Here is a 181,346-nt window from a genome sequence, read left to right as displayed (position 1 = left end):
ATACTCAAGCGGCCAACGAGGACGGACTGTAAATCCGTTGGGTAACCTTCGCAGGTTCGAATCCTGCTCTCCCCACAAACTTAATTTTTAAAATTTTTTGTGGTTTAGGATTTAATCTTTAAATTTGCAAAGCTTTTTAGAAGTGAATGCGGGAATAGCTCAATTGGTAGAGCGTCAGCCTTCCAAGCTGAATGTTGCGGGTTCGAGTCCCGTTTCCCGCTCAAATTCTGGTTCGTCCAGTATAGTTAATCTTTTAAGTAGTTGTTGAGACTCATTTAAACCAAGGTTAACGCGAGTCAAAAATTAATATCTTTATATAAATCAAAAAGTGTATTTTTACACTTGAAAATAATTTAAAGTTATTTTTTTAATTTAAGTATAACAATAGAAATTAATAAAAAGTAAAATGGCAAAGGAAACTTTCAACCGTAATAAGCCGCACTTAAATATTGGTACTATTGGTCACGTTGACCACGGTAAAACAACTTTGACTGCAGCGATTACTAAAGTATTAGCTGATGCTGGTTATTCAGAAGCAAAAGCTTTCGATCAAATCGATAATGCTCCAGAAGAAAAAGAGCGTGGTATTACAATTAATACATCTCACGTAGAGTATGAAACTGCTAACCGTCACTACGCACACGTTGACTGTCCAGGTCACGCGGATTACGTAAAAAACATGGTTACAGGAGCTGCTCAAATGGATGGTGGTATCTTAGTAGTAGCTGCTACTGATGGTCCAATGCCTCAAACTCGTGAGCACATCTTATTATGTCGCCAAGTAAACGTTCCTCGTATCGTTGTTTTCTTAAACAAAGTTGATATGGTTGACGATGCTGAGTTATTAGAGTTAGTAGAAATGGAAGTAAGAGATTTATTATCTTCTTACGAATATGACGGAGATAACACTCCAGTTATCCAAGGATCTGCTTTAGGTGCATTAAACGGTGAGCCTCAATGGGTTGAAACTGTATTGAACTTAATGAACAATGTTGATGAGTGGATCGAGCAACCAGTTCGTGATCAAGATAAACCATTCTTAATGCCAGTAGAGGATGTATTCTCTATTACAGGTCGTGGTACTGTTGCAACAGGACGTATCGAGGCTGGTGTAATTAACTCTGGGGATCCAGTTGACATCGTTGGTATGGGAGAAGAAAAATTAACTTCTACTGTAACAGGTGTTGAAATGTTCCGTAAAATCTTAGATAGAGGTGAAGCTGGTGATAACGTAGGTTTATTATTACGTGGTGTTGATAAAACTGACATCCGTCGTGGTATGGTTATCGCAAAACAAGGGTCTGTTAAGCCACACAAAAAATTCAAAGCTGAGGTTTATATCTTAACTAAAGAAGAAGGTGGTCGTCACACTCCATTCCACAACCGTTACCGTCCACAGTTCTACGTACGTACAACTGACGTAACAGGGGAAATCAACTTACCAGAAGGAGTTGAGATGGTTTTACCAGGAGATAACTTAACTATTACAGTTGAATTATTACAACCAATCGCATTAAACGAAGGTTTACGTTTCGCAATCCGCGAAGGTGGACGTACAGTTGGTGCTGGTCAGGTAACTGAAATTTTAGACTAATTAGTCAAAATATAATATAGAAGATGTGGTAATCTTCAATGATTACCACTCTTTTTATTCTACGGGCATAGTTCAATGGTAGAATAGCGGTCTCCAAAACCGTTGATCAGGGTTCGAATCCTTGTGCCCGTGCTAAATGAAAACGATATGAAAGTCGTACAATATTTTAAAGATTCCTTTGTAGAATTTAAAGATCATGTTACATGGCCATCATTCTCAGATCTACAAAGAGACACAATTATTGTTGCAATAGCTACAGTTTTGTTAGCTATATTTTTATATGCGGTAGATACATTATTCACACAAGTGCTTAACTTTATCTACGGCGCTTTTTAGTTTGTAAAATATCCCGTTTAGTAATTAGAATCATGAGTGAAAAGAAATGGTATGTAATCAAGACTGTGGCTGGACAAGAGCTAAAAGTTAAGGATTATATTGAAAGAGAAATTCAGTACCAAAATTTGAATGATTATGTAGGACAAATTGTTGTTCCTATGGAAAAAGTGATTCAAATCCGTAACGGTAAAAAATATCAAAAGGAAAAAGTACACTTTCCTGGTTACATCATGATAGAAGCTGAACTTGTAGGGGAGATTCCTCACATGGTAAAGAATACATCAGGTGTAATTAGCTTTTTGAGTGCAACGAAAGGAGGTGATCCTGTACCAATGAGACAATCGGAAGTTAACCGAATGTTAGGTAAAGTTGACGAATTAGCAGAAAACATCGATACAAATTTAGGAATATCTTACATCGTAGGAGAAACTGTAAAAGTAATCGATGGACCATTCAATGGCTTCAACGGAACAGTTGAGAAAATCATTGAAGACAAACGTAAACTTGAAGTGATGGTTTTAATCTTCGGACGTAAAACACCACTAGAGTTAAGTTTTAACCAAGTTGAAAAGATTGCATAATCAATCCATCAACAAATTAAAAGTAGAAATTTAGGCTGCTTCCACATAACGCTTAATTTTAAGAATTAAAAAAATGGCAAAAAAAATTGAAAAAGTTGTAAAACTTCAAGTTAAAGGAGGACAAGCAAATCCTTCGCCACCAGTAGGGCCAGCTTTAGGTGCTGCAGGTGTTAACATCATGGAGTTTTGTAAACAATTTAATGGACGTACACAAGAAAAACAAGGTGCAGTGTTACCAGTTGTTATTACTGTGTATCAAGACAAATCATTCGATTTCGTAATTAAAACTCCACCAGCTGCTATTCAGTTAATGGAAGCTGCGAAATTGAAAAAAGCATCAGGAGTACCTAACCGTCAAAAAGTTGGTACTGTTACTTGGGATCAAGTTAGAGCTATTGCTGAAGACAAATTAGCGGACATGAACTGTTTTACTGTTGAATCTGCTATGAAAATGGTTGCTGGAACTGCACGTTCTATGGGTATAACTGTAAAAGGTGGGCAAGCTCCAGAATAATTAAAACATTTTAGGAAATGGCAAAGTTAACAAAAAGACAAAAAGAGGTATTAGCTAAAGTAGAAAAAAACAAACTTTACTCTATTGATGAAGCATCATCATTGGTAAAGGAAGTTAACTACGCTAAGTTTGATGCTTCTGTAGATATAGCAGTTCGTTTAGGTGTAGACCCTAAGAAAGCTAACCAAATGGTTCGTGGTGTAGTTTCATTACCACACGGAACAGGTAAAGATGTAAAAGTATTAGCATTAGTTACTCCAGACAAAGAAGCAGAAGCTAAAGCAGCAGGTGCAGACTATGTAGGATTAGACGAATACTTACAAAAAATTAAAGAAGGTTGGACAGATGTTGACGTTATCGTTACTATGCCAGCAGTTATGGGTAAATTAGGACCATTAGGACGTGTTTTAGGACCTCGTGGATTAATGCCTAACCCAAAATCAGGTACTGTAACTTTAGAAGTTGGTAAAGCCGTTTCTGAAGTAAAAGCAGGTAAAATCGACTTCAAAGTAGACCGTTACGGAATCATCCACGCTGCAGTTGGTAAAGTATCTTTCGATGCTGATAAAATTAAAGAAAATGCGAATGAATTAATTCAAACTTTAATTAAATTAAAACCAACAGCTGCTAAAGGAACATATGTAAAAAGCATCACGCTTTCTACAACTCAATCTGTAGGTGTATCAGTAGATCCAAAAAGTGTAAACGCTTAAAATTAGTAGATTATGGCAATGACAAAACAAGATAAAGCAAATATGATAGATGAATTGCAAGCTGTATTAGCAGAAGCAAAAATCATCTACTTAGCAGATATCGACGGATTAAACGCTGTTAATACTACTGAATTAAGAAGAGCTTGCTACAAAAGCAATGTATCTTTACGCGTAGTAAAAAACACTTTATTAAAGAAAGCTATGGAGCAAATCGAAGACAAAAACTTCGAAGAGCTTTACGGATCTTTAAAAGGAAATACAGCATTAATGACTGCTGAAGTTGGTAACGCACCAGCTAAAGTAATCGATACTTTCAGAAAAAAATCTGAAAAACCTATTTTAAAAGGAGCTTGGATTGAAGATAATACATTCGTAGGTGATGACAAATTACCACAATTAGTAGCATTGAAATCTCGCGAAGAATTAATCGCAGACATCATCATGTTACTTCAATCTCCAATCAAAACTGTTGTTTCTCAATTAGAGAACAAAGACGCTGCAAAAGCAGAAGAAGGAGCTTCAGAAGAATAAGACACACTCATATCAAATAAAAGTTTAAAAAACAAAAAGCATTAAAATGGCAGATTTAAAAAAATTAGCTGAAGAGTTAGTAAACTTAACAGTTTTAGAAGTTAATGAATTATCTACAATCTTAAAAGATGAGTACGGAATCGAACCAGCTGCTGCTGCTGTAGTTGTTGCTGCAGGTGGAGCAGGTGAAGCTGCTGAAGAGCAATCAGAATTCGACGTAATCTTAAAAGAAGCAGGTGCATCTAAATTAGCAGTTGTTAAATTAGTTAAAGAATTAACTGGTAAAGGATTAAAAGAAGCTAAAGATTTAGTAGATTCAACTCCAGCAACAGTTAAAGAAGCAGTTTCTAAAGACGAAGCTGAAGCTTTAAAGAAACAGCTAGAAGAAGCTGGTGCAGTAGTAGAATTGAAGTAATTTTTATTACTCAAAAATATAGGTTTGGACCTAACACAGGACGTGTTAGGTCTAAACCTTTTTACGCATAAAGTCATTATATAAACCAAAATTCATTCGAAATTGGCCACTAAAGCAACATTAAGCAACTCGACTGAGAAAAAAGAAAGATTGAACTTCTCTTCTGCAAAAGCAGTCGCTCAGTTCCCAGATTTCCTTGACATTCAGATCAAATCGTTTGAAGATTTTTTCCAGTTGGAAACAAGACCTGACCAACGAAAAAATGAAGGTCTTTACCGAACATTTGCTGAGAATTTTCCAATTACGGATACTCGCAATCAGTTTGTTTTAGAATTCTTAGATTATTTCGTAGATCCACCACGTTACACAATTGATGAGTGTATCGAAAGAGGATTAACGTACAGCGTACCATTGAAAGCTCGTCTTAAATTGTACTGTACGGACGAAGAACACGAAGATTTCGAAACTGTAGTGCAAGACGTATACTTAGGAACAATTCCTTACATGTCTCCTTCAGGATCATTCATTATTAATGGTGCAGAGCGTGTTATTGTATCTCAATTACACCGTTCTCCTGGGGTATTCTTCGGACAATCTTTCCACGCGAATGGTACAAAATTGTACTCATCTCGTATCATTCCTTTCAAAGGATCTTGGATTGAGTTCGCAACAGACATCAACAGCGTAATGTACGCTTACATCGATCGTAAGAAAAAGTTACCATTAACTACTTTATTACGTGCTATCGGATACGAAAGAGATAAAGATATCTTAGAAATTTTCGACTTAGCTGAAGAAGTAAAAGTTAATAAAGCTAATTTAAAGAAAGTTGTAGGTCGTAAACTTGCTGCACGTGTATTAAATACATGGCACGAGGATTTCGTAGATGAAGATACAGGAGAAGTTGTATCTATCGAGCGTAATGAAATTATTTTAGACCGTGAAACAATCTTAGAGAAAGATCACATCGATCAAATCGTAGATTCTGGTGTAAAGACAATCTTATTACACAAAGAAGATATCAATTCTGCTGATTATGGAATTATCCATAATACTTTACAAAAAGACCCTACTAACACTGAAAAAGAAGCAGTAGAGTACATCTATAGACAATTACGTAACGCTGAGCCACCAGATGAGGAAACAGCAAGAGGAATTATTGACAAATTATTCTTCTCTGATCAACGTTATTCATTAGGTGAAGTAGGTCGTTACAGATTAAATAAAAAATTAGGCTTAAGCATTAGCGAGGACGTACAAGTATTGACTCGTGAAGATATCATTTCGATTATTAAATATTTAATCGAATTAATCAACTCTAAAGCAGAGGTGGATGATATTGACCACTTATCTAACCGTCGTGTAAGAACGGTAGGTGAGCAAATGGCAAGCCAATTTGGAGTAGGTTTAGCTCGTATGGCTAGAACTATCCGCGAAAGAATGAATGTTCGTGACAACGAGGTGTTTACACCAATCGATTTGATTAATGCAAAAACATTATCATCTGTTATCAACTCATTCTTCGGAACGAACCAGTTATCTCAGTTCATGGACCAAACAAATCCATTATCAGAGATTACACACAAACGTCGTTTATCAGCATTAGGGCCTGGAGGTTTATCAAGAGAAAGAGCGGGATTCGAGGTACGTGACGTACACCACACTCATTACGGACGTTTATGTCCAATTGAAACTCCTGAGGGACCAAACATTGGTTTGATTTCGTCATTATGTGTATTCGCTAAAGTTAATAACTTAGGGTTCATCGAAACACCGTACAGAAAAGTAGAAGATGGAAAAGTGGACGTCGAATCAGCACCAATCTATTTAACTGCGGAAGAGGAAGAATCAAAAGTAATTGCTCAAGCCAATATCGACATGACAGACGATGGTACTATTGCTACTGAACGTGTAACTGCTCGTGAGGATGGGGATTTCCCTGTTGTAACGCCAGCAGAAGTTGATTTAATCGACGTTGCACCTAACCAGATTGCTTCTATCTCAGCATCATTAATTCCTTTCTTGGAGCATGATGACGCCAACCGTGCGTTAATGGGATCGAACATGATGCGTCAGGCAGTTCCATTATTAAAACCTCAAGCACCAATTGTAGGTACTGGATTAGAAAAACAAGTTGCAAAAGATTCAAGAATCTTAGTAAATGCAGAACGTGAAGGTACAGTAACTTATGTTGATGCTGACATTATAACAATTAAATATGATCGCTCAGAAGACGAAGAATTAGTAAGCTTCGATACTGCTGAGAAAACATATAATTTAACAAAATTCAGAAAAACCAATCAAGGAACTACAATTACGTTGAAACCAATTGTAAAAGTTGGCGATCGTGTAGAGAAAGGACAAGTTTTATCTGAAGGTTATGCAACAGAAGGAGGGGAATTAGCAATTGGTCGTAACATGGTTGTTGCCTTCATGCCTTGGCAAGGGTACAACTTCGAGGATGCCATTGTAATCTCTGAGAAAGCTGTTCGCGAAGACTGGTTTACATCTATCCACATCGATGAATATTCATTAGATGTACGTGATACAAAATTAGGTATGGAAGAATTAACTTCAGACATTCCTAACGTTTCGGAAGAGGCTACAAAAGACTTAGACGAAAACGGTATGATCCGTATCGGAGCAGAAGTAAAACCTGGTGATATCTTGATTGGTAAGATTACTCCAAAAGGAGAATCTGATCCAACTCCAGAAGAAAAATTATTACGTGCGATTTTTGGTGACAAAGCAGGTGATGTAAAAGATGCTTCTCTTAAAGCTTCTCCATCATTACGTGGTGTTGTTATCGACAAAAAATTATTCTCACGTAGTATTAAGGATAAACGCAAACGTTCTCAAGACAAAGCTATCATTGATAGTGTAGAAGCTGAGTACGACGTTAAATTCAACGAATTAAGAGAGATTTTATTAGAGAAATTATACGTTTTATTAAACGGAAAAACTTCTCAAGGTATTTACAACGACTTGAACGAAGAAGTAATCAAGAAAGGTGTAAAATACACGCAAAAAATCTTATCTAATGTTGAAGATTTCTTAAACTTAACTGGAGCAGAATCTCTTTGGACAACAGACGAGGATAAGAACGAATTAGTAAAAGAATTGTTACATAATTACAAAATTAAGTACAATGATTTACAAGGAGCACTTAACCGCGAAAGATTTACAATTTCTGTTGGAGACGAGTTACCTGCAGGTATCGTTAAATTAGCGAAAATCTACATTGCGAAAAAACGTAAACTAAGAGTAGGGGATAAAATGGCAGGACGTCACGGTAACAAAGGTATTGTTGCACGTATCGTTCGCGACGAAGATATGCCTTTCTTAGAAGACGGAACGCCAGTAAATATCGTGCTTAACCCACTTGGGGTACCATCTCGTATGAATATCGGTCAGATTTATGAAACGGTATTAGGATGGGCTGGACTTAAAATGGGTCAAAAATTTGCTACACCTATCTTCGACGGTGCTGAAATCGCTGATATCGATCGCATCACAGAAGAAGCAGGTATTCCAAAACACGGTACAACATATTTATATGATGGTAACACTGGAGAACGTTTTGATCAAAAAGCTACTGTAGGTGTGATTTACATGTTGAAATTAGGACACATGGTTGATGATAAAATGCACGCGCGTTCTATCGGACCATACTCATTAATTACTCAACAACCATTAGGAGGTAAAGCACAATTCGGTGGACAACGTTTCGGAGAGATGGAGGTTTGGGCATTAGAAGCATTTGGTGCATCTAATATCTTACGCGAAATCTTAACAGTTAAGTCGGATGACGTAATTGGACGTGCGAAAACTTACGAAGCAATCGTAAAAGGAGAGCCAATGCCAGAACCTGGTATTCCAGAATCATTTAACGTATTGTTACATGAATTACAAGGTCTTGGATTAGACATAAACTTGGAAGAATAATAGGGCAACCTATTATTCTACCTTTTTCGTTATAATAATATAATTGTTAGATACATTTCTATATGTCAACAAAAAATAAAACAAGTCAATTCTCAAAAATCCGTATCGGGTTAGCTTCTCCAGAATCGATTCTTCAAGAATCTAAAGGTGAAGTTTTAAAACCTGAAACGATTAACTATAGAACGCACAAACCAGAGCGTGACGGGTTATTCTGTGAGCGTATCTTTGGACCTGTAAAAGATTACGAATGTGCCTGCGGAAAATATAAAAGAATCCGTTATAAAGGTATCGTTTGTGACCGTTGTGGGGTTGAAGTTACTGAAAAGAAAGTTCGTCGTGAGCGTATTGGACACATCAATCTTGTTGTGCCAATTGCACATATTTGGTATTTCCGTTCATTACCAAACAAAATTGGTTACATCTTAGGATTACCATCTAAGAAATTAGATATGGTAATTTACTACGAAAGATATGTAGTGATTCAAGCAGGTATCGCAAAAGGACCAGAAGGTGAAGAATTAAATAGATTAGATTTCTTATCAGAAGAAGAGTATTTAGATATTTTAGAAACTCTTCCAATCGAGAATCAATATCTAGAAGATACAGATCCTAATAAATTCGTTGCGAAAATGGGTGCTGAAGCATTAGAAGACCTATTATCTCGTATCAATTTGGATGAGTTATCTTACGAATTAAGACACAAAGCACATAACGAAACTTCTAAACAACGTCGTACAGAAGCGTTAAAACGTTTACAAGTTGTTGAGTCGTTACGTGAGTCAAATATGCACCACGTAAACCGTCCAGAATGGATGGTAATGCGCGTTATTCCGGTTATTCCACCAGAATTACGTCCATTAGTTCCATTAGATGGTGGTCGTTTTGCAACATCAGATTTAAATGATTTATATCGTCGTGTAATTATCCGTAACAATCGTTTGAAACGATTAATGGAAATCAAAGCGCCAGAAGTAATCTTACGTAATGAAAAACGTATGTTACAAGAAGCGGTTGATTCATTATTCGATAACACACGTAAAGCATCTGCTGTAAAAGCTGATGGTAACCGTCCGTTAAAATCATTATCTGATTCATTAAAAGGTAAACAAGGTCGTTTCCGTCAAAACTTATTAGGTAAACGTGTGGATTATTCTGCTCGTTCTGTAATTGTTGTTGGACCAACACTTAAGTTACACGAATGTGGTTTACCAAAAGATATGGCAGCTGAATTATACAAACCATTCGTAGTTCGTAAATTAATCGAGCGTGGAATTGTAAAAACAGTTAAATCGGCTAAGAAAATTATCGATAGAAAAGAGCCAGTTGTTTGGGATATTTTAGAAAATGTAATCAAAGGTCACCCAGTTTTATTAAACCGTGCCCCTACGTTACACCGTTTAGGTATCCAAGCATTCCAACCGAAATTAATCGAAGGTAAAGCAATTCGTTTACACCCATTAGTGTGTACTGCCTTCAATGCCGATTTCGATGGTGACCAGATGGCCGTTCACTTACCATTAGGACCAGAAGCTGTTTTAGAAGCACAATTATTAATGTTGGCTTCTCAAAATATTTTGAATCCTGCTAATGGTTCTCCAATTACTGTACCTTCTCAGGATATGGTTTTAGGTCTTTACTACATGACGAAAATTCGTCGTACTGACCACCAATTTACAGTAAAAGGTGAAGGATTAACTTTCTATTCAGACGAAGAAGTTCAAATTGCATACAACGAAGGAGCTGTTGACTTAAACGCCCCAATTCGTGTAAAAGGAACAATTCGTGTAGGAGAGGAGTTAGTAGAAAATCAATTAATCGAAACTTCAGTAGGACGTGTGTTATTCAACCAAATTGTTCCGAAACAAGTAGGTTATATTAATGAAGTATTAACGAAAAAATCGTTACGTACAATTATTAATAAAATCATCAAGATTACAGATTTCCCTACAACGGCTGCTTTCTTAGATGATATGAAACAATTAGGATACCGTAATGCCTTCGAGGGTGGTTTATCATTCTCATTAGGAGATATCTTAATCCCAGAACAAAAGAAAGACCTTATCTCTGGTGCGATCAACCAAGTTGAGAACATTAAGATGAACTATAACATGGGTCTTATTACAAATAACGAACGTTACAACCAAGTTATTGATGTTTGGACAACAACAAACGCAACATTAACAGAAATTGTAATGAAACGTATGACAGAAGATCAACAAGGATTTAACTCAGTATTCATGATGCTTGATTCTGGAGCGCGTGGATCTAAAGAGCAAATTCGTCAGTTATCAGGTATGCGTGGATTGATGGCTAAACCTCAAAAAGCTGGTTCTACTGGTGGGGATATCATCGAAAACCCAATTATCTCTAACTTCCGTGAAGGTCTGTCTATCTTAGAGTACTTTATTTCTTCGCACGGTGCGCGTAAAGGTCTTGCCGATACAGCCTTAAAAACTGCCGATGCTGGATACTTGACTCGTCGTTTAGTTGACGTTGCACAAGACGTTATCGTAATGCACGAAGATTGTGGTACATTAAGAGGTTTAGAAGTTACAGCACTTAAGAAAAAAGAAGAAATTATCGAAAGTTTATCTTCTCGTGTATTAGGTCGTACCTCATTAAATGATATTTACAACCCAGATAATGGTGAATTAATCATTTCTGCTGGTAATATTATTACAGAAGATGTTGGTGATGCTTTAGAAGCAGCTGGTATCGAAAATGTAGAAGTTCGTTCTCCATTAACTTGTGAAGCGAAAACTGGAATTTGTGCTAAATGTTACGGACGTAACTTAGCTACAGGTAAAGGTGTTCAGAAAGGAGAATCAGTTGGTGTAGTTGCTGCACAATCTATTGGTGAGCCTGGTACACAGTTAACATTACGTACTTTCCACGTTGGGGGTACTGCGGGTAACGTTTCTGAGCAAAATACAATTAATGCTAAAGTTGATGGTACAGTTGAGTTTGACGACTTACGTACTGTTGAATCGACAGATGATGCAGGTAACAAAGTAGATACAGTTGTTTCTCGTTCTACAGAGATGAAAGTAATTGATGATTTAGGAAACGTTCGTCAACAAACTAACATTGCTTACGGTACTATCTTATCTGTTAAAAACGGAGCTAAAGTTCAAAAAGGTCAAGAGATTGCAAGTTGGGACCCTTATAACGGGGTTATCATCGCGGAATCTACTGGTAAAATCGAGTACGAACAATTAGAGCAAGGGGTAACTTTCCAAATTGAAATCGATGAGCAAACAGGATTCCAAGAAAAAGTTATTTCTGAATCACGTAATAAAAAATTAGTTCCAGCGTTAAGAGTTATCACGATTGATGGTGAAGAAAAAACATACAACTTACCAGTAGGTGCACACTTAATGGTAAATGATGGAGAAAAAATTAATGCAGGTAAAATCTTAGTTAAGATTCCTCGTAAGTCAGCTAAATCTGGCGATATTACAGGAGGTTTACCTCGTATTACAGAGTTGTTAGAGGCTCGTAATCCATCTAACCCATCAGTTGTTTGTGAAATGGATGGAGTTGTATCTTTCGGTAAAATAAAACGTGGTAACCGCGAAATCATTGTTGAATCTAAAAATGGTGAGATCCGTCGTTACTTAGTTAAATTATCAGCACAAATCTTAGTTCAAGAAAATGACTTCGTACGTGCAGGTGAGCCTTTATCAGATGGAGCAATTACACCAGAAGATATTTTAAGAATCTTAGGACCAACAGCGGTTCAAGAATACTTAGTAAACGAGATTCAAGATGTATACCGTTTACAAGGGGTAAAAATCGATGACAAACACTTCGAAATTATCGTACGTCAAATGTTACGTAAAGTTCGTATTGTAGACTCAGGAGATTCAAGATTCTTAGAAGATAGTTTAGAGCACAAAGATGATTTCATGCAAGAAAACGATCGTTTATTCGGAATGAAAGTCGTAGAAGATGCTGGTGATTCTGACACATTAAGTGCAGGACAAATCATCACAGTTCGCGAATTACGTGACGAAAACTCTAAATTAAAACGTGAAGACAAAAACTTAGTAACAGCTCGTGAGGCTTTACCTGCAACAGCAGAAGCAGTTTTACAAGGGATTACAAGAGCGTCTTTACAAACTAAATCTTTCATGTCTGCGGCATCGTTCCAGGAAACTACAAAAGTTCTTAACGAAGCAGCTGTAGCTGGTAAAGTAGACGGTTTAGTAGGATTAAAAGAAAACGTTATTGTTGGACACTTAATTCCTGCCGGAACTGGATTAAAAGAGTATCAAAATATCATCGTAGGATCTAACCGTGAATACGAGGAATTAATAAACGCAAAACAAGAATTATAATGTCAGAAAATCAACAAAACGAAGGATTAAACATTGAGTTAAACGAATTAGTAGCTCAAGGTGTTTATGCTACAGGAGCAATCATCAACCACTCACCATCTGAGTTCGTTGTAGATTTCGTTCAATTTTTACCAGGTGCTAGACCATCAGTAAAATCAAGAATTATTTTGTCTCCATTACAAGCAAAACAATTATCTCAATCGTTAGCAGAAAACGTAACTAACTTCGAGAAAAGCTTTGGTGAAATCAAAGAACCTCAAGTAAACAACGGTACTGCAACTTACGAAGCTTAAGAATCATTCTTAATATTTCAAAAAGTCCCTCAATCTTAGATTGGGGGATTTTTTTATGCAATCAAAACTATCAAATCATTAAAAATAATCTTATAAAAGTTATCTCAATTATTAAATTGATAATTATTTGTGATATTAATGCGAATAATTTAAAAATAAAATACATTAATCTTTTTAACAGTATTTTTTTGAATCGAAAAAATGTTTAGATTTGTATTTAGCAAATAACACAAGAATGTCTGACTATAAATTAATTCTACCTTCTATGGGAGAAGGTGTAATGGAAGCTACTGTAACAAATTGGATCAAGAATATTGGTGATTCGATTAGTGAAGATGAATCGGTTGTAGAAATCGCAACTGATAAAGTAGATTCTGATGTTCCTTCGCCAGTGGCGGGAGTTTTAAAAGAAATCTTAGTTCCGGTAGATGGAATTGCAAAAGTAGGTGAGCCTATCGCAATTTTGTCTGTTGATGGAGTTGTAGAACAAGCTGATTCGGCAGAAGAAGTAGATACAAATAGCGATCAGGAAATTGCTGATGCTGCAAAATCTATAGAGGCTGAAGTTGCAACAATCAAAACTGAAACGGTTATTACTTCGTCTGATGATAAATTTTATTCTCCTTTAGTAAAATCTATTGCGAAAGAAGAAGGTGTTTCTCAGGCTGAGTTAGATCAAATTTCAGGTTCTGGAAAAGACGGACGTGTAACGAAAGATGATATTTTAAATTTCGTTAAAAATAGAGGTAATCAACCAGCGAAACCAGTTGCTACGACTTCTGTTGCTGCACCAGTTGCTCAACCTCAAGCACCACAAGTGCAATCTGCGCCAATTTCTGTTGGTGAAGGTGATGAAATCATCGAAATGGATAGAATGCGTAAGATTATTGCGCAAAATATGCTACAAGCAAAACAAATTGCTCCACACGTAACGTCTTTCGTAGAAGTTGATATGACGAATATTGTATTGTGGAGAGATAAAAATAAAAATGAGTTTCAGAAGAAACATGGTGAGAAAATTACCTTCATGCCAATTTTTATTGAAGCAGTAGCAAAAGCAATTCAAGATTTCCCAATGATTAATGTTTCGGTTGATGGAGATAAAATCATCAAAAAGAAAAATATCAATATTGGAATGGCAGCAGCCTTACCAAGTGGAAATTTAATTGTACCTGTTATAAAAAATGCAGATCAATTTAATTTAGCGGGGTTAGCTTCTCAAGTAAATGATTTAGCAAATCGTTCTCGTAACAATAAGTTGAAACCAGCAGAAATTCAAGGAGGAACGTATACAATTACAAATATTGGTTCTTTCGGAAATACATTAGGAACGCCAATTATTCCTCAACCACAAGTCGCTATTTTGGCTGTTGGTGCAATTGTGAAAAAACCTGCGGTTATCGAAACTCCACAAGGAGATATGATTGCAATTCGTCACAAAATGTACTTATCTCATGCTTACGATCACCGTGTTGTGGATGGCGCTTTAGGAGGTATGTTTGTAAAACGTGTTGCCGAATATCTTGAGGCTTTCGATATGAATACGCCTGTGTAATATTAGAATCATAAAAAAACGTATATAACATCTTAAAAACTCTGATTAAGTCAGAGTTTTTTTTATTTTTACAATTAGGTTTAGTTGTAATGAAGATGAGATTTATCTATCTACTTGTTTTATTTTTTTCTGTATACTGTTTTTCTCAAGATGTTGAGGAGAATAATGCGTTCTATAAAGAAGCTGTGGAGAAATTAAAAATAGATAATTCTAAAAGTATTAAGATATATGAATACTTGATTAACAATTCTGCAAACACCATTCAAAAATTAAATTATCAACTCGATTTAGTAAAAATAAAAGTATACGTTTCTAAAGATACAGAGGCTTTAGATATTTTTTTCGCGATTGAACCAGAAGTTTTAGCATCAAATAATCAAGAATTGAAAGATCGATACTATCTTATAGGATCAGATTTATTTTATTATTTAGGGTTTAAGGAAGAATCGAAGAAACTGTTAAATAAAGTCAAAACAAAAGATAGTTCTTGGATAAATGATACTAGAAACAAGTTTATTAATCTTAAATATGATTTATCTTTTAGTCCAATTATATCAAAAAAAATAAATAATTTGAACGAAGCAAATGCTACGATTGACAGTTTGCAGATTGCAAATGAAGTTGAACGATTTATTTTGTTAAAAAGAATTCAAAATTATTTTTTATCTACTAATTCTCTTAAAGAATATGCGATTTATACGAGTCAATTAAATGAATTAGCAGAGCGTTTGAATGTTGAAAAGAAAACAACTCAAAATTATTTAGTCAATAAACTTATTGATCAACAAAAATCTCAAAAAGAGATTAAAGAAAAACATTTAAAAAGAGCTTCTGTTGTTTTATCTATTGTATTTATATTAATCATTATAACGTTGATTTTTTATAAGAAAAAGAAGCGAATAGAAGAAAATATAGTTAAAACAAATCTAATTTCTGATAAAGTTGAAAGCGAAATTTTAATGAAATTAGAAAATTTTGAGAAAAATAAAGGTTTTCTAAATCCTACGATCACGATTTCAATTTTAGCCAAAGATTTAGATACAAATATTAAGTATTTATCATCTATTTTAAATAATGTAAAACAGAAAAGTTTTAATAATTACATTAATGAATTGCGCATAGATTACATCGTAAAAATATTAAAAGAAGATAAAAAATTTCGGTTATATAAAATTAGTCATTTAGCTAAAGAAAGCGGCTTTATATCTCAGAGTAGTTTTACCACTTTTTTTAAATTAGTAACAGGTGTTACACCTTCTGTTTTTGTAAAAAATTTAAATGAAGATGAATAATATAATTTTAACCTTACTTTTTTTATTCGGAACTTCTTTCAGTTTTGCTCAGAAATCAGATAGTGTGAGAATTGCTTACGATTATGTTTATTTTAATCCGCAAAAAGCGATTGAAATGGCAAATCGTATTATAAAAACTTCAGAAAATAAAGACGATCAAATTACTGCTCGATTAATCAAAACAAATGCATATAGTTCTTTAGATGATACTTATAATGCGTTGAAATACGCATTTGAAACATATGATTATGTTAAAAAAGAGAAAGATACTTTTAATGAAGCTAGAATTTTAGGAAGAATAGGTGAGCTTTTTCAATTGTATGGATTTAATACTCAATCTCGCTATTATCTCGAGAAATCTGAAAATTTAATTCTTTCGAAAGAATTTTCGGAAGAAAAAAGACCAATGTATTTAGGGAATATTTACGGAATAAAAGGAAATGGATATAAAGATGATTTAGATTGTGATTTTGCTTTAAAATATTACGATAAATCGATCAAATCTTATAAGAGTAGAGAATTAAATCAAAGTACATTAAACAATTTAGCATTAGTTTATATTGAGAAATCAAATTGTTTAATTGATAAATCGATCTTAGATTCTGCTACATTGTACTTAGATGAAGCTTTTTTTGTTATTAAAAAGAATAATCTAAAAGAATATGATCAGTCTGCCAAAACTAGCTTGGCAAGGATTTATCAAGCAAAAAAAGATTATATATATTCCAATCAACTTTTGAAAGAAGTTTTAAAAGAAATAAAAGCTTCGGAACCTATTAGTGTAAATTTGTATGTATATAGAATTTTGGCACAAAATGCTTTTTATCAACAAGATTATATTGCTTACAAAAAATATATAGATTATATCAAAAAAATAAATTTGCAATTGGAAAAAAGTAATCAAGAAGCAAAAGAGAAAAGCCTAAATTTTTTGTTATATAAAGATCAAGGATTCTGGTATAACTTATCTTTTTTTAAACTGCCATTAGTCTTATTACTTGTCATTATTTTTCTACTATTTCTAAAAAATAGTAGAAATCAGAATTTTTTAAATTTAAAATCTATTTTCAGAAATAATAAAGGTTAATTTATTTATTATTAATTAATTATATTGTTTTTAGTGTTGATGAATTTAAGTAAAATTCATTTAAATTAGAGCTAATTCAATTTCATATTCAATAATTATTTTTTTCATTTGAAAAAATTAAATAACACATTGAATTATGAAGAAGACTTTTATTCTATTGGCAACAATTTTTGGGTTATGCTCAACTACTTATGCGCAAACAATTTTCGAAAAATCGAATACTATAGTTTTTGAAAGAATAAAGAAGGATAAGAAAGAGACGTTAAAAAGAAATTTTGACTGGACAACTTATAATAGAGGAAAAGATATTAATTCTTTTGGAGAATTTTCTCAAGTTAATAGTTCTGTGAAAAGTAGAGCGACTGAGCAGAATGATATAAAACCTTTTGGAAATATAAATGCACAACGTTGGGCATATGGAAAAAATGTAGATAATAATGAAACGATTTTGTTTTCTATTGATTCTAAATATGGACCAAATGCAACATTTACATTAAAAACATATACGGATGATTTAAAAGTAGATAAACAATTTACAATTAGTATTCCAGAAACAACAACAAGAGCAGAAGCAATCGCAGATTTTTCAGCAAAAATATTAGACAATAATGATAAATTAATTGTTGGGGTTTATGTGCATTTTACAGATGGAGGACAAGGTCCAGAATCTGTAAAAGATCAAATTTGGTTTGTAAATGAAGCAGGAGAAGTTTTATATAAAGAGGATACTACTTCTGCAGAGTTTTTAACAGATTCGAAAGGAAAACAACAAGCGTATACTTATAAAACGAATGATGATTTTGTAACAATTAAGAAAATTAATTTAACTGATACATCGAAAAATTTAGAATATAAAATTCCATTTAGTCTTGCTAATTTTTATGTAGGAATGCCAATAGTACATAAAAATTTGAATGGAAAAGATTATGTAGTTTTAGCGCGTTATACTGAACAATTAGTTGATAATTCAACATTAGAATTTAATACAAATGCAAAATTTGCTTTAGATTTCATTGATGCAGAAACGTTTGTTTTAGATAAAACATATACTTTACCAGTAATCGGATTTGATGAAGAAAATCCGTACACAATTCCGATGGCTACTTTTGGATTGTTCTATAATACTGATAAATACGATATTTCATCTAATATTTATAATACGGATAGTAAATTAGAGTTTACTTATGGTTCATATATTTATGATTTGATGGCTGATAAAGAGTCGTATAATTATTTTGTTGTGAATGAAGATGGTACTATTTTAAAATCACTTACCGAAGATGTCGTAGCTGGTGGTATAGAAACTGGGATCGAATTAATAGAGATACCAAATCAAAAAGATCAAGTAGCAATGTTAGTTGACCAAAATGGTGAAGGAGGATCTAATGTTAAAATATATAATTTACCAGATTTCGAGTTAGCACAAGATTTTCCAGTATTATATAATGATGATATTTTGTCTCTTAATATGAATAGAATTCCAAGCGATAATTCTTTTAATTATGTAGTTGGTTTAAACGCAGGTGAAATGGATGGAGATAAAGCATTTGGTCTTGTAAAACATTATGATGCGAAAGGTGTAGAAGTGAAAAAAGTCAGATTACCAATTACTCTTGAAACAGAATTATTTGCTCCGTTTTTAAATGCATTAACGTTAAATCCAACTATTGTTAATGATGATGATAAGATAGAATATGTGTATGCTTATCAAGATAGAGAAAACGGTGTTGCAGCGAATACATATGGTATTGCGCAAGATGAGAATAATGTTTTAGCAATGTTCTCAGGAAGAACAGAAAGAGGAAACATAACGACAATAGGTTATGGTATGAATAAAAAAGGAGAATTTGATCGTTTATATGCTTATTATGGAAGCGATTATTCTGCTACATCATTTATAACAGATTTCTATAAATTTCCTTTTGAAAGTTTAGCAGTTAATGATATTCAAAAAAATACACAATCAATAAAATATTTGAGTAACGTAAAAGAAATCCGAGTTGATTATGATTATGAGACATATCAAGTATTTAATATGAGTGGAAACTTAATTTCTTCAGGAAATTCTTCTAAAACAATTTTTACAAACGGATGGAATAAAGGAGTTTATGTCATCAAAACAATAGACAAACAAGGTAAAGCTAATACAGCAAAAATCTTAGTTTTCTAATTCTAATTAACACTAATTATGAAAAAAATCCAACTAATTTTAGTTGGATTTTTTTCGTTTAAATTTATAAGTTAGCATTACGCCGCCTTTGTAGAGAATCCATTCACCACTTTTGTTGAATGATTGCGCAGAATCATACCGTCCGAAATTAGGAGAATCTTCTTTATAATAACCTTTGTAATTTCCTTGAGAGTGTCCTCCTCCAACAAAAACATCTAATCCCCAATGTTCGTTGATTTTGACTTGATATCCAATTGTAGCTCCTGTTAAAATTGCAAAGCCACGTTGGTATTTATCGGTGTTCCAATAATTCCATTTTTGAAGATCAAAGAAACCAACACCAATATTTGGACCTACATAAAACTTACTAAATGATTTATCAAAGTAATACCTACCTTCACCAAAAGCCATATACATTTGTAAATGATTTCCTGCAAATGATTTCCAAGGAGAGATAAATCCGTCAGCTTGCAAAGTTATTCTATCTGTAATTGCATGTTCAACACCAAGATTTACCATTGCGAGTGGCATTGTTAAAGCATTAGCTTTTATTTGTGTTTCACCTTTTTGAGCAAAAATTGTGGCGGGAAATAACAACGAAATTAATTTATTCATATGTATTTTATATTTGTTTGCTAGGCTAAGGTAAAAAAAGCAGTTTATTTAGATGTTAATTCAAGCTTTTTTATAACTTTACTTAACATTTAAGTACATTATGGCGCCAATATTATCAATCCTAATTATATTTTTGATTTTCGGAATTTTTGTTTCGATATTCTTTGTTATTGCCGTATCTGATGCGAAAGTCAGAGAGAAAAATGAACAACATACACTGAAAAGCTTACCAGATCAGGTAGACTTAAAAGCTGTTGTACGTTACAATATTGGGCGTCCGCAAGGGAGATTTCTTAAAATGAAATCTTTTCAGGGAAGTGGTGTATTATATGTACAAGGAGATCAATTAATTTTCAAAGATATTTTGGGTAATGAAGATCATATTTTTGATTTGAAAACATGCAAATTATCTTGGGTTGAGAACAAAATAAATGGGATTACAAATGCTTTTAAAGTTGCCGATCACGAAGCAATTATCTTCTTTTATACTGATAAAGGTGTTTTTATTTTTAATACGATTGAAGAAAATGCGTCGACTTCAGATTTATATATTCGTTTGAAAGAATTGCGTAAAAGTATTAGAAATGCTAAAAAAGCTGAGTCGGCAAGTGAATAGTTAATACAGCTCGGAAACCGCTCATATCTTTAAAATTTTTATTTTCTCTAAACTCGAAAGAATAACCAGCATTTAACTCTACAATGCTCAAAACTGCAATACCAGCTTTTGGTGTAATTGTCCATGGAGAAACTTCGGCGCGAATAACATAAAAAGCAGAGCTAAAATTTGAACTATAAGGATCACCTGGATTGTTGTGAAAATTGAACATATATCCAGCTCCAACTTCTGGAATTACACGAAATTTATCTTTCATATAACCCAAATTTGCATTGGCGCTAAATGTCAAAATATTGTTGTTATCTTGTACTAAGAACAAATCTGTTCCAACTTTTCCATAATTTCCATTCCAATATTCATAACCAAGATTAATTGTAAAATAATCGGTTAAATTTTGTTGTGCTTTCGCTTGAAAACTAATGATAAAAACAAAGATTGCGATGAACTTTTTCATGTGATAAAATTAATGAATTATTTAGTTTTCTTCCAAAAAAATAAATTTTCGTCGTTTTTACTTTCTCTAATTCCAATTGAAAGGAATATTAATTCCAGCAGAAAATTGAAAGCCTTTTATCGGTTTGAAATTATCTTTCTCATTAATTTTAAAACCATATCCTATTCCAAATTCAACTATGGTCAAAAAAGTTAATCCAACTTTTGGAGTGATTGTATACGGTGTAAACTCGCTTTCTACAAAAGGAAAAATATATGAGCCGCCTGAGGTAAAATAGCCTGTAATACCAATTTCTGGAATGACATGAAAATTATCTCGCATATAAGCCATGTTTGCGTTGGCATCTATTCGTGGAGTGATAAATGTATCACCTAATCCAAAAGTGTAAAACAGACCTAGTTTGGCAAAGTTCCCAGATTGATTAGAATAACTTCCTGAAACGCCAAATAAGTTTTGACTGAATGCAAAAGAGGAGAATAAAAGAATGAAGATTGTACTGATTTTCCTTAAAGTCATACGTTTGGTTTTGAAATTAAACTTAGTGTAAAGATAAATAGCTACAACTTATCTTGTTGTAGCTATTTATAATGATTTATTAAAATTTAAAATCGACTCAAAATTTTAATCCATCGTGAATCCTTTTGTATAGATTCGTCCGTAATAATCTGCAAATTTAATTGATACGCGACCTTTATAATTTTTTAATATTTTTTCGATATCGTCTTGTGAACTTACATTTTTATCATTGATCGATAAGATAATAAATTCTTCTTGAACACCTGCTGCAGCTAATTTTCCTGAATTATCAAGATGTTTTACCATCACACCATAATTAATTCCGAAACTATCTTTTTGACGTTCTGTTAATGGCTCAAATTCTGCTCCAAGAACTTCAGTTGGCGTTAAGTCAGATTTGCTTCTCACTTTAGTGCTTCCTTTAGCATCTTTCAATGTAATGTTGTATGTTTTCTCAGAGTTTCCACGTCTTACAGTAAGCGCAACATTGTCACCAGGACGTTTGCTTCCTACGATGAACGATAACGAAGAGAAAGATGTAATTGGTTTTCCATCTACAGCTGTAATAATATCGCCTTCTTCGATTCCAGAATCAATTGCAGACCCTTTCGCTACCAATTCAGTTACCATTACTCCATTATCGGTTTTAATATTTTTCTTGAATTGCTTGTTGTATTGTTTTACAGCATCTTCATTCGATAAATCAAAACCTTTGATACCTAAATATCCACGTTGTACAATTCCGTACGATTTGATATCCTCCACAACTTTTTTCACCAAGTTTGCAGGGACAGCAAATCCGTAACCAGAATAAGCTCCTGTTGGTGAAGAAATAGCTGTATTAATACCAATTAAATCTCCGTTTGCATTTACCAAAGCACCACCAGAGTTTCCTGGATTAATCGCTGCATCGGTTTGAATAAACGATTCGATTGGTGATTCAGAATTTTTACCTAAAATATTAATGCTACGACCTTTTGCCGAAACAATACCTGCTGTAACAGTAGAAGTCAAACCAAATGGATTCCCAACTGCTAACACCCAATCTCCAACATTAATCGCATCAGAATCGACAAATTTTGTGAATGGTAAACCTTTTTCACTAATTTTCAATAAGGCAATATCTGTACTTGGATCAGTTCCAACTAATTCAGCAATATAACTTTTTTGATTATTCAAAGTCACTTCAATTTTAGAAGCGCCTTGTATCACGTGATTATTTGTAACAATATATCCATCTTGAGAAATAATTACACCAGAACCCATTCCAGATGGTTGATCTTGATCTGGTTGCTGTTGTTGTCTTCCTCTTTGTTGTTGTTCTGGTTGACCAAAAAAGAAATCAAAAGGATCAAACATTTGTTGCTGTTGTTGCTGTCTTTGATTCGAATAATTTTTGATACTCACAACCGTATGTACTGCTTTGTTAGATGCCTGCACAAAATTTGGCGCATCATATCCATAATTTCCTTTATAATCTACAAATTCAAAGTCTCCGTTTTTCTGATTACTCGCATTTGTAATAAATGGATTACTTCCATTTTCGTTCATCAAATAAAAACCTCCCATAGTTGTCATAGAGCTCACTAATCCAACTAATAAGTATCCTGTATATTTTTTCATCTTTATTATATAAGTTTTTAATGTTTTAGATTAAATCAAATTTAAGACCAAAATTTTAACATTTCAAACCGTTTAACGCATGTTAACACTATATTATAAATCTTTTATAACATTAGTTAAGAGTGATAAAAATGTCTTTACTTTGTTTAAAATTAAAGAAGTTGAAATTAAAATTTTATAAATATCAAGGAGCTGGGAATGACTTTGTCATGATTGATGATCGAGAAAAAACGTTTCCAATCTCTACAGAATTGATTAATAGGCTATGTGATCGTAATTTTGGGATTGGAGCTGATGGTTTGATTTTGTTACAAAATGATGAAAATTCAGACTTCAGAATGGTGTATTTCAATTCAGATGGAAATGAAAGTACAATGTGCGGAAACGGAGGACGTTGTATTATTCGATTTGCAAATGATTTGGATGTTGCCAATGACAAAATGACATTTAATGCGATTGATGGTCTACATCATGGTATTGTAGATCAAGAAGTTATTCGTTTACAGATGATTGATGTAAATGAAGTGGAAGATCACGACAAATATTTGTTTATGAACACAGGTTCGCCACATCACGTAGAATTTGTGGAGAATGTAAAAGATATTAATGTCTACAAAAAAGGAAAAGCGATTCGTAACGGTGCACCTTATTTTGAGAAAGGTTCTAACGTAAATTTTGTTGAAGTTATGCCAGATAATAGTCTTACAATTCGTACGTATGAACGTGGAGTAGAGGACGAAACCTTGGCTTGCGGAACAGGGATTACGGCTGCTGCGATTTCTGCTTATGTCAAAAATTTGGTGGATAAAAAAGATATCAAAGTAAAAGCAATGGGTGGAGATTTATCTGTAAATTTTGAAGAAAATAATCATAACTTTGTCAATGTTTGGTTAAATGGACCAGCAGTAAAAGTTTTTGAAGGTGAAATTGAAATTTAATTCAATCCAATGAAAAAATTAAATTTAGTATTAATATTAATCTGTTCATTCGCATTTGTAGGATGTACATTTATAGATGGTTTCAAAGGAAATGCAACCAAAGATGGTTATATCTATATTTCTCGTGGAGCTAAATTTGAGCAAGTTTTAGATTCTTTAAAACCATTTTTGAAGGATGAAAAATTGTTCAAACAATATGCAGAAGATGCAGATTATCCAGCAACGATAAAATCTGGAAAATATAAAATCTCAAGCTCAGATTCTAACCGCGATATTATTGATCGTTTACAAGGGGGAGAGCAAGAAGAGGTGAAGCTTCGTATCAAAAATGAACCGACAATTTATCATTTAGCAGGATCAGTTTCCAAGCAAATTGATATGGATTCTATCGAAGTTTTGACAGCTATTCGCGATTTTGTGAAAGAAAAAAACGATACAACGTTAAACGACGAAACAGTTAAACAATATTTTATTCCAGAAACGTATTTCGTGTATTGGGGATTAACACCAGAAAAGTTTGTGGACAAAATGGTGGCGCAACACGACAAAGTGTGGAATGCAGATCGTTTGGCAAAAGCAAAAGCGCTCAACATGACACCTTTACAAGTGACAACTTTGGCGTCTATTGTTCAGTTGGAATCGTCTGATAATATGGATGAACAACAAAAAGTTGCACGTGCATATATGAATCGTTTGGCGAAAGATATGCGTTTAGAGGCCGATCCAACTTCTATTTATGCGTACAAAATGGAAAATGGTTGGGATCAAAAAGTGCAACGTGTGTACAAAAAATGGACGTGGTCTTCGAATGCGTACAACACATATCGTAACAAAGGTTTACCACCAGCGCCAATTTGTTTACCAAATTTAGGAGCAATTGATGCGGTTTTATCACCAGCAAATCACGATTTTATTTTCTTTGTTGCAGATCCTAAAAAACCAGGTTACCACATTTATACCAATGATTATCAGGAACATTTGAAAAATGCTGAGAATTATAGAAACTGGTTAAAAGAGAATAATATCAAATAGTTGTATCTTTAGCTAAACCAATTTTAGCTATGTTACAATCAAATTATACAAAAAGAGAATTCCTAAAACTGCTTGGTACAGGTAGTTTAGGAATTTTTTTTATGTCTTTTTATTCGTTTGATGATTTTTTGGATGATGATTTAATAATCTTGACAAAAGATGATGAAAAGTATGATCAATACAGAAAATCATTCAACAAAAGAATTGAGAAGTTTCCGAAAATTATAGCAGTTTGTAAATCCGAAACTGGAATAAAAAAAGCAATTGTATTAGCAAACGAAAAGAAACTAAAAATTGCCATTCGAAGTGGAGGACATAGTTTTGAAGGTTTTTCGAATGTTGATAACGGATTGTTGATTCATCTTGGATTGATGAATAAAATTACGTGGTTGCACGAGAATAAAGTGAAATTACAACCAGCTTGTTTGTTGCAGGAAATTTATGCGAATTTTTTACCTAAGAAAAGAATTATTCCAGCTGGTTCGTGTGGAACTGTCGCTATTGGAGGTTTGACTTTGGGCGGTGGTTACGGTTTTTTTAGTCGGAAATATGGTTTGACCTGTGATAATTTGCTTCGTGTAAAAATGATCGATTACAAAGGAAATATAATCGATTCTGATAAAGATCCAGATTTACTTTGGGCGTGTAAAGGAGGCGGAAATGGAAATTTTGGAGTTGTGACGGAATTACATTTCAAAACTTATCCTGCACCACAATCTTTCAGTGGATATCGTATGAAGTTTAATAATTTGACTTCTGATAAATTTGTCAAATTGATTCGGATTTGGTTTCAAGCAACGGAAAAGTTACCGAACGAAGCTTTTTCTGCTTTTGTGTTGAATGGAAAATTTTTAACGATTTTATTTACCAATTTTGCAGCAAATCAAACTGATTTTGAGAAAATATTTTCGAGTTTAATTCCACTAGCGAATGATTACAAACCGATGAAAAATAGAAATCTGGCTGCTGCACTCAAAAATTATTATGGTGTAACAGAACCAATTTATTTCAAAAATTCTTCGGCTGGTTTGTACACAGGAATTGAAGACATCGAAAAAGGTTTGGAAGATATTTTTGCAAAAGTTGTTGCTTCTAAAGGAATGATTTATCAGATCAATACTTTGGGAGGAAAAATCAATGAAGTCAAAGCTTCAGATTCTGCTTATCCACATCGTGATATTAATTATTTAAGCGAATTACAAGCATATTGGGATTTGCCTTCACAAGAAGAAAAGTTGACAAAATCATTTGAAGAAGTACAACAATTATTAAGAAATCTTGGAAATGTAAAACAATACCGAAATTATCCAGATATCAATTTTCCTGATGCAAATAATGCTTATTTCGGAAATAATTTGGTTCGTTTGCAAAAGTTGAAAAAGAAATATGATCCAAATAATTTGTTTGATTATCCACAAGTGATTAAATAAAAAAACTCCTGAAAATTATTTTTCAGGAGTTTTTGATTGATTATTTGAAAGCTTTTTTCATCTTAAATTTTAGCATATTCATTAATCCAGATTCGATAATATCAATACCTAAACCGTAATTACTATCTGCAATTGTGTAATGATTATTTCGGAATTCCTCGAAATTTTCCATCGTAATTTCATGATTCGTCGAAGGATTGTATTCAATGTAAGCACTTCCTCCACTTGCTGTAATTTTCTTTCTACTTGAGTAGGTGAAATATTTATCATTAATCGTCGATTCTTGAATCGTATACTTTTCCTTTGTATCAATTTTTTGATCGGTTGATAAGTTGATTTCATACTTTTCACTATCGAAATTATGCCAAAAACTTGCGTCTTCGTGAATAAAATCTCTCACATTATTTTTCGGGATATTTCGATCAAAGAACATCAAGAAGCGTTCGTTTGTCACTTTATCTTTAAAATATGGATTCTCGATTCGTGCTTTATATTTTATCGTTAATTCGTTCAGCTTTTTATCATCCGAAACAATTTCAATCGAAGTGTCTTTAAAAATTTTTCTCAAATCCATTTCAGGTCGATCTGCACTATAATTTAACGCATAATAAAAGAAACTATTCCAACTATCAATAATTTCGCGCTTGTTAGTATTTTTGAAATATCGGCGCATATTATTTGCACGATTGTAACGATAAATCGATTGAGATTCTAAATAACCTTCGTTTCCTTTTGCCGCTACACTGACTTTTTCATCTATACAAAACTTAGGAAATTTGTAAGGTTCACGAATTTGTAAGGTTTGATTTGGTTTAATTTCTAAATAATGCGCAAAATAAATAAAGCTTCTATTTTCTAAGTAACCATACTCATTACGCATTGTTGCATCAACGTAATATGTTTCATTATTATGTTTGACTTTTACAATCACATGATTGAATGCCAACAACGATGGGAGATAATATTTGAAATAGAAATCAGTATTATAATTCAATAAAATGATTGAAGATTCTAATCCTAGATAATCAAAAATAACTTTCAATAAAATAGATTTTGCCTTGCAGTCTCCTTGTTTATTTGCATAAGTTACTTCTGCTTCTTGAGGTTTGTGACCGCTCATTTCATCGGCATTGTAGATATAATAAATATGGTTTTGAACATATTCTATCGCATATTCAATTTTATCTTCGATGTCAGAAAATTCATTTAATTTTTCAATCAGATTTGGTGCGAAACTTTCAAGATTAGCTTTGTTAAGCACTTCTTCGTAATAAGGCGAAATAAAGTTTGAAAGCTTTTCCCAGGTGCTTTTTGTTGCAAAATCGATGTAAGGAAAAATCTCGCGATTTGGATCTGTTGGATTAAGATAATTTACTAACTCAAAAACGAAAGAATCGCCAGAAGAAATTGTTCCTGTTTCAGCTTCTATTACATTTCCATTTTGGTCACGGAAGAAGTTTTTCTTGTAAACAAATTCATCATCACGCTCATTGATTAATTCGAACGTATAATTTCCATATGCCCAATACGAATCAGGGCTAACCCATAAATATCGGCTGTATTCTTTGCGGACAAAATCTTTATCAGTAAATATTTTTTCTCTTGCATCTTCCAATACAAGAATATCATATAAACGCAAATCTTTGATCGAAATATTAATTTTTTTGCTTTTGTTGATTACGCCAGAACCGCTATCATTTTCGTTATCCAAAACTTTTACAGTGATATCTGCTAATTTATCAATTAACTCTCCATCACGAATCACAGAAATTCTATGAATCAAATAAATTTCGTTTTCTTCGACAATTGTATCGAAAGTAGAAGCTTTTTCTAAATTTGCAGGATCGGTTAAGGTGTAAGACATGTTAACATACTCGATATGTTTTTCACGTGTTACATAAAATTTTTTGTCCAAAAAGTAACAATAATCTCGTCCTTCATCTAAAATATTTTTCGAGAAATCAGTTTCTTTAGAAAGTTCAATAATTTGTTCGTCTGTTAAACTCTTTGTCCAATTTTCTGGTTGAATAATTTTATAAATTTCGGTAGTAGGGTTTTCCATCTATTTATTTTTAGTTGATTAGATTAAAAGTACAAAAATTATTTATAAAAAAAACGCGTCTACAAAGTAGACGCGTTCAGATAAATTTTATGATAAAAATGTAATTTATTGATTTAGAACTTATATCGTAAACTCACGATAAAATATCTTCCCAAAACATTTTTAGTTGTAGTCGATATGTAGTTATCATTAAATCCATTCGAAACAATTACGTTGTTTCCTAATAAGTTTCCACCTGTAAGTGTTAAATAAGTTTTCTTCGCAATATTGTATCGTGCAGAAGCATTCCACTCTTTTGCTGTGTTTATTTCTACTCCATCACGGTATTGTAAACGATAAGAGAAATCGGTCTGAACTAATAATTTACTTGTAGCGGACCAAGCAGCTTCCCCGTATGGACGCCAGTTCGTAAATTTCTGTTCAGATAATGATTGATATTTACTTAGGTTTAAATTAACCCCAGCCTTCAATTCAAATTTCTTTTTGAATGTAAACGAGTTCTCTAAATTATAAGTTTGGTTAAAACTTTTATTGTTTACATTGTTTAATTGATCATTTGTTACAACACCATTTTTGTATTCAATATTTCGTGTAATGGTATAATAATTAGAAGTAGAAATATTACCTGTTAATCGTGCATTGTACCACTTAGCAAAACGCTTCCCAATCATGAAATATCCTGAATAAGTTTCTTGGTTATTACCAGAATTAATTAAGGTATTGAATTGATAGTTATTTACAATTGTATCGTTTCCAGAGATAATAAAATCACGGTTCAAAACAGATTGTGTTTGTATACTTTTTTCTTGTAATGTATAACTCAAATTCGCAAAAATATTAAAGAATGTGAACGAGTTAAAATGACTAAAATTAAGACTTGCTGTATGTGTCAAAGCTTGTTTTAAGTTTCTATTTCCATAGAAAATCGACTGATAACTTTGAATTGTGTACGAGTCATTAAAATCTTTTGTGTACGGATAGCTATAGTTTTGCGTATAACTAGCGCGAACACTTGTTGCATTGTTAAACTTGTATTGCAAATTCAGGTGAGGTAAAAATTTTGTTTCCGAACGATTTAATTTTTCACCATCTTGGTATTTCGATTTTTCATTAAAGAACGAAACTCCCGCTCCCGCATCTACTTGAAAGTTTCCTAATTTTTTTGTCAACGTTACATCAGCAAAGGTCTCGTTGTAATCTAAATCTGTATTACTGATTAATGAATTATCATTCATTAATTTCTGGAAATCATAGATTTTATTCTCAAAATCTTGTGTACTAAAATTTGTTCCAACTTTCACCTTAAGGTTAGATGTATTTGTCAACAAGTGATTGTAGATTCCATATAATTGAACAGTATTCAAAACAAAGTTTTGATCTTGATTGATATTATATTGATTATTTACTTGAGATAAATTCTTGAATAAATTAAAAGATGAGAACGGATTTGCTGTTGATAAAACATTGTAATCTGGCGTATCTTTTTGATATTGATGACGAAAATATAAACCAACATTATCATCGCGTCCAACTTTACGGATGTAAGATAAAGTTTGTGATAAAGAGTAATTCTTTTGTTCAGAATTTACATTTCTAAAGCTATTTTTTTGATCGTTATAATAGCTATCAACCAATTGTTCATTTTCGCTATCTAAATAATTAAAGTTTAAACGATATTTAATTTGTCCTTTATCATTCGGATTATAATCTAAACGCAAACGCGACATTCCCATCAAAATATTGCTCTTATTTTGTTCCTGATCGACAGTTGTATAAGGTGTTTCGATGTTATTGTAATAACGTTCAGATTTAGAATTGTAACGAATATTATTTGTATTAAGTAAACCAAAACCAGAGATTTTTAATTTCTTATTTGGTTCAACACCAAAATGCACTGCACCATTATAGGTATTCATACTTGGCGCATCATTTTTTGTCATTAAGTTTAGATTGTTTGAATTTCCTCTTAATGAATAAATACTTCCTTCAGAATTAAATTCAGAATATCCACCAAAGAAGCTCATATAATCATCTTGATCAAAAACTTGTTTCCCGAATGTATTAAAATCATTGATTAAAGTTCCGTCCGTTTTTTCTGAGAAATAGAAAATTTTTGCTTGCGCATCTGTATGTTTATCCGCATCTCCACCTAACGTCACATTACCAAATGCAAGACGTTTCATATCATCTTTTAGTTCGATGTTTAACGAAAATTGTTCATCATCTTCTTGTAATGAAGAAGCAAAAGGATTTGATTTGAATTTTGTATTCAATTGAATTTTAGAAACTGCATCCGAAGGTAAATTTTTGTTCAATAATTTTTCGTTACCACCCAAAACTTCACGTCCACCAACTGTTACTTGCGACATAGGTTTACCTTTGTACATTACCTTTCCATTTTGAACTTCAATTCCAGGTAATTTTTTAAGGATATCTTCTAATGTTTCCTCATTTCCAACTTTGAAAGAATCTGCATCAAACTCAATTGTATCACCTTTTACTTTGATCGCTTGTTGAGCTTTTACAATTGTTTCTTTTAAGGAAATTTCTTTTCCTTGTTTAAGCTTTATTTTTTTGTTGACATTTTCAGTTAAATCAACATTTTCTACATATGTTTCGTAACCAGCTTGCTCAATTTCGATATCATATTTTTGTCCACAAGGCAATTTGAATTCAAATTCACCCATGTTACTTGTAAAAACAAAACCTTTTCCTTCGTTTTTACTATCAAAAATAGAGACAGAAGCATCTGTAACAGGAATTCCAGCATCATTTGCAACAGCACCTTTTAATTTACATTCTTGTGCAAATGAGATTAGAGCAGCTGAAGTAAATAAAATTAGATAGAGTAATTTCTTCATATGTATTTTTTAGTTGATAACTCAAATAGAGTTTTTTGTAAAACACATCTGTTTATGTGTTAAAAACAGATGTGTTTTATATTTTGTTTAATGAATTATTGGGTATCTACACCGCTATTCATCATTTCTTTCATCTTTTTTTGCATATCTTCTACAATTTTCATGAATTGATTATGCGTTACAGTTTCACCTTTTGTAGGAATGTTAACTTTTAATTCTTTATCCGAAAGTTTTAATTCTTTTAAAGTGAAAATCATTGTCGTTCCTTGGTAATCAAATTGAGCTTTTACAATTAAACCAGGTAAACCAGCTAAAGAAGTTGGTCCATCTTTTATTGGAATTTCTGGAGCAAACCAAGCCGTTACAGGAATAGAATCCATCATAACACCTTCTGCTTTTGTTGCTTTGTATCCTGCAATATCCGTTTTCTCACGAGAGATTTTCCATTTGTAATCAGGAATTTGGTCTTTAATCAAATATTGTTTTGTCCCCATATCAACTTCTTTGTAATACAAATTTGGAGTTACTGTAAAGTCTTTATAAGTTGGTTTATTATCGAATGATGCCATTTGTTGAGCAATCATTCCTCCTTGAGATTGAGCATTTCCTACTTTTTGTTCTAATACAAAAGTTGATTGTTTTGAATTACTTTTTAAGAAATAGTTCATGAAAACACCAGCATCAATTTCAGCTTTCAACATTGGACCAACTTGTGAGCGATATTGTTGAGGAACTTGTGCCATTGTTTTGTCATAATCCAATTTCATTTCGCAAACATAAGTTGCATCGATATTTTGTGTTTTATTGTCTTGTGCGATAGAAACTGTAGTTGTGATAATTCCTAAGGCAAATGTTAAGATTGCTTTTTTCATAATTGTTGTAATTTGTTTAATTAGTCTGCTTTTGTTGACTAATGTTACAGATATTTTTTGAATTTATTCTAAAAAATAAAATGTCATTCAAAAAGTTAAGGATTTTCAAATGACATTTTTATCTAGCGATTTATTATTTTTTTATAATAAATACGTCGAGACATTTCCTCCTTTTTTGATAAAATCTTCTTTCAATTCATCAAAAAGTTCTTGGTTAATAGCCTTTGTTGTTCCTTCTAAAATATATGTTGTATATCCCAATGCTAAAGCATCTTTTGCTGTATAATACACACAATAATCTGCTGCTAAACCGCAAATGTATACACTCGTTACATTATGATCTTTCAAGAATCCATTTAACCCTGTTGGATTCTTTTTATTCACATCAAAAAAAGCACTATACGAATCAACTTCTGGATTCATACCTTTTCGGATGATTGCACTAATTTTATTTTGCTTGATATCTTTGTGTATTTCAGCTCCTTTAGTGCCTTGTACACAATGATCTGGCCATAAAACTTGACGATTTCCACCTAATTCGATTACATCAAAAGGTTGTTTATCTGTGTGTTGCGAAGCAAAACTTTTGTGATTTGCTGGATGCCAATCTTGCGTTGCCACAACAACATCATACTTTTCTTGCAATTTATTTATGCGTTCGATAATTTTATCTCCATCATTCACAGCCAACGAACCTCCTGGTAAAAAATCGTACTGCATATCTACGATGATTAAAGCTTTCATAGTATTTTATTTCTTAAGATTAATTTAGAATTAAATATAAGTTTTATAATATGAAATTGAACCAATTTTTATGAAAATTAATCGAATTTTAAGAAACCTTAATCTCGTTTATTTACGCCAGAATTTCTCATTTCTTCGAAACGTGAGCGTTGTTCTTGCATCAATTTATCAAATTCTGTTTGAGAGATAGCACCTTTATCTTTTGGTTTTTCGATTGGTTTTGTATTTGTTGATGTTTTGATATCTGTCAAATAAATAATTTTAGAACCTTTAAACATTCCTCTGTTAATCTCTGTTTGTACTTCTGCGATTAAACCTGGTAATCCCCAATAATTTTCTGGACCAGTTTTATATTTCAAAGTTGGAATGTACCAAACTGTTGTCTGAACGCTATCAATAATAGCAGTTGCTTTTTTGGCTTCGTTTCCTAAAATTGTTTTTGTTTCGCGCGTTAATTTCCAATCAAAATTTTGCAAAGAATCTTTTATAACATAGCTTTTCCCCATCATGTTTTGCTCTTTTAATAGCAAATGATTTGTACTATTTTTATAAATATTATCTCCATTCATCGACATCATTCGCATTCCGCCTCTCATTCCTCTAGAACCTTGACTTTGATCGTTTGATATTTTTTCAACCATTTTATACAACGATTCATCACCCAAAATAGTCAACTTAGCTTCTTGAGGCTCTTGAATATTTTTCTTGAATTGCTCTTGCATTTCTTTTGGCATCGTACGTCCATTGCCACCTCCCGGAGGTTGAAACGTAAAATCGTCTGGCAAAATAATACGCGTTGTGTACGAAATTTCTACTTTTTCTTGTTGCGCAAATGCAGAAAAACTAAATAGTAAAATAAAAACTGAAATTATTTTTTTCATTTTAAATATGCTTATAGCTTTTAGACAAGAAATTGTATGAAATGTTTAATGAAGGATGAAAATATTTTCTTTAATCCTTACTTACTCCTTCAGAGCTCATCTGTTTTAGCCTTTCCATTGCTTTTTCATTCAACGCTTTATATTCTTCGTTGGTGATTGTATTTTTATCTTTTGGCTTTTCAATTGGTTTTAGATTTGGCACTTCTTTGACTTCTGTTGCACGAATAGTACTACTTTCGATTCCTTTATTTTTTGAGTTTTTAATTTCTACTTCTAATATCAAGCCTGGCAAACCATTGTAAATTCCAGGTCCATCTTTTATCGCAATACTTGGAGCATACCACGCAGTTACAGTTGTTGTGCTATCCACAATAGCAGTTGCTTTTTTGACATTAAAACCAATTAATTTTTTTGTTTCGCGTGTTAATTGCCATTTGTATTCGGTTAATTTATCTTTTATTGTATAAGTTTTGTCAAATGATTTTACACTTTTCAAATAATCTTTTGTAGTTAAATTTTTGAATAAACCATTTCCTGAATCTCCAAAACTCATCGAAACTCTCATTCCATTTCCTCCTTGTTGATTATCTATTTTTTCGACTTTATTATAAGATGATTCGTTTTCATTGATTGTTAAGATAAAATCTTTTGGCTCTTGCATATTCTTAATCATGTCATTGTAAACATCAGTAGGAATTGTGCTTGCTTTACCATTTGTAGAAAATTTTATCGAACCTTTAAATTCTTCTGCATTTACTTTTACAATCTCTTGATAATTCACTTCAAGTTTTTGCCCAAAAGAAATCGCGGTAAGTAGAACGAAATAAGTAAATAATGTAACTATTTTTTTCATTGTAGTTTGATTTGTTCTACAATGATAGTAATATTTTTATGTTCTACAACAATAGAATTAAAAATTTATAGAAATTTTAAGAAATGATTTAATATTTGAAGATAGATTATTTTAAATCCTTAAAGTACTGACGTTTTTGCACGAAATATTGAAAAGGCAATAATTCTTTATCTGAATAATTTTTTATTTGATTTTGTTGACGCTTTTTATACATTTTTATAAAACCAAAATAAAAATGCATATGTGATAAGAAAACAGCCCAAACATGTGGAAGTCCTTGTTTTGGTAAAAAGGCAACAGCAGCAATTCCATCCATTGAAAGACGTGTGAAAAGCATCGGAAAAAGTTTGTTTGCAGGTAGATTTTTAAGCATCATCCACAAACTATTTCGGTAATTTAAATACCATTTTTTTGGATTGGATTTATCCAAAGTTGCACCGCCCAAATGATAAACAGTTGATTCTCCACAATAATAAATTTTTCGCCCAGCATTGTTTAATCGCCAACACAAATCGATTTCTTCCATGTGTGCAAAAAATTCTTCGTCAAAACCATTTTGTTCAAAGAAATCTTTTTTTCGGATGAATAAACTTGCACCCGTAGCCCAAAAAATTTGTGTGGTGTCGTTGTATTGTCCATTGTCTTTTTCTAAAGTTGAAAAAACACGTCCTCGACAAAATGGATAACCAAATTTATCAATGAAACCTCCTCCAGCACCAGCATATTCAAAATATTCTTTGTTTTTGTAGTCTAATATTTTGGGTTGAATTGCGGCGATATCAGGATTGTTGTCAAACAATTTTTCAATTGGTTCTATCCAATTTTCAGTTACTTCGACATCCGAATTTAATAAACAAAAATATTCTGCATCAATTTCTTTTAAACCTTCGTTATAGCCTTGTGCAAAACCATAATTTCCTTTATTCTGAATGATTTTGACAGAAGGAAATTGAGTTGTTAACAATTCGATAGAGTTGTCAGTCGACGCATTATCAATTACATAAATTGTTGCGTTTTTAGAATTGTTAATAACCGAAGGTAAAAATTGAGGCAATAATTTTTCGCCATTCCAATTTAGGATTGCAATTGCTGTTTTCATGAATATTTAAAATTACAAATCGGCATATTTCCAACGTTTGTGGCTCCAAAGCCAATTATCTGGATGTTGTTGAATGGTTTGTTCTAAATGATGAAAAAATTGATGAACAATTTCATTTTCTTCAAATTTTTCTTGTTGAGGTTGTAGTCGAATAAAAGTTGTGTGATAATGACCGCGTTTTATTTTCTCGGTTTGACAAAAGACAACAGCCATGTCTTTGCGGCGTGCAATTTTATCAAAACCATTAAAAACAGGTGTTCTTTGATTGAGGAAATCAATAAAATAGTGAACAGCCGATTGTTTTGGACTTTGATCAGCGACAAATAAATAGGCTAATTCTCCATCATTTGGGGCTTTCATCATAAAACGCAACACATCTTTCATATCTAATGCTTTTGTACCAAAACGACCACGCATAACGTTGATTTTATCGTTCCAAAAAGGGTTTCTAATTTTATGATAAACGGCTGCACTTTCTTTTGTTGGTAAATGTTTTACCGTTCCAATAAACCATTCCCAATTGAAAATATGCCCACACATCATCATGACATCTCGTTTTTCATTTTTTATTTCATTAAAAATGTCGAGATTAGAATATGTAAATCGTTTGTCCAATTCTTCTTGAGAAATAGAAAAACTTTTTAAAGTTTCAACTAAATAATCACAAAAATTTGCATAGAATTTTTTGTGAATGGTTTTGATTTCTTCTTGAGATTTTTCGGGAAAAGAGTTTTCTAAATTTGTTCTAATGACACGTCTTCTATAACCAATAACCGTGTACAACAGAAAGAACAGAAAATCTGAAAATCTGTATAAAACCGAAAGAGGTAAACGTGAAATTTGATAAATTATGAAATAAAAAATGCTGTTCATTTGACAAACAAATAAGCGACAAATTTACGAATTAAATTTGTTCGTTGCTTGCCAAATTGCATCTTTCGGAACTGGAGCTACAATTGTCATTTCTTCTTTTTTGACAGGATGTTCAAATGTAATGCGATGCGCATGTAAACAAATGCTTCCGTCAGGATTAGAACGTTTAGCGCCGTATTTCAAATCGCCTTTGATAGGAGAACCAACAGAAGAAAGTTGCGCGCGAATTTGATGCGAACGACCTGTAAATAACTTCACTTCTACACAATGAAAAGAATCTAAAGCGCCTAAATAAGTGTATTCTAAAATTGCTTTTTTTGCATCAGCAGTAGGTTTAGAATAAACTGTTGTTTTATTATTTTTAGGATTTTTCTTTAGATAATGTTCTAATCTTTCGAAGTCTTTTGGTGGTTTGCTTTGTACAATAGCACGGTAAACTTTGTCAATATTTCGTTTCTGAAACATTTCGTTCATTCGTGTTAAAGCTTTCGAAGTTTTAGCAAAAATCAACACACCAGAAGTTGGACGATCCAAACGATGCACCAATCCTAAGAAAACATTTCCAGGTTTGTTATCGCGTTTTTTTATATAGTCCTTTAGACTATCGATAAGTGGAATGTCGCCTGTTTCGTCTCCTTGTGCTAATTCGCCTGCTTTTTTGTTAATGATTAACAGATGATTATCTTCGAATAAAATTTCTGGATTCATGTTATTGAGAATAAGGTTTAGACATAGGGAAAGTCAACCTAATTAATTAGAATTTATTTAATTTTTTAATGCTTTTTTGAGTTTATTAATCTCAAAAATTGTAGTATTTAATTCTTAAAGAAGAAGATTTATTGTGTTTTCGTTAAAATATCCAACTTTCTGTCCATAATACAAATGAGATTTTGTTTCGAAAGCCGAACCTTTTGCGATTTCATAATATTTAACTTTATCATTAATACTCGATTTGCCAAAACCTTCAGCAATATTTGCTGAAATACTTTCTGCAGAACGTCTTATTTGTGATGTTAATCCATAATCTTCTGTTCGAGGTAAATTTGAACTTAACTCAAAAACTTGAACAGCGATATTCATTGCTTTTATCCAAATTGGCATTTCTGTGAAATCGTGATAAGGCATGTTGTAAGTTTAAGGTTTAGACTAAGATTAAGTTTAAAAGAGGTTAAGATTGAGTTTTGTCTTTTCCTTAATCTCAACCTTAACCTCAATTTCTAATATTGTTCATTCGCATTTGGAAAGTCGCCCGATTTTACATCCGCAACATATTGTCCAATTGCTTGGTGAATTTGATCTTCTAAGTTTAAATATTTACGAACAAATTTTGGTTTGAATTCGTTGTTTAATCCCAACATATCATGTACAACTAAAACTTGTCCGTCGCAACCTGCACCTGCACCAATTCCGATTGTTGGAATACTAACTGACGCTGTAACTTTAGCAGCTAAATCAGCAGGGATTTTTTCCATTACTAATGAAAAACATCCTAATTCTTCTAATAATTTAGCATCACTAATTAATTTTTCTGCTTCCGCATCTTCTTTTGCACGTACTTTATACGAACCAAATTGGTAAATAGATTGTGGCGTAAGACCTAAGTGTCCCATAACAGGAATACCAGCATTTACGATACGACGAATAGATTCTTCGATTTCTTTTCCACCTTCTAATTTGATTGCATGCGCACCAGATTCTTTCATGATTCGAACAGAAGATTCTAAAGCTTTTTGCGGGTCAGATTGATAAGTTCCGAAAGGTAAATCAACCACAACCAAAGCGCGTTTAGCTCCACGAACCACACATTGTGCATGGTAAATCATTTGATCCAAAGTAATTGGCAAAGTAGTTTCGTGACCAGCCATTACATTAGCAGCAGAATCACCAACTAAAATAACTTCCGTTCCAGCCGCGTCTACAAGCGAAGCGATTGTAAAATCGTAAGCCGTTAACATCGAAATTTTTTCTCCGGTAAATTTCATGTTACGCACAGTTTCGGTAGTGATACGTTTGATTTCTTTATTTACAGACATTACGTTTATATTTTTAACTTTTGTAAAGTTAATTTGAATATTAAAACAGAACTAATTTTGACTGAAATTTTTTCCAGTTTGCTAAATGAAGAACAAGATAATCGGTTCGTTGAAAATGAAATAACAATTTTCACAATTTTATAAACGTAAATAAGCTTGTCTATTTGCTCATTTTTAGTAAATTGGTGTTCGAATTGAGAGAATTTTACTAAATTTGTTCTCTTAAACTAATTTTAAATAACCATAAATGAAAATAGCAATAGTGGGAACAGGCTACGTTGGTCTGTCTAACGCAATTTTATTAGCTCAGCATAATGAGGTAGTGGCGTTAGATGTTGTTCCAGAAAAGATTGCAATGCTCAATGCAAAAAAATCTCCAATTGAAGATAAAGAAATTATAGATTTTTTGCAGAATAAGGAGCTTAATTTTCTTGCGACTTTAGACAAAGAAACTGCGTATACAAATGCAGAATATGTGATTGTTGCAACGCCTACGGACTACGATCCAAAAACAAATTATTTTAATACATCAAGTGTAGAATCGGTTATAAAGGATGTCAAACAATATAATCCGAATGCTGTAGTTATTATAAAATCGACAGTTCCAGTTGGTTTTGTTGAAGATTTAAAATCACGATTAGAATATCAAAATATTATTTTTTCTCCTGAATTTTTGCGAGAAGGAAAAGCTTTATACGATAATTTGTATCCATCAAGAATTATTATTGGTGAGCAAAGTGAAAGAGCAGAAGTTTTTGCTAATTTGTTAAAAGAAGGAACAATTAAGAAAGATATTCCTACATTATTTTCTCATTCGACAGAAGCTGAGGCAATCAAATTATTTTCGAATACCTATTTAGCATTGCGTGTCGCTTATTTTAATGAGTTAGATAGCTATGCACAAACATTCAACTTGGATAGTAAACAAATTATTGAAGGTGTTGGTTTAGATCCTCGTATTGGTTCGCATTACAACAATCCATCGTTTGGATATGGTGGATATTGTTTACCAAAAGATACCAAGCAATTGTTGGCAAATTATGATGCAGTTCCGAATAATATTATTCAAGCAATTGTTGATGCAAACAGAACGCGAAAAGATTTTATTGCAGATTCTATCATCGCTAAAAATCCTAAGAAAGTTGGTGTTTATCGTTTGATTATGAAATCGGGTTCAGATAATTTTAGAGCTTCGGCAATTCAAGGAGTGATGAAACGTATCAAAGCAAAAGGAATTGAAGTGGTGGTTTACGAACCAGTGCTGAAAGAAGATTCTTTCTTTGGGTCAAAAGTGGTGAAAGATTTTGAAGCTTTTAAACAAGAATGTGATGTAATTATCTCGAATCGAAATGCACCAGAATTGGCTGATGTGAAAGAGAAAATTTATACACGCGATTTATTTGGAAATGACTAAAACTAACAACTATAAAAATACTATGAAAACAATCTTAATCACTGGAGGAGCTGGGTTTATCGGTTCTCATGTTGTAAGAGAATTTGTTTTGAATTATCCTGAAACAAAAATCATCAACCTTGATGCGTTGACGTATGCGGGTAATTTAGAGAATTTGAAAGATATCGAAAGTAAATCAAATTACGAATTTGTAAAAGCTGATATTACGGACGCAAAACATATTTTAGAAGTTTTTGAAAAACATCAACCAGATGGAGTTATTCATTTAGCTGCAGAATCTCACGTGGATCGTTCGATTACAAATCCGTTAGAATTTGTGATGACAAACGTGATTGGAACAGTTAATTTATTGAATGCTGCAAAAACAATTTGGAATAATAATTTCGAAGGAAAACGTTTTCATCATGTTTCGACTGATGAGGTTTTTGGTGCTTTGGGAGATGAAGGGTTTTTTACTGAAGAAACTTCTTACGATCCACATTCGCCGTATTCGGCTTCAAAAGCGTCTTCAGATCATTTTGTAAGAGCGTATCACGATACGTACGGTTTACCAATTGTGATGACAAACTGTTCGAACAATTACGGACCAAATCATTTTCCAGAAAAATTGATTCCGTTATGTATTCATAATATTCTTAATAATAATCCATTACCGATTTACGGAGATGGTAAATATACGCGCGATTGGTTGTTTGTGATTGATCATGCGAAAGCGATTGATTTGGTTTTCCACGAAGGTAAAAATGGAGGATCTTACAATGTAGGAGGTTTCAATGAATGGCAAAATATCGACTTGGTGAAAGAATTGTGTAAGCAAATGGATGAAAAATTAGGGAAAGAAGCAGGAACTTCAGAACAATTAATCACGTTTGTGAAAGATCGTCCAGGACACGATTTACGTTACGCAATTGATGCAACAAAAATCAATAAAGAATTAGGCTGGAAACCAAGTGTGACTTTTGAACAAGGTTTGAGTCTAACAATTGATTGGTTTTTAGAAAACAAAGAATGGTTGGACAATGTAACGTCTGGCGATTACCAAAATTATTACGAAAAACAATATAATTAAAAACTTTTATGTGAGGTTTAACCTCACATAAAAGTTTTATTCAACCTAAATTTATTTATTTTATGAGTTCAAACTCAGAAACAAATCAAAGTTGGTCAAATGTAATTACTTCAAAAAATAGTTTATTTTCTTTAAACTTAAGTGAGGTTTGGCGTTACCGCGATTTGGTCTATATGTTGGTGAAGCGTGATTTTATCACATCTTTTAAGCAAACAATCTTAGGACCAATTTGGTTCTTTATCAATCCAATTTTTACAACAGTAATGTATGTCATTATTTTTGGAAATGTAGCAGGTCTATCTACTGATGGAACTCCAAAAATGGCTTTTTATTTAGCTGGTGTTACTTTATGGAATTATTTTTCGTCTTGTCTTACAGGGACAGCTTCGGTATTTAGAGGAAATGCTTCTATTTTCGGCAAAGTTTATTTTCCACGTTTGGTAATGCCTCTTGCTGTAGTTACCTCTAATTTAATGCGATTTGGTGTTCAGTTCGCCTTGTTTATATTAGTCGTTTTATACTATTATTTCACAGGAGCATCAATTGAACCTAATATTTGGTTATTAGCAACGCCATTTTTAATTATATTAATGGCTGCATTTGCATTAGGAACTGGAATGATCCTATCTTCATTGACAACTAAATACCAAGATGTAAACATGTTGTTAGGTTTTGGTGTTTCGTTAGCAATGTACGCTACACCAGTCATTATGCCTTTGTCATCTTTTCCTGATAAATATAGATGGTTAGTAGAATTAAATCCTTTAACGGGAATATTTGAATGTTTCAAATATGGATTTTTGGGTAAAGGAGATTTTACAATTGGTTTATTAGGTTATTCAACTTTGGTAATTTTTGTTCTTTTAGTAATAGGTACATTAATTTTCAATAAAGTTGAAAAATCATTTATGGATACTGTTTAATTTTTAAGAATTTAATTATGTCAAAAAATATAGTTTTAGATGTTGAAAATGTTTCGAAACAGTATCGTTTAGGAGAAGTTGGAACAGGGACATTGCAACATGATATTAAACGTTGGTGGGCGAATGTAACAGGAAAAGAAGATCCTTATCTTAAGATTGGAGAAACTAATGATCGTACGCAAAAAGGAGATTCAGACTACGTTTGGGCGTTAAAAGATATCAATTTTCAGGTTGAACAAGGACAAGCTGTCGGGATTATTGGACGAAATGGAGCAGGTAAATCAACTTTATTGAAATTACTTTCTCGTGTTACCAAACCAACTACAGGTTCTATCAAATATAAAGGACGTATAGCATCTTTATTAGAAGTAGGAACAGGTTTTCATCCAGAAATGACAGGACGAGAAAATATCTATTTGAATGGAGCAATTCTTGGAATGACACGTAAAGAAATTACACGCAAGTTTGATGAAATTGTTGATTTTGCAGGAGTAGAACGTTATATTGATACACCAGTTAAGCGTTATTCTTCAGGTATGTATGTACGTTTGGCTTTTGCTGTTGCAGCACATTTGGAGTCTGAAATTTTGATTGTAGATGAAGTTCTTGCCGTTGGCGATGCCGAATTCCAAAAGAAATGTCTTGGGAAAATGGGTGATGTAACAAAAGGAGAAGGTCGTACTATTTTGTTTGTAAGTCATAATATGACAGCAGTGAAATCTCTATGTAATCATGGAATTGTAATGTCTAATGGAACGATAGTTTATGATGGCTCTATTGAGAAAGCAATGAGTGAATATAATGGTGAAAAGCAAAGTTTTGGAAATTCAGTTATATTAGGAGTTAATCAGGATTTTAAAAATAATTTATTTGAATTGAATAAAGTATCCTTAGTTGATGATAAATTTCAAGAACACCAAGATGATTTTGTTGAAAATGAAAAGTTTAGTTTGTTGACAGATATAAAAATAAAGGACAAATTAAATAAGTACCACCTTTCTTATGTTGTTAAGAACTTTAATAATGAGATATTATTTACATTGAGTAATGCTTTTGATACTAAATTAGAATTTGGGGAGAATAGATTGATTTGTGATATTCCATCAAATTTTTTCAATGTTGGTGAATATATTTTATCTCTTTACGTTATTAAAAACATACAAGAATCTGTATTATACGAAGAAGATATTTTAACTTTTAGAATTAAAGAAAGGGATAAAGAATTAGGACAATGGATGGGAATTGAACCAGGATTCATTAAAACTAATTTTAAATGGGAACAATTATAAAAAAGTTTGTTAACTACATTAAGGACGATAATAATATATCTATTTCATGGGTGAGAATATTATATAATTTAATATATAGTAAGCAATCAGTCATTAGAAGTTTAGTCGATGTAGGTTCTTGTAAAAATGATATAATAGAGAAATTTTATTCCGATACTGTCTACACAAGTCATTTGCCTAAAGTAACATTAGAAGATGATAGAAAAATAAAAATGAATGTACCATCAGTATCATTATTTTATTTTAAAGATGCTGTTGTTAATATAGACTCTACTTCAATATTGTACAAGGATAAAATAGTAGTGACAAGAACTGATGAAGAGAGGTTTAATGAAGGTTTTTTGAGTTGTCATAATCAATATTATGGAAAGGTTTTTTATGAAAAAATAACGGATCTCGAAGAAGGCTTTTTTTTAGGAGGAAATGGGTCATGGAATTGGTTCCACTTTATCATAGAAATCTTGCCAAAATTAATGTTGCTTCAACCTAATACAACAAAAACGCTTCTGGTTAGTGAAATCGTATTAAAAATACCGAGCATGACGAAAGCGCTTGATTACATTAAAAATGAAAATTATAATATACTATATTTAAAGAGAAATCAATCTTATCATGTAAAAAAGCTTTACTATGTTAATGACTTTAACCATATTCAGTTTAATCGATTTGATCATCTAATTAAGGGAGAGGGAACATATTACAAAAAAGAGCTTACGTGTAGATATAGCGATGTATTAATTAACCAAATACCAAGCATAAATCATTCACCGTCCTACCTATTTTTATACAGGAAGAATACGCATCGTATTGCAAATAACCAAGAAGAAATACTTGAGTTTTTGAAGCCATATGGATTTACGCCTATATGTATGGAAGAGCTTTCTTTTGAAGAGCAAGTAAACTATTTTAAAAATGCCAAATTTATTATAGGTATATCAGGAGCTGCATGGACCAATCTGCTATTTTGTAGAAATTCGCCGAAGGCTATTTGTTTTTTAACTTCAAATGCTGCCGAGGCTTCTGCATTCTCTAATTTAGCTAGTTTGTTCAATGTTAATTTATTACATCTATTATATGAAAATGACGAAAATCATTACTCTAGTAATTTTGAAATAAATTTGTCTCAGTTTAAGTCACTATTTAAATCACTATTAAATGAAAAATAATCAACCCAAAATAATAACTTTTGATAAAATTGGTTCTTCCGAATTAGGTTATATTACCATTGCCGAAGAACAAAAAAATATACCATTTGATATCAAGCGTGTTTATTGGACCTATTATACGCCACAAGATGTGGTTCGTGGAGGTCATGCACATAAAGCTTTAGAACAAGTAATTTTTGCTGTGTCAGGAACGATTACATTTAATACAGAAGATCAAGATGGAAATAAAGAAACTTTTGTTTTAGATCATCCAAGTAAAGGTTTATATCTGCCGAAACTTATTTGGAGAGATATTCATTTTACACATAATGCAGTACTTTTATGTTTAGCTTCTGAACATTATACCGAAGATGATTATTTTAGAAATTTTGAAGAATTTAAAAATTATATTAATGAAATTTAATAACAGAAATGTATTCGTAAGCCCAAAGGCAAAAATAGGAAATAATGTAAAAATCGGTGATAATTCTATTATTTATGATAATGTAATAATTGGAGATAATTCTATTATATCTAATGACTGCATTATAGGAGAGCCATTAAATGATTATTATTTTAAAGATGATTATCAGAATCCAGAAACTATTATAGGAGAAGGAGCTTTGATAAGAAGTCATACAATAATTTATTCTGGATCTAATTTTGGATCTAATTTTTCAACAGGACATAGAGTTACAATTAGAGAAAAATCTAAATTTGGAAATAATTGTAGATTAGGAACCGTCACAGATATTCAAGGGTATGTCGAATTTGGAGATAATTGTTGGTTACACAGTAATGTACATATTGGCCAAAAGTCTAAAATAGGAAATTTCGTTTTTATCTATCCATATGTTGTTTTAACTAATGATCCTACTCCTCCGTCTGATATTTGTATTGGTCCAACAATTGAAGATTTTTCTCAAATTGCTGTAGGTTCAGTTTTATTACCTGGAACAGAAATAGGTAAGCACAGTTTGGTAGGAGCACAATCTTTAGTAGGTGGGAGATATGAAGATTACTCATTGATACTTGGAAATCCAGCAAAAAGAATAAAAGATGTAAGGGAATTAAAATCTAAAGATACAGGAGAATCACATTATCCATGGCCTAATAATTTCAATAGAGGAATGCCATGGGAAAAAGTAGGTTTTGATGTATGGAAATTGAAAAATGGTTATGAAAATGATTAAATTCTTAGACTTACAAAAAATAAACCTATTGTATCAACAAGAGATCGAAGAAAAGTTAATTAAAGTTTTTCGCTCGGGTTGGTATCTTATGGGAGAAGAAGTAAAAAACTTCGAGAACAACTTAGCTAATTATATAGGAGCTAAGCACGCAATTGGTGTAGCGAATGGATTAGATGCCTTACGTCTTATTTTTAGAGCCTATATCGAACTTGGTGTGATGAAAGCTGGAGACGAGGTTATCGTACCAGCCAACACCTATATTGCATCAATATTGGCATTGTCAGATAATGGATTAGTTCCCGTTTTGGTAGAGCCAGATGATACGACTTTCAATCTAGATATTACAAAGATAGAAGATGTAATTACGCCAAAAACGAAAGCAATTTTGATTGTTCATCTACAAGGAAGAATTGTTTTTAGTGAAGAATTAAAATCTATCGCAGCTAAACATAATCTGAAGATTGTCGAAGACAACGCACAAGCAATTGGAGCAACTTGGCAAGGAATAAAATCTGGAAATCTTGGAAATGCAGCAGGGTTTAGTTTTTATCCTGGAAAAAATCTCGGTGCGTTAGGAGATGCGGGTGCAGTTACGACAAATGATGACGAACTTGCAAAAACTATTCGTGCGATTGCTAATTATGGATCTAACCAAAAATATGTAAACATCTACAAAGGATTAAATTCTCGTTTAGATGAATTGCAGGCTGCAGTATTGGATGTGAAACTAAAATACATTGACAACGAAAATGAAGCTCGCAGAGTAATTGCAAAACGCTTTCTTTCGGAAATCAACAATCCAAAAATTATTCTTCCAGAAAATCCGAAAGACGAAAATGAGCACGTTTGGCACGTCTTTGTGTTGCGATGCAAGGATAGAGATGCATTACAAAACTATTTAATAGAAAAAGGTATCCAGACTATTATTCATTACCCAATACCGCCTCACAAACAACAGGCGTATAAGGAAATGAATGATTTATCTTTTCCTATTTCAGAAGAAATGCACAATGAAGTTTTGAGCTTGCCAATCTCATCTGTATTGACAGATGATGAAGTAAACGAGATTATTAATGTAGTGAATCTGTTTTAACAAATGGAATCTCCTTTAGTCACCATTGTTGTTGTTTCTTATTACCAATCGAAATACATTGAAGAGAACTTGAATAGTATCAAAGCTCAAACTTACCCTAATATAGAATTGATTGTCGCGGACGATGCCTCACCAGACAATTCTGTTGAGGTTTTTGAAACTTGGTTAAAAGAAAACAATTATCCCGCAAAAAAGAATTATCATACCAAAAACACAGGGCTGGCTACGGTTTTGAATAAATGCATTGAGTTAGCCACAGGAAAATACATTAAGTTAATTGCTGCTGATGATTTTCTACATCCACAAGCCATCGAAAAATCTGTTACAAAGTTAGAAGAATTAGGAGATGAGTATGGAATGGTGTTTACGGATACATTTTCTATAGATGAGGAATCAGATATCATTGTTGATATTGCTGACTATAATCAATTAGGATTAGTTGATCCACTTTTTTTTAGACAAGAATTGATAAAAGGTAACAGGATTGCAGCATTAACAGTTTTGATGAGATTGGATGTTGTAAAACATACAGGAAAATACGATTCTGAATTTATTATTGAGGATTATTACCGATGGTTGAAAATTAATGAAAAATATTTCATTGGATATATTCCCGAAAAGTTAGCTTATTATAGGCAACACGAAAATAATATTTCTAAAACAAAAGCGGAAAGAATTGAATTAGAAGATTTGAAGTTGAAACTAATGTTTGATAGAATAGGAGTTGCAAAACATATCATAAATAATAAAATGTATATTAAATATGTTAATAATTATCAATTTGAATCACAATTAAAAGTATTATATAATAACTATCCATTTAAAATTAAAAGATTAGATATGGCAATAAAATACAATTTACCCATTTATTTTTATAAATTAATATCAAGATTTTTTTAAGATTAGTACTTTTTATTACCACCTTATAATTTGAAAATTTTCAAGCCAATTTTATAGCTATCCATCGTCATCATGTTCTAATGGAATTTGGTAAAGATGCAGTAAGTCTAAATATAAAAATAGGCGAATGTAATAATATCGACCACCTATCTTAATGTATTGTAAAAGTCCTTTTTTACGGTAATCGAAGAGGCTTCTTTTCGAAATTTTCAGTATTTTCATGACTTCTTCATCACATAATATATCATCATCAGTAAAGATGAGTTGATCTATGTTTTTTCGGATTAATTTTTTTGTGGTCTTTTGTAGCGCATACAAATAATGTTGTGAATAAGTAGAATTTTTCATTGTTTTAAGTTTTTTAGATTATTGAATAATTACTCAGACATTTGTTAATGTGTTTAAATTAAAACAGTTAAGTTAATGATAAACTTTGAGTAATCAAAATATATTGTTGTTTTATACAAATCAGCATTGAGCTTTTAATGGCGTCAATGCTGATTTGAAGAAAGCTTTAGGTTGTTAAAGAACCTGCATAAAACGTAGTGGAAACATCGCTGTTATCTTCTGATCTAAAAGAGAACCAAAGGTGTACAGTATTTCCACTTGCCATAGGGGGGATGAATGCAGTGTAAGTTTCGTTATTGCGTGTTGCTACATTTTCTAAGAAGATGGTATTTTGTTGATCTTCTATTCCAATTAGCACTTGTAGCCAATCGTTTTCACGTTCTGTGATAGCTCCTGCGTTGTTTTGCCAATTGATTTCTATCGAATCTGGAGAAGTCAGACTAAACGTAACACCAATAATCCCTAAAAGATTTCCTCTTGCAAAAGAAATAGCAGAATAGTTGATGTTGAAACTTTGATTTGCATGATTAATCACAAAATTTTCGAGTAGATTGGTCATTGCTAAATTGTAACAAGAGGACATTCCTACTCGTTTCCCATAATGATTGCATGCAAATGAACGGTAAGAAGCCATAAAATCTGCGCACTTTTTCATTCGTTGTTGAACCATGTACTGTTTTAGAGAAGGTTTTTTGGTTCTTTTTCGAGGTCTAATTTTAGAAATTTCATTTCCAAAAACATTGGCAACGACGATACGCCCTGTACGTCCAGATGTGCCTGATAATAACGAATCGTTAATTTTTCCCATAATATGTATTTTTATAATTGGTAGGTTAAAATTGGCATTACTTTTTAGTGAAAGCTAATATGCTTCCGAAATTTGCCTGTTTTTGCATTATTTTGCCTATTAAGGTGAATTTGTTAATCTTTGAAAGTCTTTTCTATATAGTTTCTACGTCTATTCTATATCCATTCTATATCCATTCTATATCCACTGAAAGTCTTTTTTATAGTTTTTGAGCATGAATAATTATCTGATAATGAATATTGATTATATTTGTAATTAATAAATTACCTAAATGAACCAACCACTTATATCCGTTATTGTTCCATGCTACAATCAAGCACAATATATGGACGAATGTCTGCAATCTGTTTTAGATCAAACCTATCACAATTGGGAATGTATTATAGTCAATGATGGTTCTCCAGACCACACAGAAGAAGTTGCACTACAATGGACTGAAAAAGATACTCGATTCATTTATCTAAAAAAAGAAAACGGAGGATTATCATCTGCTCGTAACGCAGGTATAGAAGTAGCAAAAGGCGAGTGGATATTACCATTAGACTGCGATGATAAAATAGGAAACCAATATTTAGAATTGGCATCAAACTTTTTTAATCAGGATTATAAAATAATATATTGTGAAGGCGAAAAATTTGGAGATGAAGTAGGAAAGATGGACTTACCTTCTTTTAGCCAAAAAGGTTTAGCATACAACAATCAAATATTTTGTACCGCATTTTTCAAAAAAACTGACTGGGAAACTGTTAATGGCTATGATGTAAATCTAATATATGGATTGGAAGATTGGGACTTTTGGATTTCCATTTTAAAAAACAATGGAACTGTTAAAAAGCTTGATTACATAGGTTTTTATTACAGAATAAAAGCTAACTCAATGTTGATTACCTTGCAAAATGAAAGATTAATTTCTATGCAAAATTTTATCTTCTACAAGCATTATCATTTTTTTATTGATCACCAAGGGGGTTACCATGAAAATTTAAAAAAAATTAAAAACTTAACTGTCGAATCTAAACAATTACGAAAATTATATGAAAGTAGAGTATTTAGATTATTAAATAAATTCATCGGCTAATATCTATACTTTATAATTAAAATTAAGTGAAAAACGCTTCAAAAAAAATACTTATCGTGGAACTCGGACTACTAAGTCACGAGTCTTTGCGTATTCTAAAGGCTACAAATTTGGATGCTGAAATTTTGAATTTTGATAATGTCAACGAGAAACTTCCCTTCGAATATAAAAAGCCGATTGACAAAGCGCTAAATATTTTTAATAGAAATATTCTTAGAAGAAAAAACTACCTTTCTACTTTAAAAGCAATGCACGATAAAAGATTTTATGATCACATTTTCACTAATTTTTTTAAAAAAAACACTACTCTATATGATTATGTTCTCTTCATTAGTTTAGGCCCATACAGTGAAGATTTAGTGAAAAAGTTTAGTAAAATCTCTAATGATATGGTAGTTTACTTTTGGGACGCCTTAAAGGTTGAACAGATAATTAATCTAAAAAAAACATCAAAATATTTTAAAAGTATATACTCTTTTAATCCTGCAGATGTCCAAAAATATAGAGAACTTAATATACAGCAAGCAACCAATTTCTTCTTTCCAATAAATAGCAATACAATTCCACAAAAAAATAAAATTAGTTATGTTGGTAATTATTCTGTAGCTAGGGCTCAATTAATTTCATCTTTTATATCATATCTTAGTGAGAATTATCAACTTGATATCAATCTTATTAATAGAAGTAGATTAACAATCCATAATCAACCTAGTAAGCATATTAAGGTTCTATATAAAGCACTTTCTTATGATGAGAATTTACTAAAGCTTAGTGACTCTTTTTTAACTTTAGATATAAAGCCAGAATGGCATAATGGCTTAAGTTTTAGATTTTTTGAATCTCTATATTTCAAAAACAAGATCATAACTAATAATGTTGATGTAAAGAATTACGATTTTTATCATCCTGACAACATTTTTATAACAGACTATTCTAATTTTAAAGGCTTGGATGAGTTTCTTAATAAGCCTTATCACGAAATTGATGAAAATATAGTGTTAAAATACAGGTTTGACAATTGGTTAAAAAAAATTCTAAATATAAACTAATGCTACTAAAAGGATTAAATACATTGCGAGCTATTGCTGCCTTAATCGTAGTTTGGAGTCACATAGAATTTATAAAAGGATTATATAATTTACCTCAAATAAATTTTAGGATTTTTCCAAACGCACATTTTTCTGTAACCTTATTTTTTGTATTAAGTGGATTTTTGATTACATATCTTCTACTAAAAGAAAAAGAAAAATATGGAACAATCTCATTCAAAAAATTTTATATAAGAAGGATTTTGCGGATCTGGCCGCTGTATTATCTCATTATTTTTTTATCCCTTATATTATTTAATACGGAGATACCTCGACGTACTTTATTATTATGTCTTTCTATATTTCCGAATATTCCTCCTGCTCTCAAATCTAGTTGGCCAAACAGTCCGCAAATATGGTCAATTGGTGTTGAGGAACAGTTTTATTTATTCTGGCCAATTATCGTATACTTTGTACCTAAAAAATACTTTGTAAAACTAGTATTAGCATTTATAATTATTTATACAGCTCTTCCATTTATTATTAATTACATTAATCTAAATACTATTAACAACGCAAATCTCTTCTCCTTTACCCAGAAGTTTTTCTATCATACAAAATTTAATTGTATGGCTTACGGAGGCTTGCTAGGTTATTTACTTTCTGAAAACAAAAAAAAAATTAAAAATATTTAATAACACGATGTTTTCATTTACCGCAGCATTTTTAGCTTTTTTCATTTGGTTTGCAAAGATAGAATTCTACATTTTTACAGAGGAGGCATACGCTTTCTTTTTTGGAGTTATGATACTAGCCGTTGTTATAAATAGAAAGATTAATATAGATAATTCCGTTACTAATTTTTTAGGAAAGATTTCTTATGGTATATATATGTATCATTGGATGATTATTCTTCTTTTGATAAAATTCTTGGACCAATTAAAAAATACTACGTATTACAATTTTTTACTATATTTTTTATCATTTGGAATTACAATACTTATCTCGTGGATCTCCTTTAATACATTTGAAAAATATTTTCTCAACTTAAAAAAAAAATTTGAAGTTTAGCTAATGCCATCCGCCCTTTTCATATACAAAAACACCAATCTAGCGAAACAGTTTGTAAAACACTTCAGACTGAATGGCTATTCTTTGTATGAATTTTATGATGAGTCTATTCCTTATTATGAGTTTTCGGGACTGCAACGTTTGGAGAACATCTATTATAGAGTTGTTAAAAAAGACATACAACATATCCACAATATTAATCATCGTAATTTTATTAATCTTACGAATAGAAAACTAAAGCAATTACAAAAACAGAACTTAAAATTTGACTATTGTTTTGTTATTCGTGGTGATTTAATTCCAGAAAATGTGTTAGAATACGCACGTTCGGTTTCTATTAAAATGATCGATTATCAACTGGATGGATTAGCAGTTTCAGAAAAAATATTGGACTACAATAGTTTATTCAACCAAATATATGTTTTTGATGAACAGGATGTAGTAGATTATCCTAATTATAATTTAAAAGCAATAACCAATTGTTTTTTTGAAGAAGAAAATTCTACAGAAAAATCAATTGATTTTTCATACATAGGTGTTAATACAGAAAATCGTTTTGATATTTTATCGGATTTTCATGATGTTTTAAAGAGAATTAATCAAGATTCTAAAATCAATTTTTATTTAAAACAAGACGAATTTCATGCCAAATTTTCAGATAAATTAATCATGTTAAACAAGCCTTTTACTTACCAAGAATGTTTGGAAATCAGTAACGAATCTAAGATTTTAATTGATTTAAAGCGAGAAGAGCATGATGGTTTGTCTCTTCGTTTTTTTGAAGCTATGAATTATAATAATAAGATTATAACTAATAATAAATCAGTTGCGAAATATGACTTTTACAATCCTAATAATATCTTTATTACAGATTTCAAAAATTTAGAAGGGTTAGAAAGTTTTATTCAGAAACCTTTTATTAAAATTAGTGATGAGATAATTAATCAATACAACTTTAAGTATTGGATAAATCGTATATTTAGTACATGATTCCTAAAAAAATACATTATTGTTGGTTTGGTAACAATCCAAAACCAACAATTGTAGAATATTGCATTTCTAGCTGGAAAAAATACCTTCCTGAATACGAAATTATTGAGTGGAATGAAGATAACTTTGATGTCACACAAAATGATTTTGTAAAAACAGCCTATCAAAACAAAAAATGGGCTTTTGTATCCGATTTTGTAAGAGCAAAAGCACTATATGAACATGGCGGTTTTTATCTAGATACCGACATGGAAGTTAAAAATAAGCTGAATGATTTTTTACATCATCGTGCTGTTTGTGGTTTCGAAATCAAAGGTATTCCATATTCTGCTTTTTGGGGAATAGAAAAAGGGCATGTTTTGGCAACAAAAATTATGGATTATTATCTAAATAATGATTATAAAGAAGAACCTAATACTGCAATTTTTTCCAAATTATTGGTAGAAGAATTTGGTGCTGATGCGAATTATGATAATTATCAAGAACTAAAAGAAGGAATTGCATTATATCCTTCTACTTATTTTTCGTTGGATTTACCGATTAATTATGTAACTCATCATTTTTCAGGTTCTTGGCATGATAGCTGGACAGAAGAGAGAAATACATATAAGGAAATGGTAAATATGTATGGTAGTCTTAATACAATTATTAATGAAAAACATGCGAAAGAACGCATCAAAAATGTTGTCTATAATCATAAAATTTTAGAAATAGATACTGTGCTTGATAAATTCCCTACTCGTTATATTTTTAATTATTTACTTCGTAAAATTTTCAAAAAGAGATGATAAAGAATATCAAAGACGCCATCGCTGTATTGTTAGGCAAAGCAAATGCTTCGGTTATAAAATCTAAACCAGAAATTAAATTCAGAAATGAAGAATTTTCTGTAGAGGAAATGGAATGGCTTAACACTATATCTATCGAGTTTTTGTTCGCAGAATTTGGAGAGAATAGAACGAATGGCGGAGGTTCTAGTTTTGATGATGAGAATAGATTAAATCCTTCTCTTATAACTTTAAAAGAATATTTTCCAAATGCTAAATATACAGTCTACAGTGATTTTGATCTTCAAATTGATGGTGTAGAATTAATCAAAGTAACTTCTCCAGTTATTGATCCAGATCATCCTAGATATGGTTATCGTACGGCGGATTATTATAAATTTATGGCTTTGGTCAATTCCAAAGCTGACTTCAAATGTATACTGGATAGTGATATGCAAATCGTGTCTTCGGATATAATAGCTTTAATTTATTTGACGCAAAAATTCGGTTTTTGTGTACCATATAACGACAGACAATTATTACGTGTTGATATGCAGATTTCTAAAGATGTACAAGAAATTACTGACATTTCTCGAGGATTAGGTCATTCGTACAACCAAAGTCCTATGACATTATGGAAAAGTAATGAAAGAGGGCATTTATTTTATAAAACTTGTGCTGAGATTATGAAAATAGATCCTTCTCGTGCTTCGTTAGTCATGTGGAAAGCAGCATGGCAAACAGGAGTTTATCCATATATTTTACCAAAACAATGGTGTGTATGTGATTCTGACGAAGGCATCGGTGATGAAGTGATATTACATGTAGGGCATAAAAGTGTAAAAGAGTATTACAATGATAATAGGTAGAGGTTTAATCGCAAATTTATTTACAGAAGTAGATTTGGATGAGGTTGTTTTCTTTGCTTCAGGCGTTTCTAATTCTTCTGAAACTAGAAAGGGTGAATTTTTACGTGAACAAAATTTAGTTGAGGATACATTAGCAAATAATCCTGAAAAGTTGTTTGTTTATTTTAGTACATGCTCTATATACGACTCTTCAAAATACAATTCTTTGTACGTTTTACATAAATTGCATATCGAAGAAGTAATCAAACAAAATACAGCCAATTATCTCATTCTTAGAATTAGTAATGTGGTTGGAATAGGAGGAAACCCTAATTTGTTGATGAATTATCTTTATCGCCAAATTATGACCAATCAACAATTGAATGTACACAAGTATGCGACACGTAATCTAATTGATGTAGAGGATGTTAAGGATATTACGCTTCAATACATTCAGTCTAACCGTTGGAATAGAATTGTGAATGTAGCTTATGGCGAAAATTACTTTATACCAGAAATTGTAGAAGCTTTCGAGGAAATACTACAAAAACCTGCAATGAAGTTAATGGAAAATAAAGGGGAACATTATTCGATTGATATTCATGAATTGCAGTATCAATTTTCTATTCAAGATAAAGAAGCGTATCTGAATAATTTAATCAAAAAATATTATGCCAGAAATTAAATTAGCAATAGTTATCCCGTATTATAAATTAACTTATTTTGAAGAGACATTGATTTCTTTGCAAAATCAATCAAATCAAAATTTTAATCTGTATATAGGAGACGATTCAAGTCCTGAAAATCCTGCTGAATTGATTGATAAATACTCAAGTATCATTACAAAATATAAAAGATATGATACAAACATTGGAGGAAAATACCTGACTAAGCAGTGGGAAAGGTGTATTGATGACCTTACTGAAAATGAGGAATGGATTATGTTGCTTTGTGATGATGATTATTTAGATTTAATTGTAGTTGAAGAATTCTATAAGCTTATTAATGAAGGAAAAGTGACGGAGAATGTTATAAAATATGCAACTAGAATTGTAAATGAAGAAGGGACAGAGATAGTTAGTGAACATGTTAATAATAATTATGAGAATTCTATCAATTTTCTCATTCAAAAAATATTAAATTATAAAAGAAGTACTTTAAGCGAGCATATTTTCAAAAATGATATATATAAATTGAATAGATTTAAAGAGTTTGAATTAGCTTTTGGATCTGATGATGTAGCATGGGTTGATTTTACAAACGGAAATAACTTTATATGTATAAATAATTCTTTTATAAATTATAGAAAATCAGTTTTATCAATTAGTAATAATCAAGATAACATTCTTAAGAAAAGGAAAATGGAAGGAATTATAAGTGCATACACTTACATTCTAAAAACATATCACATTAAAATGAACTTATATCAAAAGAAGGTCTTGTCTAAAAAAGTTTATCAAAATAATAGAGCACTTTACAGAAAATTAAGTCCAAGTCAATTAAAATTATTTTTATTGCTTATTAGAATAATTGGGATTAAAGAAACTATAAATGTAATTAGAACAAATAAGTATTATTATGAAAAACCAGACTAAAACTATAGCTATACTAACATACGGTACACACAAACCTCTTGGAACCTTTTCTAAAGGATACATTGAAGATTTACCATACAATAAATTAACTTTATTTGGAGGCTTAATACCTTTTTTAAAATTAGGTACTCCATTGTGGAAGCAAAAAATAATACGTTATATCATTACATTATTAGCTTTAAATAACCCTGAAAAAATAGAATCATTAAAAGCTAAGCGATTAGAAAAATTATTATTAAAGTATAATGTTGATTGTTGTTTAGCAGAATTTTTAAATACAGGTGCTTCTGTAAAAGCTATTGCCGAAAAATGTAATATTCCATTAATATCTAATGTGTTAGGGTACGAAATTAATGATTCTAGATATTATGAAAAGTTTAAACAAAAATACATAGAGTTATCAGATTATCAGAGTTTTACAATTCCTGTGGCTAGAGATATGGTACCTAAGTTGATAGAGTTAGGTTTTAAAAAAGATACTATTATTTATTCTCCAATTGGACCATCTGAAGATTTTCTTAAATTGAATCCTAATTATAACAGTTCACAATTTATTTTTATAGGTAGAATGACAGAAACAAAGTCTCCTATTAATCTAATTAAAGCATTTGAAATGGTTGTTAAAGTTTTTCCACAAGCTAAATTAGTTATGGCCGGAGATGGTGAGTTAATGACCAAAGTTAAAGATTTAATAATAGAATTAAATTTACAAAAAAATGTAATTCTACCAGGATGGATTACTAAGGAACAACAAAAAAAATATTATGAGGAATCTTTCTGTTATGTACAACATTCAGTTATGAGTTCTACAGGGGATAAGGAAGGAACGCCTGTGTCTATATTGGAGGCGTCTGCTGCAGGTTTGCCAATTATATCTACATTACATGCAGGTATACCAGATGTAATTTTAAATAGAGAATCTGGCTTATTAGTAGAAGAGCATGACATTGCAACAATGAGTAAATTTATGTTAGAGCTATATGGAAATAGAGAGCTTTCTAAGAAATTAGGAATAAAGGGAAAAGAAATTGTTTCTCAAAATTTTTCTTTAAAAAAACATTTAGAAATTGTAGAATCTTTAATAAATAAAACTACCAATAATCACCCTTCATAACGTTTTTTGAAAATTCTAAAACCAATTGGAGAAGGAAGATTTAATAAAAAATTTTCCTTTTTTTGTTTTTTGGTAAATTCACTAGAAAGATAATCAACTAAACTGAAAGATGGTGCTTTCTGCATTCGTTGATAATTGGTTATAAAATACTCTTTATCTTTCAGTACTTTCCATTGCATTTGTAAAATGGTCTTTTTATAATCGACAATCCAACCTCGTATTAATTTTTTTCGTTTCTCACTTTCTGTTTGATGATAGGATTTTGAAATCCACTCTAAAATAGTTTGATGATTTTCAGAGTTCTTTTTTGTACGATTAAATACGACAGAATTCGCATGTAAATAATAATTATATGTAATATCTTTTATGATAGAAAGCGAATTAATTTTTTCCATAACATGAAACATCCACAATTCGTCTTGCGCATATAATCCTGGAACAAAATAAATTTCATTTTCTTTGATAAAGCTTAATTTAACTAACTTATTCCATGACGAAACAGGAAAAGAACCTCGACAATAAGCTTTGAAAATAGAAAGATTATCTGAATAAACAAGAGTTGAAAAATCTGTAGAAAATCCAAAATCTTTTGTAGAATGGTCAAAAGTATTAATCCAACGATTTTGAGCGATGACCATCTCTGTTTTATTTTCTACAACATTCTTTACTAATTTTTCAATACAATCATTCGTAATATCATCATCACTATCCAAAAAATAAATATATTCTCCATTAGAATGTTCTATGCCAGTATTTCGAACAACAGACAATCCTTGATTGGTTGGTAGATGATGTAATTGAATGTTTAATTCCTTATTCGAAACCATATATTCTTCAATGATTGCAATACTGTTATCAGGCGTACAATCATTAACTAAAATAATTTCTATATTTTGATACGATTGATTTTTTACAGAATCTAAACATCTGATAATATAATCTTCACATTTGAAAATAGGAATATTTATGCTAATTAGAGGGAAATTTGAAATCAAAGTATTAGATTTTGATAAATTTATTTTGGAAAAACAAATTTAATAATATATATTAATTATTAAGTGTTAAAATACAACTTATTATATTTGTAAAAATAAACCTGAAACTATGTTGAATAAAATATTTTTGACCTTAGATAAATTAATAAATAAAGCTAAAAAAAATGAAGCTTTAAAGCTTTTCAAACAAAATTCTAAATCTAGAATTTCAAATGATTTTAAATTGGGAATTAATAATTTTTATGACATTTCTTCATCAGCTCATATCAACATAGAAGAAAATGTAACTATTAATGAATCAAATTATTTGACAATTAAGAAAGATGCCAAGTTTTCAATAGGTAAGAATACATATATCACAAGAGCTACGATTTCGTGTTTAGGAGAAATAGCAATTGGAGAAAATTGTATTTTAGGAGAAGGAATGAAATTGTTTGATCATAATCATCAATATACAAAAGAGCCATTTTCTGTTTCTAAAACAGATTTTAATATTGGTTTTATTAAAATGGGTAATAATGTTTGGACTGGAGCTAATGTTGTAATCTTAAAAGATGTTACGATTGGCGACAATGTAATCATCGGAGCAGGTTGCGTCATTCATAAAGATGTTCCATCAAATTCTATTATTGTGAATAAACAAGAACATCTTGTAAAATCATTATAAAATGAAATTTTCTATTCTAATTGCGCATTATAATAATTGGAATTATTTCCAAGAGTGTTATCAATCGATCAAAAATCAAACATATCAAGATTATGAAATTGTAATTGTTGACGATTGTTCAACAGATGATTCGTTTCAAAAACTGAAAGTTTTAGCAGAGAAAGATAATAAAATAAGACTCTTTCAAAATTCAGAAAATAAAAAGGTAGGTTTTACAAAACATCGTTGTGTTGAAGAAGCTAATGGAGAAGTTTGTGGATTTTTAGATCCTGATGATATGATTACGGTATCTGCTATAAAAGAAGTAATGAATTGTTATCATAGTAATCCGCATATTATCTCGACCTATTCTAAAATTAAGTTGATCAATGAAAAATCTGAAGAAATAGGAGAATTTAAGAATACCTTAAAAATAAAAAATGGAGATAAATTATTTTTTAATATAAACTTTGAAGTTGCCCATTTTTTTACATTTAAGAAAGAATTTTATGATAAAACTGAAGGTATTAATTCGTTTTTAATAATTTCTGAAGATCAAGATCTGTATTTAAAATTATACGAAGTAGGTGAGTTTTATTTTATTGATAAAATTCAATATTTATATAGAATTCATTATAAAGGCATATCTCAAAACAAAGGAAAAACAGCTCAACAAAAATTAGATTGGCATACAGTTTTACTAACTACATGTAGAAGAAGAAATATTTCGGTTTTATATGGCAAAAAAGTTGAATCAATAGAAAATTTACCTCGCTTTATTTTTGATCAAGAAAATACGTTCTTTAAAAAGTTAAAACGAAAATTTTTATGATCACCATAATAATAAAATCCTTCAATCGTCCATATTATTTAGATCGATGTTTACAATCAATTTATACTTGTGTAAAAGGTAATTTTGAAATTAAAATTTTGGATGACGGAACGCCTAAAAAATATTTAGATTTAATTCAATTGAAATATCCAAATGTTAATATTATTACTTCTAATCAATATTTGGACAAGATTCAAGCTATAGAGAATAATATCAATAATGGGAATAAAATTGATGGCTTTACAATACCAACAGATTTGTGGTATAATGAAGTTAAATCTTCGTCAGATTATGTTTTGGTTACGGAAGATGATGTTTGGTTTACTAAATTTATCAATATTGATGAGGTTGTAAGAGAAATGAAATCTTTTTCAATTCCGTTATTAAAGTTGGGGTGGTTAGGAAATTATTCGGATGACAAAAATTTGATAATAGATAAATTATCAGATGACCTAAATCAAGCTCAACCTCAAAAATTATTTACTTCAAACAAATTCATCATGGATATGTTTATGTACAACAAATACAAATTCTTTACAGTTTTATATAAATTAGGATTGGTTGATAATAAAACTAAACGGAAATATTGGTCTTTAAACTCAATTTTAATGGGCTTATATCAAAAAGACTATTGGTTAGCAATTTGGGCAGATGCCAAAGGAAAAGTTGATGAAAAGCAACAATTAAGAAATGCTGCTGCTTGGTATTACAAAAATAAAAAGGCAATTTTTGCAAGAACTAATCAAGAGGTTCTAAAAACCACCTTCAAATCATCTGCAACAGGTTCATATCACGAATATGGAAATCATTTTGATGTGAATCGAATGAATTATATTTTGAACGAAGCTTGGTTAAATAACGAGTTTGATGCCATGCAAAATTATCCAAAAGACTTTTCTGATGATTATATCAAATCTTTTTTAGATAAAGAAAATCATCCAGATGCACAATATGATGAATGGTATAAATGGGCAGAAAAGTTTCGTCAACAATACAGAAATTTGGGAGCGGAAGTAGAATAGATTATGAAAGACAATAAATTATTTTTTCCTGCTTTAACGGGGTATCGAGCTATAGCAGCTTGGATTATCTTTATTTACCATTTTTTTCCTTTTAATAATCCAAATTTCCCTATTTTTTTAAAAAATATTATTGGAGAGTTTCATTTTGGTGTTGATTTGTTTTTTGTGCTTAGTGGTTTTCTAATCACTTACAGATATTTTGATCAAGCAAAAATTGATTTTAAACAATACATGGTAAATAGATTTGCTCGGATTTATCCTATGTATTTTTTGATGACAATTTTAGTGTTTTTAGTTGGTTACATTAAATCTCCTGAGTGGTATATGGATAAAACAATTGAATTTGTTTTATCTATTACAATGCTAAAAGCTCTATTTACAAAGTATTTTTTAAGTGGAGTTCCCCAAGGATGGACTTTAACACTTGAAGAACTATTTTACTTCACAGCACCTTTTTACTTTATATTGATAAAGAAGTCTAAGAAATGGTTAATTATAATTCCAATTGTAATTTTACTTTTTGGAATGGGGATAAAAAGTTTGTTCAATACAGAAAATAATATATGGGGCTTTTTACAGTCTAATATTTATGTATTTATTTTTGAGTTTTTCTCCGGGATTCTTTTAGCAATTCTAATAAAATCAAAACCGATTAAATTTAAAATAAATTGGGTAACTTATTTTGGGTTATTAATGTTAATTCTGTATGTATCTTGCTTACAATTTCTAAAACCATATTTTAATTTTAAAGCTGATATAATAAGAAGCATTGAATTAATGATTTTATCAATTGTGGGAATTGTACCACTTTTATGGGGATTGATTAATGAGCAAACTATAATCCAGAAATTTTTATCATCAAGATATATGGTTCTTTTAGGGAAAAGTTCTTATATATTTTATCTTATACATAAAGGATTTATTCCAATTTTTATTAATGATTATCTTACTTCAAATAAATTATTACTCTTTATTTTATTAAATATCATCTCTATATTGATGTACATTTATTTAGAAGAACCTATTAATAATTTTATTCGAAAGAAGTACAATACCACAAAAAAACCTCAACGTAGTTGAGGTTTTTTTTCTATAAAGATTAATCTTATTCCTGAATTAAAAGTCGGAATCCTTCACCGTGAATATTCACGATTTCTACTGCTGGATCTTTCTTCAAATACTTACGTAATTTCGCAATATATACGTCCATAGAACGTGATGTAAAGTAATTATCATCATGCCAAATACGTGTTAAGGCAATCTCACGAGGCATTAAATCATTTTTGTAAACTGCCAATAAACGTAATAATTCGTTTTCTTTTGGCGAAAGTTTTTGTGATTTACCATCGTAAATTAATTGTCTCAATTTTGCATTGAACGTAAACTTACCAATTTTGAAATCTTCTTGTTCAAATTTTTCTTCTTCGCCAGAATTACGTTGTAAAACAGCTTTTATTTTGTACAATAAAACTTCCGAATCAAATGGTTTTAAGACATAATCGTCTGCTCCAATTTTGTAACCATTCAAAACATCCTCGCGCATGTTTTTCGCTGTTAAAAATATAATTGGTTGTTCACTTTTTAGTTCTTTGATCTCTTTTCCTAATGTAAAACCATCTTTTTTAGGCATCATTACATCAAGGATGCATAGATCATAATCACTTTCTTTAAATTTGGCAAGACCGTCCTCACCATCGATTGCGTGCGTTACGTCAAAATCGTTTATAACCAAATAATCCTTTAATACACTTCCGAAGCTTGGATCATCTTCTACTAAAAGTAATCGTTGTTTATCACTCATTGATCTATGATTTTAGAGGAATTTTAATGATAAAAGTACTTCCTTTTCCTGCTGAACTTTCTGCCCAAACTTGTCCGCCGTGAAGCTGAACAATTTTTTTGACATAAGCCAACCCAAGTCCATGACCTTTTACATTGTGTATATTTCCCGTTTCTTCTCTATAAAATTGTTCAAATATTTTTTTCAGAACGTTTTGCGACATACCCATTCCTTTATCAGAAATTTCAATTAAAAAATTGTTGTCTTTGTTGTATGTTTTTACTCTAATCTCCGGTGTGTTTGGAGAGTATTTTCGAGCATTATCCAATACATTAATAACGATATTCTCTAAATGGAACGGATCTCCTTTTACAAATGATTGTTCTGCATTGTATTCTTCAAATATTGTACCATTTCTTTCTTCTACAATAAATCTTATCGGCTCAACACTTTTTTGTACAATGCCATTCAAATTTACTTCCTGAAAATTCATATCCATTTGATTGCGATCAAGCTTCGACATTCGTAAGACCATCTCAACGTGAGCATTCATACGTTTGTTTTCTTGTTTGATCAAATCGGCATAATATTTCACCTTTTCGGGATCAGTAAATATCTTTTCATTACGCAATGCATCAGACGCAATATTAATGGTTGCAATAGGCGTTTTGAATTCGTGCGTCATATTATTGATGAAATCTGTCTTGATTTCCGAACTTTTGCGTTGCAATTGCATGTAATAAATTGACAAGGAGAAAACCGTAATGATAATCATGGTTAAGATAAATGTCAATGAAATAACTGGAACAGTTGGTGCAACAATGGCTAAATTTCTGTTAACAAAATTCGCTGCCAGATAATATTCGATATGATCCTTTCTATCCAAAAATAGTGGAACCATAAACTCGATTTTATTGCGATCGAAATCTTTTGATTTGACATTTGTTTCTGTCGAATCTTTTTTCAAAACTGCCAAAATTGGCATTGCTTGATGAATTCCTCTGTTACGTAATTCGTTTTTCAATATCGAATCTAACATCGCATAATTCACACGTTTGTCGATTGGCGTAGAACCAGCATCCCAACGCGCAGCACTTTCCAGCGTAAATGTTCCGTCTTGTAAAGCGTGCTCAAAATTCAAATTCAGATTTGGAATTCCTCTTGCAGAAGAATCTTTGTCTATTTTGAAAACGCGTTCTTGCGAATAAATATTCGCTTTCGTTAAGCTGTCATTGTATTTTCCAGATGACGGCAACATCGATTTTTCGACCACATAGCGCGTTACATAAGCGTACGTTACACCAAGCGAATCTTTGATGACTTGATTGGTTACAACTTGCGGTTTATCTTTATTTGATTTTAAATCAGATTGTATATTATTGAATTTCTTATAATAACGCTCTAATTCGTTTTTATTTATTTTCTCAGTTGTATAATTCATCGCTTGGTACACATTGTTGTTAAAACTGTCTGTACCATTCTGAATTGTCAAGTTTAGCCAATAGAATTGAATAATTATCAATCCTATAAGCGCAACACTCATGATAACGATTAAGATTTTATAAAATCCTTTTTTCATTTATTTTTTATTGAATGATTAAAAATAGTTTAATCTTTTCTAATTTCTATCTTTTTGTTAAAATTTGGACGATTAAATCATTTTTTTGATTTTGATAAACGTTTGTTCCACTTCATTTTTCAAGTGAGCTAAATCGCCATTATTATCAATAATAAAATCTGATTTAGCAATTCGTTCTTCGTCCGAAATCTGATTGTTTATTCTTGCAAGAATTTCTTCTCGTGATAAACCATCTCTTTCTATAGTTCGTGCAATTCGCGTTTCTATATCGGCCACTACACTTATCACAACATCGCAATCTTTGTAACTACCACTTTCTATTAAAATGGCAGCTTCTTTCATTACAATATCCGATTTTTGAGCTTTTTTCCAATCCTCAAAATCTTGGAAAACTGCTGGATGAACAATTGAATTTAATAGCTTCAATTTTTCATTATTCTGAAAAACTTGTTTTGATAGATATGGTTTATTCAAACCATTTTCATTGTACGCTTCTTCACCAAAAGCTGCAATAATTTTAACTTTTACTTCAGAGTTTTCATTCTGAATCGTTTTCGCTCTTGTGTCAGAATTATATACCGGAATACCTAATTCTTCGAAGAATTTTGCCGCTGTACTTTTGCCAGAGCCTATTCCGCCAGTAATTCCTGCTACAAAAGGTTGGTTGTTTTTCATGGTTTGAAGTTAAAAAAATGCCGAAGAATAATTCCTTCGGCAATCAGTTAAATATATGTTAACCTTAAACTTAGTTTTTTTCTTCAACTGCTTTTTCTGATTTCTCAGCTTTGTCAGTCGTTTTTGAATAACGTGCAGCAGTTAATTCACGAGAAATTGCAGCCTTTTCAAATTTAATTTTTCCAGCTCCAGTTTCGATGATAACAGCGTCGTCATAAATTTCGTTGATTTTCCCGTGAATTCCAGAAGTTGTTACAACTTGATCACCACGTTTGATATCCGTTTGAAATTGTTTTTCTTGTTTCGCTTTCTTTTGTTGAGGACGAATCATGAAAAAGTACATAATTACGAACATCCCTCCGAACATCAAAAGCATAGACATTCCTCCGCCTTGTGCACCAGCTTGTAAAAAGATTGTTTGAATCATTTTTATATTTTATCGATTTAATACTTATTGTCCAAATGCTTGTTGCGCATTTTGGTCATTTGCAGTAGCTCCAACAACGTTTGCAGAAATGTCAAATTTCTCGTGACCATTTGTTGTATTAGTTACTAAAGTTACTGTTTTTTGTTGCTTTCCGTTCATGTTTCCAGCTGTGTACACAACTTTGATAGAATCTGTAGCTCCTACTGCAATTGGAGTAGAAGGGAATTCAGGAACAGTACAACCACAAGTTGCAGACGCGTCGCGAATAACTAATGGAGATTTACCATCGTTTTTGAACTTGATATATGTTTCTACTTTATTGTTAGCTTTTACATCTCCAAAATCGTGATTTGCTTCTGCTAATGTTAAAACTGGAGCTGTAGCTGGATCTACAACATTTTCAGCTTGTTGAGCTGTTTCTTCAGCTGTAAAATTATCGCTAGCTTTTTTCTCTCCACAAGAGCTGATTGCGAATGATAATGCAAATGCACCTAATATAAATAATTTACTTTTCATTTTTATAATTATTTGTCTTAGTCAAAATTAAGAAAAAATAGTGATTATAATAAACCTCTACCGTATTTTGGTAAATTATTATTGTCTTTTAACTCTTTTAATGTTTTATCTAAGATTCCGTTAACAAAAACACGCGATTTTTCTGTCGAATAACTCTTCGCTAATTCCACATATTCGTTGATTGTAACTTTTGCAGGAATATTTGAGAAATATAAAAATTCTGTCAAAGCCATTTCTAAAATAATCAAATCGATTGTCGCAATACGATCTAATTCCCAGTTTTGAGCTTTTTCATCAATAATTTTTCTTGTTTCTGCTTGGTAACGAATAGTTTTACGGAATAATTCTTCAGTAAATTTTTTGTCATCTAAATCTTTGTAAACTTTGAACAAAGAAATCAACGGAGAACTATTTTGACGGAACGATTTTATCGTTGTATGTAACATCGCATTTGCAATATGTACATCGTCTGCCCATGTAATTTGAATTCCCTCTAAGTAATCGTGCAAATCTTCATATTCAGCAATAAATTCTACGAAAAAGTTCAAGATAAATTCTTTGTCTTCCTCAAAAGAATGTTTGTCGCTGCTCATATACGTTTTATACAATTCGCTTTCTGTCAAATTTTTAAAGATATTGTTTGGATAAGAATCATAAATATCCCAAAGTAAAAATTTGTTGTCAGTAGAATAACGAGTTAATTCAAGATTTTGTTCAATAATTTTGAATACTTTATTCTGAACAAATTTTAAATTTGGATTTAAATCTTCTTGGGTTGGAAAGTTTTTTGATTTTGCAAGTTCAATTTTATGCTCTGCAATGTCCTTTTGAACTTTAATCAAATTTAGGAGATAAATGTACAAATCGTAGATTTGATCGATACTTTTCATCATATTTTTCTCGACCGCTCTTTCTTCGCCTTCAGTTCCTAAACTATTGTAAGCATAGATATTCTGCATTACTTTTTCGCGTAGTTGTCTTCTTCCCAACATAATTTCAATGATATAACGTCTAATAAATTGATGCAAAGGTAAAAAAAAGAATGTAATTTTGTTTTGTGAAATCATTACAAAAGTTAAATAAATTTTTATGGAAGTATAAATGGAGAATATTTTTGGGCTTCATTTTTACGATTTGTGCCAATTGGGTACAGGTTTATTCCGTTACATATATTAGAGAAGCAATCAATACAGTTGAAGAATTGCTACGAAATTTTAAGAAGGAAGGAACAGATAATCTCGATCTTTTGAAAGATGGTTTGATGTATGCCAGTTTGGCTTTTTTCTTTTTTAAAGTTTTGGGAGGAGTTTTGACGGTTGGTACACGACAAATGATTATTGTGGCATCGCGTTATATTGAGTTCGATTTGAAAAATGTGATTTACGATAAATATCAAAAATTATCGTTGTCCTTTTATAAAAAACACAAAACGGGCGATTTGATGAATCGGATTACAGAAGATGTCGGATTGGTGCGTATGTACCTTGGACCTGGAATTATGTATCCGATTGATTTGGTGTCACGAGTAGTTATTATTGCATATTTTATGTTGCAAATTGATAAGCAATTAACGCTTTATACATTAGCTCCTTTGCCTATTTTATCATTGTTAATTTATAATGTTGCACGAAATATTAACAAGAAAAGTAAGCGCGTACAAGAACAACAATCTACGATTTCGTCGTCTGTACAAGATACTTTTGCTGGAATTCGCGTGATAAAATCATTCAATTCAGAAGAATTTATAAAATCTAAATACGAAGTAGAAGCAGACGAATATCAGAAACGTGCACTTAATTTAGCTCAAATTCAGGCAGCCTTTGGCCCTTTGATGGTTGTTGTAGTTGGTGTGAGTAATTTGGTGATTTTGTATTTGGGAGGAGTAAAATATATAGAAGGAACAATGGATATTGGTTCTATTGCTCAATTTTTCCTTTACCTAAATATGTTAATTTGGCCATTTACTTCCTTAGGTTGGATTACGATGGTTGTACAGCGTGCAGAAGCGTCGATGTTTCGTATCAACGAATTTTTGAATGCTGAAACAGATGTAAAAGAGAAACAATTAGTCAATCATGAAGTAGAAGGTACAATCGAATTTAAAAATGTGACGTATATCTACGAAAACACTGGAATTAAAGCGTTGGATAATGTTTCGTTCAAAATTAATAAAGGTGAAACTTTAGCGATTCTTGGAAAAACTGGTTCAGGGAAATCGACAATTGCTTTGTTAGTTGCGCGTTCGTTGGAACCAACTTCTGGTGAAATTTTGATTGATGGTAAAAATATTCATGATATTAATGTAGAATCTATTCGAGAAGAAATTGGTTATGTTCCGCAAGAAGCTTTCCTTTTCTCGGATTCGCTAACCAATAATATTTTGTTTGGTTCTGACGATACAGATGAGCAAACGGCTGAAATTTTTGCGAAGAAAGCTGTTGTTCATGATAATATTGATCGATTTAAAGAACGTTACGAAACAGTTGTTGGTGAACGCGGCGTTACGCTTTCTGGAGGTCAAAAACAACGTGTTTCTATAGCTCGTGCATTGGTGAATGATCCACAAATATTAATCTTTGATGATAGTTTGTCTGCTGTAGATACCGAAACCGAAGAACAAATCTTAAATAATTTATCTTCTGAGATTAATGGTAAAACAACCATCATTATTACGCATCGTGTGTCTTCTGCAAAGCGCGCTGATCAGATTTTGGTTTTAGAAGATGGTCATGTTTTAGAAAATGGTTCCAACAGCGAATTATTAAATAAGCATGGTTATTATTATGAATTGTACAATAAACAACTGCTAGATTAAGTTTATTCATAGAGATTTAATAAAAAAAGAGAAAATATTTGGTTAAAATGTTGTTGTTTTCTTAATTTTTTTTAGATTTGTTAGGAAACATTTAACAATTAAACTCTATTTAGACTTATGAATGATTTTGAAAACCAAGAAAAGGTGGATGCAGAAGGAGTCTTTTCAAAGGTATTAAGGGCTGGAAGAAGAACTTATTTTTTCGATGTTCGCGAAACAAGAGCAGGTGATTATTACTTGACGATTACAGAAAGTAAAAAAAATACGCAGGACGATGGAAATGTGTATTACAAAAAACATAAAATCTACTTGTACAAAGAAGATTTTGAAAGTTTCAAAGATATGTTAGACGAAACGACCGATTTTGTTTTTGCACAAAAAGGCCAAGAGGTGATTTCGGAAAGACATCAAAAAGATTTTGATCCAAAAAATAAAGTTGTGGGTAAAGACGAAACACAAGTTGAATCTTTTACCAATATCGATTTTGACGATATATAGACTTTACTAAATATGCGTAAAAAGAAACCTCCGCTCAAATTATTGAGCGGAGGTTTTTATTTATTTAATTTTTTATAAATCTCAAAAGAAAAATTTCTATAAAAATCTTCTGTTAAAAATTGATTAAGCCCATATTGTTCATAGATATTTTTATTCAAATCTAATGGCAAGCCTAATTGATGCCCATAATACAAATGAAAATCTTTTATTTTATTATTTTCAATCATATAATCAATATACTTATCAGTTTCATCGTATTTATTTGATTCTTCTTTTATTCGTATTAAATTCAAAACAGAATTTTCTTCATAAAATGTAATTTTAACTTCTGCTTTACTTTTTTTGAAATAATTTGTAGCTTCAATTTTTGAATTATATTTTTTGATTTTAGTCTGAATAGAATCATTAATAAATAATTCAAAAGAATCAACTAATTTGTCTTCATTTTTATCAATTAAACGTGAATTAATTTTAAGATTAGAAAATTCAGAATTTGCATTTGGTAAAACTGAACTCGATTTACAATTGAATGATATAGTAATTATTAATAATTGTAGAGTGGCGTATATGTATTTCATTTTTGAATGTGTTAATAGCTTCAAAAATAATCATTTTTAGTAAAATTATTTAATTACAAAATGTCGAGCTGAATTTATTCTTGTGGGATTCTGAAATAAGTTTAGAATGACAATAAATCACAAAAAAACCTCTCAAAAGAATCCTTTGAGAGGTTTGATATATTATAAATAAGTTAATCTTAACCTACTAATTCTTCTACTTTATCAGCAGCATCTTTTAATGTGATAGCAGAGTGAACAGCGAAACCTGATTCATCAATCATTTTCTTAGCGATTTCTGCATTTGTTCCTTGTAAACGAACAATAATTGGCACATTAATTTCGTCACCCATATTGTTGTAAGCATCTAAGATACCTTGAGCAACACGGTCACAACGTACAATACCACCAAAAATGTTGATTAAGATAGCTTTTACGTTTTTATCTTTTAAGATAATACGGAAACCTTTTTCTACACGCTCAGCATCAGCAGTACCACCAACGTCTAAGAAGTTTGCAGGATTACCACCAGATAATTTGATGATATCCATAGTTGCCATTGCTAATCCAGCTCCGTTCACCATACACCCAACGTTTCCATCTAATTTTACGAAGTTTAATCCCGCTTCACCAGCTTCAACTTCTGTTGCATCTTCTTCTCTTGTATCACGTAATGCAGCAATATCTGGATGACGGAATAATGAGTTGTCGTCGATAGTAACTTTCGCATCTACTGCGATAATTTGATCGTCAGATGTTTTAAGAACTGGGTTAATTTCGAACATAGAAGCATCAATTGCTACATATGCGTTATATAAAGCGGTGATAAATTTCACTCCTTCTTTGAATGCGTTTCCTGATAAACCTAAGTTAAAAGCAACTTTACGCGCTTGGAAACCTTGGATTCCTACAGTAGGATCAATTTCTTCTGTAAAAATTTTATCTGGAGTAGACTCTGCAACTTCCTCGATATCCATTCCACCTTCTGTAGAATACATAATCATATTTTTACCTGTTGCACGGTCTAATAATACAGATACATAATACTCTTCTGTTTGAGATTCACCAGGATAATACACATCCTCTGCGATTAACACTTGATGTACTTTTTTCCCTTCGGCAGAAGTTTGAGGTGTAATTAATTGCATTCCGATAATATCGTTTGCTCTTTCTTTCACCTCGTCCAAGTTTTTAGCAAGTTTTACTCCGCCTCCTTTTCCACGACCACCTGCGTGTACTTGTGCTTTTACGACATGCCAACCTGTACCAGTTTGTTCTGTTAATTGTTTAGCAGCTTCTACAGCTTCTTCTGGTGTAGTAGCAACGATACCACGTTGTACTTTTACACCATATTTACTAAGAATTTCTTTTCCTTGATATTCGTGAAGATTCATTTTTTTTGATTTTTCAATTACAAAAATAAAAATATTGTTGATGTATTCTAAATTTTGCCATATTAATTTTATCAGCTTATGCTAAAAAAGTGGTTAATATTGTTTATTTAGAGGTTACAAGATACGAATATTAATGATTTAAAAAGTCAAAACAATTGTTATATAATTTTTAAATCGTACAAAGTACACTAAAAATTGTTTGTTTTGGGTTTAAAGCATTTTCGACGGAGGATTGATTTTATAATTTTATCAATAAAAAACCGTCAATTCTAGTGAAATTCTATTCTCGATACAATTTTTTATCATTTCATTTCTAAAAATCACTCGAACTGACGAATTTTAATTCAAAAAAAACTTATCACTTATGATTTAAGACTTAGTACTTAATTCATATCTTTACCTCATGATAAAAGCAGAAAATATTGTTAAGAAATTTGGTGAATTAGAAGTGCTAAAAAATGTTTCTTTATCGATTGCAGAAGAAGAAATCGTTTCTATCGTTGGTGCTTCTGGAGCAGGAAAAACAACTTTGCTTCAAATTTTAGGAACATTAGAAAAAAGTTCTGAGCCAAAGAAATATAATACTTCTATTCAGATTGCGGGACAAGATATCACGAAGTTAAACGATCGCGATTTATCTAAATTTCGTAACGAAAACATTGGATTCATTTTTCAGTTTCATCAATTGTTGCCAGAATTTAATGCAATAGAAAATATTTGTATTCCAGCTTTTATCAAGAAAACAAAAAAAGCAGAAGCCGAAAAACGTGCAAAAGAGTTGATGTCTTATTTAGGACTTTCGCAACGTTTGACGCATAAACCGAATCAACTTTCTGGAGGAGAACAACAACGTGTAGCAGTTGCTCGTGCACTAATCAATCAACCAAAAGTTGTTTTTGCTGATGAACCTTCTGGTAATTTAGATTCTAAAAATGCTGAAGAATTACACGAATTATTTTTCAATCTTCGAAACGAATTTGGGCAAACTTTTGTCATTGTGACGCATAATGAAGAATTAGCAAATATGACCGATCGAAAATTGGTGATGGCTGATGGTTTGTTTGTTGATAATATGTAAAATCTTTTCGATTAAAATGATTTAATAAAATAGGATACATTTGTAACTTCTAAGAATTATTGTTTTTAATGTTTAAGAATTTACTGTTTTTTGTTCTATTACTTACTACTCCTTTTTTATCTGCCCAAAATATCGATCCGCAAAAATTGAATGATGAAATTTCAGTTTTAAATGATCAATTCAAATATGAAGCTTCTTTATTAAAGTTAGAAGAAGTTATTACGGATAAAAAATCTACACATTATGACATCTTTAATGCTTATATACAAAGATCTTTAACCTATAAAAGGTTATATAATTATCCTGAAGTTGCGCGCAATTTAGAATTAGCAAAAGAACATTTGGATGAAGTGAACGATAATAAGCTGAAAGAAATAGGTGAAGTACGCTTGTTGGTAGAGCAATTATTTGTTGCTTTTGATAATCAGAAATGGGAAGATGTAGATAAAGTATTAAAGGAAATTTCTACAAAAGACTTGTCTTTATTAAATTCTGAAACTCAATTATTCTATTATAATGTAATTGCAACATTACAAATGCGAGAGAAAGATTTTGTTAATGCAGAAAAAACATTAAACCATGCGATAGAACTTGGCAAAATAGATAATCCGAAACATGTTGCAGCCGTTTATATAAAACTAATTGATTTAGCTGAATTTAAAAAAGATACTCAAATGGCTGAAAAAGTATTTGATAACGCTATTTTTTATTCAAAAAAATATAAAATGTTGATTTATGAAAAGTTTGTTTATTACATTATGAGTCACTTTTATGCAGAGATAAAAGATTTTGAAAAAGCATATTATTATCAGAAAATAGCTGTAGAACTTACTTATAAATATAGTACCAATACTTTTAATGGTAAATTAACTATTCTTGATAAAAATTTACTTGACAAGCGAAAAAATATTGAAATTGATTACGAGAAAAAAATTCGTTATTTACTTATAACTTGCTTGATTGCTGTTGTTGCATTTCTTGTTGTAGTGATAAAATTATATAATTCGAACAAAGAGAAAAATCGATTTATACAAAGAGAGAATAATAGAATGCGAATTGAGTTAGAGAATTTCATGAAAGAATCTCACGAAAAAGGAGAGCATTTACTTCGTATAGAAGATTATAATTTAACAGAAAGACAATTAGAGATTATTGAACTTGTAAAACAAGGAAAAACAAATAAAGAGATTGGCGAAGAACTTTTTATTTCTGAAAATACCGTAAAATATCATTTAAAAATTATTTATAAAGCTTTAGGAATAGATAATCGCTTAGGATTGAAATTCTAATTCTCTATATATTATACTTCTTAGTATATTTGCTAAATGACAGAAATAAAGGATTTTTTAGACGAAAAAGTTCTTCAATATAATACATTAGACTTTATCGATTCTGATCCAGTACAGATTCCGCACAGATTTTCTGCGAAAGAAGATATCGAAATTGCAGGGTTTTTAGCGGCAACAATTGCGTGGGGAAATCGTAAAATGATTATCAATAATGCGAATAAAATGATGCAATTGATGGGAAATTCGCCTTACGATTTTGTGATGAATTTCTCTGAGAATCATTTAAAGAATTTGGATGGTTTTGTTCACAGAACATTTAATAGTGAAGATTTGAAATTTTTCATGCAATCGCTTCGTAATATTTATCAAAATCATGGCGGATTGGAACAAGTTTTTGCAAAACATCAAACTTCAGATTCGATGCAAGCATCAATCTCGAATTTCAAACAAATTTTTTTCGAGATAGAGCATCCAACTCGTACAACTAAACATATTTCAGATCCGTTGAATAATTCGGCTGCAAAGCGTATCAATATGTACTTGCGTTGGATGATTCGTGATGACAAACAAGGCGTGGATTTAGGGATTTGGAAATCCATTCCAACTTCTATTCTTTCGTGTCCTTTGGATGTGCATTCGGGAAATGTTGCACGAAAATTAAATATTCTGACTCGAAAACAAAATGATGCAAAAGCATTGAAAGAACTTGATACAAAATTGCGAGAAATGGATGCAAATGATCCTGTTAAATATGATTTCGCTTTATTTGGTTTGGGTGTTTTCGAAGGGTTTTAACTGAACTGAAAATAATTTTATTTAGAAAAATTAGAATTAAATTCGCTAAAAATAAGTTTGTATGAAAGAATTGAATGAAATAAAATATATCGAACGTTTACCTGTTGTTTCGACTGAAAAAACGCCTCTTTTTGTGCTGATACATGGTTATGGAAGCAACGAAGAAGATTTGTTTTCGTTTGCACAAGATTTGCCACAGAATGCGCATATTGTAAGTGTGCGTGCGTTGCATGATATTGTGTATGGCGGATATGCGTGGTATGATATCAATTTTGTGAACAATGAAAAATGGATGGATGAAATGCAAGCAATAGAATCTCGTAATAAATTGGTTGAATTTATTGATGCAATTGTTCAGCAAGAGAATTTAGATGTAGCAAATGTAACATTGATGGGCTTTAGTCAAGGTGCAATTTTGAGTTATGCGATTTCGCTAAATAATCCAGAAAAGATTAAAAATGTTGCAATTTTAAGTGGTTATCCAGAAGCTAAAATTATTGGAGATTTTGATCAATCTAAAGATTTTTCGAATTTAAATTTCTTTGTTTCGCACGGAACAGAAGATGTTGTATTGCCAATTGAATTAGGACGAATGGGTGACGAGTTTTTAAAATCCTTGAATATTAATTTTGAATACCACGAATACAGAAGTGGACACGGAATTGTTCCTCAAAATTACTATGATTTGATGGATTGGATCAAAAGATTTTAACATAAAGCTGAATTTAATTCAGCTTCTCATTATTATAAGATATTTAAATAAATTTAACTTCTATGGCGTCGCCGTGATATTCCTTGAACGAGGCGTCATAGAATTCGATATTCGTATAACGAAATAATAATTCGGTAATTTCTTTTTTCAGAATTCCTTTTCCGTAACCGTGAATTAAAATCAATCGAATTTGACTTTCGAACATAGCACGTTCCACCTCATTTCGAGCAACATCTAATTGCGTTTGTATAATTTGCGCATTATCCAAATCACGCCAATTATCAACCAGATTTTCGATATGCAAATCAATTTCTCGCGTTAAATACGGATGACGATGAGATTTGCGAAAAGTCTTAAACTTTGGTTTCGAAAATTCTTTGATTTCCTCATCTCGATATTCTTCATAGTCAATCTCAATATCTTTGATGATTTCATCTTGATGATACTCATATTCAAAACCAAACTCATCATTAAAGTAAACAAAATCACCTTTCAATTTGGTAATTGTTCCCGAAATATTATCATCTATCACTTTAACTTTTGTTCCAATTTTGAACATTTTCTACTTTTTCTGCAAAATTAAGAATTATTTTATGAGTTTTTAGATTGTTGTATTATTCAATTCAAACTCAATGTTGTATTTTTGTTTATTAAACTAACCAAATGTCAAATCAACCTAGAAAAATAAAAGTACTTTTTAGGCTTCGTTCATTAGAAATGGGTGGGGTTCCAAGAGTAGTTTTAGATTTGTTGCGAAACTTACCAAAAGATAAATTCGATTTTACTTTGATGCTTAACTTGTATCAAGGCGAATTGATTAAAGAAATTCCGACTGATATAAAATTAATTGTTGTAGAAAAAGGAAAAGAACAGATGAGTTCTAATGGTTTTATACAGAAATTACAATTAGTTTGGCGACGATTGAAGTTAGAAGTTTATGATAAATTTCCTTCAATTTTATACAAAATAAAAGTTCCAGAAAAATATGATATCGAAGTTTCGCCTGGTTATGCGGAATTTGATATGGTGTTAAATTCTCCTGATAAAAAATCAAGAAAAATAGGCTGGTTTCATACTGATGTTGGCTATGATAAAGATCAACAGCGAGTTTTGAGTAGAATTGAAAAGATGAAACGTTTTGATTTTATGATTTTTGGTTCGAAACAAACACGTCAAGTAATCGAGGATTTGTATCAAGTTACCTATCCAAAATCGACTGTTATTTATAATGTGATAAAAGTGGATGAGGTTTTGAAAAAAGCCGAGCTTTTTGAACATTCTTATGAAACAGATTTACCTGTTTTTTCGTCTATGGGACGACTGCATCATCGCAAAGGATATCATACATTGATGAAGGTGCATAAACGATTATTAGACGATGGTTATAATCATAAAATAGCGGTAATTGGTGGAGGAAACGAAATGGAAAATTTGATCAATCAACGTAAAGAACTAAATGTTGAAGATTCTTTTTTATTGTTAGATTCTCAAACCAACCCTTATCCTTATATCAAGGCATCTGATTATTTTATTTTGCCAACACAATCCGAGTCATATCCATTGGTTATAGGTGAAGTAATGTGCATGCGAAAACCAATTATTTCGACAAATGTAGGTGGAATCGCAGAAATGATTGATGATGGAGTAGATGGAATTTTAATTCAATATAATGAAGATGAAATGTACGAATCGATGAAATCTTTTATGACGAATCATGATTTGGTTCAAAAAATTATTGAAGGAACTGAAAATGCGTACAATAAATTTGATGAAAAAGAGATTTATCGTCAAGTTTCTGAAGTTTTCGAACAGCAATATCAAATCAAATTAGAGAATGAGTGAGGTTAAAATTACCATTGTCACGCCTTCATATAATCGCGCGCATACGTTGGCACGTGTGTATGATTCGTTAAAAAATCAGTCGTTCAAAGATTTTAAATGGATTATTATGGATGATGGTTCTATCGATCATACCAAAGAAATGATTGAAAATTTTCAATCAGAAGGTTTAATTGATATTGAATATTTCTGGAACGAAAATCAACATAAATTCATTACTGTTTTTGAAGGAATTAAAAAAGTGAAGTCTAAATATTTTATGATTGTAGATTCGGATGATTCTTATCCTGAGAATGCTTTACAAACATTATTTGATGAGGTAGAGAAAATCAAAAACCAAGACGAATATATTTCTGTAATGGGATTGTCGCAATATACAGATGGAAAAATCGTTGGTAATCAATATCCAAATAACGGATTTGATGGTTCAATTTTCGACATGCGTTACAAGTATAAAGTGCGTGGAGATAAGTTTGGAATTTTTATAACAAAGACTTATCAACAATTGTTGAAAAACTTTGATTATTCACCTTATAAAAGCAAAGGTTACATTCCACAATCAGTATTTTTTAACACCTATGATGCTGATGGAGTGAAGACTAGATTTGTGAATAAAGTTGTTCGTAACTATCATTTGGATGAAGAAGATGCTAATTCTGTTTCGAATACACGTTGGACGGGAAAAAATACTTTTGGTTTGATGGAAGGTTATCGTTCTTTTCTAAATTCTTATGGAACAAAACTTTTTGGATATCCAAAAGCTTTAATTCGTAATTTGGTTGGATATCAAGTTTATTCGATAATTAATCATCGAAATTTATCAGAAATAAACAAAGGATTGAAACAGTTTAAATTGTTGTCAATATTGCTTTATCCGTTGAGCTTTATTTATTTTAAAATAAAATAATCATATGACCAACCAACCCAAAAAAATACTATTTGTTTATTACAAGCTTTTCAAGGCTGGGGGAGTTGCACGCGTATTAGTTTCCTTGGCGAACGAATTAGTGGAGAAAGGTTATGATGTTTCAATTGTGATTATGATCAATGAAAAAAGTAGCTTTTTTGAATTAGACCATCGAGTTAAGATTATTGTAATTGATACTTTTTCGCATTGGGGATTTCAAAAAATTAATGTTAACTTGAATAAGTATTTTCCAAAATTGCCCTATAAAAATAACATCAAAAACTATGTGTACGATTTCGGTCAATGGGAAATGTTACATAAATGGATGAACAAGAATGGTCAAAATTATGATGTAATTATCTCAAGTTGGTATAAATTATCTTCTCAATTAGCATTGAATAAAAAAGTAAGAGGAAAGACAATTGCTTGGGAACATGCAAACTTCGAAGTAGGAGGGAAATTATGGAAAGATTCTTTACGAAAACATTACAAAAATTTGAAAGGTGTTGTTTGTATTAACTCCAATTCTTTAGAACATTATAAAAACATTCATAAAAATGTTCATTTGATTCCTAATTTGGTAGGAGAGCCTTTCGAATCTTTTGATGAAAGTTTGATTGATCAAAAAGAAAATACATTAATTTATGTTGGTCGATTAGATGCGGATAAAAATGTTGGTGAATTGATTGATATAGTTAATGAAATCAATTTAAAAGATTTTAAATTTAAGATTATTGGAGACGGACCATCTAAGAATGAGTTAGAAAATAAAGTGAAATCTATTGAGGTTTTAAACGATAAAATTCTATTTTTAGGCAGTCAAACTATTTCAGAAATTTTTCAAGAACTTTCGAAAAGTAAAATTTTTCTTTTTACAAGTAAAACGGAATGTTTACCAACGGTTTTGATTGAAGCAAATTTAACAGCTAACGCATTGATTTCTTATAACTGCAAGTATGGACCTTCTGATATTGTGAATGAGAAAAATGGTTTTTTAATTCCAATGAATGATAAACAATTTTTTAAAGAAAAATTACAATACTTAATTGATTATGAAGAGGATTTAGAATTACTCAATAAATTAAGTGGAAAAAATTCAGGAAAGTGGAGAAAAGATCTAATTATTAATCAATGGAATTCATTAATTGAATAATAATTTTATATGATTAGTAAACAATTAAAAAATAAAATACGACGAATAAAATATTTGTTGAAATGGAATTGGCAATATTATTTTCAAAAAGTCGAATCATATAAAAATAGAAAACCATTTGATGTATCTGAATCCCAAAATTTAGTGTTGGTTCCTCATGCCGATGACGAATGGATAGGTAATAGTCAGCTGTTATTGAAAAAAAATACAATCGTTTATTATTTTCAATTCTTAGGAAATAATTATAATGAAACAAATAAAACTGTAAGAAGGAATGAATTGATTGAATTAAAGAATAAAATTGGTTTTGAATTGATTGTTTCTAACAGTTATGAAGATTACTCAGATTTAAAAGAATTATTAAATAATAAAAGCATTTCTAATATATTTATTCCCTTTCCGATTGATTGGCATAAAGAACACATAAAAGTAAATACAATATTTCATCATGTTTTATCAGGTTTACAAATTAAACCTAATTTGTTTTTTTATCATATTTCGGTTCCTTTACCTATAGATTTTGAAATAAATTATATGCAAATGGATAAATCTGATTTACATTTTAAAAAAACTATTTTTGCTGATATATATAAATCCCAGTATAATACACCAATAAAACGTCTAAATTATCAGTTAAGATTAAATGCTAAGGGGTTGGAATGCTATGCTACAGAAAACTTTGTGGAATTATCTTTTGAAGAATGGACAGATTTATTAAATTTTGTGAAAGATAATTATGATACTAAAATAAAGGAACTTATTTATTACATTGATGATTTAGGGGAAATTAGAGAAAAATCAAATCAGATTTATAAGGATTGGAAAAATAAAAATTAATGCTAAACTATTTAAAACTTATACGTGTTAACCAATGGGTGAAAAATTTATTCGTTTATTTACCAATATTTTTTTCGGGAAATTTATTGAATATCGATTTGTTTATTGAGTCGTTTTATGGCTTTTTAATCTTTTCGTTTGTAGCAAGTAGTATTTATATTATCAATGATTATGTTGATATAGAGAAAGATAAAAGACATCCCGAAAAGAAAAATAGACCACTCGCAAGTGGTAAAATATCGAAGCAAAATGCTTTAATATTATTTTTCTTTTTAGTCATAATTACAGCAAGTTTGATTTTTTTCTTTGGAAATAAACAGGTCGCAATTCTTGTTGGAATTTACTTTTGTATGAATTTAGCTTACTCATTCAAGTTAAAACACATTGCAATTCTTGATGTGATGATTATTGCGTTTGGATTCTTACTAAGAGTTTTTGTTGGTGGTTATATGACTAGTTTAATTGTGACGGACTGGACAATTTTGTTAGTATTTGATTTGGCTTTGATTTTAGCTTTAGGTAAACGTAGAGGGGAATTAATTAATGCCGAACTAGAAGGTATTACAAGAAAATCGCTAGACGGGTATAATCTCAATTTTCTGAATTCTGCCTTAGCTATAACTTGTACTGTCGCTGTAATTTGTTACATGATGTTTATTCTTTCTCCAGAAACACAATCCAAATTTCATCATTATATTATTTATACCTTTGTCTTTGTTTTTGCAGCCGTTTTGCGCTATTTGCAACAAACGTTTGTATATGCTAAAACAGAATCTCCGACTAAATTGATTTTTAAAGATCATTTTCTACAAATTTTAATTGTAATGTGGGGAATATGTTATATTTTATTGATTTATTTTAACAATGGAAAATAAAAAATTAATCCCAGTTGCCAATTGGGGACTGTATCCATCTATAAAATCCAATGTTGTCTCGCCAACTACAATTTTAGAATTTCAGGAAGCAATTCTTTCAAATGAAGAAGTTATTGCGAGAGGAAATGGTCGTTGTTATGGAGATGCATCATTACAAAATACAATTATTTCAACATCGAAATGGAATAAATTTATCGATTTTGATCGTGAACATGGAATTATAGAAGTTGAATCTGGTGTTTTATTACCAGATATTTTAGAAGTTTCAATTCCGGCAGGATATTTCATTTCAGTCACTCCTGGAACCAAATTTATTACAGTTGGCGGAGCAATTGCATCAGATGTTCATGGAAAAAATCATCACATCGATGGTTGTTTTTCTGATCATTTAATTCATTTCGATTTAATGATCGAAAATGGAGATATTTTACATTGTTCAAGAAATGAAAACACAGATTTATTTTGGGCAACAATAGGAGGAATGGGATTGACAGGAATTGTTATTTCTGCTAAATTTATGTTGAAAAAAATTGAGTCAGCGTATATTCGAAATGAAGCAATTCAGGCAAAGAATTTAGATGAAATTTTCGAACTATTCGAATCTTCTGAATCTTGGACATATAATGTTGCGTGGTTAGATTGTTTACAAAAAGGAACTTCTTTAGGAAAGTCGATTATGTTGCGAGGCGAACATGCGACTTTAGATGAGTTACCTCAAAAATTTAAAAAGAATCCTTTAAAAATTAAGAAGAAATTAAACTTAAATATTCCATTTTTCTTTCCAAATTTTGCGTTGAATCCTTTATCAATTAAGATTTTCAATTGGTTATATTTTAATAAACAAGGTAAAAAGCATTTGAAAAATTATGTGGATTACGAAACATTTTTTTATCCGTTAGATGCTGTTCATAATTGGAATCGTATTTATGGGAAAAATGGATTTATTCAATATCAATTTGTGATTCCAAAGGAGACGGGAAAAGAAGGAATGCGAAAGATTTTGGAAACAATTGCTGCTAGTGGAAATGGTTCTTTTTTAGTCGTATTGAAATTGTTTGGTGATAATAATCCAAAAGCTTATAATTCGTTTCCAATGAAAGGATACACACTGGCTTTAGACTTTAAAGTGAACAATAAATTAGAGAAATTAATTGCAAGTTTAGATAAAATTGTGATGGATTATGGAGGACATATTTACCGAACAAAAGACGCGATGTCCAATCCAGCCTTGACAGATTATTTACAACATATCGATTCTCCAAAATTCGAGTCGATGCAAAACGAACGTATCAATAGATTTAAGCAAAAATGATAGTAATAGGATCAAATTCTGATGTAGCAATAGCTTTTGTAGAAAAGGTTTTGAAAGAAGGTAAACGTTTTCCGATGGTTTATTTATTTACATCAAACATCGAAAAAACAAAGAAGTTAGCACTACATTTTTATGCAAAATATGAGCAAAAATGCGAGATTGTTCATTTCGATTTAACAAAAGAAAACGATTATTCTTTAATTTCTCATATCGATTCTGAATTATTGTTTTGTGCAGCTGGATATTTAGGAAAAAATTCGGAAGAAGGTTTATATGATGATTGGAACACGAAACAAATAGTAGAAGTTAATTACTCAAAATTAATTGTCTTAATTAATCATTTTGCGCAGAAATTCGAAGCAAAAGGTTCGGGAACTATCATTGGATTGTCGTCTGTAGCTGGTGAACGTGGTCGTCAAAGCAATTTTATTTATGGATCTGCAAAAGCTGGTTTCACAGCTTATTTAGCTGGTTTGAGAAATTATTTATTCCATAAAAAAGTTCATGTAATGACAGTTATTCCAGGATTTATGGATACGCAAATGACAGCTGATATTGAAACACCAAAACCATTAACTGCTCAACCAGATCAAGCGGCTAATATTATTTATAAAGCTTATGTCAAAAAGAAAAATATTGTTTATGTAACATTTTTGTGGTGGGGAATTATGATGATAATTCGTAATGTTCCTGAATTTATTTTCAAAAAAATGAAAATGTAATGAATCGCAATTTATACCTTTTTGATTTTGATGGAACGTTAACTTGTAAAGATACCTTATTCGATTTTTTGAAATTCTCTTTTCCTAAAGTTTACTTTATTAATTATCTGATATTTATTCCATTATTTATCGTTTCGAAATTAAAGATAATTGATGCTGGTTTTGTAAAAGAAATGTTTATTTCTAAATTTTTGAAAGGAAAATCTTATGTTGAAATTAATCAATTAGCTCAAAATTATTTCGAAAAAAATCATCAAGAATTAATTTATTCTAAAGCTGATGAATATATTAAATCATTAAGTAATTATAATGACAAATTTATCGTTTCGGCTTCAGTCGATTTTTGGATTCAACCTTTTGCTGATTATTATGAAATGGGACTAATTTGTACCAAAGCAAAATATGATGAACAAGGCTTTTTTACAGGGAAATTTGCTTCACCAAATTGTAATTATCAGGAAAAAAAGAATAGAATCGAGAAAGAAATTGATTTGTCTTTATATGACCAAATCATAGCTTTTGGTGACACAAAAGGTGATGAAGCAATGTTTTCGATCGCTACAAAATCTAATTTTAGATGTTTTAATTAATAAAACTATATTTGCACGACCAAACTATAACTATGAAAGATTCTTTGAATAAAAGTAAAATTCTGATTGCTTCAATTTTGATTTTACTTCTAAAATCTATCTTTTTCTTTACTCACCATATACAAGAAGATGCTTTAATTTCGTGGCGTGTTGCTCGAAATATTATCGAGTATGGTGTCTACGGCTATAACGGAGCCGAAAAAATATCAGCATCTACAACACATTTATATGTTTTTGTTGGAGTCATTTTTCAATCTATTTTTGGCGAAGGAAATTTCATTTATCCGCTTCTTATTTTTAATACAATTTTACTGACAATTGGTATATATTGGCTTGGAAAACTATTTTTCAATTCAACAAATAAGATTATTTTATTCATTTTATTTGTTAGTTTTTTACCACCTGCTATAAAAATGTCAATTTTAGGAATGGAATTCGGAATGCTTTTCTTTTTCTATATGGCATTAATCAAATATGGTTTTGTAGAAAGAAAAAATTGGGCATTTATATTGATGCCGATCCTAATTCTTTGGACTAGAATTGACACCTGTATTTTCTTAGGATTGTTATTTATTTATGATGTAATTCAACAACGTAAATGGAATAACGCATTGATGATTGGTGGTATTTTAGCCGTTTTGTCTACAGTAGCTTTCAACTGGTTTTACTTCGGAGAAATTGTGAATAACACGATCACTTCTAAAAAGAATAATTACGTAAATCCTACATTATTAGAACGCTGGACTGAATTCAAATTCTTTGGGCCGAATTATTTTGGAATGATAAAATTTCCAACATCTATCTTTAACTTTTCAACGATTTTATTATTTATAATTTCGTTGGTTTGTTTGGTTGTATTAAACAAAAAATGGAATGTTGATAAACGAAAAGTAGTTTCGTTTTTATTCTTGTTTGGAGTTGTAAAAACCATCATTTTTGGTGCGGCTAACTCATGGTTCGATTGGTATTATTGGATTCCTCAAATCTGTTTGTTTTTGCCTATTATATTAATCGTTTTAGATTCGGAAAAGTACAAATCATTATCAATTGCTTATTTTATCGTCTTTTTTATTCCATTTACAGCTTATCAAGCTGTTCATTCTATTGCAACAGGACATGGAGAATGGAATCATGCACGTAAAATAGGTTTGTATTTAGATTCAATTGAGCCTAATAAAGACAATTATATATTCCTAGAACCAGCAGGTTATATTCCTTATTTTTCTAAGTTAAAAGTAATTGATTACGTTGGTTTAGTTGATAAAAGATTAACCGAAGAAAATATCGTGAAAAATGGAAAAGAAGTAGGTTTTTCTAATCTTATCAATAAAGCAAAACCGAAATATATTTTAGAAGATTTCAAGCCAATGTTCAAAGGAGAATTGGCCGATAAATCCATTTATAATGATTACGAATTGATCAAAGAATTTAAGGTTGCAGATGTAGCAAAATCTGACAATGCTATTTTAGACAAAATATACAAATTCAAGCCTTCTGGTAGAGATTTCTATTTATATAAACGAAAATCGACTGCGAAATAATGTCAGCTAATAAGAAAATATTAATACGTATTGGCTCACTTCGTCATGGAGGTGCTGAAAAAGTATTGGTCACTTTTCTCAAAAATCTTCCAGCAGAAAAATACGAAATAGATTTATTGTTAAACCTTTATTCAGGTAAATATCTCAAAGATGTTCCGTCTTGGATTAATATCTATTATTTGAATAAAGGTGAAATGATTACGACAAATCGTCCGCAGGATATTCCGCAAAAAGCTTTTCGAGTGATTTATCAGAAGATTTTGTCAAAGTTTCCGAAGTTGCTTTATAAATTTATTTTACCAAACAAAAAATACGATATAGAGTTTGCGGCAATTCATGGAATAGCAGATGATATTTTGAATTCTCCGATTAAATCTTCTAAAAAGATAGTTTGGATTCACAATGATTTGTCGAATATTCCTGAATATACAACAGAACGATTGAAAAATTTTTTCAAATTTGATCAAATTCTAGTGATTTCAGAAAAGATTAATCAATTATTTTTAGGTTTAGCAAATTCAGATGAACAAAAACAAAAAGTGGTTCGTATTTATAATCCTATTGATGTCAATGAAATTATAAAGTCAGCTTTAGAACCTTGTGAGATTCAGAAAAAAAATGATCAACCGACATTTGTTTCAATCGGAACAGTTTTTCCACAAAAAGGATTTGATCGTCTATTGAGAGCGCATCGCAGATTGCTAGACGAAGGTTTTCAACATCAAGTTTGGATTGTTGGTGACGGTTACGATTTTCCGAATATCAAAAAATTGGTTGAAGAATTAAGAGTTGAAGAAACTGCACATTTGATTGGTTTCAAAGAAAATCCTTATCCCTATTTTGTTCAGGCAGATTATTATATTTTATCCTCTCGTTACGAAGGTTACCCAACAGTTTTGTTTGAAGCGATGGTTTTAGCAAAACCAATTATAGCAACAGATGTTTCGGGAGTTAGAGAAATGTTGAATGATGGCGAATTAGGGTATATTATCCATAATGAAGAGGAAGCAATTTATGATGGAATGAAATATTTTATTCAAAATCCTGAAATTGCCCATAAATATCAACAAATCATTGAAGGAAAAACATTACCTTTTGAGTTGGGGAATGCAGTAAATTCAATTGAAAAATATTTAAACTAAATTATGAAAACAATTATTCAGAAAGATTTTTATCGAAACTTTGGATATTGGACAAATTCTCCTTTATTGAAAGGTTTTATGAGTCCAGGTTTTCGTTTTATTTATTGTTTAAGAAAAGCTCAACAATATTCTGCTAAACATCCTTTAGGTTTAGTTTATCGTTTGTTGTTGCGTCGTTATTCGATTAAATATGGTTATCAAATTTCTGCAAGAACAGAAATTGGATCAGGGTTAAATTTAGGGCATTGGGGAACCGTTGTCGTTAATCCAAAATGTAAAATAGGGAAAAATTGTAATATTGCGCATGGTGTTACGTTAGGTCAGACAAATAGAGGGAAATCGAAAGGGTTTCCAATTTTGAAAGACGATGTTTGGGTTGGTACAAATGCCGTAATTGTTGGTGGAATTACAATTGGAAATAACGTGTTGATTGCGCCAAACAGTTATGTAACGCAAGATGTGCCAGACAATTCGATTGTGACAGGAAATCCAATGCAAATTATTTCGAACGAAAAAGCTACGGAAGGTTATATTAATAATAGAATTGAATAAATTTTTTTTTGAAAACAATACTTTTCATATTACCAGACCTTAATCAAGGTGGTGCGGAGCGAGTAATTACAACGCTTTGCAATGAATTGGATCGAACGAAATTCTGTCCAAAATTGGTGTTGTTTAAAAAAGAAGGTTATTATTTAAATCATTTGAAAGATGATGTTGAAATTATTGAATTAAACGTTTCTCGAATTCGTTATTCGATTTTCAAAATTATTCCGTTGATTAAAAAGTTAAAACCAGAAATTGTTTTTACAGGTTGGGGGGAAATTTCAGCTTTTTTATCACTAATCATTTCTTTGTTTCCTAGAACGAAGTTTATTACAAGAGAAACAAATGTAGTTTCTGAACATGTAAAACGTAAAGAAATTTTATTCTTTTATCGATTTTATAATAATTTTCATCAAATTATTGCGCAAAGTGACGATATGAAAAATGATTTGATTGAGAATTTTAGAATTTCGGAATATAAAATTATAAAAATTAATAATCCAGTTGATTTTGATTTAATTAATCGATTAAAAATAGAAAGTATTACTATCGATTTTGACACGAGCTATAAAAATATTGTGGCAATAGGAAATCTTTCACCACGAAAAGGTTTTGATCTTTTATTAAATGTGATGAATGAATTGAAAGGAGAAAATATACATTTAACGATTCTTGGAGATGGAGCTTTTAAAGATAAACTAGCTCAACAAAAAGATGAATTGAGTTTGAATAATGTAACGTTTAAAGGAAAAGTTTCAAATCCATTTGTTTACCTAAAAAATGCAGATTTGTTTGTACTTTCTTCTCGTTACGAAGGTTTTCCGAATGTTTTGCTGGAAGCTGGAGCTTGTGGAACTTATAGTTTGGCAAATAATTGTCCAGGAGGAATCAATGAAATTGTGCAAGAAGGTATTAATGCTGAAGTTTTTCCAATTTCAGATTCAAAAGGTTTTGCAGAAAAAATTAAAGAAGTTTTGCAAGAGAATCATTCAGAAGAACAAATTATTGAAAGTATTCATTCTCGATTTAGTAAAGAAAAAATAATTCAACAATACGAATCAATTTTTGATAAAATATAATGTCAATTCAGCCTAAAATATCCGTCATTGTACCAGTTTATAACACCGGAAAATATCTTTCGAAATGTTTAAATTCGATATTGAATCAAACGTTGAAAGAAATTGAAGTGATTGTTGTAAATGATGGTTCTAAGGATGATTCTCAAGAAATTATTGATGAATTTGTTTCTAAGGATTCGCGCTTAGTTTCTATTCAGAAAGAAAATGGAGGATTAAGTGATGCGAGAAATGCTGGTATTGATAAAGCGAAAGGAGAATTCATTGCTTTTGTTGATTCTGATGATTACATTGATTTAGCGATGTTGGAGAAAATGTATGAATTGGCGGAAAGAGATGAATCTGAAATTGTTTTGTGTGATTTGGTAAAAGTTAATGAAAATGGTAAAGAATTTCGTGATTTACCGCAATCGCCTCAATTGCCAGAAAAAATAATTTTAGTAGAAGATTTTACCATTTTTGGTGAAATGAGTTGCTTTGCATGTAATAAAATCTTTAAAAAAGCGTTGTTCGAGAATCATCGATTTAGAAATGGAATTCATTTTGAGGATATAGAATTGATTCCGAAATTGGTTTTAGATTCGAGTATTATCTCTAAAATAAATGAACCTTTTTATAAGTATTTCGAACGACAAGATTCTATTACAAAAACACATACGGAGAAAGGTTTGGATATGTTTGTTGCTGTAAATGAGGTGACAAATTATTTTTATCAGAGTAAATACAATACATTTGCAACTGAGTTAAAGCGTTTTCAAATTATACAAGGTTATTATTCGTATTTAGCTTATTTGGCTTATGTGAAAGATAAAAATTTGAAGCGTAAAATGTTAAATGTTTTGAATGATTTTTTAAAGGCAAATAACTTAACAAAAAAAGAACTTAAAAATTATAAACGTTTTGACAAAAACTATTTAAATTCATTACCATTGAAAAAACGATTTTTTTACTATATAGCCTTAATTAATCCTCAACTATTACTTAAATTCTAATCTGTAGTGAGTTTTATTTATTTATTCATATTTGCATTTCTACTTGTTGCATCTTTTTTAGAGTTTTCTAATAAAAAGGTTAGTAAACAATTATATATATTAATTGTTGTCATAATGACTCTAACTGCAGGATTAGGTTACGCTTTGAGTCCTGATTGGGTGGCTTATTTTAATACATTTAACTTATTAGCAAGTACTAGTTGGTCAGAATTTGATCGATTTGCTGAAATGGCGAGTATGGAAAAAGGTTATTTAGGATTAAACAAAATTCTAGTTGATTATGGTTTTGATTTTGGAATGCTTACATTAACTGTTGCAACTACATCCTTGATTTTAAAATCTTCGACATTTTATAAGTATGGAGGATTTCCTTTTTTAGTGCTATTTATATACGCAATGCCAAACTTTATGTTCGAAGAGCATGTGCATATTAGACAAGGTTTGGCAAATGCTATAGCCATATATTCAATTCGCTATGTAATTGATCGAAATTTAATTAAATTTTTAATTTGTATTGCAATTGGATTCCAATTTCATGAATCAATTATTGTATTTATATTAGCATATTGGATAGCACCGATGAAGTTTGATGAAAAATTAATTGGATGGCTAGTTGTTTTTTCTATCATAGGCTTCTATACAGGATTAAATTCTATAATAGAAGTTATTATGCAATTTATGCCTATCGGGCAAGATAAGTTTGAAGATTATCAAAGCCAATTATATGATCAAGGTGATGGAGTTGCAGTCGGTGATTTTGTAAAAATTATATCAATTCTTTCAATTATTATTTACAACAAATATGCTGTAGAAGATAAATTGTATTGTTATTTCAGAAATTTATTTGTTTTTGGAGTTTTACTTTATTTCTTTTTAGGTAAGGGAATTTTTGGAATTAGATTACCTGGTTATTATTTAGTTTTTTTAGGATTGACAGTAGGTAGATTGGTGTATTCCTTTAATGGAGACAAGTTTAAGCGAAATTTTATTTATGTAAGTTTCGTTTCCTATACAATTTTATTGATTTTTTGGTTTCAAGTTAAACAAGCTCATAAATCTAATTTTGCTAATTATAAAACAATTTTTAATAAAGAAGCTATTTACGGATTATGGAAATGGAATTAATATCTATAATAACACCTTGCTATAATTCTGAAAAATATATAGCTGAAACATATGATTCTATAAAAAATCAAAGTTATAATAATTGGGAATGGATTATTGTAGATGATTGTTCAACAGATAAATCAGTTGAAATAATTCAATCATTTAATGATAATCGAATAAAATTAATTTTACAATCAGAAAATAATGGAGCTGCTCATGCTAGAAATTTAGCATTGAATAAAGCAAAAGGTAGATTTATTACATTTCTCGATAGTGATGATTTATGGTTGCCAAATTTTTTAGAGATTACGATTAATTATTTGTTAGAGAATAATGAAGAGTTAGTTTATTCAAGTTATAAGCGTGTTGATGAAAATTTAGAACCATTGTTAGCAGATTTTATTGCAGTAGATAAAGTAGATAAAAATCGTATTTTATATAATTGTCCTATTCCGATGTTAACATCTGTATATGATTCAAAACGAATTGGAAAAATACCAGTTCCAGATGTAGAACTTCGTGAAGATCATGCCATGTGGATAGATTTGTTAGGTAGAATAAAATATGCAAGAGCAATCAATGAATCTTTAGCTATTTACAGAATTCGAAATAACTCTGTTTCTCGAAATAAATTACGAATTGCTAAAAAACAATATGATGTCTATAGATATTATTTAAAAATGAATATTTTCAAATCATCATATTATACATTTTTTTGGGCTATGAATGGATTAAAAAAATATGGAAAATTTTAAATTATTAGAATATTTATATACGCTAAACATTTCTCCTTTATATATTAACATAATGGGAGCCTATTTTTTTGCATTAATCATTACATTGATCTCAATTCCGAAAATTATACGTATCTCCTACAAAAAACAATTGATGGATGTACCAGGAGAAAGAAGTTCTCATGTTAATAAAGTGCCAACCTTGGGAGGAGTGGCTTTATTTTTTGGAATAGTAGTTTCAACATCGATATTTGCTACAGAATTAGGTGTTAACTATTCTTTCTTTTTATCCGCAATTACAATATTATTTTTTATTGGATTAATGGATGATTTATTAGTTGTAGCTCCAGATAAAAAATTATATGGTCAGATAATAAGTACCATTTTAATTATTTTTGGTTCTGGTATAATGATTAAGTCATTTTCAGGATTATTTGGTATCTACGAGATTCCTTATTTTGTTGGAGTTATATTAACCATTTTTGTATTTATAGTACTAATAAATGCATTCAATTTAATTGACGGAATTGATGGTTTAGCTTCAGGAATTGGTATAGTAATTAGTTTGTGTTTTGTTTATATATTCTACAGAATATTTGATTACGGAATAGGAATATTAGCTGTTAGTACATTAGCTGTTTTACTAGGTTTTGGAAGGTATAATTTGTCCAAAAAGTTTAAAATATTCATGGGAGATACTGGTTCAATGGTTATAGGATTTATTTTAACTTTTATGGCAATTCGCTTTTTATACATTAGTGAAACCTCTAGTTTAGGTTTAAAAACAGGACCTGTTTTATTACTTTTTATTTTTGTTATTCCAATCGTAGACACTTTATCGGTTTTTACAATCCGAATTCTTAGAAAAAGAAGTCCTTTTTCGGCAGACAAAAACCATCTTCATCACCAGTTTTTAAAATTAGGGTTAACTCATATTCAAACTTCAATAATATTAGTACTTATTAACATTTTTTTTATATTCATTGGGTATTATTTTAGAAATATTGAAATTAATAAACTATTTTTGATCTTTATTGTTTTATCAATTAGTTTTGTTGTCTCTCTACGATATGCTGTAGTATTAAAAAAGAATAAAAAAATATCATTATAAAAATGCTTAACTTAAAATCAACTTTAACCAAAACCTTTATTTTGTTGATAATCATGAATTTGTTTTCATGTATATCTTTAAAAGATGTTCAACTAATTCAGCCAGATCCTAATTTAAAATTAGATGCAAATGGTAAGATTTCTTTTGAAAAACCTGAATATCATATTCAAAAAAATGATCAAATTTTAATTAATATTTCTTCTGCTGCAGGAGCTTCTATGGGAATTCTTAGTGATTTTATTACTTCAGGTAATAGTACTCAAGGAGGAAATGGTGTGTATGTAAGACAAGACGGAGCAATTGAGTTACCTCGTATTGGAAAAATAAAATTAGAAGGTCTTACTATTGAACAAGCTCGTAAGAAAATCCAAGAAGAATTCTATAAAATCTACGATGAAAAAGGAACTTTCATAGATGTTAATTTAGCAGGAATAGAATATACTATCGTAGGTGAAGCAGGTCAAGGTGTATTTAGAGCACCTAAAAAAAATGTGACGTTGTTAGATGCTTTTGCCCAATCTGGAACGAATAATATCTATGCTGATTTGAAAAATGTTCGAATTATTAGAACAGATTTAGATGGAACAAAGCAGGTTTATGTCGATTTAACAAAAGAATCTATTATGAATTCTGAGTATTATTGGATTCAGAATAATGATATTATTGTTGTTAATCCTCGTAAAGAAAAAGTATGGGGTGTAGGACTAAATCCTCTTACTGTTGTTACTACTATAATGGGAGCAATTGCAACAATTTTAGGAGTTTATTTATTCTTTGATAAAATATAATAATGGCAGATACAACAATTAATCAAAAAGTTAAGAAAAAACAATCTGACTTTATTGATGTAGAAAGGCTTATCCCAAGATTATTGAATGCTTGGCCATTATATATAATTTCGATGCTAATCGCGTTGGCGGTAGCATATTATCTTAATAATTGGAGGCTGAACAAAATTTATACAGCAAATACAACATTTAAAATTAAAGATAATAGTTCTGCTAATAATTCATTAGCCTCTAACTCTATTAATTTTATTTGGGGAGGAAATGCAAATAAAATTGATGGTTTATCGTATACATTAACTTCTCGTATTCATAATGAGAAAGTTGTAAAAAGAGCAGAATCTTATATTTTCTATACGGAAGAAGGACGTTTAAAAAAATCTAATATATATAAATTAGATGCTCCTTTTCATGTTCATATTGATACATTACATCAACAAGTTGCATATGTTGATGTAAAAGTAAAACCTAAAGATCATAACTCTTTTTATTTTGAAGTCGAGAACAAAAATGGTTCTTTATATCAGTTTACTAAAGATAGTATTATAAAGTCTGACGAGTTGAATTTACCTAAAATTGGTTATTATAATCAATGGATGGTAGGTAAAAATTATAAAATCATGTTGACTCGTTCAAATGTACCATTTTCTGAGAGCTCAATATCATTTAAATTAGTCACAATCAAAGATGCAACTGGAAGAGCTGTACAGAATTTTAATGTCACAAATCCATCTAAAATTTCAAGTATAATAGCTGTTTCAAAAAATGCTGAAAGTTTGAATGAAGCAGTTGATATTTTAAACAATTCAATTCAAGTTTTAATAGAAAATGAATTAGCAGAAAGAAATTTATCAGCCTACCAAACACGTAAATATTTACAAGAACGAATTGCAGCTATAAAGCTTAAGCTAGATAGCGCAACAAACAATTTGCAAGAGTTACAGAAGAAAACAGGAGTTTATAATTTCGATACAAAAAAAGGTGAGCTTTTAGGGAAGCTTACTGAATTAGATAAAGAACGCGTAACTGTAGAAGAGAAAATCAATGCATTACATCGTTTAATGCCTAAAAAATCGAGTAGTGTTGATAATTTAATTGCGCTTAATATTGCCGGTCTTGATGTGTCTTATTACATGACGAATGTTGATCAATTAGATAATCTTGAAAATCAGCGCGAGCAAATGCTTAAGGTTTATAAATCTAACACTGATGAGATTAGAGAAATTGATCGTCAATTAGCTAAAACTAGAAATAACATTTCGAATGTAGTTAATGCGCATTTACAAAAGCTGAATACTGATCTGTCAATGATTAATGCTAAGTTAGCGGAATCTGAATTCAAAGCGAAAGATTTACCTTACGAAGAAATTGAATTTGTGGAAGCGAATCGTGGATTTGAATTAAACAGTACATTGTATTCAACGTTGATTAATCAATTAAATACAACAGATTTATCTTTAGCATCTATTGTATCTGATATCACAATTATTGATCCAGCTAAAAATCAAGGACAAGGTTCTATTTATCCAAATCCGCAGCGTAATTATTTAATAGCTTTGGGAATTGGTTTATTGATTCCTTTGATTTATGTTGTGATTAAAGAATTATTAGACTTCAAAGTTCGTGTTTTAAAAGATATTACAAGTCGTACACATATTCCAATTATTGGTTTAGTTGGTCCTTTGGGAGATAATTCACCTTTAGTTGTAATCAACAATCCAAAATCAGGAATTTCTGAATCGTTTAGATCAATTCGTTCTAATCTGAAATATTTATACAAGAATCCAGGACTTGAAGATCATAACAAAACGATTTTAGTGACATCATTTATTGGAGGTGAAGGTAAAACTTTCAATGCGATGAATATTGCGAGTTCACTTGGTTCTATGGATAAGAAAACGGTTCTGATTGGATTAGATTTACGTAAACCAAAAATCTTTGATGATTTTAACATTAATAATAAAACAGGAGTTACAGACTATGTTGCGGGTGATTTAGAGTTAAATCAAATTACACAACGTACAATTTTACCAAATTTAGATATTATTACAGCAGGTCCAATCCCTCCAAATCCTTCAGAATTGATTTTGAGTAATCGAATGGATCAATTGTTTGCTGAATTGAAAGAGAAATACGAATTTGTAATTATAGATTCACCACCGATAGGATTAGTAACAGATTCGTACGATTTGATGCGTTATGCAGATTGTACACTATATGTAACACGTTACAATTACTCGGAGAAAAACTTTATCAATGCAATTTCGAATAAATACGATGAAGGTGAAGTTTCGAATGTCGGAATTGTATTCAACGATTTCCAAATTAAAACTGGCTACGGTTACGGATATGGTTACGGATATGGTTACGGCTACGGTTACGGTTATGGATACGGTTACGGCTATTTTGCTGGAGATGAGAATTTTGATAATTCATCATTCGGAAAAATAAAACGTTTAGCTTCTCGAATTAAAGGTAAATTCTTTTAATTGAAATGATCTTAAAGAACATATTTGATTATATACTTGCATTAATCCTACTAATTTTTTTAGTGGGATTAATTGTTTTGTTAATTATCATAAGTTCTATAGATACCAATCAATTTGGCGTTTTTACACAAAAAAGAGTTGGGAAAGACGGAAGATTTTTCAATATTTATAAAATCAGAACGATGAAAGGGGTTTCTAAATCGACAATAACAACGGATCAACATCAAATTACCAAAATTGGAAAGATTCTTCGAGATTATAAATTGGATGAATTACCTCAATTGTTCAATATTTTAAAAGGAGAAATGAGTTTTGTTGGACCTCGTCCTGATGTCGCTGGTTATGCGGATAAATTGATTGGAGAGGATAGATTGATGTTGAAAGTTAAACCTGGAATTACTGGTCCTGCTCAATTGAAATATCGTAAAGAAGAAGAAATTTTATCCAATGTAAATGATCCAATCAAATATAATGATGAAATTCTTTGGCCAGATAAAGTTAAGATCAATGTAGAATATGTAAAGAATTGGAGTTTTCGACAAGATTTGATTTACATGTTTCAAACAATATTCAAAAAATAGAAGAGAATCCTAAAATTGGATTCTCTTCTATTTTTAAAAATATTTTTGTTTTTCTAAACTTGAATAACACCTAAATTAAATTGTTTTTCAATCGGAGCATGATTTGCAGCTTCAATTCCCATCGAAATCCATTTACGCGTATCCAAAGGATCAATAATTCCATCTGTCCACAAACGTGCCGCAGCATAATAAGGACTTGTTTCATCATTGTATTTTGCTGTAATTTCGTTCAAAAGTTCTTGCTTTTTCACTTCATCAACTTCTACACCTTGTGCTTTCAAAGTGGCTTCTTTTATTTGTAACAAAACTTTCGCAGCCTGTTCACCTCCCATAACTGCCAATTGAGCCGAAGGCCAAGCTGTAATTAATCTAGGATCATATGCTTTTCCACACATAGCATAGTTTCCTGCGCCATAAGAATTTCCAACTATAATCGTGAATTTTGGAACAACAGAATTCGAAACTGCATTTACCATTTTCGCACCATCTTTGATAATACCACCATGTTCAGATTTAGATCCAACCATAAAACCAGTTACATCTTGTAAGAAAACTAACGGAATTTTCTTTTGGTTACAATTCGCAATAAAACGAGTTGCTTTATCTGCAGAATCTGAATAAATCACGCCACCAAACTGCATTCCATCTTTTTTAGACTTCACAATTTTACGTTGATTAGCTACAATTCCAACCGCCCAACCATCAATTCGCGCATACGTACAGATGATTGATTTCCCATAATCAGGCTTATATTCGTCCAATTCCGAGTTATCAACAATTCTGTTAATAATCTCATACATATCGTACTGCTCAGCACGAGATTCAGGTAAAATACCATAGATTTCTTGCTCATCTAAAGCAGGTTTAGCTGCTTCAATTCGATTAAATCCAGCTTTTTCATAATCACCAATTTTACCAACGATAGATTTTATTCTATCCAACGCATCTTTATCATCTTTTGCTTTATAATCAGTCACACCAGAGATTTCGCAATGTGTTGTTGCTCCACCTAAAGTTTCGTTGTCGATGTCTTCTCCAATAGCAGCTTTTACCAAATAACTTCCAGCTAAGAAAATAGAACCCGTTTTGTCTACAATCATTGCTTCGTCGCTCATAATTGGTAAATATGCTCCACCAGCAACACAACTTCCCATCACAGCAGAAATTTGAGTAATTCCCATTGATGACATGATTGCATTATTGCGGAAAATTCGACCAAACATTTCTTTATCAGGAAAAATCTCATCTTGCATTGGTAAATAAACACCTGCGCTGTCCACTAAATAAATAATTGGTAATTTATTTTCCATCGCAATTTCTTGCGCACGCAAATTCTTTTTACCTGTAATTGGGAACCAAGCACCAGCTTTTACAGTTGCATCATTCGCAACAACAATACATTGTTTGCCAGAAATGTAACCAATTTTTACAACAACACCTCCCGAAGGACATCCGCCGTGTTCTTTGTACATTTCATCGCCTGTTAAAGCACCAATCTCAATGTTCGGTTTTTTTTCGTCTAAAAGATAATCAATACGTTCTCTTGCAGACATTTTTCCTTTGCTATGCAACGCATCAATTCTTTTTTGACCTCCGCCAAGGTAAACTTGTTTCAGTTTTTGGCGTAGTTTAGAAAGTAATAATTTGTTATGATCCTCTCTTTTATTAAAAGTTAAATCCATTGTGGTTTTCTGTTTGTTTACAGCCCTAAACTAATGAATTTTATCGAATTCTTAAAATGAAATTTAGACTTGAGAATCAACGAATACAAAGTTCATGCAATGCGTTTGGATTTGAGGAAAAAATGACAGAAAATCAGTTTCTAGATTCGCATAACTTTTTTCAAATTCGGGAATGATTTGATGTAAATTATTCTCAAATTTTGCTCGACTTCCGATTCCTTTTAATGTTTTTTGAACACCTTCTATGGTCGAATAATTTTCGAACCAATCATATTTTAGCAAATAAAAAATGGTTTCTTGTAGTTTTTTTGGAAGCGAATTGTATTCATCCTTAAATAATTGATAACAATCTGTTTTAAATTTTTCGAAAGGAGTTTCAGAATAATTATTCCAATATTTAATCAAAAAATAATCATAAATCACATCAATAATAATTGGTGAAAATTTGTGTTGTGTTTCGTGAAAATAACTTGAACTTTTCTTCACCGTTTCGTGAGAATCTGTAAATGTATCAATCGAACGATGCAATAAAATGCCTTTCTGAATATCTTCTGGAAAATCTAAATATTGTTTTCCCTTTACAGTTTCACCAAGCAAATTCCCAATTTGAAGCGATTGATTTCCGAAAGATAAATATTGATGTGCGATAAAGTTCATAAGGCTTGTTTAGTTTCATAAAGTTAAGTTTTTTTGTATAAACCTGTGTTATTTTACTGTGAAGAAAAAAGCCATCTAAAAAAGATGGCTTAAGAATTATATTTTTATTCGTTATTTCCAGAAATTTGATTGATTTTTTCTTCTAAAATCGGATAGTATTCAATCATTGAATCTTTTAAATTTCGATCCAAACTTAATGCATTTTGCAACGCTTCATTTCCTAATTGATCTTGCTCTGTAATATAATAAACATTGCTTAATTGATAGAAAAATTCGGCACGATTAAAATTCTTCAAAGCGCCTGTTAATAAGACTGCAATCGCTTCCTCGTATTCGCCAACAGCAATTAAAGTTTCGACGTAAGCAAACCAAGTATTGAAAACCAAAGGTTTTAATTGAACCAATTTCGAAAGGTTTTTTATAGCTTCCTCAAACTTCATTTGTTTCAGAAAATAGTAAGTTGAATCTGTATAATATTCGTAACTATCACCATTCAATTCTATTGCACGCTGAATGTAATATTCGGCTTCTTCAATATTTTCTAATTTGTTGTAAAGCGAAGCTGCTTTTGCCCAAACTTTATCCAATTGTGGATCTTCTTTTATCGCAATATGATAAGCTTTTAATGCTTTTTGTGGTTTCTCTAACTTTTCGTACAATTCACCAATTTTCATATGCGTAACAGCTGGCGAATCATCAAATTCTAATGTTTCTTCTAGTGTTTCTATTGCTTTATTGTATTCTCCTAATTCTTCCAATGAAACTGCTTTGTTAGCATGACCAACAATAGAGTTAGGATTAATCGCGAGCACGTAATCCAACGCATTTATAGCTTCGTCATACATTTTTTTGTGATTGTACAACAGACCAAGTTGCAACCAAGAAACTTCCGAATATGGATTATCGTCAATAAAATCTTTCAGAAATTCGATGCATTCATCAGGATTATGAATTTCCTCGTAACATTGAATGATAGAATAGAAAGTATAATCGTTTTCTGGATTGAATTTCAATGCTTTTCTGAAAGCAATCAACGCAGAATGAACTTCATCTAAATTCAAATATTCATTTCCGATACAATTGCAAATAAAATCAGTTTCTTCGTCGTCTATTTGCAAAGCTTCTTCATAAAAACTTATCGCTTTTCGAGGCATATTTTTCATTCCCCAAAAACGCGCTTGTACCAAAAGATAATCTAACTCGTTTGCAGCTAAATCCTTTAAATCTTTGATGAGTTTTGCAGCTTTTTTTAAATCCTCAATTGTAAGAAAATATTCAATTCTCTTGATTTTGATATCTATATTCTCGGGATGCATTTTTTCTGCAAAATCCAACGCACGTTTCGCATATTCGCTATCATTTACTTCAAGATAGAACTCTATAATTTCGACCAAATCCTCCGAATCGTAATATCTATATTCACGATTGTCAAGCATTTGCTCAAAACCTTCAATTAGCTCGCTATTAAAAAAATCTTCGTCCATAGTATTAGACTAATTTACAAAATAAAATGTGCAAAAATCATAACGAATTGTTAGAGTTTTGCACATTTGTTAAACAATTAAAATAGATTGTTTTAGATAATATTTTTGATGCTTTCGATCATTTTATCAGCTAATTTATTTGCATTTTCTTCTGAAGTACTTTCAGTATAAATACGAATAATTGGCTCTGTGTTTGATTTTCTTAAATGAACCCATTCTGTAGGGAAATCAATTTTAACTCCATCAACAGTATTGATTTCTTCGTTTTTGTAAACTTCTTGAATTTTCACTAACAATTCGTCCACATTGATTTCTGGTGTTAATTCGATTTTCTTTTTCGCCATAAAATATGCTGGAAAAGAAGCTCTAATTTCAGAAACTGATTTATCTTGTTCAGCTAAATATGTCAAGAATAAAGCAATTCCTACTAAAGAATCGCGTCCGTAGTGCAATTCTGGATAAATAATTCCACCGTTTCCTTCTCCACCAATTTTAGCGTCAACGTTTTTCATTTCAACCACAACATTCACTTCTCCAACTGCTGATGGCGAATATTTTTGACCATATTTTTCAGAAATATCGCGTAATGCACGAGAAGATGATAAGTTAGAAACTGTTGCTGAAGGCGTTTTTGATAATACATAATCTGCGACTGCAACTAATGTGTATTCTTCTCCAAACATTTCACCTTTTTCGTCGATAATTGCTAAACGGTCAACATCTGGATCTACCACAATTCCGAAATCAGCTTGTTCGTCGATTACTTTTTTACAGATATCACCTAAATGTTCTTTTAAAGGTTCTGGATTATGTGGAAAATTCCCGTTTGGTTCGCAATACATATCGTAATGAATCACACCTAAACGTTGTAACAACTTAGGAATTGCAATTCCTCCAGTTGAATTTACTGCGTCAATCGCAACTTTGAAATTTTTCTCTTGAATCGCTTTTGCATTCACTAATGGCAAAGCCAAAATTTTCTCGATATGTAAATCAATTGCATCATCAAAAGTTTCATAAGAACCTAAATCATCAACTTCTGCAAATGTATAATCATCTTTATCTGCGAAAGCTAAAATTTGTGCACCATCTGTTGCAGAAACAAATTCTCCTTTTGCATTCAATAATTTCAACGCATTCCATTCTTTTGGATTGTGAGAAGCAGTTAAAATAATTCCTCCATCTGCATGTAAATGTGTCACCATAACTTCTACAGTTGGAGTAGTAGATAAACCTAAATCGACAACATTAATTCCTAATCCTTGTAAAGTTGAACAAACTAATTGAGAAACCATTTGTCCAGAAATACGAGCGTCGCGCCCTACAATTACTTTATATTCTGATTGATTTGATTGATTCTTAAGCCAAGTTCCGTAAGCAGCTGCGAATTTTACAGCGTCTATAGGAGTTAAATTATCTCCCGGTTTTCCTCCGATTGTTCCACGAAAACCTGAAATAGATTTGATTAGAGACATAAATTTTATTTTATAGTGATACAAATTTACAAATTACAAAAACTTTTCTTACCTTTTTGGAACGATTTTAGTTAAGATTTACTTAACAATTTTTAAAACCATAAAAAATAGTATTAATTATGATGACAACTTCATTTATTATGTTAGGTATTACCGGAGTTTGGAGCTTTTTGGTATACTTAGTGTTCGGTTTAATTTGTGCTGGAATTGCTAAAGCAATAATGCCAGGTAAAGATCCGGGAGGATTTTGGGTAACTGCACTTATAGGTATTATTGGTGCATATTTAGGAGCTTATATGCGTACAATTTTAGGAATTTCTCATGATGGAGAAGTAAGTTTTTTCAGTCCATTGGATTGGATTTTTTCAATTTTAGGATCATTATTAATCTTATTTATTTGGAAAAAATTATTAGCTCCAATGTTTAATAAATAATTCATTACAATTATAAAAAAATCCTTTATCAGTCTCTGATAAAGGATTTTTTTTATTCATATTATTTATAAAGGAAGAATGTTTTTTTCGTATTTCTGATTAATCATAATTGCAGAAGCTTCGTAAAAAGCAATAAATCCACAGATGATTCCTGTCCAACCAGCAAAATGTAAAATGCTTTGACTCCCTGTAAAGTTACCTGCTGCCAATAAAAAGAATAATAAGGTTAATGAACCGAATAATAGTTTTCCGACCAAATTGCCTTTTAAGGTTTGTAAAAAGTTGATTAATGTAAATAATCCCCACATTCCTAAATAACATCCCATCGCATTTCCGTCTGGTTTTTCTACGCCAAACATCGGTGCTAACCATGTAAATACAAGAGTTAACCAAAAAGCGCCATAAGACATGAATGCAATACTACCAAAGTTGTTTCCTTTTTTCCATTCCATAACGCCAGCCACAAATTGAGCTCCACCTCCAAAGAAAACACCCATTCCCATAATCATACTATTAACAGGGAAAAAACCTGCATTGTGTATGTTTAATAAAACAGTTGTCATTGCAAAACCAAATAATCCTAAAGGTCCAGGATTTGCTGTTTGATCTTTAATTGAGTAAATATTATTCATGTTATTTATTATTTTGAGACAATAATAATCTGAAAATAATAAATAAAAAAGAATTTATTCATAAAAAGTGTATAACGTACACTATAAAAGTATTTTTAAGTGAATAAAATATTGGTATGTAATAAATTGAATACTTAATTTTTTATTGTCTTGAATAAATAAAAAATCCGTTAATTATCATTAACGGATCTTTGAATTTGAAATATAGTTTGATTATTTCTTTTTGTTCTTTTGTTGTTGCTCTTGCATTTCTTGAGCTTGTTTCATCATTTCTTGCATTTTCGAAGCAAACTTACCTGTCTTTTTAGGTTTTGTTTTATTTGTTTCGATGATTTGATGAATCTTCGCTTCGTGAATCATATATTTCTTAATATATAACACTATGAAAATATTAATCGCATTGGATACTAAATAATACCAAGATAGACCAGAAGCATAATTGTTAAGGAATACAAAGAAGAAAACTGGCATTACATACATCATGTATTTCATGAATTGCATGTTTGGCATTCCTTCTTGTTGTGGCATTTGGAAGTTATCCATAGATCCAGAAACTTTAAAATAAATCATCATTGCAACAATGTATAATAAAGCGAATACACTTAAGTGACCATTAAGGAATGGAACCCATTCTGGTAATTTGATTAAATCATCGAATGCTGTTAAATCGTCTACGAACCAGAAAGGAACACCTCTCAAGTCGATTAAGTTCGGGAAGAAACGGAATAACGCATAGAAAATAGGAATTTGTAATAATGCTGGTAAACATCCTGCTAATGGATTGATTCCTGCATTACGATAAATTGCCATTGTTTCTTGTTGCTTCTTCATCGCATCTTTCGGATCCTTGTATTTTTCGTTGATTTCATTCAACTCTGGACGAACAACTTTCATCAATGCAGATTGACGGTATTGTTTGTACATAATTGGAGATAAAATCAATTTTACAACGATTGTCATCAAGAAGATTACCCATCCGTAAGTGATTCCTACAGAAGCTAACCATTTGAAAACGTTCAAGAAGAAATATTTATTCAACCAACCAAATAATCCCCAACCAAAATCAATTAAGTTTTGGAATCCTTTGTCGTTGTAATCTTTCAACATTTTATAATCCAATGGAATAAAATCCCATGTGAATTTTGAATTGATTTCACTATTTTTCAACTCTAATTTTGAGTTTAAGTGATAGTGTTTACTGTAAGTTAAATCCTCTTTATCAGAGTTTTTAGAACCACCTTTTGTTGTTTTAAACCCTTCATCATTTGATAAAACTGTTGCGAAGAATTGTTGTTTGTTGGCTACCCAAGAAATAGCTTCCTCTTCTTCCCATTCGTCAGAACCAAATAATTCGTATTCGATGTCTTTGTTTCCTTTGAACTGAAAATAAGTATGCGACCAATATTTTTCTTGATCTTTCCCTTTTTCAGTACTGAAACCATCCATTGTCCATGCTAAATCTACATTTTTCTCAGAAGTGATATTAGATAAACCTTGCGTTTTAACTTCGAAATCGATACCATAAGAATCGCCTAATGTATAGATGTATTGAATTTGACTATTTTGAGCATTTGCTGTAAACGTTACAATTGTATTGTTCGCATTTTTCTGTACTTGAGGTACAAATACTAAATCCGAAACATTAAGAACAGCTCCTTGTTTTGTTTTGAATGATAAATTGAACTTACTTGATCCATCTTTTATCAAATGTAAAGGATCTTTGTGTCCATCTTTTTTGTCATTGTAAGCTGTATATCCAACGATTTGTACGTCAGAAATTTGAGCTCCTTTTGGCGAAAAAGTAACTTTTAGTTTATCATTACTAACTTCAACATCTTTTGCTAATGTAGGATCTACAGTTTGAAAAGCTTGTGTTGTAGCTGTTTTATTTAATTGTTCCTGTTTTTTTGCTTGCTCTTGCTTTTGAACTAATTCTTTTTTCTGAGCTTCGACCTCCGCTTCCGAAGGTTTGTTTAGAAAATAGAATACGCCAAAAAGAATTGCAATTAAAATAAAACCAATCGTTTGGTTAAAATCAAATTTTTTCTCTTGTTGCATTTAATAAATCATTTTGTTTATTCAATAAAGAAGCTTCGATAAAACTTATAAATAAAGGATGTGGCGAAGCAACTGTACTTTTATATTCCGGGTGGAATTGTACACCTATATAATATGGGTGTTGATTATGTTCTAAAATTTCTACTAATTCTGTTTCAGGATTTTTACCAACTGGAATAAAATTGTTTTCAACAAATTCATCATAAAAATCATTGTTGAATTCATATCTATGACGATGACGTTCTAAGATTTCGGTTGTGTTGTAAATTTTCTCAATTTTTGAATTAGGAGTTAATTCACATTTCCAATTTCCTAAACGCATTGTTCCTCCTTTGTCCGAAACATCTTTTTGATCTTCCATCAAACTGATAACAGGATAAGGCGTTGTTAAATCCATTTCTGCTGAATCTGCTTTTTCGTAACCTAAAACATTACGCGCAAATTCGATTGCCATAATTTGCATTCCCAAACAAATTCCTAATGTTGGAATATTATTTCTTCGTGCATAATTTGCAGCAATTATTTTACCTAAAATACCACGATCTCCAAAACCTGGCGCGATCAAAATTCCCGAAACTCCTTTCAATTGCTCTCCAACATTGTCTTCTGTAATATCGCCAGAATATACCCAACGAACTTTTACATTCGTTTCGCAAGTTGCAGCAGCATGCGTAAATGCTTCTGTAATTGATTTATAAGAATCGTGTAACGAAACGTATTTACCAACTAAAGCAATCTCGATTTCGTTTTTAGGATTTTTATGATTTGATAAGAATTTGTTCCAAACTGTAAAATCTGGTTCTTGATCAGTTGGCAAATCTAAGCCTTTTAAAACAACTTCGTCAAAATTTTGTTCATGTAATAAGAATGGAACCTCATAAATTGTGTCCGCATCCATACTTTCAATCACATTTTCTTTGCGAACATTACAGAATAAAGCCAATTTAGCTTTTACATCTTTTGGTAAATGACGCTCTGTACGTGTAACTAAAACATTGGCATGAATACCATTTTCCATTAATGTACGAACAGAATGTTGAGTAGGTTTTGTTTTTAATTCACCCGCAGCAGCTAAATAAGGGACTAATGTTAAGTGAATAACAGAAGAATTATGCTCTCCTAATTCCCAAGTTAACTGACGGATAGATTCGATATAAGGTAAAGACTCAATATCTCCAACCGTACCTCCAATTTCAGTAATGATGATATCATAATCACCTGTATTACCTAATAATTTGATACGACGTTTGATTTCGTTTGTGATATGCGGAACAACCTGAACTGTTTTTCCTAAATAATCTCCACGACGTTCTTTTTCTATAACTGTTTGATAAATACGACCTGTAGTAACTGAGTTAGCACGAGATGTTGCGCGGTTCAAGAAACGCTCATAATGTCCTAAATCTAAATCGGTCTCTGCACCGTCTTCCGTAACGTAACATTCTCCATGCTCGTAAGGATTAAGTGTTCCTGGGTCTACATTTATATAGGGATCCAATTTCTGAATTGTTACTCTATATCCTCTTGCTTCTAGTAGCATTCCTAATGATGATGCTACGATTCCTTTTCCTAACGACGATGTTACTCCTCCGGTAACGAAAATGTACTTTGGTGCTTTGTTTGTTTCCATTGAATCTTTAAATCAATGGTTGCAAATTTACGAATAAATAATGGGGTAAAAAAAAGTGGGAGTGAAATTTAGAGAAATAAAAATAGGCAAGCGATCTACATCACACCGCTACGACCGTATACCTTTGCTACGTTCCCGTCCTGGAGGATTCAACAGGAGCTGGTTGTGTAGGACTTGCCTGATGCAAAGGTAAGAAAGTTTTGTAAAAATAAAAGGGTTTAGGGAAAAAAATAAATAATTTTATCAAAAATGTAAATAATGAATTGATTTACAATAAAAAAGTGGAACTATAAAAGTTCCACCCACATTGAAAAAAATTAATTTACTTTAATAAAAGTAATTGATGAAATGAATTTACTTTATTATTGTTTAATAAATTTTACAGATTTGGTAGTATGATTTGAATTGATTGTAATAATGTAAATTCCTTTTGATAATGATGATACTTCAATCTTTTCTTTTATATTATTAAGATTTGATTTTTTAACTACTTTCCCGTCAATAGTTGTAATTGTATATTGATTGATAATATAATCAGATGAAATGTTAAGTGTTGATGTAACCAAAGTAGGATAGACGTTTATATTACTTGTATATTTGATACTTTCGTTTGTATTTAATAGTTTTTCACTTAGCTTGACAACCCATCCTCTTCCAAAGTTAAAAGCAGAATTATCATAACCTCCAATATATTTTCCGTTATTAGATATTGTTAAAGCTGTTCCCATCATTCCATCATAAGTATCAATAGAGAAACCAGCTTTTTTAACATAATCGCTTAAAAGTTGTACTTGATCTCCAAAAGATTCATGCCAAATTACAGCTTCTCTAACTAGTTGATTAGCACTATTCATAGTAGTCATATATCCTACAGCAATTCCATTATCAGAAATATCTTCAAAAGCTCCTGCATAAAAACCATCATAGATTTTTATAGATTTTCTTTCACCTGTTTTATGATTATAGACCATAGGAAGTCCTTCCCATTCTCCTGCCATTAGCCCATTTACATTAATTTTCATAATATCTGAAACTGCGGATTTCGGAAGAGTTTCATCTATGTATGTAATCTTTAAATCTTGATCGATTAAACAGGGGATTCGTCTTGTTCCTCCATTATTTCCTTCATCATCAACCCATCCAGCCATTAACCCTTCGTCATTAATAGTGTAAACAGCTAATGCTAAATATTTTTCATTAAATATAGGTCTTAGTTCGCCTGTTTCTGTATAGTAAATAAAAGATCCATATATGTCTTTATTATTAATTCTTTTTGACATTTGACCAACGATATACTTTCCATTTTCGGAATAATCAAAAACAGTAAAGGTACTTTTGCCGAAAACAAAATCTTGAAAAACGCCAATTTGTTTCCAATCACTTGTTTTTGTTTTAAAAGCAGGTACTTTATTACTTGTTCCAGAAATTTTCATTTCTCCAGTAATATCACCATTGTCATTAATTGTATTTAATTGACTTATTCCTAAAGCTGTTTCAGCAATTGTGTAAACCTTTGTGTTGTAATCGAAATATTTTACAGCAGATAAACCTAATCCATTATTATTAATACTTCTAATTGATGTACCTAAAGCTTGAGAAAAATAAGCTTCTGTTTGTGCATTTATTTGTAAAGTACATAAAGTAACAAATAGGGATAAAAAGTAATGTTTTTTCATATAAATATTAATTTCTTGAATTCAAAATTAATATTCATTTTCAGAAATCACTTCTGTTTGCTATTTGAAATTCGTGAATTATTAATTTACTTTTCTTTATTTAATAATCTGGATAATTCTTGATTTAAAGCAATGTTTTCTGAAGTGATTTTTTTCTTTTTTCTAAAATATAAAAAACTGATTAATAATATTATAATGAATGATAGAATAATGGTGAAAATAGAAGTAAATAACGATTTCTTTTCATCATAATTTGCGTCTTCTTCAATTGATTGTATAGCTTTATATACAGATTTCGTTTCTGATAATACAACTTGCTTATTATAGATAGAAGATAAACTATCAGCTTCTTCAAAAAGTTGCCAATCTTGTTTTGCAATTGCATTTAGGCTAATTAAATTATAGATATTTCTTTTTAATGTAGGATCTTCTGTTTTATCTAATGATTGTAATGATTTATTAAGATAATCAAGAGAGGTTTCATAGTTATTTGTTTTGAAATAATATTCGCCAAGACCTTTTAAGGAATAAGCAATCAAAATATTAGTTCCAGATTTTTTTGCTAATTCATACGATTTATGATAAGCTTCTTCTGATGTTTTTACATTTGTTTTGAAATAACAAAAGCCTAAGTTGTAATAAATAACACTTTTGTTAGACGAAGCAATAAATTTGTTATTTATTTTATCGTAATTTTTTATTGCCTTGTTAAAATAATCAATTGCAGTTTCGCAATTATTTAAATCCTTAAAAATTAATCCTCTTACCGTATAATTATAACTAATTGTTTCAAATTTTTTATCTTCATTTTTTAATTGACTAATTATTTTTTCAGCTTCATTTAGATAAGATAATGATTTGTCATATAATTTCAAATTCTGATAAATAGTAGCTATTCTGTGAATTACATCTACTTTTTGAGCATCATTTTTAAGCGATTTAACAATAGTATACGTTTTGTTTAAATAAAATAATGCCTTCTCATTATCTCTTAAATTTGAATATGCATTTGCTTTCAAAAAATAACTATCTACTAATATTCCGACATTACCATGGCTGTTTTTTATCAAAACATCGGCTTGAGATATAGCTTTCTTTGGATTGTTATAGATGTTTTCCCTTGCAACATCATATATATTTTTAAGCTCAATAGAATCACTTTGTCCAAAACAAAAAATACAATTCAGAAGAAAAATCGTAAAATAAACACTATATTTCATATTATGCTTGGGATTGATTAATGGTTTGTATAAAAATTGTAGGAGTAGTTCCTGTATAAGCTTTAAAGGCAGAAACAAAACTGCTGTGAGAAGAAAAACCACTTTCTTCTGCTAAATATGAAATCTTGTAATTCAAATAATTAGAATCAGAAGTGAGTTTGTTCAAAATATATTTTATACGAAGCTCGTTTATATAGGTATTAAAATTTTTTTGTTTATGTCTATTAATTATATCAGATAAATATTTTGTATTTGTATCCAATTGAGAAGCAATTAAACCAAGCGAAACATTTTTTGACAAAAATTTGTTCGTTTGTTCAAAAGAAGCAATTTTTTGCAAAATAATTTCTTCTTTTTCTCTAGGAATCAAATCTGTTTTGATTTGATTTTTAACTTCAGATTTTACAACTTCCTTTTCTTCTTGCGCTTCTTTTAAAGTGTTAATAATAGTCTTTGTAACACGGATTTTTTCATTTTTCTTATTAATTATTATACTATATATAACTAAAATTAATAATAATAAAATAATAGAACCTCCAGAAATTATATGATAAAGTTTTTCTTTTTTTAATTTTTTAACTTCAATTATTTTAGATTGATGATGAAAAATAGAATTATTTATTTCTTGATTAATTTGAGAATTAATTGTTGTTATAGAATCATATTTTTCATTATAAATATCAAACTCATTTACATTATGATTGGCTAAAAACAAACTAGCCAAATTATAATAAGCATCTTTTATTAGATCAGAATGATTAATCTTTTTTGCATACAATAATCCTTTTTGATAATATGAAACAGCTTCTGTGTTGTATCTTTTATCAAAATAATATTCGCCCAATAATAGATAAATCCTTGCTTTGAAATAATTTCCTATATTTTGTTTACGTTCCAGTTGAGATAATAAATGAAACGCTTTGTTATAAAGATGATTTTTTAAATATATTTTTGATAATGTTATTTGTTCTTCAATATTTAATGATTTTTTTTCGGTTAATATTTTAAGTGCATTAGAATAATCGCCTTTATAAAAATATTGATTGGCTAGTAAGATCGAATTTTCGTCAGATGAATTGTTTAGTAAATATTTTTCAGAAAAGTCGAGCAAATTGTATCGTTGATAAATTTTATTTAAAACAAATTCGGATTCTTTAATTAATTCTGTGTTGTTTTCTATAATCGCTTCTGTGTTTGCTTTTGCTGCATTATCAAGCGCTTCGTTATATTTGCCTCCAAAATAATTTGCATTAGCTAATAAAATATAAGCTTCGATTAATTCTGATTTATCAGTAGAATTTCGGACAAAATATTCGGCAAAAGTTTTTGTTTCATCAGGATTATTGTACAAGCTAGAGTTGTAATCTTTCAAATATTTTTGCAAGAGTAATTCTTGCGCATTTGTAACTTGGCATACAAAGCTTAAAAACACTAATGTAAATGCGTAAAATCGGCTAAAAAATAAATTCATTTCCTAACAAAAATAAATTTTTTATCAATACAAATTCCTTTTTAAATCATATAAAATAATGTATTATAGAATAAAGGATATAATTATCTTTGCAGAATGGTTAGTTTTAATAAAATTTTCAAAAACTCTTTGGTGCTTGCAGCAATTACATTAGCATTGTTTTTCGCACTTTACTTTTATTTTTCGTTAAACGGAACAGTTTCTGTAAAAGATTATTACACTTACAGCTTTATGATTTGCTGTTTTATTGTATTACCTTTATATGCATTATATTGTTTCTTGACAATTTTCAATTTATCGAAAAATAAAGCAAAAAATCATCAAACTTCAGAAGAATTAATGACTTTCAAAGAAGGTTTTAAAGTTGGTTTCTACACAATTTTCTTCGCCGGAATCATGAGTTTGATTGTTATTTTTGTATTCTTCAATACTTATGGAGAATGGGCACAAGATAGTTTGAAACAAGGATTGTTAGATACTTTTACGTCTAATATGTCTGATCCAAAAGTCGCAAAAGACATCGAAACATTCAGAAATTCGGATGATTATAAAACACTTAATTTATTTACTGTGAAAAACTTCTTCGGATTATTCTCAATTTTCTTATCTTTCTACATCGCAATTGCAGCGATGTTTTCACAATTCTTAAAAAAACGTGTTTTTTAACATATGGATATTTCAGTTGTTGTTCCTTTATTGAACGAACAAGATTCCTTAGAGGAATTATTCTACAGAATCAAAAAAGTCTGTGAACAGAATGATTTTACATTCGAAGTTATTTTCGTTGATGACGGAAGTACAGATGATTCGTGGCAAATTATCGAATATATTGCCAACTTCAATACAGAAGTGAAAGGAATTAAATTCCGTAAAAATTATGGTAAATCTCCAGCACTTAGCGCAGCTTTCAAAGAAGTGAAAGGTGATGTTGTGATTACTATGGATGCAGATTTGCAAGATTTTCCTGAGGAAATTCCGTCGTTATACAAAATGCTGAAAAACCAAAAAGCAGATATTGTTTCGGGTTGGAAAGAAAATCGTCAAGATAATAAATTGACAAAAAATCTTCCTTCGAAATTATTCAATGGTGTTGCACGTAAAACGTCTGGTGTAAAATTGCACGATTTTAATTGTGGTTTGAAAGCTTATCGTTGGGAGGTAACGCAAAATATCGAATTGTATGGAGATATGCACCGCTATATTCCTGTTTTAGCGAAAAACGCTGGATATTCGAGAATTATAGAGAAAAAAGTAAAACATCAAGCGCGTAAATATGGTGTGTCAAAATTTGGAGCAAATCGTTTTGTAAATGGTTTCTTAGACTTGATTACACTTTTCTTTGCATCAAGATTTGGGAATAAACCAATGCATATTTTCGGTTTATTGGGAACATTGATGTTTATTTTAGGATTTTTCGCTTCATTTTATTTAGGAATCGAGAAATTGTATAAAGTTTATATTTCGCATACATCAGCCAGATTAATTACAGATAGTCCTTATTTTTATATCTCGTTAGTTTTTATGATTTTGGGAACGCAATTATTTTTGGCGGGATTTTTGGGCGAGTTAATTGTTCGTAATAATCGTGAAAAACAATTGTATTTAGTTCAAAAAGAATTGAATTTAAACTAATCAAATAACCAACTACTATGAAGAAAATAATTTTATTAGGATTTTTAGGTTTAGTTGTAACTTCGTGTTCATCATCAATAGATGGGGAAGGCGCTGCAACGGCTCAAAAAGAATATACTGCTGACAATATTAAAGATTTGAGCGTTTCGTGTAACTGTAATGTTATTTTGGTTCCGGGAAATAAATCTGGAGTTAAAGTAGAATCGCATCAAAATATTATTGACAATTTAGAAGTTGAAGCAAAAAATAATGCGGTTACAATCAAAGAAAAATCAAATGTAGACCATTATAGTGCCTATGATTTGTATGTTTATGTGACGCGTGATTTAGAAAAAATCGATGTGAATAAACAAACTTCTTTGACAACTTCTGGAACATTGAATGTGGATGAATTGACAATGAATGCGAAAGATCAAGCGAGAATTAATCAAACTTTTTTGATTACAAACAACTTTGATTTGAAAGCAGATGATCAATCAAATATTATGTTAGAAGGAACTGCTGGAACTATGAAAGTGAAAGCTTATGGCGAAGCACAATTGAATTTGTTCAAATACGAAGTCAACGAAGCTAATTTCACAACTGATGATAATGCTTTGTTAGATATCAATGCGCGCCAAACGCTTTATGGTTCTGCAAAAGGAAATTCAATCGTTAATTTTATGGGCGATCCAAATAAGGACACAAAAATTGCTGACCGTGCCCAAGTACTAAAAAAATAAAAAATAAGAATGACTTCAAGTTTAGATAATGCTAAATTATGGCTTTCTGACGCTTATGATGCGGAAACAAGAAAGGCTGTTCAAGATTTAATTGATAATAATCCAACCGAATTAGACGATTCTTTTTATAAAAACCTTGAGTTTGGAACAGGAGGAATGCGTGGTATAATGGGAGTTGGAACAAATCGTTTAAACAAATATACACTTGGTGCAGCAACACAAGGTTTAGCAAATTATATAAATCAACAATTTCCGAATAAAGAGAAAAAAGTTGCGATTGCGTACGATGTTCGCCACAATTCGGATACGTTTGCAAAAATGGTTGCAGATGTTTTGACTGCGAATGGAATTAATGTTTATTTGTTCGAATCTTTTCGTCCAACGCCAGAATTGTCTTTTACAGTTCGTCATTTAGGTTGTGATTCTGGAATTGTGTTGACAGCTTCTCATAATCCTCCAATTTATAATGGTTACAAAGTTTATTGGAATGATGGAGCGCAAATTGTTCCACCGCAAGATGGAGAAATTATCAACGAAGTAAATAATGTAAAAGTTGAAGAAATCAAATTTCAAGGAAACGATGCATTGTTGACATATATCGGAAAAGAAATTGATGAAGCTTTTATTGATGCTTGTGTAGCGAATGGAAGTTTTACGCAAGAAGGTAAAGAAGATATAAAAATTGTTTTCACTTCTATTCACGGAACTGCAGTTGCAATTACGCCAAAAGCTTTTGAAAAAGCTGGTTTTACACAAGTTTATCAAGTTGCTGAACAAGCAATTCCAAGTGGAGATTTTCCAACAGTAAAATCGCCAAATCCAGAAGAACCAGAAGCGTTGACTATGGCTGTTGCTTTAGCGAATGAAATTGGTGCTGATGTTGTGATTGGAACTGATCCTGATGCGGATCGTGTGGGTGTTGCAACGCGTAACAACGAAGGCAAAATTGTTCTATTGAATGGTAACCAAATGAACACTGTTTTGGCTTATTATTTATTAGAAAAATGGCAAGAAGCAGGTAAATTAGTTGGAAAAGAATTTATCGGATCGACAATCGTGACGTCTGATATTTTCTATGATATTGCTGCGAAATTTAATGTGGATTGTAAAGTTGGATTAACAGGTTTCAAATGGATTGCTGATATGATTCGCAAATTCGAAGGCAAAGAAAGTTTTGTTGGAGGAGGAGAAGAATCATTCGGATTTATGGTTGGAGATTTTATCCGCGATAAAGATTCTGTTACAACAGCTTTATTGGTTTCTGAAATTGCTGCTGTACAAAAAGCAAACGGAAGTTCATTGTACAATAAATTAATGGAAATCTATCTTGAAATAGGAAAAGCATATCAAGAAGATTTAATTAGTATTGTAAAACCTGGAAAAGAAGGTGCAGAGTTAATAGCTAAAATGATGGTGGAATTTAGATCAAATCCTCCAAAAGAATTAGCAGGATCTAAAGTTATTCGTGTGAAAGATTTTCAATCTTCTATCGACAAAGATTTAATTTCTGGAGAAGAAAAAGCGATTGAAATACCTAAGTCAAATGTATTGATTTTCTATACAGAGGATGGAAGTAAAGTAGCTTGTCGACCTTCTGGAACAGAACCAAAGATTAAATATTATTTCTCTGTAAATGCTCCACTTTCTAACAAAGAAGATTATCCAGCTGTTCAAAAAGAATTGTTAGCGAAAATCGATTTGTTGAAAGAAGATTTTAGCAAATAATTATTCAAGAATAAATAGTATAATAAATAGAAAATGGCTGTCAAAATTGACAGCCATTTTTATATATGATTAAATTTTAATGTTAGAAAAACATTGAAAATAGATAATAAAATCCTGTTGCAATAAGTGCAGAAACTGGAATTGTCAAAATCCAAGCCCATAATAAACTAATTGTAACACCCCAACGAACGGCAGAAACTCTTTTTACCATTCCAACACCAATAATGGATCCCGTGATCACGTGAGTTGTAGAAACTGGCATTTTGATATGTTCTGTAAAAAATAATGTAATAGCTGAAGCTGTTTGCGCTGTGAAACCTTCGATAGGAGTAATTTTTGTAATTTTATTTCCCATCGTTTTTAAGATTTTCATTCCGCCACCTAAAGTTCCTAAAGCAATTGCCGAGAAACACATAATCGGAACCCAATCGTGAATATCAGTACTACTTGTTGTGATGAACCAATGTTTCCAATTGAAAACATCATTCAAAATCCAATCATTCATATCCGTATTAACAATCGCAGTTTGATTGGCAAGTAAAGCAAACGTGATCACTCCCATTACTTTTTGAGAATCATTCAAACCATGACCAATACTCAACATTGCAGAAGAAACCAATTGCAATTTCTTGAACCAAGCATCTGCTTTATGTGGTTTTGCATTTCGACAAAGATTCAGCGTGATGATGTAAATAACATTACCAGCGACCAAACCAATAATTGGCGCGACCAAAATGAAAGCAATAATCGTTAAGATAATTGTACTGTTAATCGCAGAAAAATCATAACCTGTTGCAGCTAATGCACCTCCAGCTAATCCTCCAATCAATGTGTGAGATGAAGAGGAAGGGATTCCTAATTTCCAAGTTAAAATATTCCAAGTGATTGCTGCAGAAAGCGCCGCCATAACAACTACAGATGGATTAGAGCCAAATGCGACAACAACATCTTCTTTGATAATTTTAGCGATTGTGTCTGCAACTCCGAATTCTCCAATGATAAATTTAGCAATGAAAAAAGCAACAAAATTGAAGAATGCAGCCCAGATAACAGCTTGAATAGGAGTCAAAACCTTTGTAGTAACAACGGTTGCAATAGAGTTTGCGGCATCGTGAAAACCATTTAAGAAATCAAATAAAATGGCTAAACCGATAATGATAAATAATACAGTTAATTGCATGGCGCAAATTTAAAACTTTATTAAACTTATTATTTATCAATTTCGAAAATTATTTCAAAAATAAAAAAGGAGCTTATAAAAGCTCCTAAATATGAATGATATTGATTGTTATTTTTAAACAAATAATGTTACGATGTAGTAGATTAATGCAGCTAATAATGCTGAGACTGGAATGGTAAGAACCCAAGCCCAAAGTAAACTAATTGTTACTCCCCAACGAACTGCAGATACACGTTTCGTTAAACCTACACCAATAATAGAACCTGTAATTGTATGCGTTGTAGAAACTGGAATTCCGAAATGCTCAGAAATATAAAGCGTCATTGCTCCTGAAGTTTCAGCAACTACACCTTCTAATGGTGTTACTTTTGTAATTTTAGAACCCATTGTTTTGATGATTTTCCATCCACCACCCATTGTACCTAATGCGATAACAACAAACGATGTAATAGGAACCCACATCCAATGCGCTACGAAATATTGGAATTTATCTTCCGCTTGTACATAAGCTGGGTCAAAATCGACATTCATGTGATAGAAGATAACCGCAGCTCCAATAATACCCATTACCTTTTGCGCATCATTCATACCGTGTCCTAAAGAGAAAAGGGCAGAAGAAACTAATTGTAATTTTTTGAACCACCATTCTGCTTTTGCAGGTTTGGCTCTTTTACAAATATGCAGCGTGATGATGGTTAATATCGAGGCGATAATCATACCAATTAATGGCGCTAATACGATAAAGCAAACAATTGGAATTACTTTTTTGTAAACAATTACATCTTCTCCACCGGCAGAAAAACCACCAGCGTGAGCTAATGCTGCTCCAATAAAACCACCAATTAATGTATGAGAAGAAGAAGAGGGAATACCAAACTTCCATGTTAATAAGTTCCAAGAAATGGCAGCGATAATTCCAGCTAATATTACTTCTAGTGTAATAAAATGCTCGTTAACCGATTTTGCAATCGTATTACCAATCTTAAATTCTCCAATCCAATAGACCGAAATAAAGTAAGCTGCAAAGTTGAATGCTGCTGCCCAAAGTACAGCCTGAAAAGGTGTTAAAACCTTAGTAGCGACAATGGTAGCGATAGAATTCGCAGCATCGTGAAAACCATTAATATAATCAAAAACAAAAGCTAAGACGATAATAGTAATCAATAGGATTCCTGGCGTTGACGTAAGCATGCTCGAAAACGCTGAAAAAAATTCTGTCATAATCTTTTAGATTAAGTTGTGGTTATGAGTGTTTTACCGCTACTGCTTCCAATACATTTGCAACACTTTTACACTTATCTGTTGCAGATTCTAATGAAGATAAAACTTCCTTGTATTTGATGATGTTTTTGGCATCAGTTTCGTTCTCGAAAATTTCTTGAACCGCTTTATCAAAAATACGATCCGATTTATTTTCTAATTTATTGATTCGTTCACATATTTCGTAAATACGATTTACATTTCTCAAATCTTTCAATTGCTCAATTCCTTCACCGATTAATTGACAAGCCTCTAAGTTAACAGCTGTAATTTTGCGGATAGATTTTGTAATTTTATCTACTTGATAAATATTGATACGATTCGCTGCACCATTTAAATTATCTGCAACATAATCGATAGATTTTACTAATTGATAAATATCTTCTCTGTCAAAAGGCGTGATAAAGTTTTTACTTAACTCTAAATTTGTTTTTTGAGTAAGATATTCAATTTTACTTTCGATTTTAGAAATTTGAGCGATGTAATCTTCGCGTTCCTCAACTGGTGCGTTTACACATTCGTGTAACAATTCAGCTAATTTGATTAAACTTTTTGAAGCCTCCTCGAACAAAGGATAGAATACTTTATCCTTTGGAGTAAATAATTTAAAAAATGAGTTTACCGACATTTAATAATGTTTTGAAGTGCAAAATTAATTTTTCTAATGTAAAATTAACGTTAAATAAATGTTTACACGAAATAAACTTGATAATCTTTTCAATTTTAATTGCTTAAAATTAAGTTTTTTTTTCACTCGATATAAAATGATTAATATTTAATGTTTATTGTTTTATTAATTAAAAATAGGTAAATTTATAACAGTCTATTATTATCGAATGAAACCTCTACGTCCTCAATATAAATCTCATATTCTATCTACAAGTTTTGTGGATCAAAGTCCTATAGGTTTCGCTCAATTTTTTGGTGATGAATTGTTATTATCTTATGCAAATTCAAATTTTAATATTTTTTTAGGCTTGCAAAATGATGAAATTGAGATCAATGCAAAATCAATTTTTGAAAATGACCAGTTTCATGAAATTTATACAATGATTACAAAAGCTTATGATTGTAATGATGTCTCGAAAGAAGTAAAGGTTGTAAATGTGAAACATGGAGATAGAGAAAAATGTAATTTTTTGGAGTTTGTTGTTTCATCTGTTATTAATCAAGAAAATAATTGTGTAGAAAGTGTTTCTGTTGTTGTAATGGAGATTATTCAACAAAATTATTACGAGAACCGATTGATGAATACGCTTACAAATTTTGATTATATCGTTTCTAATTCTTTAACGTCTACGATTGTTCTTACAGGAATTGATCCAATTATTGAAGTGGCTAATCAAAAAATGATTGACTTTTTGGGAAGAGGAAACGCTATTTCCGGAAATAGATTTTTTGATGTTTTGCCAGAATTGGAAACTGAGAATGTAATTCAATTATATCACCGTGTATTTGAAGAGAAAAAAGAACAAGAAGAAAAAGAATTTAAAGTAGATTATTTTTATAATAACGTTCTTTATACTAAGTTTTTGCATTTGCTACTTCGTCCAAAATTGAATAATAATGGTGAGGTTAGTGCTATTATAGTTTCATCTATTGATATTACAGATTCGATAGAAACTCGAGAAAAACTTAAAAAAAGTGAGAATTTATTAAAAGCTTTTTTGGATCATGTACCCGTTTCGATAAATGTTTTAGAAGGAGAAAGTTTTAGATATAGATTATCAAATAAATTATCGAATAAAATTTGGGGGCACGATATCAAAATAGATTCTATTGTAGAAGATACGGTTTCATATATAAAAGATCGTCCTATTTACAAAGAATTACAATTAGTTTATAAAACAGGTGTGCAAATTGAAAAAAGAGGGCATCAGTTTTCGGATAGAAATGGTGATACAAAATATATCAATTATATTTTGCAACCAATCAAAGATGAAGAAGATAAGGTAGAATATATTTTGACATTAGGCTATGATGTTACCAATGAAATTGAATATAAAAATAAATTAGAAGCTAATGAAAAGCGATTCAAAATTTTAGCAGATTTTATGCCTCAATTTGTTTGGACTTCAGATAAAGATGGTGTTGTAACATATTTTAATAAAAATTGGTACGATGCTTTCGGTTTAGGAGTTGATACCGATCCTGACAAAAGCTTTTGGAGTTTAATGCATCCGAATTTTCTTGATAAAGTTAGAAATAGTTGGATGGATGCAGTTCATCAAAATTCTACTTATGAGGTAGAATATCAATTAGTGAATCCAATTACCAATATCAGCAAATGGTATTTAGCACGCGGAAAAAGAGTTTGTAATGATAATGACGAAACCGAACTTTGGATTGGTACTTGTACAGATATTGATGATTTTAAACAATTACAGAAACAAAAAGACGATTTTATTGGAATAGCTAGTCATGAACTGAAAACGCCTTTGACAAGTTTAAAATTGTATGCACAATCTGTAGAAATAAATCTTCGGAAACAGGGAGATGAAAAAAATGCTGAAGTTGTTAAGAAAATGGAAACTCAAATCAATAAACTGAATAAGTTGATTTCAGACTTGTTAGATGTTACCAAAATCCAAAGTGGACGAATGGTTTTACAAGATTCTATTTTTTTGATGGAAGATTTGGTTGCTGAAATTGTAGAAGAGCAGCAAATGTCTACAAAAACACATACAATTATTTTGACTAAAGAAAGTGCTGGATATATACGTGGTGATAAAGATAGAATAGGGCAAGTTTTGAGTAATCTTATTAATAATGCAGTGAAATATTCGCCAAATGCAAAAGAAGTAGAAGTAAATTTAGAGTTGATTGATGGTTCTGCAAAAGTTTCAATAAAAGATAACGGTTTTGGAATTCCTCAAAATAAAATTCACCAAGTTTTTGATCAATATTTCAGAGTAGGTAGCGAATATGAACAAGGAATTAATGGTTTGGGATTGGGATTGTTTATTTGTGCTGAAATCATAAATAAAAGTAATGGTCAAATCTATGTCAAATCAGAATTACATAAAGGCTCTACTTTCTGTTTTGAGTTACCAATTCTCAAATAATTTTTTCAATTATTCACGATTATTATCATTTTTCAAATAAAAGATTTTACCATTATTGATTTTCTTGGTGAAATCTTTCTTCCATATTAAAATACTGTAAAAAAATACTTAGCGAATTATAAAATTTTATAAATCAATGCAAAATAAATGTCTAAATATTTTTTTTTGCTAGAATATTTTGTAGTTTTGCATGCCCAAAAAATGGGTTTAATCCAAATTTAAAAGGAAATTTAATTAGTATGCCAACAATTCAACAATTAGTTAGAAAAGGTAGAAAAAAACTAACCAAGAAGAGTAAATCGGCTGCATTGGAATCATGTCCACAACGCCGCGGTGTTTGTACACGTGTTTACACTACAACTCCTAAGAAACCTAACTCAGCAATGCGTAAAGTTGCTCGTGTTAGATTAACAAACGGGAAAGAAGTTAACGCGTACATCGGTGGTGAAGGTCATAATCTTCAAGAGCACTCGATAGTATTGGTTAGAGGAGGTAGAGTTAAAGATTTACCAGGTGTGCGTTACCACATTGTACGTGGAGCGTTAGATACTGCGGGAGTAAACGGACGTACTCAACGTAGAAGTAAGTATGGAGCGAAACGTCCTAAAGATGCTAAAAAATAAATTTAAGGTAAGATGAGAAAGACAAGAGCTAAAAAAAGACCTTTACTTCCAGATCCTAAATTTAATGATCAGTTAGTAACTCGTTTCGTAAACAACTTAATGTACGACGGAAAAAAATCTGTAGCATTCAAAATTTTCTATGATGCGTTAGAAATCGTAGATTCTCGTAAAGAAGATGCAGAAAAAACTTCATTAGACATTTGGAAAGAAGCATTATCTAATGTAATGCCTCACGTAGAAGTACGTTCTCGCCGTGTTGGTGGAGCTACATTCCAAATTCCAATGGAAATTCGTCCAGACCGTAAAATTTCAACAGCAATGAAATGGTTAATCAAATATTCTCGTAACAGAAACGAGAAATCGATGGCTCAAAAATTAGCTGGAGAAATTATTGCAGCTGCTAAAGAAGAAGGATCTGCCGTTAAAAAACGTCAAGATACTCACAAAATGGCAGAAGCTAACAAAGCATTCTCTCACTTTAGATTCTAATACACGATGGCAAGAGATTTAAAATACACAAGAAACATTGGTATTGCTGCTCACATCGATGCAGGAAAAACTACAACGACAGAGCGTATCTTATTCTATTCAGGTAAGAATCACAAAATTGGAGAAACTCACGAAGGATCAGCTACAACTGACTGGATGGAGCAAGAGGCTGAAAGAGGTATTACAATTACTTCTGCAGCTGTAACAGTAGATTGGACATTCCCAACAGAACAAGGTAAACCATTACCAGACGCTAAAGGATACCACTTTAATATTATCGACACTCCTGGTCACGTTGACTTTACAGTAGAGGTAAACCGTTCTTTACGTGTTTTAGATGGTTTAGTTTTCTTATTCTCAGCAGTAGATGGAGTTGAACCTCAGTCTGAAACAAACTGGCGTTTAGCAGATAACTATAAAGTTCCTCGTTTAGGTTTCGTTAACAAAATGGACCGTCAAGGAGCTGACTTCTTAAATGTATGTCGTCAAGTACGTGAAATGTTAGGATCAAACGCTGTTCCTATTGTATTACCAATCGGTGACGAAGCAGACTTTAAAGGAGTTGTAGATTTAATTAAAAATCGTGCAATTGTATGGCATGATGAGAATCATGGTTCTACATTTGATGTTGTTGAAATCCCAGCTGATATGGTTGATGATGTAAGACAATTCCGTGGTCAATTAATTGAAGAAGTAGCTGCGTATGATGAGAACTTATTAGAGAAGTACATGGAGGACGAAAACTCTATTACTGAAGAAGAAGTTCACGCTGCATTACGTGCTGCAACATTAGACATGTCTATCATCCCAATGACTTGTGGATCTTCGTTCAAAAACAAAGGTGTACAATTCATGTTAGATGCTGTATGTCGTTACTTACCATCACCAAGTGATAAAGAAGCGATCCCAGGAACTGACCCAAAAACTGACGAGCCTATCACAAGAAAGCCTTCAGTTGATGAGCCATTCGCAGCATTAGCATTTAAAATTGCTACTGACCCATTCGTAGGTCGTTTAGCATTCTTCCGTGCTTATTCAGGTGGATTAGACGCTGGATCTTACGTGTTAAATACTCGTTCTGGTAACAAAGAACGTATTTCTCGTATCTTCCAAATGCACGCGAACAAACAAGAGCCTATCGAGAGAATCGAAGCAGGTGATATTGGAGCTGCAGTAGGTTTCAAAGATATTAAAACAGGAGATACTTTATGTGATGAAAAAGCACCTATCGTATTAGAGTCTATGGACTTCCCAGATCCAGTAATTGGTATCGCAGTTGAGCCTAAAACGAAAGCTGACGTTGATAAATTAGGTATGGCTTTAGCTAAATTAGCTGAAGAAGATCCAACATTCCAAGTAAAAACTGATGAGGCTTCTGGTCAAACAGTTATTTCTGGTATGGGTGAGTTACACTTAGATATCATCGTTGACCGTTTAAAACGTGAATTTAAAGTAGAGGTTAACCAAGGAGAGCCTCAAGTAGAGTACAAAGAATCATTCTCTCGTCCAGCTAATCACCGTGAGGTTTACAAAAAACAATCAGGTGGTCGTGGTAAATTTGCTGATATCGTTTTCGAAATGGGACCAGCAGATGAAGGAAAAGTAGGTTTAGAATTCGTTTCAGAAATTAAAGGTGGTAACGTTCCAAAAGAATTTATCCCTTCTATTGAGAAAGGTTTCAAAGCTGCAATGAAGAATGGACCTTTAGCAGGATTCGAAATGGATTCGTTAAAAGTTACTTTAAAAGATGGATCTTTCCACCCTGTGGATTCTGACCAATTATCTTTCGAGTTAGCTGCTCAAATGGGTTACAAAGCTGCTGCAAAAGCTGCTGGTGCTCAAATTTTAGAGCCTATCATGAAGTTAGAGGTTTTAACTCCAGAAGAAAACATGGGTGACATTGTAGGTGACTTAAACCGTCGTCGTGGTCAAGTATCAGGAATGGATGATAGAAATAACGCTAAAGTTATTAAAGCTATGGTTCCATTAGCAGAAATGTTCGGATATGTAACTTCATTACGTACATTATCTTCTGGTCGTGCTACATCTACAATGGAATTCGATCACTACGCTCCTGCACCAACAAACGTGTCTGAAGCTGTAATCGCTAAAGCAAAAGGTAACGCTTAATTCAAGAAAAATGAGTCAAAAAATTAGAATAAAATTAAAATCTTACGATTATTCTTTAGTTGATAAATCAGCTGAAAAAATCGTAAAAACTGTAAAAGCTACAGGAGCTGTTGTTAATGGACCAATTCCATTACCAACTCACAAAAGAATCTTTACAGTTTTAAGATCTCCACACGTTAACAAAAAATCTCGTGAGCAATTTCAATTATCAGCTCACAAAAGATTATTAGACATTTATTCTTCTTCATCTAAAACAGTTGATGCTTTAATGAAGTTAGAATTACCTAGTGGTGTTGAAGTAGAAATTAAAGTATAGTTAGCTGTATTTTAAATAAATATAAACCCTGAGACGTGCACATCTCAGGGTTTTTTTATGAATTACTGTAAGAATGCTTTGATTGATATTTTTCGCTGTTTGTAAACTTTTGAAAAATAATCAATTGAAAGTTTGTTGTTTACAAATTAATTCATACATTTGCATGCTGATTTTAGAGAAGATCTCTAGTGGTCGAAAGTCCACATTCTCTGAAATATTAAACAAATTATTAACATATTTTAATCAAATGTCAGGTATCATTGGTAAAAAAATCGCGATGACTAGCTTATTTGATGAGAACGGGAAAAATATTCCTGTGACAATCGTAGAGGCTGGGCCATGTGTGGTTACTCAAGTCAGAACCGTAGAGAAAGATGGGTACGTTGCTGCTCAACTTGGTTTCGATGACGCAAAAGAAAAAAACACGACTAATGCTTTAAAAGGTCACTTTAAAAAAGCAGGAACTACTCCAAAGAGAAAGTTAGTTGAGTTTTACGGAGAAGAATTCGTAAACTCTTTAACATTAGGAGGAGAAGTTAACGTTGAGTTATTCAACGAAGGAGAATTTGTAAGTGTTACAGGTACTTCAAAAGGAAAAGGTTTCCAAGGTGTTGTTAAACGTCATGGTTTCGGTGGGGTAGGTCAAGCTACACACGGTCAACATAACCGTTTAAGAGCTCCAGGTTCTATCGGTGCTGGTTCAGATCCATCTCGTGTATTCAAAGGAATGCGTATGGCTGGAAGAATGGGTGGTAAACAAGTTACTGTTCAGAACTTAAAAGTACTTAAAGTGGATACTGAGAAAAATCTTTTAATTGTTAAAGGTGCTATCCCAGGTCCTAAAAATTCATACGTAATCGTTAGAAGATGGAAGTAGTAGTATTAAACATCAAAGGTCAAGAAACTGGAAGAACAGTATCTTTAGACGAGGCAGTTTTCGGAATTGAGCCTTCTACACACACAGTGTACTTAGAAGTTAAACAATATTTAGCAGCTCAACGCCAAGGAACGCACAAAGCAAAAGAAAGAGCTGAGATTGCGGGATCAACTCGTAAAATCAAAAAGCAAAAAGGAACAGGTACAGCTCGTGCTGGTTCTATCAAATCTCCAGTGTTTAGAGGAGGAGGTAGAGTTTTCGGACCTCGTCCAAGAAACTACTCTTTCAAATTAAACAAAGCACAAAAGAGATTAGCTAAAAAATCAGTTTTATCACAAAAATTAGCTGAGAATGAAATCAAAGTTGTTGAAAACTTTTCTTTCGAAGCACCAAGAACTAAAGAGTTCAAAACTGTTTTAACTGATTTAGGATTAGAGAACACAAAATCATTATTCGTATTAGGTGAATCTAATAGCAATGTATATTTATCTTCTCGTAACTTACAAAAAGTTAAAGTTGTTACAACTGAGGAATTAAATGTATTTGATTTAATCAATGCTTCTCAAATCGTATTTTTAGAAGGTTCTTTAGCAACAGTTCAAGAAAATTTAACAAAATAAGACGAAGAAAATGGGAATCATAATTAAACCAGTAATTTCAGAAAAAGCAACTAATAACAGTGAGTTGTTAGGGCAATATTCGTTTTATGTAGACACAAAAGCTAACAAAATTCAAATTAAAGAAGCTGTAGAAAAAACTTACGGTGTATCTGTAGTTTCTGTTAGTACTTTAGTATCTGCTCCAAAAGTAAAAACTCGTTACACAAAAACAGGTTTTCAAACTGGAAAAACAAATAAGTTGAAAAAAGCGATCGTTAGCTTAGCTGAAGGTCAAGAAATAGAGTTGTTCGGATAATTTAAGAATTAAAAAATGTCAGTAAGAAAATTAAAACCTATCACCCCGGGACAACGTTTTAGAGTGGTTAATGAATTTGCGGCAGTAGATAAAAATGCTAAGCCAGAAAAGACATTAGTTGAAGGAAAATCTAAATCGGGTGGACGTAACAACACTGGTAAAATGACAATGCGTTATATCGGTGGTGGACACAAACAAAAATATCGTATCATCGACTTCAAACGTGATAAAGAAGGTGCTGCAACTGTAGAATCTGTACAATACGATCCAAACAGAACTGCATTCATCGCTTTATTATCTTACGAAGATGGTGAAAAACGTTACATTATTGCTCAAAATGGTTTGAAAGCTGGACAAGTAATTGTTTCAGGTGAAAACGTAGAACCAGAAGTAGGTAATGCTATGAAGCTTAAAAATATGCCATTAGGTACAGTAATCTCTTGTATTGAATTACGTCCAGGGCAAGGAGCAGTTATGGCAAGAAGTGCAGGTACTTATGCTCAATTAGTTGCGCGTGATGGTAAATATGCTATCGTTAAGTTACCAAGTGGTGAATCAAGAATGATTTTAGTGGAGTGTAAAGCAACAGTAGGTGTTGTTTCTAACACAGACCATCAGTTAGAAGTTTCTGGTAAAGCTGGTCGTTCTAGATGGCAAGGTCGTCGTCCAAGAACTCGTCCAATGGTTATGAACCCTGTAGATCACCCAATGGGTGGTGGTGAAGGTCGTGCGACAGGAGGTATCCCTCGTTCTCGTAACGGTATTCCAGCGAAAGGTTACAAAACTCGTGACAAGAAGAAAGCGTCTAACAAATATATTGTTGAAAGAAGAAAAAAATAATTTATGGCACGTTCATTAAAAAAAGGACCATTCATCCACTATAAATTAGAAAAGAAAGTTCTTGCTAACGTAGAAAGCGGTAGCAAAAACGTGATCAAAACATGGTCAAGAGCATCAATGATTTCTCCTGATTTTGTTGGTCAAACAATCGCAGTACACAACGGAAAGCAATTTATTCCTGTTTATGTTACTGAGAATATGGTAGGTCATAAATTAGGTGAGTTCGCTCCTACACGTACTTTTAGAGGTCATGCCGGAGCTAAAAACAAAGGAAAAAAATAGTAAAGGGCCATGGGATCTAGAAAAAGATTAAGTAACGAAAGAATCAAAGAAGCTAACAAGCAGGTAGCTTTTGCGAAATTAAATAATGTTCCTACTTCTCCTCGTAAGATGAGATTAGTAGTAGATATTATCCGTGGAGTTGAAATTCAAAAAGCTTTAGGTATTTTAAAATATACTAAAAACCACGCTTCAATCCGTTTAGAGAAATTGTTATTAAGCGCTATCGCTAACTGGCAAATCAAAAATGAAGGAGCTGATGTTGAAGAAGCTGGATTATATGTTAAAGAAATCTCTGTTGATAGTGCACGTCAATTAAAAAGAATTCGTACTGCACCTCAAGGTAGAGCACATAGAATCAGAAAACGTTCAAACCATGTAACTTTGGTTTTAGGAACTAAAGAAGATAAACAAAAAGTACAAGATTAAGAATATGGGACAAAAAACTAATCCAATCGGAAATCGTTTAGGAATCATCAGAGGATGGGATTCTAACTGGTACGGTGGAAATGATTACGGTGATAAAATTGCAGAAGATGCAAAAATTCGTACTTATTTAAGAGCACGTTTGTCTAAAGCCGGAGTTTCTCGTATTTACATCGATCGTACTTTAAAATTAGTTACAGTAACTGTAACTACTGCTCGTCCAGGTATCATTATTGGTAAAGGTGGACAAGAAGTTGACAAATTAAAAGAAGAGTTAAAGAAAATCACTGGTAAAGAGGTTCAAATTAACATCTTCGAAATTAAGAGACCAGAATTAGATGCAATCTTAGTAGGGGATAGTATCGCTCGTCAAATTGAGAATCGTATTTCTTACCGTCGTGCTATTAAAATGGCAATTCAATCAGCAATGAGAATGAACGCAGAAGGAATCAAAGTTCAAATCTCTGGTCGTTTAAACGGTGCAGAGATGGCACGTTCTGAAACTTATAAAGATGGACGTATTCCTTTGTCTACATTCCGTGCAGACATTGATTACCACATTTCAGAAGCTCATACAACTTATGGTCGTTTAGGGATCAAAGTATGGATCATGAAAGGTGAGGTATATGGTAAGAGAGAATTATCTCCTTTAGTTGGATTACAGAAAAAACAAAAAAAATCTGACAACAACAGAAAGGGAGGTGAAAGATCTAATAATAGAAAGCGATAATTTAGTTTAACAACTAACATAAAGAATTAAGTAGATATGTTATCACCGAGAAGAGTAAAGTTTAGAAAAACCCAAAAAGGTAAGATGAAAGGTGTTTCTCACAGAGGAACTCAATTAGCTTACGGGACTTTCGGGATCAAATCTTTAGACGAAGCGTTTATTACAGCACGTCAAATCGAGGCAGCTCGTATTGCTGCAACTCGTTTCATGAAGAGAGAGGGTCAATTATGGATTAAAATATTTCCAGATAAACCAATTACTAAGAAACCAGCAGAGGTACGTATGGGTAAAGGTAAAGGTGCACCAGAATATTGGGTAGCTCCTGTACAACCAGGTCGTATCTTATTCGAAGTAGGAGGTGTGCCAGTAGAGGTTGCAACTGAAGCATTGCGTTTAGCAGCTCAGAAGTTACCTGTTAAGACTAAGTTTATCGTTGCACGTGATTTCCAAAATTAATAATTTCAAAAATTAAGAAAAAATGAAAGCAGCAGATATTAGAAATCTAAGTGTTGAGGAGTTACAAGCTAAAATAGCTGAAGAACAAGCGAACTACGATCAATTAAAATTGACAAACGCTGTTTCTCCTGTAGCAAATCCAATCGGTATTAGAGACTTACGCAGAACAATTGCTCGTTTGAATACCGTGTTAAACGAAAAACAATCATAACAGTAATCTGTAACTGATGGAAAGAAAATTAAGAAAAGAAAGAGTAGGTTTAGTTACATCAAACAAAATGGAAAAAACCATTGTTGTAGCTGAAACTAAGAAGCAAAAGCACCCATTCTATGGGAAATTCGTTTTAAAAACGAAGAAATATACAGCGCACGACGAAAATAACGAGTGTAACGAAGGTGACACAGTGCGTATCATGGAGACTCGTCCTTTGTCTAAAAACAAAAGATGGAGATTAGTAGAAATCATTGAAAGAGCTAAATAAGATAAGTTATGTTACAACAAGAATCTAGATTAAAAGTTGCAGATAACACAGGAGCTCGTGAAGCATTAGTAATCCGCGTTTTAGGTGGTACTAAAAGAAGATACGCATCAGTAGGTGACAAAATCGTAGTTGCGATCAAAGAAGCTACACCTTCAGGAAACGTTAAAAAAGGTGCTGTATCAAAAGCTGTTGTAGTTAGAACTAAAAAAGAAGTTCGTAGAAAAGACGGTTCATATATCCGTTTCGACGATAATGCATGTGTATTATTGAACACTCAAGGAGAAATGCGTGGTACTCGTGTATTCGGTCCAGTTGCTCGTGAGTTACGTGATAAAGAATATATGAAAATTGTATCATTAGCCCCAGAGGTATTATAATAGAACAACATGGCAAAGTTAAAAATTAAAAAAGGAGACAAAGTAGTCGTATTATCAGGATCTAACAAAGGTCAAACTGGTACTGTGTTACGCGTATTCCCTGACAAAGCTAAAGCTATCGTTGAAGGGGTTAATATTGCAAAAAAACGTGTAAAGCCAAGCGCACAAAATCCACAAGGTGGAGTTGTTGAAAAAGAAGCTCAAATCTATTTATGTAAATTGGCTTTAGTAGATCCAGAAACTGGGAAAGCAACGAAAGTAGCGATCAAAGAAGAAGGAGGTAAAAAAGTAAGAATTGCTAAAAAATCTGGTAAAGCTATTTAAGAATGAGTACAACAACATACACACCTCGTCCGCAGGTTAAATATAAAGAAGAGATTGTAGCTGCTCTTAAAGAAGAGTTCGGATACAAATCTATTATGCAAGTTCCTAAATTAGAGAAAATTGTTTTATCTCAAGGTTTAGGTGCTGCTACAGCTGACAAAAAAATCGTTGATTACGCTATCGAAGAGTTAGAATTAATCACTGGTCAAAAAGCAGTAGGAACAATTTCTAAGAAAGATGAAGCAGCTTTCAAATTACGTAAAGGAATGCCAATTGGGGCTAAAGTAACTTTACGTGGTGAGAAAATGTATGAATTCTTAGACCGTTTAGTATCTGCAGCTTTACCACGTGTACGTGATTTTAGCGGTATTTCTTCTACAGGTTTCGACGGTAGAGGTAACTATAACTTAGGTATCAAAGAACAAATTATCTTCCCAGAAATTAATATTGATAAAATCAAGAAAATTCAAGGTTTAGATATTACCTTTGTAACTTCAGCGAACACAGATAAAGAAGCTAAAGCTTTATTATCTAAATTCGGATTACCATTTACTAAAGAAAAATAAGAAGTCATGGCTAAAGAATCAATGAAAGCGCGTGAGCGCAAAAGAGAAGCATTAGTTGCTAAATATGCTGCGAAACGTCAAGCTTTATTAGAAGCTGGTGACTACGAAGCATTACAAAAATTACCTAAAAACGCTTCTCCTGTACGTTTACACAACCGTTGTAAATTAACAGGTCGTCCAAGAGGATACATGAGAACTTTCGGGATCTCTCGTGTAACTTTCCGCGAAATGGCGAACGAAGGGTTAATCCCAGGTGTTAAAAAAGCGTCTTGGTAATTTACCAATAGCTTTAGAAATATTAAATCCTTACTCTTTATTGAGTAAGGATTTTTTTGTTTTTGTAAGGTTTATATTTCTTTGATCAATTCCCTAAAATCAGCTATGTAATTTGGCTGAAGACAAAAATCTGAATTGTTGTAAATTTTATAATTTAAACCAGCATCTTTTGCTGAATTAATTCCGGTGAGTGAATCTTCGATAACTAAAACTTTTTCCTTTTGCTTTTCGCATAATGATAAAGCTTTTAAATAAGGTTCTGCATTTGGTTTGCCTTTTGAAACATCATCTGCTGAAATAGTGTGATCAAAATAGGAATGAAGTTTTAATTGTTGAAAAGCATACTTAATTTGTCTTCTAGAGGAATTGGAAACAAGAACAATTTGAATTTGATTGGCTTTTAAATGTTCCAACATCTCAGCAACGTGGTCATTTAATTGTACAAACTGATGAAAGTTTTCGACATAAAATTTTTCTGTCCAATCGATTATTTCCTCGTACAAATGATTTGTAAAGCGTTGCTGATTTTCTAACATCAATTGGATTGCTTCATTTGTTGTGAAATTCATTCCGTCATTTTCTACCAAACATATCGTATCCAACCGATATATTTTAATGACTTCATCAAACATCAGCTCCCATAATTGTTGACTATTTACGATTACCCCATCAAAATCAAAAAAGATGGCATTTATTTTCTTTCCCATGTGATATTTTCATAAGATGCATTCCAAAACTGAAATTCTAATTCGCTTGCTTTGACAAAAGCTTCTAGCATTTGTTCTTTTATTTTTTCAGTTGCTCCTTCTGCAATCTTATCAACATAACTTTTCGCTTTTTTTACACCTTCACCAAATTCATCTCCACTATAGGTCTCAATCCATTTTTGATATGGATTATTTTCTTTTGTTTGATTTTTGATGATTTCATCACCAACTTCTTTATAAATCCAAAAGCAAGGCAAAACAGCAGCTAATGCAATTTCAATAGGTTCGAATGCAGCTGTACTTTTTAAGAAATGTGAATAATGGTGACAAACAGGTTGTGTTTCGATGATGATGTTTTGCGATAATCCAAAATCCTCAAAATAGGATTCGTGTAAAGCACGTTCAACAATTAATGCATTTTTTCCGAATTCGAAAAAGTCAATGGCTTGTTGATTGTCTTCAGATTTTGATCCAATGGCAGCTAATACTCGCCCAAAATGTTCCAAATATTTTGCATCTTGTAACATGTAAAACTGAAATTTCTCTATTGGTAATGACCCATTTTGCAATTCAATTATAAAAGGCATATTTAGAATATCATTGTAAATAGGCGCGATGGTTTCCCAAGCTTTAGTTGTGAATGTCATAGGTTTTTAATTTTTGTGGATTAAATAAATGATTAAGAGGTCCATTTCCTTTTCCAATTGTTAGGTCTTTACTTCCTAATATTGCTTGTTCAACATATTCTTGTGCTAGTTGTACACTTTGTGTGAGTGAAACCCCCAAAGCTAAATTACACGCAATTGCAGAAGATAGTGTGCAGCCTGAACCATGCGTATTTTTTGTCTCTATTTTTTGAGAGGTATAACTTTGTACAGGTTGTTCTTTTTGAAATAAATAACTGATAATTTTTTCTTGCTGAAGATGTCCGCCTTTTAATAAAAGATTCTGACAACCTAAATTTAAAATCGTTTCTCCATAAGAAAGCATCAATTCAGCAGAATCAATTTTATGATTTACCAAAATACTTGCTTCATCAAGATTTGGCGTGATAAGCGTGGCCAAAGGAAAAAGCTTTTCTATGCAAGCTTCAAGTGTTTCTTCTTTGATTAACCGATGTCCACTTGTCGCAACCATGACAGGGTCATAAACAATCGGTCTATTGTAATTTTTTAATTCCTCTGAAATGATATGAACCAATTCAACACTATGAACCATTCCAATTTTTATTGCATCAGGATAAATATCCTCTAATATGGATTGAATTTGTTCACGAATTGCTTGTGCAGGAATTTCGTAAATATTTTGTACGCCTTGTGTATTTTGAACAGGCAAGGCTGTCAATACATTTGTTGCATAACAGCCATGAGCGGAAATTGTTTTGGTATCAGCTTGTATGCCAGCGCCACCGCTTCCGTCAAATCCGGCAATTGTTAAGACACTATATGCTTTTTGGATGGTATTCATTTTCGTTAATAATTTGTTTTAAAATTTGGGCAGATTTTTTTGGATTTTTGCTTCCGCAAATTGCAGAAACAATTGCAACACTATCTGCACCGGCTTGTATGATTTTAGCAATATTACTTTCATTAATTCCGCCAATTGCAATCAATGGTTTTGATGTTTTAGTTTTCAAAAATTTTAATCCTTCAAAACCCCATTCAGTAATCGTATTGGTTTTTGTTGGAGTCGAAAATATTGGACTTACCCCTAAATGATGTACATATTTCATTTCATCATCATTCAACTGTTTGATAATTTCTAAAGACCAACCAATATTTTTTAGAGCTTGTGCATTTTTGTGAATTTCAGAAGGTAATATATCTGACTGCCCGACATGTATTCCCCAAGGGTTAACAGCGGTTGCGACTTCTAATGAATCGTTAATAATCAAAGGGATATTGTAGTGGTCCGTAATTTTTTTTAATATTGTAGCTTTTGAAATATACTCGCTGACAGTGCAATTTTTTTCCCGAAGCTGAATGATATCAACCCCACCTATAATTGCTTGCTCTGCAACATCTAACCAATGAAGATGCGTACAATCTTTTTCAGAAATAACTAAATACAAAGGATAAGGAAAAGTTGGATTAATCTTCATAAACTGAGATTTTCAAATTTGTTTGAATTTCTTCTGCAGATATATGGTATAACGTGTCATACAAATTCATTTGTAAGGTTCCTGGGCCATTACTTTTTTTCTGTGCCAATTCACCTGCTAAACTAAATATGGCCATGCCGCTAACCGTTTCGAGGAAAGGATTTTTATTAAGGCCAATAAAAGCACCGATGCTAGCTGTTGCTGAACAACCTAAACCAGTAACTTTAGTCATCAATTCATGACCATTTTTAATTTCAATTATCGGATTGTTGGATACAATAAAATCTGAAGCACCTGAAATGCAAACAACAGATCCAATTTTCTGGTTTAAATTGTGTGCTGCTTTTATCGCTTGATTACTTTGATGTGTACTGTCGACTCCTTTTCCCTGAACAGCTTCGAAGGTATCTAAAGTTAAAATTTCTGAAGCATTTCCTCTTATGACAGTAGGATGATAGCGAAGCAGTTCTTTTATAAGTTCATTTCTGAAAGTTGAAATTCCAGCTCCAACAGGGTCTAATACCCAAGGTTTATTCAGTTGATCTGCTTTTTTTGCTGCAATTAGCATGCTTTCTGCCCAATAATCATCAAGAGTTCCGATATTGATGACTAATGCATTTGAGATTTTGACGATATTTTCCACTTCTTTGTGTGCATGTATCATAACAGGCGATGCTCCAATTGCCAAAAGAGCATTTGCAGTATTGTTCATCACCACAAAATTGGTGATGTTGTGAACAAGCGGATTTTTTGTCCGGACAGCATGTAAATTTTGAATAATTAGATTTTCCATTAATTGATAATTTTTTAGATGAAACAATTAATGGCTAAAGAGGATTTTCTTTGAAAATAAAGCGTTGCAAATATTAAATAATTGCATAGATATTGCTTTTCCCTACGTCGGTGTTAACCGTATCAGGTTCAAAGGGACTCTCTCAATTCTTTTCAGAATACCCCTAAAGCCAAATCAAATTTATATAAATTGTTTTGACTTTCAGCTATTTTTTAAGAATAAAAATAGAAGATTACATCAAGAATTAATTGTTGAGATCGATTAAAAAGATAAATAAATATAAAGATTGAGTTTCATGTTTTGTCTTAATCCCTAGTTATAAAACGATTAAAAATAAATTATTTAGATTAATAGTTTGTAATTAAAAAATATGCAATATATTTGCAACCCAAATGCATAGTGCATTTTGGTAAAAGTTTAATTTTAAAAGTAGTGCTTACGCGCTATACTATAGAATTATTTATGTATACAGATCCAATTTCAGATTTTCTAACTCGCGTTAGAAATGCAATGATGGCAGGACACAAAGTAGTGGAAATCCCTGCATCTAAAATTAAAAAAGAGATCACTAAGATCTTATTTGAACAAGGTTACATCTTGAACTACAAATTCGAAGGACAAGATCAACCTCAAGGAACAATCAAAATCGCTTTAAAGTACGACAAAGTTACTAAAGAGCCAGCTATCCGTAAAATCAAAAGAGCTTCAACTCCAGGTTTACGTCAATACGCAGGATCTAAAGAATTACCTCGTGTATTAAACGGTTTAGGTGTTGCTATCATCTCAACTTCTAAAGGTGTGATGACAGATAAACAAGCTCGTCAAGAGAATGTAGGTGGTGAAGTTTTATGTTTTGTTTATTAATCTTTTAAAAAATTAAGAAATTATGTCAAGAATAGGACACGCACATATCAACATCCCTGCTGCAGCAACTGTTGAATTTAAAGATAACGTAGTTACTGTAAAAGGTAACAACATTACAATGACAAGAGAGTTAAAAGAAGGATTTGATTTAAAAATCGAAGACGGAGTTTTAACTGTAGTTCGTCCAAACGATTCTAAAGATAACAAAGCTTTACATGGTTTATACCGTTCATTAATCAATAACATGATTACTGGTGTAACAGAAGGTTTCAAAAAACAATTAGAATTAGTTGGTGTTGGTTATAGAGCATCTAACAACGGACAAAAATTAGATTTGTCATTAGGTTTCTCTCACAATATCGTTATTGAATTACCTACAGAAATTAAAGTTGAAACTTTAACAGAAAAAGGTAAAAACCCTATTATTACATTATCATCTCATGATAATCAATTATTAGGAATGATCGTAGCGAAAATTCGTTCTTACCGTAAGCCAGAGCCTTACAAAGGAAAAGGAATTAAATACGTAGGAGAAATTATTAGAAGAAAAGCAGGTAAATCTGCATAAAAATCATTGAAAAATGGCATTATCTAAAGTAGAAAAAAGACAAAAAATAAAAAGACGCGTGCGTCGAAATATTTTTGGAACAGAAACTAAACCTCGTTTATCAGTTTACCGTTCTAACAAAGAAATTTACGCTCAAATTATTGACGATAACAATGGAGTAACTTTAGCTTCTGCATCATCTCGTGAAAAAGGTGTTGCTGTAGAAGGTACAAAATCTGAAGTTTCTGCATCAGTTGGTAAAGCATTAGCTGCTAAAGCTGTTGCAAAAGGAATTGAAACTGTAGTTTTTGATCGTAACGGTTTCGTGTATCATGGTAGAATCAAAGCTTTAGCTGATGGAGCTAGAGAAGGTGGATTAAAATTCTAAAAAAGAGAAAGAAATTATGTTAGGATTTAAAAACGTAGAAAGAGTAAAACCAACAGGTTTAGATTTAAAAGATCGTTTAGTTGGAGTACAACGTGTTACTAAAGTAACAAAAGGAGGTAGAGCATTTGGTTTCTCTGCAATCGTAGTAGTAGGTGACGGAAACGGAGTAGTAGGTTACGGATTAGGGAAATCTAAAGATGTAGCTTCTGCAATCGCTAAAGCTATCGAAGATGCTAAGAAAAACTTAGTACGTATCCCATTGTTTAACAACACAATTCCTCACGAACAAGAAGCTCGTTTCGGTGGTGCGCAAGTATTCATCCGTCCAGCATCTAAAGGTACAGGGGTAATTGCAGGTGGTACAGTACGTGCGGTATTAGAATCAGTTGGTGTACATGATGTATTATCAAAATCAAAAGGTTCTTCTAACCCTCACAACGCAGTAAAAGCTACATTCCGTGCTTTATTAAGCTTACGTTCTGTAGAAACTATTGCTCGTCAAAGAGGTATTTCTGTAACTAAAGTATTCAACGGTTAAAAAAAAGTAAAATGAGCAAAGTAAGAGTAAAACAAACACGTAGTGCAATCAACCGTGATAAATCTCAAAAAGCTACATTAGTTGCTTTAGGTTTGAAAAAGTTGAATCAAGTTGTTGAGCACGAATCAACTCCTCAAATTGAAGGAATGATCCGTAAAATCTCACACTTAGTAGTAGTAGAAAGAGCTTAATCGCTTTTAACCTTTTAAAAATTATTAAAAATGAATTTAAGTAATTTAAAACCAGCTGCTGGTTCAGTACAAAATAAATTCCGTAAAGGTAGAGGTGAAGGTAGTGGAAACGGTTTGACAGCAGGTCGTGGACACAAAGGTGCTAAATCTCGTTCTGGTTATTCAAGAAAAATCGGTTTCGAAGGTGGACAAATGCCTTTACAAAGACGTTTACCTAAATTTGGTTTCAAAAACATCAACAGAGTTGAGTACACTGGAATCAATTTAGATACAATTCAACAATTAGTTGATAACAATAAAATTACAGATACTTTAAACAAAGAAACATTAGTTCAGTTAGGATTAGCTCACAAAAATGACTTAGTTAAAATCTTAGGTCGTGGAGAGTTAAAAGCAACTGTTAATGTTACTGCTGATAAATTCACTCAAACAGCTCAAGAAGCTATTGTGAATGCAGGAGGTAAAGTAGAATTAGTTAACGCTTAAGAATATATTTTATAGATGAAAGGGTTTATACAGACCATAAAAAATATCTGGAGCATAAAAGAATTGAAGGATAAGTTACTTGTAACTATCCTTCTATTGTTGGTTTATAGATTCGGTTCTCATATTCCACTTCCAGGTGTCGATATTAACGAGGTTAATCGTTTTGTTGCAGACCAAGAAAATGCAAATTCAGGAATTTTAGGATTATTAAACTCTTTTACCGGAGGTTCTTTTAAGAGAGCTTCCGTATTTGCGTTAGGAATTATGCCTTATATCTCTGCTTCGATTGTTATACAATTGATGGGATTAGCAGTACCTTACATCCAAAAACTACAAAAAGAAGGAGAAAGCGGACGTAACAAAGTAAATCAAATTACGAGATGGTTGACAATCGGGATTTGTTTGGTGCAAGCACCAGCATACCTTACATTAGTAACTTCTCAAATTTTACCTTACGATCCAACTTCATCATATGCTATCTATGTAATTCCTCCAACCAACTTTTGGTTCTGGTTCCCTTCAACAATCATTTTGATTACAGGGACAATCTTTGCCATGTGGATGGGAGAAAAAATTACTGACAAAGGTATAGGTAACGGTATTTCAATCTTAATTATGGTTGGTATCCTAGCCGACTTACCAAAAGCAATATTTAATGCATTTGAAGTAGACCCTTCAAACGGTATTTTCTTCTTGATAGAAATGTTAGGGTTAATCCTAGTTATTGCAATGTGTATTATGATTGTTGCAGCGGTGCGTAAAGTACCAGTACAATATGTAAGAAGAGCGCAAACTTCAAGTAGCTCATATATGAGATCAGTTACAGACTCTGTACGCTCATATATTCCACTTAAAGTTAATGCAGCAGGTGTAATGCCTATTATCTTCGCGCAAGCAATTATGTTTTTACCAGGAACATTGGCAAACTATTTTCTAGACGAAGGAAGTCCAGTAAAAGCATTCTTCGCGAAAATGGCAGATCCATTTACGTGGGAATACAATTTGATCTTCGGATTATTAATTATTATCTTCACCTATTTCTATACTGCGATCACAATCCCAGTAAACCAAATGGCTGAAGACTTAAAACGTAACGGAGGAATCATCCCTGGAATCCGCCCTGGAAAAGAAACTGCAAATTTTTTAGACGAAATTTTATCAAAAATTACGTTACCTGGAGCAATTTTACTAACTTTGCTTGCTGTTTTGCCAGCGATTGTAAAATTATTAGGTGTAGAACAGAGCTTAGCAATGTTCTTTGGAGGTACATCAATGTTAATTATGGTGGGAGTTATCTTAGATACTGTACAACAAATTAATACATATTTATTAAATCACCGTTACGATGGTTTAATGTCTTCAGGTAGAACTTCAAGAGATATCTAATAAGATTTTATTAAAAAGATTTATGGCTAAACAAAAACATATTGAACAAGACGGTACGATTACAGAAGCATTATCAAATGCAATGTTCCGTGTCGAATTAGAAAATGGACATGTTGTAACATGTAACATATCTGGTAAAATGCGTATGCACTATATCAAATTATTACCAGGTGATAGAGTTAAAATAGAGATGTCTCCTTACGATTTAACGAAAGGTAGAATATCTTACAGATACTAAAAGAAATAATAACGACTGGTGGTAGAGTTAATGTAGATACGTTAACTCTATCGGATTATAAATAAATTTACAAAGATGAAAATTAGAGCATCCATTAAAAAGAGAAGTGCTGACTGTAAAATTGTGCGTCGTAAAGGACGTTTGTATGTGATCAACAAAAAGAATCCTAAGTTTAAACAAAGACAAGGTTAATTATTTAGAATTATGGCAAGAATTTCAGGTGTAGATTTACCTAAAAACAAAAGAGGGGTAATCGGACTTACATACATTTACGGGATCGGAAGAAGCAGTGCTTCTAAAATCTTATCTGAAAATAACATTTCAGAAGATACAAAAGTTAGCGAATGGACTGATGAAGAAATCAACGCAATCCGTGCATCGATCAATGAAACTTTCAAAGTAGAAGGTGAATTAAGATCAGAAATCCAATTAAACATCAAACGTTTAATGGATATCGGATGTCAAAGAGGTATTCGTCACAGATTAGGTTTACCATTACGTGGTCAAAGAACAAAAAATAACTCACGTACAAGAAAAGGTAAAAAGAAAACAGTTGCTAACAAGAAAAAAGCCACTAAATAATAAATAGGATCATGGCAAAAAATCAGAAAGTAGTAAAGAAAAGAAAAGTAGTTATTGAAGCTACTGGACAAGCTCATATTCAAGCATCGTTTAACAACGTTATCGTTACTTTAACAAACAAAAACGGTGAAGTTATCTCTTGGTCTTCAGCAGGTAAAATGGGATTCCGTGGATCTAAAAAGAACACTCCTTACGCTGCTCAAGTAGCTGCTCAAGATGCAACAACAGTTGCATACGAAGCAGGATTAAGAAGAGTAAAAGTATTCGTGAAAGGACCAGGTCAAGGTCGTGAATCTGCTATTAGAACAATTCATAACGGTGGTATCGAGGTTTCTGAAATCGTTGATGTTACTCCATTACCACACAATGGATGTCGTCCACCTAAAAAGAGAAGAGTATAATCATTTTTCTCAATTTAATTATTTAATATATTTAATAGTAACAAATCATGGCAAGATATACAGGACCAAAAACTAAAATTGCAAGAAAATTTGGACAACCAATTTTCGGTGACGATAAATCTTTTGAGAAAAAGAAATATCCTCCAGGGCAACACGGACCTAACAAAAGAAGAGCTAAAAAATCAGAATACGCTATTCAGTTAACTGAAAAACAAAAAGCAAAATATACTTACGGTATTTTAGAGCGTCAATTTGCTAACTTATACAAAAAAGCAAATGCTTCTAAAGGAATTACAGGTGAAGTATTATTACAATTATGTGAATCTCGTTTAGATAACGTAGTTTACCGTTTAGGTATCGCAAACTCACGTAGTGCTGCACGTCAATTAGTATCTCACAAACACGTAACTGTAAACGGAGAAATCGTGAACATCCCTTCTTACCAATTAAAAGCTGGTGATGTAATCGCTGTTAGAGAAAAATCTAAATCTTTAACTGCAATCACAAACTCTTTACACGCACGTAGCGAGTACGATTGGTTAATTTGGAACGACGAACAAAAATCAGGAACTTTCACAAAAGCTCCAGAAAGAGTTCAAATTCCAGAAGATATTAAAGAGCAATTAATCGTCGAGTTATATTCTAAATAAACCTTAAAATCAGACTAATAAAATGACTATTTTAAATTTCATCAAACCTGACAAAGTAATCTTAGTAGAGTCTGACTCTAAATTCGGACAATTCGAGTTCCGTCCATTAGAGCCAGGATACGGGATTACAGTTGGAAATGCTCTACGTAGAGTGTTACTTTCTTCATTAGAAGGATATGCGATCACTTCAATCAAAATTGAAGGAGTTGAGCACGAATTTTCAACTATTCCAGGAGTAGTGGAAGATGTTACAGAGATCATTTTAAATCTGAAAAAGGTTCGTTTTAAGAAACAAATTGATGAATCAGATGCTGAAACTGTAACTGCTACTATCTCAGGGCAAGATCAATTAACAGCAGGTGATTTAGGGAAATTTATTTCTGGATTCCAAGTTTTAAACCCTGAATTAGTTATCGCTAACTTAGACGCTAAAGTAAACGTAACAATTACATTTACAATCGAAAAAGGTAGAGGATACGTACCAGCTGATGAGAATAAAAAGGCTTCTGCGCCAATCGGTACTATAGCAATTGACTCAATTTACACTCCAATTAAGAATGTAAAATACGCAATTGAAAACTATCGTGTAGAACAAAAAACTGACTACGAAAAATTAGTTTTTGAAATTACAACAGATGGTTCTATAACACCTCAAGATGCTTTAACTGAAGCAGCTAAAATCTTAATTCACCACTTTATGTTATTCTCAGATGAGAGAATTACATTAGAAGCGGAAGAAGTTGCATCTGGTGAAACTTATGATGAAGAAGCATTACATATGCGCCAATTATTGAAAACAAAATTGGTAGATATGGATTTATCAGTAAGAGCATTAAATTGTTTAAAAGCAGCTGAAGTTGAAACATTAGGCGAATTAGTTTCTTTCGCTAAGTCTGACTTAATGAAATTCAGAAACTTTGGTAAGAAATCTCTTACAGAGTTAGAAGAATTGGTGGACAGCAAAGGTCTTAACTTTGGAATGGACATCGTAAAATATAAGTTAGACGTAGAATAATTTTATTAAAAAATGAGACACGGAAAAAAATTTAACCATTTAGGTAGAACTGCCTCTCATAGAAGAGCTTTATTATCTAATTTAGCTATAGCGTTGATTACTCACAAGAGAATTAACACAACAGTAGCAAAGGCTAAAGCATTACAAACATATGTTGAGCCTTTATTGACAAAGTCTAAAACAGACGATACTAACAACCGTCGCGTTGTATTTTCATACTTACAAGATAAAGAAGCTGTAACTGAATTATTCAGAACTGTAGCTCCTAAAATTGCAAATCGCCCAGGAGGATACACTCGTATCATCAAAACTGGATTCCGTTTAGGTGACGGTGCTGATACTGCAATGATCGAGTTAGTAGATTTCAATGATATCTACACTAACGCGAAAGTAGAGAAAAAAGCAACTACACGTCGTAGTAAAAAAAGTACTAAAACAGAAGAAGCTGCACCAGCTGCTGAAACTGAAAGTACAGAAGAAGCATAATCTATTCGATTATATAGTAAAAGCCTCCCAATTTGGGAGGCTTTTTTTGTATTTATTAATTATGACAATTTGTAATACTTTATAATTTTCTAGATTGACAATAAATTCTTTTCAATCATCTAATTTTCTAGATATGATTGTTTTAAAATCTTAATGTTAAAAAATCAACTAAAATCCTTATTTTTGGATTGATTTTGGCAATAAACCAACTATCAAACATAAAATTGATATGAAAAAATTACTATTCATGATGGCTGTCGCAATGGCAGTTGTTTCATGTAAAAAAGATGATAAAGTCGTAGGAAAAGATAAAGACGGAAAAGAATTAATTGTGAATGAAAAAGGTGATACAGTTGCCAAAACGGAAACAACAGATTCTTTGAATGTTGCTGAAACGCTTGCTGAACCAGAAGTTGTAGCAATAACAAAAGGTGCAGATGACAAATATGCTTACAAATACAATTTGGAGATAGGAAAGACTTATCCAATGACGTTGGGAATCAAAACAACTCACACGGCTTCGGATGGGAAACAATCTCAAAAAATGTCAAGCGAAAGTAAAAAACAAATTGATTATACGGTAAAAGATTTCAAAGATGGTGTGTATACATTAGAAGTGAAATCTAAACAATATAGCGAGAAAATGACAGATCCTTCGGGAAAATCAATTTCGTATGACACAAATGCTGCGAAACCAGCGAACAAAGATATTGCGGTTTCTTGGTCGATTTACAAAGCTATGACAGGAAAAACGTATACAATGAAAGTTGATCAGAAAGGAAAAGTTGTAAGCGTTGATGGATTAGATGAAATTAAAAAATCAATTTTAAATTCTGTAAAAACTCAAGTAAGTGCAGAAGAATTTAAATTCTTTACACAGATTATCGATAATTCATTAAACAAACAAGCAATTTCTTCTCAATTTGAAGAAACGATGAATATTTTTCCTAACAAAACTTTAGCGCTTAAAGAATCTTGGAGCGATAGTCAAAAAATTGATCAAGGTCCAATGAAAGGAAATATTTCGATGAAGAGAACTTTAGCAAGTGTTGAGCCTGCAAATACGACAATTACTGTAAATGGAACGCAAAGTTTGAAAGGTAATGAGTCGCAGCAAGGTGTTACAATGTCTGCGAATAGTAGTGCGAATGTAGATGGAAAAATTTTGTTGGATACAAAATCTGGTTGGATCAACAAAGTTAATTTAACGAAAAAGGAAACATTAAAACGTACAGTAGAAGCGCAAGGTCAAAAACAAACGATGACTGAGTCGGTTACAACTGTCACAACAGTTAACTAAAATGAAAACAATTATTTGGATTATAATTTTAAGTATTATTTTCTTAACGATTTTTAGATTTTTAAGAAAAGTATTTGCAGTGAAAAAGGTTTTTCAAGAAGCAATTAATCAGCAAAGAAATGCTTATAATCAGAGCCAAAACTCAAATGATTCGTACAACGAATCGAAACCAAACACATCTTTCGACAAACCGAAATATAATATAGACGCCGAAACGGTGGATTACGAAATAATCGAAGAAAAAAAGGATGAAAAATAAAAAGAATTTACTCTACGTTCTTATCTCATTGCTGCTTTTTGCAGTGATTGCATTGGTGTATTGTTCACCAGTTTTATCGGGAAAATCTGTTATTCAGCCTGATATTATCAACTACAAGGGTAGTGCGCAAGAAATGTTGACGTATCAAGACAAAACAGGAGAAAATGTCTATTGGTCTGATGCGATGTTTGGTGGAATGCCAACCTATCAAACTGGTGCGAAATATAGTTTTGATATCATCAAAACCATTGATGGCGCATTCAGATTTTTACCGCGTCCAGCAGATTACATTTTCTTGTTGTTTACAGGATTTTTTATTCTTGGCTTAACGCTTTTCAAAAAGTGGCAATATGCTTTAGTCGGTGCAATTTTCTTTGCATTTGGTTCGTATTATTTCGAATTAATTGCAGCCGGACATAACGGAAAGCTACATACAATTGGGTATTTCGCGCCTTTGGTTGCTGGAATTCTTCTATTGTATCGCAAAAAATACATTGCAGGTTTTGTACTCACAACCTTGTTTATGGGATTGCAATTACAAGCCAATCACATTCAAATGACGTTCTATTTGTTTTTAGCGTTGTTGGTTTTTGCAATTGTTCAATTTATTGATAGTTTAAAGAAAAAAGAATTACCAGATTTCTTAAAATCATCTGCATTAGTAGTTGTCGCTGTAATTATTGCAGCAGGATTGAATGCAAATCGATTATTGTCAACTTACGAATATAGTAAAGAAACGACTCGTGGGAAATCTGAGATGACCTTGTTGAAAAAGAATTCGAACGGATTAGATCACGATTATATCACACAATGGAGTTATGGAAAATTAGAAACATTAAATCTTTTTATTCCAAATTTGATGGGGGGTGGTTCGCAAACGAATCCAGAAGATTTAAAGAATTATACATCAGAATTACAAAATACTCAATATAGTCTTGGTGAAGACGAGTTCAATCAGCAAGTTTTTCAAGCTGTGGCAAGTCAACCGAGAAGTGCATATTGGGGAGATCAGCCAGGAACTTCTGGTCCAGCTTATCAGGGAGCTGTAGTCGTTTTCTTGTTTATTATCGGAATGTTTATGGTACGTGGAAAATACGCGACCTATAAAAAATGGTTAGTTGGAGCAACGATTCTAAGTTTCATTTTGGCATGGGGTAAAAATTTACCATTCGTTACGAACTTATTTATTGATTATTTCCCGATGTATGATAAGTTTCGCGCTGTATCATCAATCTTGGTAATTGCCGAATTTACAATGCCTTTCTTAGCAATTTTGACTTTATATTATTTCTTTAATTCTGACGAATCAGATGAATTCAAAAAGAAAGTACTTTATATAGCTGGTGGTTCTACAGTTGGAATTTTAATTATATTCTTCTTATTCGGTGGAATGATTTTTCCATTTACATCAGAGAACGAAAAATTAATGACTGAACAATTAATCGGACAAATTCAGCAAGCAAATCCAAATGCAATCGGACTTTGGGATGGATTAATTAAACGATTGGATGAAGCATTAATTCAAGATAGAATTGCAATGTTTAAAGCGGATACAGTACGTACATTGATTTTTGTTTTGTTCACAATGGCTTTGTTGTTGGCCTATTTATTCAAGTTTATCAAAAAACCAATTATCGTTATTTTAGCGATTGGTGCGTTGGCTTTTATTGATGGATTTACGGTGAATAAAAGATATTTGAACGAAGATAATTTTGTGTCTAAATACATTGTTGACAATCCTTTCCCAACAGAAATGTCACCTCGTTTACAAACCGAAGCTCAGAACAATAATAATGTAGCGCAAATTGCTTACAAAGTTCCGTTGAACAATTTATTGTCAAATATATCTAAACAAGATAAATCACATTTCCGTGTATACAACACAGTTTTGAGTACATTTAACGAAGCTGGAACTTCATATTTTGTTCCTTCAATTGGTGGTTATCATGCAGCGAAATTAGGAAAATACCAAGATGTTGTGGATATCTATTTTTCGCAAGATCCACAATTGAAAAAATACGGAATCAAAGATGAAACAGGTTTGATTAATGTATTGAATATGATGAATACGAAATACATTATTCATGGAAGTCCTACTGAGCCACAAGTGCAGCAAAATCCTACAGCTTTGGGAAGTGCGTGGTTAGCCTCAAATATTAAATGGACAGAAAATGCAAATGATGAAATTTTAGCGATAAATTCTACACCAGTTGATCATACGGTTATTTTACGTAAAGATTTGGTTGAGAATAAAAACTTAAATGTTTCGGCAGATGCTAATTCTAAAATTGAATTGGTTGATTATTCACCGATGAAAATGACGTATAAATCTTCTTCTAACGCAGATCAAATTGCTGTTTTCTCAGAAGTTTATTACCCACATGGATGGACTGCAACCGTTGATGGAAAAGAAGTTCCGATCGAAAAAGCGAATTATGTTTTGCGTGCAGTTCCTGTACAGAAAGGAAATCACACAATCGTGATGGAATTTAAACCACAAGTTATTTCTACTGGAAATATGATTGTGATTGTTTCGAATATTTTACTTTTAATCGTTGTGGCTGGAGGTATTTATTTGGGATATAAAAAATGTTCTACAAAAGAGAATTTAAACTTAGCCGCTGAAAAGGCTTAATTTTAGAATGAAAAAAATATTAATCATCACCTATTACTGGCCTCCTGCGGGAGGTCCTGGTGTTCAAAGATGGTTGAAATTCACAAAATATCTTCCTGAATTTGGATATGAAACCTACGTTTATATTCCAGAAAATCCTTCTTATCCAATTCTCGACGAAACGTTAGCGAAGGACATTAATCCAAAAGTTAAAATCGTCAAGAATAAAATTTGGGAACCTTATCAGTTGGCAGAAAAACTGAATCCAAAAAATAAAGCTTACAAAGGTGGACATTTTGAGAAGAAAGAAAATCAATCTTTCATGTCGAGATTGTCGGTTTTTGTGCGTGGAAATTTCTTTATTCCAGATGCGCGCAAGTTTTGGGTAAATCCTTCTGCGGAATATTTGAAAGACTTTTTACAGAAAGAAAATATTGATACGATTGTAACTTCTGGTCCGCCTCATAGTTTACATTTAATCGGTTTGAAATTGAAAAAACAATTACCAAATCTCAAATGGTTGGCAGATTTTCGTGATCCTTGGACGCAAATTAGTTATCATAAAGAATTGAAATTAACTTCTTGGGCAGCTAAAAAACACGAAGATTTGGAGCGTGAAGTGATGCAAAAAGCAGATGTTGTTTTAGCAACAAGTTATGCTGATGGAGAGAACTTCAAGAAGATTGGCGCGAAACATGTAGAAGTAATTACAAATGGTTTTGAAGAAGTAAAACAACAAACAGAAAAAGATCAAAATCACTTTCATTTGACGTATTCTGGAGGTTTGGAAATGCTTCGAAATCCAATCGCTTTATGGAAAGCTTTAGCTGAAATTAACAACGAAAATCAATCGTTTCGAGAAGATTTTAAACTTGATTTTTATGGTTCTTTGGCAGATGATGTCAAACAAACAATTCTTGAAGAAGGTTTACAAAATAATTTAATTGTTCACGGATATGTTTCGCATCAAGAGTCGTTAAATGCTATTAATTCTGCAAATATTCTGTTGTTAACAAATTTTGATAATGTTGCTTCGAAAGGAATTATTCCAGGGAAATTATTTGAATATATGGCAACTGGAAATCCAATTTTAGCAGTTGGTCCAGCAGATGCTGATGTTGAAAAAATACTTCAAAAAACAAAAGCGGGCGATTATTTTTCTCATCAACAATTGAATGAAATTAAAACATACATTCTTTCGATTTACAATCAATGGTTAAAAAATCCAAACCAAAAATTTGAAACCAACGAAGACGAAGTTCAACAATTCAACCGTAAAAACTTAACTAAAAAGTTGGTTGACGTGGTAAATAATTTAAAAATAAATTAATACTATATTTGTAGAATAAAAATATTTATAGTAATTTCATCATAATTAACAACCTTATAATGAAATTACTATACTATTTTATCATTTTTATTGGTTGCATTGTATATGCACAGCCACAAATAAAAACTGACGCGACATTCAATTCTTCTAATTACTCCCAAACAAATTTCGAGTTATCTGATTACAATATAACTTACGATTACAAAGTTGTTCGTAATATAAAAAACCCGGAAAAAGCGAAAGCTGGTTTAGCACTTCTACAAATTGGTAAACGTTACAATAAATTCGTCGATTACAATAGAATTGGATCAGATTCTATAGACGAAAAACATAGTCATTTGGGAACAGTTAATGCAAATGATATTAATATTAGTATGGCTCAACGTTTCAAATCTGCCTTTAGATATCAAATTATTATCGATAAAGAAAAAGATCAATTGACTTTTGCAGATAAAATTTATCACGATTCATTTTTTTATAAAGAAACGTTACCAAAATTGGATTGGAAACTACTGAATGACACCAAACAAATCTTGAATTATACTGCAAAAAAAGCGACTGTAAACTACGGTGGTAGAAAATGGACGGCTTGGTACACTGACGAAATCCCAATGAATGCTGGTCCGTATAAATTTTATGGTTTGCCTGGTCTTATTTTAGAGATTTATGATGATAAAGAACATTATCATTTTACAGCAAACGCTAGCAACCAAAATCCTAAACAAATCTATTTAGCACAAGGTGAAAAAACACCTATAAAAGTTAAGAAAACAGAATTCTATAAAGCTGAAAAAGATTATCATGAAAATGCAGCTGAAAGGTTAAAAGGAGTTGCACTTGACGAAAATAAGAAACCTATAACCAATTTTGGTGGAATGCCTTATAACCCTATTGAATTAGAATAAACCAAATATTAAATTATTTGTTTTTATATACTTAAGTTGCAAAAAGATTTGTGTATTATTATTATTATTATTATTATTATTATTATTGAATGTACCTAACAAAGGGAAGAGTACAGAGGCAATTGTAGGTTGCAAACTATGATTGATTATTAAAAAACTAAATTACTTAAAAAATGAAGAAAATGTTATTAGCAAGTGCTTTTGCACTTATCGGAACTTTTGCAATGGCAAATGAAACAGAAACTGAAGATAAACAAGATGTAACTTCAGTAGAATGCTGGGATGTATCTGTTGAAAGATGTGGAGTTGGATTTGTATATGAAGATTGTGGTCCTTTAGGAGATGTTATAGATTTTGCTGTAGAACTTTATGAAGAAATGGAAGTTTATTGTAATTAAATAATAAGAGGTATAGCATTAAACTTAGTTAATGCTATACTTTATAAATAGAGTTATGAAAAAAATATTCATATTATTTATTTTATCCTCTTTTTTTATTCAAGCACAAACATATAAAGTTGTATATGACGTGAAATTTGTAACTGATTCTGTAAAAAAAGAAGTAAAATATGAAGAAATGGATTTGTATATTGCAAAAGATAGTACAATTTATATAAGTCCAAAAAAGGTAAACTACGATAATTATCTTCAAGGATTAAATGCTAAAAATACTCAAGAATTTATAACAAATAACACACTAAATATAGCTGCTATAAAAGAAAAATACCCATCCCCAATCATTAATCATACTATAATAAGAAATAATGGAACAAATAAAATATTAAGTAAAGTAAATAGAAATATTTACCTATTAAATCAGCCTATTGAGGAAATAAATTGGAAAATAGAAAATGAGCAAAAAACTCAGCTGGATTTAATTATAAAAAAAGCAACAACAACATATTTAGGGCGAAAATGGACAGCTTGGTACACAGAAGAAATACCAAACAGTGTTGGTCCATACAAATTTGGAGGATTACCAGGGCTTATTTTAGAAATCTATGATGACAATAATTATTTCCATTTTTCTGCAATTGAGATTAATCAAAATAATACAAAACCTGATTTAACAAAAGATTTTACAAAATCAAAAAAAGTGAATTTAGAGGATTACAAAAAAATATATGAAAATAGTGGAGTTGAAATTATACAAAACTTAAAAAGTCTTAATATAACAAGCTCTAATATTTCACCAGCTGAAATGGAAAAAAAGATAGATAATAAATTAAAAAGCGAAAATGTTTTTTTAGAAAAAAGTAATCATATTAATTTTTGAAAGCCCAATTAACACTATTATTTGCTTTATTTTTTCACTTTATTTTTGCACAACTTACTATTTCTGGTGTTGTAAAAAATGAGGAAGGAAAACCTATATCTGGTGCTAACGTTACCATTTCTCCAAGTACTTCGGAAGAAACCTTGGCGTATTTTATTACAAAATCGGACGGTAAATATTCGATAAAAATAGATAATTCATCGCACGAAACTTATGAAATAAAAGTTCGTGCGATGAATTATGCTTTTACTTCAGATTTGGTAAACGAATCTTCCACAAACTTTGATTTCACTTTACAAGAAAAAGCTATCGAGTTAAAAGAAGTTAAATTAAAAGAATCTCCAATTCGCAAAAAAGGGGATACAATTGCGTATGATGTCAGTAATTTTAAAGATATTCAAGATCGCTCTATAGCAGATGTGATCAAAAAAATGCCTGGAATAGAAATAGAAGCTTCAGGTAGAATTTTATATCAAGGCGAACCAATTAATAAATATTACATCGAAGGAATGGATTTGTTGGGCGGAAAATATGCCTTAGCTAACGAAAATCTCTCAGCAGATGCAGTAGATAAAGTACAAATTTTAGAAAATCATCAGCCTATCAAGATTTTAGACAGTTTGGTTTATAGCTCTAAAGCAGCGTTAAATATTAAACTAAAAAGCAAAATTACCTATTCTGGTAAAGCAGAAGTTGGTCTTGGCGCTTCACCATTGTTGTATCAGGCGAATATTACACCAATGTTGTTCACAAAAAAGCAACAAATGATAGGTTCTTATCAAGGAAATAATCGTGGAAATGATGTTTCTCGTCAATTAAAAACCTTAAGTCTTGAAGATTTTTTAAATGACTCTGAAAAATTTTCGAACGAAAGTTGGTTATCAATTGCAGGTGTACAAACTCCCAATTTTGATGGCGAACGTTGGTTAGATAATGCAATAAATATTGGTTCTTGGAATCATCTTTTTAAATTAAAAAAAGAGCTAGATTTACGAATTAACTTGTCTTATCACAACGATTTTCAAAAGCGATTCGGAGAAACAAACACACAATATTTTTTACCAACAGGTGATATATTTCTCAACGAAATCAAAAAAAATTATTTGCAAATAGAAAGTCTTAATCTAAAAGCAACATTATCTCAAAATAGTTCTAAAAATTATCTTGAAAATGTCTTGGAATTTAAAGGAGACTGGAACAGTTCGAGAGGAGATCTCAATCAAAATAATAATTTTATTACACAACGATTAACACAACCAAATCGGCAGTTTACCAATCAGTTTAATACAATCAAGAAAGTTGGTAAACAATTAATTACGTTGCGTTCTGTTATTGCATACAGAAATTATAACGAGAATTTAAGTGTTTCTCCTGGAGTTTTTACTGATTTTATAAACAACGGAAATGATTATCAAAATGTGTTTCAACAAATTAATTTTGAGAAATTTTCGACAAATAATTTCGCTGAATTTTCAAAAGGAATAAAAGCTTTAACGCTACAATCAAAAATTGGAATTAAGTACACCAATCATACAATGAAAAGTGATTTGTTAGCAGATAATCAACCAATAAATTCTACTTTTACTAACAATACACGCTGGTCAACTTTAAATCCGTATGTAGAAAATAACTTTTCGTACAGAAAGAATCGACTTAATTTTTCTTTTGGAATTCCTTTTCAGTGGTATAATTTAGAGAATAATTCTTTTGGAAATAAAACTTCATACAATCGTTTTTACATCGAACCAAAATTTAATATAGGTTTAGAATTTTCAAAATTCTGGAAAGTATCAACCTCGCATAATTTCTCTAATGATTTGGGGAGTTTAACACGTTTGCACGAAGGATTTATATTGTATCGATACAATTCTATTCAACAAAATGACGGAAATTTTAACGAAGTAAAAAAATGGAATTCTTCTTTACGTTTCGAGTATAAAAATCCGATAAAATCTAGGTTTATCAATTTTGGATATTCGTACAATTGGTCAGAAAATAACTTAATCTACAATTACAGCTATAATGCGGATGCAAGTACTGTTTTAGAAGCTTTGAACTTAAAAAATCATCAAAAAACACATTCTGTTAATGCTAAAATAAGTCAATATTTTTCTAAAATTAAGACAACATTTAATTTAGCTGGAGGTTATAATTTTACAACCTACGATCAATTATTAAATGATGATTTAATCGAAATTCACAATACCATTTTAACTTCTAATTTTGATGCATCTTTCAGATTATTAAGTTGGATGACGTTTGAGTATAAATATGGTGTAACCAATTATAAAAATAAATTATCAGGAAACTCAAGTTCACGATCAATCACTAATCAAATTCACCAAGTTGGCTTACATTTTTTTCCAGCAGATCAACATTATGTAAAGCTTAATTTTGATTTGTATGTTAATGATGATTCAAGATTAAATCCAAATTCAACTTTCGGAGATTTAATGTATCGTTATTCATTAAAAAAGAAGAAAATAGATTTTGAATTGTCTGCTTATAATCTTTTTAATGAAAAATATTTTTCTCAAAACAGTTTTTCTTCCAATTATGAACAACGATTTATCTATAAGTTGAGACCAACTCAAGTTATGTTTACCACTCGATTTAATTTTTAATTTATCAACCTCATAATTATTAACTTCAAAATTGTATAACTCGATAATTTATTTTAATAAAATATCAAAATCTAACATCTGTCATAAGTGGGTTGAATATATTTTACCTAAATTTATTTTGAAAAAATATAAACCACAGAGAAATGAATGACAATCGTAAGAAAGATGCATTGAATTACCATTCAATGGGTCAACCAGGAAAGATTGCAGTAGTGCCTACAAAACCTACGAATACACAACGTGATTTATCGCTTGCTTATTCACCAGGTGTTGCGGAGCCTTGTTTAGAGATTGAAAAAGATCCAGAAAATGCTTATAAGTACACAGCAAAAGGAAATCTGGTTGCAGTTATTAGTAACGGTACAGCCGTTTTAGGCTTGGGAGATATTGGTGCGGTAGCTTCAAAACCGGTGATGGAAGGTAAAGGTCTTCTATTCAAAATTTTTGCTGATATTGATGTTTTCGATATCGAATTGGATACAAAAAATGTTGATGAATTTATCAATACGGTAAAAGCTTTAGAGCCTACTTTTGGAGGAATTAATTTAGAGGATATTAAAGCGCCTGAGTGTTTCGAAATTGAGAAACGTTTGAAAGCTGAAATGAATATCCCAGTTATGCACGACGATCAACACGGAACAGCTATTATTTCTGGTGCAGCGTTGATTAATGCATGTGAATTACAAGGAAAAAATATTTCTAAAGTTAAAATTGTAGTAAACGGAGCTGGTGCTGCGGCAATTTCGTGTACAGGAATGTATATTTCTGTTGGTGCAACGAAAGAAAATATCGTGATGTTAGACAGTAAAGGCGTAATCCGTTCTGACCGTGATAATCTTGATCCTTCTAAAGCAGAATGGGCAACAGATCGTGATATTTCGACATTGGCAGATGCTGTTAAAGATGCAGATGTTTTTATCGGTTTATCGGCTGCAGATGTTTTATCAGCAGATATGTTGAATACAATGGCAGAAAATCCAATTGTGTTAGCAATGGCAAATCCAAATCCAGAGATTGCGTACGATTTAGCAGTTGCGACGCGTCAAGATATTATTATGGGAACTGGGCGTTCTGATTATCCAAACCAGGTGAATAATGTACTTGGGTTTCCGTATATTTTTAGAGGAGCGTTAGATGTTCGTTCGACGACAATTAATGAGGAAATGAAAATTGCTGCTGTTCGAGCAATTGCAGAATTAGCAAAAGAACCAGTTCCTGAAGTTGTGACGCAAGCATACAATAATCATTCGATCAAATTTGGAAAAGATTATATTATTCCAAAACCTAATGATCCACGTTTGTTACCAGAAGTTTCGGCTGCGGTTGCAAAAGCGGCGATTGAAACTGGTGTTGCTAAAAATATCATTACAGATTTCGAAGAATACAAATTGTCATTGATTAAGCGAATCGGAAAAGAAAGTACGATTATGCGTAATTTGACACAAACGGCAAAATCAAATCCAAAACGTGTTGTTTTTGCTGAAGGAGATCGTTTCGAAATTCTTCGTGCAGCGCAAATTGTAAAGGAAGAAAAAATCGCTATTCCAATTATTTTAGGAAAGAAAAATAAAATTCAACAAATGATTAAAGATTATATGTTGGATTTGGAAGATGTTGAAATTGTTGATACAAATGCAGAAGAAGATTCGGACAGATACAATCAATTCGTTGATTTTATTTATTCGAAACGTCAACGAAAAGGAATCTCAAAATCTGATGCGAAAAAATTATTGAGAGATCGTAATTATTTTGGATCATGTATGGTTGAGTTTGGTTATGCAGATGCAATGATTTCGGGAATGACGAAAAATTATTCGCAGGCAATTCGTCCAGCTTTAGAATTAATTGGAGCGGAACAAGGTCAAAAAGTTGCGAGTATGTATATGATGTTGACAGAAAAAGGACCAGTTTTCTTAGGTGATACAACGGTTAATTTAGATCCAACTTCAGAGGATTTAGTTAACATTACATTGCAATTTAACGAAACAATTAAGAAGTTTAAAATTGAACCAAAGATTGCATTATTGTCTTATTCAAACTTCGGATCAAATAAAGGAGAAACGGTTTCTAAAGTTCAGAATGCAGTGAATTATCTACATCAAAATCATCCAGATGTTTTAGTTGATGGTGATATTCAGGCAAATTTTGCAGTGAATAAAGAGAAATTACAAAGTAATTTTCCGTTTTCTAAATTAGCAGGAACGCATGCGAATACATTAGTTTTTCCAAATCTTGAATCAGCGAATATTTCGTATAAATTATTACAAGAATTAGGAAATATAGAAGCGGTTGGACCAATTTTGATCGGAATGAAAAAACCAATTCATTTGTTACAATTGGATAGCACTGTTCGCGAAATTGTGAATATGGTTACCATTGCTGTAATTGATGCACAACAACATCAGTAAAATATAAATTTAGAATTAAAAAAATCCACTTAAATGATTTTAAGTGGATTTTTTGTATTGTATGAAACCGAGATGATTTAAAAAATAAACTATTTATATTAATAAACACAAAAAAGCCTCGCAATGCGAGGCTTTCCTATTGATAAATGAAATTCTATTATTTAACTTCTTCGAAGTCTACGTCTTCAACACCATCATTTTTTGCTTGACCTTGATCAGCTCCTGGTTGCGCTTGTGCACCACTTTCTTGACCTTCGTTCATTGCAGCATAAATTTCTTGTGAAGCAGCATTCCAAGCTGTATTTAATTTTTCCATAGAAGCATCAATTGCAGCAACGTCTTGAGCAGCGTGAGCAGATTTAACCTCAGCTAAAGCTTCTTCAATTGGTTGTTTTTTGTCAGCAGGAATTTTATCTCCGTACTCAGTCAATTGTTTTTCTGTTTGGAAAATTAACGCGTCAGCAGCATTTACTTTTTCAATTTTGTTTTTTGCTTCTTCGTCTTTTGCAGCATTTTCTTGTGCTTCTTTTTTCATTCTTTCGATATCAGCATCAGATAATCCAGATGAAGCTTCAATTTTGATTGATTGCTCTTTTCCTGTTCCTTTATCTTTTGCAGATACACTTAAGATACCATTCGCATCAATATCAAATGTTACTTCGATTTGAGGAACACCTCTTTGTGCTGGTGGAATATCTACTAAGTCAAAACGTCCGATTTCTTTGTTATCGTTGAATAATGGACGCTCTCCTTGACCAATTCTTAATGTTACTGCTGGTTGATTGTCAACTGCAGTTGAGAAAACTTCAGATTTTTTAGTTGGAATTGTTGTATTCGCTTCAATTAATTTTGTGAATACTCCTCCTAAAGTTTCGATACCTAAAGATAATGGTGTAACGTCTAATAATAATACGTCTTTTACATCACCTGTTAAAACACCTCCTTGGATAGCTGCACCAATTGCAACAACCTCGTCTGGATTAACTCCTTTAGATGGTTTTTTACCGAAGAATTTTTCTACTTCTTCTTGGATTTTTGGCATACGTGTAGATCCACCAACTAAGATAACTTCGTCGATATCGTTGATTGATAAACCTGCATCAGATAACGCTTTTTTACAAGGCTCCATAGAACGACGTACTAAATCTTCTGTTAACTGATCAAATTTAGAACGAGTTAAAGTTTCTACTAAGTGTTTTGGTCCTGTTTCGTTAGCTGTAACGTATGGTAAATTAATTTCTGTTTGAGCAGAAGAAGATAATTCGATTTTAGCTTTTTCAGCAGCTTCACGTAAACGTTGTAAAGCCATTGCGTCTTTTTTCAAATCTACACCTTCTTTCGCTTGGAATTCAGAAGCTAACCAATTGATGATTGCATCATCAAAATCATCACCTCCTAAGTGTGTATCACCGTTTGTAGATAACACTTCGAATACACCGTCACCTAATTCTAGGATAGATACGTCAAAAGTACCACCACCTAAATCGTAAACAACGATTTTTTTATCTGAGTTTGCTTTGTCTAATCCGTAAGCTAATGCAGCAGCAGTAGGCTCGTTGATAATACGTTCTACTTTAAGACCTGCAATTTCACCAGCTTCTTTAGTTGCTTGACGTTGAGCATCGTTAAAATAAGCTGGTACAGTAATTACCGCTCTTGATACTTCTTGTCCTAAATAATCTTCAGCAGTTTTTTTCATTTTTTGTAAAATCATTGCTGAGATTTCTTGTGGAGTATAGTTACGTCCATCAATATCAACTGCTGGCGTATCATTGTTTCCTTTTACAACTGAATAAGGAACACGACCGATTTCATCTGCATCATTATTAAATTTAGTTCCCATGAAACGTTTAATAGAATAAATCGTTTTCTTTGGGTTTGTTACAGCTTGACGTTTTGCTGAATCACCAACTTTAATTTCTCCTCCTTCTACGAATGCTACGATAGATGGAGTAGTTCTTTTACCTTCTGCATTTGGAATTACAACTGGCTCGCTACCTTCCATTACAGAAACACAAGAGTTCGTTGTACCTAAGTCGATTCCGATTATTTTGCTCATATTGTTTAGTTATTTTTTATATTATTAATGATTTATTTTAAACTTTTACACATCATCAAAAATGATGCTACACCAGAATAGTCAATCTTTGTGCCAACATAAAAAAAATGACATCCAATAGATTTTAGATGTCAGGTTGTCAGATTATGATTAATGATTTGATTATTTATCGATAAAAAAGTCAGTTTATTGGTTGATAAAATGTCAGCGTTAAGTTATATACTTAAACTCAAACTTTATCTCAGTCTTAGTCTCAATCTCAATCTATGTTGTGAGAAAATAATAATTGTTTTAAAAGTTTGTTTACTCATCAGTTTTAATCAAACTCAAATTTTATCTCAGCCTTAACCTCAGTCTTAGTCTTAGTCTTAGTCTCAATATTACCCAATCTTACTTCCGTTTTCTACTTTTCGTTCGGGATTCAAGAGAATAACATCTTTATTATTTCCATAAACGCCCATCACGAGACATTCGCTCATAAAAGTGGCAATTTGTTTTTTCGGAAAGTTAACCACAGCCATTATTTGTTTTCCAATCAATTCTTCTTTGGTATAAAGCGATGTAATTTGTGCCGAACTTTTCTTGATTCCTAACGGACCAAAATCAATTTCTAATTGATAAGCAGGATTTCTTGCTTTCGGAAAATCATTTGCACTGATAATTGTCCCAATTCTCATATCAACTTTCTCGAAATCTTTCCAAGAAATTGTTTCAGTATTATTTTCAGGTTTTGGTTCTTCTTTTAGTTTATTCTCTTTATCGTAAATCGTTTGCAGAATTTTTTCTAAATCAGTTTTTTCGTCCGCATATTTCGTTTTCATGTTATCTGGCATTCGGTTATAATACGTCAACGCTTTTTCGCCAAATTGTTTGATGTAAAAATTAGTCAATGGAGGAACGTTTGGAAATTGTTTATGAAAAATCATTTCTGTATACGCTTGCCATTCGCGTTCTTCTCGCAATTCAATTTGATTTTCGCCCGAACGCTGAAAAACATGTACCATTTCGTGCATCAAAACATTGGAAAGTAATACTAAATCAAAATCAAGAATATTACGCGGAACACGAATTGTAATTCCTGTTTTTTCTTCACCTTCTGCAGTCAATAAAAAACCTTTTGGATCGATTTCTTCTCGAAACGTAAAACCTGTAAAAGCATTATGTTTTAATTTCAATTCATCTAAAATTTCGTACAATGCTTCAACGATTAAGTGATTATTTTTTAAATAATTTATTCTTTCCTTAAATTTTTCTGTAATCATAGCTTTTTGGCTTATTTATCAAATATATAATCTTATTTTTGATATGTTTTAAAAATGACTATGAAGAAATTAGTACTATTACTTGGCTTGATCTCGATAACAACAAATGCACAAGTACTTAATAACAAACAAGAGTTTACGCGACAAGATTCGCTTCGCGGAACGAATAATGAATTCCGAAATTGGTGGGATGTTAAAAAATATAAAGTAAGTGTAGAACCAGATTATCAGTCAAAATCGATAAAAGGAAAAACGACAATTACGTTTGATAAAATTGCTCCTCAACAATCAGATTTATTGCAGATAGATTTACAAGATCCAATGATGGTTTCGGCTGTAAAATTGAATGGAAAGAAAATTTCTGATTTCAAACGTGATGGAAATGTCTATTTTATTAATGTCGGAAAAAATATCAAGAATACGTCGAATCAATTAGAATTAGAATACAACGGAAATCCTCGTGTTGCGGTGAGAGCGCCTTGGGATGGTGGTTGGATTTTTGCGAAAGATGAAAAAGGTCGAGATTGGATGTCTGTAGCCGTGCAAGGTTTGGGTGCAAGTGCTTGGTTTCCGAACAAAGATTATTTAGGCGATGAACCAGATAATGGAATGGAATTGGAAATTATCACACCAAAAGATTTGGTAGGAGTTGGTAATGGACGATTAGTTTCTAAAAAAGAGAAAAATGGTAAAACAACTTCTACATGGAAAGTTGTCAATCCAATCAATAATTATAACATTATTCCATATATCGGACATTATGTCAATTTCAAATATACTTTTGAAGGTGAAAAAGGTAAATTGGATTTAGATTATTATGTGTTAGATTATAATATAGATAAAGCAAAATCGCAGTTTGAACAAGCAAAATTGATGTTGAAAAGTTTCGAGCATTGGTTTGGACCTTATCCATTTTACGAAGATTCTTTCAAGATTGTTGAAGCACCGCATTTGGGAATGGAACATCAATCTGGAATTGCGTACGGAAATAAATTTGAGAATGGTTATTTAGGTCGCGATTTATCAGGTTCTGGCTGGGGATTGAAATGGGATTTTATCATCGTTCATGAAGCTGGTCACGAATGGTTTGGAAATAATATTACCGAAAAAGATGTGGCAGATATGTGGATTCACGAAGCATTTACGGCTTATTCGGAAACGTTGTTCACAGAAACTTATCATGGAAAAGAAGCAGCAAGCGAATATGTGCGTGGAACGAGAAAAGCAATTCAAAATGATATTCCAATTATCGGCGTATATGGTGTAAACCAAGAGGGTAGTGGTGATATGTACTATAAAGGTGCAAATATGATTCACACGCTGAGAACGTGGATGAATAATGATGAAAAATTCAGACAGATGTTACGTGGATTAAACAAAGAGTTTTATCATCAAACTGTAACGACAGAGCAAATCGAAAATTATATTGCGAAGTTTTCTGGTTTAAATCTGAACACTTTTTTCAATCAATATTTAAGAACAATTAAAGTACCGACTTTAGAACTTAAACAAAATGGAAATAAAGTTGAATATCGTTATACAAATGTGGTAGATGGATTTGCAATGCCTTTGCGATTGAAAGATTCCGATGTAACCATCAATCCAACGACTGATTGGCAAACAATTAATAATTCAACAATTACAAAAGCGATTGATGTTACAATTAATCCAAACTATTATATCGATACGCATATTATATATTAAAAATAAATGAGAACTTGAAATGAGTTCAATATGACAAAGAAAGTCAATCTAAACTTGTTTCAGGTTCTCATCCAAAATGATTTATAAAATATTCCAAACAAATATCATCGGTTATTGAATGATGAAATTATAAATTTGTGACATGAAAAAATATATTGCATACGCAATCTTATCAGGATTATTATTAACAGCAGGTTGGCCATCGCATGGCTTTCCATTGTTATTATTTATAGGATTTGTACCCTTGATGTTGGCAGAACATCAAATCACGCAACGCGCAGAATTCAAGAAAAAAGGGCGCAAAATTTTCGGACTTTCGTTTTTAGCTTTCTTTATTTGGAATGCGATTGTAATTTGGTGGCTGCATTATGCACAAGAAACGGACGCGAATGGAGATTTGCACAATTCGTGGAGCGCTTATTTGATTCCAGTTGTGGCGAATTCCTTGTTTATGTCAATTGTTTTTCAGTTGTATCATTTTGTCAAAACAAAAGCTGGTAATCTGTATGGATTGGTTTTTCTTCCTGCGATTTGGATGAGTTTTGATAAACTAACCTTGAATTGGGAACTCACTTGGCCTTGGTTTAACCTTGGAAATGGTTTTGCAAAATATTACGAATGGGTGCAATGGTACGAGTACACAGGAACTTTTGGAGGTGCACTTTGGATTTGGTTAGTTAATATTACAATATTCTATTATTTGACGGCTTATATTAATAAGAAAGAAATGAGATATCTAAACAAATTAGGTATTTATGCTGGATTATTAATCGCTGTTCCAATTGGGATTTCTTATATTATTTATGCGAATTACGAAGAAAAAGGAAAAGCGCTTGATGTGTTAGTTCTTCAGCCAGATCTTGATCCATACAATGAAAAGTATATGAAAGATGGTTTGCAGATTTATGATGAATTGAAACAATTGGCACTGAAAAATATTCAACCAAAAACTCAATTTGTTGTTGCACCAGAAACAGCCGTACCCGGATCATCTGCCTTGATTTTTGATAATATGTATGATGATTTAATTATACAAGACATTCAGCAATGGACAAAAACCAAAAAAGATTTACATTTTGTAACAGGAGCATCTATCATGCGAATTTATCCAATGCAATCTTTAGCATCGGAAACAGCATCTGTTATGAGAGATGGAATTACGTGGTACGACGCTTATAACTCGGCTTTGCAGATAAGTGGAAACGATTCGATAGAAGTTTATCATAAGAGTAAATTAGTACCTGGAGTAGAAATTTTTCCATATCGAAACATTTTAATGCCAATTATTGGAGAATTTATGCTTAACTTTGGCGGCACAACAAAAACGTTGGGGATTCAACCTCATCGTTCTGTTTTCAAGAATAAAACAAACAACGCTACTGTTGCTCCGGTTATATGTTACGAATCTATTTACGGAGACTATACGACAGAATATGTGAGAGAAGGCGCAAATGTTATATTCACAATGACCAACGATTCTTGGTGGGGCTCTACCGATGGTCATCGTCAATTACTATTATATGGTAATTTGAGAGCTATTGAAAATAGACGCGCTATCGTTAGATCTGCAAATTCAGGTATTTCGGCTTTCGTTAATCAGCGAGGAGATATAATGAAGTCTTTACCATATGGAGAGCAGGGTGCCTTAAATGGTACAATTTTAATGAATAGTGAATTAACGTTTTACACAAAATATGGCGATGTAATCGCGAGGATAGCGCTGTTGGTAATGGGAATTATCTTGGCCTATACTCTTGCGCAGAAGTTGTTATATAAACAAAATAAGAAAAAAATATAAAATTAATAACCTAAAGAGTTGTATAAGTAATATATAATTTGTTACTTTGCACTCCGTTTAAAATAGGACAATACAAAATAAGATGTCAAAAATTTGTCAAATTACAGGTAAGAAGAGATTAGTGGGAAACAATGTTTCTCATGCTAATAATAAAACAAAACGCACTTTTGAAGTGAATTTGTTCAAAAAGAGATTTTTTATGCCAGAAACTGGTGAGTGGATTACATTAAGAGTTTCTGCACACGGTTTAAAAACAATCAACAAATTAGGAGTTGATGAGGCTGTTAAACGTGCACGTAAAGAAGGTTTAATCAAATAATTTAAGACACCATGGCAAAAAAAGGAAACAGAGTACAGGTTATTTTAGAATGTACAGAGCATAAAGAAAGTGGTATGCCAGGAATGTCTCGTTATATCACAACTAAAAACAAAAAAAATACTCCAGATCGTATTGAGTTGAAAAAATACAACGCAGTATTGAAAAAGTATACAATTCACAAGGAGATTAAATAATAAAATTTTAGACGATGGCAAAGAAAACGGTAGCAACCCTACAAACTGGGTCTAAAAAAATGACCAAAGTTATCAAAATGGTAAAATCTCCAAAATCTGGAGCTTACGTATTTGTTGAAAAAGTAGTTAACGCTGATGAAGCAGATTCTTTCTTCACGAAATAATCAAATCATCTCCTTAACAAAAAATATTTAAGGTTAATTGAGCTGCCTCGTTTTCAGGGCGGCTTTTTTATTTCCTTATATTTTATGTATCTTCGTACAAAATTTTAAGAAATTTAGCTTATTAATGAGTTGGTTCAAAAAGATATTAGGTAAAGAAAGCAAAGAAAAATTAGATGAAGGATTAGAAAAATCTAAAACTTCTCTATTTGATAAAATCAGTCGCGCTGTAGTAGGTAAATCTAAAGTAGACGATGAGGTTTTAGATGATTTAGAGGAAGTATTGATCTCTTCTGATGTCGGCGTTGAAACAACGATCAAAATTATTCGTCGAATAGAAGAACGCGTAGAGCGTGATAAATATGTTTCGACTTCTGAGTTAGATTTAATTCTTCGCGAAGAAATTGCAGGCTTACTTTCCGAAAATAATATCGAAGATACAAATGGTTTTTCGATTCCAAAGAAAGATGTACCATATGTTATTATGGTGGTCGGAGTAAATGGAGTTGGTAAAACAACGACGATTGGTAAATTGGCTTCTCAGTTCAAATCACAAGGACTTAAAGTGGTTCTTGGTGCAGCAGATACATTTCGTGCAGCGGCTGTAGATCAATTAGTAATTTGGTCGGAGCGCGCAGGTGTACCAATTGTAAAACAAGCGATGGGTTCTGATCCTGCTTCGGTTGCATTTGATACCATTCAGTCGGCAGTTGCCCAAAATGCAGATGTTGTTTTGATTGACACAGCAGGACGTTTGCATAACAAAATTAACTTGATGAATGAGTTGACAAAAATAAAACGTGTGATGCAAAAGGTAATTCCAGATGCGCCTCACGAAGTTTTATTAGTGTTAGATGGTTCTACAGGTCAAAATGCTTTTGAACAAGCGAAACAATTTACACAAGCAACAGAAGTTTCTTCTTTAGCGGTTACAAAATTAGATGGAACAGCAAAAGGAGGAGTAGTAATTGGGATTTCAGATCAATTTCAGATTCCAGTTAAATATATTGGTGTTGGTGAAGGAATCAATGATTTACAAGCTTTCAATAAAATGGAGTTTGTCGATTCTTTTTTCAAACGAAATAATTAAGAAATTTAATTCCTATAAAAATATAAATCCTTCAAGTTTTTCTTGAAGGATTTTTTTATGATATAGTTTTAATAAATCACCTTAATATATTCTTTATAAAACTTTTTGTTTTTATTTTCTTTCTTCGAAATGGTTTTTAGAAACTCGTTTAAATATTCTCTAAAAGGAGAATCTTTCGCTAAAGCATCTTGTTTTTTGCTTGTCAAAATCTGAACAGTTCCATACATTTCTTCATCATTTTCTACACTCGATGCAATCAAAGTAAAAGTTTCATTTGATTCATTAATGATATTTTTATTTGACCAAACTAACAACGGTTGATTGTTTTCAGTGTACAAAACATTGTCCCATTTTCCTAACCAATCGTATAGCATTTTTTTCGTAACTAAAGGCGTTTGAAAACTTTCGACACGATATTCTGTCAACGAACGTTCGGCTTGCTCTTGCGCATATAATAAATTGAAACTTGTAAAAAGTGCGATAAAAAGAAATAATTTTTTCAAACTCAAAAATCTTGTTTAGCGTAAAGTTATCAAAAATAATTGCAATTCTTATGTAACTTATTTGTTCTTCATGCGTCATATAAATATACACTAACTCTTAATAGAAGAATTAACCATGAAGAAATTTTTTGTACTTGCTGTTACATTATCAGGAATTTTTGCTTTTGGACAAGATGAAAAGCAGGACTCAACCGACTATAATCCAATCGAAATAAAAGAAGTTTTAGTTCAATCGCAACGCAAAAAAATGTTTGCGGACAAAACAGTTTATACCTTCGATAAAGAAGCGTTGGAAAAAGCGCGTTACGCAAAAGATTTGTTAAATACGTTACCAGAATTACAAGTTGATCCAATTTCGAATACGATACAAAGTACAAAAGGTGGAACGACTTTGTTATTGATTAATGGAATTGAGGCAACAGATAATCAAATTCGTGCTGTGAAACCGCAAGATGTGGTGCGTGTTGAGTATTTTGATATTCCGCCAGCGCGTTATGCAAATCGTGCAGATCAAGTGGTGAATTTGATTACGCGTAATCCAGAAAATGGTTATGTATATGGTGCGGATCTCACTTCGGCGTTTACAACAGGTTTTATAAATGGTTCTGCTTATGCGAATTTTACGAAAGGAAAAAGTAACTTTGGATTAGAGTATAACATTTATCTGAGAGATTATAAAGATCGTACTTCGATGAATATTTATGATTATAACTTAAATAATATTCATTACAGAACAGAAAATCAGCGCAACGAATATTTTGGATATACGGATCAAACAATTGCATTGCGATATACCAATTCGGATTCGGATAAATATGCTTTTCAAGCAAAGTTGGATATGAATATCAGTTCGAGTTTTGCTTATGCGAATGGAACAAGTTTGTTCTATCAAAATAGTTTATTAAACAATCATTCAACCTATAAACATTCTAATTCTAATTATTCAAAACCAACATTAGATCTTTATTATTCGAGAAAATTAGGAAAGAAAGATGAGTTAAGTTTAAATGTAGTTGGATCGATGTATACAACGAAATCGATTGACGAAACGCGCGAATGGGAAACAATTTCTGGTGCTGAACAATATAATTATTTGACAAATTTAGAAGCTGATCAAAAAGGAATTGTAGGAGAAATAGCGTATACACATAGTTTCGAGAAAGGAAAATTAAATTCTGGTTATCGAATTTCGAATAATTCAATTGATAATAAATTAGAAAACTTAAATGGTCCTTCGAATAATAAAGTAAATTATTTAGAACAATATATCTATTCTGAATATTCTGGAAAAGCGAAAAAGTTGTCATATCGTTTGGGTGTTGGATTAACGAATGTTCATAACAAGAATGAAGATACAAACACAGATACGTGGACGTTTACACCAAAATTAGTATTGGGTTATGAATTAGCGAAGAATCAAAATTTACGTTTTTCGAGTTCATACAAACCAACCAGTCCTTGGAATTCGGCATTGAGTAAAAACGTGATTCAGGTTGTAGAAAACATTACACAAGAAGGAAATCCGTATTTAACCATTCAGAAATCGTTTGGAAATAATTTGATTTACTCTTTCAATTCAAAATATTTTGATTTAAATACAAATGCATTTTATCATTATACAAAAGATCCAATTAATCAATTGTATTTGCAAAATATCATAAATGGAAATGTAGAAGGATATAAATTAACCTACGAAAATGCTCAAAATTCGCAACGTTACGGTGTTCAAATTACAGGTTCTATCAAACCTTTCGGAACAGATATTTTAGCTGTTAAAGTAAATATAGCACCAGCAACAGAGCGTTTTAAAACGAAAGATGGTAGAATTTTGAAGAATGATTATATCGGAAATTATTTTGCATTATCATCTGTTTACAAAAACTTTCGTGTAGATTATCAATTTAATATTCCGTATTACACGTTGGGCGGAGCTTTGTTGTATACACAAGAAAACATGAACCATGCTTTTGCGAGTTATAAGTACAATAATTGGACTTTTTCTACTGGAATGTATTGGATTGGAATGCCATCGACTTACAAGCAAAAAACGATGGATAAACAATATGTGGATTATTCTCGTGTAGGGAAAATTTGGGACAACAAATCGATGTTTGTTGTTGGTTTGAGCTTTGATTTTGCTAAAGGTAAGAAAACAAATATCAATCGAAAATTAGAAAATGAAACTGCAGGAGCAGCGACATTTTAATAAATAAACAAAAAGAGAATCCTTAGGATTCTCTTTTTGTTTATTTATAATTTGACTGTGATGTTGAAACGAGCTCAGCAAGACATATTAATTGTTTTTAATAAGTATAAATTTTAGCTTTCTAACATCTACAACTCCGCCAAAAATTTCAACGTATCAATATTATCGGCATAATCTGTTAATTTAGGGAATTGAGTTTGCCCAAATTCAACATAATTCGGATTATCTTTCATGTCATTTCCTATCACGCATTGTATTTGATTTTCATTTTCGATCAAATAATTTTTTACATCATTTATATCTTTATAAACTTCAAAATTTACAACTGCAATTGGAGAATGTAAAGCTGTATCTTTTTTCATTAGAACAAAATTATTGTCTAAAAATTCATCTTTTCCTAACAAAAATATTGCACGATTATAATCGTAATTATTTGCATATTTAGGATGATTAATCACATCGCCATAAGAAAAAATAGCTTCGAAAATTTTCGGTAATTGCGCTTCATCTTTTACATAAAGTTTCGTCACATTTCGGCAACCTAATCCAAAATAAATGAATAAGTCGTTACCCAATTTCTTTAACTCTTCATTAGTTTCCGAACCATTCAATACAGCAACCGAAGTTCTATTTTTACGAATAATGTTAGGAAATTTTCCAAAATATTGTTCAAAATAGCGTGCCGTGTTATTACTTCCTGTTGCAATAACTGCATCAAAATTTTCTAATCGTTCAACAGTTTGAATAATCAATTTGAAATTTTCATCAATCGAATACAAATATTTTATCGCTAATTTGATTAATTTATCATCCTTTGATGAAGTTTTAATCAACGCATTATTTCCAGAAATAACAACAGAAAGCAAATCATGAAAACCAACCAAAGGTAAATTTCCTGCCATTATAATTCCAACATTTTTTGATGTTTCAGCAAATGGATAATCTTTCGTCCAAGCCAATAAATTTTCTTCCGTTAAAGCTTCCGCCCAACTTTTCAAGGCTAACGTAATATTTTCTTTTGTAAACCAATTGTTGTAGGCTTCTGCATCGCTCACCGCATATTCAGCTTCTTCTTTCCAATTCTCGAATTTTTCTGTCAGTTCCGCGTCTTTAATCGAATCATTATTTATAATAAAATTAAAAAACTGTCCCAATTCGTTAAATGCTGAAATCCTTTGTTCAAATGTCATTTTTTCTGAAAATTAAATGTAATTTTGTAGTTGCAAATGTAGGAAATAAAAAAACAGATACAATGGCTATAATTATTACAGATGAATGTATAAATTGTGGAGCTTGTGAGCCAGAATGTCCAAATAACGCAATTTATGAAGCTGCGGTAGATTGGAAATATTCTGATGGAACTTCTCTTAGCGGGACAATTGTAAACGTAGACGGCGCAACTTTTGACGCTGATGCGGTGCAAGATCCTGTGAGTGATGAAGTTTATTACATTGTTCCCGATAAATGTACTGAATGTAAAGGTTTCCACGAAGAACCACAATGTGCGGCAGTTTGTCCGGTGGATTGTTGTGTGCCTGATGATAACCACGTAGAAAGCGAGGAGCGCCTTTTGAGCAAAAAAGCGTTTATGCACTTAGAGTAAAATCGTCACAACTTTACATATAAAAACCTCTCAGAATTTGAGAGGTTTTTTTTGTCTTTGGGCAATCCCTTCGGGCGGGCTTTTCGTTGCAATCTTTTTCTCAAACTTCGACTTCGCTCAGTTATCAAAAAAGGATTTCCACTTCAATCCCTATTGCATTTTATAAATTTCGAAACTCGAGCTTCGAAACTCGTTTTTTTAAGAATATCTTTTCTTTCTAATCCAAAATCCAATTCCAGCCAATAAACCAATAATAGCAGTTGGAACAAGTAGATTAATCATTTGCCAAGTCGATTTTTCTTGTAAAACAGTTGTTTCACTTAGTAACGGAATTTCTAATTTACGATTGCGTAAAGCCAAGAAATCAGAATCGCCTAATAAATAATCCATCGCATTCATTATAAATGTTTGGTTGGCGTATGTTTTCGGTTTTCCGTCTGGATTATCTGGACGAACCGAAAATTTATTTTCTCCTAATTGCATCGGAATTCCTCTCCACAAAGCATTTTTCAAAACATCTCCGTCCGAAATGACTATCATTTTTCCATCGGTAGTTTTCGGTTTGAAATTCGGAAATTCCTTGCGTTCGTAACGCGAAGCATAAGCCGAATTGAAATTCCCTTCTAACAAAACTGCCATCGGAATTTTACCCATTTTATATTCTTCAGGATTCTCGATTTCTACTTCGTTTAATTGAATATAATTTAAAGCAGGTTTCAAACTTGATTGTTCAGAAGAACTTAATAAAACGGTTTGCTTAATATTTGGATTTTTCAACAATTCGATAGGATTTGCAAATTGAAATAAAACAGGATCTATTGAACTTGTAATTGGGTTTTCTTCCCCTTTTATTCCTAACTCAAAATAAGGCCAATTGTAATAATTGTAACTTGTATTTCCAGCCGTTTCGCCATCAGCCAAAACAATTTGCGCTCCATTCATATCCTTGATAACAGCTGGATGAATACGAACACCATAATTGAATAAGAAATCATTTAACTTCAAATCTCTTGGAAAAGCAACGATTTTTCCACTTCGGAAAATAGAATCCATTTCGGCATCGACAGTTTCCACAGCCATCATCATTTTTCCGCCATTCATAATATATTGATCCAAAACCAATTTATCCATATCAGAAAAAGGTAATGTAGGTTTTGCTACAATTAAGGCGTCAAAACGTTTCAAACTATCCAAATCAGAAGGTTGTAAAGTAAACGATTTGTTTGCAATTGGATTTAGATAAATCTCCACATCATATTTTTCTGACAAAGCAGAACCTAATCCTTGAATATTTGCTTCTGGTAATTCGTCATGATGAACGATAAAACCAACTCTTTTGCGCTCAAAATTGGTTGCTTTCTGAATTTTTTCGGCAAATAAATATTCTAATTTTTCAGTTGAAGTTAATGCTAATTTTTCAAATGGAGTAGAAGGATCATTGACCAAAACCTCCATATAAGTCGATTTGTCGCCGTAAGTTAATTTTGCGTACGGATAAACATTCAAAATTCCTTTGTCGGTTTTAATAGGAACTGGAGTCAATTTATTTTGCTCTAATTCGGCTTGTCCTAAATCGACAGGATCAATAAAAGAATAAGAAATATTGCTGTTTTTTTCGCGAAGTTCGTCTAATAAAAACTGAATTTCGTTCTTCAAAATTCTGTAATCGCCTGTTAAATCTCCACCCAAAAGAATTTCAATTTTAAGCGGTTGTTTTACATTTTCTACCAATTTTTCGGTTGTAGAAGTTAACGTAAAACGTTTGTCTTTTGTCATGTCAATTCGTGTGTAAACAAATTGAGCGATGATAAAAAGCGCGATGAATGCGATGAAAGTAATTAGATGTTTTTTGTTTAATTTTTTCATGGCACTATTTTTTATTTTCAAGATTAACGATTGAAATTTGATTTAAAATTCCAATCAAAATCAAAAAGTAAAGTAAATCTCGTGAGTCAATAATTCCTTTCAAAAACTGGTTGTAATGTGTAAAACTTCCAATTTTTTGAACATAGAAATCCATCGAACCAAGTAAATTATATGATGCTAAACTTTCGAATCCATAAAAAATAATGAAGCAAAAGAAAACCGCCAAAACATAAGCCATTACTTGATTTTTGGTGATAGATGAGGTAAATAAACCAATTGCGGTGAATAAACATCCTAAAAAGAAAAGTCCTAAATAGCCAGAAAAAATTGTTCCGTAATCTAGTTCTTGTTCAGGCATCAAAAATTCTTGCAACGTAATGGTGAACAAAAAAGTTGAAAGCAAACAAAAAATGACAACTGAAACGACTGCTAAATATTTGCCCCAAATAATTTGGTTGTTTTTTATAGGTAGTGTGAATAACCACAATAATGTGCCATTTGCTTGCTCTTCCGCGATTAATTTCATGGTTAAAGCAGGAATCATGAATAGAAAAATCCAAGGTCCGACAAAGAAAAAACTATTTAAAGTTGCATTTCCTGTATTGAAAACATTGAATTCGTTATCAAAAAACCAAAGGAACAAAACCGAAACGATAACAAATGTTGCGGTTGCTAAATAAGCGGTGAAGCCTAAATAAAAATTGGAAAACTCTTTTTTGAAGATTGTCCACATGTTATTTTTTATTATTACGATTAATTAAACGCACAATAAGCATAAGTAGTATACCGCAACCAAAGAAACTGACAATTGACCAATACCAATCTCGACCAAAATCTGTTTTTTGAATGACAGCAAATACGATAACAAATAATAAAATTGTTGCCAATTCATTCATCATTCGCAGTTGAACAGAAGTGTATTTGAAAACTTTATTTTGGATTTGTTTCAACGTTCGCCAACACCAAAAATGATAAATTAATAAAACACTTATCATCCCCAATTTACTTTTCATCCAAGGCATATGCAACAAACCTTGATTTTTGTAAAGCATATTCAATCCCATTGTGATCAAAATAACCAAAGCAGGAGCGGTAATTACATTCCATAATTTTTTCTCCATGTAGGTATATTGATCCTGCAAAATTGATTTTTTTGGTTCTTCCATTTGTTGCGTTTCTGTATGATAAATCATCAAACGAACAATGTAAAATAAACCAGCAAAGTAACTTACCACGAAAATAACGTGTATTGCTTTGTATATTAAATAATTATAAGTCATATAGTTATTGTAAACTCTCTAATACTAAATTTTCTCAGCGTTAATTTTCAAATTCAATTGTAATTGTATCGTTTTTCTTCAATCCCATTAACTGATTCGCACCTCCTGATATCGTTGGATTACTTTTGTAAAGCGTAACTTCTAAAAATCCTGCCGAATTAAACAAACACAATGTTCGTCCAAAAGCTTGCACTTCTTTGTTAAAATCTTGTACAACCTCATTGTAATGCTCATAAATAACAGTAATATCGGTCATCGAGAAATCTTTCTGACGAAGCAAAATTTTATATTTTCTATCTTGTGCAATTTCATCGAAAAAATCTTTCGAAATATTACTTACAACATTTCCAAAATGATCAATATAAATCACATTTCCAATGATATATTTATCATCGCGATAAATTGGTTTCAATTCATTCAATTGTTTCATTTCGGTACGTTTGTTCCCCAAAAGAGCAGGAACTCCGCCGCGCGCCAAGTGACATGCAACTGGCACAAAACAATTTTTCATTGGAAATAGACTGTCTATTCCTTCTGGATAAGCAGTGATTTCGTAAATTTCTTCTGGTTGATTTTTTTGGCAAATCAAGGATAAAATTCCATTATCTGCACAAATAAAATAATGATGATTGATTAATGCACAAATCGGCTTCTGATAAGGCGTACTTAAGGCATTAATCCCAATAATATGTATAGTTCCGTCGGGAAATTCCTCGTAAGAATTACGAATGATATAGGCAGCTTCAGATAAATCATAAGGATTAACATGATGCGAAATATCTACAATCGTAACATCGGCCAATTCCTTTAGAATTGCGCCTTTAACGCTAGAAACAAAGTAATCTTTGACTCCAAAATCCGATGTTAATGTAATAATTGCCACTATTCTCTAATAATTAGCAAATATATTGTTTATTATTCTTTATTTTTGTGTAAGTGAACCAAAAAAACAATCTCATTTGACAGAAATTAATATTGAATTAGCCGAAATTAATGCTCAAGATTTTTATGGTGCTAATAATGAACATCTAAAAAGAATCAAAGAATATTATCCAAAATTAAAGATTGTTGCTCGCGGAAGAGAGTTGACAGTGTTTGGAAATGAAGATGTTCTGAAAGTATTTGACCAAAAAATGCAACGAGTAATTCAGCATATTCACAAATACAATCGACTATCTGATCGCGAACTCGAAATCATTATGACCGAAGATAATAATGAAATGCTTCAAATGAAAAAAGAAGATGAAATTATTGTACACGGTGTAAATGGTAAAATCATCAAACCTCAAACGCCTAATCAACAAAAGCTGGTACAAACTGTTTACAACAAAGATATGGTGTTTGCAATTGGACCTGCTGGTACGGGAAAAACCTATACGGCTGTTGCGTTGGCGGTACAAGCATTGAAGAACAAAGAAGTTCGCCGAATTATTATGACACGTCCTGCCGTAGAAGCTGGCGAGAATTTAGGTTTTTTACCAGGTGATATGAAAGATAAATTAGATCCATATTTACAACCTTTGTACGATGCGTTGAAAGATATGATTCCGTTCGAGAAACTTTCGTCTTATACCGAAAAAGGAGTAATAGAAGTTGCGCCTTTAGCATTTATGCGTGGTCGAACGTTGGACGGAGCTTTTGTAATTCTTGATGAAGCACAAAATACAACCTATGCTCAGATGAAAATGTTTTTGACGCGTATGGGAAAAAATTCTAAATTTATTATCACTGGAGATCCTGGTCAGGTCGATTTACCACCAAAACAAAAATCTGGTTTACGTGAAGCGATTAATATATTGAAAGATGTAAAAGATATCGGATTTATTTATTTGGATGATAAAGATGTTGTTCGACACAAAATTGTTCGCGAAGTCTTGAAAGCTTACAAAGTGAGTGAAGATAAAGAGCGAGAGAAAATAGATATAAAAAAATAAATCAAAAAGCCAATTGTTTCTAAGAGCAATTGGCTTTTCGATTTAATATTTATAGCAGAATATTAAATTATTCTTTTAGTGGATTAGTTTTTAAAGTAAAACCTAAAATGTTAAATGCTAATCCTATTGGCAAAATCATTCCTGCAATTAAGCTCATTCTATTAGAATCAGAAAATTCTAAGATTAATAAAATTGAAGTTAATATTAAAACTAATCCCGTTATATATAATATGTTTTTCATTTTATTATAAATTGTAATTTAATCAAATATAATGATTTATTTCTAATTTTTGTAAAAAATATTCGATTCTAAAATCAAGTTAAGAAAGATAATTTTGATAATGCGAATCAAGTAAATGTCATTCCGATAAAGGAGGAATCTAAATTTAATGCGAAGCTGAACTGAATTCCGCTTGACAGGCTTGTTAAGTCATCCTGAACTCGTTTCAGGATCACATTATTTTATGATAAATTAAAGATAGATTCTTCACTTCGGTATCGCTTCGTTCTGAATGACAAAACCTAAAAAAAATATCTCCTTGAGGAGATTATAGAGGTGTTTTTTTTAATGACAATTGAGTTTGCATCATTTTATAAGAGGAATCAAAAATAAATTTACCACTCAAAACTCAATACTTAAAACTTTTTTCCATCAACCAACCTTTTTGTAATTTGTTGCATCTAACTTACAAATCAAACAATATGAAAAAGTTATTTTCTTTTTTCTTCGTTTTTGTTGGAATGTTTTTTTCTACAAAAATAAATGCGCAACATATCCGAATTGGATTTCCGCGTATCGAAATAGGTGAACGTCCAGACGAAAATTCTGTGAGTTTGCAATCGATGGATGTACAAGTTGAGATTTTTGGAAATTTAGCCAAAACGACAACAACTTTAGTTTTTACGAATTCGTCAAGTCGAAATCTCGAAGGGAATTTAGTTTTCCCTTTGCCCGAAAACACGACTGTTAGTGGATATGCAATTGATATTAATGGAAAATTGCGAAATGCAGTTCCCGTTACAAAAGCGCGTGCGGTTGAGGTTTTCGAAAGTATTCAGAAGCAAAATATCGATCCCGGAATCATCGAAAAAGTAGAAGGAAATAATTTCCGAACTCGTATTTCTCCGATTCCAGCAAAAGGTTCGCGTACGATTCAGTTGTCGTATTACCAAGAATTAAAATTGGATAAATCTTCATATCAATATCATTTGCCTTTAGATTCTTCGAAGAAGATTGCGAAGTTTAATTTGACAACAAAAGTGTTCAATGCTGCTGGAAAACCACAATTGGTAGAAACGCCAGATGGTTCGTTCAATTTTTCTGAAAATAGTAATATATATGAAGCAAATTTGTCGAAAACAGATTTTACACCTAAAAAATCATTAATTATTAATCTTCCAAAATCTCCGAATAATGTAGAATCTTTTGTTCAGAAAAATGTAGATGGTTCGGTTTATTTTTATGCGAATTTATTGGTTGATGCAAAATCTCAACCTAAAGTTTGGTCGAAAAATATCGGAATAATTTGGGATAATTCGTTAAGTGGTTTGAAACGAAATCATCAAAAAGAATTAGAATTTTTAGATAAAATTATTTCTCAACAAAAAAATCTAAATATTGAAGTTTCGTTGTTGAATATTTCTTTGGAAAAATCGAGATTGTTTCAAATTAAAAATGGTGATTGGTCAGAATTGAAAAAATATTTGGAAAATGTGACATATGATGGAGGAACAAATTATGCAAAAATTCTTCCAACAAATCTGAAAGCAGACGAATATTTATTGTTTTCGGATGGAATTTCATCTTTTGGCTCGAATATTTTTAACATAGATAAACCTTTTTATACGATTGCGTCTTCGCCGACTTCTAATTATGGTGTTTTGAAAATGATTGCGCAAAAAGCTGGTGGAAAATTCATCAATCTTAATGAAAATTCTGTAGAAAATGCGTTCAAACAAATCAATGAAAGTTCGGTTCAATTCTTAGGAATTATCAACAATACAGCAGGAGAAGTTTATCCTATTTCGACAAATGATGTGAGTAATGGAATTTCGATTGCGGGAATTTCTCAGTATCCAAATGCAAAATTAACGATGATGTTTGGACGAAATGGAAAAGTGGAATTCAACAAAGAATTGGATTTGAGTAAAGCAACTCAAAATCTTGAAATCAGTAAAATTTGGGCGCAAAGTAAAGTGAATTATTTGGAATTGAATCCAGAGCAAAATAAAACAGAAATTGAAGAAATTGGGAAACAATTTTCGATTGTAACATCGAACACAAGTTTGATTGTTTTGGAAAATGTTTCGGATTATGTAAAGTATAAAATCAATCCACCAGCAGAATTGCAAAATGAATTTAATAAATTATCGAAACAAGGTTTTGAACAAAAAGAAACTCGAAAAGCTGATTTGTTGAAAAATGCAATTGCGAAAGCAAAGGAATTGAAAGAGTGGTGGAAGAAAGATTTTAAATATGTAAAACCGAAATATCCAAAACCTGTTGCGGATTCTGTTTTAGTTTCAGTTGCATTAGAAGGAAGAGCGGAAGGGATTGCAATTGAAGAAAGAGAAGTTTCTGCAGATATACAAGCTGTTTCTGTTACAGCATATGGAACAACTAGAAGAGAAAGTAGAGCGAGTAGTGCAAATATGCTTGTTACAGATAAAAAAATGAAGGATGTATCATCAGCTTCGGTTCCAGAAATTAAAATAGTTAATGTAAAATCGGATAAAGAATATATGAAGTTGATAGAAGCATCTAAAAATCCATATCAAACTTATTTAGATTTGAGAAAAGATTATGCCGAAACACCTGCGTATTATTTTGATGTGGCAACATTTTTCTTTCAGAAAAAGGAAAGAGAAACTGGTCTTAAAATTTTAAGCTCGATTGCAGATTTAGGATTGGAAGATGCCGAATTGTATAAAATGTTAGCATACAAATTGAAAGAAATTGAGGAATATCAAACCGAATTATTTATTACGAAAAAAGTATTAGATTGGCGACCTTTTGATGCGCAAAGTTATCGAGATTATGCGTTGGCGTTACAAGATAATGAGCAATATCAATCGGCTTTAGAGCATTTATATAAAGTATTGACAAACGATTATTCGATAGAAATTGCTAATCGCGATCGCGATATTACAGAGATTATTGTGCCTGAAATTAATAATTTGATTTCGCTTCATCGCAAAGAATTGAATTTGTCTAAAATCAATAAAGATATCATAGTAGACATTCCAGTTGATATTCGTGTGGTGATGAATTGGAACAAAGATATGACCGATATTGATTTGTGGGTGACCGATCCAAATGGCGAAAAATGTTATTACGGACATCGTTCAACTGCGATTGGAGGAAGAATGAGCGAAGACGTGACGCAAGGTTTCGGACCAGAACAATTTATGTTGAAAAAAGCGATTAAAGGAAAATATAAAATAGAAACTAATTTTTTCGGAGAAAGACAAATGAGTATTTCGGGACCAACAACTATTTCGGCAGAGATTTACTTGATGTATAGCTCGGGAAAACAAGTGAAGAAAATGATTACATTCCAAAATAATAAGCCAAATTCTGGTGGTGAAGGAATTTTGGTTGGTGAATTTGAATTTTAGTAAATGGAAAAGGAATCTTGAAAGAGATTCCTTTTTTTGCATAACACATAACACATAACGCACAACGGGTTATACATACTACATTCTACAATAATCACATCCATTGATTACGATCCAAACTTCTGTACTGAATCGCTTCGCTAATATGTTTCGAAAGAATAGTTTCTGAATTATCTAAATCAGCAATTGTTCGTCCAACTCTAATAATTCGGTCATACGCACGAGCAGAAAGATTTAATTTTTCCATAACAACTTTGATTAAATTCTTCGAATAATCGTCTAAATCACAAAAAGCATCCAATTCTTTTGGTCCCATTTGCGAGTTATAATGAACTTTTGTGTTTTCAAATCGTTTGGTCTGAATATTTCTTGCATTAATCACACGTTCACGAATCACAGCACTTTTTTCGCCACGACGTTCTTGCGACAAATCATCAAACGGAACAGGATTCACTTCGATATGCAAATCAATTCGGTCTAAAAGTGGTCCAGAAATTTTATTCATATAACGTTGCATTTCCGCTAAAGAGGAAGTGTTGTTTGGATCATCCATAAAATAACCACTAGGACTTGGATTCATTGAGGCGACCAACATAAAGCTTGCAGGATAATTCACCGTGAATTTCGCCCTCGAAATTGTGACTTCTCGATCTTCCAAAGGTTGACGCATAACTTCTAAAACAGTGCGTTTAAATTCGGGTAATTCATCCAAAAACAAAACACCATTATGCGCCAAAGAAATTTCTCCAGGTTGCGGATACGAACCGCCGCCGACTAAGGCCACATCCGATATAGAATGATGGGGACTAGAATAAGGACGACTTACAATGAGTGATTTGTTAGATAATTTTCCAGCAACGCTATGAATTTTTGTCGTTTCAAGCGCTTCTTGAATAGTCATTTTCGGAAGAATAGAAGCAATTCGTTTGGCTAACATTGTTTTTCCACTTCCTGGAGGACCAATCAAAATAATGTTATGTCCGCCTGCAGCAGCGATTTCCATCGCACGTTTTACATTTTCTTGACCTTTTACATCTGCAAAATCGAAAGGATAATTATTCATTTCACTAAAAAAATAATCATCTAAATTGACTTGATGAGGTTGCAAAATAATTTCTCCGTTAAAATAATCAACAACTTCTCTGATGTTATCAACCGCAAAAACATTGATTCCTTCTACAACTGCTGCTTCGTCTGCATTTTGTTTGGGTAAAATAATTCCTTCGAAACCTTCTTCTTTTGCTTGTATTGCAATCGGCAATGCACCTTTTATAGGTCGTAGTGAACCATCGAGCGATAATTCGCCCATCATTATATATTTATTGAGTTGTTCAGAATTTACTTGTTCAGAAGCTGCTAAAATTCCAATTGCGATTGGTAAATCATAGGCAGAACCTTCTTTTTGTAAATCTGCTGGCGCCATATTAATCGTGATTTTTTTACCAGGTAATTTCAAATCAGAATTTTTTAGTGCAGCATTTATCCTAAAATTACTTTCTTTTATTGCGCTATCGGGCAAACCAACCAAATGATAACCGACACCTTGATCAATATTAACTTCCACAATAATGGTTTGTGCGGAAACTCCGAAAATAGCACTTGCAAAAATTTTTACCAACATAAAATCTTTTTTTATAAATTTACTTCCTTTTTCTATTGAATAAAATAGCTGAAAGGATTTAAGTGTTTAATAATTAATTAAATAACACACTTCGGTGTAAATTCTATATGAAAAAAGAAAAATATTCTTTTGAATTTGAACGATTCGAGAGTAAATCTGAGCTTGCAGCAGAACAAAAAAAAGTAGTAGAAGAGGCTTATGATATTTCGTTGAATGCATATGCTCCTTATTCTAATTTCAATGTTGGTGCATCTGTTCAATTAGAAAATGGAGAAATTTTTTCGAGTTCAAATCAAGAAAATGCTTCGTACCCAGTCGGAACTTGTGCCGAAAGAGGTTTATTGGCTTATGTAAATGCAAACTTCCCGAATATTAAGATTGAAAAATTGGCTGTTTCTACGCCAAATGTCAATTATCCATTGCCTCCATGCGGGATGTGTCGTCAATATATTTTAGAGATCGAAAAGAAGCAATCGCAACCAATCGAAATTATTTTATCTGGAAAAGAAGGCGATGTTTTGGTGATAAATTCTGCTAAAGATTTGCTTCCATTGCATTTTACTGATGAATTTTTAGGGTAGCAATTTTGTACACTAAATAGATTAGTTTAAATTTGTTCCAACGGAATTGTGCAATTATGGAAAAATTAACGCAAGAAACGTACCTACAATGGTATCGTGATATGACTTTTTGGCGTCGCTTCGAAGATAAGTGTCGTTCATTATATTTAAAGCAAAAAATTAGAGGTTTCTTACATTTATACAATGGACAAGAAGCTTTACCAGCTGGTTTTATTCATGCAATGAAGCCTGGTGTAGATCATGTGATTACTGCTTATCGTTGTCACGTTTGGCCTATGGCTTTGGGTGTAGATCCAAAACGTATTTTGGCTGAATTATGTGGTAAAGAAACAGGAACTTCTCATGGTTTAGGAGGATCTATGCACGTTTTCAGTAAAGAACATAATTTTTATGGTGGACACGGAATCGTTGGTGGACAAATTCCATTAGGAGCAGGAATTGCTTTTGGTGATAAATTCTTCAACCGCGATGGTGTTACAATCTGTTTAATGGGAGATGGTGCAACTCGTCAAGGAACATTACATGAAACATTTAACATGGCGATGAACTGGAAATTACCAGTTGTTTTTGTGTGCGAAAACAATCAATACGCTATGGGAACTTCTGTTTCTCGTACTGCAAACCACGAAGATATTTGGAAATTAGGTTTAGGATACGAAATGCCTTGTATGCCTGTAGATGGTATGGATCCTGTAAAAGTTGCAGAAGCAGCTTACGAAGCTATCGAAAGAGCGCGTCGTGGAGATGGACCGACTTTCTTAGATGTACGAACATATCGTTATAGAGGTCACTCTATGTCTGATGCTGAGCCTTATCGTACAAAAGAAGAGGTGGAAGAGTACAAACAAGAAGATCCAATCTTGAATGTTGAGAATCATATCTTAGTAAACAATTGGGCTACTAAAGAACAATTAGATGCAATTGTTGATGAAGTAAAAGTGATGGTAGAAGAATGTGCAGAATTTGCAGAAAGCTCTAACTATCCAGAAGAACACGTAATGTATGATTATATCTATTCAGAAGAAAATTATCCATTCTTAGATAAAATCGAAAACAACTAAAAACCATGGCAGAAATTATTACAATGCCTCGCTTAAGCGATACAATGGAAGAAGGAACTGTTGTAAAATGGCACAAAAATGTAGGAGATAAAATTGCTGAGGGTGATATCTTAGCAGAAATCGAAACAGATAAAGCAATCCAAGAATTCGAATCAGAATTTGACGGAGTATTATTATATCAAGGTGTTGCAGAAGGTATATCAACAAATGTTGATGAAGTTTTAGCAATTATTGGAAATGAAGGAGAAGATATTTCAGGTTTAATTGGAGGTGGAGCAAAAGCAACTACCGAAGTTAAAGAAGAAAAATCAACTCCCAGCGAAACAAAAACAGAAGAAGCAAAACCTGCTGCAGAAATTCCTGCAAATGTGGAAGTAATTACAATGCCTCGTCTTTCTGATACAATGGAGGAAGGAACTGTAGTTGTTTGGCACAAAAATGTTGGAGATCAAGTTGCGGAAGGTGATATTTTAGCAGAAATTGAAACAGATAAAGCAGTGCAAGAATTCGAATCAGAATTTGATGGTGTTTTATTATATCAAGGTGCTAAAGTGAACGAGCCTGCGCCAGTAGATTCTGTTTTAGCAATTATTGGTGAAGCTGGTACTGATGTTTCTGCAATTGTAGCAAACGGAGGTAAAGTTGCTGCTCCAGCAGCTTCTACAGAAGTTGTTGATGACGAAAAACCAGTAGTTGTACAATTAGATGTAAATAATAAGGTTGAAGAAACTTCTTCTTCTGATCGTATTTTTGCATCTCCATTAGCAAAAACAATTGCAAAAGATAAAGGAATTAATTTAGCTGAGGTGAAAGGTTCTGGTGATAATGGACGTATAGTGAAAAAAGATATCGAAAATTATCAACCATCTGCTCAACCAAAAGCGGAAGCAAAATCTGAATCAGTTAAACCTGCTCAAACTTTTGTTTCTGGAGAAGATAAAGTGATTCCAAATTCTCAAATGAGAAAAGTTATCGCAAAACGTTTGGCTGAATCTAAATTTACAGCTCCTCATTATTATTTAAATGTTGAGTTGGATATGGATAACGCAATCGAAGCGCGTAAACAATTAAACTCTGTTCCAGATACTAAAATTTCGTTCAACGATATGGTTGTTAAAGCATGTGCTATGGCATTACGCAAACATCCAGCTGTAAATTCTACTTGGACAGATGCAGAAATTATTCAACACGGAGATATCAATATTGGTGTTGCAGTAGCTGTAGAAGATGGTTTATTGGTTCCTGTTGTTAAAAATACAGATCAAAAATCATTTGCTCAAATTTCTGCTGAGGTTAAAGATTATGCAGGTCGTGCAAGAGATCGTAAATTAAAAGCTGACGAAATGGACAAATCTACTTTCTCAGTTTCTAACTTAGGAATGTTTGGAATCGAATCATTCACATCGATTATCAATCAACCAAACTCTTGTATCTTATCAGTTGGTGCAATTATTCAAAAACCAGTTGTAAAAGACGGACAAATTGTAGTTGGTAACACAATGAAATTGTCTTTAGCTTGTGATCACAGAACAGTAGACGGAGCTACGGGTGCACAATTCTTACAAACGCTAAGAATGTACATCGAAAATCCTGTTACAATGTTAGTGTAAGCTAAGATTTAAGATATATTTTTAAAGACCATTCATCGAATGGTCTTTTTTTTGTTATAGATTTTATGAATTTGTATCTTTAATCTCTAAACCAATTTAATGAAGCAACTAAAATTTTACTTTAATATTTTAAAACAGACAATTGTCGAATTTGGTGAAGACCGAATTATGAAATTGAGTGCTTCGTTAACTTATTACGCATTATTTTCACTTTCTCCATTAATTCTGATTGTAATTTCCAGTGCAAGTTTATTCTTTAAGAAAGATGCTATCGAAAACCGAATGTTTTATGAGCTTAAAAATATTGTTGGTCCAGATGTCGCTTTAGCTGTACAAAATTTTGTCACAAATTCTACCATTTCAGGAGATAGTTCGCTTGCATTATATATAGGTATCGGAATTTTGATTTTTGGTTCTACAACAATGTTTACCGATATGCAAGATAGCCTCAATCTCATTTGGCGTGTCGAAGCAGTTCCAAGAAGAGCATGGTTAAAATTTGTGATCAATAGAGGACTTTCGTTTCTTATCATTCTATCGCTTGGAATCGTACTTATCGCAACGGTAATTCTCAACAGTGTTTTAGTATCATTTGGCGAAGAAATTTTCAGTCTTTTCGAACTCGATACCATTATGACGAAGACCACAGTGATTCTTCTTAATAATACATTGAGTATTTCAATCTCGATTTTGATATTTTATATTCTTTTCAAAATTCTTCCCGATGCACGTATCAAAGCAAAGCCAGCTTTTGTAGGAGCTGTTTTTACGGCGATTCTATTCTTTATTGCAAAATATTTAATTGGTATTTATATCGCGAACTCCAAATATTCTACCATTTTTGGGTCGGCAGGTTCATTGGTTATTCTTTTGTTGTGGATTTATTATGTTGCAACAATTCTATATTTCGGCGCGAAATTCACAAAAGTATTTGCCGAAGCCAAAGGTTACCCTATTATTCCAAAACGAAATGCGAAGCTCAGAAAAGTATCTTTTATTGATCATATTGCAGAAAAACACGATTACGAAAGCATCGATTAATAATATATTGAATGCCTTTTTTTGAATAGTTATTCTCGCTTCGCGACAATTTCTCCCGAGTCGATAACCCAAAAGTATCCGCTGTTGCTTTGCTTAATTCAGCAAACCATCATCGTCTAATCATCCTTTGCAGTAAAAACTAAAGTTT

Annotated in this window: 182 protein-coding genes, 3 tRNA genes, 1 other RNA gene and 1 riboswitch; of the genes, 130 read left to right on the top strand and 56 right to left on the bottom strand. The window is 31.7% G+C overall.

Annotated elements, in window-relative coordinates:
* The 17 genes from HXZ74_RS09430 to HXZ74_RS09350 all read left to right on the top strand — a co-directional run bounded on the left by HXZ74_RS09430 (position 1) and on the right by HXZ74_RS09350 (position 19,366).
* Positions 1-75: transfer RNA gene (locus tag HXZ74_RS09430), tRNA-Tyr, on the top strand.
* Between the two features lie 73 nt (positions 76-148).
* A tRNA-Gly gene (locus tag HXZ74_RS09425) sits at positions 149-221 on the top strand.
* A 185-nt stretch (positions 222-406) separates the two neighbouring features.
* The gene (gene tuf, locus HXZ74_RS09420; RefSeq protein WP_038331067.1) at positions 407-1,594 is read left to right on the top strand and encodes an elongation factor Tu; all 1,188 of its coding nucleotides are present in this window, start codon (positions 407-409) and stop codon (positions 1,592-1,594) included.
* 61 nt (positions 1,595-1,655) lie between these two features.
* Positions 1,656-1,726: transfer RNA gene (locus HXZ74_RS09415), tRNA-Trp, on the top strand.
* Between the two features lie 15 nt (positions 1,727-1,741).
* On the top strand, positions 1,742-1,930 hold the full coding sequence (gene secE, locus HXZ74_RS09410) for a preprotein translocase subunit SecE (protein ID WP_038331172.1): 189 nt from the start codon (positions 1,742-1,744) through the stop codon (positions 1,928-1,930).
* A gap of 32 nt (positions 1,931-1,962) precedes the next feature.
* Entirely contained in the window at positions 1,963-2,511 is a 549-nt protein-coding gene (gene nusG, locus HXZ74_RS09405) for a transcription termination/antitermination protein NusG (protein WP_038331068.1), read from the top strand.
* A 73-nt stretch (positions 2,512-2,584) separates the two neighbouring features.
* Positions 2,585-3,025, top strand: a complete 441-nt coding sequence (rplK, locus tag HXZ74_RS09400) for a 50S ribosomal protein L11 (protein ID WP_038331069.1) — start codon at positions 2,585-2,587, stop codon at positions 3,023-3,025.
* Positions 3,026-3,042: 17 nt separating this feature from the next.
* Positions 3,043-3,738: a 50S ribosomal protein L1 gene (gene rplA, locus HXZ74_RS09395; protein ID WP_038331070.1), complete on the top strand. Its 696-nt coding sequence runs from the start codon at positions 3,043-3,045 to the stop codon at positions 3,736-3,738.
* A gap of 18 nt (positions 3,739-3,756) precedes the next feature.
* Entirely contained in the window at positions 3,757-4,269 is a 513-nt protein-coding gene (gene rplJ, locus HXZ74_RS09390) for a 50S ribosomal protein L10 (protein ID WP_052217500.1), read from the top strand.
* Between the two features lie 46 nt (positions 4,270-4,315).
* Complete coding sequence (gene rplL / locus HXZ74_RS09385; RefSeq protein WP_019974307.1) at positions 4,316-4,684, top strand: 50S ribosomal protein L7/L12; 369 nt, start codon at positions 4,316-4,318, stop codon at positions 4,682-4,684.
* A 102-nt stretch (positions 4,685-4,786) separates the two neighbouring features.
* Positions 4,787-8,629, top strand: coding sequence for a DNA-directed RNA polymerase subunit beta (gene rpoB / locus HXZ74_RS09380; RefSeq protein WP_125349434.1), 3,843 nt, complete (start codon positions 4,787-4,789; stop codon positions 8,627-8,629).
* A 62-nt stretch (positions 8,630-8,691) separates the two neighbouring features.
* Positions 8,692-12,969 carry a DNA-directed RNA polymerase subunit beta' gene (gene rpoC / locus HXZ74_RS09375; protein ID WP_286475027.1) on the top strand — a complete coding sequence of 1,426 codons (4,278 nt, stop codon included), beginning with the start codon at positions 8,692-8,694 and terminating at the stop codon, positions 12,967-12,969.
* A complete protein-coding gene (locus HXZ74_RS09370) occupies positions 12,969-13,262 on the top strand; it encodes a DUF3467 domain-containing protein (protein ID WP_038331074.1) in 294 nt (97 codons plus the stop codon). The genes rpoC and HXZ74_RS09370 overlap by 1 nt, the downstream gene beginning before the upstream one ends.
* Positions 13,263-13,497: 235 nt before the next feature.
* Positions 13,498-14,817: a dihydrolipoamide acetyltransferase family protein gene (locus HXZ74_RS09365; protein WP_280061807.1), complete on the top strand. Its 1,320-nt coding sequence runs from the start codon at positions 13,498-13,500 to the stop codon at positions 14,815-14,817.
* A gap of 89 nt (positions 14,818-14,906) precedes the next feature.
* Positions 14,907-16,109 carry a helix-turn-helix domain-containing protein gene (locus tag HXZ74_RS09360; protein WP_286475026.1) on the top strand — a complete coding sequence of 401 codons (1,203 nt, stop codon included), beginning with the start codon at positions 14,907-14,909 and terminating at the stop codon, positions 16,107-16,109.
* Complete coding sequence (locus tag HXZ74_RS09355) at positions 16,102-17,196, top strand: hypothetical protein (protein WP_280061809.1); 1,095 nt, start codon at positions 16,102-16,104, stop codon at positions 17,194-17,196. The genes HXZ74_RS09360 and HXZ74_RS09355 overlap by 8 nt, the downstream gene beginning before the upstream one ends.
* Positions 17,197-17,332: 136 nt before the next feature.
* Positions 17,333-19,366, top strand: coding sequence for a T9SS type A sorting domain-containing protein (locus HXZ74_RS09350; RefSeq protein WP_280061810.1), 2,034 nt, complete (start codon positions 17,333-17,335; stop codon positions 19,364-19,366).
* Positions 19,367-19,405: 39 nt separating this feature from the next.
* On the opposite strand, the gene HXZ74_RS09345 is transcribed toward HXZ74_RS09350, so the two are convergent.
* On the bottom strand, positions 19,406-19,981 hold the full coding sequence (locus HXZ74_RS09345) for a DUF3575 domain-containing protein (protein WP_286475023.1): 576 nt from the start codon (positions 19,979-19,981) through the stop codon (positions 19,406-19,408).
* Between the two features lie 100 nt (positions 19,982-20,081).
* On the opposite strand from HXZ74_RS09345, the gene HXZ74_RS09340 reads away from it, so the two are divergent.
* Complete coding sequence (locus HXZ74_RS09340) at positions 20,082-20,597, top strand: hypothetical protein (protein WP_280061812.1); 516 nt, start codon at positions 20,082-20,084, stop codon at positions 20,595-20,597.
* Here the strand turns inward: HXZ74_RS09340 and HXZ74_RS09335 are convergent.
* From HXZ74_RS09335 to HXZ74_RS09325, 3 genes are all read right to left on the bottom strand, one after another.
* On the bottom strand, positions 20,569-21,051 hold the full coding sequence (locus HXZ74_RS09335; protein WP_038331078.1) for a hypothetical protein: 483 nt from the start codon (positions 21,049-21,051) through the stop codon (positions 20,569-20,571). The two genes, HXZ74_RS09340 and HXZ74_RS09335, sit on opposite strands and share 29 nt — an antisense overlap.
* 66 nt (positions 21,052-21,117) lie before the next feature.
* On the bottom strand, positions 21,118-21,567 hold the full coding sequence (locus HXZ74_RS09330) for a hypothetical protein (protein ID WP_038331079.1): 450 nt from the start codon (positions 21,565-21,567) through the stop codon (positions 21,118-21,120).
* A 105-nt stretch (positions 21,568-21,672) separates the two neighbouring features.
* Positions 21,673-23,190: a Do family serine endopeptidase gene (locus HXZ74_RS09325; protein WP_280061813.1), complete on the bottom strand. Its 1,518-nt coding sequence runs from the start codon at positions 23,188-23,190 to the stop codon at positions 21,673-21,675.
* A 161-nt stretch (positions 23,191-23,351) separates the two neighbouring features.
* On the opposite strand from HXZ74_RS09325, the gene dapF reads away from it, so the two are divergent.
* The 3 genes from dapF to HXZ74_RS09310 are packed head-to-tail and all read left to right on the top strand — an operon-like array spanning position 23,352 to position 26,590.
* On the top strand, positions 23,352-24,128 hold the full coding sequence (gene dapF / locus HXZ74_RS09320; RefSeq protein ID WP_115001951.1) for a diaminopimelate epimerase: 777 nt from the start codon (positions 23,352-23,354) through the stop codon (positions 24,126-24,128).
* A gap of 9 nt (positions 24,129-24,137) precedes the next feature.
* Positions 24,138-25,160: an endolytic transglycosylase MltG gene (mltG, locus tag HXZ74_RS09315; protein ID WP_114998867.1), complete on the top strand. Its 1,023-nt coding sequence runs from the start codon at positions 24,138-24,140 to the stop codon at positions 25,158-25,160.
* 29 nt (positions 25,161-25,189) lie between these two features.
* Positions 25,190-26,590 (top strand): FAD-dependent oxidoreductase, encoded by a 1,401-nt coding sequence (locus HXZ74_RS09310; protein ID WP_286475019.1) that lies wholly within the window; start codon positions 25,190-25,192, stop codon positions 26,588-26,590.
* A 40-nt stretch (positions 26,591-26,630) separates the two neighbouring features.
* Here HXZ74_RS09310 and HXZ74_RS09305 read toward each other — a convergent pair whose 3' ends face one another.
* From HXZ74_RS09305 to panB, 11 genes are all read right to left on the bottom strand, one after another.
* Positions 26,631-28,652, bottom strand: a complete 2,022-nt coding sequence (locus HXZ74_RS09305) for a hypothetical protein (protein WP_286475017.1) — start codon at positions 28,650-28,652, stop codon at positions 26,631-26,633.
* Between the two features lie 113 nt (positions 28,653-28,765).
* Positions 28,766-31,513: a TonB-dependent receptor gene (locus HXZ74_RS09300; RefSeq protein ID WP_286475014.1), complete on the bottom strand. Its 2,748-nt coding sequence runs from the start codon at positions 31,511-31,513 to the stop codon at positions 28,766-28,768.
* Positions 31,514-31,608: 95 nt separating this feature from the next.
* Entirely contained in the window at positions 31,609-32,385 is a 777-nt protein-coding gene (locus HXZ74_RS09295) for a GLPGLI family protein (RefSeq protein ID WP_286475013.1), read from the bottom strand.
* Between the two features lie 141 nt (positions 32,386-32,526).
* Complete coding sequence (pncA, locus tag HXZ74_RS09290) at positions 32,527-33,129, bottom strand: bifunctional nicotinamidase/pyrazinamidase (protein ID WP_114998876.1); 603 nt, start codon at positions 33,127-33,129, stop codon at positions 32,527-32,529.
* 98 nt (positions 33,130-33,227) lie between these two features.
* The gene (locus tag HXZ74_RS09285) at positions 33,228-34,010 is read right to left on the bottom strand and encodes a GLPGLI family protein (RefSeq protein WP_280061818.1); all 783 of its coding nucleotides are present in this window, start codon (positions 34,008-34,010) and stop codon (positions 33,228-33,230) included.
* Between the two features lie 70 nt (positions 34,011-34,080).
* A complete protein-coding gene (locus HXZ74_RS09280; protein WP_280061819.1) occupies positions 34,081-34,863 on the bottom strand; it encodes a GLPGLI family protein in 783 nt (260 codons plus the stop codon).
* Between the two features lie 106 nt (positions 34,864-34,969).
* A complete protein-coding gene (locus HXZ74_RS09275; RefSeq protein WP_280061820.1) occupies positions 34,970-35,962 on the bottom strand; it encodes a glycosyltransferase family 2 protein in 993 nt (330 codons plus the stop codon).
* 12 nt (positions 35,963-35,974) lie between these two features.
* On the bottom strand, positions 35,975-36,835 hold the full coding sequence (locus HXZ74_RS09270; protein WP_286475010.1) for a lysophospholipid acyltransferase family protein: 861 nt from the start codon (positions 36,833-36,835) through the stop codon (positions 35,975-35,977).
* Between the two features lie 24 nt (positions 36,836-36,859).
* Complete coding sequence (locus HXZ74_RS09265; RefSeq protein WP_286475007.1) at positions 36,860-37,543, bottom strand: RluA family pseudouridine synthase; 684 nt, start codon at positions 37,541-37,543, stop codon at positions 36,860-36,862.
* A gap of 114 nt (positions 37,544-37,657) precedes the next feature.
* Positions 37,658-37,960: a four helix bundle protein gene (locus HXZ74_RS09260; RefSeq protein WP_286475005.1), complete on the bottom strand. Its 303-nt coding sequence runs from the start codon at positions 37,958-37,960 to the stop codon at positions 37,658-37,660.
* Between the two features lie 92 nt (positions 37,961-38,052).
* The gene (panB, locus tag HXZ74_RS09255; protein ID WP_286475003.1) at positions 38,053-38,868 is read right to left on the bottom strand and encodes a 3-methyl-2-oxobutanoate hydroxymethyltransferase; all 816 of its coding nucleotides are present in this window, start codon (positions 38,866-38,868) and stop codon (positions 38,053-38,055) included.
* Between the two features lie 247 nt (positions 38,869-39,115).
* Between panB and HXZ74_RS09250 the strand changes: the two genes are divergently transcribed.
* From HXZ74_RS09250 to HXZ74_RS09210, 9 genes are all read left to right on the top strand, one after another.
* Entirely contained in the window at positions 39,116-40,282 is a 1,167-nt protein-coding gene (locus HXZ74_RS09250) for a nucleotide sugar dehydrogenase (RefSeq protein WP_286475002.1), read from the top strand.
* A 22-nt stretch (positions 40,283-40,304) separates the two neighbouring features.
* Complete coding sequence (gene rfbB / locus HXZ74_RS09245; RefSeq protein WP_286474999.1) at positions 40,305-41,351, top strand: dTDP-glucose 4,6-dehydratase; 1,047 nt, start codon at positions 40,305-40,307, stop codon at positions 41,349-41,351.
* Between the two features lie 62 nt (positions 41,352-41,413).
* On the top strand, positions 41,414-42,274 hold the full coding sequence (locus tag HXZ74_RS09240; RefSeq protein WP_286474996.1) for an ABC transporter permease: 861 nt from the start codon (positions 41,414-41,416) through the stop codon (positions 42,272-42,274).
* A gap of 17 nt (positions 42,275-42,291) precedes the next feature.
* On the top strand, positions 42,292-43,563 hold the full coding sequence (locus tag HXZ74_RS09235; protein WP_286474994.1) for an ABC transporter ATP-binding protein: 1,272 nt from the start codon (positions 42,292-42,294) through the stop codon (positions 43,561-43,563).
* A complete protein-coding gene (locus HXZ74_RS09230) occupies positions 43,548-44,729 on the top strand; it encodes a glycosyltransferase family 61 protein (protein ID WP_286474992.1) in 1,182 nt (393 codons plus the stop codon). Before HXZ74_RS09235 ends, HXZ74_RS09230 begins: the two co-directional genes overlap by 16 nt.
* On the top strand, positions 44,719-45,132 hold the full coding sequence (locus tag HXZ74_RS09225) for a sugar 3,4-ketoisomerase (RefSeq protein ID WP_286474990.1): 414 nt from the start codon (positions 44,719-44,721) through the stop codon (positions 45,130-45,132). Before HXZ74_RS09230 ends, HXZ74_RS09225 begins: the two co-directional genes overlap by 11 nt.
* Positions 45,122-45,901: an N-acetyltransferase gene (locus tag HXZ74_RS09220; RefSeq protein ID WP_286474988.1), complete on the top strand. Its 780-nt coding sequence runs from the start codon at positions 45,122-45,124 to the stop codon at positions 45,899-45,901. Before HXZ74_RS09225 ends, HXZ74_RS09220 begins: the two co-directional genes overlap by 11 nt.
* A complete protein-coding gene (locus HXZ74_RS09215) occupies positions 45,894-46,994 on the top strand; it encodes a DegT/DnrJ/EryC1/StrS family aminotransferase (RefSeq protein ID WP_286474985.1) in 1,101 nt (366 codons plus the stop codon). Before HXZ74_RS09220 ends, HXZ74_RS09215 begins: the two co-directional genes overlap by 8 nt.
* Before the next feature lie 3 nt (positions 46,995-46,997).
* Positions 46,998-47,894, top strand: coding sequence for a glycosyltransferase family 2 protein (locus HXZ74_RS09210; RefSeq protein ID WP_286474982.1), 897 nt, complete (start codon positions 46,998-47,000; stop codon positions 47,892-47,894).
* 57 nt (positions 47,895-47,951) lie between these two features.
* On the opposite strand, the gene HXZ74_RS09205 is transcribed toward HXZ74_RS09210, so the two are convergent.
* Together HXZ74_RS09205 and HXZ74_RS09200 are read right to left on the bottom strand one after the other, a co-directional pair.
* On the bottom strand, positions 47,952-48,242 hold the full coding sequence (locus HXZ74_RS09205; protein ID WP_038331103.1) for a helix-turn-helix domain-containing protein: 291 nt from the start codon (positions 48,240-48,242) through the stop codon (positions 47,952-47,954).
* 166 nt (positions 48,243-48,408) lie between these two features.
* Complete coding sequence (locus HXZ74_RS09200; protein WP_286474980.1) at positions 48,409-49,050, bottom strand: DUF6266 family protein; 642 nt, start codon at positions 49,048-49,050, stop codon at positions 48,409-48,411.
* A gap of 271 nt (positions 49,051-49,321) precedes the next feature.
* Between HXZ74_RS09200 and HXZ74_RS09195 the strand changes: the two genes are divergently transcribed.
* Genes HXZ74_RS09195 through HXZ74_RS09155 form a run of 10 tightly spaced genes read left to right on the top strand, consistent with a single transcriptional unit; the run spans position 49,322 to position 57,541 of the window.
* Positions 49,322-50,128 (top strand): glycosyltransferase family 2 protein, encoded by an 807-nt coding sequence (locus tag HXZ74_RS09195; protein WP_286474977.1) that lies wholly within the window; start codon positions 49,322-49,324, stop codon positions 50,126-50,128.
* A 26-nt stretch (positions 50,129-50,154) separates the two neighbouring features.
* Positions 50,155-51,177 (top strand): WaaS/CpsH family glycosyltransferase, encoded by a 1,023-nt coding sequence (locus tag HXZ74_RS09190; RefSeq protein ID WP_286474975.1) that lies wholly within the window; start codon positions 50,155-50,157, stop codon positions 51,175-51,177.
* Positions 51,177-51,851 (top strand): acyltransferase family protein, encoded by a 675-nt coding sequence (locus HXZ74_RS17190; RefSeq protein WP_349680736.1) that lies wholly within the window; start codon positions 51,177-51,179, stop codon positions 51,849-51,851. Before HXZ74_RS09190 ends, HXZ74_RS17190 begins: the two co-directional genes overlap by 1 nt.
* 7 nt (positions 51,852-51,858) lie before the next feature.
* Positions 51,859-52,227 carry an acyltransferase family protein gene (locus HXZ74_RS17185; protein WP_349680737.1) on the top strand — a complete coding sequence of 123 codons (369 nt, stop codon included), beginning with the start codon at positions 51,859-51,861 and terminating at the stop codon, positions 52,225-52,227.
* A gap of 3 nt (positions 52,228-52,230) precedes the next feature.
* On the top strand, positions 52,231-53,217 hold the full coding sequence (locus HXZ74_RS09180) for a WaaS/CpsH family glycosyltransferase (protein ID WP_286474973.1): 987 nt from the start codon (positions 52,231-52,233) through the stop codon (positions 53,215-53,217).
* On the top strand, positions 53,214-54,005 hold the full coding sequence (locus tag HXZ74_RS09175; protein WP_286474971.1) for a glycosyltransferase family 32 protein: 792 nt from the start codon (positions 53,214-53,216) through the stop codon (positions 54,003-54,005). Before HXZ74_RS09180 ends, HXZ74_RS09175 begins: the two co-directional genes overlap by 4 nt.
* Complete coding sequence (locus tag HXZ74_RS09170) at positions 54,002-54,853, top strand: hypothetical protein (protein ID WP_286474968.1); 852 nt, start codon at positions 54,002-54,004, stop codon at positions 54,851-54,853. The genes HXZ74_RS09175 and HXZ74_RS09170 overlap by 4 nt, the downstream gene beginning before the upstream one ends.
* Positions 54,840-55,517, top strand: a complete 678-nt coding sequence (locus tag HXZ74_RS09165) for an NAD-dependent epimerase/dehydratase family protein (RefSeq protein ID WP_286474966.1) — start codon at positions 54,840-54,842, stop codon at positions 55,515-55,517. The genes HXZ74_RS09170 and HXZ74_RS09165 overlap by 14 nt, the downstream gene beginning before the upstream one ends.
* Positions 55,504-56,427, top strand: a complete 924-nt coding sequence (locus tag HXZ74_RS09160; protein ID WP_286474963.1) for a glycosyltransferase family 2 protein — start codon at positions 55,504-55,506, stop codon at positions 56,425-56,427. Before HXZ74_RS09165 ends, HXZ74_RS09160 begins: the two co-directional genes overlap by 14 nt.
* A complete protein-coding gene (locus HXZ74_RS09155) occupies positions 56,411-57,541 on the top strand; it encodes a glycosyltransferase family 4 protein (protein ID WP_286474961.1) in 1,131 nt (376 codons plus the stop codon). The genes HXZ74_RS09160 and HXZ74_RS09155 overlap by 17 nt, the downstream gene beginning before the upstream one ends.
* Here the strand turns inward: HXZ74_RS09155 and HXZ74_RS09150 are convergent.
* A complete protein-coding gene (locus HXZ74_RS09150; RefSeq protein WP_286474959.1) occupies positions 57,529-58,536 on the bottom strand; it encodes a glycosyltransferase family 2 protein in 1,008 nt (335 codons plus the stop codon). The two genes, HXZ74_RS09155 and HXZ74_RS09150, sit on opposite strands and share 13 nt — an antisense overlap.
* Positions 58,537-58,645: 109 nt before the next feature.
* Between HXZ74_RS09150 and HXZ74_RS09145 the strand changes: the two genes are divergently transcribed.
* Genes HXZ74_RS09145 through HXZ74_RS09130 form a run of 4 tightly spaced genes read left to right on the top strand, consistent with a single transcriptional unit; the run spans position 58,646 to position 62,116 of the window.
* Complete coding sequence (locus HXZ74_RS09145) at positions 58,646-59,203, top strand: acyltransferase (RefSeq protein WP_286474957.1); 558 nt, start codon at positions 58,646-58,648, stop codon at positions 59,201-59,203.
* Between the two features lies 1 nt (position 59,204).
* Positions 59,205-60,014, top strand: coding sequence for a glycosyltransferase family 2 protein (locus tag HXZ74_RS09140; protein WP_286474955.1), 810 nt, complete (start codon positions 59,205-59,207; stop codon positions 60,012-60,014).
* Positions 60,011-61,036, top strand: coding sequence for a glycosyltransferase family 2 protein (locus tag HXZ74_RS09135; RefSeq protein WP_286474952.1), 1,026 nt, complete (start codon positions 60,011-60,013; stop codon positions 61,034-61,036). The genes HXZ74_RS09140 and HXZ74_RS09135 overlap by 4 nt, the downstream gene beginning before the upstream one ends.
* A gap of 3 nt (positions 61,037-61,039) precedes the next feature.
* A complete protein-coding gene (locus HXZ74_RS09130; RefSeq protein WP_286474950.1) occupies positions 61,040-62,116 on the top strand; it encodes an acyltransferase family protein in 1,077 nt (358 codons plus the stop codon).
* Between the two features lie 25 nt (positions 62,117-62,141).
* Here HXZ74_RS09130 and HXZ74_RS09125 read toward each other — a convergent pair whose 3' ends face one another.
* The 6 genes from HXZ74_RS09125 to nusB form a co-directional block, all read right to left on the bottom strand.
* Positions 62,142-62,837 carry a response regulator transcription factor gene (locus HXZ74_RS09125; RefSeq protein ID WP_019974263.1) on the bottom strand — a complete coding sequence of 232 codons (696 nt, stop codon included), beginning with the start codon at positions 62,835-62,837 and terminating at the stop codon, positions 62,142-62,144.
* Positions 62,838-62,841: 4 nt separating this feature from the next.
* Positions 62,842-64,395, bottom strand: a complete 1,554-nt coding sequence (locus HXZ74_RS09120) for a sensor histidine kinase (RefSeq protein ID WP_286474948.1) — start codon at positions 64,393-64,395, stop codon at positions 62,842-62,844.
* Between the two features lie 72 nt (positions 64,396-64,467).
* On the bottom strand, positions 64,468-65,070 hold the full coding sequence (gene coaE, locus HXZ74_RS09115; protein WP_286474946.1) for a dephospho-CoA kinase: 603 nt from the start codon (positions 65,068-65,070) through the stop codon (positions 64,468-64,470).
* A 70-nt stretch (positions 65,071-65,140) separates the two neighbouring features.
* On the bottom strand, positions 65,141-65,497 hold the full coding sequence (gene yajC, locus HXZ74_RS09110) for a preprotein translocase subunit YajC (protein ID WP_125350678.1): 357 nt from the start codon (positions 65,495-65,497) through the stop codon (positions 65,141-65,143).
* 24 nt (positions 65,498-65,521) lie between these two features.
* Positions 65,522-66,013, bottom strand: coding sequence for a DUF1573 domain-containing protein (locus tag HXZ74_RS09105; RefSeq protein ID WP_114998927.1), 492 nt, complete (start codon positions 66,011-66,013; stop codon positions 65,522-65,524).
* 44 nt (positions 66,014-66,057) lie between these two features.
* On the bottom strand, positions 66,058-67,080 hold the full coding sequence (gene nusB, locus HXZ74_RS09100) for a transcription antitermination factor NusB (protein ID WP_280061845.1): 1,023 nt from the start codon (positions 67,078-67,080) through the stop codon (positions 66,058-66,060).
* Between nusB and HXZ74_RS09095 the strand changes: the two genes are divergently transcribed.
* Positions 67,071-68,828 carry an ABC transporter ATP-binding protein gene (locus tag HXZ74_RS09095; RefSeq protein WP_038331126.1) on the top strand — a complete coding sequence of 586 codons (1,758 nt, stop codon included), beginning with the start codon at positions 67,071-67,073 and terminating at the stop codon, positions 68,826-68,828. The genes nusB and HXZ74_RS09095 overlap by 10 nt on opposite strands.
* Before the next feature lie 117 nt (positions 68,829-68,945).
* Complete coding sequence (locus HXZ74_RS09090) at positions 68,946-69,326, top strand: PUR family DNA/RNA-binding protein (protein WP_280049754.1); 381 nt, start codon at positions 68,946-68,948, stop codon at positions 69,324-69,326.
* Positions 69,327-69,382: 56 nt separating this feature from the next.
* On the opposite strand, the gene HXZ74_RS09085 is transcribed toward HXZ74_RS09090, so the two are convergent.
* Together HXZ74_RS09085 and sucC are read right to left on the bottom strand one after the other, a co-directional pair.
* Positions 69,383-69,904 (bottom strand): hypothetical protein, encoded by a 522-nt coding sequence (locus HXZ74_RS09085; RefSeq protein WP_286474944.1) that lies wholly within the window; start codon positions 69,902-69,904, stop codon positions 69,383-69,385.
* A 179-nt stretch (positions 69,905-70,083) separates the two neighbouring features.
* Entirely contained in the window at positions 70,084-71,277 is a 1,194-nt protein-coding gene (sucC, locus tag HXZ74_RS09080; RefSeq protein ID WP_286474942.1) for an ADP-forming succinate--CoA ligase subunit beta, read from the bottom strand.
* A 403-nt stretch (positions 71,278-71,680) separates the two neighbouring features.
* Here sucC and HXZ74_RS09075 point away from each other — a divergent pair, with 403 nt between their 5' ends.
* The 4 genes from HXZ74_RS09075 to HXZ74_RS09060 all read left to right on the top strand — a co-directional run bounded on the left by HXZ74_RS09075 (position 71,681) and on the right by HXZ74_RS09060 (position 75,151).
* Positions 71,681-72,355: an ABC transporter ATP-binding protein gene (locus HXZ74_RS09075; RefSeq protein WP_280062067.1), complete on the top strand. Its 675-nt coding sequence runs from the start codon at positions 71,681-71,683 to the stop codon at positions 72,353-72,355.
* 68 nt (positions 72,356-72,423) lie between these two features.
* Complete coding sequence (locus HXZ74_RS09070) at positions 72,424-73,644, top strand: LuxR C-terminal-related transcriptional regulator (protein ID WP_280062066.1); 1,221 nt, start codon at positions 72,424-72,426, stop codon at positions 73,642-73,644.
* A gap of 36 nt (positions 73,645-73,680) precedes the next feature.
* On the top strand, positions 73,681-74,439 hold the full coding sequence (locus HXZ74_RS09065; protein ID WP_280062065.1) for a TIGR02757 family protein: 759 nt from the start codon (positions 73,681-73,683) through the stop codon (positions 74,437-74,439).
* 61 nt (positions 74,440-74,500) lie between these two features.
* On the top strand, positions 74,501-75,151 hold the full coding sequence (locus HXZ74_RS09060; RefSeq protein WP_280062064.1) for an alpha/beta hydrolase: 651 nt from the start codon (positions 74,501-74,503) through the stop codon (positions 75,149-75,151).
* Between the two features lie 43 nt (positions 75,152-75,194).
* Here the strand turns inward: HXZ74_RS09060 and HXZ74_RS09055 are convergent, their stop codons facing one another.
* Complete coding sequence (locus HXZ74_RS09055; protein ID WP_114998950.1) at positions 75,195-75,710, bottom strand: DUF8465 domain-containing protein; 516 nt, start codon at positions 75,708-75,710, stop codon at positions 75,195-75,197.
* 104 nt (positions 75,711-75,814) lie between these two features.
* On the opposite strand from HXZ74_RS09055, the gene HXZ74_RS09050 reads away from it, so the two are divergent.
* Genes HXZ74_RS09050 through HXZ74_RS08960 form a run of 19 tightly spaced genes read left to right on the top strand, consistent with a single transcriptional unit; the run spans position 75,815 to position 95,490 of the window.
* Positions 75,815-76,993, top strand: coding sequence for a glycosyltransferase (locus HXZ74_RS09050; protein WP_286474941.1), 1,179 nt, complete (start codon positions 75,815-75,817; stop codon positions 76,991-76,993).
* The gene (locus HXZ74_RS09045; protein ID WP_286474939.1) at positions 76,986-77,897 is read left to right on the top strand and encodes a glycosyltransferase family A protein; all 912 of its coding nucleotides are present in this window, start codon (positions 76,986-76,988) and stop codon (positions 77,895-77,897) included. Before HXZ74_RS09050 ends, HXZ74_RS09045 begins: the two co-directional genes overlap by 8 nt.
* A gap of 4 nt (positions 77,898-77,901) precedes the next feature.
* Positions 77,902-79,050 (top strand): glycosyltransferase, encoded by a 1,149-nt coding sequence (locus HXZ74_RS09040; protein WP_038335288.1) that lies wholly within the window; start codon positions 77,902-77,904, stop codon positions 79,048-79,050.
* Between the two features lie 57 nt (positions 79,051-79,107).
* A complete protein-coding gene (locus HXZ74_RS09035) occupies positions 79,108-79,887 on the top strand; it encodes a hypothetical protein (RefSeq protein WP_286474936.1) in 780 nt (259 codons plus the stop codon).
* Positions 79,887-80,762, top strand: a complete 876-nt coding sequence (locus tag HXZ74_RS09030; RefSeq protein ID WP_286474933.1) for a UbiA prenyltransferase family protein — start codon at positions 79,887-79,889, stop codon at positions 80,760-80,762. The genes HXZ74_RS09035 and HXZ74_RS09030 overlap by 1 nt, the downstream gene beginning before the upstream one ends.
* Entirely contained in the window at positions 80,752-82,074 is a 1,323-nt protein-coding gene (locus HXZ74_RS09025; RefSeq protein WP_286474931.1) for an FAD-binding oxidoreductase, read from the top strand. The genes HXZ74_RS09030 and HXZ74_RS09025 overlap by 11 nt, the downstream gene beginning before the upstream one ends.
* A complete protein-coding gene (locus tag HXZ74_RS09020; RefSeq protein WP_180905875.1) occupies positions 82,071-82,796 on the top strand; it encodes an SDR family NAD(P)-dependent oxidoreductase in 726 nt (241 codons plus the stop codon). The genes HXZ74_RS09025 and HXZ74_RS09020 overlap by 4 nt, the downstream gene beginning before the upstream one ends.
* Complete coding sequence (locus HXZ74_RS09015) at positions 82,796-83,386, top strand: HAD-IB family phosphatase (RefSeq protein WP_286474928.1); 591 nt, start codon at positions 82,796-82,798, stop codon at positions 83,384-83,386. Before HXZ74_RS09020 ends, HXZ74_RS09015 begins: the two co-directional genes overlap by 1 nt.
* A 32-nt stretch (positions 83,387-83,418) precedes the next feature.
* The gene (locus HXZ74_RS09010) at positions 83,419-84,927 is read left to right on the top strand and encodes a DUF8728 domain-containing protein (protein WP_286474927.1); all 1,509 of its coding nucleotides are present in this window, start codon (positions 83,419-83,421) and stop codon (positions 84,925-84,927) included.
* Positions 84,927-86,069, top strand: a complete 1,143-nt coding sequence (locus tag HXZ74_RS09005; protein ID WP_286474925.1) for a glycosyltransferase — start codon at positions 84,927-84,929, stop codon at positions 86,067-86,069. Before HXZ74_RS09010 ends, HXZ74_RS09005 begins: the two co-directional genes overlap by 1 nt.
* Positions 86,070-86,072: 3 nt before the next feature.
* On the top strand, positions 86,073-86,621 hold the full coding sequence (locus tag HXZ74_RS09000; RefSeq protein WP_286474923.1) for a serine O-acetyltransferase: 549 nt from the start codon (positions 86,073-86,075) through the stop codon (positions 86,619-86,621).
* Positions 86,622-86,629: 8 nt separating this feature from the next.
* Positions 86,630-87,694 carry a glycosyltransferase gene (locus HXZ74_RS08995; RefSeq protein ID WP_286474921.1) on the top strand — a complete coding sequence of 355 codons (1,065 nt, stop codon included), beginning with the start codon at positions 86,630-86,632 and terminating at the stop codon, positions 87,692-87,694.
* On the top strand, positions 87,694-88,683 hold the full coding sequence (locus tag HXZ74_RS08990) for a glycosyltransferase family 2 protein (RefSeq protein ID WP_286474919.1): 990 nt from the start codon (positions 87,694-87,696) through the stop codon (positions 88,681-88,683). Before HXZ74_RS08995 ends, HXZ74_RS08990 begins: the two co-directional genes overlap by 1 nt.
* A 6-nt stretch (positions 88,684-88,689) precedes the next feature.
* Positions 88,690-89,808 carry an EpsG family protein gene (locus HXZ74_RS08985; protein ID WP_280062054.1) on the top strand — a complete coding sequence of 373 codons (1,119 nt, stop codon included), beginning with the start codon at positions 88,690-88,692 and terminating at the stop codon, positions 89,806-89,808.
* Positions 89,799-90,545, top strand: coding sequence for a glycosyltransferase family 2 protein (locus tag HXZ74_RS08980; RefSeq protein WP_280062053.1), 747 nt, complete (start codon positions 89,799-89,801; stop codon positions 90,543-90,545). Before HXZ74_RS08985 ends, HXZ74_RS08980 begins: the two co-directional genes overlap by 10 nt.
* The gene (locus HXZ74_RS08975) at positions 90,532-91,635 is read left to right on the top strand and encodes a glycosyltransferase family 4 protein (protein ID WP_280062052.1); all 1,104 of its coding nucleotides are present in this window, start codon (positions 90,532-90,534) and stop codon (positions 91,633-91,635) included. Before HXZ74_RS08980 ends, HXZ74_RS08975 begins: the two co-directional genes overlap by 14 nt.
* Positions 91,636-91,637: 2 nt before the next feature.
* Positions 91,638-92,423: a polysaccharide biosynthesis/export family protein gene (locus tag HXZ74_RS08970; RefSeq protein ID WP_286474918.1), complete on the top strand. Its 786-nt coding sequence runs from the start codon at positions 91,638-91,640 to the stop codon at positions 92,421-92,423.
* A gap of 2 nt (positions 92,424-92,425) precedes the next feature.
* Positions 92,426-94,909 (top strand): polysaccharide biosynthesis tyrosine autokinase, encoded by a 2,484-nt coding sequence (locus HXZ74_RS08965; protein ID WP_286474914.1) that lies wholly within the window; start codon positions 92,426-92,428, stop codon positions 94,907-94,909.
* A 5-nt stretch (positions 94,910-94,914) separates the two neighbouring features.
* Entirely contained in the window at positions 94,915-95,490 is a 576-nt protein-coding gene (locus tag HXZ74_RS08960) for a sugar transferase (protein ID WP_280049184.1), read from the top strand.
* A gap of 53 nt (positions 95,491-95,543) precedes the next feature.
* On the opposite strand, the gene HXZ74_RS08955 is transcribed toward HXZ74_RS08960, so the two are convergent.
* The 4 genes from HXZ74_RS08955 to glmM all read right to left on the bottom strand — a co-directional run bounded on the left by HXZ74_RS08955 (position 95,544) and on the right by glmM (position 100,788).
* Positions 95,544-97,172 (bottom strand): acyl-CoA carboxylase subunit beta, encoded by a 1,629-nt coding sequence (locus tag HXZ74_RS08955; RefSeq protein WP_219034162.1) that lies wholly within the window; start codon positions 97,170-97,172, stop codon positions 95,544-95,546.
* Between the two features lie 63 nt (positions 97,173-97,235).
* Positions 97,236-97,829 carry an acyl carrier protein phosphodiesterase gene (locus tag HXZ74_RS08950; RefSeq protein WP_286474912.1) on the bottom strand — a complete coding sequence of 198 codons (594 nt, stop codon included), beginning with the start codon at positions 97,827-97,829 and terminating at the stop codon, positions 97,236-97,238.
* A gap of 104 nt (positions 97,830-97,933) precedes the next feature.
* A complete protein-coding gene (locus HXZ74_RS08945; RefSeq protein ID WP_219034160.1) occupies positions 97,934-99,313 on the bottom strand; it encodes a tetratricopeptide repeat protein in 1,380 nt (459 codons plus the stop codon).
* A 92-nt stretch (positions 99,314-99,405) separates the two neighbouring features.
* Entirely contained in the window at positions 99,406-100,788 is a 1,383-nt protein-coding gene (gene glmM, locus HXZ74_RS08940; protein ID WP_286474907.1) for a phosphoglucosamine mutase, read from the bottom strand.
* Positions 100,789-100,907: 119 nt separating this feature from the next.
* On the opposite strand from glmM, the gene HXZ74_RS08935 reads away from it, so the two are divergent.
* The gene (locus HXZ74_RS08935) at positions 100,908-101,222 is read left to right on the top strand and encodes a GlsB/YeaQ/YmgE family stress response membrane protein (protein WP_125349703.1); all 315 of its coding nucleotides are present in this window, start codon (positions 100,908-100,910) and stop codon (positions 101,220-101,222) included.
* 65 nt (positions 101,223-101,287) lie between these two features.
* Here HXZ74_RS08935 and HXZ74_RS08930 read toward each other — a convergent pair whose 3' ends face one another.
* The 7 genes from HXZ74_RS08930 to HXZ74_RS08900 all read right to left on the bottom strand — a co-directional run bounded on the left by HXZ74_RS08930 (position 101,288) and on the right by HXZ74_RS08900 (position 109,909).
* Positions 101,288-101,854 (bottom strand): acetate uptake transporter, encoded by a 567-nt coding sequence (locus HXZ74_RS08930; RefSeq protein ID WP_125349702.1) that lies wholly within the window; start codon positions 101,852-101,854, stop codon positions 101,288-101,290.
* A gap of 213 nt (positions 101,855-102,067) precedes the next feature.
* Positions 102,068-103,912, bottom strand: coding sequence for a membrane protein insertase YidC (gene yidC, locus HXZ74_RS08925; protein WP_038335391.1), 1,845 nt, complete (start codon positions 103,910-103,912; stop codon positions 102,068-102,070).
* Complete coding sequence (gene pyrG / locus HXZ74_RS08920) at positions 103,890-105,542, bottom strand: CTP synthase (protein WP_221853939.1); 1,653 nt, start codon at positions 105,540-105,542, stop codon at positions 103,890-103,892. Before pyrG ends, yidC begins: the two co-directional genes overlap by 23 nt.
* An 81-nt stretch (positions 105,543-105,623) precedes the next feature.
* Positions 105,624-105,722: signal recognition particle sRNA small type (ffs, locus tag HXZ74_RS08915), an RNA gene on the bottom strand.
* A gap of 182 nt (positions 105,723-105,904) precedes the next feature.
* The gene (locus tag HXZ74_RS08910) at positions 105,905-107,218 is read right to left on the bottom strand and encodes a T9SS type A sorting domain-containing protein (RefSeq protein ID WP_038335404.1); all 1,314 of its coding nucleotides are present in this window, start codon (positions 107,216-107,218) and stop codon (positions 105,905-105,907) included.
* An 86-nt stretch (positions 107,219-107,304) separates the two neighbouring features.
* Positions 107,305-108,438 (bottom strand): tetratricopeptide repeat protein, encoded by a 1,134-nt coding sequence (locus tag HXZ74_RS08905; RefSeq protein ID WP_038335411.1) that lies wholly within the window; start codon positions 108,436-108,438, stop codon positions 107,305-107,307.
* Position 108,439: 1 nt separating this feature from the next.
* Complete coding sequence (locus HXZ74_RS08900; RefSeq protein WP_286474905.1) at positions 108,440-109,909, bottom strand: helix-turn-helix domain-containing protein; 1,470 nt, start codon at positions 109,907-109,909, stop codon at positions 108,440-108,442.
* 96 nt (positions 109,910-110,005) lie between these two features.
* Here HXZ74_RS08900 and HXZ74_RS08895 point away from each other — a divergent pair, with 96 nt between their 5' ends.
* The 4 genes from HXZ74_RS08895 to HXZ74_RS08880 are packed head-to-tail and all read left to right on the top strand — an operon-like array spanning position 110,006 to position 113,988.
* Positions 110,006-110,575: a DUF4199 domain-containing protein gene (locus HXZ74_RS08895; RefSeq protein ID WP_280062044.1), complete on the top strand. Its 570-nt coding sequence runs from the start codon at positions 110,006-110,008 to the stop codon at positions 110,573-110,575.
* Positions 110,576-110,578: 3 nt separating this feature from the next.
* Positions 110,579-111,541 (top strand): glycosyltransferase family 2 protein, encoded by a 963-nt coding sequence (locus HXZ74_RS08890; protein ID WP_038335424.1) that lies wholly within the window; start codon positions 110,579-110,581, stop codon positions 111,539-111,541.
* Between the two features lie 17 nt (positions 111,542-111,558).
* Positions 111,559-112,263 carry a GIN domain-containing protein gene (locus tag HXZ74_RS08885; protein WP_280062043.1) on the top strand — a complete coding sequence of 235 codons (705 nt, stop codon included), beginning with the start codon at positions 111,559-111,561 and terminating at the stop codon, positions 112,261-112,263.
* A 9-nt stretch (positions 112,264-112,272) separates the two neighbouring features.
* On the top strand, positions 112,273-113,988 hold the full coding sequence (locus HXZ74_RS08880) for a phospho-sugar mutase (protein WP_286474902.1): 1,716 nt from the start codon (positions 112,273-112,275) through the stop codon (positions 113,986-113,988).
* Between the two features lie 82 nt (positions 113,989-114,070).
* Here HXZ74_RS08880 and HXZ74_RS08875 read toward each other — a convergent pair whose 3' ends face one another.
* The 3 genes from HXZ74_RS08875 to HXZ74_RS08865 all read right to left on the bottom strand — a co-directional run bounded on the left by HXZ74_RS08875 (position 114,071) and on the right by HXZ74_RS08865 (position 117,056).
* Positions 114,071-115,168, bottom strand: a complete 1,098-nt coding sequence (locus HXZ74_RS08875) for an inorganic phosphate transporter (protein WP_114999000.1) — start codon at positions 115,166-115,168, stop codon at positions 114,071-114,073.
* A gap of 114 nt (positions 115,169-115,282) precedes the next feature.
* A complete protein-coding gene (locus tag HXZ74_RS08870; RefSeq protein ID WP_280051340.1) occupies positions 115,283-116,389 on the bottom strand; it encodes an inorganic phosphate transporter in 1,107 nt (368 codons plus the stop codon).
* 22 nt (positions 116,390-116,411) lie between these two features.
* Positions 116,412-117,056, bottom strand: a complete 645-nt coding sequence (locus tag HXZ74_RS08865) for a DUF47 domain-containing protein (RefSeq protein ID WP_019974212.1) — start codon at positions 117,054-117,056, stop codon at positions 116,412-116,414.
* 208 nt (positions 117,057-117,264) lie between these two features.
* On the opposite strand from HXZ74_RS08865, the gene HXZ74_RS08860 reads away from it, so the two are divergent.
* The 19 genes from HXZ74_RS08860 to rpsN all read left to right on the top strand — a co-directional run bounded on the left by HXZ74_RS08860 (position 117,265) and on the right by rpsN (position 129,599).
* Positions 117,265-119,493 (top strand): PAS domain-containing sensor histidine kinase, encoded by a 2,229-nt coding sequence (locus HXZ74_RS08860; RefSeq protein ID WP_286474900.1) that lies wholly within the window; start codon positions 117,265-117,267, stop codon positions 119,491-119,493.
* 239 nt (positions 119,494-119,732) lie between these two features.
* Positions 119,733-120,116 (top strand): 30S ribosomal protein S12, encoded by a 384-nt coding sequence (rpsL, locus tag HXZ74_RS08855; RefSeq protein WP_019974211.1) that lies wholly within the window; start codon positions 119,733-119,735, stop codon positions 120,114-120,116.
* A 12-nt stretch (positions 120,117-120,128) separates the two neighbouring features.
* A complete protein-coding gene (gene rpsG / locus HXZ74_RS08850; RefSeq protein WP_019974210.1) occupies positions 120,129-120,605 on the top strand; it encodes a 30S ribosomal protein S7 in 477 nt (158 codons plus the stop codon).
* Positions 120,606-120,611: 6 nt separating this feature from the next.
* Positions 120,612-122,735 carry an elongation factor G gene (gene fusA, locus HXZ74_RS08845; RefSeq protein WP_180905902.1) on the top strand — a complete coding sequence of 708 codons (2,124 nt, stop codon included), beginning with the start codon at positions 120,612-120,614 and terminating at the stop codon, positions 122,733-122,735.
* Positions 122,736-122,745: 10 nt separating this feature from the next.
* On the top strand, positions 122,746-123,051 hold the full coding sequence (rpsJ, locus tag HXZ74_RS08840) for a 30S ribosomal protein S10 (protein WP_019974208.1): 306 nt from the start codon (positions 122,746-122,748) through the stop codon (positions 123,049-123,051).
* 247 nt (positions 123,052-123,298) lie between these two features.
* The gene (gene rplC / locus HXZ74_RS08835) at positions 123,299-123,928 is read left to right on the top strand and encodes a 50S ribosomal protein L3 (protein WP_026357390.1); all 630 of its coding nucleotides are present in this window, start codon (positions 123,299-123,301) and stop codon (positions 123,926-123,928) included.
* Entirely contained in the window at positions 123,919-124,548 is a 630-nt protein-coding gene (gene rplD, locus HXZ74_RS08830) for a 50S ribosomal protein L4 (RefSeq protein WP_038335460.1), read from the top strand. The genes rplC and rplD overlap by 10 nt, the downstream gene beginning before the upstream one ends.
* Before the next feature lie 10 nt (positions 124,549-124,558).
* Positions 124,559-124,843, top strand: coding sequence for a 50S ribosomal protein L23 (gene rplW / locus HXZ74_RS08825; protein WP_038335466.1), 285 nt, complete (start codon positions 124,559-124,561; stop codon positions 124,841-124,843).
* Positions 124,844-124,858: 15 nt separating this feature from the next.
* Complete coding sequence (gene rplB / locus HXZ74_RS08820) at positions 124,859-125,683, top strand: 50S ribosomal protein L2 (protein WP_038335472.1); 825 nt, start codon at positions 124,859-124,861, stop codon at positions 125,681-125,683.
* A 3-nt stretch (positions 125,684-125,686) separates the two neighbouring features.
* Positions 125,687-125,965 (top strand): 30S ribosomal protein S19, encoded by a 279-nt coding sequence (gene rpsS, locus HXZ74_RS08815; RefSeq protein ID WP_019974202.1) that lies wholly within the window; start codon positions 125,687-125,689, stop codon positions 125,963-125,965.
* A gap of 9 nt (positions 125,966-125,974) precedes the next feature.
* Positions 125,975-126,391 (top strand): 50S ribosomal protein L22, encoded by a 417-nt coding sequence (gene rplV, locus HXZ74_RS08810; protein WP_019974201.1) that lies wholly within the window; start codon positions 125,975-125,977, stop codon positions 126,389-126,391.
* 4 nt (positions 126,392-126,395) lie between these two features.
* Complete coding sequence (rpsC, locus tag HXZ74_RS08805) at positions 126,396-127,118, top strand: 30S ribosomal protein S3 (protein WP_019974200.1); 723 nt, start codon at positions 126,396-126,398, stop codon at positions 127,116-127,118.
* Positions 127,119-127,154: 36 nt separating this feature from the next.
* Positions 127,155-127,574 (top strand): 50S ribosomal protein L16, encoded by a 420-nt coding sequence (gene rplP, locus HXZ74_RS08800; protein ID WP_038335490.1) that lies wholly within the window; start codon positions 127,155-127,157, stop codon positions 127,572-127,574.
* 22 nt (positions 127,575-127,596) lie between these two features.
* The gene (rpmC, locus tag HXZ74_RS08795) at positions 127,597-127,785 is read left to right on the top strand and encodes a 50S ribosomal protein L29 (protein ID WP_038335494.1); all 189 of its coding nucleotides are present in this window, start codon (positions 127,597-127,599) and stop codon (positions 127,783-127,785) included.
* A 16-nt stretch (positions 127,786-127,801) separates the two neighbouring features.
* Positions 127,802-128,056 carry a 30S ribosomal protein S17 gene (gene rpsQ / locus HXZ74_RS08790; RefSeq protein ID WP_019974197.1) on the top strand — a complete coding sequence of 85 codons (255 nt, stop codon included), beginning with the start codon at positions 127,802-127,804 and terminating at the stop codon, positions 128,054-128,056.
* Positions 128,057-128,064: 8 nt separating this feature from the next.
* Entirely contained in the window at positions 128,065-128,433 is a 369-nt protein-coding gene (gene rplN / locus HXZ74_RS08785) for a 50S ribosomal protein L14 (protein ID WP_019974196.1), read from the top strand.
* Positions 128,434-128,442: 9 nt separating this feature from the next.
* The gene (gene rplX, locus HXZ74_RS08780) at positions 128,443-128,757 is read left to right on the top strand and encodes a 50S ribosomal protein L24 (RefSeq protein WP_038335509.1); all 315 of its coding nucleotides are present in this window, start codon (positions 128,443-128,445) and stop codon (positions 128,755-128,757) included.
* A gap of 2 nt (positions 128,758-128,759) precedes the next feature.
* Positions 128,760-129,323 carry a 50S ribosomal protein L5 gene (rplE, locus tag HXZ74_RS08775; RefSeq protein WP_038335516.1) on the top strand — a complete coding sequence of 188 codons (564 nt, stop codon included), beginning with the start codon at positions 128,760-128,762 and terminating at the stop codon, positions 129,321-129,323.
* A 6-nt stretch (positions 129,324-129,329) separates the two neighbouring features.
* Positions 129,330-129,599: a 30S ribosomal protein S14 gene (gene rpsN / locus HXZ74_RS08770; protein ID WP_019974193.1), complete on the top strand. Its 270-nt coding sequence runs from the start codon at positions 129,330-129,332 to the stop codon at positions 129,597-129,599.
* Between the two features lie 71 nt (positions 129,600-129,670).
* Here the strand turns inward: rpsN and HXZ74_RS08765 are convergent, their stop codons facing one another.
* From HXZ74_RS08765 to thiM, 5 genes are read right to left on the bottom strand one after another with little or no spacing between them, the layout of a single operon-like run.
* Positions 129,671-130,306: an HAD family hydrolase gene (locus HXZ74_RS08765; protein ID WP_038335520.1), complete on the bottom strand. Its 636-nt coding sequence runs from the start codon at positions 130,304-130,306 to the stop codon at positions 129,671-129,673.
* Positions 130,291-130,953: a thiaminase II gene (gene tenA, locus HXZ74_RS08760; RefSeq protein WP_038335522.1), complete on the bottom strand. Its 663-nt coding sequence runs from the start codon at positions 130,951-130,953 to the stop codon at positions 130,291-130,293. The genes HXZ74_RS08765 and tenA overlap by 16 nt, the downstream gene beginning before the upstream one ends.
* Complete coding sequence (gene thiD / locus HXZ74_RS08755; protein WP_038335524.1) at positions 130,937-131,773, bottom strand: bifunctional hydroxymethylpyrimidine kinase/phosphomethylpyrimidine kinase; 837 nt, start codon at positions 131,771-131,773, stop codon at positions 130,937-130,939. The genes tenA and thiD overlap by 17 nt, the downstream gene beginning before the upstream one ends.
* Positions 131,748-132,407, bottom strand: coding sequence for a thiamine phosphate synthase (gene thiE / locus HXZ74_RS08750; protein WP_038335526.1), 660 nt, complete (start codon positions 132,405-132,407; stop codon positions 131,748-131,750). The genes thiD and thiE overlap by 26 nt, the downstream gene beginning before the upstream one ends.
* Positions 132,397-133,200, bottom strand: a complete 804-nt coding sequence (gene thiM, locus HXZ74_RS08745) for a hydroxyethylthiazole kinase (protein WP_038335529.1) — start codon at positions 133,198-133,200, stop codon at positions 132,397-132,399. The genes thiE and thiM overlap by 11 nt, the downstream gene beginning before the upstream one ends.
* Positions 133,201-133,282: 82 nt before the next feature.
* A riboswitch (TPP riboswitch) is annotated at positions 133,283-133,375 on the bottom strand.
* A 287-nt stretch (positions 133,376-133,662) separates the two neighbouring features.
* On the opposite strand from thiM, the gene rpsH reads away from it, so the two are divergent.
* The 23 genes from rpsH to HXZ74_RS08630 all read left to right on the top strand — a co-directional run bounded on the left by rpsH (position 133,663) and on the right by HXZ74_RS08630 (position 153,687).
* Entirely contained in the window at positions 133,663-134,064 is a 402-nt protein-coding gene (gene rpsH, locus HXZ74_RS08740) for a 30S ribosomal protein S8 (protein ID WP_019974187.1), read from the top strand.
* Between the two features lie 22 nt (positions 134,065-134,086).
* Positions 134,087-134,632, top strand: coding sequence for a 50S ribosomal protein L6 (rplF, locus tag HXZ74_RS08735; protein WP_286474898.1), 546 nt, complete (start codon positions 134,087-134,089; stop codon positions 134,630-134,632).
* Between the two features lie 13 nt (positions 134,633-134,645).
* Complete coding sequence (gene rplR / locus HXZ74_RS08730; RefSeq protein WP_286474895.1) at positions 134,646-134,999, top strand: 50S ribosomal protein L18; 354 nt, start codon at positions 134,646-134,648, stop codon at positions 134,997-134,999.
* A gap of 16 nt (positions 135,000-135,015) precedes the next feature.
* On the top strand, positions 135,016-135,537 hold the full coding sequence (rpsE, locus tag HXZ74_RS08725) for a 30S ribosomal protein S5 (RefSeq protein WP_114999014.1): 522 nt from the start codon (positions 135,016-135,018) through the stop codon (positions 135,535-135,537).
* A gap of 11 nt (positions 135,538-135,548) precedes the next feature.
* The gene (rpmD, locus tag HXZ74_RS08720; protein WP_038335538.1) at positions 135,549-135,728 is read left to right on the top strand and encodes a 50S ribosomal protein L30; all 180 of its coding nucleotides are present in this window, start codon (positions 135,549-135,551) and stop codon (positions 135,726-135,728) included.
* A gap of 30 nt (positions 135,729-135,758) precedes the next feature.
* On the top strand, positions 135,759-136,214 hold the full coding sequence (gene rplO, locus HXZ74_RS08715) for a 50S ribosomal protein L15 (RefSeq protein WP_114999016.1): 456 nt from the start codon (positions 135,759-135,761) through the stop codon (positions 136,212-136,214).
* A gap of 15 nt (positions 136,215-136,229) precedes the next feature.
* Positions 136,230-137,600 (top strand): preprotein translocase subunit SecY, encoded by a 1,371-nt coding sequence (secY, locus tag HXZ74_RS08710; protein ID WP_038335544.1) that lies wholly within the window; start codon positions 136,230-136,232, stop codon positions 137,598-137,600.
* Between the two features lie 22 nt (positions 137,601-137,622).
* A complete protein-coding gene (gene infA, locus HXZ74_RS08705) occupies positions 137,623-137,838 on the top strand; it encodes a translation initiation factor IF-1 (protein ID WP_019974180.1) in 216 nt (71 codons plus the stop codon).
* Positions 137,839-137,913: 75 nt separating this feature from the next.
* Positions 137,914-138,030 (top strand): type B 50S ribosomal protein L36, encoded by a 117-nt coding sequence (ykgO, locus tag HXZ74_RS08700; protein WP_013598490.1) that lies wholly within the window; start codon positions 137,914-137,916, stop codon positions 138,028-138,030.
* A gap of 12 nt (positions 138,031-138,042) precedes the next feature.
* Positions 138,043-138,420 carry a 30S ribosomal protein S13 gene (gene rpsM, locus HXZ74_RS08695; RefSeq protein WP_125349692.1) on the top strand — a complete coding sequence of 126 codons (378 nt, stop codon included), beginning with the start codon at positions 138,043-138,045 and terminating at the stop codon, positions 138,418-138,420.
* A gap of 11 nt (positions 138,421-138,431) precedes the next feature.
* Positions 138,432-138,821, top strand: coding sequence for a 30S ribosomal protein S11 (gene rpsK, locus HXZ74_RS08690; RefSeq protein ID WP_019974178.1), 390 nt, complete (start codon positions 138,432-138,434; stop codon positions 138,819-138,821).
* A 47-nt stretch (positions 138,822-138,868) separates the two neighbouring features.
* Positions 138,869-139,471 carry a 30S ribosomal protein S4 gene (gene rpsD / locus HXZ74_RS08685; protein ID WP_114999018.1) on the top strand — a complete coding sequence of 201 codons (603 nt, stop codon included), beginning with the start codon at positions 138,869-138,871 and terminating at the stop codon, positions 139,469-139,471.
* Positions 139,472-139,493: 22 nt separating this feature from the next.
* A complete protein-coding gene (locus HXZ74_RS08680) occupies positions 139,494-140,486 on the top strand; it encodes a DNA-directed RNA polymerase subunit alpha (protein WP_038335552.1) in 993 nt (330 codons plus the stop codon).
* A gap of 12 nt (positions 140,487-140,498) precedes the next feature.
* A complete protein-coding gene (gene rplQ / locus HXZ74_RS08675) occupies positions 140,499-140,972 on the top strand; it encodes a 50S ribosomal protein L17 (RefSeq protein ID WP_038335555.1) in 474 nt (157 codons plus the stop codon).
* A 229-nt stretch (positions 140,973-141,201) separates the two neighbouring features.
* Positions 141,202-142,272 (top strand): DUF6263 family protein, encoded by a 1,071-nt coding sequence (locus tag HXZ74_RS08670; RefSeq protein WP_260509516.1) that lies wholly within the window; start codon positions 141,202-141,204, stop codon positions 142,270-142,272.
* Position 142,273: 1 nt separating this feature from the next.
* Entirely contained in the window at positions 142,274-142,531 is a 258-nt protein-coding gene (locus HXZ74_RS08665) for a hypothetical protein (protein WP_125349691.1), read from the top strand.
* On the top strand, positions 142,521-145,166 hold the full coding sequence (locus tag HXZ74_RS08660) for a YfhO family protein (protein ID WP_286474893.1): 2,646 nt from the start codon (positions 142,521-142,523) through the stop codon (positions 145,164-145,166). Before HXZ74_RS08665 ends, HXZ74_RS08660 begins: the two co-directional genes overlap by 11 nt.
* Before the next feature lie 7 nt (positions 145,167-145,173).
* Positions 145,174-146,475, top strand: coding sequence for a glycosyltransferase (locus HXZ74_RS08655; RefSeq protein ID WP_286474891.1), 1,302 nt, complete (start codon positions 145,174-145,176; stop codon positions 146,473-146,475).
* Between the two features lie 59 nt (positions 146,476-146,534).
* Positions 146,535-147,380, top strand: a complete 846-nt coding sequence (locus HXZ74_RS08650) for a GLPGLI family protein (RefSeq protein ID WP_286474889.1) — start codon at positions 146,535-146,537, stop codon at positions 147,378-147,380.
* 173 nt (positions 147,381-147,553) lie between these two features.
* The gene (locus HXZ74_RS08645) at positions 147,554-147,778 is read left to right on the top strand and encodes a hypothetical protein (protein WP_125349688.1); all 225 of its coding nucleotides are present in this window, start codon (positions 147,554-147,556) and stop codon (positions 147,776-147,778) included.
* A gap of 55 nt (positions 147,779-147,833) precedes the next feature.
* The gene (locus HXZ74_RS08640) at positions 147,834-148,655 is read left to right on the top strand and encodes a GLPGLI family protein (protein ID WP_286474888.1); all 822 of its coding nucleotides are present in this window, start codon (positions 147,834-147,836) and stop codon (positions 148,653-148,655) included.
* Positions 148,652-151,279 carry a carboxypeptidase regulatory-like domain-containing protein gene (locus HXZ74_RS08635; RefSeq protein ID WP_286474886.1) on the top strand — a complete coding sequence of 876 codons (2,628 nt, stop codon included), beginning with the start codon at positions 148,652-148,654 and terminating at the stop codon, positions 151,277-151,279. Before HXZ74_RS08640 ends, HXZ74_RS08635 begins: the two co-directional genes overlap by 4 nt.
* Before the next feature lie 143 nt (positions 151,280-151,422).
* On the top strand, positions 151,423-153,687 hold the full coding sequence (locus HXZ74_RS08630) for an NADP-dependent malic enzyme (RefSeq protein ID WP_280037204.1): 2,265 nt from the start codon (positions 151,423-151,425) through the stop codon (positions 153,685-153,687).
* 157 nt (positions 153,688-153,844) lie between these two features.
* On the opposite strand, the gene dnaK is transcribed toward HXZ74_RS08630, so the two are convergent.
* Positions 153,845-155,746 carry a molecular chaperone DnaK gene (dnaK, locus tag HXZ74_RS08625; RefSeq protein ID WP_114999032.1) on the bottom strand — a complete coding sequence of 634 codons (1,902 nt, stop codon included), beginning with the start codon at positions 155,744-155,746 and terminating at the stop codon, positions 153,845-153,847.
* Between the two features lie 380 nt (positions 155,747-156,126).
* Positions 156,127-156,453, bottom strand: coding sequence for a tRNA-binding protein (locus tag HXZ74_RS08620; protein WP_280037225.1), 327 nt, complete (start codon positions 156,451-156,453; stop codon positions 156,127-156,129).
* Positions 156,454-157,068: 615 nt separating this feature from the next.
* Between HXZ74_RS08620 and HXZ74_RS08615 the strand changes: the two genes are divergently transcribed.
* From HXZ74_RS08615 to ftsY, 6 genes are all read left to right on the top strand, one after another.
* Positions 157,069-158,712, top strand: coding sequence for a M1 family metallopeptidase (locus HXZ74_RS08615; protein WP_286474884.1), 1,644 nt, complete (start codon positions 157,069-157,071; stop codon positions 158,710-158,712).
* 142 nt (positions 158,713-158,854) lie between these two features.
* Positions 158,855-160,510, top strand: a complete 1,656-nt coding sequence (gene lnt / locus HXZ74_RS08610) for an apolipoprotein N-acyltransferase (RefSeq protein WP_280062026.1) — start codon at positions 158,855-158,857, stop codon at positions 160,508-160,510.
* Between the two features lie 82 nt (positions 160,511-160,592).
* Complete coding sequence (rpmB, locus tag HXZ74_RS08605) at positions 160,593-160,829, top strand: 50S ribosomal protein L28 (protein WP_038337064.1); 237 nt, start codon at positions 160,593-160,595, stop codon at positions 160,827-160,829.
* 11 nt (positions 160,830-160,840) lie between these two features.
* Positions 160,841-161,023, top strand: a complete 183-nt coding sequence (gene rpmG, locus HXZ74_RS08600; RefSeq protein ID WP_038337065.1) for a 50S ribosomal protein L33 — start codon at positions 160,841-160,843, stop codon at positions 161,021-161,023.
* A 14-nt stretch (positions 161,024-161,037) separates the two neighbouring features.
* On the top strand, positions 161,038-161,187 hold the full coding sequence (locus tag HXZ74_RS08595) for a DUF4295 domain-containing protein (protein ID WP_084106961.1): 150 nt from the start codon (positions 161,038-161,040) through the stop codon (positions 161,185-161,187).
* Between the two features lie 124 nt (positions 161,188-161,311).
* On the top strand, positions 161,312-162,274 hold the full coding sequence (gene ftsY, locus HXZ74_RS08590) for a signal recognition particle-docking protein FtsY (RefSeq protein ID WP_114999036.1): 963 nt from the start codon (positions 161,312-161,314) through the stop codon (positions 162,272-162,274).
* 68 nt (positions 162,275-162,342) lie between these two features.
* Here ftsY and HXZ74_RS08585 read toward each other — a convergent pair whose 3' ends face one another.
* Positions 162,343-162,777, bottom strand: a complete 435-nt coding sequence (locus tag HXZ74_RS08585; protein ID WP_147279960.1) for a hypothetical protein — start codon at positions 162,775-162,777, stop codon at positions 162,343-162,345.
* A gap of 115 nt (positions 162,778-162,892) precedes the next feature.
* Here HXZ74_RS08585 and HXZ74_RS08580 point away from each other — a divergent pair, with 115 nt between their 5' ends.
* The gene (locus HXZ74_RS08580; RefSeq protein ID WP_221853925.1) at positions 162,893-164,983 is read left to right on the top strand and encodes a TonB-dependent receptor; all 2,091 of its coding nucleotides are present in this window, start codon (positions 162,893-162,895) and stop codon (positions 164,981-164,983) included.
* Between the two features lie 128 nt (positions 164,984-165,111).
* Here HXZ74_RS08580 and HXZ74_RS08575 read toward each other — a convergent pair whose 3' ends face one another.
* The gene (locus HXZ74_RS08575; protein WP_280062021.1) at positions 165,112-166,173 is read right to left on the bottom strand and encodes an acyl-CoA reductase; all 1,062 of its coding nucleotides are present in this window, start codon (positions 166,171-166,173) and stop codon (positions 165,112-165,114) included.
* A gap of 62 nt (positions 166,174-166,235) precedes the next feature.
* Here HXZ74_RS08575 and HXZ74_RS08570 point away from each other — a divergent pair, with 62 nt between their 5' ends.
* Positions 166,236-166,586, top strand: coding sequence for a 4Fe-4S dicluster domain-containing protein (locus tag HXZ74_RS08570; protein WP_114999046.1), 351 nt, complete (start codon positions 166,236-166,238; stop codon positions 166,584-166,586).
* 198 nt (positions 166,587-166,784) lie between these two features.
* Here HXZ74_RS08570 and gldG read toward each other — a convergent pair whose 3' ends face one another.
* The 4 genes from gldG to HXZ74_RS08550 are packed head-to-tail and all read right to left on the bottom strand — an operon-like array spanning position 166,785 to position 170,615.
* Entirely contained in the window at positions 166,785-168,452 is a 1,668-nt protein-coding gene (gldG, locus tag HXZ74_RS08565) for a gliding motility-associated ABC transporter substrate-binding protein GldG (protein WP_280062020.1), read from the bottom strand.
* A 4-nt stretch (positions 168,453-168,456) separates the two neighbouring features.
* Complete coding sequence (locus HXZ74_RS08560; RefSeq protein ID WP_280062019.1) at positions 168,457-169,185, bottom strand: ABC transporter permease subunit; 729 nt, start codon at positions 169,183-169,185, stop codon at positions 168,457-168,459.
* 1 nt (position 169,186) lies between these two features.
* Entirely contained in the window at positions 169,187-169,732 is a 546-nt protein-coding gene (locus tag HXZ74_RS08555) for a CopD family protein (protein WP_038337072.1), read from the bottom strand.
* A 40-nt stretch (positions 169,733-169,772) separates the two neighbouring features.
* Positions 169,773-170,615 carry an SAM hydrolase/SAM-dependent halogenase family protein gene (locus tag HXZ74_RS08550; RefSeq protein WP_114999051.1) on the bottom strand — a complete coding sequence of 281 codons (843 nt, stop codon included), beginning with the start codon at positions 170,613-170,615 and terminating at the stop codon, positions 169,773-169,775.
* Positions 170,616-170,691: 76 nt separating this feature from the next.
* Between HXZ74_RS08550 and HXZ74_RS08545 the strand changes: the two genes are divergently transcribed.
* Entirely contained in the window at positions 170,692-171,666 is a 975-nt protein-coding gene (locus HXZ74_RS08545; RefSeq protein WP_038337083.1) for a PhoH family protein, read from the top strand.
* 67 nt (positions 171,667-171,733) lie between these two features.
* On the opposite strand, the gene HXZ74_RS08540 is transcribed toward HXZ74_RS08545, so the two are convergent.
* The gene (locus HXZ74_RS08540; protein ID WP_180905924.1) at positions 171,734-171,907 is read right to left on the bottom strand and encodes a hypothetical protein; all 174 of its coding nucleotides are present in this window, start codon (positions 171,905-171,907) and stop codon (positions 171,734-171,736) included.
* A 461-nt stretch (positions 171,908-172,368) separates the two neighbouring features.
* Between HXZ74_RS08540 and HXZ74_RS08535 the strand changes: the two genes are divergently transcribed.
* Positions 172,369-175,284 (top strand): DUF2135 domain-containing protein, encoded by a 2,916-nt coding sequence (locus HXZ74_RS08535; RefSeq protein ID WP_286474882.1) that lies wholly within the window; start codon positions 172,369-172,371, stop codon positions 175,282-175,284.
* 94 nt (positions 175,285-175,378) lie between these two features.
* On the opposite strand, the gene HXZ74_RS08530 is transcribed toward HXZ74_RS08535, so the two are convergent.
* Complete coding sequence (locus HXZ74_RS08530) at positions 175,379-176,905, bottom strand: YifB family Mg chelatase-like AAA ATPase (RefSeq protein WP_280062017.1); 1,527 nt, start codon at positions 176,903-176,905, stop codon at positions 175,379-175,381.
* Between the two features lie 107 nt (positions 176,906-177,012).
* Between HXZ74_RS08530 and HXZ74_RS08525 the strand changes: the two genes are divergently transcribed.
* The 4 genes from HXZ74_RS08525 (at position 177,013) to HXZ74_RS08510 (ending at position 181,198) form a co-directional block, all read left to right on the top strand.
* Positions 177,013-177,486, top strand: a complete 474-nt coding sequence (locus tag HXZ74_RS08525; protein WP_038337075.1) for a cytidine deaminase — start codon at positions 177,013-177,015, stop codon at positions 177,484-177,486.
* Positions 177,487-177,542: 56 nt separating this feature from the next.
* Positions 177,543-178,547, top strand: a complete 1,005-nt coding sequence (gene pdhA, locus HXZ74_RS08520) for a pyruvate dehydrogenase (acetyl-transferring) E1 component subunit alpha (RefSeq protein ID WP_038337076.1) — start codon at positions 177,543-177,545, stop codon at positions 178,545-178,547.
* A gap of 5 nt (positions 178,548-178,552) precedes the next feature.
* On the top strand, positions 178,553-180,157 hold the full coding sequence (locus HXZ74_RS08515) for a dihydrolipoamide acetyltransferase family protein (protein ID WP_286474880.1): 1,605 nt from the start codon (positions 178,553-178,555) through the stop codon (positions 180,155-180,157).
* Positions 180,158-180,256: 99 nt separating this feature from the next.
* The gene (locus HXZ74_RS08510) at positions 180,257-181,198 is read left to right on the top strand and encodes a YihY/virulence factor BrkB family protein (RefSeq protein ID WP_114999060.1); all 942 of its coding nucleotides are present in this window, start codon (positions 180,257-180,259) and stop codon (positions 181,196-181,198) included.
* Positions 181,199-181,346: the final 148 nt, after the last annotated feature.

This window comes from Empedobacter sp. R750, from assembly GCF_030324345.1.
Taxonomy (GTDB): Bacteria; Bacteroidota; Bacteroidia; order Flavobacteriales; family Weeksellaceae; genus Empedobacter; species Empedobacter falsenii_C.
Note: the sequence above shows the minus strand (reverse complement) of the source record. Positions and strands in the feature narration are given on the sequence as shown.

Excerpts from the sequence above, each read along its gene's own strand:
- rplX (WP_038335509.1), top strand. The coding sequence starts at position 128,443 with ATGGCAAAGTTAAAAATTAAAAAAGGAGACAAAGTAGTCGTATTATCA.
- rplB (WP_038335472.1), top strand. The coding sequence starts at position 124,859 with ATGTCAGTAAGAAAATTAAAACCTATCACCCCGGGACAACGTTTTAGA.
- HXZ74_RS08870 (WP_280051340.1), bottom strand. The coding sequence starts at position 116,389 with ATGACAGAATTTTTTTCAGCGTTTTCGAGCATGCTTACGTCAACGCCA.
- rpsH (WP_019974187.1), top strand. The coding sequence starts at position 133,663 with ATGTATACAGATCCAATTTCAGATTTTCTAACTCGCGTTAGAAATGCA.
- sucC (WP_286474942.1), bottom strand. The coding sequence starts at position 71,277 with ATGAATCTTCACGAATATCAAGGAAAAGAAATTCTTAGTAAATATGGT.
- HXZ74_RS09275 (WP_280061820.1), bottom strand. The coding sequence starts at position 35,962 with ATGAAAACAGCAATTGCAATCCTAAATTGGAATGGCGAAAAATTATTG.
- rpmB (WP_038337064.1), top strand. The coding sequence starts at position 160,593 with ATGTCAAAAATTTGTCAAATTACAGGTAAGAAGAGATTAGTGGGAAAC.
- rpsD (WP_114999018.1), top strand. The coding sequence starts at position 138,869 with ATGGCAAGATATACAGGACCAAAAACTAAAATTGCAAGAAAATTTGGA.
- HXZ74_RS09205 (WP_038331103.1), bottom strand. The coding sequence starts at position 48,242 with ATGAAAAATTCTACTTATTCACAACATTATTTGTATGCGCTACAAAAG.
- HXZ74_RS08955 (WP_219034162.1), bottom strand. The coding sequence starts at position 97,172 with ATGGATTTAACTTTTAATAAAAGAGAGGATCATAACAAATTATTACTT.
- HXZ74_RS09260 (WP_286475005.1), bottom strand. The coding sequence starts at position 37,960 with ATGCCTTATCACGATTTCACAGAAATGCCAATTTGGATAAAAGCAATG.
- yajC (WP_125350678.1), bottom strand. The coding sequence starts at position 65,497 with ATGATTCAAACAATCTTTTTACAAGCTGGTGCACAAGGCGGAGGAATG.
- HXZ74_RS08655 (WP_286474891.1), top strand. The coding sequence starts at position 145,174 with ATGAAAAAAATATTAATCATCACCTATTACTGGCCTCCTGCGGGAGGT.
- rpsL (WP_019974211.1), top strand. The coding sequence starts at position 119,733 with ATGCCAACAATTCAACAATTAGTTAGAAAAGGTAGAAAAAAACTAACC.
- HXZ74_RS08530 (WP_280062017.1), bottom strand. The coding sequence starts at position 176,905 with ATGTTGGTAAAAATTTTTGCAAGTGCTATTTTCGGAGTTTCCGCACAA.
- HXZ74_RS09030 (WP_286474933.1), top strand. The coding sequence starts at position 79,887 with ATGCTAAACTATTTAAAACTTATACGTGTTAACCAATGGGTGAAAAAT.
- HXZ74_RS09195 (WP_286474977.1), top strand. The coding sequence starts at position 49,322 with ATGAACCAACCACTTATATCCGTTATTGTTCCATGCTACAATCAAGCA.
- gldG (WP_280062020.1), bottom strand. The coding sequence starts at position 168,452 with ATGAAAAAATTAAACAAAAAACATCTAATTACTTTCATCGCATTCATC.
- HXZ74_RS08640 (WP_286474888.1), top strand. The coding sequence starts at position 147,834 with ATGAAAAAAATATTCATATTATTTATTTTATCCTCTTTTTTTATTCAA.
- HXZ74_RS09060 (WP_280062064.1), top strand. The coding sequence starts at position 74,501 with ATGAAAGAATTGAATGAAATAAAATATATCGAACGTTTACCTGTTGTT.
- HXZ74_RS09240 (WP_286474996.1), top strand. The coding sequence starts at position 41,414 with ATGAGTTCAAACTCAGAAACAAATCAAAGTTGGTCAAATGTAATTACT.
- HXZ74_RS08880 (WP_286474902.1), top strand. The coding sequence starts at position 112,273 with ATGACTTCAAGTTTAGATAATGCTAAATTATGGCTTTCTGACGCTTAT.
- HXZ74_RS09280 (WP_280061819.1), bottom strand. The coding sequence starts at position 34,863 with ATGAAAAAAATAGTTACATTATTTACTTATTTCGTTCTACTTACCGCG.
- HXZ74_RS09000 (WP_286474923.1), top strand. The coding sequence starts at position 86,073 with ATGAAAACAATTATTCAGAAAGATTTTTATCGAAACTTTGGATATTGG.
- HXZ74_RS17185 (WP_349680737.1), top strand. The coding sequence starts at position 51,859 with ATGTTTTCATTTACCGCAGCATTTTTAGCTTTTTTCATTTGGTTTGCA.
- rpoC (WP_286475027.1), top strand. The coding sequence starts at position 8,692 with ATGTCAACAAAAAATAAAACAAGTCAATTCTCAAAAATCCGTATCGGG.
- rpsC (WP_019974200.1), top strand. The coding sequence starts at position 126,396 with ATGGGACAAAAAACTAATCCAATCGGAAATCGTTTAGGAATCATCAGA.
- rplD (WP_038335460.1), top strand. The coding sequence starts at position 123,919 with ATGGAAGTAGTAGTATTAAACATCAAAGGTCAAGAAACTGGAAGAACA.
- rpsG (WP_019974210.1), top strand. The coding sequence starts at position 120,129 with ATGAGAAAGACAAGAGCTAAAAAAAGACCTTTACTTCCAGATCCTAAA.
- HXZ74_RS09365 (WP_280061807.1), top strand. The coding sequence starts at position 13,498 with ATGTCTGACTATAAATTAATTCTACCTTCTATGGGAGAAGGTGTAATG.
- rplF (WP_286474898.1), top strand. The coding sequence starts at position 134,087 with ATGTCAAGAATAGGACACGCACATATCAACATCCCTGCTGCAGCAACT.
- HXZ74_RS09165 (WP_286474966.1), top strand. The coding sequence starts at position 54,840 with ATGATAATAGGTAGAGGTTTAATCGCAAATTTATTTACAGAAGTAGAT.
- HXZ74_RS09230 (WP_286474992.1), top strand. The coding sequence starts at position 43,548 with ATGGGAACAATTATAAAAAAGTTTGTTAACTACATTAAGGACGATAAT.
- HXZ74_RS09220 (WP_286474988.1), top strand. The coding sequence starts at position 45,122 with ATGAAATTTAATAACAGAAATGTATTCGTAAGCCCAAAGGCAAAAATA.
- HXZ74_RS08575 (WP_280062021.1), bottom strand. The coding sequence starts at position 166,173 with ATGACATTTGAACAAAGGATTTCAGCATTTAACGAATTGGGACAGTTT.
- rplE (WP_038335516.1), top strand. The coding sequence starts at position 128,760 with ATGAGTACAACAACATACACACCTCGTCCGCAGGTTAAATATAAAGAA.
- panB (WP_286475003.1), bottom strand. The coding sequence starts at position 38,868 with ATGTCTGTAAATAAAGAAATCAAACGTATCACTACCGAAACTGTGCGT.
- HXZ74_RS08965 (WP_286474914.1), top strand. The coding sequence starts at position 92,426 with ATGGCAGATACAACAATTAATCAAAAAGTTAAGAAAAAACAATCTGAC.
- HXZ74_RS08525 (WP_038337075.1), top strand. The coding sequence starts at position 177,013 with ATGAAAAAAGAAAAATATTCTTTTGAATTTGAACGATTCGAGAGTAAA.
- HXZ74_RS09065 (WP_280062065.1), top strand. The coding sequence starts at position 73,681 with ATGACAGAAATAAAGGATTTTTTAGACGAAAAAGTTCTTCAATATAAT.
- secY (WP_038335544.1), top strand. The coding sequence starts at position 136,230 with ATGAAAGGGTTTATACAGACCATAAAAAATATCTGGAGCATAAAAGAA.
- HXZ74_RS08680 (WP_038335552.1), top strand. The coding sequence starts at position 139,494 with ATGACTATTTTAAATTTCATCAAACCTGACAAAGTAATCTTAGTAGAG.
- HXZ74_RS09130 (WP_286474950.1), top strand. The coding sequence starts at position 61,040 with ATGAAAGACAATAAATTATTTTTTCCTGCTTTAACGGGGTATCGAGCT.
- rplP (WP_038335490.1), top strand. The coding sequence starts at position 127,155 with ATGTTATCACCGAGAAGAGTAAAGTTTAGAAAAACCCAAAAAGGTAAG.
- HXZ74_RS09270 (WP_286475010.1), bottom strand. The coding sequence starts at position 36,835 with ATGAACAGCATTTTTTATTTCATAATTTATCAAATTTCACGTTTACCT.
- fusA (WP_180905902.1), top strand. The coding sequence starts at position 120,612 with ATGGCAAGAGATTTAAAATACACAAGAAACATTGGTATTGCTGCTCAC.
- ykgO (WP_013598490.1), top strand. The coding sequence starts at position 137,914 with ATGAAAATTAGAGCATCCATTAAAAAGAGAAGTGCTGACTGTAAAATT.
- HXZ74_RS08670 (WP_260509516.1), top strand. The coding sequence starts at position 141,202 with ATGAAAAAATTACTATTCATGATGGCTGTCGCAATGGCAGTTGTTTCA.
- HXZ74_RS09360 (WP_286475026.1), top strand. The coding sequence starts at position 14,907 with ATGAAGATGAGATTTATCTATCTACTTGTTTTATTTTTTTCTGTATAC.
- HXZ74_RS09075 (WP_280062067.1), top strand. The coding sequence starts at position 71,681 with ATGATAAAAGCAGAAAATATTGTTAAGAAATTTGGTGAATTAGAAGTG.
- yidC (WP_038335391.1), bottom strand. The coding sequence starts at position 103,912 with ATGCAACAAGAGAAAAAATTTGATTTTAACCAAACGATTGGTTTTATT.
- HXZ74_RS08860 (WP_286474900.1), top strand. The coding sequence starts at position 117,265 with ATGAAACCTCTACGTCCTCAATATAAATCTCATATTCTATCTACAAGT.
- rplN (WP_019974196.1), top strand. The coding sequence starts at position 128,065 with ATGTTACAACAAGAATCTAGATTAAAAGTTGCAGATAACACAGGAGCT.
- HXZ74_RS09135 (WP_286474952.1), top strand. The coding sequence starts at position 60,011 with ATGATCACCATAATAATAAAATCCTTCAATCGTCCATATTATTTAGAT.
- rpmD (WP_038335538.1), top strand. The coding sequence starts at position 135,549 with ATGAGCAAAGTAAGAGTAAAACAAACACGTAGTGCAATCAACCGTGAT.
- HXZ74_RS08970 (WP_286474918.1), top strand. The coding sequence starts at position 91,638 with ATGCTTAACTTAAAATCAACTTTAACCAAAACCTTTATTTTGTTGATA.
- HXZ74_RS08650 (WP_286474889.1), top strand. The coding sequence starts at position 146,535 with ATGAAATTACTATACTATTTTATCATTTTTATTGGTTGCATTGTATAT.
- ftsY (WP_114999036.1), top strand. The coding sequence starts at position 161,312 with ATGAGTTGGTTCAAAAAGATATTAGGTAAAGAAAGCAAAGAAAAATTA.
- HXZ74_RS09250 (WP_286475002.1), top strand. The coding sequence starts at position 39,116 with ATGAAAATAGCAATAGTGGGAACAGGCTACGTTGGTCTGTCTAACGCA.
- pyrG (WP_221853939.1), bottom strand. The coding sequence starts at position 105,542 with ATGGAAACAAACAAAGCACCAAAGTACATTTTCGTTACCGGAGGAGTA.
- HXZ74_RS08875 (WP_114999000.1), bottom strand. The coding sequence starts at position 115,168 with ATGCAATTAACTGTATTATTTATCATTATCGGTTTAGCCATTTTATTT.
- infA (WP_019974180.1), top strand. The coding sequence starts at position 137,623 with ATGGCTAAACAAAAACATATTGAACAAGACGGTACGATTACAGAAGCA.
- HXZ74_RS08935 (WP_125349703.1), top strand. The coding sequence starts at position 100,908 with ATGATGACAACTTCATTTATTATGTTAGGTATTACCGGAGTTTGGAGC.
- HXZ74_RS08765 (WP_038335520.1), bottom strand. The coding sequence starts at position 130,306 with ATGGGAAAGAAAATAAATGCCATCTTTTTTGATTTTGATGGGGTAATC.
- rpsQ (WP_019974197.1), top strand. The coding sequence starts at position 127,802 with ATGGAAAGAAAATTAAGAAAAGAAAGAGTAGGTTTAGTTACATCAAAC.
- HXZ74_RS08660 (WP_286474893.1), top strand. The coding sequence starts at position 142,521 with ATGAAAAATAAAAAGAATTTACTCTACGTTCTTATCTCATTGCTGCTT.
- thiD (WP_038335524.1), bottom strand. The coding sequence starts at position 131,773 with ATGAATACCATCCAAAAAGCATATAGTGTCTTAACAATTGCCGGATTT.
- HXZ74_RS08910 (WP_038335404.1), bottom strand. The coding sequence starts at position 107,218 with ATGAAAAAACATTACTTTTTATCCCTATTTGTTACTTTATGTACTTTA.
- HXZ74_RS09215 (WP_286474985.1), top strand. The coding sequence starts at position 45,894 with ATGATTAAATTCTTAGACTTACAAAAAATAAACCTATTGTATCAACAA.
- rplA (WP_038331070.1), top strand. The coding sequence starts at position 3,043 with ATGGCAAAGTTAACAAAAAGACAAAAAGAGGTATTAGCTAAAGTAGAA.
- HXZ74_RS08960 (WP_280049184.1), top strand. The coding sequence starts at position 94,915 with ATGATCTTAAAGAACATATTTGATTATATACTTGCATTAATCCTACTA.
- HXZ74_RS08895 (WP_280062044.1), top strand. The coding sequence starts at position 110,006 with ATGGTTAGTTTTAATAAAATTTTCAAAAACTCTTTGGTGCTTGCAGCA.
- HXZ74_RS08535 (WP_286474882.1), top strand. The coding sequence starts at position 172,369 with ATGAAAAAGTTATTTTCTTTTTTCTTCGTTTTTGTTGGAATGTTTTTT.
- glmM (WP_286474907.1), bottom strand. The coding sequence starts at position 100,788 with ATGTCTCTAATCAAATCTATTTCAGGTTTTCGTGGAACAATCGGAGGA.
- HXZ74_RS09090 (WP_280049754.1), top strand. The coding sequence starts at position 68,946 with ATGAATGATTTTGAAAACCAAGAAAAGGTGGATGCAGAAGGAGTCTTT.
- HXZ74_RS09370 (WP_038331074.1), top strand. The coding sequence starts at position 12,969 with ATGTCAGAAAATCAACAAAACGAAGGATTAAACATTGAGTTAAACGAA.
- HXZ74_RS09170 (WP_286474968.1), top strand. The coding sequence starts at position 54,002 with ATGATAAAGAATATCAAAGACGCCATCGCTGTATTGTTAGGCAAAGCA.
- HXZ74_RS08515 (WP_286474880.1), top strand. The coding sequence starts at position 178,553 with ATGGCAGAAATTATTACAATGCCTCGCTTAAGCGATACAATGGAAGAA.
- thiM (WP_038335529.1), bottom strand. The coding sequence starts at position 133,200 with ATGGAAAATCTAATTATTCAAAATTTACATGCTGTCCGGACAAAAAAT.
- HXZ74_RS09085 (WP_286474944.1), bottom strand. The coding sequence starts at position 69,904 with ATGAAATACATATACGCCACTCTACAATTATTAATAATTACTATATCA.
- HXZ74_RS09070 (WP_280062066.1), top strand. The coding sequence starts at position 72,424 with ATGTTTAAGAATTTACTGTTTTTTGTTCTATTACTTACTACTCCTTTT.
- HXZ74_RS08555 (WP_038337072.1), bottom strand. The coding sequence starts at position 169,732 with ATGACTTATAATTATTTAATATACAAAGCAATACACGTTATTTTCGTG.
- HXZ74_RS09005 (WP_286474925.1), top strand. The coding sequence starts at position 84,927 with ATGTCAGCTAATAAGAAAATATTAATACGTATTGGCTCACTTCGTCAT.
- HXZ74_RS08560 (WP_280062019.1), bottom strand. The coding sequence starts at position 169,185 with ATGTGGACAATCTTCAAAAAAGAGTTTTCCAATTTTTATTTAGGCTTC.
- rplQ (WP_038335555.1), top strand. The coding sequence starts at position 140,499 with ATGAGACACGGAAAAAAATTTAACCATTTAGGTAGAACTGCCTCTCAT.
- HXZ74_RS09355 (WP_280061809.1), top strand. The coding sequence starts at position 16,102 with ATGAATAATATAATTTTAACCTTACTTTTTTTATTCGGAACTTCTTTC.
- HXZ74_RS08930 (WP_125349702.1), bottom strand. The coding sequence starts at position 101,854 with ATGAATAATATTTACTCAATTAAAGATCAAACAGCAAATCCTGGACCT.
- HXZ74_RS09210 (WP_286474982.1), top strand. The coding sequence starts at position 46,998 with ATGGAATCTCCTTTAGTCACCATTGTTGTTGTTTCTTATTACCAATCG.
- HXZ74_RS09145 (WP_286474957.1), top strand. The coding sequence starts at position 58,646 with ATGTTGAATAAAATATTTTTGACCTTAGATAAATTAATAAATAAAGCT.
- HXZ74_RS09330 (WP_038331079.1), bottom strand. The coding sequence starts at position 21,567 with ATGACTTTAAGGAAAATCAGTACAATCTTCATTCTTTTATTCTCCTCT.
- rplK (WP_038331069.1), top strand. The coding sequence starts at position 2,585 with ATGGCAAAAAAAATTGAAAAAGTTGTAAAACTTCAAGTTAAAGGAGGA.
- tuf (WP_038331067.1), top strand. The coding sequence starts at position 407 with ATGGCAAAGGAAACTTTCAACCGTAATAAGCCGCACTTAAATATTGGT.
- HXZ74_RS08980 (WP_280062053.1), top strand. The coding sequence starts at position 89,799 with ATGGAATTAATATCTATAATAACACCTTGCTATAATTCTGAAAAATAT.
- HXZ74_RS08645 (WP_125349688.1), top strand. The coding sequence starts at position 147,554 with ATGAAGAAAATGTTATTAGCAAGTGCTTTTGCACTTATCGGAACTTTT.
- rpmG (WP_038337065.1), top strand. The coding sequence starts at position 160,841 with ATGGCAAAAAAAGGAAACAGAGTACAGGTTATTTTAGAATGTACAGAG.
- HXZ74_RS08570 (WP_114999046.1), top strand. The coding sequence starts at position 166,236 with ATGGCTATAATTATTACAGATGAATGTATAAATTGTGGAGCTTGTGAG.
- HXZ74_RS08990 (WP_286474919.1), top strand. The coding sequence starts at position 87,694 with ATGTCAATTCAGCCTAAAATATCCGTCATTGTACCAGTTTATAACACC.
- rplR (WP_286474895.1), top strand. The coding sequence starts at position 134,646 with ATGGCATTATCTAAAGTAGAAAAAAGACAAAAAATAAAAAGACGCGTG.
- HXZ74_RS09325 (WP_280061813.1), bottom strand. The coding sequence starts at position 23,190 with ATGAAAAAATATACAGGATACTTATTAGTTGGATTAGTGAGCTCTATG.
- HXZ74_RS09025 (WP_286474931.1), top strand. The coding sequence starts at position 80,752 with ATGGAAAATAAAAAATTAATCCCAGTTGCCAATTGGGGACTGTATCCA.
- HXZ74_RS08900 (WP_286474905.1), bottom strand. The coding sequence starts at position 109,909 with ATGAATTTATTTTTTAGCCGATTTTACGCATTTACATTAGTGTTTTTA.
- HXZ74_RS08595 (WP_084106961.1), top strand. The coding sequence starts at position 161,038 with ATGGCAAAGAAAACGGTAGCAACCCTACAAACTGGGTCTAAAAAAATG.
- HXZ74_RS09225 (WP_286474990.1), top strand. The coding sequence starts at position 44,719 with ATGAAAAATAATCAACCCAAAATAATAACTTTTGATAAAATTGGTTCT.
- HXZ74_RS08510 (WP_114999060.1), top strand. The coding sequence starts at position 180,257 with ATGAAGCAACTAAAATTTTACTTTAATATTTTAAAACAGACAATTGTC.
- HXZ74_RS09015 (WP_286474928.1), top strand. The coding sequence starts at position 82,796 with ATGAATCGCAATTTATACCTTTTTGATTTTGATGGAACGTTAACTTGT.
- rplW (WP_038335466.1), top strand. The coding sequence starts at position 124,559 with ATGGGAATCATAATTAAACCAGTAATTTCAGAAAAAGCAACTAATAAC.
- HXZ74_RS08865 (WP_019974212.1), bottom strand. The coding sequence starts at position 117,056 with ATGTCGGTAAACTCATTTTTTAAATTATTTACTCCAAAGGATAAAGTA.
- HXZ74_RS09040 (WP_038335288.1), top strand. The coding sequence starts at position 77,902 with ATGACCAACCAACCCAAAAAAATACTATTTGTTTATTACAAGCTTTTC.
- rpsJ (WP_019974208.1), top strand. The coding sequence starts at position 122,746 with ATGAGTCAAAAAATTAGAATAAAATTAAAATCTTACGATTATTCTTTA.
- HXZ74_RS09350 (WP_280061810.1), top strand. The coding sequence starts at position 17,333 with ATGAAGAAGACTTTTATTCTATTGGCAACAATTTTTGGGTTATGCTCA.
- HXZ74_RS09285 (WP_280061818.1), bottom strand. The coding sequence starts at position 34,010 with ATGAAAAAAATAATTTCAGTTTTTATTTTACTATTTAGTTTTTCTGCA.
- rpmC (WP_038335494.1), top strand. The coding sequence starts at position 127,597 with ATGAAAGCAGCAGATATTAGAAATCTAAGTGTTGAGGAGTTACAAGCT.
- pncA (WP_114998876.1), bottom strand. The coding sequence starts at position 33,129 with ATGAAAGCTTTAATCATCGTAGATATGCAGTACGATTTTTTACCAGGA.
- rpsS (WP_019974202.1), top strand. The coding sequence starts at position 125,687 with ATGGCACGTTCATTAAAAAAAGGACCATTCATCCACTATAAATTAGAA.
- HXZ74_RS09045 (WP_286474939.1), top strand. The coding sequence starts at position 76,986 with ATGAGTGAGGTTAAAATTACCATTGTCACGCCTTCATATAATCGCGCG.
- HXZ74_RS09050 (WP_286474941.1), top strand. The coding sequence starts at position 75,815 with ATGTCAAATCAACCTAGAAAAATAAAAGTACTTTTTAGGCTTCGTTCA.
- HXZ74_RS09265 (WP_286475007.1), bottom strand. The coding sequence starts at position 37,543 with ATGAATCCAGAAATTTTATTCGAAGATAATCATCTGTTAATCATTAAC.
- HXZ74_RS09300 (WP_286475014.1), bottom strand. The coding sequence starts at position 31,513 with ATGAAGAAATTACTCTATCTAATTTTATTTACTTCAGCTGCTCTAATC.
- HXZ74_RS08630 (WP_280037204.1), top strand. The coding sequence starts at position 151,423 with ATGAATGACAATCGTAAGAAAGATGCATTGAATTACCATTCAATGGGT.
- rpsN (WP_019974193.1), top strand. The coding sequence starts at position 129,330 with ATGGCTAAAGAATCAATGAAAGCGCGTGAGCGCAAAAGAGAAGCATTA.
- HXZ74_RS09140 (WP_286474955.1), top strand. The coding sequence starts at position 59,205 with ATGAAATTTTCTATTCTAATTGCGCATTATAATAATTGGAATTATTTC.
- HXZ74_RS08540 (WP_180905924.1), bottom strand. The coding sequence starts at position 171,907 with ATGAAAAACATATTATATATAACGGGATTAGTTTTAATATTAACTTCA.
- HXZ74_RS09120 (WP_286474948.1), bottom strand. The coding sequence starts at position 64,395 with ATGAAAAAAGGATTTTATAAAATCTTAATCGTTATCATGAGTGTTGCG.
- HXZ74_RS09180 (WP_286474973.1), top strand. The coding sequence starts at position 52,231 with ATGCCATCCGCCCTTTTCATATACAAAAACACCAATCTAGCGAAACAG.
- HXZ74_RS08665 (WP_125349691.1), top strand. The coding sequence starts at position 142,274 with ATGAAAACAATTATTTGGATTATAATTTTAAGTATTATTTTCTTAACG.
- HXZ74_RS09160 (WP_286474963.1), top strand. The coding sequence starts at position 55,504 with ATGCCAGAAATTAAATTAGCAATAGTTATCCCGTATTATAAATTAACT.
- HXZ74_RS09310 (WP_286475019.1), top strand. The coding sequence starts at position 25,190 with ATGTTACAATCAAATTATACAAAAAGAGAATTCCTAAAACTGCTTGGT.
- nusG (WP_038331068.1), top strand. The coding sequence starts at position 1,963 with ATGAGTGAAAAGAAATGGTATGTAATCAAGACTGTGGCTGGACAAGAG.
- HXZ74_RS08975 (WP_280062052.1), top strand. The coding sequence starts at position 90,532 with ATGGAAAATTTTAAATTATTAGAATATTTATATACGCTAAACATTTCT.
- rpsK (WP_019974178.1), top strand. The coding sequence starts at position 138,432 with ATGGCAAAAAATCAGAAAGTAGTAAAGAAAAGAAAAGTAGTTATTGAA.
- HXZ74_RS09345 (WP_286475023.1), bottom strand. The coding sequence starts at position 19,981 with ATGAATAAATTAATTTCGTTGTTATTTCCCGCCACAATTTTTGCTCAA.
- HXZ74_RS08950 (WP_286474912.1), bottom strand. The coding sequence starts at position 97,829 with ATGAACTTTATCGCACATCAATATTTATCTTTCGGAAATCAATCGCTT.
- HXZ74_RS09125 (WP_019974263.1), bottom strand. The coding sequence starts at position 62,837 with ATGAGTGATAAACAACGATTACTTTTAGTAGAAGATGATCCAAGCTTC.
- HXZ74_RS09155 (WP_286474961.1), top strand. The coding sequence starts at position 56,411 with ATGAAAAACCAGACTAAAACTATAGCTATACTAACATACGGTACACAC.
- HXZ74_RS09235 (WP_286474994.1), top strand. The coding sequence starts at position 42,292 with ATGTCAAAAAATATAGTTTTAGATGTTGAAAATGTTTCGAAACAGTAT.
- HXZ74_RS09340 (WP_280061812.1), top strand. The coding sequence starts at position 20,082 with ATGGCGCCAATATTATCAATCCTAATTATATTTTTGATTTTCGGAATT.
- rpsM (WP_125349692.1), top strand. The coding sequence starts at position 138,043 with ATGGCAAGAATTTCAGGTGTAGATTTACCTAAAAACAAAAGAGGGGTA.
- HXZ74_RS08885 (WP_280062043.1), top strand. The coding sequence starts at position 111,559 with ATGAAGAAAATAATTTTATTAGGATTTTTAGGTTTAGTTGTAACTTCG.
- HXZ74_RS09010 (WP_286474927.1), top strand. The coding sequence starts at position 83,419 with ATGAAAGATTCTTTGAATAAAAGTAAAATTCTGATTGCTTCAATTTTG.
- HXZ74_RS09305 (WP_286475017.1), bottom strand. The coding sequence starts at position 28,652 with ATGGAAAACCCTACTACCGAAATTTATAAAATTATTCAACCAGAAAAT.
- lnt (WP_280062026.1), top strand. The coding sequence starts at position 158,855 with ATGAAAAAATATATTGCATACGCAATCTTATCAGGATTATTATTAACA.
- HXZ74_RS08890 (WP_038335424.1), top strand. The coding sequence starts at position 110,579 with ATGGATATTTCAGTTGTTGTTCCTTTATTGAACGAACAAGATTCCTTA.
- HXZ74_RS08580 (WP_221853925.1), top strand. The coding sequence starts at position 162,893 with ATGAAGAAATTTTTTGTACTTGCTGTTACATTATCAGGAATTTTTGCT.
- tenA (WP_038335522.1), bottom strand. The coding sequence starts at position 130,953 with ATGACATTCACAACTAAAGCTTGGGAAACCATCGCGCCTATTTACAAT.
- HXZ74_RS09175 (WP_286474971.1), top strand. The coding sequence starts at position 53,214 with ATGATTCCTAAAAAAATACATTATTGTTGGTTTGGTAACAATCCAAAA.
- secE (WP_038331172.1), top strand. The coding sequence starts at position 1,742 with ATGAAAGTCGTACAATATTTTAAAGATTCCTTTGTAGAATTTAAAGAT.
- rplJ (WP_052217500.1), top strand. The coding sequence starts at position 3,757 with ATGACAAAACAAGATAAAGCAAATATGATAGATGAATTGCAAGCTGTA.
- HXZ74_RS09295 (WP_286475013.1), bottom strand. The coding sequence starts at position 32,385 with ATGAAAAAAGCAATCTTAACATTTGCCTTAGGAATTATCACAACTACA.
- rplC (WP_026357390.1), top strand. The coding sequence starts at position 123,299 with ATGTCAGGTATCATTGGTAAAAAAATCGCGATGACTAGCTTATTTGAT.
- HXZ74_RS17190 (WP_349680736.1), top strand. The coding sequence starts at position 51,177 with ATGCTACTAAAAGGATTAAATACATTGCGAGCTATTGCTGCCTTAATC.
- dnaK (WP_114999032.1), bottom strand. The coding sequence starts at position 155,746 with ATGAGCAAAATAATCGGAATCGACTTAGGTACAACGAACTCTTGTGTT.
- pdhA (WP_038337076.1), top strand. The coding sequence starts at position 177,543 with ATGGAAAAATTAACGCAAGAAACGTACCTACAATGGTATCGTGATATG.
- coaE (WP_286474946.1), bottom strand. The coding sequence starts at position 65,070 with ATGAAAAACAACCAACCTTTTGTAGCAGGAATTACTGGCGGAATAGGC.
- rpsE (WP_114999014.1), top strand. The coding sequence starts at position 135,016 with ATGTTAGGATTTAAAAACGTAGAAAGAGTAAAACCAACAGGTTTAGAT.
- HXZ74_RS09335 (WP_038331078.1), bottom strand. The coding sequence starts at position 21,051 with ATGAAAAAGTTCATCGCAATCTTTGTTTTTATCATTAGTTTTCAAGCG.
- HXZ74_RS08615 (WP_286474884.1), top strand. The coding sequence starts at position 157,069 with ATGAAGAAATTAGTACTATTACTTGGCTTGATCTCGATAACAACAAAT.
- rplL (WP_019974307.1), top strand. The coding sequence starts at position 4,316 with ATGGCAGATTTAAAAAAATTAGCTGAAGAGTTAGTAAACTTAACAGTT.
- HXZ74_RS08905 (WP_038335411.1), bottom strand. The coding sequence starts at position 108,438 with ATGAAATATAGTGTTTATTTTACGATTTTTCTTCTGAATTGTATTTTT.
- HXZ74_RS09200 (WP_286474980.1), bottom strand. The coding sequence starts at position 49,050 with ATGGGAAAAATTAACGATTCGTTATTATCAGGCACATCTGGACGTACA.
- rplV (WP_019974201.1), top strand. The coding sequence starts at position 125,975 with ATGGGATCTAGAAAAAGATTAAGTAACGAAAGAATCAAAGAAGCTAAC.
- HXZ74_RS09055 (WP_114998950.1), bottom strand. The coding sequence starts at position 75,710 with ATGTTCAAAATTGGAACAAAAGTTAAAGTGATAGATGATAATATTTCG.
- HXZ74_RS09105 (WP_114998927.1), bottom strand. The coding sequence starts at position 66,013 with ATGAAAAGTAAATTATTTATATTAGGTGCATTTGCATTATCATTCGCA.
- thiE (WP_038335526.1), bottom strand. The coding sequence starts at position 132,407 with ATGAAGATTAATCCAACTTTTCCTTATCCTTTGTATTTAGTTATTTCT.
- mltG (WP_114998867.1), top strand. The coding sequence starts at position 24,138 with ATGAAAAAATTAAATTTAGTATTAATATTAATCTGTTCATTCGCATTT.
- HXZ74_RS09020 (WP_180905875.1), top strand. The coding sequence starts at position 82,071 with ATGATAGTAATAGGATCAAATTCTGATGTAGCAATAGCTTTTGTAGAA.
- HXZ74_RS08945 (WP_219034160.1), bottom strand. The coding sequence starts at position 99,313 with ATGGACGAAGATTTTTTTAATAGCGAGCTAATTGAAGGTTTTGAGCAA.
- nusB (WP_280061845.1), bottom strand. The coding sequence starts at position 67,080 with ATGATTTCACAAAACAAAATTACATTCTTTTTTTTACCTTTGCATCAA.
- rplO (WP_114999016.1), top strand. The coding sequence starts at position 135,759 with ATGAATTTAAGTAATTTAAAACCAGCTGCTGGTTCAGTACAAAATAAA.
- rfbB (WP_286474999.1), top strand. The coding sequence starts at position 40,305 with ATGAAAACAATCTTAATCACTGGAGGAGCTGGGTTTATCGGTTCTCAT.